Origin of the sequence: Paenibacillus sp. Soil787, from assembly GCF_001429545.1 — a bacterium.
Classification (GTDB): Bacteria; Bacillota; Bacilli; order Paenibacillales; family NBRC-103111; genus Paenibacillus_E.
The window spans coordinates 57,672-276,215 of the sequence record NZ_LMSP01000023.1 but is presented as its reverse complement, the minus strand read 5'-3'; the positions used below and the strand labels follow the sequence as shown (position 1 = coordinate 276,215).

The window sequence follows — 218,544 nt, the reverse complement described above, 5'->3', positions numbered from 1 at the left end:
CAGAAAACTGGTCTCTAATGGAGCAGAATAAAACATTTAACACAACGAGAATTAAGGAAACTTATAATCGGATTTCAGGCTATAAAATTCAATACTAATATGGATCATCATGGGTGGATGCGATCAGCAGAGATTCTATGTCACATCAGCGGTCAATTTGCCTACCATTGATGAATTCGAAGTATACAATCAATAGGAGGATTGACCCCAACAAGTAAACAGCAGGGCCAAGGCTAACACCTGGACCTGCTGTTTTTTTGCGAATTTCGGTCGATGAATTATCACAAAAAAATGATATTTACTGGTATTTCACTGAAAAGCAAAGAAAACGGTATTTGTATATTTTTTTGACGATTGTATGAATGGGGTTCCATCGCTAATATAAGATCCAAGAAAAGAAAGCGCTAACAAAAAAGCGCGGCTCTTTTGTGAAAGCAGGCAGTCAGCGGATTTTACTATCCCTACTCGGTGACCTTAGCTAGGGGTGAACGGTTTTGCCCAAAAGATTGCGGGGGTGGCATATTGTGCGGATACATTTAGAAATTGCATTCTTTTGGGGAGGTGATCAATGAGTGTCTTGCCTAGCAGCACGTTAGAAATTAAATTATTTTTACGAAAGCGATCGATACGTGCCTTTGTTGAAAATGAGGTAAATAGAAATTGGGAGGAGAAATTATGACAAAATGGATAAAAGTGGCTTTATCTTTTGTGATTGTCTTTTTCAGTATCGGTTATATGCAAGGGGAAAAGGCCGAAGCTGCTATTAATTCGTTGGCCCCTACGCCGTATATGGGTTGGAATAACTATTTCGGTGGAGTTGCTTTAAATGAAACGACTATAATAAGCGTTACCGATACTATGGTCAGTTCAGGCTTAAAAGACTTAGGATATAACATCGTGTGGATAGATGGCGGGTGGTGGACTGGTCCTCGGGATGGAAGCGGCAATATAATAGCCGATCCTACAAAATGGCCAAATGGTATGGCGTATCTTGTAACATATATTCACAATGCAGGATTAAAAGCTGGAATTTATACAGATGCTGGTGCTACCGGATGCGGAAACGCAGGAGGAAGCGAGGGACATTATCAGCAAGATATGAATACCTTTGCGGCATGGGGCTTTGATGCCATCAAGGTTGACTGGTGTGGTGGAAGAAATGAGGGATTAAATCCTAAAATTGCTTATACCGCAGTAAGTGATGCGTTGCTGAATAATAGCAGTGGACGCGCTATGATTTTAAATCTTTGCAATTGGAGTTCCATGAGCTCAAATGATTCTTGGGAATATGGCCCATATACTGCAAACTCTTGGCGTACAGCCGGTGATATCGGCACTAATTCAAGTACTAATTGGGGATACATAATGACAAATTTTGACTCAAACGCAGCCCATCCAGGATCGAATGGTCCAGGCCATTGGAACGATCCAGATTATTTACTGGCTCATCAAGTCGGAATTACAGATTATGAAGCGCAGTCTCAGTTCAGTCTCTGGGCGATGATGTCATCACCATTAATTATTGGCGAGGATATAAGGGCTTTTACTACAGCTCAGATGAATATTGTGAAAAATATTGAAGTAATAGCTATCGATCAAGATCCGTTAGGTGTGGCAGCAATAAAAGTTGATGAGTCCACTCCCGGACTGCAAGTGTGGTCCAAGAAGCTGAACTCGGCGGGTCAGCGCGCAGTTGCTTTGTTTAATCGCAATAGTACAGCAGCAAATATGACCGTCAATGCTAGTATGGTCGGGTTAAATGGAATCTTTGCAATTCGTGACTTGTGGGAGCATGCGGATAAAGGGACGTTTTCCTCTTATACGGTTAACGTGCCTTCTCATGGTGTTGTTATGCTCAAGCTGACTGAGGGTACGGAAAATAACCTGACGTATTACGCAGTTAATCCAGGAGGTTCGGCTCAAGGATCGTTTAATGCAGATACAAATACAGTTGATGGTGCTCAATATTACGTAACAAATTCGATTGATACGAGTGGAATTGTGAATCCGGCTCCGATGTCAGTATATCAAAATGTTCGTTCGGCTAGTGCTACTTCAGTGCAATATTATATTCCTAATTTACAAGTTGGTAGCACTTACACAGTTAGATTGCATTTTGCAGAAAACTGGGTGAATGCAGCCGATGAGCGTAAATTTAATGTCAGTATCAATGGAGCCCGAGTGCTTACAGACTTCGATGTGTATGCTGAGGCAGGGTTTCAGAAATACAAGGCAGTAGTGAGGGAGTTTACAACGGTTGCGAATCAAGGTTTTATTTCTGTTGATTTGAGTAAGGGTTCTGTTTCTAATCCGATGATTTCCGGAATTGAAGTATTAGCTGGTGGGTCGCCACCACCATCGCCAACACCAATTCCAAAATCAACTAACTTGGCTCTAAAAGCTACTGCAAGCGCTTCAAGCCAAGTAAACAACACTTACTCGGCTTATAAAGCCATTGATGGTGATTCGGTAACGACGCGTTGGGCTATGCAAGCAGGAACCATTAGTGGGCAATGGTTGGAACTTGATTTCGGCAGTAATAAAACGTTTAATAAAACGATAATAAAGGAAGCTTTTGATCGAATTACTAGCTATAAAATTCAATATTACAATGGTTCATCTTGGGTGGATGCGATCAGCAACGGCACGACAATCGGTACAAGTAAAACAGATACGTTTGCAGCTGTGACGGCTTCGAAGATTAGGCTTTATGTTAACTCCGCATCAAATGATCCAACTATATACGAATTCGAGGTCTATAACAATCTGGCACTTGGAGCAACCGCAAGTGCGTCCAGTCAGTGGAACAGTACGGACACTGCTGCAAAAGCAAATGATGGAAGTATATCTACACACTGGAGTTCTGCTTCGGGTACAGGAGCTGGGGAATGGCTGGAGATTGATTTTGGACAACCAAAAACATTTAACCAGGTAGTAACAAGAGAGCAATCGTATCATCGAATTACCGGTTACAAGATTCAATACTTTAACGGATCGAGTTGGATAGATTTGGCGGCCGGAACTACAGTTGGATCAAATCGATTAAATTCGTTTGCAGCGGTGACAGCAAATAAAGTAAGATTCTATGTTACGTCAGCCGCCAATGTGCCTACCATTGATGAATTTGAAGTATATAATCAATAATAGGATTGACCCCAAAAAGTAAATAGCAGGCCAAGGCTAACTCCTTGACCTGCTGTTTTTGCGACGTTCGGTCGATGAATGCAGGTGCTGTTGATTGTGCCATAGTTGTGAGGCAGTGCGGAGTGTATACAAACAGCCATATCACAAAAAAATGATATTTACTTGTATTTCACTGAAAAGCAAAGAAAACGGTATTTGTATATTATTTTGTCGATTGTGCAAATGGATAGTCACCGCTAATATAAGATTCAAGAAAAGAAAGCGCTAACAAAAAATACATGAGTACGGCTTCTTTTGTGAAAGCAGGCAGTCAGCGGATTTTACCATCCCTACTTGGTGACCTCAGCTAGGGGTGAACGGTTTTGCCCAAAAGATTGCGGGGGTGGCATATTGTGCGGATACATTTAGAAATTGCATTCTTTTGGGGAGGTGGTCAATGAGTGTCTTGCCAAGCAACACGTTAGAAATTAAATTATTTTTTACGAAAGCGATCGATACGTGCCTTTGTTGAAAATGAGGTAAATAGAAATTGGGAGGAGAAATTATGACAAAATGGATAAAAATCGCCTTATCTTTTGCAATTGTCCTTTTCAGTATCGGTTACCCGCATGGGGAAAAGGCCGAGGCTGCTATTAATTCGTTGGCCCCAACGCCTTATATGGGTTGGAATGAATATTTCGGGTTAGGTGGAGCTAATCTGACTGAATCAACTATGAAGAGCGTTACCGATTTTATTGTAAGTTCCGGCTTGAAAGACTTTGGATATAACATCGTGTGGCTAGATGGAGGGTGGTGGACAGGCGCCCGGGATGGAAACGGGAATATTACAGACATTCAACCAAACTTTCCTAGTGGTATGGCGGCCCTTGCGACCTATATTCACAATGCAGGGTTGAAGGCGGGTATGTATACGGATGCTGGCGCCACCGGATGCGGTACCGCCGGAGGAAGCGGGGGACATTATCAGCAAGATATGAATACATTTGCTGCATGGGGCTATGATATCGTCAAGGTTGACTGGTGCGGCTCAAGAAATGTTGAACATTTTGATAACAAGATTGCTTATGCCGCGGTAAGGGATGCGGTGCTGAACAATAGCAGCGGTCGTCCTATGATTTTAAATCTTTGTGATTGGAGTCCCTTGGCCGAAAATGATTCTTGGGAATTTGGTCCTTATACTGCAAACTCATGGCGTACAGAGGGTGATATCGCCACTCACACTGCTACTTGGTCAGGAATAGTGAGGAATTTTGATTCAAATTCAGCTCACCCAGGCTCGAATGGTCCGGGCCATTGGAACGATCCTGATTATTTGCAGGTTCATCAGTCTGGTATAACGGATTATGAAGCGCAGTCCCAGTTCAGTCTCTGGGCGATGATGGCATCGCCATTGATCATTGGCGGCGATGTAAGGGCTTTCACCCCGGCTCAGATGGATATTGTGAAAAATACCGAAGTGATCGCAATCGATCAAGATCCATTAGGTGTGCAAGCAATTAAAGTTGATGAATCCACTCCCGGACTGCAAGTATGGTCCAAGAAGCTGAATACCGCGGGTACGCGCGCAGTTGCGTTATTTAATCGCAATAGTGCTGCAGCCAATATAACCGTAACTGCTAGTCAGGTCGGGTTAACCGGAAGCTTTGCTGTTCGTGATTTGTGGGAGCATGCGAATAAAGGAACGTTTTCCTCCTATACAGTTAACGTGCCTTCACATGGCGTTGTTATGCTTAATCTAACTGGGGGAACAGAGAATTACACGACTTATTATGCAGTTAATGCAGGTGGTTCGGCCCAGGGATCATTTATTGCCGATACCAATACAGTGGATGGCACTCAAAATTCCGTAGTAAATACGATTAGTACGACTGGGGTTACGAATCCAGCACCGGCGGCGGTATATCAAAGTGCTCGTGTGGGTAATGCAACAGTAAGTGCAAGTGGTGCAACGCAAAGTGCAATGCAATATTATATCCCTCAATTACAACCTGGCAGCATTTACACAGTTAGGCTTCATTTTGCAGAAAACTGGAATAGTAGTGCTGAAGCGCGAAAATTTGATGTGAGAATCAATGGAAACAAAGTGCTTACAGATTTCGATGTATATGCCGAGGCTGGCTTTCAGCAGTATAAAGCAGTTGTGCGGGAATTCACAACGGTTGCGAGTCAAGGCTTTGTAACTGTTGATTTTAGTGCAGGATCTGCTTCTGTCCCGATCATTTCCGGAATCGAAGTGATAGCAGGGGGGTCGCCGCCACCTCCGCCAGCTCCAACTCCTAATCCAATTAACTTGGCTATTGGAGCAGCTGCAAGTGCATCTAGCCAAGTTCTTAACACTTACGCGGCTTATAAAGCCAATGATGGCGATTCGACAACGACTCGTTGGCTTGCAAATGCAGGATCAGGAGTCGGGGAATGGCTGCAGCTCGATTTCGGCAGTAATAAAACGTTTAACACAACGAGACTTAAGGAAGGTAATAATCGGATTTCAGGCTATAAAATTCAATATTTAAATGGTTCAACTTGGACGGACTTGATCAGCAACGGCACGACAATCGGAACGGGTAAAACAGATACGTTTCCAGCTGTGACGGCTTCGAAAATTAGGCTCTATGTTACAGCTACGGTAATCAATAACGGAAGCTCTCAACCAAGTATTTGGGAGTTTGGGGTCTATAACAATTTGGCTCTCGGAGCAACCGCAAGCGCGTCCAGTCAGTGGGACAATATTCTTACAGCTTCAAAAGCAAACGATGGAAGTATGTCTACTCGCTGGAATTCTGCTTCTGGAACAAGGGCTGGGGAATGGCTGCAGATTGACTTTGGTCAACCCACAACATTTAACCAGGTAGTAACAAGAGAACAATCGTATCAACGAATTACCGGCTACAAGATTCAATATTTTAACGGATCGAGTTGGATAGATTTGGCGTCTGGAACTACAGTTGGATCAAATCGATTAAATTCGTTTACAGCGGTGACAGCAAACAAAGTAAGATTCTATGTCACGTCTGCCGCCAATGTGCCTACAATTGATGAATTTGAAGTATACAATCAATAATAGGATTGACCCCAACTAGTAAACAGCAGGGCCAAGGCTAACCCCTTGACCTGCTGTTTTTTGCGAAGTTCGGTCGAAGAATGCAGTTGCTGCTGATTGCGCCATAGTTGAGGCAGCGCGGAGTGTGCTGACATCCTGCATAAAAAAAAGCCATATCACAAAAAAATGATATTTACCGTTATCGCGCTAAAAAACAAAGAAAACGGTATTTTTATATTTTTTTGTCGATTGTATGAATGGGGTTCCACCGCTAATATAAGATTCAAGCAAAGAAAGCGTTATCAAAAAATCGGGCTCGTCCCCGATAGAGAGAAAAGAGGAGAGTCCATGGAACAATCGTTGGAACACAGCGTGGTCCAAAAGGGTACGGCAATTCGGTCAATAAAAAGGAAAAGCTTGCTCAAGCAATATGCAGCGAACAAATATTATTTTCTTATGCTGCTTCCCGTACTGGTGTATTACGCTATCTTCCATTACGGACCTATGTACGGTGTGATTATTGCCTTTCAGGATTACAAGGTTCTTAAAGGCGTATCTGGTAGCCCTTGGGTCGGATTAGAAAACTTCAGGCAACTTTTTAACGGCCTTTACTTCCCGACCGTGCTCAGAAACACATTGATCATTAACTTCTATAAAATGATTTTTGGCTTCTCGGCGCCGATTCTGCTTGCGGTCATGATCAATGAAGTAACGCGAACATGGTTTAAGAAAATGGTTCAAACAATCAGTTATCTACCGCATTTTCTATCTTGGGTAATACTATCCGGCATGGTGATCGAATTTCTTTCTCCAAGCCGCGGACCGATCAACTTGCTGCTGCAAGAATTAGGATTTAATCCGGTTTACTTCATCACGGAACCGCACTGGTTCCGTTCGATTTTGGTCAGTTCGGACTTATGGCGCAATGTCGGCTTCAATGCGATTATTTATTTGGCGGCGATAGCGGGGATCAATCCGGAAATTTACGAAGCGGCGGAAGTGGACGGCATCAGCAGGCTGCAGAAGATGTGGTATATTACACTTCCAGCAATATCTCCGGTCATCGTCATTATGTTGATTCTGAGCGCTGGCTCTATCATTAACGACGATTTCGATCAAGTGTTCAACTTGTTGAACGCCAAGGTCATGGAGGTGGGCGACGTACTTTCGACGTACACGTATTCAGAGGGGTTATTGAAAATGAATTACAGCTATGCGGCGACTGTCGGACTCTTTAAGAACTTGATCGCTTTGCTCCTCGTGTTTACGGCAAACTACTTTGCATCCAAAATAAGCGAAGATACCATATTTTAACGAGCATGGCTCAGGGGGTGAAAATGTGAAAAAAGCAAATTATTTATCGGATCGGCTTTTCCTTGGCTTCATTTATGTCGTCTTGACGCTGCTCACGATAACGACGCTGCTACCCGTCTTGCAGGTGATCACGATTTCCGTCAGCCCACAGAATGTAACAAACAGCTACGGATTTCATATTATTCCGACCGCATTCGATTTCAGCGGATACCAGAAGATGCTGCACTACCAATTGATTTGGACGGCTTATGGCAATACGATTGTCCGTACCCTTTTAGGCACATGCATCACGGTGACCTTGACTTTCCTCGGCGCGTACCCGCTATCCAAGAAAACACTGCCGAACCGCAAGTTGTGGACAGGATTTATCGTACTTACGATGTTTTTCTCGGGAGGGCTCATTCCCAGTTATTTGCTTTTAAAAAATATTGGATTGATGAATTCCATCTGGGCACTCGTGCTTCCGAGCGCAGTAAGCGCCTTTATGCTGCTGATCGTCCGTAATTTTATTAACTCACTTCCGGAAAGTCTGGAGGAGTCGGCCAAGATCGACGGAGCGAACGAATTTTACATCTTGCTCCGCATTGTGTTGCCTCTGTCGTTACCGATTATAGCCACCGTGGGCTTGTATACGGCAGTATGGCATTGGAACGCTTGGTTCGATTCGATGATATATATTCAGGATCAGAAAAAGCAGGTGCTCCAGCTCCTTCTGCGCAGAATCATCTTGGAGGGTCAGGACGCTTCGGCGGAAATAGGCATGACGTCTACATTGGTAGTGAACCCAGATACGTTAAAGATGGCTACCCTGGTCGTCGCCATAGTGCCTATCTTATGCGTGTATCCATTCCTGCAAAAATATTTCGTGAAAGGCTCGCTGATCGGTTCCATTAAAGGTTAATGTCTGATTCTTCGGATCAGGTTAACATATATAAATAATAAATTGGAGGGTTAAAAACATGAACAGAACATGGAATAAAAAGGTAAGCATAGTCATGTCGACCGCACTCGCTATCAGCGTGCTGGCCGCCTGCAGCAGCAACAAGCCTGCAGTAACAAGCTCAACAACCCCATCGGCATCGCAGACCGATGCAGCGAAACAAGCCCCGCTCGTCATGGATTGGCTCGGGTACAACTCGTATGGACAACCTGATCCTGAATCGTATGTAGTGAAGTATGTGCAGGACAAATTCAACGTAAAGTTTAATTTCTGGTACATCGACAATCAAAAATGGGACGATAATTTGAATGTCAAGCTGGCGGCAGGCGAAATGCCGGACGTGCTCAGAATCGCGAACAAGGCCAATATCGCCCGTTATGTGACACAAGGGATTTTGGCTCCGATTTCCGAGGACACGTTCCGCAAGTTTGCACCGAACTATGCCAAGTTCCTCGATACCTACTATAAGGAAGCATGGGACGGAGTCAAGTATGACGGGAAAATTTACGCCATTCCGACGACTAACCTCAACGCTTCTTACCCTACCGACGTTATTTGGCGCGAGGACTGGCTGAAGAACGTTGGGATTACGAAAGTGCCGGAGACGCTGCAAGAGTATGAAACGGCACTTTACAAGTTCCGCGACGAAGATCCAGATAAGAACGGGAAGAAAGATACGAACGGCTTGTCGGACTACGCTCTTCCGAACATTCTGGGCGCCTTCGGTTATCCAGGCATAATGAACTTTAAAGACGCAGCCAAGGGCGTCTCAGCGAAAGCGATTCCATTCACGCTTAAGGATGGCAAAGTCGTATTTGCACCTATTCAGCCGGAAATGAAAGACGCTCTTGCTTTGCTGCAAAAATGGTACAAAGACGGCATCATCAGTCCTGAGTTTGTCACTGGAGAGAATACAGGTGGCTACTGGGCGGATTCCCAGGCGTTCTACAACGGAAAGATTGGGTTAACAGGCATAAGCATGTTCTATCATTGGCGCAATGAATTGAACCCGGACAATCCGGCTGACAAGGGTGGCGGGCAATGGGTCGCATTCAAGCAAGCTCAACCGAACGGAACGATCGCATTCGGCAAGCCTGCCGTCGGACCGAAGGGGAAATCGGGCGTTGAGCAGTGGGACACTTCCAGCCCTCCGGTGGGCATTACGACGAAGGCGGCGAAAGATCCGAAGAAGCTGGAGACGCTGCTCAAAATGATCGACTTGTCCGTTACCGATAATGAATATTTCAATACGATTAGTTATGGGGCCCCAGGCGTTGATTGGAAAATGGAGAACGGTAAGTTTACCTATATGACCATCACCGATACTGCGGCCGATGCGACTAAGAAGGGCAAGGGAGTACTGGGCGCGCTGGTGCAATTTGATCCGTTCTTAAAGAAGGCGGACCCCTTTACGTATCAGTATGGCGATAAGGTGATTGACAAAACGAAAGGCTATAAACCGCTCTTTGTCCCGACGACGGATGCATTCACCAAAAATTCCGCCACACTCTCCAAATTGACGGCGGAGACGTACTTCAAAATCATTACTGGCGAAGCAAGCCTCGATTCATTCGATGATTACGTGAAGAAGTTCAAAGCGAACGGTGGAGACGAAGTGGAGAAAGCTGCAAACGACGCATACAACAAAATGATAGGCAAATAAGGATCTACGGAAGAAGATTGATTGGCAGGACCTTGCCAATCAATCTTCAATAATCTCGGGATTTGTTATATAGTGATAACAATAATACGTGATTGAGGGGGCTGCTGGAGATGAAGGCTGCACATCGGAAGGGCAATCGATTGTTTCGACGACTTCTTGTTTTCAACTTGTTGACAGTCGTCCTCATCACAATTGTTCCCCAATATATTTTTTATCATTATTTCAAGTCAATGTACGAAGAAGAAATCAACGTACTTAACATGCAGACGGTCCGTCAATTCCAAAGTGCAATCGATGAACCGATCATCAAGAGCGTAACTAATTTTCCAAACCAGTATTTGTCCGAAGTTGATAGCAATGAAACGCTCACAACTCCATTCTTTACCGATATTCGAAACGATAATTCGACGATACGCAAAGTGTCGCGTCAAATAGGCGACATCAAAAACAATTTGCCCTACATCCATTCTATCAATATTTATTATCGGCAAAGCAACATCCTGTTTATGGACAACTATGCCTGTATGCTGGAGGTATCCGATTGCGTACAAGGCTCCCGTCAAGATTGGTTCTCCAAATTCAAAGATTCCGATATCAACATCATGTGGGTACCTGCGCGATTAGAAGGGCCGTTCGATTCCAATCTCGTCGTCAGTTATGTGCGGAGCATCCCTTTTTTCGGTTCAAAAGACCAACGACAAGGAACGCTTGCTGTCAATATCAACGTGTCCTACCTGGAGAGCATGCTGCGCAAGCTGAAGACTTCCTCGGAAGGACGACTGCTCATTTTGGACGAACATGGCAGATTGATAGCAAGAAATCAGCCCGATTCGTCTAAAGCGATAGGCGAAGAACAGCCTTTTTCCCAGAAAATGCTTTCTATGGGGGCGACAGGAATATTTTCCGACAAAATCGAAGGGCAAACGAGCGTAGTGTCGTACATCCAATCCGAGTACAATAATTGGCGGTACGTTTCGATCACATCCGTGGAAAACTTTTACCAGAAATCGACTCGGCTTCGAGTCTGGATGAGTGCAGTCGGAGCGGCCTTTCTCTCGTTGAATATCATGATCTCCGTGTTTCTGACAAAACAAGCATCCAAACCGATTTCCCGGCGGATGGATAGCATGCAGTTGAGTTTGGAAAAGTACCAGCCGATCATCATGCATAGATTTATATTGAATCTGCTGAAGGGGGCTGTCCCCCAAAACGCCACATTACAGGATATCGGAGTGCCTGCCGGGATGAGGCTGGATAGCGCCTATATTTGCTGTTTTGTTCTGCATATATACGGAAAATCGCAAAGAAGAATGGACGAAGAGACCGCAGTCATAATTCGGGTCGTCGAAGCGCTCGAGGACAAGAGCGCTCTCGGGGCGATATGCGCCGTACAGGACGAAGGGTTCGAAATATCCGGCATCGTCAATATTGATCACGCTGACAATCTGCCGGATATGATCCGGCTAATGACAGCACGATTGGATGGGGTGCTGCAAGAGAGGTATGTCCTTTGCATAGGACAAGTTTACCCAGTTGGAATCACGGAAATCGGCAATTCATATGCGGAAGCGAAACTTAGCGTACCTTACGCTTTTCTGCGCTCGGAGTCGAACGTTATCCAATACGAGGACTTACATTTATCTGAGTTAAAAGACAACGGAAGCTCCGCTAAGATCATAGTCGATATTGAACCTTGTATTCGGCAGGGGAATGAAAAACGGCTGCAGCTCTTAATCGGGTACGTTCTCTCGGAGCTGCGTACGAGTGAATATACGCTCGTATATTGCCGGAACACGCTGCTCGATGTCGTGTCCGCAATTCGCAGAGCGGTAAAGAACATGGGGTACAGCTCAAGCGAGATGCTCGGCGGAGATATTCGGGAGCACTTCAAAGCAGTGGAAACGATCGACGAGTTCGAAAATTGGATTTATCTAATCATTCAAATCGTCATGGACAAAATCAATGATCGGAAAAATCATGTAAACCAGGAGTTTTCTGCTCAAATCATTAAGTTTATCGAAGACAATATATATAATCAACTTTCACTCGATATGGTCGCAGAGTATGCGAATATAAACCCGACATATCTTAGCAAAATCTTCAAAATGATCACGGGCAGCAATTTCTCCGATTATGTTACCGTGAAGAAGCTTGAACAAGCGGTGATCCTGCTACGTGAAGAAGAGCTTTCTATTCAGGAAATATCGAACAAGGTGGGCTACAACTCGACGCATCATTTCATTCGACTCTTTAAAGAAAAATACGGTCAAACACCGAAGCGATACCAGAAGTCGCTCAGAAATGAGGAGAACAGTTGAGCTCTTTTGTCGGAATACCGCAGGAGGGAAGTAAACATGGAATGTATAAAAGGATTTGTCAACTATGAAGAATTCGGTGCATTGGGAAATGGTGAGACAGACGACACGGAGGCGATTTGTGCTGCACATGCCTATGCGAATAAGCATGGTTTACCTGTTAAGACGAAACATGATGCAACTTATTATATTGGATCGAAAGCTTTGACTGCCGTGATCGAAACTGATGTAGATTGGAGTACATCCAGATTTACCATTGACGATACTGCAGTTGAGAATAATAAGATACCTTGTTTTCATGTTAAATCTGTACTTAATCCTTATGAACTGAAGATTCAGTCTTTGACCAGGGATCAGAAACAAGTGGATATTTTTTTAGAGAATGACTGTTACGTTATTGTAACCAATGTCAACGTGAAGAAGTTCATTCGTTTTGGACTGAATCAGGACAATGGGACTAATCAAACGGACTGCTTTGTCTTGAAAAAAGATGGATTTATCGCTTCACCGATTGATTGGAACTATGAGGAGATTACCAAGACAGAGGCATGGCCAATTGATAATAACATATTGAAAATCAGTGGCGGTATTTTTACAACAATAGCTAACCGCGGAGAGTCCAAATATGATTATTATAGTCGTGGGATAGATATAACTCGTTCCAATACAGTAATTGACGGGGTAATCCATTATATAGCAGGCGAAGTAGGACACGGCTCTCCATACAGAGGATTTTTAAATGTCATTCAATGTGCGTATGTGACAATTCAGAATTGCTTTGTGAGCGGACATAAGATTTACACAACCATTAATGCGGCAGGTGAGCCTGTAGAAATGGGATCCTATGATTTTCATGCTAATAGTGTAATTGATTTTAAGCTAATAAACTGTAGGATGAACAATATTTCAGACCGAACCCGCTGGGGTGTTATTGCATCCAATTTTTGTAAAAATATATGGGTAGAAAACTGTATTTTATCACGGCTTGATGCGCATATGGGTGTCTCTGGCACTTACACCATCAAAGACAGTTTTATGGGATGGAGCGGAGTCAATGCTATTGGCAGAGGACAGTTAACCCTTGATAATGTAGTATCTTACGGGAGGTCATTGGTGGAATTTAGGCATGATTACGGCAGCACGTGGGAAGGTAATATTATAATTCGGGACTCAAAGTGGATTCCATTCAGCGGATATACCAACACTCTCGAACTCTTTTACATGAAAAATAATGGCATGCATGATTTCGGATATGATTGTTACATGCCTCAGGAAGTAGAGATTTCCAACTTGCACATTGATGATTCCAACGTACCGGAAGACTATGAAGGTTTATTTTTGTTTACCGATCCTTATGAAAATAAGAACTCCGAACACTCTTTGGAGAAGAATTTTATGCCATATCCTTATATATCTTGTAAGAAATTGGTTTGTCGAAACATCACTACTGCGAGCGGGAAACAACCAAGAATATGCCGAAATCTGATGCCTTTTGCTCAGACAGAAGTGTTGAACTGGAACAATTGAATACGGTTGCAGAGGAAAAAAATATGGAGAGTAGTGATACTTTTGTTAAATCAGTTGACATTTCGGCAGCTTAAGAATGCGTTAGAGGAAACTCAACACTTGCCTCATGTCCTTTTTGCTGAAGCAAGGTCTTCGGAACGGTGGAAAAGCGTAATTGAAGATGGGAATTATTCTTCTTTTTGGGGAAAGATGAAGGAACAAGCAGCAGAAATCATTGAAAAACCAGTCAGAGCCCCGCTTTTTTCTGAATTTACCTTATTCGGCGATACGGGCAACAGAAGTATATACGAGTCGCAGTGGAATAAACTGTATGCCGGACTTCATACGTTTAGCATGTTACTCATGATGGAAGATAGACCGGAATGGAAAACAGGGCTGAACAATGCAATTTGGAACATATGCAACGAATATACCTGGGTATGGCCTGCACATGTGGGGTTATATCATAAGGATCATTCTGATGGTATCTGGGATCAGCCAGCCCTGCCTCGTGAAACCGTGGATCTATTCGCTGCGCTTTCCGCATTTGGGCTAGCGGAAACTGTCAGTCTGCATGGAGACCGTTTGCACCCGTGGGTCGTGCATCGCGTGAAGGAGGAAATAGATCGGCGTATTTTCCAAGTCTATTTCCATACCCCTATTCCGCAAAAGTGGGAGATGGATACAAACAATTGGCCTGCAGTCTGCGCATCAAGTATTGGAGCAGCAGCCATTTATTTAATAGAAGACGGGGAAAAGCTGGCGGGGATGCTATGGCGCGTGATTGGTGTGCTTCGCAATTACTTCTCGGGCTTTGATGAGCAAGGGTCTACACCAGAAGGACCCGCCTATTGGCAAGTTGGTTTCTCTTACTTTGTATATTTTGCTGAATTATTGAAAGAGCGTACGCATGGAAAAATCTTGCTTCTCACAGACGAGAAGGTCGAAAGTATTTCGCAGTTCCCGCAATTCTGCATGTTATCCGATGGGAAAGTAATCAATTTTTCGGATTCGTCTGATAAGGTTCAATTTAATATTGGACTCATTCATCGTCTTCAGGACTATGTGCCTTCGCTCCAACTGCCATCCGAAACCTACCGGCAGCACCCGGTCCTAAACAGCTGGGTGGATGCTGCAAGGAATATGCTTTGGTCACCGGAATCAACCCCATCGGATTTAGCATTAGATTTAGAAGGTGTGCAAGAACGGATTTATACCGGGAATCAGTGGTTTATATCCAAAGTCAAAAATTCGAATGGACGATTTTCAGCATTTGCAGCCAAAGGTGGGAATAACGATGAGCCTCATAACCATAACGACTTGGGCCATTTTATTTTGCATGTTGATGGCGAGAACGTGCTGGCAGATATCGGTCTCGGGGATATATATATGTACTCCAAACAATATTTTCACCCTCAATACCGATACGAGATGATAAACGCAGGCTCTCATGGCCATTCGGTTCCTATAGTAGACGGTTGCAGACAGGCCTATGGGGAACAGTATCGTGCGAATATTATAACCAGTCAGACTTCAGAGGATGAAGTTCAGTTTGTCCTGGATTTAACGAAGGCTTACAATTGCGATTCATTGGAGCTGCTTACTAGAGAGTTTATATGGAAACGTCCGAAGAACGAGAATCCACAATTAGTCATTACGGATATGGCCAGTTTTTCTAAAGTGCCTGAATCTTTTCAAGAAGTGTTCATAAGCAGTGTTCTGCCACAAGATACAGGAATTGGACGTATACGGATGAACTCTGTAACGTTGGTTTATAATCTTGATCAATGGAGGGCTGAAGTAGAGCCTATACAGAGTGCTGCGCATACGCTTTCATTTTATCGCGTAAAATTGACCTGCAGAAACCCTGGATTGGAAGTGGCTTCCGTATGTCGGTTTGAGATCGAGCATTCATGAGAAAGGTGTTACATAAGAAAATAAATGACTATTGGATAAATTCAAAAGGAAGGGACAGGGCTGCTATCAGTGGCCCTGTCCTTTTTCTTTTTTAACGAGCGGGTGAGAAATGGGCTACTTGTTTGAGGATGACTTCGATTTGTTCCAGTGTCTCGGATCCAAGCTCAATGTCAACAGCTTTCACATTCTCTTCGATCTGTTCAGGCCGAGTCGCACCGATGAGCGCAGAGCTTACTCCGGGTTGACGGAGTATCCATGCTAGAGCGAGCTGTGCGAGAGAGATATGGAGCTGCTGAGCGACCTGTTCCAGCTCATGAACAACCTGAAGCACTTGATCATTCAGGTAACTGTTAATGACACCATTTACAGAATCGTTTGAGGCACGACTCTCAGTCGGAATCGGCTGTCCCAGTTTGTATTTACCAGTTAAAATGCCTTGAGCAAGCGGTGAGAACACAACTTGACCTAATCCTTTTTGCGTCGACACAGGCAGTACTTCTCGCTCGATATAGCGTTCGAACATATTGTAAATCGGCTGATTAGAGATCAGCGGTCTTAGGCGCAAACGTTCGGCAATGCCTACAGCTTCGGTAATTTGGGCACCGCTCCACTCACTGACAGCAGCGTACATAATTTTGCCTTGGGCAGCTAAGTCGTCCAAAGCGCGAAGCGTCTCTTCCAGCGGTGTATGGATGTCAAAGCGATGGCAGAAGTACAAATCGATGTAGTCGACACCTAATCTCTTTAAGCTCGCTTCACACTGCTCGAAGATGTGTTTACGGGATAAACCTCGATCATTCGGACCATCCCCCATCGGGAAGTAGACTTTGGACGAGAGCACGTAGCTTGACCTCTCATAAGGCTTCAGCGCAGCTCCCATCGCTTTCTCGCCTTCACCACGATTGTATGCATTAGCCGTATCGAAGAAATTAATGCCACTTTCAAAAGCTTTCGCGATACAAGCATCTGCTGCCTTTTGTTCGGCGGCTGTTCCGTAAGTAAGCCAGCTCCCCAAGCTAATTTCACTTACTTTTAACCCACTTCGACCCACGTTTCTATACTTCATGATTTGTTTACCATCCTCTCATTATGCTGCTTTGAAGTCATTATAAGTGTGGAGGGGATAGCTTGACAATGACGCACTATTTGTTGACTTAGTTACTTTAACTTAAGTAACCGCCGTTTGCCGATAGGAAGGGAGGGCACAGAAAACAAAAAATGAGAAGGCAAGGTTTATTCCTGCCTTCTTATTTTTTGTTTCTGTTGATTGGAACATCGACTTAATAGGAGAGTTGACGATAAGCAGTGGGAGACATATTCGTCCACCGTTTGAATTGTTTGCTGAACTGGGATAAGTCTCTATAACCGAGCTGTTCGGAAATTTGCTCGATGGAGAGCGCAGGATTCATTAACAGAAGCTTTGCTTTACGGAGTTTGATCATGCTGACGTACTGCCGAGGTGAAATGCCGTAAGCTTTGTGAAATACACGATTACAGTGTGTGGAGCTGTATCCCAGTTGTTCAGCAAGCTGCTCGATCCGCAGTGGTACCTTATCATCTGTGCCGTCCTCCGCATTGGATACGAGCGCCCATTCACGTTCAATTTGGGCCGCAATTTGCTCAGCCAGCTCTGTGGTCGGGCTTTGAGCAGAGTGCTGCTGTTTTACTTGAAGAAGCAGCTCGCTCAAAACCGCGAACAAACGGAATGAAGCTTGCAAGGTCAGCAGCTTCTGATGCGTGCCTTCACTTTCTTTGGTCGCTTGTGCAACATCCTTAATGATGGGGCGAAGCGCTTGTTCAAGCGGACTGCCGACCGGATATCGTACATCGGTCAACTGGTTCAGCTGTTGGCGCAACCAAGAGTCATCCACTTCGAAATGGATGCAGATATATTCCATCGTCGTTCCGTCCAGAACTCCTAAGCTGCTATGTCGCTGGTTCGGGGTCAGCCATAACAATTCGCCTTCGGTCTGTGTGTAATTTCTACCTTCCACACGCATATGCTGACTGCCTTCGAGTACGACATTGATTTCATATTGGCTATGCTTGTGCTCAGGAAAAGACCAATTGGCATTCACTTTACGGCGATGTGCAGCAAAGACACGAAACGAAATTTGCAGATCCGGCAGCATACTCCCGCTTACACTATGTTCAAGCCCAGAGGGCAAAGATGAAATAGAATGATCCAGCAAAGGAAACCCTCCTCCGTAATAACCTAATGATTGCTCACTATTGTACCACAAACTGACTTCAACTGATGTGTCTTTTGTACAAATGAAAGCAAGTTTTGCCCATGGGATAAAGGTTCATCTGACCGTATGATTAGGGTATATGAATGCCGAAGGGAGCAGTTATTTATGCCGAAAAATCAATTTTTTAATGCCCATCATTCTCCGATTGGAGCGTTTGCGAGTTTCACACTTGGGTTCCCAGGCAAAAAAGGAGGCTTCGACCTGGAACAAGGTCGTCCGCCTGAGCAAAACATTTATATAGGCTTGGAATCCAATCAAGGCGGTACTTACGAGGCTCTGCCTTTTTTTGAAAATAAAGCCGACGCTGAGGCAGAAAGCCAACGCTATGACATTGAGAACCCCGATCCGAATCCGAATAAACCCCAAATTGTGTTTCCATTCGCGGAAAGTGCGATTTCCAGACAGTTTGAAGTCGGAACGGATACATGGTCAGCAGGTGATCTAACTTTTCGACTGTTCTCTCAAGCACAGCCTGTACCGGATCCTGCTGCAGCTACGGATGAAGAGCTGCGTCTTGCCTTAGTGCCGGCTGTACTGGCTGAAATTACTGTGGATAATACGAAAGGAACCTCCTCAAGAAGAGTATTCTTCGGCTATCAAGGCTCAGATCCTTACAGTTCGATGCGTAGGTTGGACGATACGATGGATCAGGTGGCTGGCGTTGGGCAAGGTCGGATTACCGCAATCGTTTCGAAGGATCCTGATGTGCGCTCGGCACTGCATTTTAGTATCGAGGATATTTTGACTGTGGATCCCATCGAAAATTTGACTTTCGGTCTGGGGGCCGTAGGTGCACTTTTTGCCGACACAGCTGTTGGCGAGAAACGGACTTATCGCTTCGCGATATGTTTCCACCGTTCTGGCATTGTGACAGCCGGTCATGATGCTTCGTATACATATGCTCGTTTATTTAAAAACATTGAAGCGGTAGGACGTTATGCATTAGATCACTTCGATGAGCTAGCTGCACGAGCGGATCAAAGTAATGATCGCATCGCGGCATCCAAACTTTCAAACGACCAGAAGTTCATGCTATCGCATGCGATTCGCAGCTATTATGGCAGCACGCAGCTGCTGGATATGGACGATGAGCCGTTCTGGGTCGTGAACGAAGGGGAATACCGCATGATGAACACCTTTGATCTCACCGTTGACCAATTGTTCTATGAACTTGAATTGAATCCGTGGACTGTAAAAAATGAACTGGATATGTTCGTTAAACGCTACAGCTATGAAGATAGCGTAAGATTCCCTGGAGATTCTACAGAATATCCGGGTGGTCTTAGTTTTACCCATGATATGGGTGTTGCCAATACCCTCTCAAGACCCAATTATTCTTCGTATGAGCTGTACGGACTGCACGGCTGTTTCTCACATATGACCCATGAACAGCTTGTGAATTGGGTTTTATGCGCAGCTACTTATGTAGAACAGACCGGTGACCAACAATGGTTGGAGCAAAATATAGCTATTCTCGAACAATGCCTGCAAAGCATGTTGAATAGGGATAACCCTGATCCTAGTCTGCGTAACGGTATCATGGCGCTGGATAGTACGCGTACGATGGGGGGAGCGGAGATCACCACGTATGACAGCTTGGACGTATCCTTGGGGCAAGCACGTAACAATATTTATTTGGCTGGTAAGTGCTGGGCGTCTTACATGGCTATGGAACGCATTTTCAACCGTAATGGCCGTGAAGATATCGCGCAAATTGCCGGAGACCAAGCGCTGAAGTGTGCAACCACGCTAGTTGATTATGTGACCGTAGATGGGTACATTCCGGCGGTTGTTGGTGAAGGTAATGATTCTCGCATCATCCCGGCTATTGAAGGTCTTGTCTTCCCTTACTTTACCGGCTGCAAAGAAGCACTCGATGAAAATGGCCGCTATGGCTTTTACATTCAAGCGCTGAAGAAGCATCTCACAACGGTGCTCGTAGCTGATGTGTGCTTGTTCCCTGATGGCGGTTGGAAACTTTCATCCACAAGCAACAACTCATGGCTGAGTAAAATATATTTGTGTCAGTTTGTAGCACGGCAAATTCTGGGGCTTCCCTGGGAAGCGCAAGGAGCTGCAGCTGATGCTGCGCATGTCACCTGGCTCACGCATCCACAATTGTCGTTTTGGAGCTGGAGTGATCAAATCATTTCCGGGGAAATTCAAGGAAGTAAATATTACCCGCGCGGTGTAACTAGTATCCTCTGGCTGCTAGAGGATAATTATCAGGCTGTCTAGTCTATAAGAACAAGACTCTCCATTTGGATCCAAAACATTAAAAACAAAAAACGAGCCAAACGTTTGTAGTATCAAACGTTCGGCTCGCTCATTTTTATAAGAGCTTATTCTTCATTTGTAGGTTCATTTCGATAATCGTCTTCACCCGGATAATCCCGCTTAATGCCTTCATGCAGCTCGCGATTCTCGTAAGAGAATTGGTTAGGCGGACGTTGATCCTTACGCCATGGTGAGCTTTTTCCCAGCGATTCTGTATTTAAGCTAGTACCATAAGGACCTTCTGGGAACTCCTCTGGAATTAAGTCATTGCGTTGCGACTCAACCGTCTCGAGATCCGTGAAGTCATCGCGGTACTCAGGGATGAAGCCTTTTGCTTCTGATTTCTTAGCTAGTTGGGGAGATTCGTCAATCATGGATAAAGCCTCCTTATCAGGTTGCTATGCTTTTTCCAGTGTCCCCCGCAGACAGCTTAAATATCCGTGAAATGAATGGAACCAATAATTTGCGACAAGAATTCATTAAGTTCTTGCGCTTGTTCCTCGTTCAGTTTATACACATGTTCCAAGTATCCTTCTTCATCCAGATCATCTGGACCAATAACAGCGCTGCGCCCGGATTGCAAATCAATAACAAGCTTTTTGCCGAAATAGCGGGATGTAGTCATAATTGCCAGATCAAATCGGTGCAATGCGTTGCCAACGAAACATACGAAACGCGTTGTTGTTTCTTCCTGATGGTCGTATAAAAAGTCATAATCAGACATGAGGGCCCTCCATTCTCTTTCTAGTATGCAACTCATTATAACCGAAAAATACTCGTCAACAAAACATATCTTGCGCCCATCTGACAAACATGGTATGATTTGGATATTAGAAAAAGGGAAGCACCTTTTCAGCTAACTGCTGAAGGGGTGCTTTTTCGTTTTTCTGAACCTATTTTTAGCTACCGTTTGGAGGAGAAGGTATGAACATTGTATTTCTGAACACATTGGAGAAAGAAGCGGGGGATCATCGCGTTACATCGGCCCAAGTGTCGATTGGGGAAGAACAAGGCATTTGGAATGTCTTTTGGAATGAGCCTGATAACGCTGGCAAAGTTCAGCAGGATCAGTGGTATCAAGGGGTGAGCTGGGATGAGATGCTGAGTGCTTTCCGTCAGGGGCTGCGGGATAAAGTTCGTTCCGGCTACCGTCCGCTTGTTAGTACGGATTTGGAATCAGCGCAAGGACTGTCAGGTAAAGCTAGAATGACACAGATGCTGACTTACTACTGCGAAGAAAATCCAAGTGAGGAAGTGTACGAAACGCTCCGTGCTTGGAGGCGCGAACAAGCTGCCCGCGAAGGGAAAGCACCGTATATTCTCGCAACGAACCGTGTTCTTCGCATGATCTCTGTCTTCCTGCCTCAGAGCAAGGAAGAGCTGCAGCAAATTCCTGGCTTCGGCGAGCAGAAGACGACTATGTACGCGGCAGATGTGCTCAAACTCACCGCTGAGTATACACGTTCGAATGGCTTTCCTTTGGATTGGGTGGCAAAAAGCGTAGATACCGTGAAGTTTGAGGCTTGGCTCCACGCTCAGAAGGAGCAGAAGCTGCGTATTGAGCTTGATCGTGAGGTTAGCAAGCGCAAGCTTCTTGAGGTTGTTGCTGGCAGTGGGAGCTTGGGGGATTTGCAAGCCGTGCTAACGATGCCGCGAAGGGAACTGCTGCTTTGGGTGGAGGATTTGGATCGTGAGGGATACGATATGGATCCGCTTGTAGAAGCGGAGCTTGCTTCGATCCCGGAAGAAGAACAAATCAAAGCCTGGAACGCCTTCGAAACGGAAGGTGATCGCTACCTGAAGCCTGTGCTGCAGCGGATCATCGGCACGGAGGAGCTCAAAGGCAAAGAACTCGACCGCGCCTATGAGTGGCTGCGCTTGCTTCGTTTGCGCTTCCGCAGGGAGAAGGAAAGGTTTGCTTCTCAAGCTGCGAGCTAAACTGGTGTTGACATTGATAAGGATTGTATGATTAAATGATCAATAATCTAAATATCAATGAAAGCGATGACGAACATGGGCGATGCCCGAAGTAGGAGAAATGCCGCTGCTGCAGAGAGTCGGTGTAGGGTGCAAACCGATGCAAGTATGGCTCCGAATTACAGTTCCGAGTTGGTTAAGGGAACATGCTCGTTAGGGCATCAGTAGCTTTTACCCGGCATTCATTTGTCGTTATGAAACTAAGTGAAAGAGAAATTTGCGAATGAGAGCGCGAATCCTTCTCTTTAATTAGGGTGGTACCGCGAGACAACCTTCTCGTCCCTTTGTGGACGTGCAGGTTGTCTTTTTTGTTTTATCACAATGAGGAGGGATTAAACAATGTTGACATGGGATCAGCTTACTGAAATACAGCAGGAGGAAGTGGAACGCCAATTGCTTGTCATTAGGCGGGGCACAGCCGAAATCGTGCCTGAGGAAGCACTCAAGCACAAGATCATGCACGCTGTGGCTACGGGAAAGCCGTTAAAAGTGAAGCTCGGCTTAGATCCATCTGCGCCCGATATTCACATTGGTCACACCGTTGTTTTGCAGAAGCTGCGCCAATTTCAAGATCTGGGACATGAGGTTCAACTCATTATTGGAGATTTCACAGGGCGCATCGGGGATCCAACCGGAAAGTCAGAGACACGCAAACAGCTGTCAGAGGATGATGTTAAGCACAATGCGCAAACGTATCAGACGCAACTATCCAAAATATTAGATTTAACCAAAACCACTTTCTACTACAATTCATCCTGGCTTGGAGCGCTTAAATTCGACGATGTACTGAAGCTAGCAGGTAAAGTGACGGTTGCGCGCATGCTGGAGCGGGACGATTTTGCCAAAAGATACGCGGCTAATCAACCGATTCACGTTCATGAGTTTTTCTACCCTTTGATGCAGGGCTATGACTCAGTTTCTCTAGAAAGTGACATTGAGTTAGGCGGAACTGACCAAACCTTCAACATTTTGATGGGCCGAACGCTCCAAGGTGCTTATGAGATGAAAGATGGACAGGTGGCGATTCTGATGCCGCTGCTCGAAGGCCTGGACGGTGTTCAAAAAATGAGCAAAAGCTTGCGAAATTACATTGGCATCGATGAGCTTCCTAACGAAATTTTCGGCAAAACGATGTCGATTCAAGATTCACTCATGACCAAATACTACGAATTAACAACGACCATCTCGAATGATTCTCTGGATGATCTCAGACGAGGGCTAGATATAGGTTCCATCCATCCGAGGGATGCCAAAATGAAACTGGCGAAGGAATATGTGCAAATGTATCATGGTGCGCAGGCGGCGGAAGAGGCAGAGCAGCATTTCATCACCGTGTTCCAAAAACGAGCTTTGCCCGAAGACATCGAAGAAATGACTCTAAACATTAGCCAACTGGAAGAAGGTCAAATCTCTATCATTAAGCTTCTCGTTTTACTAGAACTGCAAGCTTCCAACGGGGAAGCAAGACGCAGTGTGGAACAAGGGGCAGTGAAGATCAATGAACAGAAGATCATCCAAATTCATGAACAAATAACCCCGCGGAATGGGGATATTATTCAGGTGGGGAAACGGAAGTTTGTTAAGATGAAGCTGATTTAAATAAAACAAAAAGGGCTCATTGATAGCAGTATTCTGCTCCAAGAAGCCCTCATTCTTTCCACTTTAAAAAGGTATCTACAGCCATTCTTTCTTGCGAAATAAGACATACATGCCTATGCCCAATGCAGCCATGAACGCCAACACAATTTCATCGCCATGAGGCACACGAAGCCCAAGAATGTTATCAAAATTCATTCCGAACACGCCGGTAATGAACGTCAAAGGCATGAAGATCGTCGAAGTTGCTGTGAAAACGCGCATGATCTCATTCGCTCGGTTAGCGACGCTAGACTGATAGGCTTCTCGTAAGTTACCCATGAGATCGCGCAGCGTATCAAACGTATCCACGATCTTGACGGCATTTTCATAAATGTCTCCGAAATATTTTTGCAGCTGATGGTCAATCAGTCTAAGCTCTTTTTTGCCAAGTGTTCCAATGACATCTCGCTGAGGAACAAGCACTTTTTTGAGCCATAGAATCTCTGAACGAAGCCCGATAATTTCATTCAAATGCGACTTCTTTGTTGCCATCAGGATATCTTCTTCCAGCTTTTCAATCTTGGCCTCGATACGGTCACCGACCGCCACATAATTATCGACGACAAGATCGACCAGATGGTAGAGGAAACGATCGGCGCTGTTTACTTCCTCTTCCCAGAGGAAAGGTTTCAAAGCGCGAAGTTCGTTGATTTTTTGTCTAGTAACCGTAATAATGACATGTTTGCTTAGAAATAGATTAAGTGCGCGAAGGAAAATTTCTTCATCATCGAATCGAATACTATTAATAACGATAAAATAATGGGAATCGTAGAACTCAATTTTGGGACGTTGTTCCTCTTCGCTTAAGCAATCTTCCACGGCCAAATCATGAAGATGGAACAAAGGTTGAAGGATCTCTAAGTCCTCTACCCCTGCATCAATCCAATAAAAGCCTCTTTCTGGAGGTGTAAGGGCGACAGTCACGTCATCAACCAACGTAAAAATGCCATTTTGAACCCACCGTGTTTTCATCTGATCCACCCCTTTGAATGGAATCAGTCGGTTAGTTCATCATTTAGAGCAAGGCTCCGGATGAAGGAATAACCGACTGCATTCCTACACTATTAAATTGTTTAAGATCCTTGCAGGTTCTACTCCTCGGTTCTCCGTCCAAACGTATGCCCTCCTTTTTCGTCCGTGTCGAATACTTGTCTAGTATAACCCTTCATATATTACGTTTCAAGCCATAAAAGTTTGCAGAAACTGGGTAAAGTGTTGTTTATATAAAGTATGGAAATAACACGGAGTCGGTGTCAAAAAAATAGCCGCCATGACTAAATGGCGGCTTTCAAAATTTTGTTTTTAATTTCATTGTAAATCTCAATTAATTCAGGATCACCGCGTTGCAGTAATTCTTCTTCATTGTTAGCACCGTAGATACGGCATAACAGGGCTGCAGCTTCGTCCGCTTGTTGAATGGTTGGTTTTGTAGTTTCAATCAGGGAGAAAAAGCGATTCAATGAAGCAAAAGCGGAGAAGCTGTCGATCGTTTGGGCTGACATAGGTGACCTCTTTTCATGGAATATGATCTATCAATAGAATGTTGTTTATATATATGATTGTTCACTATCATATAACCCGTTTTTGAGGCAGTTTAAACATCTTTTCTTGATACACTTTGTATCAATTTTATCATAAGGAGACAATCCGCTGCAATTTCTTTGCTATAATTTCTAATGACGAGTGTTCACGCCTTGACTTTGGTTGAATTTATAGTATGATAATTTTAATCGCATACGTTACATTTTCTTATCAAGAGTAGGTGGAGGGACTAGCCCTATGACACCCGGCAACCGACAAACCTTTGCAAGCAAAGGGGAGCACGGTGCTAATTCTTGCGGAAACGCTGTTTAAAGCGAATCTGGGAGATAAGAGAAAGGACATTGACTTTGATTTTCCATGGCCTTTCTCTGATTCCAGAGAAGGTCATTTTTGCATTTATCACCCCAAACACAACGTATAAAACTTATGAAGAGGAGTGAACAGGATGCCGATCAAGATTCCTGACAACCTGCCTGCCAAAGAAATTTTAAACCAAGAGAACATCTTCACCATGGACGAATCCGTCGCGTATCACCAGGATATACGTCCACTTCGAATTGCTTTATTGAATTTGATGCCAACGAAAGAAACAACGGAAACGCAGCTGCTGCGCTTAATCGGGAATACGCCATTGCAGGTAGAATTCGTGCTTCTGCATCCTAAAACTCATACCTCTAAGAACACTTCCGCCGAGCATTTGGAAATGTTTTATAAAACATTTGACGATATTAAAGATGAAAAGCTGGATGGGATGATTATCACAGGAGCTCCTGTGGAACAGATGGAGTTTGAGGATGTGAATTACTGGGAGGAATTGACACAAATCCTGAATTGGAGTAAGGACAACGTCACTTCTACCTTGCATATTTGCTGGGCAGCTCAAGCGGGCTTGTACCATCATTTCGGTGTGCGAAAGTTTGCGCTCGATAACAAGATGTTCGGTGTATTTCCTCATACCGTTCAGGTACCGAATACGAAGCTGCTGCGCGGCTTTGATGAAGTCTTTCATGTACCGCAATCGCGTCATACGGATATTCGTCGTGAAGACATTGAACAATGTCCGGATTTGGAGATTTTATCGGAATCTGAGGAGTCCGGTGTTTATATCGCGGCAACGCGAGATGGAAAGCATATTTTCGTAACGGGACATTCGGAATATGATGCTTGTTCATTGAAATGGGAGTACGATAGAGATGTAAGTAGAGGGCTTTCAATCGATATTCCTAAAAATTATTATCCGAATAATGATCCGAGCAGACAGCCTTATAATACTTGGAGAGCGCATGCGAATCTTCTGTTCTCTAACTGGTTGAATTACTATGTCTATCAAGAAACGCCATTTGAACTGAACGCAAACATCAACGAAAGCTTGGCAAGCTCACAATTGTAATTCGAACCCATATACCCTTGAGGAGGAATCCCCTTTGTTGAAAATCGAAAGTCGTCTCGCGCAAATTGGCTCTATTCAAGAACCCGTTACTGGAGCTATCAGCTTCCCAGTCTACCAAGCTACTGCGTTCCGTCATCCGAAGCTTGGGCAAAGTACAGGATTCGACTATGCACGTACCAAAAGCCCGACACGCAAGGTGCTCGAGGATGCTATCGCTCAGCTGGAGTCTGGAGATGCGGGCTTTGCTTGTTCCTCTGGAATGGCTGCGCTGCAAACCGTTTTTGCTTATTTCAGCCAAGGTGATCATCTGATTGTTTCCTTGGATTTATATGGCGGTACGTACCGTCTGCTTGAGAAAATCATGTCGCGTTTTGGTGTGACCGCTACGTATGTGGACACGAATGATTTAGACGGATTGGAAGCGGCTTACCAGCCAAATACCAAAGGGCTTGTCATTGAGACACCGACGAATCCGCTGATGATGATTACAGACATTGAGCTTGTTTGTACGTGGGCTCGTAAGAAAGGCATCGTATCGATTGTCGATAACACCTTGTTAACGCCATATCTTCAACGTCCTATTGAGCTTGGTGCGGATATCGTCATTCATAGCGCGACCAAGTACCTCGGCGGTCATAATGACGTGCTCGCTGGTCTCATCGTGACCAAGGGCAAAGAACTCTCGGAGCAGATGGCTTTCCTGCACAACTCCATTGGTGCTGTGCTTGGACCGCAAGACAGCTGGCTCCTTATGAGGGGAATGAAGACGCTTGCGCTTCGCATGGAGCGACATGAGCAGAATGCAACGGCCATCGCGAAGTTCTTATTGGAACACCCGCTGATCGGTGAAGTTTACTACCCAGCACTTGAAACACACCCTGGTTATGCAATTCAAAATAAGCAGTCGAGTGGAAACACGGGCATTTTCTCTTTTAAAGTAACGGATGCGAGACTGATTGAACCGATTCTTCGTCACATAGAGCTCATTGCTTTCGCGGAAAGCTTAGGCGGTGTCGAATCACTTATGACCTATCCGGCTGTGCAAACCCATGCGGATATTCCACTGGAAATTCGTCAGCAAATTGGGGTAGATGACCGTCTTTTACGCTTCTCTGTTGGCATCGAGCATATTGATGATCTGATCGCGGATCTATCGAATGCCCTCAGCAAGGCGCAAGCCGAATTGGAAGGAGATTCGCTATAATGACCAATCCACAAGATGATAAACGTAAGCCGCATGGCAAATTCGCAACGAAGCTTATCCATTTCGGTGGAGAGATCGATGAAGTGACAGGGGCATCCAGTGTGCCTCTGTATCAAGCTTCAACTTTTCATCAATCCGACTTAGAGGTCTCGCCCGAATATGACTATACGCGGTCTGGCAATCCAACGCGACAAGCCCTGGAAGACTATATTGCATTACTCGAAGGCGGTACGCGCGGATTTGCTTTTGCCTCAGGTATGGCGGCTATTTCATCAGCTTTCATGCTGTTATCGCAGGGTGATCATGTTATTTGTACCGAAGATGTTTATGGAGGTACTTATCGCCTGCTGACAACGATTATGAATCGTATGGGCGTTGAGTCGACATTCGTTGATATGACTGATATAGGCCAAGTACGTGCGGCACTGCGATCTAACACAAGAGCCGTATTTATTGAGACACCTTCGAATCCGACACTCCGAATTACAGACATCGCCGAAGTAGCGGCTTTTGCTAAAGAGCACGATTTGCTTACGATGCTGGATAATACGTTCATGACACCTTACCATCAGCGTCCAATCGAGCTGGGTATCGATATTGTGCTGCATAGCGCAACGAAGTTCCTTGGTGGTCACAGTGACGTTCTTGCCGGGCTGGCTGTAGTCGCTAACGACAGTTTAGGCCGCAGGATGAAACAAATCCAGAATGGCATGGGAAATGTACTAGGCATTCAAGATTCTTGGCTGTTGATCCGTGGTATGAAAACCTTGCGGGCTCGTATGGAAATGTCCGAAACTAGTGCCCGTAGACTGGCACAGTGGCTTTCAGAGCAGCCTGATATTGATGTTGTTTACTACCCGGGACTTCCGAATCATCCCCGTAGAGACGTTCATGAAAAGCAGTCTCTAGGCTATGGAGCGGTTGTTTCGTTCGATGTGGGTTCCGGCGAAAAAGCGAAAAAGCTATTAAGCAAAGTACGTATTCCACTCGTTGCGGTAAGCTTGGGCGCAGTGGAGAGCATCTTGTCCTATCCGGCTATGATGTCACATGCCTCGATGCCGAAGGAAGTACGCTTGCAGCGCGGCATTACGGATGGTCTCGTGCGATATTCGGTTGGGCTTGAAGATATCGAAGACATTATTGAAGATTTGGAACAAGCCCTTCGCGGATAGGCCTCCATGATTTCAAAAATTAGTCATATTTGAAATGGAATACGCCTTGGTAAAAGCAGCATATTGCTGCTTTTTTGGCATGAATATGATACGATGAGTGGATACAAGCCTTCAGAAAGTAAAGGAGTGAGTAGCTATGAAACCGATTGATCGCATTTTATATAAAGCACAGTCAGGCGGACGAATTGATATAGAAGAATGTATTACCCTTTTCGAATCCGATCAAGTAGAGAAGATTGGCGACACTGCCAATCAGATAATGAAGAAATGGCATCCTGATCCAATTACGACATTCGTCATTGGGCGGAATATTAACTATACGAATATTTGTGACGTTTATTGCAGATTTTGCGCGTTTTACCGTCCACCGGGTTCATCAGAAGGTTACGTATTGCCGGATGAGACCATTTTCCAGAAGATTCAAGAGACTCTGGATGTAGATGGGACCGAAATCCTCATGCAGGGCGGCACGAATCCGAATCTTCCATTCAGCTATTACACGAATATTCTTAAAGAGATTAAGAAACGTTTTGACATTACAATGCATTCTTTCTCGCCAGCTGAAATTATGAAAATGAAAGATGTTTCGGACGGTTTATCTCTAGAGGAAGTTGTTCGTCAATTACACGAAGCTGGACTCGATTCTTTGCCAGGTGGCGGCGCAGAAATTCTGGATGATCGCACTAGACGCAAAATTAGTAAGCTAAAAGGTTCATGGCGCGATTGGATGGACGTTATGCAAACCGCTCACAAAATTGGTATGCATACAACAGGTACTATGGTTATCGGTTTTGGCGAAACCATGGAAGAGCGCGCGCTTCATATGCTGCGTATTCGTGATGCGCAAGATGATGTTCTGTTCCAGAAGCTTAATACACCAGGCTTCCTAGCTTTTATTCCGTGGACATTCCAACCGGATAATACGAACATGAAGGCAGAGAAAGTCACGCCTGAAGAGTATTTGAAGACGCTGGCGATTAGCCGAATTATGCTGGATAACATCCCTAACTTCCAATCTTCGTGGGTGACGATGGGACCTGAAGTAGGCAAGCAAACGCTAAGCTATGGCTGTAACGACTTTGGAAGTACGATGATTGAGGAGAACGTAGTCTCCGCGGCGGGTACAACGCACAAGGTCAATGTTAACTCCACACTGCGAATCATTCGCGAAGCAGGGAAAATTCCAGCTCAGCGGAATACGAAATACCAAACTTTGCGTGTGTTTGATGACGAGTCTGTCACAATCGACAAAGATTTCGTGATGCAAAACTAAACGAATGTGATTTAGAGAGCAGCTACGGCTGCTCTCTTTTTGTTTTAAATGCAGATGAATTTACTTGGACAAGTTATGAAAAGATTAATGTTATTTTCATGTTTGCTTTTGAAAAAAGGAGTATAATCGAATCAGTTCACAATTTAGACAAAAATGATAGGAAGTGATTCTTGTGAAACTATTCAAAAATTTTCTTCAAGGATTTTTTTATGCTTTTGTCTCAATTGGCGCTCTTCCATTCTTGCTTGTAAAAAGTATTTTTGAATCGTACTTAGGATAGCAGCCCTACAAAAAAGCCTCCAACTTGGAGGCTTTTTCTTTACAAATAGAAGCTGTATTTCGCTTCCCTTGAATGGTGCGGTAAGAATGGATAAGTGAATATCTGCGGGATTGGCATATATCCACTAAATATTTGACAAAAAAATGATGAATGGAAATGGCAAATTGTTCGTTGTATATCTGATTCCTATCGACCATATACTCTTAGGAGGAGGACGTATTTGATGAAAGGAGTTAGTCTATGGAACTGTTTGCAATTGTTGTAATGAATGCCGATGAGGCCTATGTACGTTCGCTAAGCGGTCAGATAGAACGTGGGCTGCAGCTTTTACATATCGCTGAAAGTGGAGTAACTGCCCCATTTGATTTGCATGAAACACATGCTTACATTCGAATAGAAGTGAAGATGAAGGAAAGAGAAATATCTTCCATTCATAAGGAAATAAGGGAAGGACTAGCTAGCTTATTGGCTGATCATATCATCGCAGAGAAAGAGCTGCTTATGTTGCGTGATTTGATTGTTAAAGAATTTAAATATGAAGCCATAGACGATTTGGAAGCAATAGAAGGGTACTGCAAGCAATCCATGTGTGCGGAGACGGTAATTGAGGAATTGCCTATTTTGAATGGCAGCTCAGCAAGAAATCGACGTAAACAGATGTTAACAGAGCAGCTCGTGCAGTCTCTGGAGGAAGCCCCTCGGCTAAGCTTGGATGGTTTTCTCAAATTTCGCTTACAGGATTATACCGAGGAGCTGCGAGAGATAGCTGAGTATGCTATTGATGAGTTTATGATGGATCGCCAGTATCAGGAATTTATTTCACTATTGCAATACTTTGTTTATATTCAGGAAGCTAAGATCCCTGTTGCTCATCTTATACATAAAGGCGGGCATGAGTTTGTCATCCTGAATGATCAGCTTGAACTCATAGACGCGAATGAATTCGATACAACCTTTAAATTGGAAGTACTTGAAAAAGATATTAATTTCGAGGACATGATTGTCAGCACACTCATTACGGTATCTCCGGCAAATATTTACATCCATACGCGAGATCCCGAATTAACGATCATCAAGACGATTAGACAAATATTTGAAGATCGAACAACGGTCTGCTCCTATTGCCGAACTTGTGACATCTTCTTGGGTGAAGCTAAGAAACAAGATCAACTGTCCCCTTGACCTTGAGCGAAGAGGCAATTATAATAGTGAACGAAGGCGTTAATATCAAAGACATGAACTTTCTGCAAGAACTGCTCAGAGAGAGGAGACTAGGCTGCAATCTCCTTCAGCTATTCAGAAAAGTTTACCCCTTTGTAGCCGTATTGTGGAATTCGGCCTGACTTGCAGGATCGTTAGTATACAATACCGGAATCATTCCCGTTACCGAATGCTGATGAGGATTCGCCTTACCCCTAGGGGCATGTTGCGAATCGAACTAGGGTGGAACCACGAGCTGAGCGCACTCGTCCCTTTTGGGATGCAGTGTGCTTTTTTGCGTTCAAAAATGAGAGTACAAAGATGGCTATCCTACGGATAAGCTCTAAGGAGGAACAAAGATGGTTGTTCAAGTGAAATTACCAGATGGCGCGGTTAGAGAGTACGCAGTTGGAACGACCATTGAACAAGTGGCGGAATCCATTTCATCCGGACTGAAGAAAAATGCGATTGGCGGCAAAGTTAACGGGAAATCCGTTGATTTGTCGTTCTCTCTGGAAAATGATGCAGACGTAGAAATTCTAACACTCGATAGTGAAGCGGGATTAGAAATGTATCGTCACAGCACAGCTCATTTGATGGCTCAGGCGATTAAACGTATTTATGGTGAAAAAGCGGTTAAATTAGGGATTGGGCCTGTCATTGAAGACGGATTTTACTACGATATCGATTTGGAAACACCGCTTAATCCTGAAGATTTGGTGAAAATTGAGAAGGAAATGGAGCGTATTTCCGGTGAGAATCTGGCGATTACTCGCCGCGTTGTTTCCCGTGAGGAAGCAATTCGCATTTTCACTGAAATGGAAGATCCGTTTAAGCTGGAATTGATTCGTGATCTGCCGGAGGATTCGGTACTTACCATCTATGACCAAGGTGAATTCTTTGATTTATGCCGCGGACCGCATCTACCATCAACTGGCCGAATCAAAGCGTTCAAATTATTGAGCGTTGCGGGTGCTTACTGGCGCGGGGATGCAAAGAACAAAATGCTGCAGCGGATTTACGGCACTGCTTTCCCTAAGAAAGCGCAGTTGGATGAGCATTTGCATCTTTTGGAAGAGGCTAAGAAACGTGATCACCGTAAGCTGGGCAGAGAGCTTAAAATGTTTGCTTTTTCACGCGAGGTTGGGCAAGGTTTACCGCTTTGGCTGCCAAATGGGGCTAAATTAAGACGTACAATGGAACGTTATATTGTCGATCTAGAAGAGCGTCTGGGTTACCAACACGTTTACACGCCAGTTCTCGCTAATGTTGAGTTGTACAAAACATCCGGTCACTGGGATCATTACAGCGAGGATATGTTCCCGAAGATGGTGATGGACAACGAAGAGCTTGTCCTGCGTCCAATGAACTGTCCACATCACATGATGGTTTATAAAAGCGATATGCGCAGCTACCGCGATCTGCCGATTCGAATTGCTGAGCTTGGCACTATGCATCGTTATGAAATGTCCGGAGCTTTAACAGGTCTACACCGTGTTCGTGCCATGACACTGAATGACGCTCATATTTTCTGTCGTTTGGATCAAATTAAAGAAGAGTTTTCCCGCGTTGTGAACTTGATTCGTCAGGTTTATGCGGATTTCGGAATTACAGACTACCGTTTCCGTCTTTCCTATCGGGATCCTAAGGATACAGAAAAGTATTTCCAAGATGATCAAATGTGGGAAACTTCCCAACGCATGCTGCGTGAGGTTGTTGAAGAGCTAGGACTTGATTTCTACGAGGCTGAAGGTGAAGCTGCCTTCTATGGTCCTAAACTTGACGTTCAAATCAAAACAGCACTCAAGAAAGAAGAAACACTGTCAACAGCACAAATTGATTTCTTGCTCCCAGAACGCTTCCAGCTTGAATACACAGGTGAAGATGGTCAGAAACATCGCCCAGTCGTTATTCACAGAGGGATTATCAGTACTATGGAGCGTATGACAGCCTTCTTGCTTGAGAATTTCGCTGGTGCGCTGCCAACGTGGTTAATGCCTATCCAAGCCAAGGTTATTCCGGTATCGCCGGCATTCGAAGAATTCTCGAATCACGTGACTGAGCGTCTACGCGAAGCCGGTATTCGAGTTGAGGCAGATAATCGCAATGAGAAGCTGGGTTATAAGATTAGAGAAGCGCAGCTGGAGAAGATTCCTTATATGCTAGTCGTCGGTGAAAACGAAGTGAAAAGTGAAAGCTTATCTATTCGAAAACGTGGTCAAGGGGATTTAGGTACCCATCCGATTGAACAAGTAATTGGCATGATTAACGAGGAAATAAGCAAGAAGCTATAAGACTCATAACCTATAAATGAAGCAGAGAAGATATTCTTCTCTGCTTTTTTTGTTTTCAAATTCAGTTAATTGGGTATGTATAAGGGGACGTAATTAGGACACCTTAAACAGTGAGTCTGCATCCGGAGGTTTAAAGGTGATAGGTATTGGACAACCTGCAATAGTAGGGGAGGTATTTAAAAATAATCATGTTAACCAATTTTTTGACTCAGTCTAAATGGTTTAGTGCGTCGATCATCGTTGTTCTGATGGCACTTTTCGGACAAGAGACGGCGGGCAAAAGCAACCAAAGCTACACGACGGCAAACACCGTCACCCATATACAAGATCATCAGCAAAGTGTTATTCCGGCCAAAACGGCGCCTGTTTCTCAGCCGGTTACACAAGAAAACCTGCAACAAATCAACTATCGTTACGTTCCGAAGTTAGACTCAGATTTGTCCAAGCTCAAGGCAGTCGAAGTGACAGCCACCGGTTATTTTGCAGGTAAGGAATCAACAGGGAAGAATCCGGATCATCCTGAGTATGGGATCACGTATTCAGGTATTAAAGTAAAGCGGGATGATAAATCCTTATCGACGATCGCAGCAGACACGAGCGTTTTCCCGCTTGGAACTGTCTTGTTCATTCCCGGTTATGGTTATGGCGTTGTTGCAGATACAGGCAGCGCTATTAAAGGTAAGAAAATTGATCTGTACTTCGACACAAAGGATCAGGTTTACAAAGAATGGGGCAAGAAGACAGTTAAAGTATTTATCGTCAAAGAAGGACAAGGGAAAGTGACCGAGCTCATCTGGAATCAACTAAAAGATGAGATTATCACACCTACCAAAGCGCTATAACGAAAAACAGCTTTTCAATAAGCGGACATTTCCATCATAAATTCTCCTGTTTGGGAAAACCTAATCTTACAGGAGGTGATTGAACATGGCTAAGAACAAGAATAACAAGAATAAAAATTTGAGCTCGAATGTATCTCAAGACGTAGAATTTGCTGCGGAAACATCGGTAGCAAACAAACAGCAGCAAACGAATACTCAAAACCAAAATAAATAATGAAATATCAATAAGCTAAAAAGCGATAGAAGAGCAGAGACCTGAAAAGGTCTCTGTTTTTTTATTTCTTTTCAATATCTTTTATTTTCGATATAATGTAACAAAAACTAACATTTAGGTTCCTTTTGGGAGGAGTTCCAATTGCTTATGCGCGCAGAGATGAAACTCAAAGCTTGGTTGTATGCTCTTATTCTTATTGGTATTACGGTAAGTGTACTCGCGTTATTTACTTCCTCTCGATGGTTTACGGCTGCAGGTTTGGCTGTTTTTTTGTTTATAGGTAGTATGACTTGGCTTAGTTCCAGATCCTCAAGGGCATCAAATAGCCAAGATAATAAGGGGCAACAAGAGCAATTCCGAACGTTTATACAAGAATCTCAGGTTGTCGCGGACAGATTAGCAGCTGCTGTTGAGGAAGTCAATCGTTCGATCGGACAACTGCTGTACATAGCCGATGCTTCGATCCAAGGAGAAGAGGATCTGAAGAGTCGAAGTAATCAAGCGGTTGGACAGCTGCAGGAAGCATTCGCTGCGATCCAGCAAGTAGCAGCTGCAGCAGACCAAATTCTAGATTCATCCTTACATATGCATCAAGAGAGTGAGCAAACCAAAGATACGGTGGTCGATGTATGCCGGTCGCTGAATGCCACGGATGAAGTCATGAATGATCTACATATGAATAATGATACCATGCAGAAGAAGATTCAGGATTTGACAGGACACACATCAAAGATTGAGGAAATCAATACATTTATTGCTGAAGTGGTTTCTCAAACCTCGCTGCTCGCGCTTAATGCATCCATTGAAGCGGCCAGAGCGGGTGAGCATGGACGAGGCTTTTCTGTGGTTGCTCAGGAAATTAAGAAGCTGGCTACACAAAGTCATGAAGCGGTTACGAAATCTTCTGAGCTATTAGCATCCATCGAGAGCGGTGTTTCACAAGTAGTGACAGCAGTTGCTGAGGAGAAGGCATCAGTCGCTCATGGGATCGCTGAGATGAAAATCATAAAAGACAAGATCGATACGATCTTCGCATTGATTCTGAATGTCAATAATCTTGTATCGAGTACAACAAGCTCTACCCAGCATCAGTCTTCACTTGTCTCAGGTACAAGAACATCATTAGGCCAAGTTGTTGATTTGATGAATGAGACGATGTCTAGTGTGGAGAATACCTTGGATCAAATGAAAAAGCAGCGCCATGAAGTATCGATGCTGCAGCATATCAATCAAAATCTGGATCGTTCTTCTAAGGAACTGATACATGCGATACAAGCAGTAGGTATGCAAAATAAAGAAGGTACGGTTCGTGGAAATATCCAAGAGATGAAGCAAGTTCTTAGCTCACTTGTTCTAATACCTGACATAACTTCATTGCTAGATGTTAAGCATGCTTCGCATTTAAGCACTGTTTTGCAGAATACGGTTGGAATCGAAGCAATCTGGTCTAACCGCGCGGATGGAACCTTCATCTATTCGATGCCTGAGGCAGGTCTTGTTAATGCAAAGGGCAGAGAGTGGTGGAAGCGTGCGATGGCGGGAGAACTCTTCGTTTCTCCGGAATACGTGTCAGCTATTACCAAAAAACCATGTATCACCATGTCAAAAGCGATAATAGATGACATGGGAATCCTTGTTGGTGTTGTAGGAATTGATTTAATATTGAAATAAAGGTTCTCAAATCGCTTATTTTGGTGTAAAATAAGATTACTGTTATAAATCTTGACACGGGGAGATAGGTGAGTGATCATGCTGAATGCTTTGCGATTGGATGGAAAACCTCAAAGAACACCAAGGAAAGCTGCAGAGGTATTTCCTTTCTTGGAAGCTTACATTGTCCGCAAGGAACAGCAGGTCTTGGATATTGAGCAGGTAGTGGAGCGTTACGAAATCAAAAGAATGAAAGAAGAGCGCGCTTATCAGACGATGTCATCATTTCGCCGCATGTTTTCTGGTAAGAAACCTGACCATCATCTTGCTGTCGAGTATATCCACTATGTGAAGAAACCCATGGAGCAAGTTAGGAAGCTTCGAGCTGAAATTGCCCATGCGAGACAAATTATGAATGAATCCAAACCAGGCGATGTAATCTCAGTACCGGATGAGATTGAAGAGCTTCTTTCTTAATACAAACAAGAAAACCTTCCAATGGAAGGTTTTTTTTGTTTGTATTAAGAAAGTAATTGAAAGGCCTAGCTAGGCCTTATCAGCCCTCAACCCAGCCCTCACACGCCGTAGTCGGCAGCTGAGAGGTCTTTTTCTCGTATAAGAAAGAAAAAATGTTTTGATCAGGAGCGAACTTAAACGAGAAGGCGTGACTGTGGGTTTGGTAAACCTGCAAATGTGCATGCTTTTTTCTTTAAATAGCTCATATCTCGTAAATCCCTGTAATCGTGCAGGCTTTTTCGTTCTTTTTTTAATATCAGGAGGGAAAAACTAAAAATTCCTGCATATTAGCAGGAATTTCCGCTTCTGAAACGATTTTAGCAAAAATACATGCACTTTCGCAGTTATTTTTGGCATTTAGTACTATACGAAAGACAAAAGGCACAACCTCAGGTTTTCTCACTGACCTTTCTTTAGTTGTTCTAAGTCCAGAAATCCATCCTCTTGGCTGTAAGCAGGAACACCGTGTATACCGACGTCTAATCCGACTAATTCCTCATCTCTACTAACTCGCAGTGGAACGATCAGTTGAATTAGCTTCATACAACCCCATGTAATAACGAATCCCCATATACAAATGATAACAAGACCTAATGCTTGAACACCAAGAAGGCTGAAGCCCCCGCCATAAAATAAACCAGCAGTGCCTTCCCGAATAGCGTCAGGCTGTGCAAATAATCCTACTGCGAGAGTCCCGATGCTGCCGCTGACACCATGAACAGGAAAGGCGCCGACTGGATCATCAATCCGTCTAGCTTCTAGCATTTCTGTTGCGTAAACCATGGCGATCCCGCATATGGCACCGATCAAAATGGCTGCTGCATCACTAACGAAAGCACAGCCTGCCGTAATGCCAACGAGCCCTGCAAGAGCGCCGTTGATAACCATGGGAGGATCGGCTTTGCGGTAACGCATCATGGTGAATAGGATGCACGTTGCGCTGCCTGCTGCTGCTGCCAGCATGGTTGTTACGGCGATGTGGCCGATCGAAGTATTGGTGGCACTGAGTGTGCTTCCTGAGTTAAAGCCAAACCAACCGAACCAAAGGATAAATGCGCCTACTGAGGCAAGTGGCAAATTAGACGGCGGTACAATGTTAGCCGTGCCGTCAGCAGAAAATTTGCCAATCCGCGGACCAATGATCATCGCTGCGGCAAGAGCGGAGAAGCCGCCAAGTGCGTGAATGACAGCTGAACCTGCGAAATCAACCATACCTAATTTACCGAGCCATCCATTAACGGCCCATACCCAGTGACCAGCAATGGGATAAATTAAACCAGTCATTGCAATGGTGTACAGAATGTAAGCACGGAAATTGACGCGCTCAGCTACAGCCCCAGATACGATTGAGATAACAGCGATAACAAAGGCGCATTGGAATAACCAATAAGTCTCATGTGAGATATTTAAAACAATATGTGTTAAATCTCCTCCCATGAAGAAGCCGGTAGTTCCAAAAAGTCCGGAAACATCTTTCCCGTACATAAGGGCGAAACCGAATAAGTAAAAAATAAGTGCTCCAAAAGAGATATCAACAAACACTTTCATAATGATACTTACTGCATTTTTTTGTCTGACGAAGCCTGCCTCCAATAAAGCAAAGCCGCCTTCCATCAATAAAATCATGGCAGCTGTCAGAACCACCCATATGGTATCTAGGCCGCTAGAAAGCTGTTGGATTGCATCCATAATCTGATCTCTCCTTATGTTTGAGGAATTGTTTGCACCAATTATACGGTTCTGATGATAAACATGTCAACGAAATGCGTAAGAATACATAACATCTGATAGTTATTGTTCGTTTTTTTAAATATTGATGTCAGTTATTTATGTGATTCTTTGAAAACTCAGTCTCTAGACCGAGGAAACCTTCAATCTCTCGTCTCTTTTCATTCATGGCTGTATCTTATAAACTAGACGTAGCTTAACAACGCTGTACACAAATGGAGGAAGAAAGTATGAATCCGCATATGTTTCAAAGAATAATTTGGGGACTTGTCCTCGTAACGGCAGGCGTCCTTTTTTTACTAAACCAATTAGGGATTATTGATATTGATCTTGCTTATATGTTTTCCACTTATTGGCCTGTCATTCTTATATTCTATGGTCTCGTTGGTTTTATTTGGCAGCGTAAGTATCATTGGGGAGGCTCAATTTGGAGTTTACTCGTTTGCTGTATTGGGACGATCTTTCTCCTGAAGAATTTAAAGCTGACCGATCGATCGTTGGGAGAGATGTTTCAGATATTGGGACCTGTTGCCTTAATTTTATTTGGATTGAGTGTGATTTTTAAACCTAGTAAGAAAGAGTCACCGGATTGGCCTTCTATTAAAGAAGCGAAAGATCAAGTCAGACAGGCAAGACGCGAAGCTAGAAGATTGCAGCATGAGAAATATAGAAATCCTTGGGATCAACCCAAGTGGAGTGATAGAGCGCCATCGCCTACAAATGATAAGGAGCATAATAGTAAATCTACTTTTAATGAAGTAAAGCATGAACTCAGTGACGAGGAAAAAGCTGTACTCAAGGATATTCATGGCGAGTTTCATGATAAACATATGTGGGAAGTGCCTGAAGCATCGGGGGTACCAGATCTAAGTAAGGCACCTCAGCCGCCTGGGCAACCGCAAACGCATGCTTTTAACCATCATGGGCATAAGTACGATGATTTCGTACGTAACTTCGACTCTGGTGATGTACTTCATCGGCATGGCTTTATCGGAGATGTGCATTTGGGACAAGAAGCTTGGGAACTGAAGCCGATTCAAATCTCACATTTCATTGGTGATTCCGTCATAGATCTTACTCGTGCGGCCATACCCTTAGGAGAAACAACGATTCATGTTTCAGCATTTATTGGTGATGTGAAAATATTCATTCCTAATGATATTGATGTTGAAGTTCGCGTAATGGCAAGTTCTTTTATCGGAGATATGAAAGTGCTTGATCGGCGTGAGAGCGGGTTTCTGCGCAGTGTGAGAACTCAGACCTCGCAATATGAAGAGGCTGAGCGGAAAATAATTGTAACCACGAGCATGTTTATAGGTGACATCACAATTAAAAAGATAGGTTAAGGATGGAGCATGTACAAATTGCGAATGTTCAATATGAAGTGGCAGCTGCTGAATTACTTTCTCATCTCGAGTTTGCTCACGGTATCTAGCATCTATATAGTGCTTGAATATTATAAGGATGAACTTGTCTCATGGCAGTTCCGAATGTGGTTTGTTATAGCCATTCTCTTGGTCTGTCTAACGGTGGGTTATGTTGCTACTAAAAGATGGCAGCGCAAAGTTGATGAGCTGCATGTAGCCATGCTCGAATTGTCCAAGGGGAATTTCTCCAGTCGGATTGAGATGGAACCCGTAGAACCATTCTTGTATTTGTATGATGCTTTTAATAGCATGGCCTCTGCTGTTGAAGAGCGTATTCAGCTGCTGCAAAAATTGGGCGAGGCCGAGGCGATTCGTGATCAGGAGCTCACGGAAAATGCTGTGCTTGAGGAAAGACGCCGACTGGCGCGGGATCTGCATGATACGGTTAGTCAAGAGCTGTTCGCCATTCATATGTCAGCATCCTCTTTACCCAAAATTCTGGAGAGAAACCCGGATGCGGCACCGGGCGTTATGAATCAGCTTATTCAAATGTCTCACCATGCCCAGAAGCAGATGCGCGGACTCATTTCGCAATTAAGACCCATTGAACTGGGGGATATGAGCTTACAAGAAGCCTTGGAGAAATGGTTTCCGGAATATTGCCGAAACCATGAGCTGCAGGGCAAGCTTGATGTTTCACTGCATAAATCGATATCTGAAGCGATTGAACATCAATTTTTCCTCATTATACAAGAAGGTCTTGCAAACGTAGTCAAGCATGCTTCTGCCAAACATGTTCGCCTAGCTATATATGAAAGAGAGCACCAGTATGTGCTTCAGCTGCAGGATGACGGTCAAGGCTTTGAACGTAGAGACATCCCGTCGGCTTCACATGGTTTATCGACAATGAGAGAGCGAGCGCAGAAGCTTGGCGGCGAAGTGGAGATAGACAGCAAGTTAGGATCAGGGACACGAGTTAGAGTACGCATTCCGCGGTTTACGGGACAGTCGAGCTTGCTAATAAAGGATAGAGAGGGAGAAACAAATGAGCGGTAACATTAAAGTGATGATCGTAGATGATCACGATATGGTTCGGGTTGGGCTTCGAACCTACATCTCGTTGGAACCCGGATTGGAAGTTGTAGGGGAAGCAAGCAATGGCCAGGATGCGTTCGATAAGTTAAATCAGGAGCTCTCTCATCATTTGCCTGATGTCATTTTGATGGATCTAACCATGCCTGTTCTGGATGGTATAGGCGCCACCAAATTGATTTGCAGTAAATTTCCACAGATTAAGGTAATTATGCTGACCAGCTTCTTGGAGGAAGCGAAGGTTCTCGAAGCAGTCGAATCGGGTGCCATCAGTTATATGCTGAAGACGGTTTCATCCGATCAATTGATTCATGCGATTCTGAGCGCTTACCGCGGTATGCCGGTTATGAACTCAGAAGTGTCCCTTGCGCTTACAAGAGGGATTAGGCAGCGTAATAGTATACCTGAGGAAGAAGGATTGACTTCGCGAGAGAAAGAAGTATTGCTTTTGATTGCAGAGGGAAAAAGTAATAAAGACATTTCAGAAGAGCTTTTTATTAGTATCAAAACGGTTAAAACACACGTCAGCAATCTTCTAATGAAGTGTGAATTAGAGGATCGGACGCAGCTTGCTATCTTCGCGCACCGCAAAGGCTTGGTTTAACAAACAGGAACGTACCACACATAAAAACTAGATTTTGACACATTCTATGCGTAAGTAAAATAATTTGAGCGCTTAAGGAGTGTCTGCATGAAAAAATTATCATCATCATTGGAGCAGGTCAAAGAATCTTTCGACAGTGTCCGTGAGCACCTGCATGAATTTGATTTTGCTCTGGGCGGCAATTGGGATTACGATCATGGCTATTTTGATCACTATTTAGATGAAGAACATCTTGTTTGGCTGCGTATTCCTTTTCAAGTTTTGACTGGAAGGATTGATGGCGACGCCGAATCAACGGATGCGATCGTCGAAGTGGGAACCCCTTTCGTACTGAAGCATGTTTATAATAAAGGACTTGATCAGGGGGCCGAAGCTGAAACCTATGGCGCATTGATCGATCAATTCCAAACTCCGCTTGATCCTGACGCCAAAATCGAAGATAAATGGGTGAAAGAAGCAGCTGGGCTGCTTCATAAAGTGGAAGAAGCTTGGATACAGTGAGTTAGCCCTTTTTTTACCTCCATTTTATTGTTTTTTAATATTCGTTTAAGGTTGTGGGTGCATGATAGAACTACAGAGAACAAGACATAACCCTTCAAGAAGCATGCACTTATAACTTTATTAATCCCAATGGAGGTAAGAACAATGGAAGATAACAAAAAAGACTATAGCGACTTCTTTAAGCCGCAGAACGACAATAGCAGTAACAACGACGGCGTTAATCGAAATGATTCTAATCATCAAGATCCGCGGGATCCACAAGATCCTAACAAAGCAAGACCATCCTACTATTATTCGTATGGCCCATACAAATCGGCTTTTAACGAAGAAAACGAAGGACACTCGCTAACAACTTCTGCGTCGGGTACTGAAGGAACATCCAGTGTTGAAGTTACTCCTCCTAAGAATTTGCGTCCTTTCAGTTTTGGACCGGAAGCAAGCGCTCCGCAAGGCTCGGGTCCTTGGGATCCGAACGCGAGAAAGCGTTCATCTGTGAAAAGCATTTTCGCGGCCTTCATGGCAGGCGCCTTGGTCGTAGGTGCACTTATGTTCAGCGCTGATAAAATGAATTTGTTTACTGGCAATCAGCCTCTAGCTTCGGGCAGCTCCACAGCAGCTGCGACGAAGAGCGGGAGCAGTAACGGAGGCGAAGTGAAGAATGTTGGGCTAGATGTTGTTCGCCCGGGTAACATTTCGGCAATTGCACAGAACGCTGGGCCTGCCATCGTTAAGGTTGAATCTCTCGTGAAACAGAAGCAAACAAGCCGTGGCGGCAATTCCCTCTTCGATGATCCGTTCTTCCGTCAATTCTTTGGGGATAATGGCGGCGGCAATACAACGCCTAAGAGTAATCAGAATAACTCAGGCAGCGGCGAACTGCAGCCAGCAGGTATGGGAACAGGGTTTATTTTCGAAAAAACCGGATATATTTTAACCAATGAGCACGTTGTCGACGGCGCTGATGAAATTCAAGTTACGGTAGAAGGTTATGATAAGCCATTCAAAGCTAAATTGTTAGGTAACAGCTACGATTTGGATTTGGCTGTACTCAAAATCGAGGGCGATAAAGAGTTTCCAATCCTCCCGCTTGGTAAAGCTGAGGATGTGAATGTTGGGGATTGGGTTGTTGCTATCGGTAATCCATACGGCTTCGACCACACGGTTACAGTAGGTGTGCTTAGTGCGAAGGAGCGTCCTATCAGCATTCCAGATGCGAAAGGAACTCGCGAGTATAAGCACTTACTGCAAACGGACGCATCCATTAACCCTGGTAACTCCGGCGGACCTTTACTGAACTTGAATGGTGAAGTTATTGGTATTAATACGGCCGTTAGTTCTCAAGCGCAAGGAATTGGTTTCGCTATTCCGACTAGCACAATTTCTTCCGTTCTTGAAAATCTTAAAAATAATGTTCAAATTCCTAAAGAACCGGTTCCTTACTTAGGTGTAGGTCTACAAGATATTGGTAAAGACTGGGTAAGTGAATTGAAGCTTTCGAACACCGATGGGGCATTAGTTGGCAGCGTTCAACGTAAAAGCCCTGCTTTCCAAGCGGGTCTGCGTCAATACGACGTCATTGTGGATATTAACGGAACCAAGGTGAAAAATTCGCAGGAATTGATTACCAAAGTTCAGGCAGCGAAAGTTGGCGACAAGGTAACTCTGGGACTTATTCGAGACGGCAAGCGTATGGAAGTACCGATTACTGTTGGGGATAAAAACGCGTTAGCCGAGACGCCTGCCCAATAATAAAGATAAAATAGAGAGATAATTAAAGGTTAGTTCGGAATAAAAGGAAGTGGAGTCCCGCGGCCGCAAAGCTTGCAGGCTCTGCTTCTTTTTGCTTAGATAGCTTAATTTGTTACAATGGTTGAAGGAAGGGTGGTTTGGGTCGATGAGAGAAAACATAATGGTTATTGATGATGATGAGAAAATTACGTCTATGCTGAGACGAGGCTTGGCTTTTGAAGGATATTCGGTCGTCACAGCGACCAACGGTGCGGATGGCCTCAAGCAAATGCTTACATCAGAACCACATCTGCTGATCTTAGACGTGATGATGCCGCATATTGATGGCTGGGAGGTCGTTCGTCGAGTACGTGAAAGCGGCAGCGAGGTACCGATTCTTATGCTTACAGCGAAAGATGAAATCAGTGATCGCGTGAAAGGCTTGGATCTCGGGGCTGACGATTATTTGGTCAAGCCGTTTGCGCTTGAAGAGCTGCTGGCTAGAGTGCGTGTACTTCTTAGAAGGAGAACGGAGCGTCCTGAGCAGCAGACGAATAGACTCCATTATGAGGATACCATTTTGGATTTGGATACACGTGAGGTTTTTCGCGGTGAGCAACTGATTGAATTAACAACCAAGGAGTTTGATTTACTTCACTTGTTCATGCAGAATCCGAAGCGTGTCCTGTCACGGGATATTATAATGGAAAAAATATGGGGCTACGATTATAGCGGTGAATCCAATGTTCTGGAGGTTTATATCGCGCTGCTGCGCCAAAAGACCGAAGAATTTGGCCATAAACGATTGATTCAAACGGTTCGGGGGGCAGGTTACGTATTGAGAGGGGATTCTTAATATGTCTCTTCGCTTGCGGCTAACGCTTTGGTATTCAGGGATATTGGCTCTAACTATGCTGCTCTTCGGCATTGTTCTTTATTTTTTCTTGAATTATTTCCTATACGATCAGATACGCGAAGATGTGAAAAGGGAAGCGCAGAACACCTCGTTGCGTATTCAGAAGAGCTTTGCCCTTTCGCAAAAGGGGCTCGTCGTTGATTTGGAGCTGGAAAGCAGAGATATCTACTCTACGAATACGTTTCTGCAATTATATAATTTGACACTCAAAAGCTTTAGTCGATCGGCTAATTTACAAGATGTTACCTTGCCTTTAGCCAAAACAACGATTGATAAATTACAACAACAGAATGGCTTTTTTGAAAAGACGAAGGTACTCGGGCAGGATATACTCATATATAATCTAGGGTTATACGGTCAGTCAGATGGCCAGCCCCAACTCATCGGGGTTCTTCAAGCGGCTGTACCGATAGGCAGTTATGAAAAAACGTCCGTTACCCTTCGGTATACCCTGATGATTTGGGCATTACTCACGATTATTGTGGCAGCTTCGCTAGGCTGGTTCTTGGCACGCAAAGCGCTCAAGCCGATCGAACGCGTCATTGACGCCGCAAATCAAATAGGAAGCAGCGATGATCTGGAGAAGCGTATCCACTATGACGGTCCACTTGATGAGATTGGGCGCTTGACGGAGACGATCAATGGGATGCTCTCTCGTATTGAGATCACCTATCTGGAATTAGATGAAGCGTACCGAGCCCAACGCAGGTTCGTATCGGATGCTTCTCATGAGCTGAGAACACCGCTTACAACGATTCGAGGAAATGTCGACTTGTTAGAAAAGATGTGGAAGCAAACTTCAGGAAGTACAGAACTTGCTACGCCTGATCAAATGCAGATGTCACTCGAGGCCATGCATGATATTGCAGGTGAAGCACAGCGAATGAGCAGACTAGTCAATGATCTTCTGGCTCTGGCGAGAGCAGATGCCGGCGTTCTTATGGAGAAGAAGCCAGTTGAGATCATGCCGCTCGTTCAAGAAGTGGTAAGGCGCGCTCAATTGCTCGAGCATACCGCTGATTGGCAAGTGGGTGATCTAGATGCATTAGAACATGCGGTTGTGCAAGGGAACCGGGATTACTTGCAGCAATTGTTGTTTATTTTCATCGAGAATGCATTCAAGTATACCCCTGTTGGAACTGTAAGATTCGAGGCATCGCGAACGGATAGTTTTATTGGTATTCGGATTGCCGATACGGGAATAGGCATGGATAAAGAGGATATTCCTCATATTTTCGACCGATTTTATCGCGCAGATTTATCCAGGGGAGTGACGTCAGGGACTGGACTTGGTTTATCGATCGCCAAATGGATTATTGATGAACACGGTGGGTCAATTGAAGTGACAACGCGCAAAGACGAGGGAAGTACCTTTATGATTTGGCTTCCAGCAAACTTTCCTCTCTCTGTGTAATCAGCTATAATGAAAGAAAATAATGTTTCTTAGGCAGGTGGAAGAAATGGAAGTAGTCCGAATATCACCCAGAGGCTATTGTTATGGCGTTGTAGACGCTATGGCACTTGCTATGCAAACTGCTAAAAACTTAAATCTTCCGAGACCTATTTATATATTAGGCATGATTGTTCATAATGCGCATGTTACTGATTTCTTCAAAGAAGAAGGGGTCATCACATTAGATGGTGAGAACCGGCTTGAAATATTAGAGCAAATCGAAACAGGGACGGTTATTTTCACTGCTCACGGGGTTTCTCCAGAGGTAAGACGCAGAGCCCGGGACAAGGGCTTAACTGTTGTGGATGCAACCTGCCCGGATGTGACGAAGACACACGATTTAATTCGCGAAAAAGTAGCCGACGGCTATGAAGTTATCTATATCGGGAAGAAAGCCCATCCTGAGCCTGAAGGCGCAATAGGTGTAGCTCCTGATAAGGTACACCTCATCGAGAGGCTTGAAGAAGCAGACCAGCTAGACATCAAAGCCGAGCGTATTATTATTACGAATCAAACAACAATGAGCCAATGGGACATTAAGCATATTATGAATCGATTACTGGAACTATTCCCGAAAGCTGAGATCCATAATGAGATCTGTTTAGCCACGCAGGTTAGACAAGAAGCGGTAGCTGAACAAGCGAAGGAAGTCGATCTGGTTATCGTTGTTGGAGATCCAAAAAGTAATAATTCGAACCGCTTAGCGCAAGTTTCAGAGGAAATTGCTGGCGTAAGAGCGTATAGAATTTCTGATATCACCGAACTGGATCGCACGTGGTTAACCTTTGTACGCAAGGTCGGTGTTACATCTGGTGCTTCAACTCCGACACCTATAACCAAAGAGGTTATTTCCTACTTGGAAGGCTATGATACGAAAGATGAAACCAGTTGGGGAATTACACGTACTATTAATATGAAGAAGCTCATTCCGGCTGTTAAATCCAAAGTGGCTAGTAGTGAGTGATCCTTATTTATTCAACAGGGCGGGATTGAGACCAGCATGCAAAGCACTCAGAAGGTGAAAATGATGAAAGTGAAAGCTCGCTACGATTGGAAAAGCACGAAGCGATGGTTTAGATATAAATATTTACTTCTCTTACGTGCCAAAGGCGGTCCTTCCAAGGTAGCACGCGGCTTTTCAATTGGATTGTTTGTAGAGATGTTTACACTGCCTACAGCCGGTTTTGCATTCGCTCTTATCTTTCCGTTGGTCTATTTATTAAGAGCTAATTTACCTGGGGCGTTAATTGGTTTTGTGTTTGGAAAAGTGATTTATATTCCATTCTCGATTCTCAATAAGCAAGTGGGGGATTGGTTGGTACCGAAGCATTTTAAGATTTATCTGATCCATCATTTACCCCACATGCTTTCTAACATTATTAGAAGTGGTTTGGATTTGATTGTAGGCGGTATGGTGGTTGGGTTGGTACTCGGAATTATTGCTTACTTCCCAATTATGCTCTTACTTAAATACCATGCGAATCGTCGCAAAGAAAAACGCAGAATCCGTAAAGATCAACTTGCACCTTCGAATACAAATGAATAGCAAATAAATTAGCGCTTGACGAAATCTCGTCAGGCGTTGTATATTTACTTTAGTGATTAAAAGCGTAGAAGCGAACAAGCGTTGAAGTATTCAAGTGAATGAACCCATATAATAAGGAGCGTGTTTAAGATGATCGCCATTACATCCAACAAAACGTCAGATGAGCGTATTCAGGAAATTGTACAATTCGTAGAAAAGCAAGGTGTTCAAGCTCACGTCTCCAAAGGTGAGGATCGTACAGTAATCGGAATTATCGGGCAAGCCGATCCTAAATTAGCAGAACAGTTGCGTCAAATGTCAGGAGTTGAGCAAGTCGTGAAAATTTCGAAATCATATAAATTAGCAAGCCGTGACTTTCATCCGGCTGATACGGTTATTAAAATTAAAGGTGTTGAAATCGGTGGCGAGCAGCTAGTTGTCATGGGCGGCCCGTGTGCTGTAGAAACGCCAGAGCAAATTGATGAGATCGCACGTTTAGTGAAAGCAGCGGGAGGTCAAGTTCTCCGCGGCGGCGCATTTAAACCAAGAACAGGTCCTTACAGCTTCCAAGGTGTTGGCGTTGAAGGCTTGATCATGATGGCAGAAGCGGGTAAGAAGCATGGTCTTCTCACCATTACAGAAGTTATGACACCTGAGTATGTTGATGTATGTGCACAGTACGCGGATATCCTGCAAGTAGGTACACGTAATATGCAAAACTTTGATTTGCTTCGCAAGCTCGGAACCATTCAAACGCCAGTACTGCTTAAACGTGGTTTCAGCTCCACTTACGACGAATTCTTGAATGCTGCTGAATACATTCTTGCTGGCGGTAACCCGAATGTTATGCTCTGTGAACGCGGAATCCGAACATTCGAAACGTACACACGGAATACACTGGATTTATCAGCCATTCCGGTTCTTAAGCAATTGAGCCATCTTCCGGTAATCTCAGATCCGAGTCACGGTACTGGCCGTAGAGAGCTTGTTGTTCCTATGACAAAGGCATCCGTAGCCGCAGGAGCAGATGGTTTGATCATCGAAATGCACACAGATCCAGACAATTCAATGACTGGTGATGGCGTTCAATCCTTGTTCCCGGATCAATTCGCTAATCTGCTTGTTGATCTTGAGAAGCTTGCTCCGCTGCTTGGTAAAAAGTTTGATACACATAAAGAAGTTATCTTGGCGTAACGGTTATAGTTCTAATATGACTGGTTTCCTCGAATGAGGAAGCCAGTTTTCCTGTTCTTGGAGATAGGTCGGACAAATATGTGAATTAGTGTGAGCATAGCTTACACATCTTTAAAAAATACCTGACATAAGTATTGACTGTGTAAGCTTAATCGCTATATAATATGTGCAAGATAACAAGCAAAAGTTGAACATTAATCATGCAAAGTACGTTGAATGTACGGAAATGGGAGGGTTTTTTAAATGTCAGTTCAAAACGTGTTGAACCTTATCAAGGAAAAAAACATTGAGTGGGTAGATTTTCGTTTCGTAGGTCTTACCGGTAAAGCACAACATATTTCATTGCCTGCTACTGAAGTAGACGAAGATACTTTCGTGAATGGGGTAGCTTTTGACGGTTCATCCATCCCAGGATTCCGTGGTATTGAACAATCTGACATGGTAATGATGCCAGATACGGAAACTGCTTACGTAGATCCTTTCACAGCTCACCCGACTTTGATTATTATGAGCAACATCCACACACCTGAAGGCGAGCGTTATGATCGCGATCCGCGCAGCATCGCTCAAAAAGCAGAAGAATATCTGCAAACAACAGGTGTAGGTACAACAGCATTCTTCGCACCAGAATCCGAGTTCTTCATTTTTGATGACGTTCGTTTCGAAAATGGTATGAACAAATCCTACTTCGAAGTTGATTCCGAAGAAGCAGGTTGGAACACTGGACGCAAAGAAGAAGGCGGTAACCTTGGTTACAAAGTTCCAGTAAAAGGCGGTTACGTTCCAGTAGCTCCAATCGATTCCCAACAAGATATTCGTTCCGAAATGTGTAACAAGCTTGCTGACGCAGGTCTTCGTATCGAACGTCACCACCATGAAGTAGCTACAGCTGGTCAAGCTGAAATCAACTTCCGTTTTGACACATTAACTAAAACAGCAGACAACCTGCTCAAATACAAATATATCGTTGCTAACACAGCTAGAGAATATGGTAAAGTAGCAACTTTCATGCCTAAACCACTGTTTGGCGATAATGGTAGCGGTATGCACGTTCACATGTCCATTTTCGATGGCAGCGAGCCTTTGTTCTATGAAAAAGGAGCATATGCAAACCTGAGTGAATTGGCAATCAACTATATCGGTGGTATTCTTTACCACGCACCAGCGTTGATCGCATTGACAAACCCAAGTACAAACTCCTTCAAACGTCTGGTTCCTGGTTACGAAGCGCCGGTTAACCTTGTATTCTCCAAAGGTAACCGTTCTGCAGCAGTTCGTATTCCAATCGCGGCTGTGACACCTAAAGGTTGCCGTATCGAATTCCGTACACCTGATAGCACGGCTAACCCATACCTTGCTTTTGCAGCAATGTTGATGGCAGGTCTTGACGGTATCAAAAAGAAAATCGATCCGCGTGCTCTTGGATACGGTCCTTTCGATACAAACATCTATGAAATGTCAGATAGCGAGAAAGCTGAAATCCGCAGCGTTCCTGGTACATTAGATGAAGCTTTGGATGCTCTTGCAGCTGATTCCGACTTCTTGACTGAAGGCGGCGTGTTCACACAAGATTTCATCGATAACTATATCGAATTGAAACGCGGCGAAGCGAAAGCTGTAGCAATCCGTATTCACCCACACGAGTACAACCTTTACTTCGATTGCTAATCCTTAGCACTTATACATGAATATCATACGAGCTGCTTCTTTCATAGTTTTCTTTCTATGGAGGAGGCAGCTTTTCATTTATCGATAATTCGAATTGAAGTATAATGAATGCATGAATCAGATTTGGAAGGAAGATTAGTATGAAAATTGCCATGATAGCAGGAAGTAATCAGCGATCAGCGACAAGTACAAGACTTGCTGAATATATCAAGCATCTTGCGACTCTAGAGGGCCATCAGGTGACGTTGATTGACTTGTATCAAACACCGCTCCCTTTCTATAGCCCAGATGACGCAAACGCGGGGCACGAAGCTCTAAAGAAATTAAAAGAAGCCATGCTTGAAGCAGAGGGGATCGTACTATCAACACCGGAATATCATAGTGGAATTTCCGGTGTTTTGAAAAATGCGCTTGATCATTTGGGACAAGACCATTTCAGTAACAAGGTTGTCTTATCTGTCAGTTCAGCAGGCGGGGCAATTGCTGTAAGCTCTCTGACGCAGCTGCAAACCATTGTACGCAATCTGCATGGCATTAACTGCCCAGATTGGCTATCTATTGGAGGCGACCAGCGGAAGAGCTTCCAGCCGGGTGTAACACATCAAGACATCCATCCAGATGTCGATAAACGTGTTCGTCGTGTAGTTGGTTCATTCCTCGAATTGACCAAACAGTTAGGAGTTAAACGAAGATAAAAGTTTCCGGAAACAATAAGCATTATGTGAGTAACGCAAAGTGTAAACTACGCTTTGTGTTGCTCATTTTTTTTATTGTATAGGAAATTACAATGGCGTTGCATAAAGAGCAGCAGATTTCCCAGACTTAGTGGACAAGCTTCGGCTCGAGGAATTCTCGCTGAAAGCACGTTTTTCGCGCTTATTTGTTCGAGGCAGCACGATTAAGCGCGGTTTTCGCGCTTATACAGTACGGACGGTTAGCTGAGAAGTCGATTTCCGACCTCTCAGACACTGTGGACGAGCTTCGGCTCGAGGAATTCTCGCTGAAAGCGCGTTTTTCGTGCTTATTTGTTCGAGGCAGCACGMTTAAGCGCGTTTTCCGCGCTTATACAGTACGGACGGTCAGCGGAGAAGTCGATTTCCGACCTCTCCGACACTGTCGACAAGCTACGGCTCGAGGAATTCTCGCTGAAAGCGCGTTTTTCGTGCTTATTTGTTCGAGGCAGCACGCTTAAGCGCGTTTCCGCGCTTATTTGTTCTGTTTAACCACATGCTGTGTTGAATTGGAAATTCTCTTTACAGGGACGTTCCGATCTGCTAAGATAACCACAATCAATTGTCAACCTAAAATGTTATTTAAAGTTGACAATCAAACATATGGATGGTGATCATTTGTGACAACGGATTACGAACGTCTTGCTGCAATGAACAAGTCGCACTTATGGCATCCTTTTACTCAGATGAAAGACTACAACAACGCAGATCCTCTCATTATCGAACGCGGTGAAGGTATCAGGCTTTATGACGTCCAGGGAAGAGCTTATTACGACGGTTTCTCGTCAGTTTGGCTTAACGTACATGGACACAACGTTCCGGAGTTAAATCAAGCGATTGCGGACCAGTTAGGGCGAGTCGCCCATTCCACCCTTCTAGGAATGGCCAATATACCAGCAATCGAACTTGCAGAGAAGCTGGTAGGGATCGCTCCGAAAGGGTTAAACAAAGTATTTTATTCGGATTCAGGAGCAACCGGTGTCGAGATTGCGATCAAAATGGCATTTCAATACTGGCATAACCAAGGAGCACGGGGGAAAAAGAAGTTTATTACAATGAATCAAGCGTACCACGGGGATACGATTGGCGCGGTTAGTGTCGGTGCGATTCCGCTGTATCATGATGTGTTCCGTCCCATGCTGTTTCCATCGCACGTCATCCCATATCCCTACACTTACCGCCATGAAGGGGGTGCCGCAGAAGCATTGGAAGCTACGCTAACCCTACTTCGCAAGTTGCTCGAGACGAGGGCAGATGAGATCGCGGCTCTTATTGTGGAGCCGATTGTGCAAGGAGCCAGCGGGATGATTATCATGCCGCCGGGCTGTTTACGTGAGATGGCAGCGCTCTGCCGTAAGCATGACGTACTGCTTATCGCCGACGAGGTGGCAACCGGCTTTGGTCGTACAGGCGCTATGTTCGCCTGTGATCTCGAAGGTGTATCACCTGATCTGATGGTGGTAGGGAAGGGGCTGACTGGCGGCTATTTGCCTGTGGCCGCGACACTTGCAACGGACGAGATCTACGACGCGTTTTATGCGGATTACCATGAGCAGAAAACATTCTTTCACGGTCATTCCTATACGGGAAATCCACTTGGCTGTGCCGTTGCTTTGGCCAGTTTGAAGCTTTTTGAAGAACGCAAGATCATAGAAGGGGTTAGAGCTAAGGCATCATTTGTCGAGAATAAGCTCGCAGCACTTAAGGAACGACCGCATGTTGGTGACATCCGGCAAAAGGGTTTGATGATCGGAATCGAGCTTGTACGCGATAAAAAATCACGTGAGCCCTACGACTGGGTAGAACGAATCGGCGTTCGAACGAGCATGAGGGCCAGAGAGCTCGGGATGCTGACGAGGCCGCTCGGCAATGTAATTGTCTTCATCCCTCCGCTTGTCAGCACGGAAGCTGAGCTTGGATCGATGACAGATATTTTGGCTGAATCGATTGTTGACGTTACGGAAGGCAGTTCAACTGCATGAACAAAGTCAACTGGGGATCGATTCGCGGATTATTTGTAACAGGCACGGACACCGGTGTAGGGAAGACGATGGTGACGGCAGCCATCACCGCTGCTCTTCGCGCCGAAGGATTGAACGCAGGTGTATGGAAGCCGGTACAGTCCGGTGCTCTTCTTGGAAGCGGAGTTACCGATGCTGAACGGCTGCTGCAAAGCACGGGAATCCATGAGCGGCCAGAGGCGGTGGCGCCATTTACATTCGAAGCTCCGCTTACTCCCATGCTCGCCGCAAAGCGTGCTGGTGTGACCTTAACGCTGAAGGATCTTATCGCTGCTGGGGAACCGCTCGCAAAACGTTTTGAAGCTCTGCTCATTGAAGGTGCAGGCGGTGTCGCAGTTCCTCTTACCGATGATGCCCTTGTAGCGGATTTGATCGCGGAGCTCCATGTGCCCGCTCTAATTGTAGCCCGTTCCAGCCTCGGCACGATTAACCATACGCTTTTGACCGCGTCATTACTGAGGCATCACAGAATTCCGATTGTAGGCATCATACTGAACGACGGCGATTTAACGGGGCTGCATGATGATCCCAGTAGGGATACGAATGCAGAACTTATTGAACGTTACAGCGGCCTTAAGGTCCTCGGACGATTTCCCCATGTGCAAACCGATGCAAATTCAGAAACTTTGATACATACCATTCGAAAAACGATACAACTCGCACCTATCAGACAGGCTTTACAGTTCAACCTATAGTGAATGCGTACGAGAAAGCTTTCCTGCGGAAAGCTCTAAGGAGGATGATAATGATGGAAATTATTGCTGTCGATATGAAATGGCAAGCGCTTGCCCAAAAAGCGTTGAGTGGGGAATGTTTAAGGTTAGAGGAAGGGCTATCTGTGCTCGAAGCTGACAATGATGAGGTACTGCCCTTGCTGCAGGCTGCGTTTACAGTGAGAAAACATTTTTACGGTAAAAAAGTGAAGCTGAATATGATCATCAACGCCAAAAGCGGCCTTTGTCCTGAGGACTGCGGCTATTGCTCGCAATCCATTGTTTCGACGGCGCCGGTTAATAAATACACCCTGCTCGATAAAGATACGCTTCTTGCCGGCGCACGTGAAGCAATGGCACGCAAAGCTGGAACCTACTGCATCGTAGCAGCCGGAAAAGGTCCGACTGATAAGGAACTAGATCAAGTGGTAGATGCGGTCCGAGAAATCCGTGAGACGATGCCGCTAAAAATTTGCGCATGTCTGGGGATTCTGAAGGACGAGCAAGCTGAACGTCTTGCAGAAGCGGGCGTACATCGCTATAACCACAACTTAAATACCAGCAAAGCCAATTACTCATCGATCACCACGACCCATACCTACGATCAACGTGTTGAAACGGTGGAAAAAGTAAAGACCTACGGCATGTCTCCCTGCTCTGGTGTCATTATTGGCATGGGCGAGACCAATCAGGAAATTGTTGAAATGGCTTATGCACTTCGCGAGATCGATGCGGATTCGATTCCAATTAATTTCCTTAATGCGATTCCAGGAACCCCTTTGGAACATGCAGGCCGCACGCCGTCGATGAAAGCTTTAAAGGTACTGGCTCTGTTCCGTTTCATCTGTCCTTCCAAAGAAATCCGAGTAGCGGGTGGTCGTGAGGTCAACCTTCGTACGCTGCAGCCGCTATCACTGTACGCTGCAAACTCACTTTTTGTTGGTGATTATTTAACAACAGCAGGCCAAGAGGTTGGAACGGATCATCAAATGATTGAAGATTTGGGGTTTGAGATTGAATTAAGTGCCCTTTAAGGGTGGTGCGGACTATGAATTGGATGGAAAAAGAACTTGCGGCCATGGCGGACGCCTCGTTGATGCGTTCCTTGCGTGCAAGCAGCCCGGTTCCAGAGTGCCCTGGCTATACGGTTCGTGGAGAACGTATCCTGCTCAACCTGTCTTCCAATGATTATCTTGGACTCTCCCAGCATCCCGCCATTACGGAAGTGATGCGCGAATCGCTGCTGAGCGAAGGAGTAGGCTCAGGTGCATCGCGTCTAGTGACAGGCAACCGGGCGCCTTATGGCCGACTTGAAGAAGCACTGTCCGGTTGGCAGAATTGCGAAGCAGCGCTTGTTTTTGCAAATGGATATATGGCGAATTCTGGTGTGATTAGCGCGCTAGTAAGCCGAGGTGATGTTGTTTTCAGCGATCAGCTAAACCATGCCAGCATTGTGGACGGTACGATATTGAGCCGTGCGGAGCTCGCACGTTATCGTCATAACGATATGGACCATTTGCGTTTCTTATTGAATAAGTACCGTGATAAACGGCGAAAGCTGATCGTTACAGATGCCGTCTTCTCGATGGATGGGGATCAGGCGCCTTTGCGTGAACTCTCGCTGCTCAAACGCGAATACGAGGCGATGTTGATGGTGGACGAGGCACACAGTGGAGGGATATACGGAGGGCGCGGCGAGGGATTGTGCCATGAGCTCGGGGTGCAGGATGAAGTGGATGTCCATATGGGGACGTTCAGTAAATCTTTCGGTGTGTATGGAGCCTATGTGTGCGGTAGCCGTACACTCATTCGTTGGCTGATAAATAAGGCAAGGCCGCTCATCTATTCAACGGCGCTACCCCCTGCTCTTGTAGATGGCATTTCAAAATCTTTGGATTTGGTACAGACTGAGCACTGGCGCCGTGAACGGCTTCACGAGGCTATTAAACTTTTTCGGTCCTCGCTTAGCACAGCAGGCTTTGATGTCGGTGCCGGGGATTCTCCAATTGTGCCGATCATCATCGGCGATAATGATACGGCCCTGCGTTTCAGTGGTGCTCTTGAAGAGGAAGGAATCGCAGCGGTTGCCATCCGTCCACCTACGGTGCCTGATGGTACAGCTCGCATTCGCTTCTCATTGTCAGCCGTTCATTCGGATAAGGAATTGATCGATGCTGCTGAGCGAATCCGTACCGTCGGCCTTCAACAAGGAGTGTTAAGCCTATGATTGCATCGACAAGAGGTACCATCTTATGGCTGACGGGATGGAGCATGCCGGATACGGTCTTCGATCAACTTCGCGAGTTACTGCCGGATTTTCATCATATGTCCGTCGATTACAGTGATGCCGACTCTCCGGAGAAAATGCTGTTGCTTACTGAAACGGCGGCAGAAAACATAAGATCTTCGGATATTTCTACGGGTAAGACAAGGGCTTTCCGCGGTCCACTGTTAATCGGAGGTTGGTCGCTCGGCGGATTACTGGCGTTGAGGCTAGCGGTTAAAGGTCTTGCCGATGGCCTGGTGTTGTTTGCGGCTACAGCTCGTTTTACCCGTCCCAAGGAAGAACTGGACCGCGGCTGGGCAGATGCCTATGTGAGGCATATGATTACAGGGCTTACGAAGGACCCGCAGGGCGTTGAAACAAAATTTCGGCAGGCTATGTTTACGGAAGCAGAATGGGAGGCCGGTCTTGGCAAAAGATTTCCTCTCATTGGCAGATGGGCAACACCAGCACTTATTGCTGGTCTTCAGATTTTGCGAAGTGAGGAAGTCTTGTCTGGGCTGCCGGAAATTAAATGTCCGATACTGCTTGTTCACGGTACGGAGGATCAGATTTGTCCTTACAATGCTGCGGCAGAGCTTGCAGCACAATTGCCTCAAGCAGAGTTGCTTTCCATACCGGGCAGCGGGCATGCGCCTTTTCTGGGAAGAGAAGATGAGATAGCCAAGGAACTGAGGCGATGGTGGGATGAGCAGAAGGATAACAGATATTGAGCGTCAATTTAATCGGAGTTCAGCGGGTTCGTATGATATTCATGCCAATGTGCAGCGCATTATGGCAGAGCAGCTTGCTAAATCCCTCATCGCATGGAAGGTTGAAGAGACGTCTAGCATTCTTGAGATTGGCTGTGGCACGGGTACTCTGACAGAAATTTTAGTTAACGAATGTTCCAAAGCGTCTATTACTGCACTAGATATTGCACCTGGCATGATCAAAGTGGCGGAGCAACGCATCCGATCAGGTGCGGCAAGCCATCCGGCTATCAACCATGGTCAGTCAGATCGGTTAAGCTTTATTCATGCCGATGTAGAAAGGTGGTCGGCAGATGCGCAAGAAGCCTCGTTCGACCTCATTGTCTCGAGCGCTTGCTTTCAATGGCTTAAGAATCCGAAGCAAACGTTACGTCACCTTCGGCAGATGCTTCGTCCTGGAGGCTTACTGGTGTTCACAACATTTGGACCGAGAACGTTTTACGAGCTGCATCAGTCATTTCATGACGTGTATCGAATCATAGACATGGAACCACAGCGGCACGGCCTATCCTTTCAATCTGCTGCTCAGTGGAAAAACTCGCTCATGGAAGCAGGATTTTCAAGTATCCAAAAAGATCGTTTGATTCAAAAAGAAACGTATGCTTCCGTAAGAGATTTTCTTCTTTCGGTTAAAGCAATGGGGGCTAGTACTTCGGAAGCTGCCGCTGCGCCTGGCCTCAGCTCGCGAAGGCTGTTCGCAGGCATGTATAAGGCATACGAAGAAAAGTTCAGCATGCAGGGAGGCATCGCAGCCACTTATGATCTTCTTTTGATCCAAGCTAGGGTCTCTTATGAATAGGTTCAAGGATGGAGAATCAGCAGGGTCTGCAGACAGTAGTTTATTTGTTTGACTTGTTGGAAACCGAAAAGATACTGCTTAAAATTGTAGGAGATTTGATCGGATGGATTCAGGAAATGTCACTTTTCCCCCCACAGTTCGCTTATGAAGTTGTGGTGGAGTCATGTATCCATAGTGTTATAAAGAAAGGTTCGGTTCGTCGGTTCGGCGTGAATACATACAAAATTACGGATGGAAGTTAAACCTAATAGGACCGTCAGGAGGATTGATCTTCCTTGGCGGTCTTTTTTGTTTCCACACACTTTTGACACATTTATGTAGTACAGTTTGGAAAATAGGACGAGGGGGGAGATCATGGGAGTACCATGGACTAACAAGGAAGTCGTTCATTTATTACATCGAGCCGGATTTGGTTCCACTGGGGAAGAGGTTACTGCTTGTGTTGCACTTGGCCGCGAGGAAACGGTGCGACGTCTTATTGCCGGAGAAGCGTTGATCGATCAGACACCATCACTAACCCCATTTGATCAATTAACCGCTGATGGCAAGAAAGCATTAGATCCGCTGCAATTAGCCGATCAACAAATGTATTGGTTATATCGAATGGTATATTCTAGTGCTCCGCTCATCGAGAAGATGACGTTGTTTTGGCATGGACATTTTGCGACGGCGAATTATAAGGTTAATGATGTTATGTTAATGGCTCAGCAAAATACACTGTTCCGCAAACAGGCATTAGGTAACTTCAAAGAACTCGTACTCGCTATTGGTAAAGATCCTGCTATGATGATCTGGCTGGATGTGAACCGGAATAAAAAAGGTAAACCGAATGAGAATTATGCCCGCGAAGCCATGGAGCTATTCACGCTAGGTATCGGTCACTATACAGAGACTGATGTGAAGGAAGCGGCGCGCGCTTTCACGGGATGGACTTATGATAAGAAGGAAAATAAAGTAGATTATAATCCCAAACAACACGACAATGACACGAAAACACTGCTCGAAGAAACGGGGAGGCTGAATTCGGATGATGTGATTGAAATTATTTTCCATCAAAAAACGCTGCCTATCTTTCTGGCTGCGAAGCTGCTCAAATATTTTGCAACAGATAACCCTTCCGAAAGTTGGATCCAAAAAGTTGCCGAGCATATATCAAATAAAGCTACTGTGGGGGAAGTGCTGCAAGAGCTATTTCTATCCGACGAATTCTATGATGAGAAATTGCGGTTATCTCTCATCAAAACACCGGCAGACTATGTTGCAGGTATTCTCAAGTGCTGTAAGCTAACCGTTTCGAAGGGGCATGCACAAGCGATGAGGAGGATGGGGCAGGAGCTGTATTCCCCACCAGATGTTGCAGGTTGGAGAGGAGGCGCCTCATGGCTGAATACAAACACCTTATTATCCAGGTACCAGTTTGCCGAGTCCATCGCCAAGCAGCTAAACGGCAAGGTGCTCTCAACGGCAGAATATACACCTGAACAACAGGAGCGTCCGGAAGAATGGGTGAAATTGTGGAGTCAGCGTATGGGAATCACGGATTTATCGGATAAGACTTTACAGGGTTTAAGTGCTTACGCAGACGACACAATTATACATACTAAGCAAAAGAATGCGGGTTTGAGAGGCTTGCTTCAATTAGTGCTGATTAGCCCGGAAGCTCAAATGAAATAGCGAGGGGGGAGAAAAGTGAAATTATCGAGAAGGGATTTTCTGCTTAAAGGTACAGCCATGTTTGCGACTATAGCCCTAGGCGGGGTTTTATTTACGCAAACGGGAAAATCGATCTTGACTGGCGGTTTTGACGATGAGGTTGATGAACCCGTGCTAGTTGTTGTTCAGTTAAGTGGCGGGAATGATGGCATCAATACGCTAATCCCTTATGGACAAGGGATTTACTATGATGCGCGGCCGACGCTGGCTTACGAGCAGAAGGATGTGCTTGCCTTAGATAATCAAGTAGGCTTGCATCCGAGTTTAGTTGGCCTTGCTGCACTTTATAAACTTGGGAAAATGGCTGTCATACAGGGAGTTGGATATCCAGGACCCGATCACTCTCATTTCCGCTCTATGGAAATTTGGCAGACAGCCGAGCCAGCGAAGATGAGTCGAAGCGGTTGGCTTGCACGCTATGCAGAGTCTTCTTTGCGGGATAGCAGCAATCCTCTCAAAGCGATACAGGTTGGCGCAGGTGGTAAGGCTTTTGCTTCGGAGAAGATGAGCTTTCCAGTTATCCAATCATTAGAATCCTATCATCTGATTGATCCGAAAACTGCGATGATGGACAAAAATCGGATCACTAAAGCATTCTTGGAGATGTATGGTGTACAGAATCAGATGGAACAGCTGCGTGTCGTATCAGGGCGCGGATATGAGGCCTTCAAAAGTGTTGAAGCGATTCAAGCTTTAAGGGCTGCCTATGCGAATAAAGTGGAGTATCCGAAATCTAATTTTGCAAGGGATCTCCAATTAGTATCCAAGCTGTTGGCGGGTAAATCGGGCACTCGAATATTCAATGTGCAGATCGGCGGTTTCGATGATCATGCCGATGAGAAGGTACAGCATGCCAAAGTGCTGACTCAAGTCGACGAGGGTTTGACAGCGTTCTATAAAGACTTGGCGGCACAAGGACTGCAGGACCGTGTCGTGGTGATGATGTTTTCGGAGTTTGGGCGCAGGGTGAAGGAGAATGGAAGCGGCGGAACAGACCATGGAACGGCAGCTCCGATGTTCGTAATTGGAGGGAAGGTGAACGGCGGGTTCTATGGCGCGTATCCGAGCCTGAGCAATTTGGACAATGGGGATTTGAAGTACGAGGTTGATTTCCGCTCCGTTTACAGCACGGTTATTGATAAATGGTTAAAAGGCGATACCACCGCTGTGCTAGGCAAGTCCTATGAGTCTTTAAAGTTTATATAAGGAAAGCCGGGGCCCTGTGCCTCGGCTTTTGGTTTTTAGTCGTTCGTGGTAACCTATTGAAAAAGGAAAAAATTGTCGTGCTGGTGGAGGTACAATAACGTTGAGCATAGAGCCAATTTCGGATCATCTGCAGGAGAATTTAAGGATACTTTTCGTGGGGTATAACCCTAGTATACGATCCGGAGAAACGGGTCATCATTATGCGAATCCGAACAATCGCTTTTATCGGATTCTTTTCCAAGCGGGATTAACACCTCGGCTGTATAAACCTCAGGAGGATGGGGACTTGCTGAAACTAGGGTATGGTTTTACGAATATCGTGGCTCGCCCTTCGTTGACGGCTGCAGAAATTACGCCTGACGAATATCGGGAAGGTCGGCTTATTTTGAAACAAAAGATTCAGGCCTTTCGACCGCGTGTTGCCTGTTTTGTAGGAAAAGGGGTATATGAGCAGTATAGCGGCCGTAGGGGGATGAGTTGGGGGAGTCAACTAGATCCGATGGTTGAAGGTGTGATCGACTATGTATGTCCCTCTTCTAGTGGGCTTGTTCGGATGAAGCTTGAGGAGATGGTAGCTATTTATAGCGGCATCAAGAAATATATGGAAACGGAGTTGGGGAATGGATGAATATCCCATGGTTGGAGTGGGCCAAAGAGATTCAGGCTATTAGTCAAGCCGGGCTTACCTATGGTGAAAATGGTTATGACTTGGAGCGATACGAGGCGCTTCGCAAGATCAGCGTGGAGATGATGAGTTATTTCTCGGAGACACCGATCGATAAGGTGACAGCTTTATTCGCCAGCGAAACGGGGTATCAGACGCCGAAAGTGGATATTCGGGCTGTCGTATTGAGAGAGAACAAGCTGCTGCTTGTGAAGGAAAGAGCCGACGGTGCTTGGGCTTTGCCTGGAGGCTGGGCGGACATCGGCCTCACACCGACGGAGGTCGCCGTCAAGGAGACCCGCGAGGAGTCCGGCTATGAGGTCAAGCCGGTGCGATTGCTGGCGGTCTTCGATAAGAAGCGCCACGCACACCCACCCTCGGCAAACCACGTGTACAAGATGTTCATCTTGTGCGAGCTGGCGGGCGGGGAAGCACTTGAAGCCGGTCTGGAAACGACCGGCGCCCAGTTCTTCGGCGAGAGTGAGCTGCCGCCGCTCTCGGTAGAGCGAAACACCGCTGAGCAGCTGCAGCGGATGTTTGAGCTTGCTCGTGACCACACAGCGCAGACGCTGCTCGATTAACCAAGCGCGTAACGACCTACCGCTTAAGTACAGGTTCCAGCTGTTCGATAAGTTCCTCCATTTGCTTCGAGCATTGTTCGTACATCTCTTTTGCAGCTTTAGTATTCGTAGTAAGCCCAAACAACATCAGATCGGCTTCGCACTATTTTAATGTAGCAAATAGGTTTGCTTTTTCCTGCGGCACAGGTACCATGATCTTGTCGTCAAATAAATCCACATACAATTGGCTGTATGTATCGACTTGACCTAGAAATACATTTTCAACCGTCACACCTAATTTATCTAGTTCTGTTTTAAGCCATCCTCTGTTTAAACCGATGGTGGCCAATGCTTCATCCATGATTTCACCGTCCATGATAACCGCTTGGGGCTCCTGCTCAGGTGCAACTTTGATGCCCAAATGTTTGGCAGTCAACGGTTGGTTTTTTCGAGCCAATAGGACATTAATATCCCCGTCTGGTTCCATGATCGCAAATTCAACATCAGCCACTTTAAACACCGATCTCTTTCTTAATTGCTCCATAAGTTCATCGGTGGTCAGACGTTCTTTCTTTAAATTATCTTCCAAAACTTTTCCGTCTCTAATAAGCACGGTTCCTTTACCATCAATAAAATCCCGCATTTTTTTGCTTTTTAGCTGCATAAATTCAATTCCTAACGAGCACGCGACCCAAGCGGCTAAGGATACCAATCCTAAATACCAATCATCCTCCAATGAGATGTAAGCCGCGAGATTACCAATTGTAATACCAGTTATGTATTCGAACAAGGAAAGTTGAGAAACTTGTCTTTTTCCCAGCAGCTTTGTCATAAAGAATAGCACAACAACCGCAAATATTGTCTTTAAAAAAATTTCAATCCATTCGGGCACATCGGTTCCTCCTCTTTAATTAAATCCAATCGGTTCAATTGTTTGTAGAATTCTTGAAAGTTATACAAAAACAAGATATTAATTCCAGTGTGAGATTCATGCCTCGAACGGGAACACGCCTAGCGGCTCGTACGATGGCTGGCGGCCCAAGTGGCTGCGGTAGAGGACGATGTCCGCTACCTGCCACACGGGCCAGCCGCTGGCAGGCGCCCCAGCCGCCGCTAGGGCGGAGCGCTTGAAAGGCCCCGCCGCTGCGCGGTAGCGGCGGGCTAGTGTGAGATGCGGCCGATAGGCGCGAGCCTCGGCCGGGAAGCCGTGGCGGGCGCAGACGCCCGCGACCTCGCGCTGCAGCGCAGCCAGCGCGTCGAGGTCGCCGGCGAGGCCCGCCCAGAGGATCGACGGCGCCGCCGGAGGTCCGAACACGCCGAGGCCCTCGGCGTGCAGGGTCAGCGGCAGCGCAGCTGCTGCGAGCTGGCGGAGGTCGGCCGCCAGCGCTTCGGCCGTCTCGGCGGATGCGTCGCCGAGGAAGCTTAACGTGACGTGGACATCCTGCGGATGTGTCCACTTTTGGAAAGGCAGCACCTTCTGGATGCTGTCTTTCCATATGTCGAGCACCCGCTGGACGTCTTGCGGGAGCCGAATGCCTACGAACAGGCGATACATTTCGTAGGCATTCGTGGAACTTGAGGTGTTGGAGTTTGTAAGAGTTGAGGCATTCGTGGAACTTGAGGTGTTGGAGTTTGTAAGAGTTGAGGCATTCGTGGAWYTTGAGGTGTCAGAGTTTGTAAAGATTGATGCTTTCGTGGATTTTGAAGTGTTGAAGTTTTCAGAATTTACAGCGTCTGTAGAACTTTCTCCTGTTGTATCAAGCAATGTCATAAGTAAATTAAGCTCCTTTTGTATCTAAATCTGTTCACATATTCGTACTTCTCATAGCATTGCCAACTGAGGTTTTACTTGATGCATGAAGAGAATATTGCTATCATAGCGATAATACAAAAAAGCAAAGGTGTGGTCATTCATGGGAAATAGGGCCTATAATTTTAACGCAGGGCCTGCGGCATTACCGCTCGAAGTACTGCAGAAAGCACAAGAGGAGCTTGTCGAATTTAAAGGCATCGGCATGTCCATTATGGAAATCTCTCACCGCAGCGCGGAGTTTGAGCAGGTACATAATGAAACACAGCAATTGTTGAAACAAATTTTTAGCATTCCTGACGGGTACCAAGTGCAGTTTCTGCAAGGTGGTGCGAGTACACAATTCGCCATGATTCCGCTTAATTTTCTAAAGCCAGGTAAAGTAGGCAGCTATGTACTTACTGGTGCATGGGCAGAGAAAGCTGTACAAGAAGCAGGCTTGTTCGGAGAAGTTGCTATCGCAGCAAGCTCGAAAGAACAGAAATTTATGAAAATTCCGGACTTGAGTGAAATCAACATTCATCCGGATTCCGCTTATCTGCATCTGACTTCGAACGAAACGATAGAAGGCGCTCAGTTCCAGAGCTTTCCGGATACAGGGAATGTGCCTTTAATCGGGGACATGTCCAGCGATATCTTGAGCCGTCCTGTTGATGTTTCGAAATTCGGCATGATCTATGCAGGAGCGCAAAAGAATCTAGGTCCTTCTGGTGTAACGGTGGTTATTGTTAAGGAAGATTTATTACAAGATCTGCCTAAAACGATTCCAACTATGCTTCGCTACGAAATCCATAGCAAAAACAATTCCCTGTATAATACACCACCCGTTTATTCCATCTACATGATGAACCTAGTATTGAAATGGATTCAGGAACAAGGTGGACTAGCTGTCATCGAGAAAAATAACCTTGAGAAATCGGGCTTAATTTATAGCGCAATCGACCAAAGCGGTGGTTTCTACCGTGGACCTGTTGAAGCGGGCAGTCGTTCCGCGATGAACATCACGTTCCGATTGCAGGATGAAGAGTTGGAGAAGAAGTTCATCAAGGAAACCGAGCAGAACGGATTTGTTGGGTTGAAGGGTCATCGCAGTGTAGGCGGTTTGAGAGCATCTACGTATAATGCTGTTCCTTATGCTTCCTGCAAAGCGCTCGCTGAGTTTATGACGGATTTCCAAAAACGCAACGGTTAAAAAATAAGATCAAGCTATTCACGGCACCCTCGTGTGCGTGTGAATAGCTTTTTTTGTTTCTGGATAGGAATGTGGCATCTTCGCTATTAACGACCTTAGACGGACTCTGGGACGGCTTAATGAGCCTATATTTGGGATGAGATGGATCTATATCTAGTGAGCTCAAAGCCCTACTCTTAGTTTCGACAAATTCGAAAATTTCAAGTCGAAATTGAAAAAATATTTTCAAAGCCTTCCGAGCCACGTCCTGTCTAGGTTTACGTATTTTGATAGTCAAAATGAGCCATTTTACTCGTTGACAAACACAATATATTGATATAAATTTGAATCTATCAACTAGATATCGTAAAAAAAGCGATACATACAACTGCTAGAATTTGCGAATAAATAGAATCAAATTCCCTGATAAACCGCGTGATTACCGCCTTTTTCCTATGTCACGTAACTCTGAAATTCGCATTTTTTGTCGAAAGACAATGGCGTATTCCATCTTAAATTGCACGGAATGATTCATTTGTTTACTACATATAGGGTTACTTACATAAGCGGTATTAGATAGAGAATAAGAGAGTGTTAGGAGACAGAAGCCCATGCTGATTGCTTACGATTCGAAGACGGGAAATGTTCGCCGGTTTATTGCTAAGCTCAAAATGCCAGCGATTCAAATTGAGGAAGCGATGAAGATGGACGAGCCTTTCGTGCTCGTTACCTATACAACCGGTTTTGGTCAAGTTCCTCCGAAGGTAGCTTCTTTCCTAGAAAGCAATGCCTCTCGTCTTCTCGGAGTAGCAGCAAGTGGTAACCGCAACTGGGGAGACGGATTTGCCAAAAGCGCAGATACGATCTCACAGCTGTACGATGTGCCTGTGTTAACGAAGTTTGAGTTATCGGGCACCAAAAATGACGTAGAACGATTTGTTCAGGGGGTACATGCAATTGCGGCACATTGAGCTGAATAATTTATTGATGCAACGCGGAGCGGATGGCTTTTTCCAACTAGAGAAGGACAAAGAAGCTGTTGAAGTTTTTATGAAGGAAGTCCACAGTAAAAGCCTAACTTTCCCCGATACTTCTTCTAAAGTTCGTTATATGATTGATCATAACTATTACGAGAATGTATATGAAAAATATACGCAAGATGAAGTTAATGATGTTTATCAAGTGGCTCACGATAATCAATTCGAGTTCGCCTCCTACATGGCAGCATCGAAATTCTATACAGATTACGCTTTACGCAGTGACGATAAGTCCTTATACCTGGAACATTTCGCGGATCGCGTTGCTATTGTTGCTTTGTACTTGGGACGTGGAAATGTAGAAACGGCACGTGTTCTTGCTGTATCGATGATGGAACAACGCTTGCAGCCAGCGACACCGACGTTCCTTAATGCAGGTAAGAGCCGCAGAGGCGAAATGGTATCCTGCTTCCTGCTGGAGATGGACGACTCTCTTAATTCTATTAACTACGTGCTAGCTACCTGTATGCAGCTTTCCAAAATTGGCGGTGGCGTAGCCGTTAACTTGTCCAAGCTTCGTGGACGCGGTGAAACGATAAAAGGTGTGGAAAACGCAGCAAAAGGAATTATGCCGGTTCTTAAGCTCATGGAGGATGCTTTCTCCTACGCAGATCAAATGGGTCAGCGGAAGGGTTCAGGAGCTGCTTACTACAACATTTTCGGCTGGGACGTTATGGAGTTCCTAGATAGTAAGAAAATCAATGCGGATGAGAAGTCTCGTCTAAAGACACTTTCCATCGGTCTTATTGTTCCGAACAAATTCTACAAGCTGGCAGAAGAGAACAAACCTCTTCACGTATTTGCTCCTTACACGGTACTGCAAGCTTATGGTAAGCATTTGGACGATATCGATCTCGATGAAATGTACGATGAGCTTTTGGCCAATCCGAAAGTGAAGAAAAAGGTCGTCATGAGTGCGCGTGACATGCTAGTTAAAATTGCGACTACCCAACTGGAATCCGGTTATCCCTATATGATGAACCGTACGAATGCCAACAAGGATCATGCCCTGAAAGGTATCGGTACGATTAAAATGTCCAACCTCTGTACAGAGATTTTTCAATTGCAAGAAACTTCGGAAATCAACGATTACGGCCAAGATGACCTTATTCTTAGAGATATCAGTTGTAACCTCGCTTCCATGAACATAGCCAACGTAATGGATCGTAAGAAGCTGCGCGAAACCGTTCACGAGGGTATGATTGCATTGACTTCTGTTAGTGATATGACGACGATCAACAATGCGCCGGGGGTTGCCAAGGCGAACCGTGAGCTGCACTCCGTTGGTCTCGGCGTTATGAATCTTCATGGCTACTTGTCTAAGAACAAAATTAGCTATGAGAGTGATGAAGCCAAAGATTTCGTCCGCACGTTCTTCATGGCAATGAACTATTATTCAATTGAGAAAAGTATGGAAATTGCCAAATCGTCGGGGCAAACTTTTGAAGGCTTTGAGCAATCCGAATATGCGAATGGCGCCTATTTCAACCGGTACACGGAGACGGATTACCGTCCGCTTACGGATAAAGTGAAGTCCTTGTTTGAGGGAATGCCGATTCCATCACCAAGCGACTGGGCCAAGTTAAAAGAAGATGTAATAACGAATGGTCTTTATCATGCTTACCGATTAGCCGTTGCTCCAACGCAAAGTATTTCTTATATTCAAAATGCAACTTCGAGTGTCATGCCGATTGTAGAACCTATCGAGACCCGAACTTACGCGAACTCAACAACGTACTATCCGATGCCTTTCATGGCACGCGATAATTTCTTTTACTATAAATCTGCTTATCAAATGGATCAGTTTAAAATTCTTGATCTTATTGCTGAAATTCAAACGCATGTGGATCAAGGGATTTCGACCATTTTACACGTAAATAGTGATGTTTCAACGAGACAACTTGCTAAACTATACCTCTATGCGGCACATAAAGGACTTAAATCGCTCTACTACACGCGAACAAATCAGCTATCCGTTGAGGAATGCGTCAGCTGCTCGGTGTAATTTGGAAGGGGATTGAATATAAATGAGTACGGCCACTACCCTAAATAATGCCAAGAAAGCTGTGAACTGGAATCGTCCCGATGATGATTTTACGATCACTTTCTGGAATCAAAATATTATGCAGTTCTGGACAGATGAGGAAATCCCATTATCTGATGATAAAATGTCATGGATCACGCTAAGCGGTGCAGAGCGTGAACTTTATATGAAAGTACTCGGTGGCCTTACGCTGCTCGATACCATGCAAGGCGGCGTTGGCATGCCGAAGATTCTTGAACATGTCGATGGGCTCCAGCGCAAAGCGGTGCTAAGCTTCATGGGTATGATGGAACAAATACATGCGAAGTCTTACAGCAGTATTTTCACCACGCTGTCGACAACGGAGGAAATCAATGAACTTTTCCTCTGGGTGGAGCGCAATCCTTATCTACAGTTCAAAGCGAACAAGATTTCTCACTTCTATGAGAACATTGGAACGACTAAAGAGCTGTATCTAGCTATGGCTGCATCTGTCTTGCTGGAGAGCTACTTGTTCTATAGCGGCTTCTATTATCCGCTTTACTTGGCTGGACAAGGTAAAATGACAAGCAGTGGCGAAATCATCGATTTGATTTTACGCGATGAGAGTATTCACGGTCTGTACATAGGTGTGCTGGCTCAAGAGGTTTATGCAGAGTTAAGCCCTGCTGAGCAGGATGAGGCGTATGAGACATTGTGCGCCCTGCTGAAGGAGCTTCATGCCAATGAGGAAAGCTATACAGAGAGTCTCTATGGAACTTTGGGCTTGGCTGAAGAAGTGAAAGCTTTCTTACGCTACAACGCCAATAAAGCATTCATGAACCTGGGCGTAGACCCCATTTTCGAAGAAGAGGATATTAATCCGATTGTTCTTAATGGTCTAAGCACAAAGACGAAGCAGCATGACTTTTTCTCGAAAAAGGGGAATGGCTATGTCCGCACGATTCACGTTGAAGCGTTGACGGATGATGATTTTCTTTTTGGGGATTGAACATAAAGAAGGACCTGACGGTTATCGTCAGGTCCTTTGTTTGTCCGTAGATAAGACTTCCATGCCGCGTTGCGGCACTACTGATGAATGAAAATTTTTAATTTTCAGGGTAGAAAGTATAAGTTTTATACTTTTGCTTCGCATCTACCTTGACAAACGCGCTCGTCCCTGAAGGACGAAAGAGTCGTTTATCCTTGAGAGGGGTGTATTGAGATTTAGGGGGAAGCAAGGCTGACCCCACCGTCGATTCACCCAATTTAGTTCTAAATTGAGGTGTCTTAAAACGGAATCCAGCGTCTCATATGCCTCAAGTGAGGTAGCCGGATGAATGAAACCACATTTTCTTTTATAGTGAGATTAGCTCCTTAAGGTCTTATCCGACGATATTTCTCCCGAATCCACACTTCACTTGAACGTTAAGAGTCTCTAGGGACTCCTATTTTTACAAAATACGGTGAAAATGAAGAGATAGCAGTCTATAAAGGCTCTTATCCGATTGCTTCTCCCCCGAATTCACACTTTACTTGAACATTAAGAGTCTCTAGGGACTCTTATTTCTACAAAAATACGCTGGAAATGAAGAAATAGCAGTCTCTAAAGGCTCTTATCCAACTGCATTCTCTCGGATCCATACTTGGAAAAATCGGGCTATTATTATGAATTTGACTCCAAAATGCAACTTCAACTGGAAAAATAGCCTTTAAGTGTACGAATTGTTGCATAAATTAAAACATTGGTAACCACATTAACCTATCTACCTTCACGAAGCTGCTGAACGGCTACAAAATCGAACTTTTGAGTTATGTCTTTGAGTTATATGTTCTATGCTCAAAACCATCTTATTTCCTCTTTTGCGCAAAAGTGTGAATTATTATCTTCACATTCTTGAAGAAGGCGATGACGGCTGCCTGCATCTTCCGCCTACTATTTCACCCCTGAATACGGCTCCTTTATGAAAACAAAGGTGCGCGATTGTCATTACGACCTAGCCTTGCTGCGCTGGGGCTGCCTGACCCTGGAAGACCGTAAGCTGTGGCGTGAGGATCTCGATCCAAAAATCAATGTCGTCCGGGAGTTGGCGCGGGAATTTGGTGCCCTTTTGGTTCCGCTTGACGGCATATTCGCACAAGCTTCGATGCTCGCACCTTCCAGCTACTGGGCGCCAGACGGCGTACACCCGTCACCCTCTGGGCATGCGCTAATAGCCAAAGCTTGGCTTAAGGCGGTCGGAGTAGCGGAATAAGGGATAGACAAAGAAAAAGCGCTGTCTAATGGAGAAAATTTGCCGAGGGAACGTCGATGCGCTAATTGGACGAAAAAAACCGAAATCTTGGGGAAGAGGAACGACGATGCGTTATTTCGCGATTTTTTACCTCTGGATCATTCATTTGATCAAATAGCGCACTCACGTTCCCTTTATTCGATTTATAGTGCAGATTTCCTAATATAACGAATCTACGTTCCGCTGACTGTAAGTCAGGTGGCGTAAATTTTCCTATAATAGGCTAAATAAGCGGAAATAATCAAAATTTTAATAAAAAGAAGGCTGTCCCTCAAGTAGACTTATCTACTTGAGGGACAGCCCGTTCGTATTGGTGCTCCGCCGAATGCGGAAGGGGAATGGCGAATTGGCTATTAAGCCAGCGATTCCTTCACAACAGGTTCAGTCAGCTTGTAGCCAACGTTCCTGATGGTCATAATATATTCCGGATTGCGTGCATTGTTCTCAATTTTATCTCTCAAATGTGAGATATGCACATCAACGATGCGGGTATCTCCGAGGAAGTGATAATCCCACACCCCATGGAGAAGCTGCTGTCTGCTAAGAACTTTGCCGCGATGCTTACACAGGAAGAGCAGCAGCTCGAATTCCTTAGGTGTAAGTTCAATCGGGGAGCCATTCACCATGACTTCGCGTTGATCGGCTTTAATGGCGATTTGGCCAATTGTGATAGGCGCATTTTCTGTCGAGGAGGGTAAGGTTTGGATTCTACGGTGAATGGCCTGAATACGAGAAATGAGCTCCTGCGGTGAGAAGGGTTTGGTCATATAGTCGTCAGCACCGTTATCCAAGCCGGCAATTTTATCCGTGAGATCCTGCATAGCTGTAAGCATAATAATGGGAACGAGGTTATTCTGGTTTCTAAGCTTGCGGCACACTTGGAACCCGTCCATCTTCGGCAGCATTAAATCGAGAACGATGAGATCGGGGCGAAACGTTTGGATCGCATCGAAGACAGCTTCGCCATCGAAAACGCAATGGACTTCAAAGCCTACAAGCTTCAAGTTGAATTCTATAAGCATGGAAATGGAAGGTTCGTCGTCAACAACTAGGATTTTCTTTTTCATCGATGGGTGGACTCCTTTTATCGAGGATAACTCTATTATGACAGCGCTCTATCATCGAGATATTAAGATAAAGTTAACCCTGTGTAAAATTGCATTCCGCATTCGCTTATAATAGGATAGAGAATGAGGTGAATTTGACAGAGATGGCTTTTCATATTGTATTAGTTGAACCTGAGATTCCTGCAAACACAGGGAACATTTCCAGGACCTGCGCAGCGACAGGCACGTATCTCCACTTGGTTAGACCGCTAGGCTTTCAGACGGATGACAAGACGTTAAAGCGAGCTGGATTAGACTATTGGCACTCGGTTAAGCTCGAGTATCATGACTCATTCGATGAGGTGCTAGAGGCTTACAAAGAGCATCGTTTTTTCTTTGCAACAACGAAGGCAACCAAACGTTACACAGAATTTACATTTCAGGATGGGGACTTTTTTGTTTTTGGCAAAGAAACGAAAGGACTCCCTGAGGAACTTTTAGCTCAGCATCCCGAAACCTTGCTCCGATTGCCGATGTCAGATGCGGTCAGATCGCTCAATTTATCGAATTCAGCAGCGATTATGCTGTATGAGGGCTTGCGGCAGACGGGTTTCGTTGGTCTTGATTAGTGCTTAAGATCTATCATTATTAGGGCTGAGCCGACATATTTGACAGGAATAGAAAGTTTCAGCATGTTATTAGCAGGAGTTTCTTAAATAACGGCGAATAGTATCGGTATCAGTCCGTATAGATATGCTAGATAAAGTAGAGAGCATGGAAAACGTGAGCGGAAGAGAGGTGAAGTCCTATGATGAAACCAGCCGGAGTCGTTCGTAAAGTCGATCAATTGGGACGTATTGTACTGCCTAAATCGTTAAGAAAACGATATCAAATGAATGAAGGGGATCCTGTCGAAATTTTGGTGCAGGGTGACCATATCATTCTCGAGAGATATCGTCCAAAATGTGTGTTCTGCGGAAGTATGGAAAGTGTCAGTGAATTCAAAGAGCGCTATATTTGCGGCGTATGTGTAACTGAAATGAACTTGCTAAAGGTTCGGGCATAGGAGCAAATAAAAGAAAAAGCATCGTTTCTCTTAACAGAGAAAGCAGATGCTTTTTTCTTGCATTTCAATTGTTTATAGACCTTTTGTTTTGTCCTCGTTATAGGAAGCCGTCATCATAGCGACGATGAATAATACAAAAACGGTGTTAACGAGCCAAAATGTTGTTGATAAACCAAACATTGCTGCACCTCCTAATATAGGCCGTAAAATCATATAGTTAAGGCTTATTATACCCAACCATTCTAAAAAAAGAAACGAATAAAGTGTGAATAATTTCGGTTATTTAAAAAATAGAAAGTTGGTGGCTAGCGGTCTAAGCTTCCCATCGGACGGGCGATTGAGGACGCTGCCCCCCCATACCAAAGTGGTAGAGCCGCCTCCATCCAAGTTATACGCATCCACTATGCCTAATTGCTGCATTTTGTCCTGCAGCTCAGCAAGTGTTGCTCCAGAATTACCACTCTCGTCATAGCCGTCGGTTACAATAAACAACAGCTGGTCGTGCTTGTAATTGGCCATGATGGTCCGCGCTGCTCTTGCCGGTGAACTTTGCCATTGATAGGGAATCGGCATCTTGCTGCCATTCTTCAAGAGAACAGGAACGAAGGTAGATCCCATAAGTGGGTTCAACTTGTCGAGCTCAGACTGAGAACTGAACTTACCGCCAATGAGCTTGCGGTCTTTATTCAGGCCAATGAAGGTCGTATCGTTGTTGGTAGGAAAGAAGCCATTCACATACTTCCCATTCATCATAGTTGTGTCCAGCGGATAGCGTTTGCCTTTATTGTCATCAGCGAAGCCGCCTGCATTCACACCGGCGATAGCCCCATAACGTGTAACTGCATCTAACGTTGTTTCACTGGAGCCAATTTTATCCTTGCCAAGCACAAGTTTAATGGCCTTATCGCTCTTAAGGTTAACCTTAAGAGCATAACCTGTATAGTTGCTTTCATTCAAAGCGAAAAATTTCAAGTCGATATTCCCGGAAGAAGCTTGTCTAATTGGGCTGCCGAGCTTGGCGGTTATTCGAGTATCATAGATTATGCCGGGTCTGGCAGCTTGATCTGCAGCATTCTGGAGCATGGCTGCTACTTCTGCGGAGCTTTTCTCATAAAGTTGGAAATATTGCTGAATGATGGATTTGGTTTGCACCGCGTCAGTATTGGCTTTGGCCAGCAAGTTATCAAGCGTCAAAGTTTCTTGTTGAAAAGAAATCGGCGTAGATGCCTTATGTACCAATGGGTTGATAGGGACGTTCGCCGTAACGAATAGCAGCCAAATCAGCATCCCTAGGAACGGGGCGCTAGCAAGTAGAAGCACGCGGTTGATTTGTTGAATGCTAATTACGTTCATTACTTTAACACATCCAGATTTTTTTGCAGTTCTTCCAGCTTCTTCTTAACGTCAGCAAGCTGCGTATAAAGTTGGTTGCTGTTATCGGTTTTGCTGTTAGCGCTGTCCTTTGTGAAAGCCAGTAATTCATTCAGTGAGTCTACCTTTGTCTGTAAAGCTTTCATATCTGTCGTAACGCTATCTTTCAATTGGGTAACTTGCTTCTGATAGTCTTGTTGAACCACTTGCAGTTGTTGCTGGGTTTGCTGTGCGATATCGGTTGCAATTTTTTGCCTCAAATGCTCTGCGTACATCATAGCTGCGGCCACTCCGATTGCGATCAGCATGACCCAACCCACAAACAAGTATACGTACGTTTTCTTTCTTACCTTCGTAGCCTTCGAAGCAGCGCGAGGGAAAGAATTCGCAGTCGTAGTCTCGATGGGCATGTTCATGAAAATCACCTCTGTTTACTAGTATAACATATTCCATATTTTTTACAGAATTTTAGATAGAATTCGCTGTTTTTCGATATTCATTGGGGGTAAGCCCCTCTAGTTTTTTGAAAACTTTGCTGAAATATTTCTCGTCCTGATAACCGACCATTTCAGCTACTTGTGAAATCCGAAGATGTGGGTTGCGCAGCAGGACTTTTGCTTTACTCATGCGAATTTGACCTAAATAGTCAGAAAGGTTTACCTCGAATTCTTGTTTGAATTTCCGTGAGATGTACTCGCGGCTGAGGTAGAAGCGATTCGCGATATCCTGAAGCGACACATCTTCGTGATAGTGCTTCTCAAGGAACTCGGCGATTTCAAAAATTACGCTCTTGTCCTTCTGCTGACTTTCAAGAAGCAGCTTGGACAAGTGAACAATACTCCGAGTGAGTTCCTGCTGCCATAGTGAAAGGGATAGAATCCCATGCTCATCCAGCGGAACGATCAAACTGGATGGCTCATCCAGGAGCAGCTGTTTAACCTGATCCTCACTAATGTTAGAGAAAAATTGCTGCACCCAACGGCGCTTCATCACCCTGTACTCCCGCCACCAATGGTCGAGCTGTTCAAGTGTAATGGCTTCGCTCAATTTGACAGCGTCCATCCATTCTTGAACCGTTTCTTGCATTTGGTCAATGCTGCCGCTGCGAATAGCGAGTTGAATCCGTTCCTCATATTGGCTGAAAGTAAGCGCAGGCTGAACGGTCTTGGCTGTTTGCAATGTACTGTGAATCCATGTTTCCTTGGATTTGAGATTTCGCTGTCTGAGGGCATTACGGGCTTCCTGATAGGATAAAGTCATATCCGTTGGAAAGCTGTGTGTGCTTCCAATACCGAAATCCACTCGGGTATGAAGTGCGGTTCGTATACCTTCATTAATTTTTGCGAGAAATGACTCAGAGCCAGATTGATCTTTCCATAGAAGCAATACAATTTCGTTATCACTGTTCCAATGGCGGAAAGCATAGCCGCGCTGATCGTTAACGAGGAATTCATTACATATATTGATTAGCGAGAAAAGCAGCAAGTCCAGATTATGACTGAACTTGTTCTTCACACTGCGTTCCATCGTATCTAAAGATAAAATAGCGACACGACATTCGCGAACAGTCCGAGATAAATGAAGCTCTTTCTCGAGCTGCTCGGCCGTTTGATCATAAGCGGAGGGTTCGGCAATTAAGTTCGATAGCAGCTTGTCCCAGTACATGGGCTTAATTTGGTTCATTTCGATATTCAGTTCTCGATTGGTATGACGCAGCTCCTCATCCTTATTCCAAGCCTGGATGGCTTTATCTAACGCTTCATTTAACTGCTCGGGATCAATAGGCTTCAATATATAGTCCGTTCCCCCATACTTCAACGTATGGCGAAGCAGAGAGAAGTCGTCATGGCCGCTAATGACGATTGTCTTCGAGTTAGGAGCATGCGTATGCAGCCACTCGAGCAATTTGACGCCATTCATAATTGGCATCATCATATCGGTCATAATAATCGCAGGATGTTCACGACTTACGATCTCGATGGCCGATTCGCCATCTTGAGCTTCTAATATCGTTTCTATGCCGTGCTGCTTCCAGTTTACAAGCAGGCGGATGGCATCGCGCACATGTTTCTCATCATCAACAAGTAATACTTTCATTCAAGTGCTCCCTTTTTCATAGGAATATGGATCATGATCCGTAGACCTTGGGGCTGAACATGCTCTACATCAAGAAATGCATCATCAGTGAAGTACAATTGTACTCTGGTCAGTACATTACTAAGCCCAATACAAGCTTCATCGGTTATCGATGGGGCATTCAGTCTGTTTCTTACTTCGTACAGCCGCTGCTCGGTTATACCAATTCCGTTATCTTCGACGATAAGTTTCAAGAATTCATCCTCATGAACGATATCTTTCATCGCTTGAATACGTAATAAGCCTGTAGCTGAGCCCGGTTTAAAGCCATGTTTGAAATAGTTTTCAACAAGCGGTTGCAGGATCATCTTGGGTACAGAGATGGCTTTCGTGCTTTCTTCGATATCGTAAATGATTTCGAATTGGTGCTCGAAGCGCTGCTTTTGCAGTTCGAGATAGGCTTTAATATGATCGATTTCTTTACGTAAAGGAACGACGGATTCATTCGTGTTCATGCTGTAATGCATCATTTTGGCAAGGGACGAAATCAAGGCATAGACCTTTGGTGCATCATGCTGCAAAGCTAGTGTTCCGATCGATTGGAGCGCGTTATTCAAAAAATGCGGATTGATCTGCGCTTGAAGTGCCATAAGCTGATTCGACTTGTTCGCAAGCTCAAGGCGATACTCACGCATGACCATTTGATTTAAATCCTGCATAAGGCCATGAAAGCGGTTGGCAAGGATCCCCATTTCATCCGTTCGAGCCAGTTCAATATCTACGTTCAATTGGCCTAGTTGAACCTGCCCAGACTGTATGCGGGTGATGTAACGAATCAATTGTTTAATAGGCGCCGTAAATTTTATGCTGATATAAATGGTTCCGGCAATAACGATCAACATAAATAGAGTAAGAATCATGGAGTTAATTAACGTCAATTGTCTGGCATTTCTCGTTAATTGCTCGTAAGGAAGACGCTTGACGATCGTCCAGCTGACATAGTCAGTTTTCATTTTTTCATACACATTTATTCCCGCATAGGGGCCTTTGCTCCATTCGTAGGTCCCTTTATCGAGTTTACTGTGTATGGCTTCATTTCCCCAGCTTCCCTCTAGGAGCTGTCCCCATTTCGAAATATCCGGACCGAATACAATGAAACCTGCTTCATCCAGAATGTACAGTTCCTCCTGATCATGCGTGTATAAGCTTTGGGAAATTTCTGAGATTAGATCGAGCTGTAGATCAATAATGAGTTCACCAATGGTTGTGTTATTGGGTGAATACAAGAGTTTGCGGTGCATAGATAGGACAGGTGTTGGAGCAGAATAGACGGTATGAATGCCATAATTACTACTTGAATGGGTCGTTTCGAAATATACATCCTTATTTTCGGGAAAAGAAGGTAGATTCTCGTATTTACCACTCGAGCTTTTCGAATTGTTATTTACCATAAGATAGGAACGGTTACTGACTCCTGCATAGAGATAAACCTGCTTGATTTCTTTCACGGAATGGGACATGACCTGCAGTCCGCTCGATATAACTTTGTCACTCATATAATCAATTTCTTGCTGCCGCTCCAAAATATCGTATATTTGGCCAAGTCCGTACACCGGCGGTCCCGTTCCCGTATAGATGGTAGAGGATGCTTGAAGGACACCATTCAAGTAGTTCAGCAGATTCGTCTTACCTTGTGAAATCAGTACCGCATTACTCGCGATTGTGTCTTCAATCACCTTTTGCTTCGTGAAAAAATAGGAAACGACAATAGAAGTAATGAATGGAATTAAGGTGGCTAAAAGCAAAAATAGAATCAATTTATTACGCATACTATGTCGGAACAAGCGGCATCAACTCGGTTTCATATTAGAAGTTTTCACCCTACATTGTAGCAGGAGAGGTCAACAAATTCCACCTAATGCATCACGAGAATCTGTGTTTTGCCAAGATTAAGGGATTTATACTTAGGGTATAGTTAGATAACCGTAAGGGGGAAATTCCCATGAAGAATAACAAAGGGCTAACAGGACTTATCCAACAATGGGTGTTCATCGGACCAGCGTTGATCTTTTTCGCGCTCATTGTTGTTACTCCTTTTCTCATGAGTATTTATTATTCATTTACCGAGTGGAATGGTGTGACAACAACCGTGAAGTTCAACGGCCTAGACAATTTCAAACACCTTCTTTTTCATGACACGGACTACCGCAACGCATTCTGGTTTACAACAAGAATTACCGTGACGGATGTCATTCTCACGAATCTTGTCGGGTTTCTCTTGGCACTCTTGCTCACTCAGGCACTGAAAACCAGAAATGTACTGCGTACAATTTTCTTCATGCCGAACGTGATTGGCGGACTTCTGCTTGGTTTCATTTGGCAGTTTATTTTTGTCAAAGGGTTCGGAACTTTAGGTGAATTAACGAATCTTAGTTTTTTCCAATTGCCTTGGTTAGGTGATGCACCTACTGCTTTCTGGGCGATCGCTATTGTTAGTATATGGCAAGGTTCGGGCTACTTAATGATCATTTATATTGCGGCGCTTTCGAATGTGCCCAAAGATATGGTTGAAGCGGCTTATATTGATGGTGCTACACGACTACAAGTGCTTAAGAATATTATCGTTCCTCTCATTATGCCGGCTGTTACCGTATGTTTGTTCCTGACCATTTCATGGAACTTCAAGATGTTTGACCTGAACTTTGCCTTGACGAAAGGTGGACCGTTCAACTCAACAGAATCTGTTTCCATTAATATTTATCAAGAGGCTTTCCGCAATAACAACTATGGTTTAGGTACAGCAAAAGCATTAGTATTCTTCGTTGTAGTGGCCATTATTTCGACCATCCAAGTCATGTATACGAAACGCAAGGAGGTTGAAGTTTAATGGAATCCGTCAAAAAATATTCAGGACGACTATTCACACTTGAGGTGCTTGGCATCTTGGTTGGACTTTTATTCTTAGTTCCTTTCTACTTCGTCATCGTCAACTCGCTTAAGACATTTCCGGAGCTGGCCGCCAGCACAGCGAAGCTTCCGTCAAGCTTATATCTTGACAACTATACGAAGGTATGGACCATCATGAAGTTCCCAAGTGCCTTTATGAACTCTTTATTTATTACAGTGCTTAGTAATATAGGGCTTGTGTTAATTAGTTCCATGGCTGCTTATCGCATGGTGCGCAAAGCAAGTAAATTCAACAATTTTGTATTTATAGCTTTCGTCGCTGCAATGGTTATTCCGTTTCAATCCATCATGATTCCGCTTATACGTGTCGCAAGTCAAGTTGGACTCATGGATAGCAAGTTCGGTTTGATTATCTGTTATTTCGGATTCGGGGTATCACTGAACGTATTCTTATTTCATGGTTTTATTAAATCCATTCCGCTGGAGATAGAAGAATCAGCCACTGTGGATGGCTGCTCGCCGTATGGAGTGTTTTGGCGAATTGTTTTCCCGCTGTTAAAGCCGATGTCTACGACAGTCATTATCTTAAACAGTTTATGGATATGGAATGATTATTTGCTTCCTTCACTCGTGTTAAATAGTCCAGAGCTGAGAACAATACCTTTAGCAACTTTCTCTTTCTTTGGTCAATATACGAAGCAATGGGATTTGGCCTTAGCTGGTCTAACACTTGGCGTCCTGCCGATCGTTATTTTCTTCTTGGCGATGCAGAAACATATTGTTGAAGGCATTACGGCAGGTTCGGTAAAAGGTTAACAGTTTTGCAAATATGTTCAAAATCTTCCACCTTTATGTTCAATATTCTCTGTGTTAAGGGTTTAAGTAAGTGTTTACAATAAATCATGTAAGCTGATGACGAGCTAACGAAACGTTATCAGGGTAAGCTGATTGAAACTTAAAAGGGAGGCTTTACCTAAATGAAAAAATTAACAATGATCAGTATGGCGGCTGTACTTTCACTATCTTTAGTTGCTGCTGGCTGCGCGAAGAAAGAAACAGCGCCAACTCCAACAGCAACAACGGGTGGAGCGGCAACAGCAGCACCTGCTGCAGGCGGTAAACCAGTTACAATTAAAATGTTCCAATTCAAAGTAGAAATCGCCGATCAACTTGGCAAATTAATTCAAGAATATCAAAAGCTAAATCCTAATGTAAAAATTCAAGTTGATACAGTAGGCGGCGGTGCTGACTACGGCGCAGCTTTGCTTGCGAAGTTTAACTCAGGAGACAAACCGGATATATTCAACAACGGCGGTTTCTCAGATATGGATAAATGGATTGATAATCTAGAGGATCTTTCCGATCAACCTTGGGTTAAAGATCTGGTAGATGTAGCGAAAGAGCCAATGACGAAAAACGGTAAGCTATATGGACAGCCGTTGAACCTTGAAGGCTATGGTTTCCAGTATAACAAAGACCTGTTTGCTCAAGCTGGTATTACTGAATTACCAAAAACCCTTACACAATTGGAAGATGCAGCTAAAAAGCTTCAAGCAAAAGGAATTACACCTTTTGAAACAGGCTATGGCGAGTGGTGGGTACTGGGTAACCACTTCGTAAACCTTCCTTTTGCTTACCAAAAGGACCCAAATGCCTTCATTGATGGCTTGAACAAAGGAACAGCAAAAATTCCGGGTAACGAAGTATTTGACCAATGGACTAAACTATTTGATCTTCAGTTGAAATATGGTAACAAAAATCCGCTTCAAACCGATTACAATACGCAAGTAACGGACTTTGCTACAGGTAAAGCAGCAATGACACAACAAGGTAACTGGACACAAGTTCAAATTACCAAAACAAATCCAAACATCAAAATTGGATTCTTGCCAATGCCGATCAACGATGACGCTGCAGCGAACGACAAATTGTTCGTTGGTGTACCAAACAACTGGGTTATCAACAAAAACTCTGCTGTGAAAGACGAAGCGAAGAAATTCTTGAACTGGATGGTAAGTTCCGATATCGGTAAGAAATACATTACGGAAGAATTCAAATTCATTCCTGCCTTCAAATCCATTCCTGCTGACGAGAAAGTACTAGGACCTTTGGCAGCTGACATTATCGCTTACAGCAAAGCTGGTAAAACACTTAGCTGGAACTGGTTTAAATTCCCAGGCGGCGAAGCTTCCAGTAAAAAATTCGGCGACATTATGCAAGGTTATGTTGCGAAGAAGTATACGAAGGATCAAATGCTTGAGGAATTCCAGAAAACATGGGATAGCCTTAAGAAGTAACTCAATAATGGGTGGTAATAAAGCCTCAGCGCCAATGCTGAGGCTTTTTGCTATTTAACAGATAAGGAATAGGCTGTTACAATAAAGAAGACTGGAGGTCTATGATGATAATCAGAATCAGGTCTTGGCTGCATAGCAGAGGAAATTCACTTCCGCGTGAGAAGCAATTGTCTCGTGAGGCCGTAATTTCATTAATTATTCATTCTATTTTTCAGTTTGGCGCTTCCATGTCGGGCGTTTTCTTAAACTTATACTTATGGCGGTTAACGCACAGTGTTGTAGTGAACGGTACATACAGTATGATCGTTTTCATCTTAACACCGATTGGCTTTGCCCTTGGCGGCCTCATGATTAAGAAGAAAGACCGAATGGTATCCTATAGACTAGGTATCATGCTCATAGGTCTATTCTATTTGAGCGTCATTCTAGCTGGGGAGACGCTGGTCGAATATTATATCCTATTTGCCATATTTAATGGACTTGCCGGTGCTTTTTACTGGGTAGGTTATTTAACATTGATGTATGATGTGTCTAACGATCAGAACCGGATTCGATATCTGGCATTTAATATGATTTTTTTCACAGCAGCAACCTTAGCAGGACCGGCGCTTGCCGGATTCATTATCCGTTTAAAAGAAGGACTTAGCGGCTATACCATTGTCTTCTCTATAGCGTTCTGTATGTTCTTACTCGCTGCGCTGATTTCATTGAAAATTAAAGCTTCAAGTGGACATCATCGCGTTTATTACTTGAAACTGACCGGTCTTATAATGAAGAAAGAACGTGACTGGTTGAAAGCGCTGTTTGGATTTTTGGGAATGGGTTTGCTCCAAGGGACAATGCTTTTCTTACCGAATATTCTGCTTTTCAAAGTGATGCCGCGTGAAGATATTGTCGGATATCTCGGTGTATTATACTCAAGTCTATCGATCGTAATGGGCATTTTTATATCTAAATACGCAAACGCTAGTAAAGCTCGTCTTTATTTAGCCTTATCAACACTCGGCTATCTCATTGGCGTATCCTTTTTACTAGGAAGTGTAAATGTATGGACCGTAGTAAGTTTCATGATTTTGCACTCTATTTTCGCCCCGCTGCAAGGGAATACAATGACTGGCTATTATTATAGCCTCATTGCAAAGCTGCCGCTTAAAGGCCAATTGAAAGTAGAAAGTGTTGTTGTTAGGGAATTTTTCTTAAATGTTGGGCGTGTGATTTCCATTATTTGTTTAATCTCATTTGGCAGTGATTTGGATGGGGGCTTAATTCCATGGATTCTAATGATCGCAGCGATGTCACAAATTGCCCTTGTATGGTCGATTAAGAATCAATGAGCCGAGCATGAAAGCGCGTTAACTCGGATATCCTAGGGAGTAGATGACAGGAGAAGAGGACGTGCGGTTATGGAGCAGTATGACAGCATGATTGTTGGCGGAGGTATTGCTGGACTCCAAGCGGCCATTCAATTAGGGAGATATGAGCATCGTGTGCTTGTTATAGACGCCGGCTATGGCCGGTCTACCTTATGTAAAAGCTATCATAACCTTTTGGGGTGGCCGGATGGTGTATCGGGTGAAGAGCTTCGCCGACTAGGGAAGCTTCAAGCTGAGAAGCTGGGTGTAACTTTCGCTAAAGATGAAGTCGTTCAAGCTGTAAACAAAGGTAAACCTGGGGATGGATTTGAGCTATGGGGGAAGTCGGGTAAGGGATATGAAGCCCCAACTTTACTTTTGGCTACAGGACTTCTGGACCGTATTCCCGAGCTGCCTAATCTGAAAAATTGTCTAGGGTTGACTGTTTATGTCTGTCCAGATTGTGATGGCTATGAGATTAAAAACAAACAGACCATTGTGATGGGTTCTGGTGATTCAGGAGCGGGAATGGCCTTGACGCTAAGTACGCGTACGGACAAGCTGACCTATGTGAATCATGAGCAGAAAACTGTGAAGAGCGAGCTATTAGCAAAGCTGAAGGAAAAGCGAATCACCTATGTCGCGGAAGATATTCATGAGGTGATAGCTGAAGCGAGTGGCTTATTTCGCGGTATTGTTTTGGCAAATGGGGAGCGAATCGCTGCGGATCGTGGATTTATCGCTTTCGGCGGGAATGAAGTGAAGTCGGATTTGGCCCGGCAACTAGGCGCGGAGCGAATGGAGAATCGCCACATTGTAACGGACCCTCGCAGTAAAATGACGAGTGTGCCGTTCGTCTGGGCAGCTGGGGACGTAGGTGTCCATGCTGAGCAAGTGACAATTGCCATGGGAGAAGGGGCTCAAGCGGCGATTTGGATGAACAAAGCACTGCTGATGTTGAAGGAAAAAGCGAACATACATCGCGTTGTAGTTCGCTCTTAAGGGTTTATAGTAGCTAGGATTGTAGACGTGTCGGACGTTTCCGCCCCTGGAAAAGCAGTTACAACATGGGCATACTCTGCTAACGCCTGCTCCCCAAGTGGAGTAATATGATATATGCCGCGGCTTTGGCGTACGAACCAACGGTAGTAGTTTTTCTGAAGCAGGGAGCTTACGGCTTTATTGCTTGTGAATTCGCGAAGCTGACGTGGACTGAGTGGTCCATGCTGACGCATTAGGTAGGCGCAATGAAGTGATTTCTCGCGGTAGGCGGTCATGAGCTTCTGCTGAGAGCTGCCTCCGACGTTGTAGTCCCCGCTGCGTTCATGAAATTCATTGACAACTTTCAAGGCAGCTCGCTTATTCGGGCGTAATAGATAGGGAGTAGGCTCGCAGACGAGATCAACTGCGGGCTGTTTGCGTTTGAAAAATTGAACGGTCAGGACGCCTAGACCGAGCATGCGGCATAAACGTCGAATCTCTTCCCATTGCAGTCGATGAGGCGCACGTCCTTTATTGGGAAGCTCGAAAGCGACATAGACCTGATCCGTCAGCCGCAAGCGATCGATACCTTGCACGAGGAGCGGAATATTAAAGCTTTTTTTCAATTCGACAATGATTGGCGTCTCATCACCGCGTATGGCAACTAAGTCGCAATGCTTAATCTCGGCGCGGACGGTGTATCCTCGCTGCTCGAAATATTGTTTAATCGGAGCGTAAAGCTCCGTTTCTGTTTGGATAGGCATGAGGTTAATGATCTCCTCTCTAGTTACAAGAATTGCAGCCAGAATGTGTTCCATTATAGCATAGCTTTTGCTAGAATAGGGAAGAATCACTTGTACGTACATGTTGGGACGGATCGGTAGAGCCAGTAGACAGAGGAGGATGCGTGGGATGAGTGAGATATTGGATGCCTGGTTGGGAAAGAGTCTGGATTGCGCTTGTGGGTTGCGGCACGAAGTGCCGATTCGGCGCATTGTTATTGAACGGGATGCGCTGACGCAGGTAGCCGGGTATGTGAAAGAAGCCGGCTATGGGGGAGTAACGCTTGTCGCGGACGGGAGGACGTATCAAGCGGCTGGGGAGAAGCTGCGCGAGCTGCTGGAAGCCGCGCAGGTGAAAGTGAGCCTCAGCGTGATTGGTGAGAACGCGATGGGGGAAGTAGCGGCCGATGAAGAAGCGATTGTCCAGGTGATGCTGGACACGCCTCTTTCATCGGAGGTGTTGGTTGCCGTGGGCGCGGGTACCGTCCACGATATTGTGCGCTTCGTGGCGCATCGCACGAAGCGGCCGTTCTTGTCTGTGCCGACGGCGCCGTCGGTGGACGGCTTCGCGTCAGTGGGCGCGCCGCTCATCGTCCGCGGCTTCAAGCAGACGATCCCGGCCTGCGCGCCGGAGGCCATCTTCGCCGACCTCGCAGTGCTGGCGAAGGCGCCGCAGGCGATGATCGCGGCCGGCCTGGGCGATATGCTCGGCAAGCACACGTCGCTGGCCGACTGGTCGCTTGGCCGTGTGCTCCTCGGCGAGCACTACTGCGAGCTGAGCGCTCGGTTGACGCTGGAAGCCGTGGAGCTTTGCACGGCTCATCTAGCCGAGATCGCGCAGCGCACCGATCTCGGCTTGCTCCGGCTCATGGAAGGCCTGATTCTATCAGGCCTTTCCATGCTCTTGGTCGGCCATTCGCGGCCGGCCTCCGGGGCTGAGCACCATCTCTCCCACTACTGGGAGATGGTGCTACTGCAGCAGCGCCGCCGGGCGCTGCTGCACGGCGCGAAGGTCGGCGTCGCGACCGTGCTCATGGCGCAGCGCTATGCGGCGCTGCAGGGGCTCACGGCCGACGAGGCCGATGCGCGCCTAGCGCAAGGCGATGTCCCTAGTGACCTTGCGGATGCGGATCGCATCCGGCAGGTCTATGGGGACATGGCCGAGCAGGTCATCGCCGAGAATTTCCCGGCGAATGGCACGGCTGTCGATGCGGAGGCGCTGAAGGCGCGCATCGCGGAGAAGTGGGGCGATGTGCAAGGCATCGCCCGAGCGGTCCCGCTGCCATCGCAGCTCATCGCATGGCTCGAGGCCGTGCAGGGACCGGTAACGCCGGAGCAGCTCGGTGTGGAGCTGGAGCTGGTGGAGGCGTCCCTGCAGGATGCGCTTTTCGTGCGCAACCGATTCACGATCCTACGTTTACAGCGTTTGCTGTAGACGCTTTATCTTTATATAAGGCTGTCCCTCAAGTAGATAGATCTACTTACTTGAGGAGGCAGCCTTTTTGCTCATCCGATTAGATTCTCAGGACGAAAATTGCAACTCCATTGGCTCCATTGGACTAAATCCAATCCAATGCTCTCTCAAGCTCTGAAAATCGTCATTCCATTGGATTTTATCCAACCAAATGGCTGATTCATCGTCCGGAGACAGACTTCTATTGGATTTACTCCAATGGAACGCACTCAGTTGTGGAGTTTAGCGTTGAAGCGGGCAAAACTTATGCACATTTTAGTAAATAATCATCTGCGATTCAGCAGGACGAGCAGCTTATTCGCGACTGCTAATCCATAACGTTAACAAAAATTGTAAAGCGAGAAATCCATTACAGTTAAAAAAATTTCGGGCAAGTTATCTTCCATGAGTGCATAGGATTGTAGTACACAATTCACCATCACGAGCTGACCTAGTTAAGAAAGGCAGCAGTGAAAGGAGGTACCCATGGACATATTCAAAAGAATTTCGGAGCATCGTACGGAGAAGGATTCATTGAGCTGGACCGGTACGTTCGCGGAGTACATAGAATTGCTTCGCAAAAATCCTGGACTCGCGAGAACAGCGCATTCAAGGGTCTATGATATGATTGCATCGCAAGGAATCAATGACCAAGTCGGGCACAAATCCTACAAATTCTTCAACAAAGAGATTTTCGGCTTGGACCGGGCCATTGAGAAGCTGGTGGAAGAATATTTCCATTCCGCTGCCCGTCGATTGGATGTTCGTAAGCGGATATTACTGCTGATGGGTCCTGTAAGCGGTGGTAAATCAACCATTGTGACCATGCTGAAAAGAGGGCTGGAGCAATTTGCTAGAACTGACTTAGGGGCTGTCTATGCGATTAAAGGGTGTCCGATGCACGAGGAACCGCTTCATCTTATCCCTATGGAGCTGCGTCCCGAGATCGAGCGAGAGCTGGGCGTAAAGATTGAAGGCAGCTTGTGTCCTTCCTGTCAAATGCGTTTAAAGACCGAGTACAACGGCTGTATTGAAGATGTTCATGTTGAGCGTGTGTTCGTTTCAGAAGAAGCGCGTGTAGGAATCGGTACGTTCAGTCCATCCGATCCGAAATCACAGGATATTGCCGATTTGACGGGAAGCATAGACTTCTCCACCATCACGGAGTTTGGTTCCGAATCCGATCCGCGTGCCTATCGGTTCGACGGGGAGCTGAATAAGGCAAACCGGGGGATCATGGAGTTTCAGGAAATGCTGAAATGCGATGAGAAATTCCTTTGGAACTTATTGTCTCTCACACAAGAGGGCAACTTTAAGGCAGGACGATTCGCTCTCATTAGCGCCGATGAGCTGATCATTGCGCATACGAATGAAACCGAGTATAAATCTTTTATTGCGAACAAGAAAAATGAGGCTTTGCAGTCGCGGATGATTGTGATGCCAATTCCGTATAACCTTCGGGTTTCGGATGAAGAAAAAATTTACTACAAGCTGATCGGACAGAGTGATATGTCTCACATTCATATTGCTCCGCACGCGCTCCGGGTTGCTGCGATTTTCTCCATTCTTACCCGTTTGAAAGAAACGAAGAAGCAAGGGATGGATTTAGTCAAGAAAATGCGCATGTATGATGGTGAAGTTGTGGAAGGTTATAAGGAAGCGGACCTCAAAGAAATGCAGAATGAATACCAAGAAGAAGGTATGAGCGGCATCGATCCGCGTTATGTCATTAACCGCATTTCAAGTGCATTGATTCGCCAAGATCTTCAGTGCATTAACGCGCTAGATGTCCTGCGGGCCCTGAAGGATGGTTTGGATCAGCATCCGTCGATTACGAAGGATGAGCGTGAACGGTTCCTCAATTTCATTTCCGTGGCGCGCAAGGAATACGATGATATTGCTAAGAAAGAAGTGCAGAAAGCGTTCGTTTACTCCTTCGAAGAGTCAGCCAAAACTATTTTCGATAACTATCTCGATAATATTGAAGCTTACTGTAATTGGGGGAAAATTAAGGATCCTCTAACCGGTGAGGAAATGGATCCAGATGAGCGGCTGATGCGCTCGATTGAAGAGCAAATCGGCATTTCTGAAAATGCGAAGAAAGCATTCCGAGAAGAAATTCTGATCCGCATTTCATCCTATTCCCGTAAAGGCCGGAAATTCGATTACAGCAGCCACGAACGGCTGCGTGAAGCGATTGAGAAGAAGCTTTTCGCTGATTTGAAAGATATCGTGAAAATAACGACTTCCACGAAGACACCGGATGAAAAGCAGTTGAAGAAAATTAATGATGTGACCAAACAATTGATTGATGAGCACGGATATTGCCCTGTATGTGCGAATGAGCTGCTGCGTTATGTAGGGAGCTTGCTGAACAGATAAAACTTCATAGTGGAGTGAAACGGACTTGAGGCGGTACCCCTCAGGTCCTTTTTTTTCATTAGATAAGACTTCCATGCCGCGTTGCGGCACCACTGATGAATGAAAATTTTTAATTTTCAGGGCAGAGAGTAAAGTATAAGTTTTATACTTTTGCTTCGCATCTACCTTGACAAACGCGCTCGTCCCTGAAGGACGAAGGAGTCGTTTATCCTTGTTTGTAAAGGGCACCGTCTACCGTCTATCACCGAATCTAGCAATCTCTCATATACTATAAGATCTTACGATAAGGGAGGTGCAAGAGATTATGATAGGCAACTCAATGAAAAAGACAGGTGCAGTTCTTTTACTTGTAGTGAGTTTTCTAGCTTTCGTGATGACTTGGGAGGTGGGGTTATTAACTCCTTTGGGGGGAATATGTATAGCGGGATTTAGCCTCGTCGGAGCCATCCTGATGTGGTTAGATGTCTATGAGTCTACGCAAGGTGCTGGCAAGAAAGATGCAAAACGAGCAAAAGCCGATCTCTGATCGACAAGAGGACAATTCCCCCCAGAAAAAATCCAAAGAACCCGGAAGATGGTCAGACGTCTTTGGATTCGGCAAGATGTTGGACAAACTACCGCTTCATAAGCTTTCAGCTCGTATGGCCTACTGTATGTTTTTTGATTTAGTACTGCTCTTGTTTGTTCTTGTTCTCCGTGCTTCGGGTACTCAGGTGAATGATTTTCCGAATGCATGGGATATTCGTTTTATAGTGATCACGACAATTGTTGTTTTTTTCGTTGGCCTTTGCGATATCTGGAAAGACCGGAAGTAATAAGATTGTTACAAAGCATATGAAAGTTAACGCTAATTTTTTGAAGAAGTGGTCACCAAATAGGCAATTGCACACATACAATATTGTAGGCAATTAACTATACAGGAATGTGAGTGATCTAGAAGATGACGAAACCAGAAGAGCAAGAATTTCGTCCACCAGTAGGTGGACCTCACGGCGGTGGACCTGGTCATGGCGGTCCTGGTCATGGCGGTCCCGGTCATGGCGGTCCTGGTCATATTGGCCCCAGTCATGTTGGGCCAGGATTCGGAGGTCCTGGTCATCATGGCTTCCCGGGGCATGGCGGGTTTCATCACTTTGGACATGGTGGAGTGAACAATCTGCTGCCGATCGTTGTAGCCCCTTATTTATATGCGACACAGCCTTACTATCCATATCCATATCCAACATGTCCATGTCCATATCCATACCAGGACTATCTATGTCAATGTCCATATCCATACCAGACTTATCCATATCCACCATATTCCCCGGGTTATCCAGGTATTTAGTCGATATAATTCCAACAGGATAAGGTTTAAGAACCGAGATGCTTTCTTATCCGAAGGTCTCTCGGTATTTTGTTAAAATTATAAGAAAGTATAAGTTTTCTGAGGCATGAGAGATCTCCTTTTGGCTAGGTCGTCAATATTAGTACTTGAAAACGTACAGATGAACTCTTCTTTTCAGCTACCGTCCCTTAGAATACTGTACATTTTCCAATGGGAGTGGATGTAGCCAATTCAGATTTATATTGTTACAAAGTGTGCGACAACATACAGCCAGTGCGCAAGCTGTAAAGATATTTTTCATCGTTACAGATACGAGGGGAAGTGGAATCGTGTCTGTAACGATATATTTCATCTTTACACACGAGAGGATGACGAATTGGTACCAATCCAAACGTGAGGTAACAAAGAGAAGTTCGCTCCATCGCAGCAAGTTAGAAAAAGTAGAAGGCAGCAAAAATAGAACAAAAAGGGAAGGATATGGGGTGGAAAAGCGATAGTGTCCGTATTTGAAATCGTGTGATAACCGCTAAAAAATTTAAAGAAACACGATTTCAAGAAACAGGTTGTAACCCCATATCCAATTCCCTCTCCATGCTCAAATGTATGGGTTTAGATAAGGACCTGGCCATCGCACCAGGGTTTTCGTGCGCCTATTCGATAGAAGTTTTCTCATTTATTACATGTTTTGGATGGTATGACCTAAAGTTATTTATCAAATTTTAATATTTAAGTAGGAAATTTGTAGGTTTCATGCTACAATTCTTTTGGATAGCGCTTACATAAATTACTCTTTCGTTTACTAATCCTCTTGATTTTCCCCATTGGCTTACATTCATCTAAAACATACGAATTCAGCTTTTTCAACAATTACCTGTACAACTTTAAGGGGGATGTGTATTGAGCGATCAACCCGTTCGGATATTACATCATATTAGTGATATGAATCGTGGAGAAGCGTCGAGCTTTATTATGAATGTGTATAGGCACATGGATCGATCAAAGATTCAATTTGATTTCGTTGTCCACACACATAATCCTTCTGACTATGATGAAGAAATACGAGCATTCGGTGGGAGGATATTCATCCTGCAGAAGCCTGGAGCGGGCTGGATGGGTTACATATATGAGTTAAAATCGACGATTCAGCATCACGGTCCCTTCCATGCTTTACATAGTCATACCTATGAGGCTAGTGCCTTAGCTTTGTTAACATCAAGGCTGTTTGGCATTGATATTCGTATTGCGCATTATCACAGCGTATGTGATTATACATACTCTCCCTCCACTACTAAGATATCTCGATGGCTAAAAAGGAACATGATAAGGCGATTTTCCACCAATTGGGTAAGCGGCTCGATCACGATAAGTCAGGCGTTATTCGGGTTTCAAGGGTCAAAAGATAAACGCGGCAGAATGGTACGTAATGGGATAGATGTCGGTCGATTTGCAAGTAGATTACAGAAACCCATGACGCTCCGCGAGCAATTGCATATTTCAATGGATGAGCCAATTATTGGTCATATTGGACGGTTTAGCGCAGCTAAGAATCATACATTTCTGATTGAGATTTTTGAAGAGCTGCTGTACCGGGTGCCGAATGCGAGGCTTATTTTGGTGGGGGATGGTGCATTGCGGCCTCAGATTCTAGCATTGATTGAACAAAAAGGGATCCAGAACCGCGTTCATCTTTTAGGACTGCGAGACGATATTTCTGAGCTCCTTCAGGAATTTGATGTCATGGTCATCCCTTCGTTCAAAGATGGTTTACCCACGGTTTTGATAGAAGCACAAGCTGCAGGAGTTCCCTGTGTGGTATCCGATGCATTGCCGGAAGAAGCGAATCTGAGAGCAGGTTTTTTCACATTCGTGTGTTTGAAACAAGACGTTGCTGTATGGGTGCAGTGGTTAATGAAGGCTTTGCGCAGCGATCCTGTCCCTGTTGATGAGCGAATCCGAGCGATTCGACAAGCCGGCTATGATATTAAAGAGGTGGCTCTGACATTAGAAGATGTCTATGCTTTCCAATAGAAAATAGTGAGAACCCTTATGTTCAGATGATATGATGAGGAGGGTTCTTTTTTCTTTAAAGTGGATGGTGTGTTTGTCTTCCTATCCGGCAGTAAACCAGGCGCAGATTTCCTTCAGGATCAGGTTCCGCTGGACGCGGATGGTTTTATGATTATGGATAGCTCGATGCAATCACCTGTTGCAGGTGTATTCGGGGCTGGAGAGGTCCTTGCCTGTGACGGTCATTGGCGAAGACAAAATTTTTGGTCTTAACGTTACTAAACTCAAAAAAGCTTTGGCCGAAATCGCAAGCTAATATCATACCATATAAAGAGATGTCCAACCGAAATTACAGCTTTTAGTGACAATTACGAAGTTCCCGCTCGTCAGTGATTTCTCCAAAGAAACAGCACGCGCATATGGCGTGTTAGACGATGAAAGCGGCGCTGCGCATCGCGGATTGTTCATCATCGATCCGGAAGGCGTGCTGCGCTATCAAGTGGTTACGGATATGAATGTTGGGCGCTCTGTAGACGAGACACTGCGTTTGCTTCAAGCGCTTCAGGCTGGCGGACTTTGTCCTGCGAATTGGAAGCCAGGCGATAAAACACTTTAAGCCACAAATATAAAACAAGCCTCAATCGACTCTCACTCGATTGGGGCTTTTGTGTGTATTCAAAGATTGTTTTGAAGTATAATAGAAGAACTATATAGGTGAAGACAGAGAGGTTAGATGCATGATGCAGTCCATATCGGACAAACTGTTTATGGGTTCTTTGATTTTACTCATGATTTCCATTGTGGTTAGCGGAATTGGATTTCAATTCGTTAATTGGCGCGCACAAGTGACAGATGAGTTAGATGGGGAGACGCAAGAAAGCGGCTCTCGAAAGAAAGCTGTGCTGGATCGGCAAGATAAGAGTTTGGGACGTGTACTTCGTTCCTACTTATTTTGGATCGCGATAGCAGGCATTCTCATATCCATTGGACTTTCTTGGTTTAGCTCTAAATAAAAATATAGGCGTATAGCCCTCGAAATGAGAGTTATACGCCCTTTTTGTATCCTAATTTAACTGAAATCAGAATCTATACAACAATTTCTTCTACACAGGAGCTGCAGACCAGTTTGCCTTTGAAATAGGTCATATCCTCGAAATTACCGCAGAATACACAGGCTGGCATATACTTCTTAAGTGTAATGCGTTCCGGATCGACGTAAACCTCGATCGCGTCACCGATATCGATATGAAGTGTTCGCCGCAGCTCAATCGGTAAAACAATCCGGCCCAACTCGTCTACTTTTCTCACTATTCCTGTCGATTTCATCTGAAAGCCTCCCTATTTGATCCTTTCGAGCTCGATCATGTATGTTGTATGTTAAATTCCACATATGAACTTGAATTCCTTTTATTTACTTAAAAATATTTCGTGGGTATGTCTGATAAATGCATGAACGTGGTCTAATTAGGCAGTAGCATTTCTTGTGTTATTCAGTGCTGAGGGACTGTCCCAAACTAACATGGCCTGACGGCCGCCGCCATTCATTTTCGTGTAAAAAGTCATTTTGGGATGTTTTGCCATTATACAATGGTAACCGGAATTTGCTGAAGGAACGTCGATGCTCTATTTGGACGAAAAACACCTGAATTCATGAGGAAGAGGAACAACGATGCGTTATTTCGCGGTTTTTTGTCTCTGGATCCTTCATATTGATCAAATAGAGCACTCACGTTCCCCTAAATTGATTTTTACCGCAGATTTCCCGAAATAACGAATCGACGTTCCCTTTCGATGCTTGGCAGCCACTCTTTAAGGCGATTCGACGTTCCGCTAACGAGAGGTGACTTTTTCCTTGCAATCGACAGAAAACAAAAAAATGAGATAGCAAGGGTAGCCTCGCCGCCTCATTTTTATTTGCCCCTGAGTGATAATAGGGATCTAGTTTTCGCTCTCCTGTTGTTGTTCTTTAGAAATCTGCTTTTTAAGCGCAACATTCTTAACAACCAGTTGTTTGGATAATTCAACTTGTAAAAGGTTGATTTTATTAATCTCATCTTTTAATTTACTGAGTCGAGACATCTTGCTGCTTAAATCGCTGGGTGAAGAACTTATTTTAATATCCCTTTGTAATTGATTTATTTTTGAAAGTGCTTTTTCCTTTTTTTTCTGTTCGTCGATACTTCTTTGTTGAGTTTCAGTAATTTCTTTTTTTAAACGATTTATGATAGATAGAGTGAAACTTATAGCCATTCAAACACCTCTTAGCAGTTTAGTGTAGCTTAGACACCATTTTACACTAAATACATGGTCCGTGCCAAAAGGGGATGAGAAAACCTTTATCGAGGTCATTCAATGATGAGCGACCGCGTTTAATAAGGAGATACTTTGGTCTCCGACCAAAGATCCCTATATATGGTTTTATCGCCAATAAGAAAGCGGTTTTCGGAGACCGAAAACTTATACTTTCTGTGGAAAAAAGAGGGGGGGTGAAGCGGGGCAGCAACGCTAAATCACACTTGGAAGGAACTACTCAATCAGCTTTACATCAACTATGACTTCCAGATCTTGCTGACCAGCACCGCGATAGACGCCTTTGACCGGAACGATATCATTGTAGTCGCGGCCGTGGCCGAGCTTAATATAGCGCCAATTGACCTCACAGTTGTTCGTAGGATCGTAGCCGAACCAACCCGTTCCCGGAATCAGGCACTCCACCCATGCATGGGAGGCTTGGGTAAATTCCGTGCTGCCTCCTTGAAGATCGCCAACAAAATGATAACCGCTAACGTACCTAGCAGGAATCCCTTTATCTCGGCAAATGGCGATCATGAAATGAGAGTAGTCCTGACAAACCCCCCGCTTAAATTGAAGCATTTCTCCAACGGTGGTCTGCACGGAAGTGGCTGAGGGATCATAGGTGAAGTCGCGATGAATCGTTGTGTAGATCGTACGCAGTAGCTCGTATAAACTTACATTTTGATCGAAAATGGCATCTGAGTAAGCCTTGAGTTCAGGGGTCAATCCTGTATAACTAGTAGGCAGCAAGTACTCCGCATGCTGATTTTGGAAGTCATCGCTAAGTCTCATTGCTTTCTCCTCTAAGGGAGAGGCGACGCTTGACGGGATGTTATCGTTGTCGTTCGTGACGACAGTGGATACCATTTTAATCGTTAGCTCGCGATGAAGTTTATTGACGGTAAAAGCATGTACGCGATTATGAAAAAAATCCGAGTACGTAAAGAAAGCTGAAGCAGGCTCCGTGGTGATAGAGTGTTCATAACAGGCTTGCCGAGTGTCAGTGAGAGGCGTTAAACGAACTTCATTGACACTGTCCTGCGCTGTACCGTTGTAGGAATAACGTGTGATATGCGTAATCTCCAGCTTCTTCATGCGATGACCTCTTCCCGGGAGGGAAAAAAGACTTTGGACATCCTTAGCCCCATCACGTTACAGGATTCCCGAAGTGCACTTAACGTCATTTCCAATTTGCCGGATAAAATATCCTCTTCGTCCATGCAAGCAAGATTAGCCTTTACTTTCCCCGCTAGCTTAGCAAGCCTGTATACAGCGAGGTTTAAATCGGGGTCCTCCAATTGAATGCCCTGCAAGGAACGCTCCAAGGATTGGAAAGAGAAGTTAACCGAGCGTGGAAATGATTCGTGAAGCATCAGAAATTTGATAATGCTGCTTAGATTTACTGTGTCTGCATGTTCCCTGCGATACGATTCATAACCGCTAACCGACTTCAATACGGACAGCATAAGCGGGTAAGAAGAGAGGTCTTCCCTAGCGTAATCATGACATAAGGATTGGAGCAAGCGCAGCAAGTTCTCTGCTCGCTCCAAATATCTTCCGGCTTCCACGAAATGCCATTCATTTTGACGCGGCATGATGGATGTGGCCGCCCCTTGAAACATCGACAAGGTGTCGCGAATGAAACGATAGAACAAATGTGGTGAATCGTTTGTGATATCTCGCACTTCTTTTTCTTTTAGCCACAGATACAAGCCATTCATAATATCCCACAGCTCAGCCGGCATTTTCTCGCGGATATTTCGAAGATTGGAGCGAGCATGGTTGGTGCAAGCGAGCAATGAATTCGAATTATTTTTATCGAGTGTAATATACTGGAGGACATGCTGCTCGGTGAAGCTCCCGTACTGCTCAGTAAATGCGGCACGATCACCAATCGTATCAATTAATCGGCTCCACGATTGCTCGCTGCTAGTCTCCTTCTCCTCGCGAATATGATAATACACGTCGATTAGCCTTGCGTGATTCTCTGTTCTTTCCGTATACCTGCCGATCCAGAATAATGCTTCCGCTGTACGTCCCATCATCACCATATCGCTGGCCTCCAATCTATATTTGTTACTCTACGAATTAGTGACCCAAGTGTCCTTGCATCCCCCGCCCTGTGAGGAGTTCACCACAAGTGAACCTTCTTTCAGCGCTACCCGAGTGAGTCCGCCAGGTATAACCTGAATGCTCTCGCCAGCGATGACGAAGGCCCGGAGATCGATATGCCGCGCTGCCATTTGACCGTCCATCATGACAGGAGCTCTGGAAAGCTGGATCGTTGGTTGAGCGATATAGCGATCAGGATTCGCTATAATTTTAAGCCGAAAGTCAGCCAACTCACTCTCTGAGGCCGAAGGCCCGATGAGCATACCGTAGCCGCCAGAGAGCGATGTTTCCTTAACAACCATTTCATCTAGATGCTGAAGTACATGATCACATTCTTCCGGTCTAGAAAGGATATAAGTAGGCACATTATTCAAAATAGGTTCTTCGTTCAAATAGTATCGAATCATGTCTGGAACATAGGCATAAATGGCTTTATCATCAGCCACGCCTGTTCCGGGGGCATTCACGATGTTAATATTACCCGCACGATAGGCATTCATGATCCCGGCGACACCTAACATCGAGTTCGGATCAAAAGCGAGCGGATCCAAGAAATCGTCGTCGATTCTTCGGTATAAGACATCGATTTGGCGGAGTCCCTTGATCCCGCGAATATATACTTTATGATCAATGACGACGAGATCGTGTCCTTCTACAAGCTGTATGCCCATTTGCTGGGAAAGGAACGTATGTTCGAAGTAAGCCGAATTGTAACAGCCTGGGGTCAGTAAGCCAATGACAGGATCGGATTTACCCGAAGGGCTTAGCCTGCGCAGTGCGGATAGAAATACATTTAAGCTATGCTCAATATCTTGGATCGAATGGTTGAAAACGAGCTCAGGGAATAAGTGCGTCATAATGGAACGGCTTTTGTACAAGTAGGAGAAGCCTGAAGGTGATCGCAGATTATCCTCCAGAACGAAATATTCGCCATGCTCATCACGTATTAAATCGATACCTGATACGGTTACGTACACATCATTCGGAATGGATAAACGCATCATTTCAGGTCGGAAATAACAGTTGGAAAGCACCATTTTCCTAGGGATAATGCCTTCCTTTAAGATGCACTGGTCATGATAAATATCCTTAAGAAATAGATTAAGCGCCTTAACGCGCTGTTGAAGCCCTCGTTCTAGCTTGAGCCATTCATCCCGTGGAATAATTCGTGGGATCGGATCGAAGGGGATGGTTCGTTCCAATGCTTCCGCTTGATCAGGACTGTAGAGTGTAAACGTAATTCCTTCTTCCATCATGCGTTTCATGGTGGCCGTCTGGCGCTTGCTCAAATTCCCCGCCTTCATGGACATGAACTGAAGGAAAATATTTTGATAATGTGATCTTACCGAATATGAGTTCACAAACATCTCATCAAAAAAAGGACGGGGATCATAGGGGGTGGTGACCAGATTCTCAGGTTTGGACATCGCAGCTCCTGGTTTCTAAGCTATGCTTTCGGAAGCTACGTTAGGTTAAGGGCCCGAAGCAGAAACCAGGCCTCCTTTCTGATCTAAGTTCTCATATTGTGTTAGATAATATAACACGTACTGATGAAAAAGCATTGTTTTTTATTACATTGTAAATTTTTCAGAAAATTATGTCAATATATATGACACATAAATTAACTGACAAGAAATGCGTGAATAGATCAAGTAGTTAAAAATTTCAAGAATTTTCTGTTTTTATCTTGCTTTACGTTGGAATCAGCTATAAAATGTCGAATAAGCAGATGTTATATAAAGTCACATATGAATTGTGAATATAGGGGGATGGGGTATGTTTGATTGGCTGGGATTTCGAAAAGGTCTGCCTTTGTGGTGGTCGTATCGTTTGAATCGTCACCTCAAGGAAGATGTGGAACATATCTTCGAAGGGATTGCGCATACGAGAAATGAAATTTTACGAAGTTGGGCAGAGGCCTATTGGTCCAATTTGGATCGACTGCTCGAGCAACTCTCTGATTCTGAATCTGGACCAACGACACAAGATGACTCGATGGTTGGGCGGCTGCTGGCAGCTTCGTTAAAGAGCGGGACTGATTTATCGGAGATCTTCATAGTGAATGAGAAGGCAGCGGTAATATACTCCACGTTCCCAACTCATGTTGGGAAATCTTATGATTCAGGAAGTGAACTTACAAAAGGGCTAGAGGAAGCGCGTAAAGGCAAGAAATGCTTATTCGGACCTTATTCCGATCCTCTTACATTAAAGCTAGGTCCAAGCACTTCGCCGTTTCACGATGCTATGACACTTGCTTTTATTGCTCCTATCATGGTGAACGGAATATGGAAAGGGGCTATTTGCGGGCGTGTCCCTAACGATGTGCTCGGCGATCTGATCCAGCGTGAGTCAGGACATGTGTATCCGGACTCCGGAGATAATTATTTATTTATGGCGAAGCCTGTGTTAAATAAACAGATTGCCCCAGGCACAGCGTTATCTCGCAGTCGTTTTGAGGATCTTACCTTTACCCATGGTGACAATTTAAAAGAAGGTGTACGCACAGATTACGGCATTGTCGGTGTAAAGGAGCATACGGAGCTTGAGCTCATTTTCACGGATCCGGCAACGGGACAGCTTCATCCGGGGGTCGCGGGAACGATTGCAAAGGGACATAACCTATTCGTGGAGTTTCCAGGTTATTCCGATTATCGGCATATTTCTGTCATTGGCAAAGGTGTTACCTTCCAACTTCCACATTGCCCAGATGTTTGGGGGATGATGTGTGAGGGCGATCTAGAAGAGGTATACCGGATTCGCAGTATCGACTGGAAATTGCTCAAGCTGCAGCTGCGGTTCATTGTAGGTTATATATTACTATCGGCAGGGGGCTTTTGGCTGCTAAATGGACATGTTTCTAGTAGATGGGGATCCGTAATTATGGCAGCTGTAAGTCTTGTATATGGAGGAATAGGCGCAAGCATTATAAGGCAAAAAGGCAGCAGGCCGATCGTAAGGCAGCTCGCGCAAATGAATAAGTTCATCCGCATTAACGCAGAGGGCAGCGGAGATTTGACACAACGTCTGCAAGTGCAGGAGTTCGCTGGCGATGAGACGCGGGAATTGGCGAAGTGGATTAATAATATGATCGATTCCCTTGAGGGGATTATGCTGCAGGTGAAACAAGCAGCGGCTGAAGTTCAGCTAAGCCAGGAACGAATGAATGAATCAACGGGTTCAACGGAACAGTCGACTGGACGCATGAGCACCAAGATCCATGATATGATTCGTTCGCTGCGTGATCAGCTCAAGGACATCGATGTTGCGAAGGATGTGACGCAGAATATGAGCGGGAAACTGCGCGAATTGGAAGAGAAGGCTTCGGGTCAAATTGCTGTGGCGCAGGATGAAGTGGACCGTATTGGCGAAAAGATGAATCATATTTCGGCGAAAGTAGCGGAAACGAATCGTACCATTCAAACTTTTCTACAAACGACGCAAGAAATTCCGAAGCTGCTCAAGGTCATCGAAGAGATTTCTGCTCAAACCAATCTGCTTTCCCTGAATGCTTCCATTGAAGCCGCGAGGGTAGGTGAACACGGGAAGGGCTTCGCAGTTGTGGCCGGAGAGATTCGCAAGTTGGCTGATATGACTAAAAAGTCGACAATGGAAATCAATTATACCATTGAGCATATTGAACGACACGCGAATGAAGCCTTCATCTCGATGGAAGAAGGCACCAAGGTTGTTCTGGAGGGGACGCAAATTGTCGCGGCAGCATCTGAGATTCTAAGCGGTGCGAACGCGCACGACACCATGAAGACACAAGTGGTGGATGAAGTGGTGGCGCTGATGGAGAAGGTAGCGGCGGTAAGCATGGAGAATCGCCAAATCTCGGCGGAGGTTGAGCGTACCGTGCAGGATCTCCTGCAGGATATGCTCCACGTACGCCAAACGACGGGAGATGTAGGCGCGATTACGGAGTCGCTGCTCCTGCTTGTCAATCAGTTTCATTTAACGGAGAGCCGCATTCGGTAATGGTTTGATTCTAAGACAATTCCTTCGCATGTTAGCTAACCCATCCCGCATACAATGATAATGCGGAATGGGTTAGCTTTTATTATGCTTGTGAAGCAGGTTTTCTAAAGAAAACTCGAAGGAGGATGCCTAATGAATGACCGTTTGAGCATTCGAACGAATGGGGAGTACATGATGGATCCCGACTATTTTCCAATGCTCGTAGAGCGTCTGAAAGTGGAGCATGTGCAGATGCGTGAGCAGCTCTCCGGGATCCGAACAATGGCTGCTTCCTTGTACTCCCTTGAGGATTGCTCAATAGGAATGTGCAAGCTGATTGAACTCCAAGATCTGATTCTCTCCCTTGTTGAAGAGCTGGAACAGCATTCGGAATGGGAAGAAAAAGAATTATTTCCTCTCCTGCAATCTTATTTACATCCAACAACAGCGTTGTCTGTCTCTCGTTCCATGACTGTTTTAGAGCAGGATCATGACTTGGCGAAAAGAGTGGTGCAAGCGTTCGTAGATGGTGTGAATGCGATGAAAGTGCCGATAGATGAGGAGTTTTTACATTTGATGGCATCGGAACTGATGACAGCTTGCTTAATTCTGCTCAAACATTTCACCTTAGAAGAGGAGCTTGTGTATCCGCTCACCGATCGCATCGTGGAACAATTAGCCTAAGTACATAAAAAGGGTCTTCTAAGTCATTTGACTTGTAGAGGACCTTTTTTTGACCACATAACGCGGGGGGGGGGCGCTAGGCTCTTATTTCTCTGAGTAGCTAGTTTTTTCACCATTTCAACGACAAATAAGAGCCCTTACAGGCTCTTATTCCGCTCCATAAGCCACTTTCTTCGCAAATAGAAGCTCCCAAAGGCTCTTATTTCTCTGAGTAGCTAGCTTTTCGCCACTTCAACGACAAATAAGAGCCCTTAAAGGCTCTTATTCCGCTCCATTAGCCACTTTCTTCGCAAATAGAAGCTCCCAAAGGCTCTTATTTCTCTGAGTAGCTAGCTTTTTCACCACTTCAACGACAAATAAGAGCCTCAAAAGGCTCTTATTCCGCTCCATTAGCCACTTTCTTCGCAAATAGAAGCTCCCAAAGGCTCTTATCTGTCTCAGATTCCGTAATGCTTAAGCCTCAAGCGTGCTCATCGTTTTCTCTTCGCACTCCTTAGAACAGAAGCTATTATGCTTCTCTTCGCAGGCTTCACAGCAGATATGCTTCAAGTGGCAAGCATCATTCGAACAGTTGATGTAGCGGTCTTCTGCTGTTCCACAGTGGTAGCATTTGCCTACGACGATATCTTCGTCTGTACGATTGATTGGCACTGAGATCCGCTCGTCGAAGACGTAGCATTTGCCATCGAATAAGCGGCCTTGAACATCTTCGTCTTTCCCGTAGCTCACAATACCGCCATCCAGCTGGTAAACCTCTTTGAAGCCTTCCTGTAAAAGGAAACCTGACAGCTTCTCACAACGGATACCGCCGGTACAATAGGTGAGAATGGGTTTGTCCTTGTATTCCTGGAGATTATTGCGAATCCATTCCGGAAATTCCTTCGTCGTTTCAACCTCTGGACGAATAGCGCCTCGGAAATGTCCGATATCGTACTCGTAGTGGTTGCGTCCATCAAGGACGATGACATCTTCGTGCTGGAGCTTCTCGTAGAATTCCTTTGGCTTCAGATGTGTACCGGTTAGTTCGTTCGGATTCACGTCTTCTTCAAGCCGGAAGGTGACGAGTTCCTTTTTAGGACGAACAAATAATTTTTTGAAAGCATGCTGTTCACTTTCATCTATCTTGTAGATCATGTCTTTGAACAGTGGCATTTGACGCATCATCGCCATATAAGCATCGGTTTGTTCGATCGTTCCAGAAAGCGTTCCGTTAATGCCTTCCGGAGCGATAAGGATACGGCCTTTAATTCCGAGCTTTTTGCAATAAGCCAAATGTTCCTGAGCCAAAGCTTCGTGATCGATGACGGCAACGAATTTATAATACAACAAAATGCGATATGGAGCGCCTTCTACTGTCATGATTAACTTAACCACCTATACGTATATATTGCATGCTAATACAAAGATAGCATAAGCATATAGTGACATAAACCAGCGTATTTTTCAATCTAACAGCAATTTTTGGATGGAATGAAAAACTTCCTCCAGAGCAATGGCAACCGATTGAAGTTGGTTCTGGATCATGCTGGCATTTGATTCGTCGGGGTGAGCGTTATGTTCTAACATTTCTTCTAGGGCAGTTGCCGCTGCGAATACCCGATTGGCAGACAGGTTGCTAGAAGAGCCGCGCAGTGCATGCAGCTGACTTATAGCTTCGGCATAGTCCCCTTCCTGAATCGCAAGGGTTAATTGCGAAATAATAGGAGTGGATTGCCTATAAAATGTTCGAAGCATTTCGTGATAGATCTCTGTTTTTCCGCCAAGCCGTCCAAGTGCTTCTTCGATATCAAGCACAGGAACAGCCATCCGATTCTTCTCACTAAGAACAGCATCGACGGCTGCGAATAATCGGCTAGGAATGATAGGCTTGGAGATCACTTCGTTCATGCCAGCGCGAATGCAATCTAAACGCTTCTCCAAAGTAGAATCAGCAGTTAAAGCAATAATAGGGATGTGCATCCATTTTGGCTCAAGACGAATTCGTTTGGTAGTCTCAATACCGTCTAGAACGGGCATATGGATATCCATTAAAATCAAGTCATAATCGTAATTCTCTAAGTCATCTAATGCTTCGAAGCCGTTGGAAGCCAATTGAACGTCACAATTCAATCTGCTTTCCAGCAGCGACCGTGCGACCGTTTGGTTAATCTCATTATCTTCGACTAGCAGAATACGATGAAATTGGATCATTCTTTCTTCTGTTTGTACGAAATCAGTCGTAGATATAAGTTCCTTCGCTGCCTGTGTGCCTGTTAGTGTTTGCAGCGTCTGGTACAGCACGATCCGTGAGATAGGTTTGACCAAAATGGCATGTGGAGCCCATGCTGCAGGCAACTGCTCCAAGGCATCCCTGCCCGATAAAGTGGTGTAAATAATCGTTAGAATGTTCATTCGATTGCAGGCTTCAAGCATGCCCAGCCATACTTCCTCTCCGTACATATCATCAGCTTCCATATCAAGCAGGATCACATCTACGGGAATAACTTCAATGGCATTCCTTGCTTCTTTCCAAGAATAAACACCTGCTGCTTCTGTGCACATGGATTGAAGGGTATGGACAAGCACTTGGTTCAGATCAGGGTGATCTTCCACAATTAATGCGCGCAGCGGGAGGATTGCTTGAGACTTCATAGGTTGTAAGGACAACGAGAAAGGCAAGCTAATCTGAAATTCACTGCCAAGCTCTGGTTGGCTTGACACCTCAATGGTGCCGCCCATATTCTCAATGATGTTCTTGGAGATAACAAGACCGAGACCCGTACCTCCGAATTTCCGATTCGTTACTTCATCTGCCTGAACAAACGGCTGGAACAGCTTGGACAGCTGCTCTTCATTCATCCCGATGCCTGTATCGCTAACGGTAAAGCCAATTCGTACCTCTTCCTCTCGGAGCTGTTCCACGTAAACACGCAATGTGACTGTTCCTTGCTCCGTGAATTTTATCGCATTGCTAGTTAGATTCAGCAGTACTTGATACATCCGCAGTGAATCTCCAATGAGTCCAAGCGGTACATTATCGTGGATATCACAAATAAAATCAACCGGCTTATGGCCAAGCAGCACGCTAAGGGTTTCACAGACACGGTCAATGGTCTCATCCAGCTGGAACGCACGATGTTCAATTGCTAGCTTGTCCACTTCAAGTTTCGAGAAGTCCAGAATGTCATTAATAATATTGGAAAGGGACACCGAGGATCTCGCTATTTTACTTATATAATCCCGCTGAAGCGGTGACATGATCGTTCGCTCCATCAAGTAGGATAGACCGACGATTCCATTAAGTGGTGTCCGAATTTCATGACTCATGCGAGCCAGGAAAATCCCTTTAGCCAGATTAGCTTCATCCGCTTCTTGCTTTGCTCGAATGAGCTCCTCTTTGGAATGCATTTGGTCCGTAATATCGCGCGTAATGGCAGAGAAATAACACCCACCTTTGCCTTCATGGCAATGGGGCACGATAATAACGGAAATGAAGATTTGTCGCTGTTCCTTCGTTATGACCTCAGCTTCAAATTCCCAGAATCCTTCCCGAATGGCTGTGTTCAAGCCCTCTTCAAAATTGATGTCATTCTGAATATCTACGTACTCACTGAAATGTTTGCCGACGGACTGCTGTTTATCTAATCCAACTGCGCTCTTGCCAGCTTGATTCATATAAAAAATATAGCCTCTCTCATCAAATGAGAGAATGGAATCACGTGCGCTTTCTACAATCGTTAACAGCCTCTCCCTAGACTCATTGCTCTCCTTAATATCACTAATGTCTCGAGCGATGAATACGAATCCTTTCAGTTCGCCATTTGGATGTGTAATACTGCTGACACTAACCTGAACGAAGAAACGAGTGCCATCTTTGTGATACCAAGTCCATTCAGAATCCTCTTTGAGGTGACGTAATGTTCGGATCACAAGGGCCGTACAATCAGCTGGAACATACTCCCCTAGCTCTGACGAGTATTGCGCGGCTCTTTCAATCAGTTGTTCTTGATCCAACCACAGAAGGGGCGTTGCTATTTTATGAACTTCTGCTAAAGAATAACCGAGAAGCTGTACCGCTCTACTATTGAGATGATTAACGGTAAAGGAAGGATCTGTCACGATCATGGCATATTGATTGTGGTGTATAAAGGCTTCGAAAGGCTCGAATAGTTCACGTAAGTTTTCGATCATTCCATTCACAGAATGGGCAAGAGCACCGAGCTCATCCTTGCTTTTGACAACAAGCGGTTTGATGTAGAAATTACCTGCAGCGACTGTTTCTGTGACATGAAGAATCTGCTTGATGCGTTTAATAATCAGTGTATTAGCAGTCAAGTAAATGAGGAAAAAAATGACTACTGCCGTCATCAGAATTAATCCGATTGTCGACCAAAGCAAGGGGCTTGTGGGAGCTTCGAAAGCTGAAAGAGGCATGGAGTAAGAGAGGTACCAATCTAATTGAGGTACACGCGCATAAAACCACCGAGCTTTTTGGCCGCCGTAATAAGATTCATCCAGAAATCCTTCATTCGACTGCAGCGCTTTTTGAAAGGCTGGCATAAGTGAAGGGTATTCTCTGAAAATGTTAAGATTCAAAATTTGAGGTGTATCGGTATGATACAGAATGAGTCCCTCTTGGTTCACGACAAGTATTTCGCCCTTCTCCAAAGGGGTATGAAGATGCTCGAAAAAGGTTTGTTCCGCATCAAGAGAGATGTTAATGATACTCGTCACTTCGTTTTTCTCATTGAAGACAGGCGCGGTAATGGAAATGATGTATGTACCGGTTATTTTACCGATTTCAGGATCTGAGATGAAAGTTTTCCCTTTTAGAGCCTCTTGGAATCTTCGTTCCCCTCCTGCATAAAGTGTTTGTCCGGTGGTGAGAGTCATAAAGCCACCCAGATCTATAATTCCCATGGAATGATAGCGTTTAGCGCCTGTTTTTAATTCTTGGGTCAAAAATTGGAGCCGCTCGTCAAGTGTCCCATGCTTCATTATATCTACCCGGCTTAATAGCTCTACTTCTGCTAAACGGATGGATAAGAAATCGTATAAATTTTGTGCGGAATTGGAAACGGAAGTTATCGATTGCTCCTTCAATTGTTGAATCAGTTTATCTCTCGAGAGTCGATAATTTGTAATCCCTACGACAGTTAGGGAAATGCAAGTGATAAGAACAAGCAAGGAGACAAGTTTAAAACGTAAAGACGATGACATGAGTAACCTCCGTGAAAATTATAAACTGTTAGCAAATCTATGATTGCAGCAGATGAATTGAGTATACATCAAGTTGGATCATTCATTCATTATTTGGGGGGAATTGATTTGCATCAAGTTGTGAGTTCATTCCGAATTTCATAAAAATATTATTGACGTTCAGACTTTCTGGAACGTTGGCGCGTCTATTTATCGTGAAGGTTAATCAACCGAAAGATTACTCACGATAACGAATGAGGAGTGAACATGAAATGAAAAAAAATCCGTTTAACATGTTGAAACTTGGTGTAATTGGATGTGCATTGCTGGTGGGAGTGAGTGGTGCCGTATTACCATTAACAGGGATGGCATCAGCGGAAACAGTTACCGTAGTTCCAATTCTTTCACCCGTTGCATCGGAGTCAGCTTCTCCAGTTCAAGTGAAAGAAGTCGAGCTTACCTCAAAAATGCAGGATCTAAAAACCAATATCAAAGTGCCGCAGCTCTCGGGCATGTTGGATACGAAGTATCAAGAGCAAACGAATAACATCATTTTATCCCTCGCGAATAAAGATTTGGCGAATTGGGAGAAAGAGGCTGCTGAAGCAGCTGCTGATGCAAAAACGCATGGTTTCACATATCGCCCCTACGAGCTGATGATTAATTACGCGTTGAAATCGGATGGTTCGAGCAATCCGACTGGTGTTGTCTCACTTGAAGTCACAACGTATGCAGCTACAGGTGGTACAGGAATGCCGCGCGTTGATACGTACAATGTGCTAAATCGTGAACAAGGACAGCATGTTACTTTGCAGGATCTGCTTGGTGATAACTTCAAGGAGAATGTAAATACGGGCATTCAGGCCAAAATCAATGAAAAGCCTGAGAATTATTTCAAAGATGATTTTAAAGGCATCAGCGAAGAGCAAGGCTTTTATGTAGAAAAAGGCGAAGCGGTTATTGTGTTCCCGAAATATTCGATTGCGCCGGGCGCCATGGGCACTCCGGAATTCCGTTTCAGCTTGCCTGAGAAATTGATTGTTACACCTAAACCTGTTGTCCCTACGCCTGTTGAGAAAATAAAGCTGGATTTAGTTGCAAACGACAGCCTAACCAATGCCGAAGGCGTGAATCTGGTGCCTTTACGCAAAGTAGCGGAAGGACTTGGCTATGAAGTGACATGGAATCAAGAGACTTATGCTGCTGAAATGAAAAAGGGTGCTGGTTGGACGAGTGTTTTCGTAGGTAAAGACAGCTACTTCTATGCAAAAATGGCTCCGGTTACGCTAGGGACAGCTCCAGTTATTCTGAATGACACGCTATATGTACCTTTGAAATTCGTAACGGACATCCTGCGTGCAGATGTGAAAACGGGCGATGCAGGCGCCATTCATATCGAACAATAAGAAATTCAGTGTTGAGGAAGCACCATAAATGAATCGAAAGTCTCCATTTAGCCAAATAAGCCTCTTGCTGCCTAATTATTTGGGTGCTGGAGGCTTTTCTATTCACCAAACTGAAAGCGTTTGCATATACTGTTACATCTCGTCATTTAGGAGGTGGCAGCAAGCTATGTATTGGAAAAACTTATTGTCCGCTTGTATGGGTCTTTGGTTTCTAGCGAGTCCCTGGGTGTTCGGCTTTGAGGCTCATACGAATGCTTTTTACACCTGCACACTGCTAGGCAGCTTGCAATTCGTAGGATCTCTGATGGCTCTCGGGAAAACCGGTAAAAAAGTTTGGCAAAATTGGCTTTGTTTTATTTTAGGTGCTGTGTTTATTGTCGTTCCCAACGTGTATCATTTGGATTTAATGGCCTTTTTTTCATTTGTCGTGTTGGGCTTTATGACCATACTGGTCAATTACGCGAATCTATATGCTGATCATCAATGAAGCAGTAGATTGTAGAAACGTGAGATTGCCTTGAGGTTGGTTTATACTAGTCATAAAGTGATAGGTAGGAATGGGAGGATATATACCGGCATGTTAAGTTCTTTAGAATTAATAAAAAGGTATCGGGCAGAGGATGCAAATGCCGCAGACCAACCTAAATGGTTAACCTATATCGTTTCGGCGGAGGAACGCATCGTTAACTTCGAGCGGATTCAGTCGATCCAGGAGCTGGCACAGGCGAACCCTGTGCTTGATTATGTTGAGCGGACATTGCATATTTTGGACGAGCTATTATTATCATTTTGGAAGAAAGATTTACTAGAAGAGGTGTTGATTTGGTCTGAAGCAGCGAAGGGTGGGACTTCAAGAGACCGTTTCATGTGGCAAGAAGCAGGCATTCATCTTTCCGTCCACAACATAGGTTCCGCAGTTATATAAGCTAGATAATGGAGATACAAGCGATAAGGCTACTGTCATACATACGTTAATCTACACACATGGGCTAATTGGCCAAACGATACGTGGCGAAGTTCCGCTTAAAGAACATGCACCGATAATTCATTTAATGAAGTACCAAACGGCTGCTGTGGATGAAGTCATCATGCCAGTGAATGATGCGATGGAATTCCTTTATGCCTATACGTGGGGTGAGGAAGCTTATGTCCATGAAGTACAGGAGCAATTCGGTTACTTTACCCCAAGCGAGTTTACTGCGTTCATCCTGGATACATTAGGTAATGAGGCCAAAATTGTAGAAAGCAAACACTTCCTGCAGGAAGTGTATACGGAGGCGCTTAAGGATAAAGTAAGGATCATGGATCAAGATGGAAACGTGGTTCCACTGCCGGATAGCACGTGTTTGATTGTGATAGAGAAGTAAGCAGCAGAGCGACCTTTGAATTCCTATTGCAAAAGAAATTTAATTATGTCACAATGAAAATATCAAATTGATAATATGAATAGAAATGTGACTAAACAGGTGATCAAATGAACATGCCAATAGAGAATGAAACTAACTACCAAGCGAGTAAATATCGCACACCTGACGGCGCGCCTGCAGATATCGTCATCTTTACGATTACCTCAGAAGGAAAAGGATCAGTGAAGAAGTCGCTTCCTACTCGGGAGCTGCAAGTGTTATTGATTCAAAGAAAGCAATGGCCGTTCAAAGGCCAGTGGGCACTTCCGGGTGGGTTCTCGATGGAAACCGAAACGATTCAAGAGAGCGCCCGGCGAGAGCTAACGGAGGAGACGGGGGTTTCGGACGTACACATTGAATATTTCAATGTGTATAGTACACCGCAGCGCGATCCACGGGGATGGATGATCTCCCACGCGTTCTTCGCACTCGTGCACGAACGCTATCTCGAGAAACGGCAAGCCGCTGATGATGCAGCTGACATTCGCCTTTTCCCTATCGATGAGGCGCTGGCGATGGATCTCGCTTTTGATCATGAAATCATCATTAGAGATGCTCTTGCTCAAATTCAGCAGAAGATGCTGACGACGACGATAGCCAGAGAGTTCCTATCTGAGGAATTCACGATGAGTGAGCTGTATCAAGTCATTCAAACGGTCGTTCCGACCTTCAAGGAACGGAATTTCATTCGGAAAATTACATCGACCCAAAGTCGCAAAGGGATTATCGAAGAGGTGCTGGATCATCACGGACAGGGCAAAATGTCTAACCGTTACTCCCAGCGAGCTGCTCAGTTGTACCGATTTACCGATCATGTGCCTCAGCTGTCCATTTACAGCTAGGCCTCTCTTTTCCGTTTTGATATTGTCTTAATAATACTATCAAATAAACAATATGAAGGGGTGGTTAGGATGAGAGCTCTAATAATCATTGATTATACGGTGGATTTTGTGATTGGGAAGCTGCCTTGCGGGGAACCAGGCGTTGCGATTGAAGCGAGAATTTGTGAAATTACAGAGCAATTTTTGACCCAGAAGGATTTTGTGGTCATGGCCGTTGATCTCCACGATGAACAAGACCTCTTCCATCCAGAGACGAAGCTGTTTCCTCCGCATAATATTCGCGGCACGGCGGGTCGCGATTTATATGGCAGGTTGAAAACTGTACATGAGCTTAATGAGAGCGAGATTTATTGGATGGACAAAACAAGATACAGCGCCTTCTGCGGCACCGAATTGGAGCTTCATTTAAGGGCAAGAGGAATTCACGAGCTGCATTTGGTTGGCGTTTGCACAGATATCTGTGTTTTGCATACAGCGGTGGATGCTTACAACAAAGGCTTCGAAATTGTTATTCATGAAGATGCAGTCGCTAGTTTTAATCAAACGGGGCATGAATGGGCCTTGCAGCATTTTGAAAAAACACTAGGGGCGAAAGTCATTCGTGGTTAACAGTGGAAACTGAAGTGGTATGAATCGGGCAGAATTCACAGAGAATGAGGAGATGGTGAAAATGGGGAATCTTAGGCAGGAAACGATTCAAGCTTCATTGTTTGTGCAGGAGAACATCGACGTGGCCTACGAAATCAAGCGGCGGGTACAGTTCATCAAGGACTATCTGGTTCATACAGGAGCCAACGGCTACGTCCTCGGGCTTTCCGGAGGTCAAGATTCCACGTTAACGGGTAAGTTGGCCCAAATAGCTATCCATGAGCTGAATTCGGAAGGCGCTACTAAAACCTTTCAATTCATGGCTGTAAGGCTTCCTTATGGTATCCAAAAAGATGAAGCAGATGCACAAGCGGCGATTGACTTTGTTCAGCCTAGCCGTGTTATTACGGTCAATATACAATCAGCTGTGGATGCATCCGTACGGCAATTTGCCGAAGCTACGGGAGAGGTCTTGAGCGATTTTCACAAAGGGAATGTGAAGGCTCGTGAGCGGATGAAAGTACAGTACGATTTGGCCGCACACTATCAATTGCTTGTTTTGGGGACGGATCATGCGGCTGAGGCGATTACCGGATTTTTCACAAAACATGGGGATGGCGCATGCGATGTGGCTCCGATCTTTGGCCTTAATAAGCGGCAAGGCAAGCTGCTGCTGAAGCAGTTGGGTTGCCCTGAACATTTGTATTTGAAAAAGCCTACGGCAGATTTGGAAGATTTAAAACCTGGTCTTCCGGATGAAGAAGCATTGGGGCTTACTTACGACCAGTTGGATGACTACTTGGAAGGAAGCCCCCTGCTCGACTCTGCTGTGCAGAAGATTGAGGAACGCTATGCCGTTACCGAACATAAGCGCAGGGGGCAAGTAAACTGTTATGACAATTGGTGGAAAGGATGAACGCTATGAAATACGACAACTTGACGCTTCACACAGACAAATACCAAATTAATATGATGTACGCGCATTGGCTGCAGGGCACTTATCGGCAGAAAGCTGTTTTCGAAGTATATTTCCGCAAGCTGCCTTTCGGAAGCGGATATGCAGTCTTCGCTGGTTTAGAGCGGGTGATTCATTACATTCAAAATTTGCATTTTGGCGATGAAGAGATCGCCTACTTGCGGACACAGGAAGAGAATTATCGGGAAGATTTCCTGGAGGCGTTACGCGCGTTTAAATTCGGAGGAGACTTGCAAGCTGTACCGGAGGGTACACTTGTCTTCCCGAATGAGCCGCTCGTACGCGTAGTAGCTTGCATGTTCGAGGCGCAGCTGGTTGAGACGGCGATTCTCAACTTCGTGAACTACCAGACGCTTATCGCGACGAAAGCTTCGCGGATCAAACAGGTTGCGCCGCGCGATGTCCTGCTGGAGTTCGGCACAAGACGCGCCCAAGAGGCTGACGCCGCGATCTGGGGCGCAAGAGCGGCCTATGTCGCAGGGTTTCATGCGACATCCAACCTCAGAGCCGGGATGCTGTTCGGCATCCCGACCAAAGGCACGCATGCTCACGCATGGGTGCAGGCCCACGACACGGAAGAGGAAGCCTTCCGTGCTTATGCTGAGGCGCTGCCGGAGCAAGTGACGCTGCTCGTTGATACGTACGATACGCTGCGCAGCGGCGTACCGAACGCGATCAAGACGGCGCGTCTGCTGCAGAGCCGTGGCAAGAGCATGAACGCCATTCGCCTGGATAGCGGCGATTTGGCGTATTTATCCCAGCAGGCTAGGCACATGCTGGATGAAGCGGGCTTTCCCGAGGTGAAGATCGTCGCATCCAATGATCTGGATGAGAACATCATCGAGGGGCTGAAAGCCCAGGATGCGAAGATCGACGTCTGGGGCGTCGGCACCCAGCTCATTACCGCAGCGGATCAACCCGCGCTGGGCGGGGTTTACAAGCTGGTGGCCCGCGAGAAGAACGGTGAATTCGTGCCGGTCATTAAGATCTCGGGCAATCCTGAGAAAGTAACCAACCCGGGCTTCAAGGAAGCCTACCGGATCATAAACAAAAAGACGGGCAAAGCGGAAGCCGACTATTTGGCACTTCAGCATGAAGTCGATATCAAGAACGGTGAACGAATCAAGCTTTTCGACCCCATCCACCCTTATATCTACAAATATATTGATGACTATGAAGCAATTCCGCTGCTCCGCCCTATATTTCTCCAAGGGAAGCTTGTCTATGAGGAGCCGGCGTTGGATGGCATTCGAGATTACCATGCGCAGCAGAAGCAGTCATTTTGGCCGCAGTATTTACGCAAGCTTAATCCGGAGGTTTATCGTGTGAATTTAAGCGCGGCACTGTGGAAGCTGAAGATGGATTTGATTCACCAGCATCAAGGGTAGTTGTCGCACGATGTGGTCTGACCTTCTCGCTTCAATTCAATAACGCAATCATCTGATACACCTCGCGATGATCGCCGGGGAGCAAGTAATTCGCGACTTTGAGCTGGGAGGAACCATCGCCGTCCAGGAACAGCCCATCCACTAGCTGTCCATTGCCAACCTGCTCTTGGACGGCTGTGCGGAACTGCTCTCCGGTGCATGGCGTTGGAGCTACGACTAGATAAACGTTGTTATTCCTGTCGTAGACGATACCTGATCGCATGCGCTTCTCGTTAATGAGAGGCATCTCTTCCGCTATCGCTTGCTCCGCCCATCCGTCTGGATTCGTAAGTCCCATGCTCACGCCTCCCTGCGCCCAATAATGAGCGCGATCCATTACCTTCAGCTCGTCCGCATGTTCAACGACTTGAATGGTGAAGGTTTGAGCCTTCTCATCCCATACGAGCGTTCCCCGCTTACGGTCAATATTAAACCAGCCAGAGCCGTAATCGCCAGGTTCCCCTTTGACGGGACGATCATTAATGACAGCGATGCTAAGGAGATAGCCCTGCCAGAAAAACCCGCCGTTAATCCCATTTTCCTGCCTTTCAGTCACATTACCTGTAATTGCCTTCAGCCCTATGTTCTGTGGCGGAGTCCGAATACTATGGAGCGTAACGCCGTTACTGGCTTGGTTGATGTTATATTCGGAAGCAGGGAGTTTTGGCGGTGGTTTCACCGCTGCATGGGTTCCCCAGATGATCGTCCATATAAAACTAGTTATCATAATAAGGAGATAGATAAGTAGGTGAGCTGCATTCATTTTTACAAGTCGTAACATGTACATGGGGCAACTCCTCCTATTCTCTTGAATCGAATCCTTCTATGAGTCTATGAAATTAAATTTCGAATTATGCTTGTAAATGAAAAAAACAGTTGAGCGGGAGGACTGGACCCCGTACAAGTAGGGGGTAAGTCCAAACTTCCCCCTTATTTGTTCAGATAATAGATAGTATAAGTTTCGAGGTAGAGCTAGAGGTACACCCTTTCTATTTTTTTAGGAAACGTAGCTGCTGGCTTTATTTCGGTGTATCGATTGGAGTTATCTGTTCAACCCGGCACTACACTATGCTCGCGGAACGAAAAGACCTTATTTTGCTCAAAACCGCTTATTTCCAGTTTTCGCGGAACTAGGGAGCGCTATTTCCTGTATTCGTGCTGTAAAAGCAGTGAGAACACCAAAATAGCGTCGCTACGTTCCGTGTACCAGCCCCATATCGGCATTTTCGCCGAAATAGAGGCTCCTCGTTCCCCGTCAACCTAGATTAGCAGCTTATATCCACTATACTCGCGAACATAGATACCTTATTTTGGAGTAATTAGCCTTTTTAGAGGAGGTGAAGCTACATGCTGTATTTTTTATAGAATCCACATTCTTGGTCGAATGATGTTGTATAAAGTGCAACAATTCTGCTTAGAATCCAAATCATATCCCTTCGATGTTGCATAACGTACAACAATTTAGCTCCAAACAGGAGATTTTGCGACAAATGGGTTCGAATTGTTGTACAAGCTACAACTTTTACTAGCAAAATAGCCTTTTGGCATGTGAATTGTTGCAGAATCTACAACATTGGTAATCACGATAGCTCATCGAAATCGAAGTTGCCAAAGCCTTTTGGCATGTGAATTGTTGCAGAATCTACAACATTGGTAATCACGATAGCTCATCGAAATCGAAGTTGCCAAGTTAACTGTGGTTAAAGCTTACTTTGGGCACTTTGAACTCATTCTATCGAAGTAGCAATCGTTATTAATGGACATTAACAAAGATGATCCCCGGCGAATACCGAATAATGGAGCCATCTTGTAGAACAGAAAAGGGATGGGTGTGAGGGTGGAAAGGCGCTTTGCGGTGGGCCACCTTTGAAGTCGTGTTTTATACCGCATAATAAATTAACAAAACACGACTTCAATAGCGGTTGGAACCCCACATCCATCCCTACCCGTGCTCAAAATGTATGGGTTTGATGCAAAAGGACCGTCAGGGTGATCCCTGGCGGTTTTGTTCGTGCGCTCTAGAATAAGCGCGTTTTTCGCGCTTATTCTGGACGGACGGCGTGGGACAGTCTGCCGAGAAGTCGATTTTCGGCTTCTCGGACTCTGCGGGCAAGCTTCGGCTCTCAGAACTCTCGCTGAAAGCACGTTTTTCGCGCTTATTTGTTCGGGCGCTTCAGAATAAGCGCGGTTTCCGCACTTAAACTGCACGGACGGCGAGGGACAGTCTACTGAGAAGTCGATTTTCGGCTTCTCGGACTCAGTGGGTGAGCTTCGGCTCGCAGAGCTCTCACTGAAAGCGTGTTTTTCGCGCTTATTTGTTTAGGCGATTCAGAATAAGCGCGTTTTCCGCGCTTAATCTGCACGGACGGCGCGGGAGAGTCTGCTGAGAAGTCGATTTTCGGCTTCTCGGACTCAGTGGGCGAGCTTCGGCTCGCAGAGCTCTCACTGAAAGCGCGTTTTTCACGCTTATTATTTAAAATCGCCTAGTAAATAATTGTAGAAGGGTTCGTCCACCCAGAACTTGTAGGAGTCGACGTTCAAGCTAGCATTGATTTTCTTTAGGCCAGTAATGACATCGTCAGATTTATCGCTGAGGGAGAAGGACTGCGCATAATAATGGCCTTTACTGACTTTATTATTAGCAATTACTTTATAGTCTTTCACATCGGTTAATGAATAGTAGAGCGGCTGCCACCAGGAAGAATAAATGAGTCCTGTCTCGTCTTTACTGTTCTTTTTCGCATATTGGAAAATGACCTGCTGGAACTTGTTCTTTTGCTCGGCGTTATCGAATTCGAACTCAATGTCGTATTCCTTGGCGTAGGCGATGAAGTTGCCATTCTCGATTTGGACGACTTGATAATCATCTGATTGTGTCGGCTCGCCCCATTCTTTTAAATAGATGAAAGCAGACGTTTTGGGCTCCAGCTGTACTTTCGCCTGGATGTTCTCGCTGCGCAGCAGTCCGATTAACTGAATTGCATGCGTAATGTCTGAATGCCCGTAGGTGAGGGATAGCTTTGGATCAAAGTTAGCATCGAAACGAGAGTCCTTCAAGTTGTAGCCTGTCACTAGATTCTTTTTCAAGGCTTCATCGAATACAGAACGCAAATCCGTTGATGAGATAAGATCCTCCGTACGCCAGGTATCGTTAATTTTGCGGAAAATATCATCATCGGAAGTCGTTCCAATATAGTGTTTATATTGTCCATTGAAAGTAAGAATCTTGCCAAGCAATTCGCCAGCAAAGCTTTGGCTAGCAGCAGCATCCGCATCGAAATCGGAGGAGACAAGTCCGGTATCAATAGCGGCGGCTAGCTCCTGGGCGGCTTGCAGCGTTAGTTGATTGTTTTGATCGAAGTCAATATGTACTTTAGCAAGAGCGGCTTTGATTTTATCCTTGGAATAGGTATAAGCGAGTTCTTTTAAGCCTGCGGCTTTTAAAGCGATGAAAGTCGCTTGCAGCTGGGTAAGAGGCTGATCAGCCTGCAGTTTGCCTTCGGATAGAATGCCTTTTTCGTGCAAAGCAAGCGCTGCTTTGTAATAAGGGCTGTCTTTTTGCAAGTCTGTAAATGCATTGGTCTGATCTTTCGCTTCCGCTTTCAAGATGCGGTTAACTGCGATAACGAAATCGCCCTTGGATAAGGAGTCTGACAAGCTGATGGCATACTGATCATTCAAAAACTGCTTGTATGAGGCTGTGGCATCACTCGCTTCAGCGGCACTGCTTAATGTGCTCACAGAGGAGAAGAGGACGGCTGTTAAAACAGCTATTTGCAAGGACTTGCGGGATTTCAATGGTTTCATAAGAATAAAACACCTCCGGAATTTTTAATTCATATAGGAATAGTATGGTTTATTGAAATATATCAGTTAAGATTATAGGTGTCAATAAATAATGCTTGACGTTTTAATTCTTGACATGACTTAGGGAATCTACTACTATCAGTCTTAGTTGAAAAGTCACACTTTGTCGAATAATTTTTAAAAATAAACAGATCAAAAGGGGAGAGCCATACATGAAAAAAACGTTATTGTCCATTTTCGCCGTTACATTAATGCTGACCGGCTGCGGCACCGCTAAAAATGATACTGCAGCTCCGGCAGCTACGAAAGCTGCAGAAGCAACAAAAGCGCCTGAAACCAAATCATCTAAAAAAATTATTCTAATAACACCAGAAAAAATCGGTGTGAACCCTTTCTTTGCTCAAGAGGATGAAGGTGTTAAAAAAGCAGGTAAAGAATTCGGCGTTGATGTGAAAACAGTAGAATCTACGGATGCCAGCGCGATTGAGCAAAACCTGCGTGCTGCTGTTGCAGATAATTATGATCTCATTATTACCAGCTCCTTTGAATCCGAGGATGCTCTGAAAAAGGTAGCTGCTGAAAATCCGAAGAAATCTTTTGCTATTATTGATACTGTTGTTGATTTACCGAATGTTAGAAGTGTTGTATTCCGTGAGCACGAGGCAGCCTACTTGCTTGGTGCGGCTGCGGGTCTTGCAACGAAGAAAAATGTTGTCGGTATGGTGGCAGCACTTGATATTCCTTTGATCAAAAAATACACAGTCGGTTTCCAAGAAGGCTTAAAATCAACGAATCCGAATGCAAAATTCATCGTTAACTATGTAGGAAGCTTCACGGATCCAGCCAAAGCGAAAGAACTGGCATTGACGCAATTCTCTCAAGGAGCAGACTTCATCGCAGCGGCTTCAGCTGTTGGCGATTTGGGTGTGTTCGAAGCGGCTAAGGAAAAAGGCTTCTACACATCCGGTCAAGATATCGATCGTACGGTGACGGATCCTGAGCACATCGTTCTCTCTCAATTGAAAGGTACAGACAGCGTTGCTTACCAAACGGTGAAAGATTTTGTAAATGGAACCTTTAAATTTGGCGCTATGGATTACGGCTTGAAAGAAGACGGAGTAGGTCTTACTTTTGTAACCAAAGAAAGCAAATCCAAATTAAGTCCATTTATTGGTCAAGACGTTATAACTAAAGTGAAAGCCATCAAAGACGATATCGTAGCTGGCAAAGTTACGGTTCCGAATCCTCTGAAATAGTAGTAAGTCCTTACAAACATCATATAACCCTGGAAACTGTTTACGGCGACGTAGGCAGTTTCCGCATTTCTAGGAAAGGAGTGCGAAACCCGTTATGCTGCTTCAAATGAACCGAATTACCAAAACTTATGGAAGTTTGACAGCCAACTCCAACGTAGATTTTTCGCTGCGTGAAGGTGAAATCCATGCGCTTGTCGGCGAGAATGGGGCAGGTAAAACAACCCTGATGCGCATCCTTTACGGCATGGAGCAGCCAACGTCGGGAATGATTGTTTTAAGAGGAAGAAAAATCCAATTCGTGAATCCTACGGATGCGATTCGTCATGGCATCGGCATGGTGCATCAGCATTTCATGCTGTTTCCATCTTTTACAGTGGCTGAAAATATTGTCATCGGCAATGAACCGCAAGTCGGCGTGAAGTTCGACCGAAAGAAAGCTGTGCATCAAGTTAACGCATTGTGTGACAAGTACCGACTACCCATCGATCCAATGAGGAAAGTCGCTGACCTTCCGCTAGGATTGCAACAGCGTGTTGAGATTTTGAAGGTGCTCTATCAAGGTGCGGATATCATTATTTTGGACGAGCCTACTGGCGTTTTGACACCGCTGGAAGCGAAGGAACTGCTTGTTATTATGAAGAGCTTGGCGAGCCAGGGTAAAAGCTTCATTGTCATCACGCACAAGTTACATGAGGTCATGGAAGTTGCGGACCGAGTTACGGTGCTTCGTGACGGTAAAATCAGAGGGACTTTAGATACTTCGGCAACGAATGCAGAAGAACTTTCTAGATTAATGGTAGGTAGAGACCTGGTGCAAACGAGCAAAAGTGCCGCAAGACTTGGTGAAACGGTCCTCGAAGTGAAGGAGATTACCATACAAGGCAAGAAAGGAAAGCCCGTTTTGGATCGTGTCAGTCTTGAAGTGAAGGCTGGGGAGATCTTAGGCGTCGCTGGTATTTCCGGTAACGGACAGTCTGAGCTGATTCAAAGCATTACAGGACTTCAGCCGATTGATCAAGGTCACATTCGTTTGATGGACAAGGATATTACAGGTCGTTTGGTCCGTGAGATCAGAGAAAGCGGGCTTTCGCATATTCCTGAGGATCGTTACCAATGGGGGGCTGCCAAGGAAGGCAGCGTACTTGAAAACGGTACAATGGGACATCACAGAACGCATCGGCGTAAAGGATTTTTGCAAGGCAAGTCGCTGCGAAATATGGTTAATGGCTTCATCCAGCAATTCCAGATAAAAACGGGTTCCCAGGATACGAAAGTCAAATTTCTGTCTGGCGGCAACCTTCAGAAACTGATTGTAGCCAGAGAAATTGCCCAAAAACAACCGTTCCTTATCGCAGCTGAACCCACACGTGGCGTTGATGTTGGAGCAATGGAAGTGATCCACGATGAACTGTTGAAAAAACGTGATGAACAGGGAGCGATTCTGTTGGTATCTTCGGAATTGACAGAGATTCTGAAGCTTTCTGATCGCATTATCGTGATGTATGAAGGGCGAATTGCGGGAGAACTGTCAGCGCAGCACGCGACTGAGGAGCAAATCAGTCTGTTGATGGCAGGAGGTCATTCCCATGCTTAATTGGAAAGGAAACATTGGTGCGCTGCTGCAGCCGCTTATTGCGGTATGTATCGGTTTACTGGGCGGAGCCATTGCCATCGTTTTAATTGGCGGCTCCATTTCGGACACATATGCACAAATGTGGAAAGGTGCTTTCGGCAATTTTTACTTTTTTACCAATACATTGACGCGAGCGACACCGCTTATATTAGTTGGATTAGGTGTTTCAATAGCCTTCCGCGCCGGATTTTTCAACATGGGTTCTGAAGGTCAAATGATACTTGGTGCTTTAACAAGCGCGATGATTGCGCTCTATTTTCCCGGACCTCCATTATTTAAATTATGTGCCGCGCTGCTAGGCGGTATTGCAGTCGGCGGCATATGGTCAGCCTTAGCTGGCTGGCTTGATGCGCGATTTAAAATGAATTTGATTGTCACCACACTCTTGCTCAATTATATTGCAGCTTTGTTTGCAGGCTATTTGGTTGCCTATCCGCTCAAGGATAAAACAGGTTCAGCTGCACTCGCACAAACGATGATGGTTGATAAAAGCATATGGCTGCCCAAGCTTTTCCAAGGGATGAGTATGCATGCGGGCTTCATCATCGCCATAGTTTTTGCGGTTCTCCTATTTTTGTTTATGAAATACAGTGCTGCCGGTTACGAAATCCGCATGCTTGGCTACAATCCATTGTTTGCCGCTTATGGAGGCGTAAACCGCGGGAAATTAATGCTCGCCAGCATGTTCGCGAGTGGTGGTTTTGCTGGTCTTGCAGGCGCAGTTGAAGTACTCGGCATGCAGTATCGTTATACGGACGGCATGATAACGAATCCGGGCTTCGCTTGGTCTGGCATTATGGCTACGCTGCTTTCTGGCGCGCATCCGCTCGGTACGACTATTGCCGCAGTCCTTCTGGCCGCCCTGCAGACTGGCGGTATGGGTGTTGAACGAAACACGAGTATCCCCCTCGAAATATCGAGTGTCATTCAGTCTCTCTTGATCTTGTTCGTCACGGCTAAGTTCAGTTATACCCTATGGAAACGCAAGAAAGGAGGAGGAAGCGGTGCAGCATCTTCTTGATGTTTCGTTATTTAACTCTATGATTCGGATGGTTGCTCCGATTCTCCTCGCTGCGCTCGGCGGTGCAATTTGCTCAAGAGTAGGGTTATTCAATGTTGGTTTGGAAGGCTTCGTGCTTGTAGGCGCGTTCTCTGCTATTGTAGGCAACCATTATTCCGGCAATGTGTATCTAGCTGTCTTAATTGCGATTGCGGTGACGATTGTTTTTTCACTCGCATTTGCTTATATTAGCATCCATTTGCAAGCGAACGTGATCATCGTTGGTATTTCATTTAATTTTCTGGCGTTGGGCTTAACAGCGTTCTGCTTAAAAGCCATTTTCCACGTTAAAGGCGCCTTCTACGATAAGAATATGGTGGGACTGCCGAAGTGGAACATTCCTTTTGTGCAAGATATTCCTGTCATTGGCGGTATTATTTCGGGCCATTCCCCGCTTGTTTACTTGGCCTTTGTACTGGTGCTCGGCCTGCAGTACTTTTTGTTTAAATCAGTCCTTGGCTTCCGCTTGCTGGCTGTGGGTGAGAACCCAGTTGCAGCGAAAAGCATAGGCATTAAAGTGAACCGTATGCAGTATCTGGCCGTGTTAATTTGCGGCTTGCTTTGCGGATTGGCAGGCGCTCAACTGTCACTCGGTCAAGTCACGATGTTTACCGAAGGCATGACGGCGGGCAGAGGCTTTATCGCGCTGGTCGCAACGATGTTAGGACAAGCCAATCCGCTTGGCGTCATGGCATCAAGCCTCCTGTTCGGACTGATGGATGCATTCAGCATCAGGCTGCAGGGCTTCTCGCTGCCGACTCATTTCACACAAATGCTTCCTTATATTGTGACGCTGCTGGCGATGCTCTTTTTTAGAAAGAGCAGTTATATGGCAGATGCTCAGAAAGCTAACGGAAGCTCGCGCTAGGCTGCTAAAAGGAGATAATGACAGATGGCAAAAGACAACAAAGCTGATCGAATCAGAAAAATGAAGGTTCCCTCCGTAGGTGCCTCCTTGTCAGACCGAGTTCCGCCGGGACAGGTTTTGACTGACCGGTTTCCGATTTTGCATGAAGGAGAAGTACCGGAATACGACATGTCGGAGTGGACATTGCGAGTGTTCGGCGAGGTCGGAGAGGACAAAATTGTCACTTACGAACAATTGCTGGCGATGCCTCAAACGCAAGTCCTCTGCGATATTCACTGCGTTACCCGTTGGTCTAAGCTTGACACGGCCTGGGAAGGAATTCTATTTCGCGATTTTCTTCGCCTGCTGGAAATTAAGCCGCAAGGCAAGTTCGTCATGCTGCATGCTGACAACGATTACGAAACGAACGTTCCGCTCGAGGATCTGATGGGCGATCACGTATTGTTGGCTTTGAAATATGATGGGAAGCCGCTGACGCCTAAACATGGTTGGCCTCTACGGTTGATTGTGCCTCATCTGTATTTTTGGAAAAGTCCGAAATGGATTCGAGGCGTCGAATTTATGACAGCTGACCGTGAAGGCTTTTGGGAACAGAACGGCTTCCATAATGTGGCCGATCCATTCCAAGAGCAGCGCTTCTCTGGGGAAGCGATTTCGATTCCAGAAGATGAATGGGAAAAGAAGGAGTTTGATTGACATGCTATTGCCAATTCTACAGGTTCAATCAGAGGATTTATCACCCTATGCGATCGTATGCGGTGACCCCTTTCGCGCGGAAGTCATAGCCAGCAAGCTTGATCATAGTAGGGAACTAGCCTTCAGCCGTGAATACCGCACGTTTGTCGGTGAATTCCAAGGCGTTCCGATTACGGTTGTAAGCCATGGTGTTGGCTCGCCGGGTGCGGCCGTTTGCTTCGAGGAACTGATCAAAGGCGGCGTCAAGACACTGATTCGCGTTGGCACAGCAGGCTCCTATTCGGTTGATGTGCCGCCAGGCAGCTTAGTCGTTAGTACGGCAGCTGTGAGGGAAGAGGGCTTAACCCGCCAGCTCGTTCCGCATGGCTTCCCAGCAGTTGCTGACTTGGATGTCGTGCAGGCGTTGTACGAAGCGGCAGCAGAGACGGATGGTCTTGTGCGCAAAGGGATTACCGTTACCTTGGATGCCTTCTTCCAAGGTGTCGAGGAATTTCCGCACCGCAAGTACAAGCAAGCCGGCGCTCTTGCCGTTGAGATGGAAATCGCAGCGCTCTATGTAATTGCTTCATTGCGTGGCGTTCGTGCGGGAGCGATTGTTGCGCTGGACGGTTACGCCGATGCTGATTTGAGAGAAGTCTACAACCCGCATACGGATGTTGTTGCTCAAGCGGTTGAACGTGAAATTATGACGGCGATTCGTGCCGTTATTAAACTGCACGATAAAGCGTAGACATATTGGGATGACCGCTGCCGCAGCTGTTGCTAGTTTAGAAGAGGCTGCGCCACAAAAGGCGTTTTTGGATGTTATGACTCTTTACCCATTATTTTTATGTGCTATGGTTTGCTTTGCTTTGGTAACCAGAACTTATCGAGGGAACGTAGAGGCGTTATTTGGTTGAAAAACACCCGAAATGATGAGGAAGAGGAACGAGGAGGCGCTATTTCACTGTTTTTTGCTTCCGGATCGTTCCTTTTGATCAAATAGTGCCCTCTCGTTCCTCTTAGTCGATTTTATGCGCAGATTTCATGAATTAACGCTTCTACGTTCCGCGAGATAGAGGTCGGGTGGCTTTCCATGTCATCGAAGGAAAGCAAAAAAAATGAGATGGCAAGATTCTTGCCACCTCATTTTTTTTGTTTTCTATGCCCCTAAGTTATCTACTTTGGGTCAGAGCTTTATGTGTATGTAACAATTATGTAATTAAAAAATAGGGATTCTTGCTTTATTCCCATCTTTGGCATATAAAATGGCTTCCGAACTAAATAAATCAACGTGCTCTAACGGTTGAGCAAGGTTCATCGTTGTAAACTTGTTATAACGAAGAGCGTTGATCAGAGAGGGAATTAATTTGTGGTCCGTCCCAACGAAATTGACAGAAATCGGTGTTTTGTTAAATAAAATATTCATTCTCAACTTCAACTCATCTCCTATCAAAAAAAATATAAACAACTGAGAGTTAAGAATATCATCTATTAACTAATAAGTCCGTCGATTATCGTTGTCGGAATAGCACTAGTTCTGTCGAGCGTGTATAGAGTGTTCTTCTACCAACTGCAGTTGATGTTTAGCTCTATCTAACTCGGATTTTGCCTCTTTGTACAGAATATTGTGGGGATGTGAAACAACTGCTATTATTCTGGTAATACTGATCTTAATAAACGAGTAAAAGTTAGCAACGACTTGTTTGAACATGGTACACTTAGTAAAGTGTCATACGCATAATCAGAAGGAGGTTGAACATCATGTCAAATCCGGATGAGAAGAAAATTAACACCTATCAAGATTGGCTGACATGGGACGGAACGTGGGAGTTAATTGATGGCAAAGCCTATAATATGTCGCCAGCTCCAACCTCATTACATCAATTTATTGTAGGAGAGCTTCATTTCGCCCTGCGGACATTCTTTCAGAATCGGAGTTGCTTTGTGTTCGTGGCTCCATTTGATGTATTTTTCAGCGAAAGTGAAGAATATGAGTCACCCGATCATGTTACACAGCCCGACCTCTCGGTTGTTTGCTCAAAGGATCAGATCTCAAAAAATGGCTGTCAGGGTGCTCCAACTGTAATCATTGAAGTGCTATCCCCATCCACCGCGTTAAAGGACTTTAATGAGAAGTTCAATTTATATCAGAAGTATGGGGTACAGGAATATTGGATTGTCGATCCAGGAAACCGAACGGTTCACGTGTATTCGCTGCAGGATGGCAGTTATCAAGTACGTCATCTGTATACGGAGCAGGAAACGATCCAATCCATCACATTTAAAGATTTACAAGTGCCCATGAACAGGCTGTTCAGTCTGGAATAATTAGAGCAAAAAAACCGGTGAGATGCGCTCTCGACCGGTTTTTTTTTTACACTGAAGTTTATTGGGTAAAGGGGTGTATAGAACTTTCCTATTTTACAAAAACCGACGATGATGCTTCTTCCCGTCAAAAGTGAACAAAACCGGCTTATCCTCGACGATGGTATGCATATGAATAGATTTGCCCCAGAGCTTATAAATGTAGGGGAGCGTTCGCTCGACATACTTGAGATCAAGTTCTACCCCTTCGAAAGCGTGTTTTAAATACAATTCACCGCTGCGCTGGTAATCGCCATCTTCCACAACGATGTAGGGGAAACCACCATTCACTCTGGAATAAATGAGCTGATCCCGAGTATTTTCCCACGTTTTATCCGTAATTTTCCACTCTGGGCCTTTCTTTTCAAATACATATAAATCGAGTTCTTCCACAAGTGGTTTATTCAAATAATTCCGGATAAAAGAGGTATCCGATTCGTATTCGCGAACCTCAAATATTTTATTCCGACCATCGCCGGGTTTGCGACCATGCCTTCTTATTTCTTCCTCTGTCGGATTGTCCCAGTGCTTCTCGATATCTTCATAAATTTTGAGCCCGAGATAATAAGGATTTAAGGTATGACGTGATGGAACTACGACCGAGGAGTTGAGCTTGGAGTACTCAATCGTCTCCTCTTCAGTCAAATCCAGCTCACGCAGTATGCGTTGGTGCCAGTAGGAAGCCCAGCCTTCGTTCATGATTTTCGTTTCTAGCTGCGGCCAGAAATAGAGCATTTCATCGCGGAGCATCGTCAAAATATCCCGCTGCCACTCTTCCATGTAGGGGGCATTCTCCTCAATGAAGAGCAATAGATCTTTTTCAGGTTGAGGTGGAAAGCGTTTGTTTTCCTCTTTTTCAGGTACAGGAGGTTTGTTCTTAACATCTAGATCCCAAATATCCTCATATCCATAGGTTGCTACAGATCGGGTGTTTGGTGTGGAGGCTTTATGGGTTTCCTGACGCTTACGTGTTTGTCGATAGGAAAGGGTCAGCACAGGATCAATATGCTCCTGAATCGCTAGCACGGCGTCAATGAATTGCTCGACTTCGTCAATGCCGTGTTCGATTTCATATTGCCGAATTCGTTCGGCGGTAGCGGACATGCTCTCTACCATATTGCGGTTCGTATTTGCGAAACGGGCGTTATTTTTGAAAAAGTCACAGTGGGCAAGAACGTGTGCGACAATCAGCTTATTTTGAATGAGAGAATTCCCATCTAATAAGAAGGCGTAGCAGGGGTCAGAGTTGATGACCAATTCGTAAATTTTGCTCAAGCCAAAATCATACTGTGTTTTCATGCGGTGGAAATTTTTACCGAAACTCCAGTGACTGTAACGCGTCGGCATTCCATAGGCACCGAAGGTATATATAATTTCGGCGGGGCAGATTTCATACCTCATCGGGAAGAAATCAAGTCCAAAGCCTTTCGCAATTTCCGTTATTTCATCAATGGCGTATTCGAGCTTTTGGATTTCAGTTTTACTCACTGAACAGCCACTCCTTCCTGCTTGGTAAAAAAGGTTTTCAGTGCTTTGTACACTTCACCTTTCTCACGAATGACATAATGAAGAAATTTAGGATCATGAATATGGCGGAAAGCGGACATGAGTGTACTGCTGCGATTGTACTGGTTGACTTCTCCGTAACCGAACATGTTGGAGCGCTCCATTAACTGAGTTATGAGCTTCACACAGCGTTCGTTATCTGACGTCAAATTATCTCCATCAGAGAAATGAAACGGATAAATATTGAATTGTGACGGTGGATAACGCTTGTCGATAATATCAATCGCTGCTTGGTAAGCCGAGGAGCAAATCGTACCTCCGCTTTCTCCTTTGGTGAAAAACTCTTCCTCTGTGACCTCTTTAGCTTCGGTATGGTGAGCAATAAAAACAATCTCGACATTCTCATACTTCGTGCGCAGGAAGCGGGTCATCCAGAAAAAGAAGCTGCGGGCTATATATTTCTCAAGAGGTATCCATCATCGCAATAATCAGAGCATTCGAGTGAGGCTTCTCTATCTCTTCCCACGTTTTGAAACGAAGGTCATCGGGGCTGATATGATGGATCCCAGGGGAGTTCGAGCGCGAATTACGCCGCATATTCTCCAGAATGGTCCGTTTCTTATCGATGTTGGACATAATCCCTTTTTTGCGGATATCGTTGAAAATCACTTCTGTCGTCGTCATATTGCGCTTATCTTTTTTCTGCAAATTGGGCAGCTCCAGCTCAGAGAACAACATGGCTTGCAGTTCCTCCATGCTCACTTCCGCTTCATAGTAATCTTCGCCGGCTTGATCGCCTGCACCCTCACCTTTCCCAGGGGCTTGGGCTGGCTGTGGATCTGTTCCCAACACATCGCCGACCTGGGAGTCCCCGTCACCCTGCCCCACATGCTTTCCTTTACTGAAGTTATAGCGGAATCGGTATTCGTCCAGACTTTTAATAGGCACCTTTACGACCTGTTTCCCATTGGACATGACAATACTTTCGTCGGTTACCAGATCGGGAAGATTCTGTTTAATGGCTTCTTTCACCTTCTCTTGGTGCCTGGTCTGATCCTGATATCCTTTGCGATGCAAGGACCAATCCTCTTTGGAAACGATAAAAAGGGGCTCTGTCATGGGGACACCTCCTTGGAGTTTTGCTTTTGCAAAAGCATGTGCTTCCTGATATGGAAAGCTTAACGCTGAAACAGACTTAGAAGGAATAAAGCTTGTTACTAAATATATTCAAGTGTGCGGGGGATATGTGAAAGATTGAGGATTATGATGATAAGACGTATTTACTCTAAATGGATATTCGATTAAGCTTATCAACATATCATATTAGGGTGAGAGGACTATTTTATGACAAAATTATTTGTTTTTATCGTATCCACTTGCTTACTAATCACCTTTCTATTTACGTTCCACTATGTTTACCACGTTTATCAGAGCAGTAGGGATGAACAGATCGATGCCGTCTCCGGCACTTCGAACAAAATACGGATTGTCATGATTACGCAGGAATTGGAAAGTCCGTTTACGAAAGCGCTTCAAAATGGAATCGGCCGTATCGCAAAAGAGAATAACATGGAGGTGAACGTATGGGGGACCTATCATTCGAATCAGATCGAGTTGCTGAAATATATGGATATCGCGATTGCTTCCAAGGTGGACGGCATTATTGTACAGGCGATGGATGGACCAGAGTTTGTAGATAAGGTGCAGACGGCAACCGAAAAGGGAATTCCTGTTATTACAGCCGGTACAGATGCTCCAAGTAGCTTGAGAAAAACCTATGTAGGCCCGGACCATAGTAAAGAAGGGGAGCTCTTAGCTGCTGAATTGATGCTTCATATGCAAGATGGAGAGATGATTTGTTTAGTGTCCGGAAGCAAAATGAAGAGTACGGAAAGAATTAGGCTTGAAAGTATTCAAAAAACATTGTCCCTACATACATCGGTCCATGTGGTCATTGTGGAAGGTGACGAAACTGAACTGAACCAATCGAAGCTATTGGTGAATAATGTGTTAAACCGATACCCCGACATGAAGTTGTTTGTGGGATTAAATGCGGAAGCGGGGATCGGAATCGTACAAGCATTAAGAGAACGAGGACGTGGGGATAAAGAAAATGTTTACGCATTCGATGACACACCGGAACTACGCGAGAAGGTCGATTCGGGCTGGATCAAAGCGATATTGGTGAATGATAATACAACACTCGGGGAGAAGAGTATCCTGTTGATCAAGCGTTGGTTAGAAAATGCCGATCTTCCTTTGCCGCGAAATGTAAATACGCAAGTCATTCTATACAAAGGGAAGGGCAGCCAATGAATACAATCCGCAAAAAAATCATCTGGTTGTCCCTTTGCAGTTGGGTCATTATGGCGAGCATCTGGTTAGCTCTAAGTTTCTATAATCAACAAACCGTAGAAACCTACAATACCATCCTGAAAAGGTATTTATTTATGAATGAGATTTCGCAGTTAAGCTCGAATTCGGTTTCATTGGTAAACCGATTCATGGATGAGCATCAGACGAGGCAAAAAGATGAATACAAGTTGGTGAAAAAACAGTTGGAGCTGGCGGAATCACAGCTGCAGTCGATAAAAAATTCGAATAACGAGGTTTTTTTAGTTAATTATAGGAACATGATTGACAGTCAAATCGAAGCTATGGAGCTCACCGTTACCCAGGTGGAAATAGACAATCGGGAGCGTGCGCAGGAGCACTTTGATGAAGCGACCAACATCTCAAAGTTCATTTCTGAAGCCACCCTTTCCCTATTAAGTACGGAGCTCAAAACGTATAATCAATTTTACCAATCGATGATCCAGCGTAGCAGGGATTTGCAGAAAATGGGGTTTTGGACGCTGGCGATGGCATCCTGTATTTTGCTTCTGTTCTCTTACCGATTTGCTAGCGGCATTACACGTCCGATTTTAACGCTTTCTCTTGCAGCCAAAAAGATTGCCCTGGGAAACTATGATGACCAGATCGAAATCGAAACGAATGATGAAATTTCATTACTCTCGCGCACCTTCAATCAAATGCGTTTGAACATTCAGCGATCGATTACGGAAATTCAGCATAATGCCCAGCTCGAGACCGAACTGCAGGAGCACAAATTAAGATTAAAAGAAAATGAATTGAAAAGCTTGCAGAGCCAGATTAATCCGCATTTTTTGTTCAATACTTTAAATATTTTATCGAAGAAGGCTTATTTGGAAGGTGCAGAGGAAACAAGTGATCTCATCAGTTCAGTCTCCGGATTGTTAAGATATAATCTCAAACAATTAGATAGACCAGTTACTCTTCGTGACGAACTGGTTGTGCTTGATGAGTATTTGACGATTCAAAAAGCTAGATTTATGGAGAGGGTTCAATATCGGAAAGAAATCGACACTACTTGTTTGGATGTTAATATTCCTAATCTTACGTTGCAGCCATTTGTAGAGAACGCTTTCATTCATGCGATTGAGCCATTGGTCCAAGGTGGCTGTATTTCCATTCGCGTATCCAGACAGCCGGGCAGCGTAATCGTCGAAATCATGGATGATGGTGCTGGTATGGCTGACGACCGCTTGAAAAACATTTATGAAGCTTCAAGTAGTGAGGGTAAGCAGGGTCATTCTACGGGTATAGGCATCAGCAATGTCGTGCACCGTTTACAATTATTTTATGGCATACAGGATGTTGTAACAATTAAGAGCTCTCCGGGGCAAGGGACATGTGTGAGGTTATCCCTACCAATAGAAGAAGGTGATAAAGATGATTAAAATCATCATAGTAGATGATGAAACGATCGAAAGAGAGGCTTTGCAAAAAATTATAGAACGTGGAATTGAAGGGATTGAAGTTGTCGGACATGCCGAAAATGGTAGCCGTGCTGTTCAATTAGCACGCGAATTGGAACCTGATCTTATCCTGATGGATATTAAAATGCCTGGATTAAGCGGGCTGGGGGCCATCGAACAAATCAAGGAACAGCAGCCGATGATTAAATACGTGATGGTTACGGCTTATGATACGTTTGAGTATGCCCGTCAAGCTTTGCAGCTGGGGGTGAAAGATTATTTAGTAAAGCCCAGTAAAGCACAGACGATTGTTGAAATCATTCAAAAGGTTGTAACCGAAATTAAGCAGGAGAAGCTGCTTATGGAGAAACGGGCTGCTCAGAACCGGAACATGCAAAAGCTGTTGCCGATTGTAGAAGCCGATGTAGTAACGCAGCTTTTGTTTGATCATATTCATGAAGTTCATCTGGACGAAATGTTGAGACTTATCCCGCGTGAAGAATTGCATGCTTATTTTGTCATTGTAGTGAGTGTCATTCCCTTAGAGAAGCCTGATAACGAAGAGATAGATGTAAGTATGCCCTCGTTGCAGTTTGAAGAGATCTACCGTGCTTTTAAAGAACAATTTCGCGCTGTGGCAAATGGATGGATCGGTCCCATGTCAGCTTGGCAAATTCCAGTCGTGGTCTTTACCCAATTGCAGAAGTCGTATCGTTCACAAGCGGTATCCATGGTTCAAAGGCTCGTACAAATGTCGGTTGGCAAAAAAGCTTATCGATTATTTGTCGGTATCGGAGAAGTCTATCACTCTCTGGAAGATGTCCGAAGTTCGTACCATGAGGCTTTATTAGCATCACGTAATCTGGAACTGCCTGCCAAGATCAGCTTTTATGAGTCAGCCCTCAGGCAAAATGAAGACCAACAGGTGTCTGCGTTAGTGGAAAAGCGGATTGTGGAGGAAGCACGGCGTGGGAATTGGCTTAGACTTGAGTACGAGTTTCTACAAGTCATACAAAGATATGAAATGGCAGGAATTGCAGTCGTCACTGCGCAGCAAAGGGTGTATGAACTGCTTTTCGTCGTATCGCGTTTAATGCTTGAGATGGGTGTACATGTGGATCGGCAAGATGCTTTTTCACAGAAGTCGACGTACCAACAGTTGAAAAGGCAAATGATCGATTGCATTCAAGGGATGGCGAAAGCTTATATGGAGGTAAAACTGCAACTGGAGCCGGTTATCATGCTGCAAATCAAACAATACATCCAAAAAAATGCACATGAGAATATCTCGCTCGAAACGGTTGCGGAACAAGTGCGGTTAAGTCCTCACTATGTAAGCAAAATGTTCAAAGAACAGGTTGGGACAAATTATATTGATTATTTAACGGAATGTCGGATCGAAAGAGCGAAGAACCTCTTAAGTGATCCAGAGAAAAGTTTGAAGGAAATCACCTATGAAATCGGCTACAACGATCCGAACTATTTCAGTCGGGTGTTTAAGAAGATGACGGATCGTTCGCCTACCGAATATCGCAAAGAATTGATAATGAGAAAACGAATCTTATGAAAGCGGTTTAAAATAATGCTTGAAATTGTAAAAAAGTGAAGGTGATTACTGCCATTTTCCAATCGGATAGATGCTATATTGACAGGGGAAGTTATCATTTAACTATTAAAGGAGAGGGTTATACAATGAAAAGATGGATGAAAAATAGTGGGATAGCAGCGGCGGCAATGGTGGTTGCTGTTTCACTTACGGCTTGTGGAGGCAGCAAAGCAAGTTCAGGAGTAGAAGCTTCTACGCCAGTAAAAGCAGCAGAAACTGCTGCAGCTGCGACGAAAGCGCCTTCAAAAGATGGGAAGAAGATCGTAATCGGCTTGTCGATGGATACACTCCAGGAAGAACGCTGGCAGAAAGACCGTGATATCTTCGTAGAAGAAGCCAAGAAATTGGGCGCTGAAGTCAACGTACAATCGGCGAACAGCGATGATGCCAAACAAATCTCACAAGCTGAAAATTTAATCAGCCAAGGAGTAAACGTATTGGTCGTGATCCCTCATAACGCCGATGCATCTGCAGCCATCGTAGAGAAAGCACATGCGGCTGGTATTAAAGTACTTTCATACGATCGGTTAATTACGAATTCGGATTTGGATATATACTTATCTTTTGATAATGAAAAGGTTGGAGAAATGCAGGCGAAAGCCATTGTAGAGAAAGCGCCAAAAGGTAAATATGTTTTGATCGAAGGAGCAGATACGGATAACAATGCGCATTTATTCCAAAAAGGCCAAATGAATATTTTGGATCCTCTTGTAAAAAAGGGCGATATTCAAATCGTATTCAATCAATGGTCCAAAGATTGGAACCCGGCAGCAGCCTTGGCAAATATGGAAAATGCCTTAACAGCAAACAAGAATCAAATTGATGCTGTCGTTGCTGCGAATGATGGTACCGCAGGCGGCGCGATTCAGGCCTTGACTGCTCAGGGGCTTGCGGGCAAGATCCCGGTCTCCGGTCAAGATGCGGAGTTGGCGGCAGCTCAACGGATTGTTGAAGGGACGCAAACGATGACGGTCTATAAGCCAATCAAAAAATTAGCCACTAAAGCAGCTGAAATCGCTATAAAAATGGCTAAGGGTGAAGATACAGGTGCAGACAAAAAAGTAAATAACAAGAAAATGGATGTTCCGTCCATTTTGCTTGAGCCAATAGCTGTTAACAAAGATAATATTGACAGCACCGTTATTGCTGATGGGTTCCAGAAGAAAGAAGATGTCTACAAAAACGTGAAAAAATAAGAAGAGAATGCGAGGCAGAGCAAGTATGCTGCCTCGCTTTTTAAAAAGAAAAGGAGGGGAGCTCATGTCGGATATAGCATTGGAAATGCGTAAGATTACGAAGCAATTTCCAGGGGTTAAAGCTTTGAATGAGGTCACGTTCCAAGTGAAAAAAGGCCAGGTGCACGCTTTATGCGGTGAGAACGGTGCTGGCAAATCAACGCTTATGAAGGTACTCAGTGGTCTTTATCCAACTGGAACCTACGAGGGGCAAATTTTGATCGATGGGGAAGAGAAGTCCTTCCAAAGCATTAAGGATGCTGAGCAAGCGGGTATTGCCATTATTTATCAGGAACTTGCTTTGGTAAGAGGGCTAACGATAGGTGAAAATTTATTTCTTGGCAATGAACGGTCCAAGTACGGGATTATTCAATGGAATCAGGTGTATAAAGAAGCGGAGAAATGGTTGAATGAAGTGGGACTTAAAAGGATTAAAGCGAATCAAATCACGGGTACCTTGGGAATTGGCCAACAGCAGCTTGTTGAGATCGCAAAGGCACTCTCGAAGAATGCGAAAATCTTAATACTTGATGAACCTACGGCCGCGCTTACTGAGCAAGAAGTCGCTATTTTATTGAACATATTGCGGGAATTTAAAAAGCGGGGCGTGACCTGCATCTACATTTCCCATAAGCTGAACGAGGTATTCGACATCTGCGATACGGTGACCATTTTACGGGATGGTGAAACGATTACAACGCAAGCAGCTGCAGATCTCACGGAAGACAAAGTGATTTCGTACATGGTTGGCCGTGAGCTAAAAGAAAGATTTCCTTATATGCCTTCGAAGCCCGGAGACGTCGTGTTATCCGTGCAAAATTACACGTTATGGTCAAATGATTTAACACATCGTAAAGTGATTGATGATGTCTCCATAGAAGTTCGCAAAGGGGAGATTTTGGGGATATCAGGGCTTATGGGAGCTGGCCGCACGGAATTAATGATGAGCTTATTTGGCGTATATGCAGGTCGTTCGCAAGGAAAAGTTTCAATTGAAGGTAAAAAGACATCCATCAAAGATGCTCAGGATGCTATACGTGAGGGACTTGCGCTTGTATCGGAGGATAGGAAGAAGTACGGTCTCGTTATGAATATGGACATTAAGAAAAATACGAGTATTGCCAGTTTAAGAGCTGTTTCTAAATGGGGCACAATTAATGAAAATAAAGAGATTCAAAGTGCCAAAACCTATTTGCAATCTCTGAAAATAAAGGCAAATTCGATAGAGACGGTAGTTGGAACATTAAGTGGAGGCAACCAACAAAAAGTTGTGCTTGGTAAATGGTTAATGACGATGCCTAAAGTGCTGATTCTCGATGAACCTACCCGCGGAATTGATATTGGGGCCAAGTATGAAATTTATAACATTATGAATGAATTGGTGCAGCAGGGTGTCGCAATCATTATGATCTCCTCGGAACTTCCGGAAGTTCTCGGCATGAGCCATCGGATATTAGTACTGAGTGAAGGAAAGTTTACTGCGGAATTTACGCATGAAGAAGCGACCCAGGAAAAAATTATGTATGCTGCTACGGGAGGGAAATAAGTTGAATGTTAACATAAGTTCGGAAACAGGAGCGGGCACGAACACAAAAGGTTTCAAACAGAAATTGTTTAGAATGGATGTGCGCGCCTATACAATGATCGGCGCTTTGGTGGTGATTTGGCTGCTTTTTTCGTTGCTGAATGAGACATTTTTAACACCAAGGAATTTGTCTAACCTTTTTTTACAAATGTCCGGAACAGCTGTCCTGGCAATTGGTATGGTTTTGGTGATCGTAGCCGGACAGATTGATTTATCGGTAGGGTCGTTGGTCGGGCTTACGGGTGGAGTCGCAGCGATCTTAAACGTTTGGTACGATTGGAATACGATCCCTGTTGTCATTGTAACCATTGCTCTTGGTGCAGTAGTAGGACTGATCCAGGGCTGGTGGATCGCCTATCGTTCGGTGCCTGCTTTTATCGTGACGCTTGGCGGCATGCTTGTGTATCGTGGTATTCTACTGATGGTTAGTGGCAGTAAAACGATTGCTCCTTTATCACCTGCATTCCGGAAGATTGGCCAGGCGTATTTGGGAACGGGAGCAGGTCTCTTATTAGGTATTCTCTCATTAATGATTACGGTAATTATCATTTTCAGAAAACGTGCGTCACGTATCCAATATGGTTTTGAAGCTCCGTCCATTGCAATGAGTATAGCGAAGATTGTATTTTACGGGGTCCTTATTTTGGGGTTCGTGTTTGTTATGAATCAATATCAAGGTATTCCGGTACCCTTTGTTACCGTAATTTTGATGGCGCTTATCTTTACCTTTATTTCTAAAAATACAGTGTTCGGTCGTCAAATATATGCGATCGGAGGTAACGCGGAAGCATCCAGTTTGTCAGGGATTAACATAAAAAGGCGGTTATTGTTCGTTTTTGTCCTGTGTAATACGCTAGCTGCAATCTCGGGGATTATTTTCACCGCTCGTTTGAATGCGGCTACAGTTACTGCAGGTAACATGCTGGAATTGGATGCGATTGCTGCTTGCGTAATTGGCGGAACGAGCTTGGTCGGTGGTGCAGGAACGATTCCCGGAGCTATCATCGGTGCTCTTGTGATGGCAAGTCTAGATAACGGCATGAGCATCATGAACCTAGATTCTTATTGGCAATATATCGTAAAAGGATTGATTTTGGTTATGGCCGTTTGGGTAGATATTTACACAAGACAGAAGAAAAAAGTATCCTAGATTGTTTCAATAGCGAATGATTAAATCAAAGAAGTCTGCCCAAATCTCCCATGGCTGCGAAAAGGAGATCAAGCAGACTTTTTAGTTACTTCTGCAATACGAGGTATCCATCATCGCAATAATCAGAGCATTCGAGTGAGGCTTCTCTATCTCTTCCCACGTTTTGAAACGAAGGTCATCGGGGCTGATATGATGGATATCCAGACCGTTTCAAGCTCTACCGCACGATTTAAATGAAAGTATTGTGATGGAAAGACGCAGGGTCTTATTCTGGTTAATCCGATATGGACAAGAATCATGAGACCAGATCAGCATGGATACGTAGGCAGAAAAGTCTGCTTGAGCTAAGCCGCTCAAACAGGCTTTTTCTATGAACTGGAACGACTTCCCAAAACGTTCCGACCCATCTGCCATTGATATTTTGCTATAATAGGCATATATTCTCATTCGGGAGCAACTTGACATGGATCTCAATTCGAAAATACGATCACATTTACAATCATTAAAGAAAAAGACAGTTTCTCTTCAAGAACTACTGCATCCGTTCATAAACCTCGATGCCTACTATTCATTGAAATCCAGTATTTGGGAGGAGGATTGGCCTTTTATTGAACGAATAGATGCTTATTTGAAGAAGAATATGCTCCCAAGTATGTTCCGTTCACGACGTTAATTTTTGGCGGCGGTTACTTCCCCCAAGAAATATTACCTACACACGAGCTTTGTACGATTTGGAGGCACACAGCATGGATTACGTAGAAATTGGTCAGGTTGTTTCCGGGTTTCGGGAACGCATGACCAAGTTGGCACTTTTTGATCCTCTCTATGAGCTTCAGAGAAAGCGCCAAACTGATCGGCAAAATAAACCGATAGATTTCATGGAGCTTGGGCTGTTGACGCTCCTTTACTTTTTTGAGCAGAAGTTGATGCGTAATAACAAGGCGGGAGTCAAGGACTTAGCCGAGTTTCTTTTGAAGGTGACGGGGATTTTCGTCGATTTGGATGAAGCCGGATTTGAGGATCTGGCAAGGCAGATCACGCAGGTTTTTCGCCCGACGACAGGGAAGAAACGGGATTTTACGTTTATGAATTGGGAATCCGGTAACACGGAGTATATTTACATATCTATTCTGAGAGCTAATGCCTTCGACTTAAAAACGAATACGCAGTACTACACGCTCGACGAAGATGGGTTGGAGCTTATTTTTGCGACCAAGGAATTTTATACCGAATTTCAATTATCGATTCATCAGCTGGTGCTGCGCAAGCAATTGGAAAAGGGCGAGTTCGAAGGAGCCTTGCGACAAATTAATGAAATGCGAATTGATGTGGAAGCTCTGCAAGAGCGGATGGTCAAGCTGGAGCATGAGCTGAAAAGAAACATCGTATCGGAAGAAACGTTCGGACGTTATAAAGGTCTGCTGGAAGATATTTATTTGCGCTTGCAGATGGAAAATGAAGAGTTTGAAGAGCTGCGGCAATTTGTGAAGGAGACCAAGGATCGCGTTCAGGCACAAACCGTTAGACAAGCGGACCAGCGGCCTTATGAGTTAATTTTGCGCATATCCAATGAGCTGGAGAAAGTACATGGCGAGCATTCGGTTCTTTTTCACCAAAGTATGGTGTTGAAATCACATGCTCTGGGCGCAGCGCAAGAATCCCTATATTATACAGGACTGGATTCCTTTAATTTTGATCAGGATATTGCATCCCTAATCTTTAGTACGCCACTGCCTTTGGAGACGATGAAAGGTGTGCTGGCACCGTTCCTGCCGGTTCAAGAGACGAAGATGTGGTCGCTTTTGACCGTGTGGGCGGAGCAAAATATGCTCGAAGACGGCAGCGGACAGGAGCGGGATGACAAGTTTCTGGAAATTGGCGGAGACAGCGACGAATACCGGTACCAGACGATGCAGAAAAAGCTGTACATGCTTCTTATGGAGCTGCTGCTGCAAATGATGGAAGAGCAGGGTCAAGTTGAGTTGCATGCGTTTATTCAGCTTTTCGAAAAGAGTGAGCATGCAAGGCTGCTGGGCGAGAGAGCTTTCTATGATTTTTGGATCTATTTGCACCAAAGAAGCCCCCTTCGGGCGGATGATAGGGATAAGCAGCAGAATGAGGAGCCGGGGACGTTGCTGGAGGACATCTATATGCTTCTTGGCAGCCGCTGTCTGGTTATCATTGAGCAAGAGGATATTATGAAGGTAAACGACAGATTTAGCATACAGAATATGTTGATTTCGTGGGGAGAACAGGATGACAATCGGACTTGAAAACGGAACAGTAATGAGGGCTTTTCGCATCTATACCTTGCTCGCTCGCGATAATGCGGTGGGCAAAGAATGGCTCCAAGAATACATGGCGGACGACGTGGTACGCGGGCTTGTGGATCAATTCGCGCGAGAAGTCGATTGCGTAACGATCATTGCCGGCGAACAGCTGTATATGATACCGGAGACACGGCTATCGCCTTTTCATATGAATAACGAAGTAATTAAACGCACCTATCTGCGGGCGAATGCCGTGAATGCGGATATTTACTTGATGTATGTCAGCATTATTGTATTAATTGGCGCCTTCTATGATAGCTATCAAACGATGGAGCCCACAAGAAGTTTCATCGGGATTGAAGAGTGGACGGCGCTTGTGAATGAGCGAATTGCGTTATTGAAGACGCATCCTGAAGCCGAATTAAGAGAGATGGAGCAGGAATTTTCCTATAACTGGACGGCCTTGATTGAAAAATGGAGTGCCATGGACGATATCAAGGAGACAGCCGCGAGGCAAAGCGGGAATACGATTAGCCGGGTTAGCTTTATGGATTCCGTCCGCAAGTTCCTCATCGCACAAGAATTGGTGATCGATATTGGCAACCAGGAAATTACGTTGACCGAAAAGGCGAAAGTGGTTGTACAGCGTTATTTTATGGAGCTGGAATATAACCGCGGCATTTTGGAGTTTTTATATCAAAGCGATACGTTTGAGGGGGAGGGAAGCGAACATGCCAGCGATCTCTAAAATACGTTTTACGAATGTGGTCTATGAGGATGGAAATAAGCGCTATAACGACGAATTGTTTCATTTCGATGGGCATAATGGCGCGATCCTGCTCGAAAATGGAGGGGGCAAGACGGTTTTCATCCAGTCTGCTATTCAAGCCATCCTCCCGCATGCGGAGCTTGCCGGACGTAAAATGAAGGATACGTTAAGTCTGGAAAACGGCCCTGCGCATATCGCGATCGAGTGGATTTTGAGTGAACGACCACGCCGCTATGTGGTAACTTGTATCAGCTTGTATCTGACAGCTACAGGGATAGACTCTTACCGATATGTCTATGATTATCCGGAGCTAGATGCGGATGCCATTGATCGGATTCCTTTTGTGAAGGAAAGTGCAGGCAGTCTTCGATCAGCCGATAAGGGTGAAATCCATGACTATTACCACCAGATGACATCGAAAAAAATGAATGCGAAGCTGCCGTCAACGTTGAAAGAGTACAAGAAAATATTGGAGAACGATTACCACATTATCGCATCAGAATGGGATCGTATTGCGAAGATCAATAGCTCAGAGGGCGGTGTAGAGAGCTTTTTTGATGAGTGTAAAACGACGAGCCAATTGTTTGATCGGCTGCTGATCCCAACGGTTGAAGATGCGATGGCCGGATACGAACAAGGCGAGTTCGCGAATAATTTTGAAATGCATAGGGACAGCTTCAAAAAATATAAAGAATTAAAAGAAAAAATCGAAGAAAATAAAAAAATCCTCGTGGAACTGGATGGCTATGTGCGCCATTTTGCCAAAATGGATACCAAACAGATGGCTTATGCAGCCGCCCAAGCTGAAACGAAGGCCTTTTGGCTGCTCGTGAATGAGCAGAAGAATGAGGAAAGTGCCAAGCTTTCACAATGGCATCATCAAATGTCAGAATGCGACCAGCAATTGCAGGTAGTGGCTCGGAAGAAGGAGTCGCTTCATATTGCCAAGCAAGAGCAGGAGCAATCCGTCTTGGAAACAAAGCTCAGATTGGTTGAGGAAGACGTTGAGCTCAAAGAAACGCTGGTACGAAGTGCTAAGCAGCACTACTACTCTTTGCGATTGGCCGAATACAGGCAGCAGTTGACCTCAGCCGAGGAGCGCATGAACTATTTGCAGCGCGAACTGGATCGATTCGGCAATACCGAGGAAGAGGCTGAGCTCAGGGAAGCATGGCTCAATAATGGCGGGCAAATACGCAGTATTTACAGCCAGATGGAGCAAGAGTGGCAGGTTGAAGATGAGAAACTGAGTCAGGAATTAGCCGCTTATCAGAATAGGACCGACTTAGAGGAAACGATGCTTAGAGAGCTGTCAAGCGAACTAGAAGTACTAAATAAGCAGCTCATTGAACATAGATCTATCGTGCTGGCCCGCGAGAAAGATAAAGAGGCGCTGAGAGCCAATGTTTTGGCCAACCCGGCCGTCGAAAGCATGGAAGGCAGCATGGCGGACTGGATTCAGCGTTATCAGAAGTTGGATGACAGCAATGTGCTGCTTGTGCAGAAGAACAAGGATTTGGCGTTCGGTAAAGAAGAAAGTGAGCGAGAGCTGGAAAGCGTAAGTGAAAGCCTCAAGACCGCCTACGTGGAACGTGCCAGTTCAGAGCAAAATCTCGAAGCGTTTAAAAAAGAGCATCAATCCATGCTTGCCGAAATTGCTGCGTACAAGATTTCATGGGGGAGACTCTCCTCTGTTTATGAGAAGCAGAGTTCAATTGAAGAGCGGCTTAGAGAAGATACGGAAAAGCAGCAGCTGGAGAAGGAAGCTTACTTATTGAAGGAGCGTCTTGCTTTCCGTTATATCGATGATTACAGCTACCAGCATACATTTTTTGCTGATGTCTATGTGGCAGGCTTGGTGGAAAAGTGGAGAAATCAGTTCGCATTGTTGGAGACAGGCTTTCAATATTTGCAGGGCTTAGAGCTAACCGAACGGGCGATGACTCATCCTCTTTGGTCTGTAACATTAATTACGACTGAAGGTGAGGTTGGGTTAGTAACGAGCAAGCTGCGGCAGTATGCGGAGGACATGCAGTTCCCGATTCAAGTGATCTCGTCACAGGAAGCAGCGCGTCTTGCCAATAGTGATACACCGGCAGCTGTAGATGATAGCGCTTGGGTTGAACCTCAGCATTGGCGTGATAATGCGGATGAAGCGGAATTCGTGAGCTGGAAACAAACGATATCGCAAAAAGGGGAAGAAGTTCGGGCGACACGAAAAGCAAAGGAACGCGATTTGCAGCGCACTTCCGATCTACAAGCTTCTTTCAGTCGATTCATTACTTCGTACCCGCTTGAAGTCGTGCAAGAAATGGAAAGACAAGTTGGAACAAATCGCGAACGAGTGCGTGAGTTAGAGAGCCAAGGGGATGCCATTCGGAAATCCATTCGCCAGGTTGAGCAGACGATTGGGCAGCACAATTCCGTCATGGACGAGCAAAAAGGTGAGATGGTTCAGCTCCAGCAGTGGATTGAAAAAGGGCGGAAATATGTCGAGTTGGGGAAAGAAATCGACACTTTGAATGGGGTCATCGACCAGCTTGCCCAGCAGTCAGAAGATCGGCAAAGCAAGTGGGAGAGCAGACAGCGCTCCATGGAACAAGTGAAGCTGCAGATCGAAGACGTGAAAAGCAGAATGAATTATTTGAGAACGGAGAAAGCGAGTCTTCAAAGTCAAGATTTGTATATCGAAATGCTGGATATGCAGCCGATTGAAGCGAATCATAGCTTAGATTGGTTGAAAACAGAAAGAAAAGATTTGCATCTCAAGCTAAATCACATATCCCAAGGGCGCCAGCAGCTTGAAGCAGAATGGAGCCATGCCAAGTCCAGCAGAACAACGCTGGAGAAGGAGATGAGCAAGCTCCGGCTGGAACAAGCGGACTTGAACTTGAATGAGGATCTTGCCTTCTCGGTGACCGGCGAAGAACAGATGTCGCAGCTGTTATCGGAGCTTAAAGAACGCGAATCTCGGTTGACACGTGATAAAGAAGAATTCGTGCGAGTCGAGAAACAATTTGATGCGCTGGCGACGAGAATTAAACTTCTGATAGAGCAGTATAGTGCTGCGCATTCGGGCGGGCTGCCTCAATCCTTTACGGAGTCGCTGAGCGTGGTGGATGAGCAAGTCCAAAGTGAGGATATACGTCTGCAACAGCAGAAATCGGGCTTACAGCAGCAGCATGCGCAAATCCAAGCTCAATTGGGCAAAATTGAAGAGGTTATCCAATATTTAAATCAGTACAAAATCATGCATGGGTTTGAAAATCCGCTCATTCAGGCAGCCTTCATCACACAGGAACAGAAAGCGGAGTTTCCGTATGACAGAATGAAAATGGTCAGGACATCTGTGGCTTCGCTCTCTGCTGTTATGAAAGAACTGGAAGCAGAAGAGGCATCTGTGAAAAAGGCCAGACTTCACTTTATTGATTTTTGCCGGAAACAGATCAAAGATGTCAAAATGAGAGATATGGCCGAGCAAGGCGTCGAGAAAAAAGACAACTACCAGGAGCTAACGCAATTTCAGCAGAAAATGCACAGCCGGATTGAACGTGTCAACCATGTCGCTGAAGAAACGATGCGTACGCATAATCAGCAGCTTGAGCAGTATATCATTCATGTGCACAGCCATATTAAGCTGATCGCTTCTGAACTTCGAGATATCCCAAATAAAACCAGAGTCAAGGCCCAGGACCAGTGGAAGCACATTTATTCGTTCCAAATTCCCGAATGGGATGAGCTGGAGGCCAAGGACCATCTGCGCAAGCATCTGGAATGGATTTTGGCCGAACTTGAAAAAGGCCACTACCGCGATGATAGCGGGCAGGAAGTGAAATCGACGGTTCGCAAGGAGATTGAAAAATGGTTGGATACCAAGCAGCTTCTGCACATTGTTTTGCAAGAAAGGCCGATGAAAGTATCCTGCCGCAAAGTAACCAATGAGAACAACGTAACGAAGGCTTCCTTCTCTTGGGAGCAATCTAATAATTGGTCCGGCGGGGAAAAATGGAGCAAGAATATGACCTTGTTCTTGGGCCTACTCAATTACGTCGCAGAAAAACGTCAGCATATTCAAGCGAATATGAAAAGACATCGTACCGTAATCTTGGATAATCCTTTCGGAAAAGCGTCGAGCGATCATGTCTTGAGTCCTGTCTTTTTTATTGCTGAGCAGCTCGGGTTCCAGATCATCGCGCTCACAGCGCATGCGGAAGGGAAATTTCTTAAAGATTATTTCCCTGTCGTCTTTAGCTGCAGGCTTAGACAAGCGGCTAATGGAAGCAAGCTAGTCATGACCAAGGAGAAGGAAATTAATCAGGCTTATTTCCGTGATTACGCGCCTATTTCACTGGAAAGATTAGAGGATGTCAAGCAGATGGAGTTATTCATCTAGATGGGAAAAGTAAATAACTCAGAAAAGCTAATGGAAACCATCATTATAGGACAAAGCTAATATAAAAAAACCTTAAGAAAGTTTGCCTTATCTCCCGTTGTTAAACACTGGAGATTAGGCAGACTTTTTAGCATGTTTTGGGTTGGGGTAAGCGAAGCTTGCCCCTTATTTAACATCCGATTAGATCTTCAGGACGAGAACCGCAAAACCATTGGATTAAATCCAATAAAAGGGTCTATTGGGCTATGAAAATCGCAATTCTATTGGAATTTATCCAACCAAATGGCCGATTCAACGTCCGGAGACAGACTTCTATTGGATTTACTCCAATGAAATCGACTCTCAGACTGAGAATGTTTCTATATCCCCAAATTCTGCGAAAAATGGAGCCTTCCACGTGATTCAATTGGGGAAATAAGGAAGCCGAGGTTGCTTATTTTCCTAATCGAACCTGATTTGCAGGTATAAGTAAGGTACGGTTGCTTAGAGAACCTAGCTGCAGTCAAGTTTTATCTTGTTACTTTCGAAATACCGATAGAATGGGAGGGTCATCTGAGAAGTCGATTTCCGACCTCTCAGATACTGTTGGCGAGCTTCAGCCCACCGAACTCTCGCTGAAAGCGCGGTTTTCGCGCTTATTCGTTTATGTTTCTATGCATTGCTGCAGCACTTCTTGTATTTCTTACCGCTGCCGCAAGGACAAGGGTCGGTGCGTCCTATTTTATCCATCTTCTTGAAAGGGGTTAACATTGGTACTGAACCTTTCCCCTTAAGGAGCCGATCTATCTCATTTGGTTTGGCGCGTCGTTTCTCCTCTTCTTCAAGCTCACGCTTCCAGAGATTCCTCTGAGGCAGCAGAGAGTCAGACATTACACAATGGGCATAAAGCTTTTCCGTGAGATTCAGGTGTCCGCTGTCATAGCCATTCTCCACGAGTTCATGCACCAAGGGGATACCTATAGTGGAGCCTAACTCGCACAGTTCATCGGCCAGCTTAGTGGCATTAGTGATATCATTTTCATTTGGCAGCAGCTCAAGCAGTGCTTTCTCAGAAGCGGGCAGCTTAATTTTTCCAAACACATCCGATGCAAAGAGGCGATAGTATTCATCGGATGCTGCAGCGTATTTTTCAGCTAATGTCGTAATGACAGATTCGGTGCCAATCCGAACAAGGGCCCTCACAGCCGTTTCCGGCAGAACATCATCTTCATCTCCCAGAAAGCTGCATAACAGTGGAGTTGCCGTTTCCAACTGCATTTCACCTGCCAATTTTGTGTAAAAGATAGTTTCGTAACTAAAATCGTCCGGGTCGTAGGAATCGAGTACATGCATAATGTAGTCAGGCGATACACTCTTGCGGTTTGCGAGTTCATGTATTAGTTGGTCGCCATAAAATGTTTCAATCTCGTTAAAGTATTTGCCATAAGCTTCTTTAATGAAATGTTCGAATGCATCGAAGAGAGCATCATTTTCCAAATTAGCAATGTTCTTTCTGGTTTGTATCCTTTTATTCAAGTCCTCAGACTGAGCCAGAACATCCAGATAAGGTTCAAGCAGAGACAGATCGCTATGAATGAGAATATTAGTTAAATGAAATTTGGTGTTAGCATCCATATCCGCTGCTTGAAGAAGCTCCATAATCTCGGAGATCGTTTCTTTGGATTGAGTGAATAAACGGGCTTTGTGCAGGTAGAAGGTCTCACCCTTCTGAACTTGCTTCAACCTTTGAAGGACGAGCGGCATAAGTGTAGCATCATTCAAATATAAATTGCTTTTGGAAAAATAATTGATCGCAGCGTGGCTAACGACTCTCTGGGTGTAAAATAAACGGTTTTATCTGATTAGGTGTGAGCACGGAAAACAACCTTTCTATTCTAGTTTTGCTATATTAAAATATTGTCTATAATTAATAATACAATACTAGAATGGGTTTGAAAAAGAAACTGTTGATTGAAGCTGGTTAATCCGAAAAAAGAGCGAGGAGGAACGGTTGTTCATGGCTACATTGAATCATAAGAGTAAGCAGTCGAAACCGGAGCTGGCAGCTAGTTTAAGAGAAGAGGAAATCCGTTATATCCTTCACGCGGCAGATAGTTTGATCGGTAGTGGAGGAAGGAGTATGTTGGCCAAAATTTTAAAGGGCTCACGCGATAAAAGGCTGTTGGAGCTGGAATTGAACACGAATGTAGCTTATGGCTGCTATAGTTACTTGACGATAGAGCAAATTACAGAACGAGTCGATTGGATGATCAAGAATGATTTTCTTGAATTGCAGTACAACCGAGATATGCCCCTGCTTATTTTCACAGAAAAAGGATGGCTGATCCAGTGTGATCAGTTGACTGATCTGCTGCTGCATCAGTGGAGCCAGTGGATTGAAGCTGGAATTGGCGATATAGATATGTCCTATCTGAAAGATCGCAACCGAGGCATGATTCTACTTTTTTTACAGAAAGTCGCGGGCACTTCAGATGAACGCTTCATTCCACTGCTCAAGCAGTGGCAGCTTGTCGATTATCAAAAGGTGAAGAAAGCGATAATGGAGGTTATTGCTCATCTTCAGAATAAGGGGAAGAGTCGCTTAGTTTTAGAAGGTGCAGCACCTCAAGTGGGAATTACTTCCGACCTGTTTCATCAACCGCGCGAAGCGGAACGGCTTAAATGCTGGGAATGCGGAAAACGTTTTGAATGGAAGGTAGAGGAACAGGATGTATTCCGCATGCGTGGCTGGAAGCCGCCAAAGCGTTGTTCTTCTTGCAGGGAAGAGCGTCGTAGGCAAATAGAAGGCTTCACATGGAATGATTTTGATTAAGACTGATCGACACAATGGGCCTGAGGCAAAGCCTCAGGTTTATTTACAAGTATAAGTTTTCTAAGGTACGAGAGATCTCCTTTTGGCTAGGTTCGTCAACGCCAACCGAATTGAAGAGCGGATATGAAAAAGGGAAGTGGAAGGCAGTTTAGTAAAAACTGAGATTCATTGCCGTATTTCGACAGACAATGTCTCGTTTTCGTTCTATGATAATAACCAAATTGGAAACGCTTTCTTGTTATCGGACATACAAGCGAACGAGGTGATTAATCTGTGATGAAGCTGAAGTTCAATCTGAGGTTCAAGCATTCCCCCATTTTCAGAAGCTTCCTTATCTCCTATGTGCTCATCCTGTTTATACCCATGCTTACGGGTTTCATCTCTTATTTCGTTTCCTCTGATATCATTAAGACCAATTCGTTAGAGGCGAGCGCGATGATGCTGAACCAAAGCAAGGACATCTTAGACCGAAGAATGGAAGAGGTTGAAAACATCACAAGGCAGCTGTCGCTGGACCAAGACCTAAATTACTTGCTGAATGAACAGGTGGAAGCCGATCATTTTAATGTTTACGCACTTTGGAAATCATGGCGAAATACAACGGCTTATAGCTTGACGAATAATTTTCTGGAGGATTTCTACATTTATTTGGACAATTATCAAGTTATTTTTACGCCATCTGGTGTTTTTGTCCGACCCGACGATTACTACGACTTATATCATTACCAGGATATTGACCACAGCCAATGGAAGCAGGATATAGTGGGGAAAATCCATCGCAGAGAGACGTTACCATCGCAACCGTTCATCAATAACGGAAAAAAAACAAACGTGATCACGTATTTGCAATCGATTCCCTTTGATAGCTTTCAGCATTCACTTGGAACGGTTGTTATTTTGATAGACGAAAGTGAAATTGCCAAAATGCTGGAACGTATCCCGAAGCAATATGGGGGCTGGGCCTATATATGTGATAAGGATGGTCATACGATTGCCAGAATGGGGATCGAGGATTCGCAAATACAGGCACTGAACATACCGAATTTAATAAGTAACGGCTCGACCAATACCTTTGTCGAAGACAAAACGCTGCTTATTTCCTCCAAATCAACTTATAACGGGTGGGTGTATGTCGTCGGTTTGCCGAAAAGCACCGTCATGAAGCAATCCGAGTTTATCGCTAAGGTGACATGGATAATTACAGCTTCGACGTTGTTGCTCGGGATTGTGGCAGCCTTGTTATTTGCTTACAGGAATAGTGCGCCGATTAACCGGATTGTCACAGCCTTTCGGGAACAAACAGGACAAGGCAGTTATAAAGCGAAGAATGAATATGATTTTCTGCAAGGGAACATATCCAATTTGCTAGCAAGTCAAAAGTCTCTGGAAGAGGAGCTAAGGTGCCAGCAGCCTTTATTGGAGGATGCTTTTGTGAAGCGGCTCCTGAAGGGGGAGTTTGACTCCCTCCAGGAAGTGCGGACGTTAATGCATTCACTGCCAAACATGAATTTGAAAGGAGATGCCGGTTATGTAGCAATCATCCGAATTAATGGCTACAGCGGTTTGATCAGCAAAGAAATCATTCATGAGCTGAATACAGCCCGATTACTGATGAAAAAGTTCCTTCATGAGGTTGAAGGTATGTTTCAACTGAACGTGACCGATATCGATTCAGATAAAATTGCGATTCTGATCACTTTAGACGAAGAGGCTGACTCTTCTAAGGCAGATGAACTTGCTGCCGTGTTCGATCTGCTGCGGGAGTATGTAAAGGCGGAGTATCGGATTCAAATGACCGTTGCGATCGGCAGCAGCTTCCAGGCGCTCTCCGACAGCAGTCGATCCTTCGAAGAAGCGAGAGAAGCACTTGATTACTCGGTTCTCATTGAAGAGGCAAAAACAATCTGGTATCAAGACATCATCAAGGAATCAACGACGTATTACTATCCGATTGATATGGAACTTAGAATCATGAATGCAGTCAAAATCGGCGAGCTTCATGAGGTGTATCGCATTTTTGAACAACTGCTGGAGCAGAACTTCTCGGAACGACAGTTATCTGCGGAGATGGTTCAGCAATTATTCGGCGAATTGAAGGGGACGTTCTTTAAGCTGTTGCAGCATAGTCCGTTTACGGATCAAGCGGTATCGGAGGGGCTAAAACCCCGCGTGGAGCAATTGCAGTTATCGACAAGTTTGGAGCGTTTGCGCAATGAAATTTTGGGGCTTCTTGAAGCGTTTTGCAATCGGGTGTTGAAGAAGAAAGAGAATAGTACTGGAGAAATTATTTCCAAAATTGTTACTTTTCTGGAGAGTCATTATCCTGATTCTGATTTAAATCTTTATCGGATATCGGTAGCCGTTGAACTCCCCGAGAAATACATTTCGCAGTTATTTAAGGAGCAGACCGGAGAGAATCTATCGGACTACCTAGAGAAGATCCGCATTAAAAATGCGACTGATCTTCTGTTTAACAGCGAGCATACGATTGATGAAATTTCTCAGCATGTTGGCTATAACAGTGCACACGCATTTCGGAGAGCTTTCAAGCGTGTATCGGGCGTCTCGCCTAGCATTTATCGAAAAACTTTAAATTGATGTTGATATTATTCAAAAGTATCTTAGAAATGTACTTATACCTGAGGTGATTTTGTGATGTAGTTGGAGTGATCATAATTTAATTCGCAAAAAGGAGCTGTTAACTTTGAAATTACGTTATCAAAGCTATGCAAAAGTGTGGACGGAAGCGCTTCCTATCGGAAACGGCCGTCTGGGAGCAATGGTATTCGGCGAACCGGAATCCGAGCATTTGCAGCTGAATGAAGACACGCTTTGGTCGGGCCGAGGTCCCAAAGAGTGGAACAATCCGAACGCGAAAGAGGTTCTCGCCGAAGTACGCCGGCTCATTTCAACTGGTAACTATGTGGAAGCGGACAAGAAAAGCAAGGAGATGATGGGTCCCTTCAATCAATCCTATATGCCGCTTGGCGATTTACAAGTGAAGTTTCGCCACGGGGGAGTAGTGAGAGCATACGAGCGCAGCTTAGACTTGACTACTGCCATTACCCGGGTAGAGTATCGGATCGGCGATGTAGCTTATACCCGTGAGATGTTTGCTTCTTTCCCCGACCAAGTCATCGTGGTTCGATTAGAAGCAAGCTCACCGGGAGCTTTGAATTTTACCGCCAGACTAGACAGTCCGCATCCATTTCGAACAAGTACATCCGCAAATCATTTGTTTCTGCAGGGTATTTGTCCCGAGCATGTCGACCCTAATTATTACCATTCCGATCATCCTGTCGTGTACGGTGAACCGGAAACAACCGAAGCCATGCGGTTTGAAGGACGGCTTGGCGTTCATCTTGAGAACGGGGCTTATTCCATTGATCAGGACGGGCTTCATATTAAAGGTGCTGGGGCCGTGACACTGCTCTTTAGTGCGGCAACCAGCTTTCAAGGGTATGACAAGCCTCCCGCTAGGGAGAACAGTGAAATAGCTGCTTCGAACGAGGTTCGATTGCAGCAAGCAATGACGAAGACTTACGAACAATTGCGGCAATCTCATATTGACGATTATAAGTCTCTATTCGAGCGGGTGGAGCTTAAGCTAAGTCCTTCCGAGGTGCCTGAGCAAATGCCAACCAATCGGAGAATCGCTGAATATGGGGCGAAGGATCCGGGGCTTATTGAGCTGCTGTTTCAGTACGGCCGTTATTTGCTGATCGCAAGCTCGCGTGCTGGGACGCAGCCTGCCAATCTGCAAGGGATCTGGAACCGGGAGATACGGCCGCCATGGAGCAGCAATTGGACCCTAAACATTAACACGGAGATGAACTATTGGCTTGCAGAAACGTGTCATTTATCCGAGTGTCACGAGCCGCTCATCCAATATATTCAGAATCTGGCCTGCAACGGGAGGAAGACCGCCGAAATCAATTATGGCTGCAGAGGATGGACCGCACATCATAACGGAGACATCTGGTGCCAGTCTGCGCCTGTCGGAGACTTTGGTCAAGGTGATCCGGTGTGGGCACTTTGGCCGATGTCGGCCGCATGGCTCTGCCAGCATCTATGGGAACATTACTCGTTCACCAAGGACGAACAGTTTCTTCGCGAGCAGGCTTATCCGGTTATGAGAGAAGCGGTTCTCTTTTGCCTGGACTGGTTACATACCGACGAAAGCGGTCATCTGATCACATCACCTTCCACCTCGCCGGAGCATAAGTTCGTGACTCAGGATGGGCAGAAGGCTGCGGTCAGCCAAGCAGCTACGATGGATATGTCATTAATCTGGGACTTGTTCACGAATTGTATCGAGGCTTTAGAGGTATTGCAGACGGATGAATCCCTTGGAGCCGAGCTGACAGCGGCACGCGAGAAATTAAAGCCGATGCAAATCGGCAAACACGGCGGGCTGCAGGAATGGTCGGAGGATTGGGACGACGAGGATATTCATCACCGTCATGTGTCGCACTTATTCGGTATATTCCCTGGCCGTCAACTGACGCAGCAGGATACGCCGCAGCTATTCAAGGCGGCAAGGAACTCCTTGGAGCGGCGCGGTGATGGCGGCACAGGGTGGAGCCTTGCTTGGAAAATTTGTTTATGGGCCCGCTTTAATGACGGGAATCGAGCGTTTCAGCTCATTTCCAACCTGCTTCAGCTAGTGGAGGAGGATGGAACGAACTATCAACGCGGTGGCGTCTACGCCAATTTGTTCGATGCCCATCCTCCTTTCCAAATCGATGGTAACTTCGGGTTTACCGCCGGTGTGGCGGAGATGCTGGTACAATCTCATACCGGTGAAATCTGCCTGCTGCCTGCATTGCCAGACGCATGGCCGACGGGGTCTGTGAAGGGACTTCGTGTAAGAGGCGCAATGGGTGTCAGTTTGACATGGGCAGGCGGCGCTCTTCAGGAAGCGGAAATAGAATCCCCATTCGGCGGAAGCTGCCGTGTTCGTACGAAGGGGCAATTGATAACAGTCGAATCGGAAGGCAGCAGCATTCACTTCGAGCGTGAGAAGGACGGTGTCGTCTGCTTTGATACGCAGGCGGGTAAGACGTACACACTTCGCAGCTTATAATCATTTCGAAAGCTATATAGTTACGTAAACGGCGGGTTCCATTGGATCCGTCGTTTGACGTTTCATTGGCAAATGTACCCGTTAGAAGGAATGTACCCTTCTGCTTAAAGTCAGATGTACCCTCCATTTTGAAGTGTACCTTTACGATGACGGGGCAAATATGGTCTTGTAGACATATAGAAAGCGCTACCAAACAGGAGGGATTGTTCTGAAAACGGAAACAGTCAGAGATGCACGCGCTCCGAGTATAAAAAAGCAATCTAAATTATGGTCGGAGGCAAATAAGAGCTTCCGGAAGCATTGGCAGTTTTATTTGCTCATCATACCAGCCGTTCTTTACTTTATTGTTTTCAAATACATTCCGATGCTGAACGCTGTCATCGCATTCAAAGATTACAGCGTCGTCAAAGGGATTTGGGCAAGCCCGTGGGCCGGCTTCAAACATTTCCATTTGTTCTTCAGCAATCCGCAATTTTGGGTTCTGATAAAGAACACGCTATTCCTCAGTCTTTATCAGATCGCCGTCGGGTTTCCCGTTCCGATCCTGCTGGCTTTGGCGCTGAATGAAATACGGAATGGGATTTTTAAAAGAGCGGTACAGCTCGTTACCTATGCTCCTTACTTCATTTCGACGGTTGTCATGGTTTCGATGATTATGCTGCTTCTTTCCCCTAGATTGGGGGTTATCAACATTATTTTACAAAGCTTCGGGCTTGAGTCGATCAATTTCCTCGGTGTTCCAAGCATGTTCCGCAGCGTCAATGTATGGTCTGATGTATGGCAGGGGGCTGGTTACTCGGCCGTCATCTATTTAGCGGCACTTGCTGGGGTAGACCCGTCGCTGTACGAGGCGGCTAAGGTCGACGGGGCTTCAAGATTTCAGAAAATTATCCATATCGATATTCCCGGTATTATGCCTGCGGCTGTCATCATCTTGATCTTAAGTGTTGGCAGCATCATGTCAGTCGGATTCGAGAAAATTTATTTACTGCAAAATCCGCTTAACCTGGAAACGTCTGAAATTATCGCCACTTACGTGTATAAGATCGGCTTGTTGAACGCAAATTTCAGCTTCGCTACTGCCGTTGGTTTGTTCAATTCGGTTGTCAACCTGGTCCTGCTTCTGCTTGTTAACACGCTCGCAAAAAGAATTTCCAGTACAAGTCTTTGGTGAAAGAGAAAGGAGGCGTCGACATGTTAGGGTATAGGCGCAGCATTCGTGAATCGAATGGGGATCGGCTATTTCTCGCGGGTGTGTATGTATTTCTGCTTATCGTTCTTATCATAGTCCTTTACCCGCTGATCTTTATTCTCAGCTCGTCGTTAAGCAGTCCGCTCGCTGTTTCATCGGGACGAGTCTGGTTATGGCCGGTGGATATGACACTTGACGGATATAGGGTCGTCTTAAGCAATCCGCAAGTGCTGATGGGCTATGGTAACTCGCTGTTGTACGCCTTATTGGGCACATGCATCAGCGTCATGTTAACGATTGTTTTGGCGTATCCGTTATCGCGGAAGTCGTTCTTCGGCCGCAATGCTCTTATGATTTTCATCACGTTTACGATGCTATTTTCCGGCGGACTGATCCCTACTTATTTGGTCGTTAAGCAGCTCGGACTGCTCGATACAAGGTGGGCCCTGCTGATCCCTCAGGCAATCTGGGTATGGCAAATTATTATTGCTAGGACATTCTTTCAGTCGTCGATTCCGGAAGAACTGGCGGAAGCGAGCGAAATAGATGGGTGCAGCGATTTACGCTTCATGTGGAACGTTGTGATTCCGCTTTCCAAGCCTATCATCGCAGTATTGATCTTGATGTATGCGATTGGCCAATGGAACGCTTACTTTGATGCATTAATTTATTTAAAATCGCAAAGCCTCTACCCACTTCAATTGATCCTACGAAGCATCCTGATTCTTAATTCGGCGGCTTCGAGCAACATTGATGCGGCTGAGCAGCTGAGAAGACAGCAGTTTGCCGATTTGACGAAATACTCACTCATCGTTGTAGCGAGCTTACCCGTTTTGGTCATTTATCCGTTCGTGCAGCGGTATTTCGTTAAAGGAATGCTGATTGGCTCCGTGAAAGGATAGACTTTGAACGACATGGAGGAGGTGGTGCAGGGCAAGGCAACAAGAACGATATGCATACGATCACAAATGGCATGCAGGGGTTATCACTTGAAAATGAAAGGGAGAGGGCGCATTTGAAAAAATCAGTTTCATTCATAATGACAATGCTGCTTGCTTTTGGCCTCGTTCTCACGGCTTGTTCGACTCCAAATGTTTCCAATAATAGTACGCCGGATGCTAAGAATACGCCAAAAGCATCGGAGAGCAGCTCCGGTCCGGTACCGATCAAAATTTTTGCACAGCAAGACACGAATACGGATTTGGCGACAAATAGCTTCTCGAAATTGGCAGAGGAGAAGTTCAACGTTAAGTTTCAATGGCAGACAGTTCCGTTCGACGGGGCGGCCGAGAAACGGCAAATTTCTCTTGCCAGCGGAGACTATCCGGACCTTTATATGCTGATTCCGTGGGTTGATAAATTTTCACAAACGGATATTCTTCGCTACTCGCAGCAGGGTGTTATTATTCCGCTTGACGATTTGATCAACAAGTATGCGCCAAACGTGAAGGCGGCCTTGGATAAATTCCCATACTTTAAGGCAATGAACACCGCACCTGACGGTAAAATTTACGGATTGACGCAATTGATCGAATGCTACCACTGTTCCTATCCGAATAAAATGTGGCTTAATTCCAGTTGGCTGAAGAAGCTAAACTTGCAGACGCCGAAAACGCTGGATGAATATAAACAAGTGCTGCAAGCATTCAAAACGAAGGATCCGAACGGTAACGGCAAAGCGGACGAAGTGCCGCTGAGTGGTTCAATCGAGGATTATGGCGTTCATATCATTCCGTATTTTATGAACGGCTTCATCTATGACGATGATAGAACGTATCTGCTGCTGAACAACGGGAAAGCGGATATCGCTGCAAATAAAGCGGAATGGAAGCAAGGCCTGCAGTTCGTTAAGTCTATGTATGACGAGGGCCTCATCGATAAAGGGGCATTTACGCAAAATGCTGCGGCCTTTAAGAAAATCGGCGATAATGCCGATGCGCAAATTTTGGGCGCGGGCGCCGCTATGCATCCTTATATTTTCGTAACGGGCGGATCGGATAATTCCAAAACGTATGATGCCGTCCCGCCGTTGACCGGACCGAACGGTGCTTACGCTGCGTATAACTACCCGAGCGATCCCGGCGCCACCTTCGTCCTGACGAATAAAGCGAGCAAAGAGGCGCAAATCGCAGCGATTAAATTAGTCGATTATTTGTTTACGCAAGAAGGCCAAATCCGCGGACACTTCGGGGAAGAGGGAAGAGACTGGAGACAGCCTAAGGATGGGGATGTTCCTGTTGAGAAGAGTGCCGCTTCCATTCTGGCTACAATTCCGACCCCAAAGGGTGAAACACCTCATAACTCGTCTTGGGGAGCAATGGCGCAATATTTCCAACCTAAGGCATTCCGGGACGGATGGATTGCAGCTACCGATCTATATGACACTTCAGGCTATGAGCGCAGATTACAGGAAGCAACAAATCTGTATAACGGTAAGCAGCCGAAGGAGGTGTTTCCACACTGGGCCATATGGATCGATCCTTCAGCTGCGGACGAAGCGGCTATGCTGAAGACGAACATCAAGAGTTACATCGATCAGAACGCGCTTCAATTCGTCACCGGTTCAAAAGATTTGAACAAGGACTGGGATGCATATGTAGCTGGCTTAAATAAATTAAATCTGAAACGCTACCTGGAAATTATGCAGCAATCCTACGATAAATCGTTCAAGAAATAACGGTGCAAGCAAAGCGTTCCTGTGCGGCCCAGGTGGTCGCACAGGATATTTTTGATGTAAGGCCAAGTGGTATGAGGTCAAGCAGTTGTTATCGATCATTCAATATTCATTGGCTCATACCTAGCCAAAGCTTTTCTGGCCGATTCAAGCATTCTCCTTTGTAAATGCTCACCCTGGGAGACGCGCACCCGCTTACCCAAGAAACGAAGTTTGCTAAGGACATATTCGGCTTCATTGTTTAGAAAGGATAATCGGATTGTATACGTTTCTTGAATTTCATCGTAATCAACTTGCTTCTCAAAGCAAGAGAAAGCATATAAAATCCGCGATAACTCCCGATTGAACTCCTTTACAACCTCAATCGTCGCATGAATCTGACGTTTCTGCAGCAGTTTCTCTATGTCTAAACCAATTTGATCAACTCGCTCAGGAGAGATGGACAACTCTTTGATCGATTCAATTTTTTCAAGTTTCGAACTCATTATTGCTCGATGTCTGATGTGATACCAGAGCAAGTACCATTCTTTTTTCACCAGGGAATACTCAAGCTTATAGGGAAAAGCCATTTCATTGGTAAAAGTCCGATCACCCTTCACTCTGTAAGTAAGCTGGATAGCGGCTTGACTCGTAATGAATCGACGTAATGCGCGAAGCATCGGGTGATAGACTAACTTTTCCTTACTTCGTGCTTTCTCAATAAAGGCATCAGATAAATCGAAGGTGTTCTCATCAACTAACACAGATTCAAGCTTTTCGAGTGTCACTGGAGTGAAAGCGTAGGACGCCGAAGGGTGATTAAGCATGGTCTTCAGCCATGACCTTTCCTGTGAGGTGATCATGAAAGTGCCCGAATTCTCTAGCCGTGTAATCATTTGATAGTTAAATATTTTCTCGAACAGGTTCATAATACGCCTCAAGCTCCTTCCACTCCGATATCATCTCATTCCGAAAATAGAGGGGTTCAAGCACCTCGCAGCTCGATCCGAAGCTTCTAATCCACGGTTTAATTTCCGTCGTTCCATTGACTTTAATTTCAAAAATAAACGAGTCTATCTGTTCTTCCGTAATCTCTCCCCACTGCCCTTGAAGAAGGACGCGATCTCTAATGAAATTCGGCCCCGTTTCGCCTGGATTAAAAAATCTTACCTTCAAAGTAATCGAACGTCCGGTATCAAGAACCCAACTATGCTTTATACTCTCTTCCAATACACTTTTCTTCTCATCAAAAAGGATGGAGTCGACACTCTCACCATGCTCAATCTGAGTCATGCCTTCCATACGATATTTCTTGATGCCATGCCGGGAATCATAAGCAAGAAGGTACCATCGTCCATATTGGTGATCGTAGACAATTTTGAGCGGTAATGTTTTCTGCAGCTTCCCTTCCATTTCACGTTCGAACAATGGATTTGTGTTTTTCGATGAATAGGATTGCGCATTTTTGGGCGAAAAGTATAAGAAATCGATCTTGCGGCGATTTTGAATGGCTGATAGAAGGATGGATAGATGCGCTTCATCCAAAATACGTGAGTGGTAATGGTATTTATAAAGGAATGGCTCTATGGATGCCGGTTCCGATGAAGTCCGATTCATATGCTTTTTTAGCCCGTCTCGCAGTAAATAACCTTGAACCGACGGTACCTGCGTATTCGACATCACATCAATGAAATCATAGAGATCAAGAAGCTCATCCTGGCTAAGTTCATGGATTAAATCATTATGTATGCGATATCGGTAGGGACGTGGTCCCGGTACTTTTTTGATGACACCGACTTCTTCGAGATATTTCAAGTCGTTTCTAACCGTTTTCTCATCAGGAAGTGAGGAGTCGGTTTGGATATCTTTACAGCATACATCCAGCAGCTCAATAGCGGTAAGTTCCTGCTCATTCAAAGCAGTAAGCAGAGTAGATATTCGCTGGCTTTCGGATTCCTTCAATGACTTTGCTCGAAATAAGAACAGCAGCATAGGATCTGTTGAATCGAAATAGCTATAACGCAGCATCTCGGCGAATTCTTTCCTTTGCTCATCAGGAACCTGCTGATACATCGTCGCTACAATTTCTTTTAACCGGCGTAAGGTTTTATCAAAGGTATGGACCGAGATACCCAGCCTCTCTGCAAATTGCTGACGACTGTATGCCCCGCTTGTGAGAACGAACATACGTAGAAATTGTATTTCTTTATCAAAGCTTTCTTTCGCCACTTGAATCCCTCGCTCTTCCTTCGACCTTTACTTATTGTAACAGGGGAGCGTTATGTAGAAAATGGAAAACTTTTCACCAGTCGTCATACTTTCACCATGTTCGTTCGAACGCAAATCAGCGAAGATAGCTTTAGAAGATAAACGGAGGTTAACCAAATGGATACGATAACAAAAGCACACGGAAGTAATCATTATGAAATGGAACTAGAGCATGGCAATTTGCATGTTTTTGCTAACACTGATGTGTTCCAATCCTTTGAAAACAAAGTATTTGAAATGGCAGATAATAACCTGCGGATTCCACGTAATGTGCATATGAGCTACACACCGGATGCCCATGTTGGTATTGGCACTTGTATTGGGACAACGGCAGTTTGGAGTATGAAAGACGGGTTCGTTTCACCTTCCATCGTTGGTGTAGATATCGGCTGCGGCATGCGTGTTCATACGACATCTCTGCATAAACGTGATATTCAAGACAAGGGTGTTCGTAGAGCGCTAATCAAAGCGATTGAGAAATATGTTCCAACCAATGAGCGTACAAATACGAATTATTCCGATATCGATATCATGAATGTCGTTCAAAACGGATTAAAAGGACTTCCTGAGAAATACGTTCCGAATGAACAGTGGCTTACACATGTTGAAGAGTCTACGTTCAAGTTCGACCACGCCTACCTTGAGAATTTACCTGCAAAAATCCGTAAGTATGCCCACGGGCAGCTTGGGACGCTTGGTGGCGGGAACCATTTTATAGAGATTCAATATCTAGAAGTGGCGGAGGCTCATAAGGATTTGGCTGCAAAATGGGGCTTGTTCGACGGGCAGGTTGTCGTCATGATTCACTCCGGATCACGTGCATGGGGAGCTATGTTGGGTCAAGAATTTACCAAGGTTTTCAGAGAAGTAATGAACAGCTGGGGTGTCGTAAATCCGGATCGGAATCTCTTATATGCGCCAATTGCCAGTCATGAAGGGCAAACCTACTTAAATTTGATGTATTCCGCTCTCAACTTTGCAGTAAGTAATCGACATATGATTGCATATGGCGTGCGTGAAGCTTTCAGAGAAGTTTTTGGCGAAAATGAAGAACTGCCTGTTCTCTATGACCTTATGCATAACTATGCACTAAAGGAATTTCACCGCAATCAGCCGATGCTCGTTCATCGGAAGGGAGCGACAAGAGCGCTGCCGCCAGGTCATTTCTTGAATACAGCTGCTTATAAAGAAACAGGTCATCCGGCATTAATCCCCGGTTCTATGGGGACCTCGTCCTACATTATGGTTGGGAAAGAGGAAGGGTTGAAAAACTTCTACTCCATTTGTCACGGTGCAGGCAGAGCAAGATCACGGAAGGCAACGAAAGAGCTTGTCACCGCCCATCAATTCGCGCAATCGATGAAAGTTGGAACGGATGATGAGATTCTAGTAAATCATCGTTCCCTGCAAACGATTCTTGATGAATGTCCGCAAGCCTATAAGGATGTGGATCAGATTATTGATAGTGTTGTGGGCGCATCACTAGCGGATGTGGTGGCGACTTGTAAGCCGATGGTTGCGATTAAAGGCGTTTAGGTAAATAAATATGAGGTGATAATGATGAAACTTGCAGAAGCTTTAATGAATAGAGCTGATTGCCAAAAGCGTGTGGAACAATTGAAAACTCGTTTAACACGAAGCGCTAAAGTCCAAGAAGGCGAGCATCCGCCTGAGAATCCTACTGACCTATTTCATGAGTTGAACGACACTTTAAATGAATTCGAATCCTTAGTGACAGCCATCAATCGGACGAATTCTCAAGTCTTGTTGAGCACTGGAGTTACAATTGCCGAAGCTTTGGCACAAAGAGATACACTATCCATGCGGAGATCTATCATTCAAGATGTTATAAATGCAGCTGCTATTAGGCAAGACAGGTTTAGCAAATCAGAAGTGAAGTTTTATTCGACTGTCCCTATTATGGATTTGCAAAAGCAGGTTGATCAGTACTCGAAAGCTTTTCGCGAGCTAGACACGACCATTCAAGAAGCCAATTGGAAAACAAAGTTGTTGTAAGTTATTTCATTATGAAGTTGGTAGCCTTTTGTCTGAAGGTGAGCATAACCCGCCAACTGGGTAAGTTGGAACTGATGGTGGATGTGAGGGGCCATATCCTGTAGGTTCGAGTCCTGCTTAAACAACTAATGCCCATTACAGTTACAAAAGTACATGTTATGTTTATTGTTACAACCAAGTGCTGATTCAGACGAAGTGGTGAGGGTGGGAACGGGGACTTTCATAGTGGAAATAATTATTTAATTAGGGTCACACCATACTCTTCAATAAAGTGCATGCCTTTATCTTTTGTATAGAGAGCAAATCCATGATATTTAGCTGTTGCTATGATTAATGCATCTGGCGTCTTTAAAGCTCTTCCATGTTTTTGCTTCTGTTCGCGACGAATTGCTCCAGCAATTTGAGCTATTTCATTATTAACTTCGACAAAGTTTTCATTGCCTAAGTTTATGATCTGTTCGATTTCTTTATCATTTCTAGCACCACTAAGAAGTTCACATTTTGAAATAACTGACATACAGAATAAGATGCCATTGCTGTGTAATAAATTAAGCGTTTGAGCTATTTCTGGATCTTGAATAATTAGTCCGATTGCGATATTGGTGTCAAGAATGACTCTATTTTTACCAGTCATTTCTTGCCTCCTCTACGTCCTTTGCCCATTCCTTAGCTCTTTCTTTGCTGATTCCTTTTCCTAATGCTAATAAATCCTGTATGTTCATGCTGTGTGGATCTTCAGTAATGTCTCCGCTCTCCAAGTCAATATTTACTTTTTTATAATTAACATCCATTTTAGAGAGAGCCTCCTTAATTAGATTTAATGTGTGACTATCCAGTTTTTTTGCCATAAAAAGGTTCCACCTTTCTGATTTTCTTTAATAATAACATAACAGCATTTAGCTTTCTGAACAAATTAAGCAGATACATAGCTGAATAGACAATGATAAATTTTATTAATAGGTACGATCATTATAATTAATCTTTCCGCCGCGAACGGATTGACAATTCTTAGGTTTGACTCGTATGATGTTTGTAAATGAATGGAAAGGAGGCCGACGATATGATTCGCAATCAAATTTCTATGAATAACCTGACAATTGAAAAGCACTTCATACCATCGGTCTCAACCGGACTAATGACGAATACGTAGGTACTCTTTGAGTAGGCCTAGTTTAAATTTGACATGATAAAGCCGTAGACGATGTTGGTCTATGGCTTTTTTGCGACCTCAAATTAAGAAGAAAGGGTGAGTCCCATGACATTTGATATAAGAAAAATAGATAGTGAGCTTAAACGGATTGAACAAGAGGAAGGCGTACGCATCCTCTATGCCTGCGAATCGGGTAGTAGAGCGTGGGGATTTCCGTCGAAAGACAGTGATTATGATGTAAGGTTTATCTACGTAAGACCTGTGGATTGGTACTTATCCATATTTGAGAAACGAGATGTCATTGAGCGTCCGATCAGCGATCAGCTCGACATTAATGGTTGGGATTTGAAGAAGGCGCTGAACCTATTTCGCAAATCGAACCCGCCATTGCTCGAATGGCTGCAATCACCGATTCAGTATTTGGAGCAGTACGGTGTAACCGAGAAAATCCGCCAGCTGTCACCGTTAACCTTTTCATCGCGGTCCAGTATGTATCACTATTTGCATATGGCCAAAGGGAATTTTCGGGAATATTTGCAGGGTGAGTATGTGAAAATCAAAAAGTATTTTTATGTGTTACGCCCAATACTGGCTTGCCAGTGGATTGAAGAGCGCGGCAGCATGCCGCCGATGGATTTTGAGGATCTGGTGGAGCAAATGCTGCCGGAATCGAAACTAAAACAAGAAGTGTATACGTTGTTGACGCGTAAGAAGGCTGGTGTCGAATTCGACTTAGAGCCGAAAATTACGGTAATCAACGATTATTTAGATCGACAAATCGCTTATTTTGAAGAAACTGCCAAACATATCGCTGTCTCTGGTGAAAAACAAGAAGCAGCATTAGATGCTTTATTCCGAGATGCGCTGAGGGAGGTTTGGGGTTCATAGAGAGGAACAAAACGAATGAAAGAAGATTATATTCAGCAGGTTCAGCTCCCGTCGGGAGTTGTGCATGTATACGCAGGACCTGAGTTATTTAAAGCTTTAGAATATCAAGTTTTTCAAATGGCCAACAACAATTTACAGATTCCAAATCAAGTGTATATGAGCTACACGCCAGACGTACATGTCGGAGTTGGTACTTGCATAGGCACGACAGCAGTATGGAATACGCTTAACGGATATGTATCACCTTCTATTGTTGGCAGCGATATTGGCTGTGGCATGCGAGTGCATACGACGAATCTGCACAAGGATGAACTGAAAGATGTGAAGCTGCGCCGCAAGCTGGTGAAGACGATCGAGAAGTACTTACCAGTTGAAGACCATGCACGTGGGCATTTCTCAGACATCCGATTGGAACACATCGTCACCAAAGGACTGCACGGGCTTCCAAAGAAATATATTCCTGATGGCTACACGCCAAGGAAGGCGACTTCGCTTACACATGTAGAAAGCAGCAAATTTACGTTGGATGAAAATGCATTGAATCGATTTCCGGACCATGTTTGGCATCGGTCACACCGCCAGCTTGGAACGCTCGGGAATGGTAACCATTTTGCGGAGATTCAGTCGATAGAGATTGCGGAAAAGAACCGTGAGGTGGCTGAGGCATGGGGACTATTTGATGGTCAAGTGGTCGTAATGATTCACTCGGGCTCGCGAGCATGGGGCGGCTCGGTGAGTCAATATTGCAGCAGTGACATGTTGAAAGTGATGCGGATGAACGGATTAGGAACGGCTGATCCTAAGTTGTTATTTGCGCCTTTAGATCATCCGGAAGCCCTGAATTATGTAAATCTGATGTATTCAGCGCTCAATTATGCTGTTGTAAATCGCCATCTCATTGCCTATGCCATTCGTGAGGCTGGTAAAAATGTGTTTGGGTCGAAGTTTGAAATGACCACCTTGTACGATCTTATGCATAACTATGCTTGGGAGGAAGAGCATGAGGGGCAGTCCTATTTTGTCCATCGGAAAGGGGCGACGAGGTCGCTTCCGGCAGGCCATCCAGGCAATCCGCAGGCTTATCTAAACACAGGTCATCCTGCGCTGATTCCGGGTTCGATGGGGACAGCTTCGTACATTATGGTAGGAGCTCCGGGTGGCAAAGCTAATTTTCACTCCATCTGTCATGGAGCAGGACGAATTCGCTCGCGTAGTGCGACGAAAAGGTTGATAACATTGAATGAATTTGCCTCTTCCATGCGAGTGGGAACGAATGATGAAATTGTCGTAAATCATAGGTCATTAGAGTCGATTCTGGATGAATCGCCGCAAGCTTACAAAGATGTAGATCAAATTATCGAAAGTGTCGTCGGAGCGGGATTGGCTGAAGTTGTAGCTAAATGTAAGCCCATGGCGGCAGTAAAAGGTGCCAAATGAAACAATTACAAAGCGTAAAAATGAATGAAGAAACAGCGGCTGTTACGCATATAACTGAGAAACGTTCGCTTACTGCGTATAGGGACTATGCCTATGTATTAGAACGCATACAATATGTGCTGGGAGATAAATATGGTCACCACTTCGAACCCTATTTGAGTGATGATGGGAAAGAAGAGTATTGGGAGCTGCTTGAACAGGATGTTAAGACAGGGTCTAGTGATGTGCAGTTCGTCACAAAGATCTTTGACCATATGGAGTCCCGTGCATTCGGAATTGATGCGGAAAATGAAGCATTGGCTTATCGTACGTTTCCTACACTGCGCAATAACGTTTTTGTTTACCCGTCCTGGGGAATCGCGTTAGCTAGAGTACCTATCTTTCGCATGAATGGCGTCGGAGAAGAGGATTTTGTTTTTGCTGTGGAAGATGCGAGTCTGCTGCGTTTTCTGGAACACGCTCGGCAGCGTAGAAGAGACTTGGATCGGCGACAAGTAACTGTTTTCACAGATGGACCTCATGGAATGGAAAAAGAACTGGCTCCTATTACTCGCATGGTCGACCGTGCGGAGGTCATTATGAAAGACGAAGTGAAGACAGATATTTATCGCTCTATCGATCAGTTTTTTACGGAGGATCGTGCTTTTTTCAAAGAGTATCAGCTTCCTTACAAAAGAGGAATTCTGCTCTATGGGAAGCCTGGCAATGGAAAAACAACGCTCGTTAAATCGATTGCCGGAAGTGTGAAAGCTCCTGTTGCTTACTGGCAAATAACGGAGAACACCGGTAGCGAATCTATTCAAGAGGTGTTTCAAGCTGCGGCTAACATGGCGCCAATGATTCTTGTAATTGAGGATATCGACGCTATGCCTCAGCGGGCAAGGTCGTACTTTTTAAACATTTTGGATGGTGCGACTTCCAAAGAAGGCATTTTCCTCATTGGGACAACGAATTATCCGGAGCAAATTGATCCGGCACTTATGAACAGGGCAGGAAGATTTGACCGTGCTTATGAAATCAAGCTTCCAGACTTAGAGCTGAGACAGATCTATTTGGAGCAAAAGGGGATAGGGAAGCTTCTGAGCAAAGAGTTGATTCGCGTAACGGCGAAGCAAACAGAAGGGTTTACTTTTGCCCAGTTAAATGAATTGTATGTATCGGCTGCGCTTCAGTGGCATTATGAGCAAAGCGTGAATATCGATAAGCTGGTGAAATTGATGAAGTCGGATCTGCATAAAGGGCAGACGATGTCATGGATGAAAGAGGATTCGGATGTGCGGGTTGGGTTTTTGGTTAGTTGAGAAATGAGATAACAAATATAAAAAGGATTTTAGGACGTGATTGAATTGACATGTTACATGATAACGTACAAACAAAATTAAGTAAGTTTATGAGTAAAATACTCCGGCATTCGCCAGAAGAGTTCGGACTGAGCCTCGATCCTGTTGATGGTTCATGTGCGATTGCTGATCTGCTAGAAGTTCTTCGTGTACAGACGAAGTGGTCAGAGATTAAAGTGAGCGATATTGAAGAAGTTGCAGCGCGCTGTGAAAAGCAGCGCTTTGAAATTAACGGCGAGCGGATTCGGGCCCGATATGGACACAGCCATGATAAAGTCAGCTATCCGGCTGCAACACCTCCTAATGTGCTCTACCATGGCACGAATGTACTGGCTGCCCCTGTAATTTTAAAACAGGGGTTGCGTCCCATGAAGCGTCAATATGTCCATTTGTCCGAAGGACTTCATTTTGCAACGCTTGCTGGTAAACGAAGGGGGGAATTAATCATTTTAGCCATTGATACAGAGAAAGCTTCCCAGGCTGGAGTAGTCTTCTATTACGCTGGTAATGAAGTATGGCTTGCAGACGAAGTTCCTGCTGAGTTCTGCCGCGTTTATGAGGCCGAAAAGGAGGGACAGTTAAATGGATGATCAACTCATCGATATTGGAGTTAATTTGATGCATCGTTCTTTTGATCAGGACCGCGATGAGGTGGTTGCAAAAGCTTTAGCCGCGGGAGTGTCCCCACTTCTTTTGACCGGCACAAACGTGAGAAACAGCGAGGAAGCAGCGCGTTATGCCGATAAATTTCCGGGGAAATTATTTGCAACGGCTGGGATTCATCCGCACGATACACGCAATTGCACGGCGCATACCATTGATAAGCTGCGTCAACTAGCGAAGCTGCCTCAAGTTGTGGCTATTGGCGAATGCGGATTGGATTATAACCGAGATTTTTCCCCACGCGACGTGCAGCGCAAATGGTTTGAGGAACAAATTCAGCTTGCTTGCGAGCTGGAAATGCCGCTTTTCCTACATGAACGTGAGGCTCATTACGATTTCGTTCGTTTAATGAAGCCTTATATTGGCTCAATGAAGAAGAATGCTGTGGTTCATTGTTTTACAGGGTCACTGCAGGAGCTTCAGGTCTATCTGCAGCTAGGATTTTATATCGGGATCACAGGCTGGATTTGTGATGAACGCAGGGGGAAGCATCTGCGTGAGTTAGTAAAGCGTATACCGCTAGATCGTCTGCTGCTAGAAACCGATGCTCCATTTCTTACACCGCGGGATTTACCCGTAAAGCCGCAGGATGGTCGGAATGAGCCGGCTTTTCTACCGCACATCGCTGCGACGGTTGCTGCGTGCCTAGGTAAAACTGTTGAGGAAGTTGCCGAATCAACGACGCGGGCAGCAAAGGATTTTTTCGGATTGAATGCGTTCAATATGTGAGGATTTCCACTCTGGCTTCAACCTCCTAGACGTATAGGTGGTACAAATAGTCACGGGGGTTTCCTCTTTTTTTCTACGACTGACCAATCAACATGCAGCTGTTGAGAAAGGAAATGGGTGCGAAATCTACTTCAGATTCATCTTTTCCGGCTAAAGGACTGGAGCGGCGTTAATCCCCGAAAAAGATTGAATTTGAAAATCTAATGGACTCGACAGCCCTTAATCTACTTCAAATGATGAAAATAAGATAGATTGAAACCGAATAACGGCGCTGAAGTCCGTAAGCTCGAAATCATCGCTCCAAATAGACAGTTAACGGCATCCAGGTCCGTTAAACGTCTATTTCCGGTTGGTTTCATTAGCTGTGTGCGTTAATTGGTCCTTAGGTTTGTTATTTTCCTATAAAAGTTGAGTCGATGGAAGGTAGATAACAAGAATAGGTTCACCTTTGGGTTAACATTAATTGTTTGACCCGACGAAAACCATGTGACGTGCTCTGTTATTGGATGGTATAGTGAAAAGTTTGGTGCGAGGGCAGGTAAAATAGTATTCTGTTCAAATATGGATAAATAGCCGGTCAAATCCAACTCCGTGGAGTGATTTCGGACAATAAGCTGCTAATCTGCGGACCATAGGGAACGAGCAGCCGCTATTTCGGTGATTATGCCGATGCCGGACCGGTACGCGGAACGTGGAGGCGTTATTTTTGACATTTTTCGGTTTTTACACCTCGAAAGCAGGAAATAGAGGCTCCTCGTTCCGCGAAAACGTGAAATACGCGGTTTTGCGCAAAATAAGGCTTCTACGTTCCGCTAAAATCTAGTGATGCCCAGTTGGAGAAACCTATCTATTTTACTCCCAAGGATGGGATTTACCCTACGTTAGTGTATTTGATACGCATCATCTTGGTACGGAAAGAGCAGAGAAGCTGACTCAGTGGCTATCAGATAGGACTGAGAAACAACAACCTAAGCCTCCTCGCACGGAGACTATTCTTGCCCATAGACAGGGAGAGATCCGGGTATTTTTTGAGCGTCATGATAGAGGGTACTCGAAAAAGTCGTTCATAACGAACAACTCCATTTATGTTCCTCTTTCCTTTTTCAGCGATACATTATGGCATTCGGCGGGCTGGAATGAGGATAAGAATGAAATTGTCATTGATCCAACGAACCGTTTGGAATTCGAAGATCCCGATACCGAATTCGTTTCGTGAGAAGGTTGGGGCGAAATTAGGAGAGCCGATGAGCGAGATACCTCGCAACAGGATACTGACTGTAAAAGACTTTGAGTGAAAAAATTCAGCACTTTCTCAAATTTCTATCATTTTCTATTCATTAATTCTCTCCTATTCGTAGTATAATGTTCCTAACGACATATGGAGGAACTAAAATGACTTTAATTAAGCAATTGCAAGCACCAGAAGAGTTTGTAGGCTACTACCTCATTAAAGAGTTAGAAGTCAAACAAACGAATACCACGCCTGCCAAAGATTTCATGGACATTGTTCTGTGCGATGCTAGCGGGCAGATCTCTGCAAAACTATGGGATGCTAGCGCGTCCGATAAAGAAACATTTTTCCCGATGACGTTGGTCAAGGTTCAAGGTTTAGTTCAAACCTATCGTGATAAACTTCAGGTGAAAATCGGGAAGTTACGCAAGGCGCTGCCAGAGGATGGCGTACATATTACGGATTTCATTCGTTCAGCACCGATTAGTCCAATCGATCTAATTCATACGATAAATCAAGTTTTGGAAAGTATTGCGAATCCGACGATCAAGTCGATAGTTTCGTTTTGTGTGAGCAAAGTAGAAGAGAAGCTAAACCATTCCCCGGCTGCCAAGACTCATCATCATGCCTATTTCGGCGGCCTTGCTTACCACATTGTGCGGATGTTGGAGATCGGTGAATTTATTTGTAAACAGCGGCCATTTCTTAATCCTGATTTAATTAAAGCCGGCATCATTCTGCATGATATCGCCAAACCTGAAGAGATGATCGCGCAGCTAGGAATCGTTTCGGATTACAGTGTGCAAGGAAAACTGCTCGGACACATCTCGATGGCGTCGAACTGGATTACGGAAGCTGCTTTGCATCATGGGATTGATCTTCAATCGGATGTTGTCATTGGTCTGCAGCATATTGTGCTGTCCCACCACAACTTGCCTGAATGGGGGAGCCCAGTGCTGCCTCAAATTCCAGAAGCTGTTGCTTTGCATTACATTGATTCGATGGATGCGAAGCTGCAAATGGTTGAGGACACTCTGCTGACAACGCCAGAGACAGAAGCATGGACGCCGATGATCCGTGGTCTAGAAAATAAGGCGATGTATCGTTTGAACTTATAATTTATCAAAATAACGAAAACTGCGTGAGCACCGATGCTCGCGCAGTTTTTTTGTCTATTCTCATAGTTCCAATCCAGTCCCTTGTTTAAACCGTTTAATAACGACCTGCGTGTTAACGCGTACGACGCCTTTCAATTTGTAGATATTTTGGTAGAGGAATTCTTCGAGTGCAGCATCGTCTTTGAGCAAGGCATGCATATGCAGAGAGCTGCTCCCTGTCATTTGATAAATACTGATAACGTTGGAGTCAGCGGAAAGCAGATTGCCTACTTCCTCAGCAAACCGCGGCTCTACTTCGACTTCGAAAAAAGCGCTGACTACTTTACCTAATTTCGTCGCGTTCAACCGAATGGTAAAGTTCTCGATGACTTCTTTTTCGATGAGGTTTTCGACTCGTTTTTGAATCGCAACACGTGAGAGATTGAGCATTTCTCCGATTTTTGCATAGGATATCCGGCCGTTCTCATGTAGTAACTTGATGATTTCTTGATCCACTTGATCGAGGTGAGGGAGTTCTAACACAGGCATGACTCCTTTTTCGTGAAATATATACAGTTGTTAATATTATCATAGTATTCACGTGATAAGAACAATTTTTACGTTCAAAATCAAACTATGTTAATTAAAATAATCGATTTTATGACAAAACGTAACCGTATATATTCTTTTCATTTACAAATAGAGTTGACGATAAAAAGGTTCATTCCTATAATGATGTTAATTAACATAACACATAAATAAAAAAATAAAATTAATGTTAGCTTACATAACATTGAAGAGAGGTGGTAACTTGTCAAACAAGTTAATTTACAACGGTACGGTGTTGACCATGAATGCCACCAATCAGATTTTCAAACCCGGCTATGTGTATATGGAGCATGATGTGATCCGTGAAGTGGGGGAATGGAGATCCGACGGGAGCTTGGACCATTTACTTTCACAATCTGCGTATACGTACAATGCTTCGGGTAAAGTCGTCATTCCCGGGATCATCAATGGTCATACCCATTTGTTTCAAACGTTCATGAGAGGGGTATCGGATCACTCCCCGCTCGCACAGTGGCTGAAGGGGATTATTTGGCCGATGAGTCTCGCGATGGAACCTGAAGATTTTTATTTGGCTGCTTTAATCGGGTGTATCGAAAATTTGAAGTCGGGCGCGACATATTTGATGGATCACCATTATATCCACACGTATCCAGAGAATGATGCGAGTGTACTGCAAGCGATGGTGGATTCAGGGATTCGCGGACATTTGGCCAGAGGCGGCTCGGATTTGGCGGGAGAAGTCCGATTAAGGGAGACAGAAGAACAGATCTTCGAGAGTACAGATCGATTGCTCGATGAATGGGATGGGGCTGCTTCCGGTCGGATTCGAATTGCACTTGGACCGCTTAATTTATATGGATGTTCCAGAGGTTATCTCGAGAGGGCGGCAGTCTTTAGCCGGGATCGCAAGCTGATTTCTCATGTACATGTTGCGGAAACAAGCGAACAGATCGACACGACGATGGCCCGTTATGGCCTGCGTAATTTGGAATTGCTGAATGAAGTTGGGCTGCTGGGCGAGCAAACGCAGGTTGTTCATGGTGTGTGGCTTGATGATGTAGAACTAGAATTGATTCGTGCAAAGCAAGCTTCCGTCATCCATTGTCCAGTATCCAATATGTACTTAGCTTCTGGTGTTGCCAGAGTACCTGAAATGCTGCGAATGGGCATTAACGTTGCCTTAGGTACGGATGGCCCTGGCAGTAATAATTGTCAAGATAACTTGGAAGTGCTGAAGTTCACGGCATGCTTGCATAAGGTGAATGAACTGGATGCTACCTTATTGCCGCCGATGGATGTGCTGCGTATGGCTACTGTGAATGGTGCTAAGGCAGTTGGGAGGAGTGCTGATTTGGGCAGTCTTGAGCCAGGCAAGAAGGCAGATCTAGTGACCGTAGATATGCTCAAAGCACACATTAGTCCCGTGCATCGCGCTTCTTCAGCGCTAGTTTATAACGCGAACGGCAATGATGTTGATCTCGTTATTGTTGGCGGTCATGTTGTTGTGGAGAAGGGGATGAGCACGTGGATCGATGAGCAAGAAATCCTACAAAGAGCCCAAGCAAGGGTGGATGCTCTGCGCAATAAGCTGGCTGGGCAATATCCTATTTTCTCAAATATAGAGTAATTCATTTTAAAGCTTGCGCTAACCAATTTTCATAAACGCTAAGGAGGATGATTTCAATGGCTTTACAACGTCTACATGATCCTGTACTTGAAAATGATTGGCATGCTGTGCACCTCGCGTCTGAGCTGAAAGACCAACCTGTGGGTGTCGTCATTTTGGGTGAAAGAGTAGCCATTTACCGCTCTAGCAAAGGGGTTCATGCGCTGCAAGATCTATGCGTTCACCGTGGAGCCATGCTTTCCAAAGGATGGGTACAAGACGATGTTCTCGTCTGTCCATACCATGGTTGGCAGTATGATTCATCTGGGCAATGTGTCTGTATTCCAGCGCAGCCCAAGGGGGAGAAAATTCCTCTCAGAGCTAAAGCGCAAACCTATGCCTGTGAAGAGAAATACGGCTTCATCTGGGTATGTATAGGCGAACCCGTGGCACCTTTGCCTCATTTTGAAGAGTTTGCTAATCCGGTGTTTCGTCCACTGCCATGTGGGCCCTACAAAGTTAAGGCAGCTGGAACGAGAGTTATTGAGAATTTCACCGACTTTGCACATTTGATGTTCGTCCATCAGAATCTGCTCGGGCACCCCGACTATGCAGAGCTCCCCGACTTTCAGGTGATCAAGGAGAAGGAACGCATTTATATCGAAAATATTCCGATCTTTCAACCGGTTGCCCATTCCGGCTCGGATAAGAGTGAAGGGACGACTTACGTCTATATGAAAGAAGTTTATCGGCCCTTATCCGCACGATTGTCCAAAGCAGATCCAAGTAATGGCCAAACCTTGTGGATTATGTTGACGGTATTGCCTGTAGCCGCAGAAGAATGTGTCGTGTTCATGATGGTTTCACGGAATTATGCCTATGACGTAGTAGATGCGAATTTTATTCGCTTCCAGGATATCGTGTTTGAACAAGATGCGAGGGTAATTGAGACGCAGAAACCGGAGCTGCTTCCGCTGGATCTGCAGGTCGAACTCAACCATAAGGTAGACCGGTTCTCCATTGCATATCGTCGTTGGTTGAAAGAATTAGGCGTGGTTGTTGGAGTAATTTGAGTGAATGTTCGTGTTTTATGAGATATTTGTGCATTTATTTAAAATGAGTCTTGTGAAAGTAATGAAAAGACGTACTTTTATTGTGTGAAAATACAAAACGTTAGTATATTCGTTGACTTGAACAGGCCATCAACTCTATATTTGACTAAAGATTGATAAGTTCTTTTGTAGAGAAAACCAAATATGGAGGGGAAGTCTAATATGAAACCATTTAATCTTACTAATCCGCTTGCAGCGAAACGCCCAGTTGTTTTGTCCATGAGCTTAGTTATGATCTCAAGTATGCTCGCCGCATGCGGTAACGCGGGCTCCTCGGTTTCAACGTCAGCGCCAACTACAGCGGCGCAAGCGACGGCTTCCACTGCTCCAGCAGCATCTCCGGCTTCAACTACAGCTGCCAAAGCTGTCGTACCTGCAACTGTTGTTTTAAACTGGTTCGCAGAACCCGAACATGGTGGGAACTTTGCTGCTTCCGCCAAAGGGTTCTACAAAGACGCGGGTTTTGATATGACGCTTATGCCAGGTGGTCCGCAGGTTTCTTCTACACAAATCGTCGCTTCAGGCAAAGCGCAATTCGGTATGGCCAATGGCGATGATATCCTAGTAGCCAGACAAGAGGGTATTCCGATTGTAGCTATCGCAACTTCCATGCAAAAGAGTCCACAAGCTGTGTTTTATCATAAAGAAGATACTGCGATTAAAGATTTTGGTGATTTAAACGGACATAAGGTGTATGTGGCTTCAACGGCCAGCTTCTGGCAGTTTATTAAGAAGAAATACAAATTAGACAGTGCCCAAGAAATGAAATATACAGGTCAATTAGTTAACTTTGTCAGCGATCCAAAAGCTCTTACGCAAGGATATGTAACTTCTGAACCGTTCACGCTCACTCAGCAAAAGGTAGAGCACGGCGCGCTCTTAGTTGCCGATTCCGGTTATAACATTTACGCTGGCGTATACTTCACTACGGAGAAAATGATTGCTGAACATCCGGACCAAGTGCAAGCTTTCGTCGAAGCTACGGTTAAAGGCTGGGATTATTACAAGGATCATTCCGAGGAGATCAATCCTTCCATCCAACAGAAGAATCCAGATATGAGCTTAGATATGATGAAATTTAGCGCTGCTAAAGAGATGGACTTTGTATTCGGAGGAGATGCAGCAACCAAAGGTACAGGAGTCATGACCAAGGAACGCTGGACAGAAGTTCAGAAGCAGCTTGTTGATGTAGGTGTTCTAAAAACAGCAGAGAACATCGACAAAGTGTTCACAACGCAATTTTTACCTAAGAAGTAAGGGATAAAGAATCAGGGGGTGGCGGTATTGGCTTCTATCATGAATATGGATTTAGTGAACGTTCGATTGCCAATGGAGGATGAGGGGCATTTGTTTCGTCTCTCGATTCGTGAAGGCGTTTGGACTCAGATTCAGAATCAAGAAGCTAATGCTGCCCATTCTGATGCAATGTCATTGGAACAATGGAAACCACAGCTTGGTACAGGTGAATCGGGCATCTCGTTCATTGACATTGAAGGGAAAATAATACTGCCAGGCTTCGTAGATGCTCATATGCATTTAGACAAATCTTTCTCGCTAACTTCGGTTGAGAATCGGAGCGGGACATTAGAAGAGGCCGTACGCAATTATTCAAGTGCATCACCGCTTTTTACCAAAAATGAAATTAAATCAAGAATTATGCGTTCGGCTTTGCAAGCTTTGTCATTTGGAACAACGCATGTTCGTACACATCTTGATTTTAATTTGAGAGCCTCACGTGAAGTAGCTTTACGCACAATTGAGGCCGCTTTGGAAGCCAAAGAAGCCTTAGCGCCTTATATCAGCTTGCAGTTGTTTCCGATGTGTCCCTACAATTTCATGTCACTAGATGTTGATGCTGTAGAGGAAGCACTAAGGATGGGCGTAGATGGGATTGGCGGGGCGCCGCATTTATCATTAACCCCTAAGGAAGATATCGATTTTATATTCAAATTAGCAGAGAAATACGATGTGCCGATTGATCTGCATTGCGACGAAACAGACAATCCAGCTACGCGCACAATCGATCATATCGCATTGCGAACGAAATCAGAGGGATATTCAGGGAGAGTTACCGTCGATCATTTATGTGCGTTAGCTTCGATGACGGATCAGGATGCTCACGGCATCATTGAACGCATGGTTGATGCGAGGCTCAAAGCAGTCTCCTTGCCTGCAGTCAATTTGTATTTGCAAGGAAGGCAAGACAGTTTCCCCGTTAGACGTGGCGTAACTCGGTTGAAGGAGATTTGGGAAGCAGGCATTCCTATTGCCGTGGCTTCAGATAATATTCACGATCCCTTTCATCCTTTTGGCAGAGGCGATTTATTGCAAATTGCTCTTATTGGCTCTTATGCCGCTCATATGGGTCGACCGGATGATCTTCGAACGCTGCTGCGCATGATCACGGATGTGCCAGCCAAGGTGCTCGGTCTAACTTCTTATGAGGTAAAGGCTGGTAATCATGCGAATTTTATTATCATAGACGGAAGTACGCCGGAAGAGCTCTTTACCATGCTGCCTGAACGCCGCTGGGTATATAGTCAAGGAAGCTTTGTGCGGATGGCTGCAAATAAAGCGGAGTGGCAGGATAAGACCTTAGCTCATTATTGGCAAGAAGCAAGCGAAAATGTATCCTTCCATAACCATGAATTCGCGAAAGGGTGAGCGTCTAATTGGCTAACCTGTTAGTCTCCCCTTATTGTTGAACGACGCTAAATTGAAAGCTTAAGATCCGCTCTTCACTCTGAGTTTGGGTCTTTTTTCATAAGAGCTTATGTGTATACTACTATCCACCCACTTGGAGGTGCTCAGCTTGTCATTCAATCGTTATCAAGGTAAAGCGTGGGATCGCTGCTTTTTTCCCCGTTTAAGTAAGCTCGAGGTTGCTCAGGTTCCCAAAGATGATGCACTTATCGTTCTGCCGGTTGGCGCGATCGAGCAGCATGGTCCGCATATGCCAGTGTTTACCGATACATTAATTTCCGAAGTCCTCTTGACCGAGGCTTTCGAACAGCTTCCCGAGGATGCGAATATATGGCTGCTGCCCGCCATTCCGTATGGCAAAAGTACGGAGCACCTTGGCCATCCAGGGACCATAACGTTATCGGCGACTACATTAATGGCTGTTGTGATGGATATAGCGAAAAGCCTGAGTAAAAGCGGATTTCAGAAATTAGTACTAGTGAACACGCACGGGGGCAACACGGATTTATTAAATATGATGGGTCGGGAAATCCGTATTGAAACGGGGCTGGCTGTATTTCGATTAGATCCTGGCGGTCTCGGTGCCGCTGATGAGTGGATAACGCCGCTGGAGAAGCAGGCTGGTATTCATGCGGGTGATATGGAAACTTCCCTAGTGATGTCGGCTAAGCCCGATTGGGTTCATATGGAGCTGGCTCCTACGGAATATCCGAATTATCCGGATTCGCGTTATTTAAGCCTTCGCAATCGTGCTTTTGCTTGGGTGATGGATGATTTATCTCATTCAGGCATTTCTGGTGATGCCACACAAGCAACGATAACGAAAGGCCATGCGATGGCTGAAAAGTACGGTGCACATATCGCCGAAGCGCTGCTCACCTTTCAAGCTTTTGAGATGACGTCATTGAAAAAGGAACAATAACGGAGGAATGTTCCATAAATCACATACAGGAGATGAAGTAAATGGCTATGAATTCTTCTCTGTTCCATACATCCAACTCACAAGTATCCGGCCCTAAATTCGTAAATATGGAAAATCTGTCTAAGACGTACCCCAACGGAACAATTGCCTTGCAAGATGTGAATCTAACGATACAAGAAGGGGAGTTTCTTTGTTTTGTTGGTCCGTCTGGGTGTGGGAAATCAACGATTTTCAAAATGATCACTGGCCTTGCCAAGCCAAGTAAAGGGACATTAGACGTATTTGGTACGACACCCAAAGAAGCGCGCAAGCAAAGTGATATCGCCTTTGTTTTCCAAGATCATACGCTGCTGCCTTGGTCTACGGTCGAAGCTAACGTCAGATTGCCGCTTGAATTGCGCGGTGTAGATAAGAGGACACAGAAAGAAGAAGCTCAGCGCGTATTGGAGCTGGTCGGCTTGAAGGACTATATGAAGGTGCTGCCTAGACAGCTCTCCGGGGGAATGAAGATGCGTGTCTCCATCGCGCGTGCGCTCATTTCGAGACCTAAGCTGCTCCTCATGGATGAGCCCTTCGGCGCTCTAGACGAAATTACACGTCAAACCTTGCAAATGGAGCTGCTCAATATTTGGCAGCAGGATAAGTCGATGACCGTGCTATTCGTCACGCATAACGTATTCGAATCGGTGTTCTTATCCACAAGTGTTGTTGTGATGACACCGCGTCCAGGTAAAATATCGGCGAGGCTTGATATTCCCGTCCCTTTTCCTCGAGATGAAAGCTTCCGTACAACGACGCAGTTCAGTGATTTAGTTCGTGAAGTATCTGCCGCTTTGGATCATTGATACGAAAGGGTGAATAAGCTCATGGCCATGAATATTAGCTGGGAGAAAGAGATACAGGAGCAGCTTGCGAAAGAAATCGTGTTTGTCGATGCCGAAACGAGAGAAAAGCTCTCTAAAGATTATTACTGGTACTCCCCAGTACTTAATCGCCAATTGCAGCATATGAAAGCGGCCGATGTCGTTGCTATACCGCGCAATGAAACTGAGGTGGCTGAAGTGTTAGCCTTTGGTTACCGCCACAATATTCCCGTTACGGTTCGAGGAGCCGGTACAGGCAACTATGGTCAGGCGGTTCCCCTGCAGGGCGGTATTGTCTTAGATTTAAGCCGGATGGATGAAATTCTTGAAATCGGTGTTGGCTACGCTCGTTTACAATGCGGAGTTCGTCTTAGTGTAATTGATAAAAAGGCTCGTGAAGTCGGACAAGAGATTCGCATATACCCCAGTACTTATGTCAAAGCAACGGTAGGCGGCTTTGTGAGCGGCGGTTCCGGCGGAATCGGCTCGATTACCCACGGAAACTTATGGGATGGCAATGTGCTGGAAGCTGTCATTTACACGATGGAAGAATCTCCGCAGCGCTTGGTTATCCAAGGCCGTGACTTATTTGATTATATTCATAATTATGGTACTACCGGCATTCTGACCGAGGTAACCATCCCGCTTTCTCCTCGCACCGAGTGGGCTCAGGCTATTGCTAATTTCGACACCTTCGAGCAGTCGATGCGATTCGGTGAGGCTCTTGCTAGAGAGGAAGCTATTCTGAAACGACTTATTGCTCCCATGGAATGGCCCATTCCTTCATATTTCTTTCCGTTTGCCAAAGTGATCAAGTCGGGTATGGCCGTTGTTATGCTTGAATTTGCTGAGGATACGCTGCCGCTAGTCGAAGCTCTTGCCCAAAGCTATGGCGGGCACATCGGTCATCTGATTGAGGCTAAGAATTACCGGAAAACGATCGGGGTGTCGGATTTTACATGGAATCATACGACGTTATGGGCAATGAAAACGGACCCTTCGATGACGTATCTGCAAGCTGGCTTTAAGCTGGATTCCTATATGGAACAAATTCAGATGATTAAAGATAAATATGGGGAAGAAGTGTACTTGCATTTTGAATGGGTACGCAGCGGTGGGGAAATATCACCAAATTCGCTTCCGATTGTTCGCTTTGAAAGCGAAGAACGCTTATACGAGATCATTCAATATTGTGAATCCATCGGCGTGAAAATATTTGATCCTCATACCTGGGTGTTGGATCACGGCGGACGTGGTGAAGTTGGCAGCATGGAGCGCAAGAAGCGTGAGAATGACCCAAGAGGGCTGCTGAATCCAGGGAAAATCATTTATGAGATGTAAATGAAGGGGGACTTATAATGGCTGTAGATTCTAAATACCTGCAAATACTGCCGGATGAAATATTCCCTGCCCGCGAACGGGCGGCTTGGGCTAATCGATTGGAAGACGGGATCTCGCCAGGTCGCAGGCTTTTGTTGCTGCTTAAGCATCTTTTGCCACCGCTGGTTGCCTTTGTTGTTTTCATTGGAGGCTGGGAACTCATTGCTTATTTAGTGAAAGCACCTGTTTATCTCGTGCCTAAGCCTTCCGATATCGTCGCAGCAGCCGTAGAAAACAGGCACGGACTCTGGGTATCTGTAAGGACAACGACGCTGGAAGCTGTGCTTGGATTTTTCCTCAGTATTATATTAGGAGTTACTGGTGCCATTCTACTGGCAAGCTCCAAATGGATTGAGAAGAGTGTGTATCCTTATGCGATTATTTTACAAACGATCCCGATTGTCGCCATTGCCCCTCTCATTGTGATCTGGTTCGATGCAGGTGTGAATGCGATTGTTATTATTACATTCTTAATCGGATTCTTCCCCATGCTTTCAAATACGTTAATCGGTCTAAATTCCACGGATCAAAATATGAGTAATCTGTTTTATTTATACAATGCGAATCCGATTCAAACGATGTGGAGGCTGCGCATACCAGCTGCCCTTCCCTATATCGTAGCCGGTCTGAAAATCTCTTGTACTTTATCCGTAGTCGGGGCTATTGTCGGTGAATACATTGCCGGTATCGGCGGAGGTCAAGGCGGACTTGGTTATGCGATAACGTATGCCGCTGCGCGTTTAAAAACACCTTATTTATTCGCTTGTGGACTTTCGGCATCAGCACTGGGCATTATTTTCTTCCTATTGGTCAACGCTTTCGCCAAATGGCTGCTTAGTTCGTGGCACGAATCCGAGATGAAAAAGGATACCTAATATGGCACCAAGGTAAAGAGGGTGAGTTAGCTGCTGGACATTGTATTTCGTAATGTGCGTATGTTTAGACATTCAGAGGACCGAAGTCCTGTAGATATCGGTGTAAAAAACGGCAAAATCGTTATGCTTGGAAGTATTACCGAACAAGGGGAACGCGAAATCGATGGCATTGGTCACCTGCTGCTCCCTCCGTTCGTGGAGTCCCATATTCATTTGGACACCGTCCTAACGGCGGGGGAGCCCGCCTGGAATGAGAGCGGGACTCTATTCGAAGGCATCGGATTATGGCAAAAGCGGAAACAAGCGCTCACCTACGAGGATGTCACGGAACGAGCAGAGAAGGTGCTTCGGATGCAGATGGCTGCCGGTATCCTGCATGTGCGTACACAAGCAGATATTTCGGATCCAAATCTGATTGCTCTACGTGCACTTCTTGCCTTGCGTGAGCGTGTTAAACCATACATGAACCTGCAGGTTATCGCGTTTCCTCAAGATGGTATTCGCGCATGTCCCGATAATGAGCGCCGGCTGGAGCAAGCGCTTGAGCTTGGCGCTGATGGCATTGGAGCGATTCCGCATCTTGAGCCTACGCGTGAGGAAGGCCTGGCTTCGCTGGAGATTTGCTTCAACCTAGCAGAAAAGCACGGCTGCTTCGTTCATGTTTTTTGCGACGAAATGGACGATGCTCACTCCACGTTCTTAGAAAGCGTGGCCCATCTCGCGATTCGTTCAGGACTGCGCGAACGAGTAACAGCTGCGCATGCGAACGCTGCAGCCTATTATTGTGAAGCTTATTACCAGAAGGTGCAGGGAATGCTGGTGCGTTCGGGTGTGAATATTGTTTGTTGTCCGCTCATCAATAGTGCGATGCAGGGCAGATACGATGGCTATCCCAAGGGCCGAGGCATCACCCGAATCAAGGAATTGTGGGCGGCTGGTGTGAATGTAAGCATTGCGCATGATGATATTCAGACGCCTTTCTATCCGCTGGGAACAGGGAATATGCTGCAAGCAGCCCATATCGCCGCTCATTTAGCACATATGACTGGACGTGAGGAAGTGGCTGAGCTTGTACGTATGATTACAACACGTGCAGCGAACACCCTGCAGCTCAAGGAATATGGGATCGAGATTGGCCATCCTGCCAGCTTTATCCTGCTGCCTGGAGATGATGCCATGGATCTTATTCGTGAGCAGCCGAGTTGTCGGTATGTAGTGAGCCAAGGCCGCATTGTCGCTGAGACTGTAACTGCAAGGAGTCAATTGTTCACTGTATTATAAATGTAAAAATTTATACAATTAACTGTACCCCCTGATGTTATTTCGCAGGGGGTTGTTTATGTTTTGTTTTTCAAATGTTTACCATGTAATAAAAAGGGAATGCAAAGAAACCTGTCGAATTTATTATATTGTTAATTACTTACATTTTTCTTCGGGGGAGGAAAATGAATGAAACAGTTATCTCAAGTATTCTGGAAAACGATGTTGGTTATGGTTATTTGTTATGGATTTATGACTTCCCATGCTTATGCCGTTGATCAAGTGGATATGAAAGCGATCCCAGAGTGGAGCATCATGTGGGGCGATCCGCCAGGGGGGTTAGAAGGAGTAAGTACTGCTTCCCCTAATCAATGGATTAAAATCAATAACGGCAAATCATCTCCCGAGAAACCGGAAGAAGTTTCTTCGGCATGGATTAGGCTCCAACTTCCGTCCAAAGTACCTAAAGACTATGGCATATACATTGAAGGAATTCATGCGCAGAACCTCTGGGTTTATATTGGTGATCGCTTAGTTCGAGAAACCAAGTTTGATTTTCCAGTTGATAGTCAAAGAAGCTTATTTTCTATTAGTAGCGAGGACGGGGGAGAAACCGTTTATTTAAAGCTGGAGACATCCATGGGGCGCTTAGGAATACATTCAGCAATTAAGCTGGATGATTACACTGCTTTGACGCGAACATTTGTACTTCAAGATTTGCCGGACATTATACTAGGATGTGCCTTTCTCTTCATGTCTGCGAGTATGCTGATATGTTCTTTCTTCCTGAAAAAAAGTCAACTTACAAACTGGGTTTTAGTTAGTATACTTAATTTAACGCTTGGCTTTATTTTTATTACATATTCATCTTTCATGTACGCAAACTTTACGAACTATGGCGATCTATTTAGTGCTTTGTTTGATATGTCGCTTGCCATTTTCTTGCCAGCACTCACTTATTTTTTTGAAAAAATATTTGATGACGGAAAATATAAACTGATTCGTTGGTTTAGAAAATTCCAAGTTCTGTATTCGATTTTTTTAATTACTTTTATGCTCGTTAATCAACTCAGTAATTATCGATTTAACAAAGTTTATTTTTTTGCATCGGTTACCGTTTTGGGGTTTATTATGATTAGTCAGTTCATTTTAATGATTGTATGCTCCATTATTCTTGTACGAAGAGGGAACAAGGAAGCTATTATTTTCTTATCTGGTTTTGTCATGTTAGCATTTATGAGTACTCTAGACCTTATATACTTCTATGCTAGTTCTCAAAACTATCAGTTTTTCTTCTGGAAATGGGGAGTTGTCGGATTTATTATTGTCATTGTTGTCGTATTAGGCAGGCGCTTTGCCATCAATCAGGAACATATGATTAATTATTCCAAAGAACTTGAATTTTACAATCATCAACTCCAACTCTCTGAAAAGATGGAAATCATAAGCGCATTGGCGGCTTCTGTCGCTCATGAGGTGAGAAACCCTCTGCAAGTAACACGTGGATTTTTACAGCTTGTCGCTGCTAGAACAGATGATAAGAACAAAGAATATATGGGAATCGCGATAGAAGAACTAGATCGGGCTTCTGTTATCATTACGGACTTCCTGACTTTTGCAAAGCCCCAGCTTGATGATCTCGTTGATTTAAATGTTTCCAAGGAAATCAGCCAAATTGAAGGTATTATTGTTCCATTGGCTACCTTACATGGCGGGCGGATAACCGTTAGTGTTCCTAATGATTTGCATATACAAGGGAACTCATCGAAATTGAAACAAGTGCTTATTAATATTATCAAAAATAGTATCGAAGCCTTTCAGGTTGATGGTCAGATTCATATATGGGCTTATCTTAAAAATGATGAGGTGTACATTCATATCAAAGATAATGGCGAGGGGATTGAACCCGCGCAGTTGATCAAATTAGGGGAGCCTTATTATTCCACAAAGACGAAGGGGACAGGGCTTGGATTAATGATCACCTTTCGGATCATTGAAATCATGAAAGGGCACATTGAGTTCAAAAGTCAAAAATACATAGGCACAGAGGTTATCATTCGTTTCCCAGCTATTACTATAAAATAAAGAAGAGGTGCTGCGACTCGTAAGCGCGGCACCTCTTCTTTATTTATTTATTTATTTATTTATTTATTTTACCAAAAAGATTCAACGGCATTCGTAGTAACCAAAATCTTTGCAGGATTCGTAGGAATGACTAGAACAAACTCAGTTGAAGTTTCTTCTACGGCTTTAACTTTGATGTCATCTGGGAGTGTAATGCCAAATGCTTGTTTTAATGCGGCTTTGGGATTAGCAATAAGCTGGTTTTTGAATGCTTCATCTTCCCAGGCTTTTTGAATAATTTTCGCTTTTAATACTTCATTGGATGACATTCCGAATCACTCCTTAGTCAATTGGGTAATTTTTCCTACAAGAAAATTATAGCATGAATATTCTGAATAATCTAGCAAAATCAACTAGATTTCGACAAAAAATAATAGAATCCCCCTGATGCTAACATTTTTCTATTTTCTTTGATTTCAAGTGCGACTTTTTGAATGTTTTGCACAAGAGAATCATGGAAATTGATCATTTGTGTCATTGAAATCTGTAAGTCTAGTAATTGCTCATGATGAGTAGTGGCGATTTGCCCATAGGAATCCAAAAAGTCATGCACATACAACTGCTGCTTCACCATTTCTGGCGATACAACACTTTCCTTTGAAAGCTGCAAATGCTTACGCATCGAAGCTAATAAGCAGTTGTAAGAACCCTCTTCCAGATCTTCTTCCCAGTCAGCCCAATCATCCAGCATTTGCAAAGTGATAAGCGTTTGTTCAACAGCCGCCGTGACGACAGGGATAAGGTGAGCTTGGTTTGCTAATAGAAGAGCGCCGGTGCTGGCATTTTTGACTGGACTTGCTTTCTTTGCGACTTTGACAATGTCTTGAAGGAAGTAATCGGACTGCTGCTCATTGGAAACAGCTTCAGACCACTCCGTAACATACGTCTCGTAGTAACTCCAGAAAGGCGACCCAGCAGGAAACATATCTCTATAGATGGATAGGAACTGCATATGAAATAAATTGGCTAGAGGCAGCTTGTCCTTATGCTCACCTTTGGCTGAATCCATAATATCGTCTTGTATAAAATAGTAGAGCATTACGAATACATTCGCTAATGAGAGTTTATTCATCGACTCTGGCGGAAGTTCACTGATGTCTTTCATCCAATATGGAAGAAGGTAACAGATATAGTTTTTAGTGCTATCTTCTTTTCTCCCGTCAAATGTAGCTAGATAGGCAAGTCCGAGGTGATCTAACGGTGCTGGAAATGCGCTAATGATGCCCTCTGCCTCTGTAAATACGTCAGCAAGATCTTTCTCATAAGCAAGGAACCAGTTCATAGGTCATTATCCCCTTTATTGGTATATTCTTGAAACTAGCCTAGCATGAATTCACGGAGTATACAATTAGTATTTTTCTTGACAGCGGGGTTAATTTTATATACATTTGAAACAAATCGATTGTTTACAATATGACTGATAGAAAGGAAACCAATCCAATGAGCAGCAGTGAATTTTTAAAGCTAGAAAATCAACTGTGCTTTAGTCTATATGCAAGCTCGAGAGCCATTACTCGCATGTATCGCCCTTTTCTTGAAGGTTTGGGGATTACCTATCCGCAATATTTGGTGCTGTTGGTTCTCTGGGATCAAAAGGAAAGCACGGTCAAAGAGCTTAGCGAGAAGCTTGATCTTGATTCGGGTACTTTGACACCTATGCTAAAGCGGATGGAGGCTCAGCAATTGGTTCAAAGGAAACGATCTTCGGAAGATGAACGTGTCGTGAATATTCAAATCACGGAAGCCGGTCTTGCCCTTTACGAGAAAGCACTTTGTATTCCACAGTCGCTGCTTGCGTCAAGCGGGCTGTCTCTTGAAGAAATCTACACTTTCAATGAACAGTTAAAACGTATTATCAGCAGCGTAAATGCATTCGACTAAGGAACGACTATCGATTTTTGAAGTGAGGCTCTGGAATGAGTTATTTCATATACATTTTGGTGAATAACATAGTACCTATCAGTATTATGATTGCGATCGGCGCGGCGATGTACCGCGCTTTCCATATTGATATTAAGACATTATCGAAGCTTAATTTCTACGTGTTTTCACCAGCGCTCGTTTTTGTTAAGCTGTATGAGTCCGAAATGAACTTGCATGTTTTAATGCAGGTTCTCTTGTTTTTTGTCCTTTTCTTTAGTCTCCTTTTTGCCTGCATTGAGGTCATTATTCGCTTGAAAAAGATGCAGCGCGGTATGCGTATTGCCATGCGCAATAGTGTTATTTTCTACAATAGCGCTAATTACGCACTGCCGCTGAATCAAACAGTTTTTGGTGGGAATGCTTATACCTTATCTATCCAAATCGTGATCATGATTATGCAAACGCTAATTCCTAATACATATGGCATTTATACCTTAAATGCACATAAATCAACCTGGAAAGCAACGATGAAAACCATTCTTTCCTTACCGGTCATTTATGCCATTCCGATTGCGCTTCTGCTGCGATATTTCCATCTACCTGTTCCAGGATCGATTCATATACCGCTGCAGTATATTTCAAACGCTTTTATGGCGACAGCCTTACTGACACTCGGTGTGCAGCTTGGCGGTATGAAATGGGAATTTCATTTTTCCAATGTACTCGTTTCTAATATACTAAGACTTGCTGCAGGACCGCTGCTCGGATTTTTCGTTGTTTGGCTGCTCGGGATTGATGGAATTACGGCCAAAGCATTGATCCTCTCGTGTGCTGTGCCCACCTCTCTAAGCAGTGTGTTGTTGGCCATTGAATATGAGAATGAAGCGGAGTTTTCTTCGCAGGCTGTCTTTACTTCAACTTTATTTAGTATGTTTACAATCCCAGTTGTTATCTTTTGTTTGAATTTTATATGAACATAGAAGGGAATCATGAAATTAGCAGGAATTTCGACATTTTTCAGCGAATTGGTAACCATACTTATCTATAAGGGGGACTTCCTTCATGCGTTACCAATTTTGTCAGTATGTTACGATTGTGGATATGAATGAAGAGATTTTGTCAGAGGTATTATTTGACCATGGCGATTTTGAATCGAATGCATTAATGATTGGTTCATCAGTTGTGATTTATCAGCTTGGTTTGAAGCAATTTGATGTTGTTTATGATAAAAGAGAAGGCAAAACCGCTCGGAACAAGATTGTAGACATTGAACTCGATCTGATCAAAAAGCCTTCGGTAACGCGAGTGTTTTTGGAGCCCGTGCGGTTAATTGTCGGTCAGCATGATATTGGCGAAGTGGAATAAATAAATGAAATCGTAACGGAAGGAAAGAAGACGAAAATGATGAAACTTTTTTTGCTGTTAGGTAGTGTGAATGCGTTTCTTTCGGTGGCTCTAGGCGCTTTTGGAGCTCATTACTTGAAACAAAGGATTCCGGATAAGATCGATGTGTTTCAGACCGGTGTACAATACCACATGATTCATGCGATAGCCCTCATCCTTATTGCTCTTTTGTCGGATAAGCTGGCAAATAGCTCTATGGTGAATGCATCGGGTTGGGCCATTTTTATCGGGATTATCCTGTTCTCAGGTAGTCTATATGGGCTGAGTTTGACTGGACTCAAGTTTTTTGGACCTATTACCCCGCTAGGCGGGCTGAGTTTCTTGGTTGGATGGATACTTCTGGCCGTGGCCGCTTACAAATAAAAAAATGGAAAGAGTCAGGGAATCTGACTCTTTTTTCATTGTTTTGTGTCATCTTAGCAGGAAAAAGCTCGGATCATGTAGAAAGTAGTCCATGACAGATACGATCATTCTTCCTTTATTGAGAGGATGTAGCGCATGGCTGATATCATGGGGGACCAATCAGAAACGGGTAAGCCAATTGCTTCGGAACTTAAGCTAATTACAAACCATGAGCTTTATCATCAATTGTTTGGTTGCGCAATCATTGCATTGGCAATCGTAAGTCTGGACGGCAAGTTAATCATGGTGAATACATCATTATGCCGCCTCGTAGGCTATACAGAAGAAGAACTGATTGGTCTGCATATTCAGGAGATTTCACATCCTGACGATGTGGCAACCTATGCTGAACTATGTGAACAGACCCTTCGTGGCGAGCGGGATTCTGCTCAAAAAGAGAATCGCTATATCCATAAGGATGGCTCCATGAAATGGGGGATAATTCAAGTATCTTTCGTTCGTGATACAGATGCCCATCCCAATTTTGCAATAGTTCAGATTCAAGATGTATCAGAAAGAAAGCATTTGGAGTACAAGCTTGAGGAAAGCAGACGCAGCTATCAATCCCAGCTGAATCATAACCATAACCAACTCATTCTCAATGCCGTTTCAGATGGTATGTTTGGCATCGATGAGCATTTTGGCACTACGTTTTGGAATAAAGCTGCGGAGAGCTTAACGGGGTACACCTATGAAGAAATGGTGGGGAAGAATCCTTATCTCGTATTGACACGTGCTAGTGGAACTGATGAAACTGTGCTAAATCGAACGATGCTTGAAGGGGTTTGTGATTGTTCAAACGAGATCTTTTACAAAAAAAATGGAGACTCGTTTCCGGTTGAATACATGACTTCACCGATCTTGGATCAAGATCAAATCATTGGAGTAGTTCTATCATTCATTGATATTACTGAGCGGCAGCGCACGGAAGAGCTGCTCCGCAGGTCAGACAAGATGTCCCTTATCGGGCAGCTTGCTGCTGGAGTTGCTCACGAAATTCGTAATCCATTGACTACGCTCAAAGGATTTATGCAATTTCTGCAGCAAGGTGCTGCAAATAAGAAAGAATACTACGATATTATGATGTCCGAACTAGAACGGATTGAGTTAATTACTACAGAAATGCTCGTTCTGGCTAAACCGCAATTCATACACTACCAGCCCAAAAGTATTGAGAATATCATTAAAAGTGTCATAACCCTGCTTGAAACACAAGCCATTATTAGTAATATTCAAATCGTTGTCGCTATGGAGAATCATCTGCCGCTTGTTCTTTGTGAGGAAAACCAGATGAAGCAATCCTTCATTAATTTGCTCAAAAATGCGATGGAAGCAATGCCAGATGGCGGGCAAATCGATATTCAACTGTTTTCAGTTGGAGACAAAGCCATACGTGTATTGTTTCAAGATCGAGGGCATGGGATACCGAATGAGGCAATCGCTAGACTTGGAGAGCCTTTCTATACAACAAAGGAAAAAGGGACTGGGCTTGGCATCATGATTACGCACAAAATCATTGAGGATCATCATGGTCAGGTTATGATTGAGAGTAAAGTGGGAGAAGGAACGGTTGTCAGTGTGACGCTTCCTATTACCTATAGTGAGCAGTAAGAGGAGGCTAATTTGTGAAAAACCGGCTCTATATTGGCGGATATTTGTTAGTCGCCATATTCGTAAGCTTTTACGTAAAGCCGTATGCTGCATGGATTTGTTTGCTTGCCTCACTAGTGCTGCTAATCGCGCTGCTTAGAAAGGGTGGAAGTAAAGAATCCTTAAAAAAGGAAATGCCGCGGGATCACACGTATATAAATGTGCTTGATTCCTTATTCGAGCACAATCCGAATGCGATTGGTATTTTTGATCAAGAGGGTACATTTATTCGGATTAATTTAGCGGCAGAAACCATCCTAGGCTACTCCGTATCGGAGCTGCTCAATCAACCGTTTATCAGATTTGTTACACAAGAGCAGCTGGAGCGGACAAGCAGTCAGCTTGAACAAGTGAGAAGCGGGACTCCTGTCACCTTTGAAACAGCTGTTATACATAAAAGCGGCTACCGGGTGGATTTGAACGTGACCGCTGTTCCTGTTGATTTGCAGCCTAATTCCAAAGGAAATATTCTCATTTGTCAGGATATCACTGAGCGGAAGCGCGGTGATGAGCAAGTTCGCTATATGGCTTATTATGATGATATGACAGGGCTGCCGAACAGGCGCATGTTCAGAGATAACTTGAATGAGCGGCTAGGTATTTCCAAATCGATTGGACAAAAAGTAGCAGTCTTCTATTTGGACATCGATCGCTTCAAGCTGGTCAATGACAGCTTCGGTTATGATTATGGAAACATGCTGCTGCTGCAGCTCGCAGAGCGTTTCACGAGAGTTGTAACGGACAACGATTATTTGGCTCGTACGGAAGGCGATGAATTTGCCTTTTTCTATACGAATGTGGCCGATTCTAATGACGTAATTGCGGTTATAGCAGAGATTAATCGTGTCCTCGAAAAGCCGTTTCTTTTAGAACAATATGAACTACATATTACAGCCAGCATCGGCGTTGCGATATCCTCGGATGATGCCGACGATGCAGATTTACTTATGAAATATGCCGACATTGCATTGGCCAGGGCCAAAGAGAAGGGGCGCAACGACTTCCAGATCTTCAATACGGATATGAAGTCAGTTTCAATAAACCGACTCAAGCTGGAAAGTGAGCTTCGCAGAGCGATTGTCGGGGATGAGTTCGTCTTATACTATCAACCCCAGGTCGACATTGAGACAGGGCGTATTGTCGGTGTTGAAGCTTTGATCCGTTGGGATCATCCGGAGAAAGGCCTCATCTCCCCAAACTATTTCATTCCCTTTGCTGAGGAGTCCGGATTGATCGTACCGATCGGTGAATGGGTACTGCGCGCTGCATGTAAGCAAAATAAAGCATGGCAAAATCAAGGGTATCCGATGATGCCGATATCTGTGAATTTGTCTATGCGGCAGTTTTTTCAGCACAATCTCAAAGGTAAGATCAGACATGTTTTAGAACAAACAGGACTTGATCCGCAGTATTTGGAACTTGAAATCACCGAAAGCATGACGATGGATGTTGATCACGCCATTCAGTCCTTACTTGAGCTTAAGGAACTAGGTGTGAATGTAAGCATTGATGATTTTGGGACAGGCTACAGCTCGCTGTACTACTTAAAGAAATTTCCGATTGATAAGCTGAAGATCGATCGTTCCTTTGTTCGAGATATCATGGTGGATCCGAATGACGCGGCCATCGTAGCCACGATTATTGCGATGACGCACCATCTGAACTTGAAGGTCATTGCTGAAGGCGTAGAAACCGAAGATCAACTGCATTTCCTTCATCAGAATCGCTGTAATGAGGTGCAGGGCTTCTGGTTTAGCCCGCCCGTAAGTGCGGATGAACTAGAACAAATGCTAAGATCGGGCATCCCGAACGCTTCAGCTGGTGCGTCTGTCCATGCTAAATAAAGTAAGAGGGTATCCTTATTCTAGGATACCCTCTTACTTTATTTAGAACGCAACATAATCATCAATTTCATTCAATTTGAATAAGTAGACCTTCTTCTCATCTACATGATACACCGAAACATTTTGAGTACTGCTATCAAAGTTCAAAATACGACATGGAAGATTAAGCTTGATTCCTTGTCCTTTGATAACCGTTAAACGGATTAACGTATTATTCACTTTGAAACTTTCCAATTGCTCAATAATTTTATCTGAAGCTCCACTGTTGGTGGTGGCTTTCGCTGCAGCTGTTACAGTTGAAGGTGGGACCGCAGCCGTTTTTTTGTTTGGTTGTAATGGAGGGGTGATCTCTTTTTTCGTGTTAAGTTCAATCAACTTGCCAAGTTGAATACCTTTAATGATTTGGTAATCCTTGACTGTATCCACATTAAGAAGATGAAGAAGCTTTTCCATGGCTAGGCCATTGGTGGAATCTTCAATCAGAATTTCGACGGTAAATAAATGTCCATTCGGACTTGTGTTTGCTTTTTCTTGACTCATATAGCCTCCTTGCAGCCCAGATAATGCTCTTGCATTTACTATATCATGATATCATACCTAAATAGAAGTGACACTGCTCATATCGTATTGATGGCAATTTGAATAAGAAAAGCTATTCCAAAAGGGTAGCTTTTTTGTGTTGATTTTAATGTATAATCATGAGTTTGAAATAAGGTCCACTGTGTCCGTAAGAACCGAGAAACAGTGGTTAATCAGCAAATAAGGTCTTTGGTGTCCGTTAAACATAATTTAAACGGAAAATTTGCCACCGGATCTGGCTCTTTCCATTAAAGCACTTTTTTGATGGAAAACCTACCGCAGTAACAACCTTTTTTGTTATTTCGAAGAATATACTTCTCGGAATTAACTGGAGAATTCCAGATGATATGATCAACGTCTTAGCAACTAGTCAATTACAGGTATATGATCTTATATTATCGTTAATTACGGCCGTCTTAGCAGGAAATGGATCAAATTGCATAGGTCATAGTATAATGAGTGAAATGGGATATATCATAAAGTGTTTATTGAAAAATTAAACGAACAATACAAATAAAAAATCCATTTCAACTACAAATAAAGGCAGTGATAACAATGGAAAATGAAAACACAAAAGATATAAAAGAGTATGCAGGTAGAATTCAACGATTGGTTGATAATTTTCAAAGCAATATACATGAACATTTAGACGAGGATTACGTAAAATCAACAAAATGGTCAGATAGACTCGCAGATAATGTTGCAAGTTTTGTCGGAAGTTGGAAGTTCATTAACATTTTCATGGTGTTTTTGGCTATGTGGGTTATCTTAAACTCTCTGGCGATTACAAAGGTTATTCATTTTGATGAACCGCCTTTTATTTTGTTAAATCTTTTATTGTCTTTCCTTGCTGGATTCCAAGCTCCAATTATCATGATGAGTCAGAATAGACAGTCAGCAAGAGACAAACAAGAGGCTATTATTGATTTTGCGATTAACTACAAAGCTGAACAAGAAATTGTTGATATGCAAGGACATTTACATAGGCTTGAGGCAGATTTTGCTGAGTTTAGAAAAGATGTGAAAGAAGAACTATCTGAGATTAAAAAACTTTTACAGGGTTAATGAAAAAAATCCATTTCACGGACGCTCAATGACAACATGCTATTTACATGAATCTGGAAATTCACCTGATATTTTTCAAACCTTTCTTACACCGTACTAGCCGACCTCGCATATACTACCGTAAGACTGCGAAGAGGAGCTGTGCAGAGCATGATGCGCGTAGAACCCATTCTCCTTGAAGGACATACAGCAATAGCTATAGAAGTGAAACTGCCGAAAACAACACTGCTGGTTGTGACTACGGATAAAGGTTACATTATGTGTGGCGCTCTCGATGTTGCGCTGCTCAATGAACGCTTGAGGGATAGGAATATTGTAGCTGCACGGGCAACGGGGGTTCGGACGATTGAAGAACTTCTGGAAGCGCCGCTTGAATCGGTGACACACACCGCAGAAGATTTGGGCATTGTAGCTGGGATGACGGGAAGGGAAGCTATTTTGAAAATGATGTAAAGGTTTTTTGAATGATAAAATTAGAACGCTTGGGATCTTAGGATCTCGGCGTTTTTATTTATTTGAGCATGATGACCAACCAGCGTCCTTACCTTTGTGCATATACCTAAAAAAGTGAAAAAATAGCCATTTTCAATATATTTCTAGCGAATTTTCTCAACAAAGGCGTTGTTATTTTATTGACCAAGTGTTAAAATATGATTCGTCCATTACATAGAACGGGGGAATAATGTTGAAAAAATTAATGTTTTTTTTACTAACTGTAGTTTTAGTTGTTGCTCTAGCAGGTTGTGGTTCTAAGGGAACTGGTGGCACGAAGTACAAATTTGCTACTGATGCTGCCTATGCACCTATGGAGTATATGGATAAAGATAAGATGACAGGCTTTGATATTGATTTTCTTGCTGAAGTGATGAAGGAAGCTGGTCTTTCTTACGAGGTCACGAACACAGGCTGGGATACTATGTTAACAAGTGTGAAGCAAGGTAAAGAGTTTCAAGCAGGAATTTCCAGTGTTTCAATTACAGATGAGCGTAAACAAACTTACGATTACTCCAACCCTTACTTCGAATCTACGAACATGATTCTTGTCAAAGAAGGCAGCCCGATCAAAAGCGCAGCAGACTTGAAAGACAAGAAGGTAGCTGTTCAAATTTCTACAACGGCAGATACGCTGATGAGCAAGATTATGGGTGAGAAGAACCCATCCTTGAAACGTTTGGATAATAACACATTAGCTTTGATGGAGCTTGAGAATAACGGTGTTGACGCGGTTGTTGCTGATATTGCTATTGTTCGTGAATATGTGAAAAATAATCCGAATAAGAAATTCACTACGATTACTGACCCGAAAAACTTTGAGTCCGAGTACTACGGTATTCTGCTTCCAAAAGGCAGCGAGCTTAAAGCGAAGCTAGACCCGGCGATCAAGAAAGTTATTGAGAACGGTGCTTATGCAAAAGTGTACAAAAAATGGTTCGGTCAAGAGCCTGATACAAAGAAATTACTTGAACAAAAATAATAGGTCAACAGCATGCGTGACTTCAACCTTACGCATGCTTTTGTTCTGTAAAGGCAAAATAAGTTAAGAAAGGAAGTGTGGAATGGATTTTCGTTTTGACATCATTATTGAATATATACCTTTATTACTGAAGGGTACGCTTTGGACCATTGGCATATCCATTCTATCCATCCTTTTTGGTTCGGTTTTAGGGTTGGCAGTTGGGTTGGGTAAAATGTCTCATCGTGGCTATCTAAGATGGCCAACTAGTATTTATGTAAACTTCTTCCGCGGCACACCGCTGCTTGTTCAAATATTACTCGTCCACTTTGGAATCGTTCCATTATTCATAGGAACCACGAATGCGATCATCGCTTCTATCGTTGCTTTATCCCTGAATTCAGCAGGCTACATGGCCGAGATTTTTAGAGCTGGTATTCAATCCATCGATAAAGGCCAAACAGAAGCCGCGCATTCGCTAGGATTGACCCATTACCAAACCATGAAATCGGTTATTTTGCCTCAGGCGATTAAACGAATGATTCCTCCATTTGGGAATGAGTTTATCGTGCTGATTAAAGACTCTTCCCTATTTGCAGTTATTGCTGCACCAGAATTGATGTATTGGTCCAATGCGATGCGCAGTCAATATTTTAAAGTGTGGGAACCTTATTTGACAGCTGCTCTTATTTATTTCATTCTCACTTACTCTTTAAGCAAGTTGCTTGCTTATCTAGAAAGGAAAGTGTAGAGATATGACGGCTATGATCGAAGTTAGAAATCTTAAAAAATCATTCGGGGACAATGTCGTCCTGCGGGATATTAGTGCAGATATTCAGAACCAAGAGGTTCTTGTTGTGATAGGACCTTCCGGATCAGGGAAATCGACATTTCTGCGTTGTTTGAACCTGTTAGAACAGCCGGATAGCGGCAGTATCTTGATTGAAGGTAAATCGATTATGGATCCGATGAACAAGATCAATGAGATCCGTATGGAACTCGGTATGGTCTTCCAGCGGTTTCATTTGTTCCCGCATATGAAGGTCATTGATAATATCATGCTAGCGCCTCTTCAAGTGAGAAAATGGCCGGAAGAGAAAGCGCGTAAGAAAGCGCTGGAGCTTCTTGATAAAGTTGGGCTGGCGGATAAAGCCAATGCTCTTCCAGACTCGCTTTCTGGCGGTCAGGCACAGCGTGTGGCTATTGCAAGAGCGCTCGCTATGGAGCCGAAGATTATGCTGTTCGATGAGCCTACATCGGCTCTTGATCCTGAAATGGTCGGGGAAGTGCTTGCTGTCATGAAGCAGCTGGCCAAAGAAGGGATGACGATGGTTGTCGTCACGCATGAAATGGGCTTCGCTCGCGAGGTCGGCGACCGCGTTATGTTTATGGAACAAGGCGTTATTGTCGAAATAGGCAAGCCCGAGCAAATCTTCGAAAATGCCAAGCAGGAACGTACGAAATCATTTTTGTCTAAAGTGCTCTAGCACTATTTGAAAAGCATAGAAGTAAGTAGGGAGGATCACATGTTGATCCTCTTTTTTATTGTATTGGAAAGAAGCCAACAAGTAAGCGAGAGTTGGTGTGTCTGAGGTTTTGGGAGAAACCATGCAAATGTACATGCTTTTTTCTTTAAATAGCACATATCTCGTCAATTTCTGCAATTGTGCAGGCTTTTTCAGCCTTTTTTAAATTTCAGAATGGAAAAGCTGAAAATTCCTGCATATTGGCAGGCTTTTCCAATCTGAAATTGATTTTAGTAAAATACCTGCATTTTCGCAGTTATTGTGGCTTTGAATAATAGTTCCTCCTTTATACCCAACGTCCATTTCTCCTTATGCACAAAAGAAGGGGTTTATACGAAAGACCAAAGGCACGGCCTGAGGTTTTTCTTATTGTTTTGGAAATTATGATAGATGCCGATCTGTGAGCTTCCCAGCCGCTCCTTATACACGCAACCGGCATCACCAGATTTTAGCGGAACGTAGAAGCCCAGCGGAGGCGAGGGAACTAGTTTTTTATTTGTATCTTTTTGGCAAAAGATAGATTTATAATGAAAGTAACTATCTTATATGGAGAATAAAGTTGATTTATTCCATATCAACTACTCATTTATTTAAGCGCTTCCAAATAAGTGTACTTCTCTATTTGCGCTTGGTCATTTCGATTCCAATTTTAAAAGAGGTGCTAACTTTGAAAACGTATGAAGATCAAGTGCCCATGGTGCAAGCAATTGGCGTTACGCGTGTTTTTGGGAAAGGATCGGGAGCCGTTCACGCTTTGCGGGGAGCTCATTTATCTATTCCCAGAGGCAGATTAGTCGCTTTGCGCGGGAGATCCGGATCCGGTAAAACAACGCTGCTCAATATTTTAGGGGCACTCGACCATCCGTCGGAGGGTGCTGTTTATTTAGAAGGCATGGAGATTAGCCGTTTATCCGAGTCCAAGCGCAATGAAGTCAGACGGAAGCAGATCGGTCTTATTTTTCAATCTTTTGCCTTGGTGCCTTATATGTCGGCCTACGAGAATGTAGAGTTTGGATTGCGCATTTCGGGTATTCACCCCAATCAATACAAGAGTTTGGCAGAAGAGGCGTTAGATTTTGTTGGATTGAAGCCGAGAATGAAGCATCGTCCCTACGAACTTTCCGGCGGAGAACAACAGAGGGTTGCGATTGCCAGGGCTATTGCGCACAAGCCGAAGTTGATTTTGGCAGATGAGCCTACAGCTGAGTTAGATAGCAGAATGGGTCTCCAGGTGCTTAAACTGTTCAAAGATTTGGTGCAGGAAGGAATGACAATTATTTTGACCACGCATGATCTCGCGATTATGGAAATTGTAGATAAAGTGTATGCATTGGAGGATGGTACCATTGTCGATGAAGGTTAATAGATTCGCTTCTCAACTCGTTCTAATAACAAGTGCTGTGCTTTTACTAGCAGGGTGCTCGCTGCTCCCCAAAGAAGAGGAAGCGCTTAAACCGCCATTAGTCAAACCCGTGAAAGAAAATTTCGACCTTTATGAAGTGAAGAAAGGCACGATAACGAAGAAAGTCAGCGTTGTTGGGACGTTTAAGTCTAGTAAAACGACCAACTATTATTTTAAAGAGTCGGGGCATCGGTTAGCTGGACTGCGCGTTAAACTAGGCGATGCTGTTAAGCCGGGGGATGTGCTTGCTGAACTGGAAAAAGGCGATTTAGAAACTCTTATTGCGCTTCAAAAACTGAATTTGGAGAAAGCCCAGATTGCAAGTGTACAAATGAGGCAGGTTGACCCTGATCAAGTGCTAGCCAATCGTTTAAAGGCGATAGATGTTGAAGCCGCGCAGCTTCAATTGGCATCCCTCCAAGATCAGCTGGACAAGACGAGGCTGGCGGCCGATTCTGAGGGAGTGATAACTTACTTAACCGATGCACAGCAGGGAACTGTCGTGGATGCCTTCAGTACACTTGTAGTCCTCGCTGATCCTACAAAGCTGCAGCTATCTTATGAATCTTCAGATACTGGTTCTCTTTCCGGTATTGAAGTTGGCATGGATGTTGAAGTTAAGATTGGTTCCTCTGGAAATAAGATACAAGGCAAAGTGCTGAGAACGCCCTCAAGTGCACCAGCAACAGACAACAAAGCGCAAGCCGAAAGAAATGCTAAAACGATTATCGTTGGGGTTCCTGATGGAACTGAAGGAGCAGTTATCGGTACATCTGCAGACATAACAATCGTCGTTGAGAAAAGAGAAAATGTCATTGTCATACCGAGAACAGGTCTCCGGAGTTATCTAGGCAGGGATTACGTTCAAGTGTTGATTGGTGAAAGTCGGAAGGAAGTCGATGTTGAGAAAGGGCTTGTAACACCGACAGAAGTGGAAATCCGAACCGGACTAAAGGAAGGTCAGAATGTTATTTTAAATAACTAGCATTCTTTGGGAGGAAAGCAATGGCTTTATTTCTGATGATTCTCCGTAAAATGGTCAAAAACCGCTGGTTAGAGCTGAGTTTATTGGCAGGGCTAATTATTTCGGTCGCACTTGCTAGCTCAATGCCCATTTATACTCACGCCATTTTACAGCGCATGCTGATCAAAGATTTGGAAGTTCTACAAACCAACACGCAGCAATATCCTGGGCATGCCTTTAATTCTGCCTACTTAATGGGAGAAAGTGGTGATCAATTATTAGTCGAAGCGGATGCTATTATGGCAAAGCAAAGCCAACAGTTTGGTTTGCCGATTCTCCTATCCACGGTATCGCGCAGCTCATTAAATTTCGAGCTTACACCTAGCGATCCAAGTAAAGTTGACCCCAAAGTGAACCGTTCAGCTGAATTGACTGCGATGTCGGAGTTGGAAAAGCATATTCGCATTGTTGACGGTGTTATGCCTTCTACGGAACCTGTGGATGGCGTATACGAAGCGTGGGTATTCCCTGAGCTGCTGACGCAATTAAAAATCGTACTTGGCACTGAATTAACGATAGTTGACAAAGATTTGAAACAAAATATTCGAATAAAGCCGGTTGCTGTTATCGATCGTTCAGATTATGCCGATCTTTATTGGACGAATAATATGAGCGACTTGCGTACAAAATTTTTCATTCCCTTTGCCTTATTTGAGAAAGATTTTACGAAAAACAAAATTTTTCCCAACTCATTTTCTTATTGGGATTACATACTGGATTATCATCAATTGAAGGTGGAAGGGCTTGAAGCCTACATCAGCACACATGAAAGGATAACCAGCTATTTGAGCAATCATTTCAACACGTATACGGTCAAAAATCCAGCGATTACCACCTTGAAAATGTACGGTGAGAAAGAGAAAAAGCTCAGAATTATGCTGTGGTCGCTTAATGTGCCCGTTAGTATTTTACTAGCCTTCTATTTATTCATGGTCGCCAATTTGATTACAGAACGACAGAAAACAGAGATTGCCGTACTGCGCAGCAGAGGAGCAAGCCGGACTCAGATTTTGCTAGGTTATGTGCTGGAAGGTATTTTATTAGGGGGAGTTGCACTTCTCATTGGACCTCTAATTGGCCTTCAATTGACGAAAATATTGGGTGCTTCGAATGGATTTCTTACGTTTGTCCAGCGAGCATCAATGGAAGTCAAGTTGAATAAAGAAGTCTATCAATACGCATTAATTGCCGTATCCGCATCGGTGTGTATGACTCTTATTCCCGCTGTGCTCGCCACTCGCGCTACAATTGTTAGCCATAAACAAACCATGGCAAGGAAGAACAAGCTCTCTTTTGTGCATAAAATGTTTCTCGATGTTGTCTTATTGGCAGTTTCTATCTATTTACTACAAAGCTTTAATCGTCGGATGAATGATCTGGTAGCCTTAGGTCTGGACTCAATGGACATGAAAGTAGATCCGCTTCTTTTCGTAGTTCCAGCATTATTCATATTCGCCATGGGCTTGTTCCTACTGCGGATATATCCGTGGGTCATTCAACTATTCTATCTCATCGGCCGAAAATGGTGGCCTCCTTATTTGTATTCAACACTGCTCCAAGTTGGCAGATCAACCACACAATATCAATTTATTATGCTGTTTATCATCATGACACTTGCGACAGGGTTATTTAGTGCCAGTGCAGCAAGGACGATGAACAAAAATATTGAAGAGAAGATCCGTTATAAGAATGGGGCGGATATTGTTCTGCAAACCAAATGGGACAATGATGCACCGCCACCACAGTCAGGGCCGTCTGGCTTTCCGGGGGATGCAAGTTCCAATGCTAGTCAACCCGTTGTTAAGAAGCGTGTCCAATATACGGAGCCTCCGTTCTTGCCATTCACACAGCTGGCAGGTGTAGAATCAGCGGCTAGGGTGTTTTATAAGAAAGATGCCTATTTCGCGCTTGGCAAAGAAACGAAAAAAACAGCGTTCATGGGCATTGATACCGATGAATTTGGCCGAACGGCCTGGCTCCGCGATCATTTGCTCGATCATCACTTTTATGAGTATTTAAACCTATTGGCCGGCGATTCCAAGGCCGTGCTGATTTCCAAGTCGATTGCCGAGGAAACTGGAGCCAAAGTGGGCGATGTGGTGCATTTAGGATGGAATGATGTTGAGGGAGCAACTTGTGTTGTGTATGGGATTATTGATTATTGGCCGAGCTGGAACCCCAATCCGATCTTAACCGCAGGAACCAAAACAGGGAGCAGCTCTGATTCAACGAAGCAAAGTAAAGTGGATGCTCCGAAATTAGTTATTGGGCATCTCTCCTTCATTCAAAATAATATGGCTGTTGAGCCGTATGATGTTTGGCTAAAGCTGAAACCGGATATGACCAGTCAAGCTTTGTATGAGGAGCTAGAGCTTAAACATATACCGCTCTCAAGTTTAACAGATACGAAGCAAATGTTGGTTCTCTCCAAGAATGATCCTTTCCAACTGGCTGTGAATGGCGTTATGACGCTTGGCTTTCTGATTGCTATTGGCATAAGCTTTATTGGGTTTCTCCTGTATTGGGTGCTTTCATTGTCCGGACGGATCTTACAATTCGGTGTGCTTCGGGCGATGGGTATTTCTTTTGCGCAACTGATCGGAATGCTTGTTGCTGAGCAACTATTAACTTCTGGCGCAGCGGTTCTAATTGGCATGATTACGGGGAATACGGCTAGCCGATTATTTGTTCCTTTATTCCAATTAACTTTCGATTCTTCCAGTCAAGTGCCGCCTTTTCAAGTGAGCTTTGATCCGAATGATCAACTGCATTTGTACGTCATTGTCACTGTGATGATAGGGATGGGTCTACTACTGCTCGGCACGATGCTGTCCAGAATTAAGATTCATCAAGCCGTTAAGCTTGGGGAGGATTAAGGATGATTCACTGTGAAAATTTAGTTAAAATTTATAAAGCGGCTGACATTGAAGTTGTCGCTTTGCAAGGGCTTGATCTCCATATTGAGGAGGGGGAGCTGATGGCGATTATCGGCAACAGTGGCAGTGGCAAATCAACGCTGCTGAATATGCTGGGAGGGTTAGATCGACCTTCGGCAGGTAACCTCCAAGTAGATGGGAAGGATTTGTTGAAATTTAAGGAATCGGATCTGGTGAAGTATAAAAGGGAAACCGTTGGCTTCGTCTGGCAAAATAATGCACGCAACCTGATTCCCTATTTGACAGCTTTGGAAAATGTAGAGCTGCCTATCCTGCTGCAGGGACGACGCAAGCGCCACCTGGCACTAGATTTATTGGAAGCTGTAGGTTTGAGCCACCGAAGAAAAAATAAGCTAAATGAGCTTTCTGGCGGGGAACAGCAGCGGGTGGCAATAGCGATTGCGCTCGCTAATCAGCCGAGACTTTTGCTTGCTGACGAGCCGACAGGGTCTGTCGACACGAAGATGGCGAATCAAATTCTCGATCTGTTCCGTGAGCTGAACCGCAGCTTCGGTTTAACCGTTGTAATCGTCACACACGATCCGCTTCTAGCTAAGAAAGTAGACCGCGTCGTTGCCATTCGTGACGGCAAAACCTCCTCAGAGATCCTGCGTCGTAAATCGTATCAAGAGGAATTGCTTGAGCTTGAGCAAGGTATCATAGCTGCTGAAGGTGATTCACATGTCGAATACGCAGTCGTTGACAAAGCAGGAAGACTGCAAATTCCTGCTAACTTCCTCGAATCGATTGGCGCTTCAAGTACGAATAAAGTTCGCGTTGCGATGGAAGATGGACGAATTGTTCTTCTTCCGCCAGAGCAATCTTGAAAAGGGCGTTCTCGTTCGAAATGATGTAGAAAAATATTCCAAAATGATATATTGACTTCACCTATATATTTCCATTAGAATGATTGTATACTATTCCAGTAGGAATTATCAAATTTAATAAATACTGATTTGATTCCATTTATATTTATCCTAGGAGGCATGTGCAATGTCAGATTCAGAACGCCAGTACTTACCGGAAACGCTAGCGATTCATGCAGGTCAACAGGTTGATCCGACGACCAATTCAAGGGCTGTACCGATTTATCAAACGACGTCCTACGTGTTTAACGATACGGACCATGCTGCAAATTTATTTGCGCTCAAAGAATTTGGTAATATTTATACGCGAATCATGAATCCTACGACTGATGTATTTGAGAAGCGGATTGCCGCGTTGGAAGGTGCCCCAGCCGCTCTTGCTGTTGCATCCGGTCAGGCAGCCATTACCTTCTCCATTCTGAACATTGCGGAGGTAGGAGATGAAATCGTTTCAGCTTCTTCCTTGTACGGCGGTACATACAATTTATTTTCAAATACATTGCCTAAACTAGGCATTAAAGTGAAATTCGTTGATCCGAGCAATCCGGAAAATTTCCGAGGTGCGATTACGGATAAGACCAAAGCCCTTTATGCGGAATCGATCGGTAATCCTAAAGGGGATATTCTCGATATTGAGGCTGTAGCGGCTATAGCACATGAAAATGGCATTCCTTTGATTATTGATAATACATTCCCGAGTCCTTACCTGCTTAGACCGATTGAGCATGGGGCCGATATTGTTGTTCACTCCGCAACCAAGTTCATTGGTGGACACGGAACTACGATTGGCGGTGTTATTGTAGATAGTGGTAAATTTGATTGGGCTGCAAGCGGTAAATTTCCTGGTTTGACGAAACCTGATCCAAGTTATAACGGTGTCGTTTATACCGAAGCTGTCGGTCCAATTGCTTACATCATTAAAGCGCGGGTCCAGCTGCTTCGAGATTTAGGCGCTTCGTTATCTCCTAACAGTGCGTTCCTTTTATTGCAAGGTCTTGAGACGCTGCATTTGCGTTTGGAACGCCACAGTTCCAATGCGCTTAAGGTTGCTGAATATTTAGAGTCACATGAATCGGTAGAGTGGGTTAGTTATGCGGGATTAGAAAGCCATCCTTCTTACAAACTTGCTCAGAAGTACTTGCCGAAAGGTCAAGGCGCTATTTTGAGCTTTGGCATCAAAGGCGGTATTGCAGCAGGTAAGAAGCTGATACATTCCGTTAAACTATTCTCGCATTTAGCGAATGTCGGAGATTCCAAATCGTTGATTATTCATCCGGCAAGCACGACGCACGCACAATTGAATGAGCAGGAACAAGTATCTGCCGGTGTGTCTCCGGGACTTATTCGATTGTCGGTCGGTACGGAAGCGATCGAAGATATTATCTATGATTTGGAACAAGCAATTGTATCAAGTCAAGACTAGAAGAGCATAAGGAATTATTTTACGAATTCAAAGCTTGTAACTATAAACGAATACGCATAAAATAAGAAGGCTGTGATTTAGGCTCAAAACCTAAAATTGCAGCCTTTCACATTTGCGATGCAACTTTTGCACGAGATTTGAAGTCTATTTCATGTCTAAGTTTTTCATATTTGAGGAGGCAACTAGAAGATCATGAACAAGAAATCGAAATATACGCTCGCCATACTCTTGGCGCTATCTATAGCAACAGGATGCAGCAAGGGTGAAATTGCTCCTTCAGGCAGCCCCGCTGCAACGGCAACTCCGCCGGTTAGTTTGGGGAGTCCTACACCTTCTTTGAGCCCTTCTCCATCGCCTTTAGCAACACCGAAACCCTCTACAGTTCCTACGGCTTCCCCATCAACCTCGGCCGTTCCGCCAAAGAGTGGAGCTATCCAAGTTGTAGCCAAACCGGAGAGTATAACTGTTTTAGTAAATAAGCAAAATTCACTGCCTTCGAGCTACGAGCCAACTGATTTGGTATATCCTGACATTCCATTTACTTTTGCTGAGAAAAATGAAAAACGTAAAATGCGTAAAACCGCAGCCAGTGCGATCGAAAAGCTTTTTGCTGGAGCTGATAAGGACGGTATCCACCTTGCAGGCGTTTCAGCCTATCGCTCTTATGCGACGCAGAAATCTATTTTCCAGCGCTATGTGCTTAAAGACGGCGAAGAGAAAGCCAAAATGTACAGTGCTGTTCCTGGAACTAGTGAGCATGAAACGGGATTAGCCATAGATGTAACGGGAAGTGACGGGAAGTGCGCAGCGGAAGATTGCTTTGGTGGGACCAAGGAAGCGAAATGGCTCGAAACACATGTGGCGGAGTACGGTTTTATTATTCGTTATCCCAACGGGAAAACAACGATTACCGGTTATCAATACGAGCCATGGCATATACGTTATGTGGGTATTGATGTTGCGAAAGAATTAGTAAGCAAAAGCTTAACAATGGAAGAGTATTACAATGCGGTGCCTGTAACCAAGTAATGAAAAGATGTCGTTATTTTGCACCTTATTTTGTCGCTAATTCGAAATTTATCAAGATGTAATGGCATGTTACAATGAAACCAAGTCACTTATTTGGAGGTTAACATGATTAGAGTAGCGATGTTAAGTTTTTGGCACGTGCATGCAAATGATTATGCAAAACAGGTAGAGGGACATCCAGATACCCAGATTGTTGCGGTTTGGGATGAGCTTCCAGAACGTGGGCAAGCGGAAGCGGCGAAGCGCGGAGTGAGCTTTTACACAGATCTAGCGGAGTTATTAGCAAATAAGGAAATTGATGCTGTTGTTGTGGATACACCGACCAACCTGCACCGAGACGTAATGATCGCTGCCGCGAAGGCAGGTAAACATATTTTCACAGAAAAAGTTATTGCACCAACCTTACATGAAGTGAATGAGATTCTGAATGCGGTTAATGAAGCGGGTGTGACATTGACAGTTTCATTGCCTCGTTTGAATCCAACGTATACGTTAGCGATTCAAGAAATTGTCCAGAAAGAATTATTAGGCCAGATTACACTCGTTCGTACACGCTTATCGCACAATGGCGGTATTTCTACGGATGCAAATCCGAACGGATGGCTGCCAGAGCATTTCTACAATGCAGAGCAATGTGGCGGAGGCGCCCTAATCGATCTCGGTTGTCACCCTATGTATTTAACTCGTTTATTGTTGGGGCTGCCTGAAGCTGTAAGCGCTTCTTACGGCTATGTAACAGGTAGGGAAGTTGAAGATAATGCCGTAGCAACCCTCCAGTATGCAAACGGTGCACTAGGTATCGTGGAAGCTGGTTTTGTGAACGCAGCTTCACCGTTTGTGATTGAAGTTCACGGTACGGATGGCAGTGTACTCTATTCCGACCATGATGGAAGAGTCTTGCTTCGTACGAATAAGCTTGCAGAAGCAAGCAAGCAATGGGTAGCGTATGAGAACGGTCCAGAAGCGAAGCCAACTGCGTTCGATCAATGGGTAGCTCATATTCAGAATGGGACAAAAGCAGTTGAAAATATTGGGCTTGCTGTGGATCTAACGAAGCTGATGGAGGCTTCTAATCGTTCCGCTGCTGCCAAACAGCAAGTGCGACTTGATTCACTAAATCAGTAACATAAGCAGGTTAGAAAGGAGGGTCTACGGATGAGCCAGCCATTTTACTTCGAACCCATGGTCGAGAATCCAATGGCATTGGATCGCTTGGAGTTAAGCTTCAGATGGGGTTCTTATGGACTTCGAGTACTGCGCTGTCATCTGACTTCCTTTCCTGCAGGAATGATCATAGATTTCCATCAACATTCCGAGTATGAAATTCATTACATCCCCTATGGCAAAGGCAGGGTCATTCTGGACGGTGTTACGCATCCTCTTGGGGAAGGCATGCTTTATGTAACGGCACCAGGCGTCAGTCATCGCCAAGAAGCCGATGAGCGGGAAGCGATGGGCGAACTTTGTCTGCATGTGGATATCGTTAAGCTGGATCAAGATGAAGCTGAGCGAGGTTCTAAGCCCGTCTCTGAAGCTTGGGGAGAAGCTTGGGAGATTGCTGAGGCAGATGCATGCTTAAGGCAGCTGAGCGAGCTTCCTCATGTCCCTGCTTTAGACAGACAGGAAGCTATGAAGTGCTTTCTTATAGCTTATGAAGCTTGGCGAAGCAATCAGTTAGGGCAGTACACGATCATTAAGCAATCCATTGTGCAAATGTTGTTAAGGACAGTGGGGGCCTATAAGGCGGACCAGCAAGGGCTGAACCTGCCTGCGCGTGATATGAAGAGCTATCGTTATCAGTTAGCGATTCAATTTATTGAGGATAACTTCCGTCGTCCGCTGACGCTTGAAGGTGTAGCTGAACGCTTACAGATCAGTTCAAGGCAGCTTCAGCGCATCTTCAAGGAGCAGGCGAACATCTCGTTCAGCGAATACTTGGAGCAGGTGCGTTTGAAACATGTATGCAGCGAGCTGCTTCAAACCTCATTGACCCTTGACAAAATTGCGGAAAGCAATGGCTTTGCATCTAGTAATTATTTGCACTATGTCTTTAAGAAAGCGCATGGTGTCACTCCGAATCAATATCGTGATCAACTATTGAATCCAGTATAAAAAGAAAAAGGCTGTTCCCTCGTAGAGTGAATCTACACAGGGAACAGCCTTATTTTATTCGAACAGCTTCCGCAAGTTTTCCGTATAAGGAGCTTGTACGATACCTTTTTCGGTAATAATGGCTGTCACATATTCGCTTGGTGTTACGTCGAAGGCTGGATTAAACACTTTCACACCCATAGGAGCTGTGCGTTTACCGAAGCCTTGTGTAATCTCATCCTCATGACGCTCTTCAATGGGGATGTCTCCGCCCGTAGGCGTATTCAGATCGATCGTGGAGAGTGGGCTCGCCACGTAGAACGGGATGCCGTGCGCTTTCGCCAGTACGGCTACGCTGTAGGTGCCGATTTTGTTGGCAACGTCACCGTTAGCCGCTACGCGGTCTGTTCCTACGATGACAGCCTGGATCCAGCCCTTAGACATGACCGCGCCCGCCATGTTGTCACAGATCAGCGTCACGTCAACGCCTGCTTGCTGCAGTTCAAAGGCGGTCAGCCGTGCGCCTTGCAGCACCGGACGAGTCTCATCCGCGAACACTTTGATGTTCATGCCTTGTTCCTTAGCCAAGTAGAACGGCGCTAACGCCGTGCCGTACTTGGCTGTCGCTAAGCCCCCGGCGTTGCAGTGCGTCAGCACGCCGAATCCATCCTCGAACAGCGTTAGCGCATGTTCGCCAATAAGGCGGTTCGTCTCCTCGTCCTCAGCTTGAATCTTCTGCGCTTCGTCCAGGAGAGCTTCCTTGAAGGCAGCCGGGCTTCCGCCCGCAGCTGCCAAAGTCATAGCCTGCGCTCGCATGCGATCGAGCGCCCAGAACAAGTTCACGGCTGTCGGACGCGATGTCGCCAGGTAGTCCGCTTGCTTCTGGACTTCTTCCAGAAGCCCGTCGAGCGGAGCATCCACTTCACGGATGCCGAGGTAAACGCCATACGCGGCGGCGATTCCTATCGCTGGTGCGCCGCGAACCTTCAAGTGCCGGATTGCTTCCCACACCTCGATCGGTGTCTCCAGCGGCAAATACACAATCTCTTCCGGCAGCAGTCGTTGATCAAGCAGATCAAGCTGCTTGCCATTCCAACGCAAGGATTGCAAGGCACCTTGATTCTCGAGGTTTTGAACTTCTAAATTTTTGTTGTTCGTGTTGGTCATTGGACAAATCCTCTTTCTACTGCAGATTCTTGAGTGGCAATGGCAATAAGCTCATCGATGGATTTCACTTGACGATGGGTACGAATGAATGAAGTGCCAATAGCTAACGCCAGACGCTGTGCACGCTCTCTTGCAGCTGCATCTTCGATTTTATCAATATCAGCCACATGTGCAAGCCCCACTATGCGGCGAACCATTTTGACTCCGGCGAATCCGACTGTGTCTTGGAGCAGCTTGGCTAGGAAGTAGTTTTGATAGCCAGGTGTTTGAAATACACGATCTACACCATGCTCATTCCATAAAGCGCGGAAATTCGTTTCAAAATGGTTCCATACGTCCTTCACGGTTTGAAGTAAATACGCGCGATAGGAAGCACGGCTCTCACTATCCTTACTCCAGCCTTCTTGAGCAGCGAAATTGAGGAGCAGGTTCGCGAGTACAGCACCAATATCGAAGCCCATCGGCCCATAATAAGCGAACTCAGGATCAATCACCTTCGTGGAATCAGGTTTGATAAAGATACTTCCTGTATGCAAATCGCCATGGAGGAGTGCTTGCGCACTCGTAAGGAATTTGTTACGAAGAATAGCTACCTCAAAGTGAAGATCGGTGTCCGCCCAAAGCTGTTCAGCCGCATCGCGGATGTGCGCTTCGATATTGTTCGTTTCTGCATCGCGATACGGATCATCGAAGATCAAATCCTCGGTAATTTTGCAAAGCTCAGGGTTGATGAATCGACCCTGTTGGATTTTCTTTTCTTGTTGGTTTTTGCCTAAATCGGAAGTGAAAAATAACGTATTTGCTAGAAAACGACCGATATGCTCAGCAAAGAGTGGGTACTGGTTACGTTCAATTAACCCTCTGCGCATAATGACATGGTCACTCAGATCTTCCATTACGGTAAGCGCCAAATCAGCATCATAGGCATAAACGTGAGGTACGAGGTCTGGATTTAAGGCTTCTTCAATCAAGAGCGCTTCACTTTCAATTCGTGCTCGGTCGAGTGTTAACGGCCAGGATTCGCCGACAACTTTGGCATAAGGAAGGGCTTGTTTTAAAATAATACTTTTTCCTGTAGCTGTTTCCGATATGCGAAAAACGAGATTTAAGTTGCCGTCGCCGATTTCATGACTAGTTAAGTCAGAATCCGCTTGAAACAGACTTGGAATTTGGCGTGCGTATTCAATGGCTTGCGCTTCACTTAAAGGATGATAAGTGGACATGTAGTAACCTCCTATGATATTGGATTTAATTCCAACTAACTTACTATGTTTTAATTGTCTTTTCCTAGTATAAGACAAAATGTAGCTGCTTGAAATACTAACTTTGGAAATGTTGCACAAATTACATAAAATAAGTGCTTCTAACGTAAATTAACGTGTACATGAACAGAATCTAACCGATTTATAAAAGATGAGGAGGCTTAAAATGGTGACAACGTCCTTAACCCAATCTATCCAAGTTATCCTGAATAAGCAAATTGCAAACTGGGGTTTACTTTATGTCAAGCTGCACAACTTTCATTGGTATGTGAAGGGCAATCAGTTTTTCACGCTGCATGTTAAATTTGAAGAGCTATATAACGAAGCTGCTCTGCACGTGGACGAGCTGGCTGAAAGGTTGCTTTCAATCGGTGGTCAGCCGGCGGCTACAATGAAAGCTTTTATGGAATTATCGTCCCTAAAAGAGGCTTCGGGTACAGAAACCGCCACGAAAATGGTCGAAGCTGTAATAGAAGATTTCACGATTCTTACGCAAGAATTAAAAGCTGGGATGCAAGCTTGTGAAGAGGTTCAGGATGAAACGACGTCGGACATGCTTTTAGCCATTCAAACTTCCGTGGAAAAGCATCGCTGGATGCTGCAATCATTCCTAGGATAATCAATGTTTACAAAATCTTTAACCAAAACAAACATCTGGTTGATGAAACTTGGCTATACTTGAGGCAAAACAGTTCTGGAGGATATCAATGTGATGAAAATCCTGAATCTGCTGCTCATTGTAGCCGCTTGCTGCTTCTTACTCCTAATAGCTTTCGATGCAGACTCCCCTAGCGCGGTGGCTGATCCGAACCCCATGAAACAAAATCAAGACCAGTTTACCCGTATGCAGCCAACATATTACGCTGAAACTTCGAAATAGAAAAAGAGTAAAGGGATGGCCTATATGGTTATCCCTTTTTAAATAGAACTTATATGTGTTGTGTTTGAGGGAAGGTAAGACACCCCCTTATTTGTTCGGCGCTCTAGATTAAGCGCGTTTATCGCGCTGTCGATTAATTGTGGACAGTTTTAAAGTGCACGGACACATGCAGAGAATGTATATGATATCACGTTTTGTATATGAAATTTCGAATAGAATCGACTGATTCTTTGTGTGTGCCGCTCATTATGTATGATTTTTCGCATACATTTTGTGGTCTCCCGTAAAATTTCCGAAGTTATGTACAGTTAATCGACAGGCTCTTTATCGCGCTTAGAACTGCATGGATGTACGGGATGAAAGGCTGAGAAGTCGATTTCCGGCTTCTCGGACTCTGCAGGCTCACAGTACTCTCACTTTAAGCGCGTTTTTGATCTTAGAACGTTTTTCGTGCTTAAATCTGCATGGATGCACGGGATGATGGGCTGAGAAGTCAATTTCCGGCTTCCCGGACTCTGCGGTTGATATAATGATAATAAAAATATCAATGTAAAGTGAGTGTGTAAAATGGGAGAGCGACGGCAGCGTCACAGTAAAGAGTTTAAAGAACAAACGGTAAAGTACATTCAACAGAACCACAAAACATTACCTGAACTNGTGTGTAAAATGGGAGAGCGACGGCAGCGTCACAGTAAAGAGTTTAAAGAACAAACGGTAAAGTACATTCAACAGAACCACAAAACATTACCTGAACTCGCGGAAGAACTGAATATCCCTGTGGGTACATTGAGCAACTGGGTACAAGTACATAGTAAGTTTGAGGACGAACCCTTTATCGGTAGTGGTAACCTGCGTGAATCAGACAGACTCATCAAAGAAAAGGATGCTTACATCAAGGATCTCGAAGAGGAGATCGCTATCTTAAAAAAGGCAATGCACTATTTCAGCAAAGACCGGAAGTAAAGCTCCACTTTATCAAGGGACACCGCTCCGAATTCCGTGTCGAGAAAATTTGCAAAGTGTTTGGTGTAGCCCGGAGAGGGTTTTACAGATGGCTAAGCGAAAGGCAAATCCGTCAGCGAGAAGTTAGTGGGACGTATCATGAGAGAAAAGGGGCTGCGCTCCTGTACAGTCAAGAAATACAAGGTGCAAACTACCGACTCGAACCACAAAATGCCGGTTGCAGCAATCTTACTGAATCAACAGTGCTCCGAATAAAGTATGGGTTCACGCTTAAAACTGCAAAGACGCGAGGGATGAAAAGCTGAGAAGCCGATTTCCGTGACTCTGCAGGCTCGCAGAACTCTCACTTAAAGCTCTTTTTTGAAGTTAACGATGTTTTTCATCGTTAAGTTGGGGTGAGATGGAGAACTAGCTACTTTAAGGATGTTTTACACTGTTTTACATCGTTACCGAGGCGGTTTAGCCTATAAGAGTGAGTTTGGTCGCGCTTATCTGTTCGAGCACTCCAGATTAAGCGCGTTTTTCGCGCTTATTTGTAGTGGCTAGTAATTGGTGCTATCTAGTTTTTATGTCCCAAGCTGCGGCACATTGTTTTGATGCCTTAGATTCCTTATAATAGATAAGATTAATGAGGAGAACGAGGTGTTTGCTTCATGGGGAAACCAAAGGCCCTGAAAGAATGGGCATCGGCTGTCAAAGCACTGGAAGATGGAACGCAAATTTTTATTATGCGCAAGGGAGGAATTGTTGAGGAAACAAAAGATTTTCAAGTGGAATCCGCTGATTTCTTTCTCTATCCAACGTATGAACATCAGAGAAAAGAGTTATTGAAGGAAGATTATCGCGGTGTTATCGATGAATCCCTCACAGGCTGGAGTGCAGAGGATACGCACGTAACGATTAGCAGCTTTGCTCGAATGGTTGAAGATATTGAGGTCAGTGACCAAGAGCAGTTGAATAAACTGTATCCTTATCACATTTGGACGGAAGATTTCACGGAAGAAAGATTAAAGTGGAAACGTAAGAATCCGCTTCATATCATGCTGTTAAGGGTATATACCTTGGTACAACCCTTGCAAATTCCGATCGAACAAGCCTATATAGGCTGCAAATCATGGATTGAGCTTGGGTCTGATGTACCGGAAGAGTCTTCTTTGGTTCCAGTTCTGAGTAATGAGGAGTTTGCAGCGATGGTTGCTGAAATAAAGCATACTTTGGCGTAATTATAAGGTAGCATTTTCAGAAAATGAGCTTCTTTTTCAAGCAAATGCCCTTTCTTGATTTAACATAGTAAGTTATAATAGAATTATTCTAATGAGAATCAATGATAATCATTTGAAATGGTTGTCGTTTATCTTGTACATTCCAACACATTATGGAGGCTTAAGAAATGGCGAATTCATCAACATTTACAATAGACGGTCTAAAAGCGAACGTCGAAGGAAAGGAAATTTTGAAAGGTCTTAGCCTGGAAATCAAAGGCGGAGAAATTCATGCCATCATGGGACCAAACGGTACAGGTAAAAGTACATTGGCTTCTGCTCTGATGGGGCACCCGAAATATGAAGTAACAGAGGGTTCTGTAACATTAGATGGAGAAGATGTTCTAGAAATGGCTGTTGACGAGAGAGCACGCGCTGGTTTGTTCTTAGCTATGCAATATCCAAGCGAAATCACGGGTGTAACGAACGCTGACTTCTTGCGCAGCGCAATGAACGTTCGTCGCGGTGAAGGCAACGAAATCTCGTTGATCAAGTTTATTCGTCAAATGGAAGCGAAGATGAAGCAGCTTGAAATGAACCCAGAGTTCATGCACCGTTACCTGAACGAAGGCTTCTCCGGTGGTGAGAAGAAGCGTAACGAAATTCTTCAAATGCTTTTGCTTGAGCCTAAATTTGTTATCCTAGATGAAATTGACTCCGGTCTTGACATCGATGCTTTGCGAATCGTAGCTGAAGGTGTTAATGCAATGCGCAGCGAAGAGCGTGGCTTCTTGATCATTACGCATTACCAACGTTTGCTGAACTACGTTAAACCTGATTTTGTACATGTTATGATGCAAGGTCGTATCGTGAAATCCGGTGGTCCTGAGCTTGCAGAGCGTCTGGAAGCGGAAGGTTACGATTGGATCAAAGAAGAACTCGGCATCGTGGATGAAACCGTTGGTCAAGACACCGAAGAGTTCAAAGTTCCAATGAACACACCTGGACCGAAGTACTAACGGAGGAGAGACTTTGGTCTATGACCAGAAGTCCCAGAAAGGAGAGACTTTGATCTCTGATCAAAGATCCCTATAAATGGAGGAAACCATGAGCACTCAAACAACACTTTCCATAGATACTAATGCTGTCATCGAGCTCTCTCGCAGCAAGCAAGAGCCGGAGTGGTTGACTGCCCTTCGTACAGAAGGGTTAGCGTTAGCGAATTCTTTGGAACTACCTGCGCTAGAAAAGACTAGAATTGACCGTTGGAGCATCTCCTCCTATGGTTCCTATAAATCGCAAACCCTTTTGACTTCCATCGATGCTTTACCCGAAGTTGCCAAAGGGTTAGCCAATTCAGATAACTTGATCGTACAACGGAACTCCGGTATCGTGTTCAACCAAGTTTCGGCGGAATTGAAACAGCAAGGTGTGATTTTCACTGATCTGGAAACAGCCATTCGCGATCATGCGGATTTGGTGAAGCCATACTTTATGAAAGCTGTAGAAGCCAATGAAAATCAATTGACAGCTTTGCACGCCGCTCTATGGAACGGTGGTATTTTCCTCTATGTACCGAAAAACGTTCGTGTGGAACTTCCGCTTCAAGCGTTATTTGTAACGGATGATGCCGAAGCAACTTTTGCACCGCATGTTTTGATTGTTGCAGAGCAGTTCAGCTCTGTTACTTATGTAGATAATTTTGTGTCCGCTGTATCAGGCGCTCCATTGGTACAAAACGGAATCGTTGAAGTATTCGTGAAGCCAGGTGCTCGCGTTCATTATGCATCCGTTCATAACTTGGAAGAATCCGTTACGGATTTGACCTACCGCCGTGCGATCATCGATAACGATGCGAGCATTCAGTGGGTTGTTGGAGAAATGAACTACGGTAACACACTCTCGGATACAACATCGATCCTCAAGGGCAAAGGCTCCGACTCCGATGCTAAAGTGATCTGCGTAGGGACGCAGGAACAGAAGTTGAACCTGACAACACGCGCTGTTCATTGGGGCAAAGCTTCAACAAGCGACATGATTACTCGTGCCGTAATGAGAGATGGATCAACAGCGATCATCAACGGGATTACGAAGATCGAAAAAGGCGCAACTGGCTGTAACGGTCAACAAACAGAAAAAGTACTTATGCTCAGCCCAAAAGCACGCGGAGACGCGAATCCGATTCTTCTTATTGATGAGGATGATGTTAAAGCTGGCCACGCGGCGAGTGTTGGCCAAGTCAATGCTGAGCAAGTTCACTATCTGATGTCTCGTGGGATTACGAAGGAAGAAGCTCAACGCTTAATTATTTACGGATTCTTGGCGCCAGTCGTTTCCGAAATTCCAATTAAGAGCGTTGAAGAACAGCTGCAAAACTTAGTGGAGAGGAAGCTGGGACAATGATTACCTCGGAGATACGTGACCTTTTTCCCATTCTGAAGCAAGAAGTGAACGGTCATCCGCTGGTGTACTTGGACAGTGCTGCAACTTCCCAGAAGCCTATTCAGGTGATTGAAGCACTGAAGCACTATTATGAGTGGGACAATGCGAACGTTCACCGCGGGGTTCATACCCTAGGTTCCCGAGCAACGGATGCATACGAAGGAGCCAGAGCCAAAGTGGCTAAGTTCATTGGCGCATCCAGTGAGCAGGAAATCATTTTCACTAGAGGAACGACAACGGCAATCAATATTGTAGCAAGCAGTTATGCAAAATCTGTACTGCGTGAAGGCGATGAAATCGTCCTTACCCCGATGGAGCATCACAGCAACCTGATTCCATGGCAGCAAGCTGCGAAGGCAACAGGAGCTATTTTAAAATATATTCCTTTACAGCCTGATGGTTCCATTTCGCTTACAGATGTTGAAAACACCATATCCAATCGTACGAAAATGGTTTCGGTTGTGTATGTTTCCAACGTTCTGGGTGTCGTGAATCCGATCAAAGAAATCGCCCGAATCGCCCATAAACATGGTGCGAAGATGATGGTTGACGGCGCACAAAGCACACCTCATATGAAGGTGGATGTGCAAGATTTGGATTGCGACTTCTATGCGCTTTCCGGTCATAAGATGTGTGGCCCAACTGGAATCGGGGCATTGTATGGAAAGAAGGCCTTGCTGGAAAATATGGAGCCCGTTGAATTTGGCGGCGAGATGATTGATCATGTCGATCTCTATGAATCAACATGGAAGGAACTGCCTTGGAAGTTTGAAGGTGGAACACCAATCATCGCAGGAGCTGTTGGACTAGGCGCGGCAATCGATTTTCTACAAGAAGTCGGTATGGACAATATTTATAAACACGATATTCAGCTCACGAATTATGCGATGGAGCGAATGACTCAGATGGAAGATCTGGTTGTCTATGGCCCTACTGCGAACCGTACAGGACTCATAACGTTTAATCTAGGCGATGTGCATCCTCATGATGTGGCAACTGTTCTGGATGCAGAGGGAGTTGCTGTGCGTGCCGGTCACCATTGTACTCAGCCTCTAATGAGATGGCTTAAGGTGAGTTCTACGGCTCGTGCAAGCTTCTATCTATACAATACGGAAGCGGATATTGACCGGCTTGTGTTGGCCTTACAAAAAACAAAGGAGTACTTCGGCCATGCAATTGGATGATTTATACCGTAGAGTGATTATGGATCACTATAAAACACCGCGCAACCGTGGGAAGTTTGAGTCTGGCGAAGCTGTTACCATTGATCTTAATAACCCGACCTGTGGCGATAAGATTTCCCTGCAGATGCAGGTGGAAGATGGTATCGTGAAGATGGCTAAATTCACAGGTGAAGGCTGTTCGATTAGCTTATCCTCCGCATCGATGATGACGGATGCTGTCAAAGGCAAGACGATCGAAGAGGCGCTGAAGATGGCCGATAATTTTTCTGGCTTGATGAAGGGCGAACCTGTAGAATTCGAATATGAAGATATTGAAGCATTATCTGGGGTGAATAAATTCCCGGCACGGATTAAATGTGCAACCCTGGCATGGAACGCACTGCGTAAAGGGATTGAGCATTCTCAGAAAACCGATAACTAACGCAAAAGCGATGCATAGATTAGAAGCTGTTTTTGCTGCACAAAAAATCTAAGGAGGAATCAACCATGGCTAAACAAATGCCAGATCTCGAGGATTATAAATATGGTTTTAGAGATGAGCACAAATCCATTTTTCAATCGGGTAAAGGCTTAACTCGTGAAATCGTCGAAGAAATCTCCAGAATTAAAGGCGAACCTGAGTGGATGCTAGAGTTTCGTTTGAAATCCCTGGAGCAATTTTTCAAAATGCCAATGCCACGTTGGGGCGGAAACATGGATGACCTGGATTTCGATGATATCCAGTACTATGTACGACCGTCCGAGAAGCAAGGCAAAACGTGGGAAGAAGTTCCTACAGAAATTAAAGAAACATTCGACAAGCTCGGTATTCCTGAAGCGGAACAAAAATTCTTAGCTGGTGTATCGGCTCAGTATGAATCTGAAGTTGTTTACCACAGCATGCAAAAGGAACTCGAAGACCAAGGCGTTATCTTTACAGATACGGATACGGCGCTTCGCGAGTACCCTGAGCTTTTCAGACAATATTTCGGAACTATTATTCCGCCAAGCGACAATAAATTCGCTGCGTTGAACAGTGCTGTATGGTCCGGTGGTTCATTCATCTATGTACCAAAAGGCGTAAAATGTGAAGTTCCTTTACAAGCGTACTTCCGTATTAACTCCGAGAACATGGGGCAATTCGAACGTACATTGATCATTACCGATGAAGAAAGCTTTGTACATTACGTAGAGGGCTGTACAGCTCCTATTTACAGCACAAACTCCCTTCACAGTGCGGTAGTTGAAATTGTATGTCTCAAAAACTCCCGTGCACGGTACACAACGATCCAAAACTGGGCACCGAACATCTACAACCTCGTTACAAAACGTGCAGTTGCAGAAGAAGGCGCTACAATGGAATGGGTCGATGGTAACATTGGTTCCAAACTTACGATGAAGTACCCAGCTGTTGTGCTTAAAGGCCGCGGCGCTAAAGGGATGGTTCTTTCCATCGCTGTAGCTGGTAAAGGGCAACATCAAGATGCCGGCGCGAAAATGACGCATCTGGCGCCTGATACAACTTCGACAATCGTATCCAAATCGATCTCCAAACACGGCGGTAAAGTAACGTACCGTGGTCTGGCTTCCTTCGGACGCAACTCCCAAGGTTCCAAAGCGAATATCAAATGCGATACATTGATTCTCGATAATGAGTCAACATCGGATACGATTCCATATAATGAGATCATGAACGACAACATTACGCTTGAGCATGAAGCAACAGTATCCAAGGTATCTGAGGACCAATTATTCTACCTCATGAGCCGCGGTCTTACTGAGGCTGAAGCGACGCAAATGATCGTAATGGGCTTCATCGAGCCGTTCACGAAAGAACTTCCAATGGAATATGCCGTTGAGATGAATCGTCTCATTAAATTTGAGATGGAAGGTTCCATCGGTTAATCGATATGTACTTAAAGCGTGCCCGAATTACTCGGGCACGCTTTTTTTAATGAAATCTTAGGTAAAGATTCCAAGATGATCCAAGCCGTTCAAATGGCCTTTTATGCATATTTCTCTACCACTTGTCTCACTCTATAGAGGATAATTATGTGTCCCTAAAGGAGAATAAAAGCGATGTGGAAAAGGCTGAAAGCAGCAGCAATTGGCAGTATAGTAGTCATGATGGCAACTACAACCGCTTGTGGAAGGGTTAATACCAGTCCCAATAAAGCAGTACCAACACAAAATCCTACCGCACAATCAGGGACAGGCAATATGCAGACTCAAAGCTTGTCACAACCAGGACAAAGAACAACATTAGGTAATGATGACGCCGTTGTACCCATTAAAGTGATTAACAATGTAAATTATGTAGCTGCACGTGAACTCATCCAAACCCTAAAATTCCAATCAAACTGGGATGAATCTAATCAGAAGCTGTTAATTGGCGATAATGATGCAAACTTTGAAGTAACAATGAATTCGACGAAAGCTATGAAGGATGGTTCAGAAATCCGAGTTGGCCAACCCTTTATTAAGGAGGGGAATTCGGCTTACTTGCCAGTTACAGCTTTGGCAGATTTGTTTCAAGAAGATATGTCATATGAAGTGCAGAATGGTCAATTGTTGATTCATGCTGCTCCAGTTGCTCCAATTGAGCATGAAGATGATATTGATCCCCGCACTAATACTGCGGAGCTTGATTTTAGCGATGATCCAACGGATCCTTTCAAAGGTGAAGGTACGGGAGTTAAACCAGCATCTATGCCACAAGATGAGGGTGACCTTGAGGTGTGGTCATCCACTAATCATGAAGAAGCAATTCCAGTACTTAAGAACATTGATATTAATGCAATGATTAACAAAGGCAAGCAATATTTAGGTGTGAAATATCTATTCGGTACAGGACCTTATCCGCAAACAGGAAAATTTGATTGCTCGACGTTTACTCAATATGTATTTGGAAAATATGGTGTAAAGCTGCCGAGGCTTGCCCGTCAACAAGCGGCACAAGGACAATTGGTTAGCCGTAAATCCTTACGTAAGGGAGATTTGATGTTTTTCTACGTACCAGGTCGATTCAAAACCAATAAAACAGTTGGACATGTTGGTATTTATATAGGCAACATGCAAATGCTGCATTCTTCACCTGCTCCAAAGAATGGCGTTCAGATCAGTAATATCGATAAACCTTATTGGAAATCAACGTTTCTACGAGCAAGACGTATCGCATATTAATGCTTTGAAGTCTATCCTTAGGATAGGCTCTTTTTATTTTTCGTTAAATTGAAACAAATGGTCTGTTCGTGCGTTTTATCTAGTATACAGATTTGGATGGAGGAATATGAATCGATGAATATTACGCTTTTCGAGAAAATGGTGGACGGACAACTGCAAAAAATTAGTGAACGCCCATGGGATGAAAAGCTCATTCAAGCCTTAAATGTTGCTAACTTTATTCTTATTAGCGGTAAGGAATATGAAATGATCGAAGGAAGACTGAACTTAGATCTTAATGTTTTTGAGCTTCTGCTGGTTACGGCAGGCTCAGAAGGGGGAGGGAACCGGCAGTGAAACGACCGCTCAAAGTGCTTTCAACCTCGATAGGCATCATGCTCGTTAGTCATATGCTGCTGTTATCAGCGCATGCCGCAGAGTCTCCTAGACCGAGTGCTGGAGCAGGATCATCTAAGCTGGTTGAATGGTCTTCAGAAGACGTCAAAGCCTATTATGACCCTTCAGTTGATTGGAGTTTGCCTGTGCCCGTGCAGTCGGATAATAAATCACCTTCGCCTTCTCCATCTCCTACGACTGTTGCAGGGGGGAGTTCAACGGGCTCTGGAGGAAGTACGACCCCCATCATTGTGAATCAGGTAACTAGTGGTGGTGGTTTTGGTTGGGATGATCTACTGCTGTACCATTTGATCTTTAATACGGTCAGCCCTTATTCATCGAGTAGTTGGGGAAGCAATCATCGCTCCTATAACTATCGTTCAAATACACCGTATGTGACGAAAACCTATCAACCGAGTTCGTTCTCGAATCGATCCACAACGAAGACACCAACAACCTCGAGTGGAAGCGGTACCTTTACAACGAATAAGTCATCATCAAACAGTACGAGCGGCGGAACAACATCAAGCTCCAAATCGACCTCAACCTCTTCGGGTAGTATTGGCGGTAAATCAAGTGGTTTCAGCTCTTCGTCAAGCTCCAGTTCAGGAGGTTAATTGCGTGATATATGAAGTCATTGGGACGCCTTCTGTCGACAGAGATCATAGGGTACAGCAGCTGGCGAGCCTTGGTTTTACATGGGCAGATATGGAGGAGGAAGCGTACTGGCTTGACCAACTTGTGGTCATGCAGCGACATGCATACGAAGAACTTATCCACGCGGCTGAAGCTTTGTGGCGCTTGTTTGATAAGACGGTTCGTTATGTGAAAGGGAAGAGGGAGATATATGAGCTCTTGTCTATTCCTGAAGTGCTGTGGGATGGGTTAGATCGGCTTGAACCTGGTGCCGCAGGCTTCATTAGTCGATATGCCAGATTTGATTTTACCGTGAATCAGCAAGGCGAAATTAAGCTTTTAGAGCTGAATGCAGATACACCTACGGGGTATGTGGAAGCAGCGATTGCTACACCCTGGTTATGTGAACAAATGGGAATAGAATCACCGAACGATACTATGAAAGAGTTAATCCGCTTAGCATGGGAGATCGAAGCGCCTGACTTTGCTGCCTGCATCGCGTATGGAAAGCATGTTGAAGATTCAGGAACCATTGATGCTCTTGTAGCGCATAGCGGAAGAAAGATGACCTGCGTCGATTGTTTGGATTTGTGGATTGACGAAGGCGTCGTTAAGGTCGGAGAGAACCAAATCATCTCGAAAATGTTTGCGCTATATCCGAAGGAATGGATGGGCATTGATGATGGCGGAGAGGCCTTCTCTTATGCGATTGAAGAACAATTCATACAAGTATTCAATCCATTACACGCGGTCATCCTGCAGTCAAAAGGGTTGCAAGCCATCATATGGGGCTTACATGAGGAAGGCGCAGAGTTGTTCACCTCTGACGAGCACAAGGTCATAGGGACCTATATGCTGCCTACCTATATGATGCCTGAGCTTACAGGTGATTACGTATCCAAATCCATGTTCGGTAGAGAAGGCGGCTCGGTGGAATTGTATAACATGCAGGGTGAATTAGAGGTCAAAGATGAAGTTGGCTTTGATACGAGTGTATTTTTCAGACGTATTTATCAGCAGCGAGCTGATTTGCCCGAGCTATCTTTTGCTCATGGAAATAAACATTTATTAACAGGTCTCTTTGTCCTCAATGGAACACCGTGCGGGTTATTAGGGAGAGCAGGTGGGATGATTACAGGAAATACGAGTCAATTTGTAGCGATAGGAGTGAAAGCACCTTGAAACAAGGACGATTTTGGCTAATGGCCGCGGGCTTCGTTGCATGCATTCTTATCATTTGGGGCATTAGCAGCGCTTTTAATAAGAAGCCAGCTGTTCTGAGTAAGGCGACGGTGGGAAGTTCGGCAATTACAAGCAATATGAGTGGTGAAGTACCTTGGGATTATCAAGTACAGCAGGCAAAAGTCGGGGATTTATTGGATGGGGATATGGTCCTGCTGCCGAATAATGAACGGATTTCGAACGATCAGAATTTTGCTACAGGGGACCAAGTGTGGGTACTGAGCTATATGCAAGCAACAATGAAAACGGATAATCAAGGGAAGAACGATGTAACACTTTCGCAATGGAAGCCAATTAAGACATATAAATCGAAAGAAGAAGCTGACAAAGATGTAGGGGAGTTAAAAATAGAAATTAAAACGGATGTGAAATTAGTAGGGGTTTACAAAACGGAGCAGGATGGCAAATTCCGCTTTTTCGCGGTAGCTGATCTACCAACAGGACAGAAAGTGAAGCAGCCCATACCTGAGGATCGCTATGTAAGCTTTAAAAACAAGAAGGAAGTACAGGTTATACTAGAGGAAG

180 protein-coding genes, 6 pseudogenes, 1 riboswitch and 1 other annotated feature (1 of these 188 cut by a window edge) are annotated in these 218,544 nt (G+C 44.7%); of the genes and pseudogenes, 148 read left to right on the top strand and 38 right to left on the bottom strand.

Going from position 1 to position 218,544, the window contains the following annotated elements:
• Positions 1-675: 675 nt before the first annotated feature.
• The 8 genes from ASG93_RS20745 to ASG93_RS20710 all read left to right on the top strand — a co-directional run bounded on the left by ASG93_RS20745 (position 676) and on the right by ASG93_RS20710 (position 15,839).
• Entirely contained in the window at positions 676-3,144 is a 2,469-nt protein-coding gene (locus tag ASG93_RS20745) for a discoidin domain-containing protein (RefSeq protein ID WP_056834783.1), read from the top strand.
• Positions 3,145-3,688: 544 nt separating this feature from the next.
• Complete coding sequence (locus ASG93_RS20740; RefSeq protein ID WP_056834781.1) at positions 3,689-6,205, top strand: discoidin domain-containing protein; 2,517 nt, start codon at positions 3,689-3,691, stop codon at positions 6,203-6,205.
• Between the two features lie 327 nt (positions 6,206-6,532).
• Positions 6,533-7,498: an ABC transporter permease gene (locus ASG93_RS20735; protein ID WP_056834779.1), complete on the top strand. Its 966-nt coding sequence runs from the start codon at positions 6,533-6,535 to the stop codon at positions 7,496-7,498.
• 25 nt (positions 7,499-7,523) lie between these two features.
• Positions 7,524-8,399 (top strand): carbohydrate ABC transporter permease, encoded by an 876-nt coding sequence (locus tag ASG93_RS20730; RefSeq protein ID WP_056834777.1) that lies wholly within the window; start codon positions 7,524-7,526, stop codon positions 8,397-8,399.
• Between the two features lie 58 nt (positions 8,400-8,457).
• Positions 8,458-10,101, top strand: a complete 1,644-nt coding sequence (locus tag ASG93_RS20725; RefSeq protein ID WP_056834775.1) for a hypothetical protein — start codon at positions 8,458-8,460, stop codon at positions 10,099-10,101.
• Positions 10,102-10,211: 110 nt separating this feature from the next.
• Positions 10,212-12,419, top strand: coding sequence for a helix-turn-helix domain-containing protein (locus tag ASG93_RS20720; RefSeq protein ID WP_056834772.1), 2,208 nt, complete (start codon positions 10,212-10,214; stop codon positions 12,417-12,419).
• Between the two features lie 36 nt (positions 12,420-12,455).
• Positions 12,456-13,943: a hypothetical protein gene (locus tag ASG93_RS20715; protein WP_056834770.1), complete on the top strand. Its 1,488-nt coding sequence runs from the start codon at positions 12,456-12,458 to the stop codon at positions 13,941-13,943.
• 42 nt (positions 13,944-13,985) lie between these two features.
• Positions 13,986-15,839 carry a heparinase II/III family protein gene (locus ASG93_RS20710; RefSeq protein WP_056834768.1) on the top strand — a complete coding sequence of 618 codons (1,854 nt, stop codon included), beginning with the start codon at positions 13,986-13,988 and terminating at the stop codon, positions 15,837-15,839.
• A 91-nt stretch (positions 15,840-15,930) separates the two neighbouring features.
• On the opposite strand, the gene ASG93_RS20705 is transcribed toward ASG93_RS20710, so the two are convergent.
• Entirely contained in the window at positions 15,931-16,905 is a 975-nt protein-coding gene (locus ASG93_RS20705; protein WP_056834766.1) for an aldo/keto reductase family protein, read from the bottom strand.
• 214 nt (positions 16,906-17,119) lie between these two features.
• On the bottom strand, positions 17,120-18,031 hold the full coding sequence (locus tag ASG93_RS20700) for a helix-turn-helix transcriptional regulator (RefSeq protein WP_056834764.1): 912 nt from the start codon (positions 18,029-18,031) through the stop codon (positions 17,120-17,122).
• Positions 18,032-18,196: 165 nt separating this feature from the next.
• On the opposite strand from ASG93_RS20700, the gene ASG93_RS20695 reads away from it, so the two are divergent.
• A complete protein-coding gene (locus ASG93_RS20695; RefSeq protein ID WP_056834762.1) occupies positions 18,197-20,329 on the top strand; it encodes a glycoside hydrolase family 52 protein in 2,133 nt (710 codons plus the stop codon).
• A 104-nt stretch (positions 20,330-20,433) separates the two neighbouring features.
• On the opposite strand, the gene ASG93_RS20690 is transcribed toward ASG93_RS20695, so the two are convergent.
• Positions 20,434-20,742: a hypothetical protein gene (locus ASG93_RS20690; protein ID WP_235550919.1), complete on the bottom strand. Its 309-nt coding sequence runs from the start codon at positions 20,740-20,742 to the stop codon at positions 20,434-20,436.
• Between the two features lie 56 nt (positions 20,743-20,798).
• Positions 20,799-21,092, bottom strand: coding sequence for a DUF3055 domain-containing protein (locus ASG93_RS20685; protein ID WP_056834760.1), 294 nt, complete (start codon positions 21,090-21,092; stop codon positions 20,799-20,801).
• Between the two features lie 200 nt (positions 21,093-21,292).
• On the opposite strand from ASG93_RS20685, the gene ASG93_RS20680 reads away from it, so the two are divergent.
• Together ASG93_RS20680 and tyrS are read left to right on the top strand one after the other, a co-directional pair.
• On the top strand, positions 21,293-22,306 hold the full coding sequence (locus ASG93_RS20680; protein ID WP_056834758.1) for an HRDC domain-containing protein: 1,014 nt from the start codon (positions 21,293-21,295) through the stop codon (positions 22,304-22,306).
• A 57-nt stretch (positions 22,307-22,363) separates the two neighbouring features.
• Positions 22,364-22,632, top strand: a binding site (T-box leader).
• A gap of 55 nt (positions 22,633-22,687) precedes the next feature.
• Positions 22,688-23,944 (top strand): tyrosine--tRNA ligase, encoded by a 1,257-nt coding sequence (gene tyrS, locus ASG93_RS20675; protein WP_056835148.1) that lies wholly within the window; start codon positions 22,688-22,690, stop codon positions 23,942-23,944.
• A 75-nt stretch (positions 23,945-24,019) separates the two neighbouring features.
• Here the strand turns inward: tyrS and corA are convergent, their stop codons facing one another.
• Together corA and ASG93_RS20665 are read right to left on the bottom strand one after the other, a co-directional pair.
• Complete coding sequence (gene corA, locus ASG93_RS20670; RefSeq protein WP_047677367.1) at positions 24,020-24,955, bottom strand: magnesium/cobalt transporter CorA; 936 nt, start codon at positions 24,953-24,955, stop codon at positions 24,020-24,022.
• Between the two features lie 302 nt (positions 24,956-25,257).
• The gene (locus ASG93_RS20665) at positions 25,258-25,485 is read right to left on the bottom strand and encodes a hypothetical protein (protein WP_056834756.1); all 228 of its coding nucleotides are present in this window, start codon (positions 25,483-25,485) and stop codon (positions 25,258-25,260) included.
• A 244-nt stretch (positions 25,486-25,729) separates the two neighbouring features.
• Positions 25,730-25,858, top strand: a riboswitch (SAM riboswitch).
• Between the two features lie 112 nt (positions 25,859-25,970).
• On the opposite strand from ASG93_RS20665, the gene metA reads away from it, so the two are divergent.
• From metA to ASG93_RS20620, 10 genes are all read left to right on the top strand, one after another.
• The gene (metA, locus tag ASG93_RS20660) at positions 25,971-26,915 is read left to right on the top strand and encodes a homoserine O-acetyltransferase MetA (RefSeq protein ID WP_056834754.1); all 945 of its coding nucleotides are present in this window, start codon (positions 25,971-25,973) and stop codon (positions 26,913-26,915) included.
• 37 nt (positions 26,916-26,952) lie between these two features.
• Positions 26,953-28,119: an aminotransferase class I/II-fold pyridoxal phosphate-dependent enzyme gene (locus ASG93_RS20655; RefSeq protein ID WP_056835146.1), complete on the top strand. Its 1,167-nt coding sequence runs from the start codon at positions 26,953-26,955 to the stop codon at positions 28,117-28,119.
• Positions 28,119-29,291 (top strand): trans-sulfuration enzyme family protein, encoded by a 1,173-nt coding sequence (locus ASG93_RS20650; RefSeq protein WP_056834752.1) that lies wholly within the window; start codon positions 28,119-28,121, stop codon positions 29,289-29,291. Before ASG93_RS20655 ends, ASG93_RS20650 begins: the two co-directional genes overlap by 1 nt.
• A 136-nt stretch (positions 29,292-29,427) precedes the next feature.
• Positions 29,428-30,564: a cyclic dehypoxanthinyl futalosine synthase gene (gene mqnC / locus ASG93_RS20645; RefSeq protein ID WP_056834750.1), complete on the top strand. Its 1,137-nt coding sequence runs from the start codon at positions 29,428-29,430 to the stop codon at positions 30,562-30,564.
• 520 nt (positions 30,565-31,084) lie between these two features.
• Complete coding sequence (locus tag ASG93_RS20640; RefSeq protein ID WP_056834748.1) at positions 31,085-32,026, top strand: putative sporulation protein YtxC; 942 nt, start codon at positions 31,085-31,087, stop codon at positions 32,024-32,026.
• A gap of 377 nt (positions 32,027-32,403) precedes the next feature.
• A complete protein-coding gene (thrS, locus tag ASG93_RS20635) occupies positions 32,404-34,338 on the top strand; it encodes a threonine--tRNA ligase (RefSeq protein WP_056834746.1) in 1,935 nt (644 codons plus the stop codon).
• 188 nt (positions 34,339-34,526) lie between these two features.
• Positions 34,527-35,180 carry a 3D domain-containing protein gene (locus ASG93_RS20630; protein ID WP_056834743.1) on the top strand — a complete coding sequence of 218 codons (654 nt, stop codon included), beginning with the start codon at positions 34,527-34,529 and terminating at the stop codon, positions 35,178-35,180.
• Between the two features lie 85 nt (positions 35,181-35,265).
• Positions 35,266-35,394, top strand: coding sequence for a hypothetical protein (locus ASG93_RS36825; RefSeq protein WP_268796036.1), 129 nt, complete (start codon positions 35,266-35,268; stop codon positions 35,392-35,394).
• Positions 35,395-35,541: 147 nt separating this feature from the next.
• Entirely contained in the window at positions 35,542-37,065 is a 1,524-nt protein-coding gene (locus ASG93_RS20625; protein ID WP_056834741.1) for a methyl-accepting chemotaxis protein, read from the top strand.
• Positions 37,066-37,143: 78 nt separating this feature from the next.
• Positions 37,144-37,521, top strand: coding sequence for a hypothetical protein (locus tag ASG93_RS20620; RefSeq protein WP_056835144.1), 378 nt, complete (start codon positions 37,144-37,146; stop codon positions 37,519-37,521).
• Between the two features lie 438 nt (positions 37,522-37,959).
• Here ASG93_RS20620 and ASG93_RS20615 read toward each other — a convergent pair whose 3' ends face one another.
• Entirely contained in the window at positions 37,960-39,249 is a 1,290-nt protein-coding gene (locus ASG93_RS20615) for an ammonium transporter (RefSeq protein WP_056834739.1), read from the bottom strand.
• 269 nt (positions 39,250-39,518) lie between these two features.
• On the opposite strand from ASG93_RS20615, the gene liaF reads away from it, so the two are divergent.
• The 23 genes from liaF (at position 39,519) to ASG93_RS20500 (ending at position 62,800) form a co-directional block, all read left to right on the top strand.
• The gene (gene liaF / locus ASG93_RS20610; RefSeq protein WP_056834736.1) at positions 39,519-40,634 is read left to right on the top strand and encodes a cell wall-active antibiotics response protein LiaF; all 1,116 of its coding nucleotides are present in this window, start codon (positions 39,519-39,521) and stop codon (positions 40,632-40,634) included.
• Between the two features lie 9 nt (positions 40,635-40,643).
• On the top strand, positions 40,644-41,711 hold the full coding sequence (locus ASG93_RS20605; protein ID WP_056834734.1) for a HAMP domain-containing sensor histidine kinase: 1,068 nt from the start codon (positions 40,644-40,646) through the stop codon (positions 41,709-41,711).
• Positions 41,701-42,351, top strand: a complete 651-nt coding sequence (locus ASG93_RS20600) for a response regulator transcription factor (RefSeq protein WP_056834733.1) — start codon at positions 41,701-41,703, stop codon at positions 42,349-42,351. Before ASG93_RS20605 ends, ASG93_RS20600 begins: the two co-directional genes overlap by 11 nt.
• A gap of 87 nt (positions 42,352-42,438) precedes the next feature.
• Positions 42,439-42,852 carry a YugN family protein gene (locus tag ASG93_RS20595; protein ID WP_056834731.1) on the top strand — a complete coding sequence of 138 codons (414 nt, stop codon included), beginning with the start codon at positions 42,439-42,441 and terminating at the stop codon, positions 42,850-42,852.
• A gap of 144 nt (positions 42,853-42,996) precedes the next feature.
• Complete coding sequence (locus ASG93_RS20590) at positions 42,997-44,601, top strand: S1C family serine protease (RefSeq protein ID WP_056834729.1); 1,605 nt, start codon at positions 42,997-42,999, stop codon at positions 44,599-44,601.
• 145 nt (positions 44,602-44,746) lie between these two features.
• Positions 44,747-45,436: a response regulator transcription factor gene (locus tag ASG93_RS20585; RefSeq protein ID WP_056834728.1), complete on the top strand. Its 690-nt coding sequence runs from the start codon at positions 44,747-44,749 to the stop codon at positions 45,434-45,436.
• A 1-nt stretch (position 45,437) separates the two neighbouring features.
• Entirely contained in the window at positions 45,438-46,910 is a 1,473-nt protein-coding gene (locus ASG93_RS20580) for a sensor histidine kinase (RefSeq protein WP_056834726.1), read from the top strand.
• 46 nt (positions 46,911-46,956) lie between these two features.
• Entirely contained in the window at positions 46,957-47,913 is a 957-nt protein-coding gene (locus ASG93_RS20575; protein WP_056834724.1) for a 4-hydroxy-3-methylbut-2-enyl diphosphate reductase, read from the top strand.
• A 60-nt stretch (positions 47,914-47,973) separates the two neighbouring features.
• On the top strand, positions 47,974-48,495 hold the full coding sequence (locus ASG93_RS20570; RefSeq protein WP_321166696.1) for a DUF2062 domain-containing protein: 522 nt from the start codon (positions 47,974-47,976) through the stop codon (positions 48,493-48,495).
• Between the two features lie 129 nt (positions 48,496-48,624).
• Positions 48,625-49,668, top strand: a complete 1,044-nt coding sequence (aroF, locus tag ASG93_RS20565; RefSeq protein ID WP_047677334.1) for a 3-deoxy-7-phosphoheptulonate synthase — start codon at positions 48,625-48,627, stop codon at positions 49,666-49,668.
• 243 nt (positions 49,669-49,911) lie between these two features.
• A complete protein-coding gene (gene glnA / locus ASG93_RS20560) occupies positions 49,912-51,336 on the top strand; it encodes a type I glutamate--ammonia ligase (RefSeq protein ID WP_056834720.1) in 1,425 nt (474 codons plus the stop codon).
• A 140-nt stretch (positions 51,337-51,476) separates the two neighbouring features.
• Positions 51,477-52,031 (top strand): NADPH-dependent FMN reductase, encoded by a 555-nt coding sequence (locus ASG93_RS20555; RefSeq protein WP_056834718.1) that lies wholly within the window; start codon positions 51,477-51,479, stop codon positions 52,029-52,031.
• Positions 52,032-52,717: 686 nt separating this feature from the next.
• Positions 52,718-54,049 carry an adenosylmethionine--8-amino-7-oxononanoate transaminase gene (bioA, locus tag ASG93_RS20550; RefSeq protein WP_235550933.1) on the top strand — a complete coding sequence of 444 codons (1,332 nt, stop codon included), beginning with the start codon at positions 52,718-52,720 and terminating at the stop codon, positions 54,047-54,049.
• Positions 54,046-54,783 carry a dethiobiotin synthase gene (bioD, locus tag ASG93_RS20545; RefSeq protein ID WP_056834714.1) on the top strand — a complete coding sequence of 246 codons (738 nt, stop codon included), beginning with the start codon at positions 54,046-54,048 and terminating at the stop codon, positions 54,781-54,783. The genes bioA and bioD overlap by 4 nt, the downstream gene beginning before the upstream one ends.
• Before the next feature lie 53 nt (positions 54,784-54,836).
• The gene (bioB, locus tag ASG93_RS20540; RefSeq protein ID WP_200984511.1) at positions 54,837-55,835 is read left to right on the top strand and encodes a biotin synthase BioB; all 999 of its coding nucleotides are present in this window, start codon (positions 54,837-54,839) and stop codon (positions 55,833-55,835) included.
• 14 nt (positions 55,836-55,849) lie between these two features.
• Entirely contained in the window at positions 55,850-57,028 is a 1,179-nt protein-coding gene (gene bioF, locus ASG93_RS20535; RefSeq protein WP_200984504.1) for an 8-amino-7-oxononanoate synthase, read from the top strand.
• On the top strand, positions 57,025-57,798 hold the full coding sequence (locus ASG93_RS20530; protein WP_056834710.1) for an alpha/beta hydrolase: 774 nt from the start codon (positions 57,025-57,027) through the stop codon (positions 57,796-57,798). The genes bioF and ASG93_RS20530 overlap by 4 nt, the downstream gene beginning before the upstream one ends.
• Entirely contained in the window at positions 57,773-58,636 is an 864-nt protein-coding gene (gene bioC, locus ASG93_RS20525) for a malonyl-ACP O-methyltransferase BioC (RefSeq protein WP_056834708.1), read from the top strand. The genes ASG93_RS20530 and bioC overlap by 26 nt, the downstream gene beginning before the upstream one ends.
• An 8-nt stretch (positions 58,637-58,644) precedes the next feature.
• Positions 58,645-58,878 carry a hypothetical protein gene (locus tag ASG93_RS20520; protein WP_056834706.1) on the top strand — a complete coding sequence of 78 codons (234 nt, stop codon included), beginning with the start codon at positions 58,645-58,647 and terminating at the stop codon, positions 58,876-58,878.
• Positions 58,879-58,990: 112 nt separating this feature from the next.
• Positions 58,991-60,310, top strand: coding sequence for a DUF1800 domain-containing protein (locus tag ASG93_RS20515; RefSeq protein WP_056834703.1), 1,320 nt, complete (start codon positions 58,991-58,993; stop codon positions 60,308-60,310).
• 15 nt (positions 60,311-60,325) lie between these two features.
• Complete coding sequence (locus ASG93_RS20510) at positions 60,326-61,555, top strand: DUF1501 domain-containing protein (RefSeq protein ID WP_056834701.1); 1,230 nt, start codon at positions 60,326-60,328, stop codon at positions 61,553-61,555.
• 106 nt (positions 61,556-61,661) lie between these two features.
• Complete coding sequence (locus tag ASG93_RS20505; RefSeq protein ID WP_056835140.1) at positions 61,662-62,183, top strand: mismatch-specific DNA-glycosylase; 522 nt, start codon at positions 61,662-61,664, stop codon at positions 62,181-62,183.
• Entirely contained in the window at positions 62,180-62,800 is a 621-nt protein-coding gene (locus tag ASG93_RS20500; protein ID WP_056834699.1) for an NUDIX hydrolase, read from the top strand. Before ASG93_RS20505 ends, ASG93_RS20500 begins: the two co-directional genes overlap by 4 nt.
• A 16-nt stretch (positions 62,801-62,816) precedes the next feature.
• Here ASG93_RS20500 and ASG93_RS20495 read toward each other — a convergent pair.
• Together ASG93_RS20495 and thpR are read right to left on the bottom strand one after the other, a co-directional pair.
• Positions 62,817-63,671 (bottom strand): annotated as a pseudogene (locus ASG93_RS20495) (DUF421 domain-containing protein).
• Positions 63,672-63,767: 96 nt separating this feature from the next.
• Complete coding sequence (gene thpR, locus ASG93_RS20490) at positions 63,768-64,550, bottom strand: RNA 2',3'-cyclic phosphodiesterase (protein ID WP_056834697.1); 783 nt, start codon at positions 64,548-64,550, stop codon at positions 63,768-63,770.
• Positions 64,551-64,692: 142 nt separating this feature from the next.
• Between thpR and serC the strand changes: the two genes are divergently transcribed.
• The 5 genes and pseudogenes from serC to ASG93_RS20465 all read left to right on the top strand — a co-directional run.
• Positions 64,693-65,781: a 3-phosphoserine/phosphohydroxythreonine transaminase gene (gene serC / locus ASG93_RS20485; protein ID WP_056834695.1), complete on the top strand. Its 1,089-nt coding sequence runs from the start codon at positions 64,693-64,695 to the stop codon at positions 65,779-65,781.
• A gap of 590 nt (positions 65,782-66,371) precedes the next feature.
• Entirely contained in the window at positions 66,372-66,731 is a 360-nt protein-coding gene (gene nrdI / locus ASG93_RS20480) for a class Ib ribonucleoside-diphosphate reductase assembly flavoprotein NrdI (RefSeq protein ID WP_056834694.1), read from the top strand.
• Positions 66,718-68,802, top strand: a complete 2,085-nt coding sequence (nrdE, locus tag ASG93_RS20475; protein WP_056834692.1) for a class 1b ribonucleoside-diphosphate reductase subunit alpha — start codon at positions 66,718-66,720, stop codon at positions 68,800-68,802. Before nrdI ends, nrdE begins: the two co-directional genes overlap by 14 nt.
• 22 nt (positions 68,803-68,824) lie before the next feature.
• Positions 68,825-69,811 carry a class 1b ribonucleoside-diphosphate reductase subunit beta gene (gene nrdF, locus ASG93_RS20470; RefSeq protein WP_056834689.1) on the top strand — a complete coding sequence of 329 codons (987 nt, stop codon included), beginning with the start codon at positions 68,825-68,827 and terminating at the stop codon, positions 69,809-69,811.
• A gap of 1,018 nt (positions 69,812-70,829) precedes the next feature.
• Positions 70,830-71,054, top strand: a pseudogene (locus tag ASG93_RS20465) (GDSL family lipase); the annotation flags it as partial.
• A gap of 392 nt (positions 71,055-71,446) precedes the next feature.
• Here ASG93_RS20465 and ASG93_RS20460 read toward each other — a convergent pair.
• Positions 71,447-72,160: a response regulator transcription factor gene (locus ASG93_RS20460; RefSeq protein ID WP_047677301.1), complete on the bottom strand. Its 714-nt coding sequence runs from the start codon at positions 72,158-72,160 to the stop codon at positions 71,447-71,449.
• Between the two features lie 143 nt (positions 72,161-72,303).
• Here ASG93_RS20460 and trmL point away from each other — a divergent pair, with 143 nt between their 5' ends.
• Together trmL and ASG93_RS20450 are read left to right on the top strand one after the other, a co-directional pair.
• Positions 72,304-72,768, top strand: a complete 465-nt coding sequence (gene trmL, locus ASG93_RS20455; RefSeq protein ID WP_029196821.1) for a tRNA (uridine(34)/cytosine(34)/5-carboxymethylaminomethyluridine(34)-2'-O)-methyltransferase TrmL — start codon at positions 72,304-72,306, stop codon at positions 72,766-72,768.
• A gap of 182 nt (positions 72,769-72,950) precedes the next feature.
• Positions 72,951-73,205, top strand: a complete 255-nt coding sequence (locus tag ASG93_RS20450) for an AbrB/MazE/SpoVT family DNA-binding domain-containing protein (RefSeq protein ID WP_047677456.1) — start codon at positions 72,951-72,953, stop codon at positions 73,203-73,205.
• Positions 73,206-73,484: 279 nt separating this feature from the next.
• Here the strand turns inward: ASG93_RS20450 and ASG93_RS20445 are convergent, their stop codons facing one another.
• From ASG93_RS20445 to ASG93_RS20430, 4 genes are read right to left on the bottom strand one after another with little or no spacing between them, the layout of a single operon-like run.
• Positions 73,485-74,558, bottom strand: coding sequence for a phosphodiester glycosidase family protein (locus ASG93_RS20445; RefSeq protein ID WP_056834686.1), 1,074 nt, complete (start codon positions 74,556-74,558; stop codon positions 73,485-73,487).
• The gene (locus ASG93_RS20440; protein ID WP_056834684.1) at positions 74,558-74,992 is read right to left on the bottom strand and encodes a hypothetical protein; all 435 of its coding nucleotides are present in this window, start codon (positions 74,990-74,992) and stop codon (positions 74,558-74,560) included. Before ASG93_RS20440 ends, ASG93_RS20445 begins: the two co-directional genes overlap by 1 nt.
• A gap of 52 nt (positions 74,993-75,044) precedes the next feature.
• Positions 75,045-76,673, bottom strand: a complete 1,629-nt coding sequence (locus ASG93_RS20435; protein WP_056834682.1) for a response regulator — start codon at positions 76,671-76,673, stop codon at positions 75,045-75,047.
• Positions 76,670-78,388, bottom strand: a complete 1,719-nt coding sequence (locus ASG93_RS20430) for a sensor histidine kinase (protein ID WP_162262869.1) — start codon at positions 78,386-78,388, stop codon at positions 76,670-76,672. The genes ASG93_RS20435 and ASG93_RS20430 overlap by 4 nt, the downstream gene beginning before the upstream one ends.
• A gap of 266 nt (positions 78,389-78,654) precedes the next feature.
• Between ASG93_RS20430 and ASG93_RS20425 the strand changes: the two genes are divergently transcribed.
• From ASG93_RS20425 to ASG93_RS20405, 5 genes are all read left to right on the top strand, one after another.
• A complete protein-coding gene (locus ASG93_RS20425; protein WP_056834679.1) occupies positions 78,655-79,539 on the top strand; it encodes a carbohydrate ABC transporter permease in 885 nt (294 codons plus the stop codon).
• Positions 79,539-80,375 (top strand): carbohydrate ABC transporter permease, encoded by an 837-nt coding sequence (locus ASG93_RS20420; protein WP_056834676.1) that lies wholly within the window; start codon positions 79,539-79,541, stop codon positions 80,373-80,375. Before ASG93_RS20425 ends, ASG93_RS20420 begins: the two co-directional genes overlap by 1 nt.
• A gap of 161 nt (positions 80,376-80,536) precedes the next feature.
• Positions 80,537-81,856, top strand: coding sequence for an ABC transporter substrate-binding protein (locus tag ASG93_RS20415; RefSeq protein WP_056834674.1), 1,320 nt, complete (start codon positions 80,537-80,539; stop codon positions 81,854-81,856).
• Positions 81,857-81,957: 101 nt separating this feature from the next.
• Positions 81,958-83,190, top strand: a complete 1,233-nt coding sequence (locus ASG93_RS20410; protein WP_056834673.1) for an MFS transporter — start codon at positions 81,958-81,960, stop codon at positions 83,188-83,190.
• A 69-nt stretch (positions 83,191-83,259) separates the two neighbouring features.
• Positions 83,260-84,210, top strand: a complete 951-nt coding sequence (locus ASG93_RS20405) for an NAD(P)/FAD-dependent oxidoreductase (RefSeq protein ID WP_056834671.1) — start codon at positions 83,260-83,262, stop codon at positions 84,208-84,210.
• Here the strand turns inward: ASG93_RS20405 and ASG93_RS20400 are convergent.
• On the bottom strand, positions 84,207-84,953 hold the full coding sequence (locus ASG93_RS20400) for a DUF2161 domain-containing phosphodiesterase (protein WP_056834669.1): 747 nt from the start codon (positions 84,951-84,953) through the stop codon (positions 84,207-84,209). The two genes, ASG93_RS20405 and ASG93_RS20400, sit on opposite strands and share 4 nt — an antisense overlap.
• Before the next feature lie 148 nt (positions 84,954-85,101).
• On the opposite strand from ASG93_RS20400, the gene ASG93_RS20395 reads away from it, so the two are divergent.
• The 9 genes and pseudogenes from ASG93_RS20395 (at position 85,102) to ASG93_RS20355 (ending at position 93,153) form a co-directional block, all read left to right on the top strand.
• Positions 85,102-86,406, top strand: a complete 1,305-nt coding sequence (locus ASG93_RS20395) for a sn-glycerol-1-phosphate dehydrogenase (protein ID WP_235550918.1) — start codon at positions 85,102-85,104, stop codon at positions 86,404-86,406.
• A 504-nt stretch (positions 86,407-86,910) separates the two neighbouring features.
• On the top strand, positions 86,911-88,806 hold the full coding sequence (locus tag ASG93_RS20390; protein WP_047677213.1) for a PrkA family serine protein kinase: 1,896 nt from the start codon (positions 86,911-86,913) through the stop codon (positions 88,804-88,806).
• A gap of 304 nt (positions 88,807-89,110) precedes the next feature.
• Positions 89,111-89,332: a hypothetical protein gene (locus ASG93_RS35760; RefSeq protein ID WP_056834666.1), complete on the top strand. Its 222-nt coding sequence runs from the start codon at positions 89,111-89,113 to the stop codon at positions 89,330-89,332.
• Positions 89,304-89,621: a hypothetical protein gene (locus ASG93_RS20380; protein ID WP_056834663.1), complete on the top strand. Its 318-nt coding sequence runs from the start codon at positions 89,304-89,306 to the stop codon at positions 89,619-89,621. The genes ASG93_RS35760 and ASG93_RS20380 overlap by 29 nt, the downstream gene beginning before the upstream one ends.
• Positions 89,622-89,746: 125 nt before the next feature.
• The gene (locus ASG93_RS35940; RefSeq protein WP_082614995.1) at positions 89,747-90,133 is read left to right on the top strand and encodes a hypothetical protein; all 387 of its coding nucleotides are present in this window, start codon (positions 89,747-89,749) and stop codon (positions 90,131-90,133) included.
• Between the two features lie 897 nt (positions 90,134-91,030).
• Complete coding sequence (locus ASG93_RS20370) at positions 91,031-92,161, top strand: glycosyltransferase (RefSeq protein WP_056834660.1); 1,131 nt, start codon at positions 91,031-91,033, stop codon at positions 92,159-92,161.
• Positions 92,162-92,230: 69 nt separating this feature from the next.
• Complete coding sequence (locus tag ASG93_RS20365) at positions 92,231-92,413, top strand: hypothetical protein (protein ID WP_235550917.1); 183 nt, start codon at positions 92,231-92,233, stop codon at positions 92,411-92,413.
• A 103-nt stretch (positions 92,414-92,516) separates the two neighbouring features.
• Positions 92,517-92,756: pseudogene (locus ASG93_RS20360) on the top strand (redoxin domain-containing protein); the annotation flags it as partial.
• 121 nt (positions 92,757-92,877) lie between these two features.
• Positions 92,878-93,153 (top strand): hypothetical protein, encoded by a 276-nt coding sequence (locus ASG93_RS20355; protein WP_056834657.1) that lies wholly within the window; start codon positions 92,878-92,880, stop codon positions 93,151-93,153.
• A gap of 73 nt (positions 93,154-93,226) precedes the next feature.
• On the opposite strand, the gene ASG93_RS20350 is transcribed toward ASG93_RS20355, so the two are convergent.
• The 5 genes from ASG93_RS20350 to ASG93_RS20330 all read right to left on the bottom strand — a co-directional run bounded on the left by ASG93_RS20350 (position 93,227) and on the right by ASG93_RS20330 (position 97,974).
• On the bottom strand, positions 93,227-93,466 hold the full coding sequence (locus ASG93_RS20350; protein WP_056834654.1) for an AbrB/MazE/SpoVT family DNA-binding domain-containing protein: 240 nt from the start codon (positions 93,464-93,466) through the stop codon (positions 93,227-93,229).
• A gap of 612 nt (positions 93,467-94,078) precedes the next feature.
• Positions 94,079-94,390, bottom strand: coding sequence for a hypothetical protein (locus ASG93_RS20345; protein WP_056834651.1), 312 nt, complete (start codon positions 94,388-94,390; stop codon positions 94,079-94,081).
• 276 nt (positions 94,391-94,666) lie between these two features.
• Positions 94,667-95,530, bottom strand: coding sequence for a transglutaminase family protein (locus ASG93_RS20340; protein WP_056834649.1), 864 nt, complete (start codon positions 95,528-95,530; stop codon positions 94,667-94,669).
• Complete coding sequence (locus ASG93_RS20335; protein ID WP_056834647.1) at positions 95,527-96,486, bottom strand: alpha-E domain-containing protein; 960 nt, start codon at positions 96,484-96,486, stop codon at positions 95,527-95,529. Before ASG93_RS20335 ends, ASG93_RS20340 begins: the two co-directional genes overlap by 4 nt.
• Before the next feature lie 30 nt (positions 96,487-96,516).
• On the bottom strand, positions 96,517-97,974 hold the full coding sequence (locus tag ASG93_RS20330) for a circularly permuted type 2 ATP-grasp protein (RefSeq protein WP_056834645.1): 1,458 nt from the start codon (positions 97,972-97,974) through the stop codon (positions 96,517-96,519).
• A gap of 349 nt (positions 97,975-98,323) precedes the next feature.
• On the opposite strand from ASG93_RS20330, the gene ASG93_RS20325 reads away from it, so the two are divergent.
• Together ASG93_RS20325 and ASG93_RS20320 are read left to right on the top strand one after the other, a co-directional pair.
• Entirely contained in the window at positions 98,324-100,525 is a 2,202-nt protein-coding gene (locus ASG93_RS20325) for a methyl-accepting chemotaxis protein (RefSeq protein ID WP_056834643.1), read from the top strand.
• A gap of 132 nt (positions 100,526-100,657) precedes the next feature.
• The gene (locus tag ASG93_RS20320; protein WP_056834641.1) at positions 100,658-101,188 is read left to right on the top strand and encodes a hemerythrin domain-containing protein; all 531 of its coding nucleotides are present in this window, start codon (positions 100,658-100,660) and stop codon (positions 101,186-101,188) included.
• Positions 101,189-101,641: 453 nt separating this feature from the next.
• On the opposite strand, the gene ASG93_RS20315 is transcribed toward ASG93_RS20320, so the two are convergent.
• Both ASG93_RS20315 and ASG93_RS20310 read right to left on the bottom strand, forming a co-directional pair.
• A complete protein-coding gene (locus tag ASG93_RS20315) occupies positions 101,642-102,547 on the bottom strand; it encodes a rhodanese-related sulfurtransferase (RefSeq protein ID WP_056834639.1) in 906 nt (301 codons plus the stop codon).
• Positions 102,548-102,631: 84 nt separating this feature from the next.
• Entirely contained in the window at positions 102,632-106,387 is a 3,756-nt protein-coding gene (locus ASG93_RS20310; protein ID WP_056834637.1) for a response regulator, read from the bottom strand.
• A 251-nt stretch (positions 106,388-106,638) separates the two neighbouring features.
• On the opposite strand from ASG93_RS20310, the gene ASG93_RS20305 reads away from it, so the two are divergent.
• From ASG93_RS20305 to ASG93_RS20270, 8 genes and pseudogenes are all read left to right on the top strand, one after another.
• Positions 106,639-107,772, top strand: coding sequence for a stalk domain-containing protein (locus tag ASG93_RS20305; RefSeq protein ID WP_056834635.1), 1,134 nt, complete (start codon positions 106,639-106,641; stop codon positions 107,770-107,772).
• A 166-nt stretch (positions 107,773-107,938) separates the two neighbouring features.
• The gene (locus tag ASG93_RS20300) at positions 107,939-108,259 is read left to right on the top strand and encodes an SPW repeat domain-containing protein (RefSeq protein ID WP_056834633.1); all 321 of its coding nucleotides are present in this window, start codon (positions 107,939-107,941) and stop codon (positions 108,257-108,259) included.
• A 90-nt stretch (positions 108,260-108,349) separates the two neighbouring features.
• Complete coding sequence (locus tag ASG93_RS20295; RefSeq protein WP_056834631.1) at positions 108,350-108,697, top strand: hypothetical protein; 348 nt, start codon at positions 108,350-108,352, stop codon at positions 108,695-108,697.
• Positions 108,698-108,851: 154 nt separating this feature from the next.
• Positions 108,852-109,139 (top strand): annotated as a pseudogene (locus ASG93_RS20290) (SAM-dependent methyltransferase); the annotation flags it as partial.
• A gap of 113 nt (positions 109,140-109,252) precedes the next feature.
• Positions 109,253-110,020 (top strand): NUDIX domain-containing protein, encoded by a 768-nt coding sequence (locus ASG93_RS20285; protein WP_414858879.1) that lies wholly within the window; start codon positions 109,253-109,255, stop codon positions 110,018-110,020.
• A gap of 69 nt (positions 110,021-110,089) precedes the next feature.
• The gene (locus ASG93_RS20280) at positions 110,090-110,629 is read left to right on the top strand and encodes a cysteine hydrolase family protein (RefSeq protein ID WP_056834625.1); all 540 of its coding nucleotides are present in this window, start codon (positions 110,090-110,092) and stop codon (positions 110,627-110,629) included.
• Between the two features lie 61 nt (positions 110,630-110,690).
• Positions 110,691-111,524, top strand: a complete 834-nt coding sequence (gene nadE, locus ASG93_RS20275) for an ammonia-dependent NAD(+) synthetase (protein WP_056834623.1) — start codon at positions 110,691-110,693, stop codon at positions 111,522-111,524.
• Between the two features lie 5 nt (positions 111,525-111,529).
• On the top strand, positions 111,530-112,972 hold the full coding sequence (locus ASG93_RS20270; protein WP_056835137.1) for a nicotinate phosphoribosyltransferase: 1,443 nt from the start codon (positions 111,530-111,532) through the stop codon (positions 112,970-112,972).
• 31 nt (positions 112,973-113,003) lie between these two features.
• On the opposite strand, the gene ASG93_RS20265 is transcribed toward ASG93_RS20270, so the two are convergent.
• Together ASG93_RS20265 and ASG93_RS20260 are read right to left on the bottom strand one after the other, a co-directional pair.
• Positions 113,004-113,798, bottom strand: a complete 795-nt coding sequence (locus ASG93_RS20265) for a hypothetical protein (RefSeq protein WP_056834621.1) — start codon at positions 113,796-113,798, stop codon at positions 113,004-113,006.
• Between the two features lie 1,682 nt (positions 113,799-115,480).
• Positions 115,481-116,818: an S-layer homology domain-containing protein gene (locus tag ASG93_RS20260; RefSeq protein ID WP_056834619.1), complete on the bottom strand. Its 1,338-nt coding sequence runs from the start codon at positions 116,816-116,818 to the stop codon at positions 115,481-115,483.
• Between the two features lie 212 nt (positions 116,819-117,030).
• Between ASG93_RS20260 and ASG93_RS20255 the strand changes: the two genes are divergently transcribed.
• From ASG93_RS20255 to ASG93_RS20230, 6 genes are all read left to right on the top strand, one after another.
• A complete protein-coding gene (locus tag ASG93_RS20255) occupies positions 117,031-118,074 on the top strand; it encodes a BMP family lipoprotein (protein ID WP_056834617.1) in 1,044 nt (347 codons plus the stop codon).
• 94 nt (positions 118,075-118,168) lie between these two features.
• Entirely contained in the window at positions 118,169-119,668 is a 1,500-nt protein-coding gene (locus tag ASG93_RS20250) for an ABC transporter ATP-binding protein (protein ID WP_056834615.1), read from the top strand.
• Positions 119,661-120,728, top strand: a complete 1,068-nt coding sequence (locus ASG93_RS20245; protein ID WP_056834613.1) for an ABC transporter permease — start codon at positions 119,661-119,663, stop codon at positions 120,726-120,728. The genes ASG93_RS20250 and ASG93_RS20245 overlap by 8 nt, the downstream gene beginning before the upstream one ends.
• A gap of 28 nt (positions 120,729-120,756) precedes the next feature.
• Positions 120,757-121,635, top strand: a complete 879-nt coding sequence (locus ASG93_RS20240; protein ID WP_082615014.1) for an ABC transporter permease — start codon at positions 120,757-120,759, stop codon at positions 121,633-121,635.
• A 24-nt stretch (positions 121,636-121,659) separates the two neighbouring features.
• Complete coding sequence (locus ASG93_RS20235) at positions 121,660-122,331, top strand: sulfite oxidase-like oxidoreductase (protein ID WP_056834610.1); 672 nt, start codon at positions 121,660-121,662, stop codon at positions 122,329-122,331.
• 1 nt (position 122,332) lies between these two features.
• A complete protein-coding gene (locus ASG93_RS20230; RefSeq protein WP_056834608.1) occupies positions 122,333-123,061 on the top strand; it encodes a nucleoside phosphorylase in 729 nt (242 codons plus the stop codon).
• A gap of 471 nt (positions 123,062-123,532) precedes the next feature.
• Here the strand turns inward: ASG93_RS20230 and ASG93_RS20225 are convergent, their stop codons facing one another.
• Positions 123,533-123,745 (bottom strand): hypothetical protein, encoded by a 213-nt coding sequence (locus ASG93_RS20225; protein WP_029197871.1) that lies wholly within the window; start codon positions 123,743-123,745, stop codon positions 123,533-123,535.
• A 329-nt stretch (positions 123,746-124,074) separates the two neighbouring features.
• Between ASG93_RS20225 and ASG93_RS20220 the strand changes: the two genes are divergently transcribed.
• Positions 124,075-124,641, top strand: coding sequence for a Uma2 family endonuclease (locus ASG93_RS20220; RefSeq protein WP_056834606.1), 567 nt, complete (start codon positions 124,075-124,077; stop codon positions 124,639-124,641).
• A 93-nt stretch (positions 124,642-124,734) separates the two neighbouring features.
• Here the strand turns inward: ASG93_RS20220 and ASG93_RS20215 are convergent, their stop codons facing one another.
• The gene (locus tag ASG93_RS20215) at positions 124,735-126,165 is read right to left on the bottom strand and encodes a SpoVR family protein (RefSeq protein ID WP_056834598.1); all 1,431 of its coding nucleotides are present in this window, start codon (positions 126,163-126,165) and stop codon (positions 124,735-124,737) included.
• A pseudogene (gene yhbH / locus ASG93_RS20210) lies at positions 126,162-127,302 on the bottom strand (sporulation protein YhbH). Before yhbH ends, ASG93_RS20215 begins: the two are co-directional and overlap by 4 nt.
• Positions 127,303-127,527: 225 nt before the next feature.
• Here yhbH and ASG93_RS20205 point away from each other — a divergent pair.
• From ASG93_RS20205 to ASG93_RS34340, 9 genes are all read left to right on the top strand, one after another.
• The gene (locus ASG93_RS20205; protein WP_056834596.1) at positions 127,528-128,499 is read left to right on the top strand and encodes a substrate-binding domain-containing protein; all 972 of its coding nucleotides are present in this window, start codon (positions 127,528-127,530) and stop codon (positions 128,497-128,499) included.
• Positions 128,496-129,944: a sensor histidine kinase gene (locus ASG93_RS20200; RefSeq protein WP_056834594.1), complete on the top strand. Its 1,449-nt coding sequence runs from the start codon at positions 128,496-128,498 to the stop codon at positions 129,942-129,944. The genes ASG93_RS20205 and ASG93_RS20200 overlap by 4 nt, the downstream gene beginning before the upstream one ends.
• Positions 129,937-131,529 carry a response regulator gene (locus tag ASG93_RS20195; RefSeq protein WP_056834592.1) on the top strand — a complete coding sequence of 531 codons (1,593 nt, stop codon included), beginning with the start codon at positions 129,937-129,939 and terminating at the stop codon, positions 131,527-131,529. The genes ASG93_RS20200 and ASG93_RS20195 overlap by 8 nt, the downstream gene beginning before the upstream one ends.
• Positions 131,530-131,654: 125 nt before the next feature.
• A complete protein-coding gene (gene xylF / locus ASG93_RS20190) occupies positions 131,655-132,764 on the top strand; it encodes a D-xylose ABC transporter substrate-binding protein (RefSeq protein ID WP_056834590.1) in 1,110 nt (369 codons plus the stop codon).
• 64 nt (positions 132,765-132,828) lie between these two features.
• Complete coding sequence (locus tag ASG93_RS20185) at positions 132,829-134,349, top strand: xylose ABC transporter ATP-binding protein (protein WP_056834588.1); 1,521 nt, start codon at positions 132,829-132,831, stop codon at positions 134,347-134,349.
• Positions 134,350-134,422: 73 nt separating this feature from the next.
• Positions 134,423-135,538: a sugar ABC transporter permease gene (locus ASG93_RS20180; RefSeq protein ID WP_235550931.1), complete on the top strand. Its 1,116-nt coding sequence runs from the start codon at positions 134,423-134,425 to the stop codon at positions 135,536-135,538.
• A gap of 746 nt (positions 135,539-136,284) precedes the next feature.
• Positions 136,285-137,811 (top strand): hypothetical protein, encoded by a 1,527-nt coding sequence (locus ASG93_RS20170; RefSeq protein ID WP_056834583.1) that lies wholly within the window; start codon positions 136,285-136,287, stop codon positions 137,809-137,811.
• Complete coding sequence (locus ASG93_RS20165) at positions 137,795-138,556, top strand: DUF6063 family protein (protein WP_056834581.1); 762 nt, start codon at positions 137,795-137,797, stop codon at positions 138,554-138,556. Before ASG93_RS20170 ends, ASG93_RS20165 begins: the two co-directional genes overlap by 17 nt.
• On the top strand, positions 138,540-142,970 hold the full coding sequence (locus ASG93_RS34340) for a hypothetical protein (protein WP_056834580.1): 4,431 nt from the start codon (positions 138,540-138,542) through the stop codon (positions 142,968-142,970). The genes ASG93_RS20165 and ASG93_RS34340 overlap by 17 nt, the downstream gene beginning before the upstream one ends.
• Positions 142,971-143,621: 651 nt before the next feature.
• On the opposite strand, the gene ASG93_RS20155 is transcribed toward ASG93_RS34340, so the two are convergent.
• Positions 143,622-144,713, bottom strand: a complete 1,092-nt coding sequence (locus tag ASG93_RS20155; protein WP_082614991.1) for an SEC-C metal-binding domain-containing protein — start codon at positions 144,711-144,713, stop codon at positions 143,622-143,624.
• A gap of 253 nt (positions 144,714-144,966) precedes the next feature.
• On the opposite strand from ASG93_RS20155, the gene ASG93_RS20150 reads away from it, so the two are divergent.
• The 6 genes from ASG93_RS20150 (at position 144,967) to ASG93_RS20125 (ending at position 154,737) form a co-directional block, all read left to right on the top strand.
• On the top strand, positions 144,967-145,782 hold the full coding sequence (locus tag ASG93_RS20150; protein WP_063891917.1) for an RQC-minor-1 family DNA-binding protein: 816 nt from the start codon (positions 144,967-144,969) through the stop codon (positions 145,780-145,782).
• Positions 145,783-146,058: 276 nt separating this feature from the next.
• Positions 146,059-148,380: a helix-turn-helix domain-containing protein gene (locus ASG93_RS20145; protein WP_056834578.1), complete on the top strand. Its 2,322-nt coding sequence runs from the start codon at positions 146,059-146,061 to the stop codon at positions 148,378-148,380.
• A gap of 106 nt (positions 148,381-148,486) precedes the next feature.
• Positions 148,487-150,868 carry a glycosyl hydrolase family 95 catalytic domain-containing protein gene (locus tag ASG93_RS20140; RefSeq protein ID WP_056834576.1) on the top strand — a complete coding sequence of 794 codons (2,382 nt, stop codon included), beginning with the start codon at positions 148,487-148,489 and terminating at the stop codon, positions 150,866-150,868.
• A gap of 319 nt (positions 150,869-151,187) precedes the next feature.
• A complete protein-coding gene (locus ASG93_RS20135; protein WP_056835131.1) occupies positions 151,188-152,042 on the top strand; it encodes an ABC transporter permease in 855 nt (284 codons plus the stop codon).
• A 20-nt stretch (positions 152,043-152,062) separates the two neighbouring features.
• On the top strand, positions 152,063-152,962 hold the full coding sequence (locus ASG93_RS20130) for a carbohydrate ABC transporter permease (protein ID WP_056834574.1): 900 nt from the start codon (positions 152,063-152,065) through the stop codon (positions 152,960-152,962).
• Positions 152,963-153,075: 113 nt separating this feature from the next.
• Positions 153,076-154,737 carry an extracellular solute-binding protein gene (locus tag ASG93_RS20125; RefSeq protein ID WP_056835129.1) on the top strand — a complete coding sequence of 554 codons (1,662 nt, stop codon included), beginning with the start codon at positions 153,076-153,078 and terminating at the stop codon, positions 154,735-154,737.
• A gap of 95 nt (positions 154,738-154,832) precedes the next feature.
• On the opposite strand, the gene ASG93_RS20120 is transcribed toward ASG93_RS20125, so the two are convergent.
• On the bottom strand, positions 154,833-155,642 hold the full coding sequence (locus tag ASG93_RS20120) for a WYL domain-containing protein (RefSeq protein WP_056834572.1): 810 nt from the start codon (positions 155,640-155,642) through the stop codon (positions 154,833-154,835).
• The gene (locus tag ASG93_RS20115) at positions 155,617-156,942 is read right to left on the bottom strand and encodes a helix-turn-helix transcriptional regulator (protein ID WP_056834570.1); all 1,326 of its coding nucleotides are present in this window, start codon (positions 156,940-156,942) and stop codon (positions 155,617-155,619) included. Before ASG93_RS20115 ends, ASG93_RS20120 begins: the two co-directional genes overlap by 26 nt.
• 156 nt (positions 156,943-157,098) lie before the next feature.
• Here ASG93_RS20115 and ASG93_RS20110 point away from each other — a divergent pair, with 156 nt between their 5' ends.
• Both ASG93_RS20110 and ASG93_RS20105 read left to right on the top strand, forming a co-directional pair.
• Positions 157,099-158,517 carry an RtcB family protein gene (locus ASG93_RS20110; RefSeq protein WP_056834568.1) on the top strand — a complete coding sequence of 473 codons (1,419 nt, stop codon included), beginning with the start codon at positions 157,099-157,101 and terminating at the stop codon, positions 158,515-158,517.
• A gap of 21 nt (positions 158,518-158,538) precedes the next feature.
• Entirely contained in the window at positions 158,539-158,997 is a 459-nt protein-coding gene (locus ASG93_RS20105) for a DIP1984 family protein (RefSeq protein ID WP_321166695.1), read from the top strand.
• Positions 158,998-159,232: 235 nt separating this feature from the next.
• Here ASG93_RS20105 and ASG93_RS20100 read toward each other — a convergent pair whose 3' ends face one another.
• Entirely contained in the window at positions 159,233-159,631 is a 399-nt protein-coding gene (locus ASG93_RS20100; RefSeq protein WP_056834565.1) for a PIN domain-containing protein, read from the bottom strand.
• A complete protein-coding gene (locus tag ASG93_RS20095; protein ID WP_056834563.1) occupies positions 159,621-159,845 on the bottom strand; it encodes a hypothetical protein in 225 nt (74 codons plus the stop codon). Before ASG93_RS20095 ends, ASG93_RS20100 begins: the two co-directional genes overlap by 11 nt.
• Positions 159,846-160,252: 407 nt before the next feature.
• Here ASG93_RS20095 and ASG93_RS20090 point away from each other — a divergent pair, with 407 nt between their 5' ends.
• The 6 genes from ASG93_RS20090 to ASG93_RS20065 all read left to right on the top strand — a co-directional run bounded on the left by ASG93_RS20090 (position 160,253) and on the right by ASG93_RS20065 (position 167,553).
• Complete coding sequence (locus tag ASG93_RS20090) at positions 160,253-161,035, top strand: nucleotidyltransferase domain-containing protein (protein WP_056834562.1); 783 nt, start codon at positions 160,253-160,255, stop codon at positions 161,033-161,035.
• Positions 161,036-161,050: 15 nt separating this feature from the next.
• The gene (locus ASG93_RS20085) at positions 161,051-162,472 is read left to right on the top strand and encodes an RtcB family protein (protein WP_056834560.1); all 1,422 of its coding nucleotides are present in this window, start codon (positions 161,051-161,053) and stop codon (positions 162,470-162,472) included.
• Complete coding sequence (locus tag ASG93_RS20080; RefSeq protein ID WP_235550916.1) at positions 162,469-163,773, top strand: AAA family ATPase; 1,305 nt, start codon at positions 162,469-162,471, stop codon at positions 163,771-163,773. Before ASG93_RS20085 ends, ASG93_RS20080 begins: the two co-directional genes overlap by 4 nt.
• 50 nt (positions 163,774-163,823) lie before the next feature.
• A complete protein-coding gene (locus ASG93_RS20075) occupies positions 163,824-164,402 on the top strand; it encodes an RNA 2'-phosphotransferase (protein ID WP_056834559.1) in 579 nt (192 codons plus the stop codon).
• Positions 164,395-165,204 carry a TatD family hydrolase gene (locus ASG93_RS20070; RefSeq protein ID WP_056834557.1) on the top strand — a complete coding sequence of 270 codons (810 nt, stop codon included), beginning with the start codon at positions 164,395-164,397 and terminating at the stop codon, positions 165,202-165,204. The genes ASG93_RS20075 and ASG93_RS20070 overlap by 8 nt, the downstream gene beginning before the upstream one ends.
• Positions 165,205-166,596: 1,392 nt before the next feature.
• Positions 166,597-167,553 (top strand): 3'-5' exoribonuclease YhaM family protein, encoded by a 957-nt coding sequence (locus ASG93_RS20065; protein ID WP_056834555.1) that lies wholly within the window; start codon positions 166,597-166,599, stop codon positions 167,551-167,553.
• 60 nt (positions 167,554-167,613) lie between these two features.
• Here the strand turns inward: ASG93_RS20065 and ASG93_RS20060 are convergent, their stop codons facing one another.
• Positions 167,614-168,075, bottom strand: coding sequence for an Lrp/AsnC family transcriptional regulator (locus tag ASG93_RS20060; RefSeq protein WP_235550915.1), 462 nt, complete (start codon positions 168,073-168,075; stop codon positions 167,614-167,616).
• A gap of 268 nt (positions 168,076-168,343) precedes the next feature.
• Between ASG93_RS20060 and ASG93_RS20055 the strand changes: the two genes are divergently transcribed.
• From ASG93_RS20055 to ASG93_RS20010, 10 genes are all read left to right on the top strand, one after another.
• Complete coding sequence (locus ASG93_RS20055; protein WP_235550914.1) at positions 168,344-169,729, top strand: amidohydrolase family protein; 1,386 nt, start codon at positions 168,344-168,346, stop codon at positions 169,727-169,729.
• A gap of 56 nt (positions 169,730-169,785) precedes the next feature.
• Positions 169,786-170,781 (top strand): aromatic ring-hydroxylating oxygenase subunit alpha, encoded by a 996-nt coding sequence (locus ASG93_RS20050; protein ID WP_056834552.1) that lies wholly within the window; start codon positions 169,786-169,788, stop codon positions 170,779-170,781.
• A 201-nt stretch (positions 170,782-170,982) separates the two neighbouring features.
• Entirely contained in the window at positions 170,983-172,077 is a 1,095-nt protein-coding gene (locus tag ASG93_RS20045; protein ID WP_056834550.1) for an ABC transporter substrate-binding protein, read from the top strand.
• A gap of 27 nt (positions 172,078-172,104) precedes the next feature.
• Complete coding sequence (locus ASG93_RS20040; protein ID WP_235550913.1) at positions 172,105-173,484, top strand: amidohydrolase family protein; 1,380 nt, start codon at positions 172,105-172,107, stop codon at positions 173,482-173,484.
• Between the two features lie 139 nt (positions 173,485-173,623).
• On the top strand, positions 173,624-174,445 hold the full coding sequence (locus ASG93_RS20035) for a creatininase family protein (RefSeq protein WP_321166698.1): 822 nt from the start codon (positions 173,624-173,626) through the stop codon (positions 174,443-174,445).
• Between the two features lie 47 nt (positions 174,446-174,492).
• On the top strand, positions 174,493-175,290 hold the full coding sequence (locus tag ASG93_RS20030; protein WP_056835120.1) for an ABC transporter ATP-binding protein: 798 nt from the start codon (positions 174,493-174,495) through the stop codon (positions 175,288-175,290).
• A 21-nt stretch (positions 175,291-175,311) separates the two neighbouring features.
• Positions 175,312-176,649 carry an FAD-binding oxidoreductase gene (locus ASG93_RS20025; RefSeq protein ID WP_235550911.1) on the top strand — a complete coding sequence of 446 codons (1,338 nt, stop codon included), beginning with the start codon at positions 175,312-175,314 and terminating at the stop codon, positions 176,647-176,649.
• 17 nt (positions 176,650-176,666) lie between these two features.
• Positions 176,667-177,563 carry an ABC transporter permease gene (locus tag ASG93_RS20020; RefSeq protein ID WP_082614989.1) on the top strand — a complete coding sequence of 299 codons (897 nt, stop codon included), beginning with the start codon at positions 176,667-176,669 and terminating at the stop codon, positions 177,561-177,563.
• A 60-nt stretch (positions 177,564-177,623) separates the two neighbouring features.
• Entirely contained in the window at positions 177,624-178,844 is a 1,221-nt protein-coding gene (locus ASG93_RS20015) for an amidohydrolase family protein (protein ID WP_056835114.1), read from the top strand.
• Positions 178,845-179,012: 168 nt separating this feature from the next.
• A complete protein-coding gene (locus tag ASG93_RS20010; protein WP_056834545.1) occupies positions 179,013-180,908 on the top strand; it encodes a sensor histidine kinase in 1,896 nt (631 codons plus the stop codon).
• 68 nt (positions 180,909-180,976) lie between these two features.
• Here ASG93_RS20010 and ASG93_RS20005 read toward each other — a convergent pair whose 3' ends face one another.
• Both ASG93_RS20005 and ASG93_RS20000 read right to left on the bottom strand, forming a co-directional pair.
• Positions 180,977-181,216 carry an NHLP leader peptide family RiPP precursor gene (locus ASG93_RS20005; protein ID WP_056834543.1) on the bottom strand — a complete coding sequence of 80 codons (240 nt, stop codon included), beginning with the start codon at positions 181,214-181,216 and terminating at the stop codon, positions 180,977-180,979.
• Between the two features lie 80 nt (positions 181,217-181,296).
• Complete coding sequence (locus ASG93_RS20000; RefSeq protein ID WP_056834541.1) at positions 181,297-182,229, bottom strand: hypothetical protein; 933 nt, start codon at positions 182,227-182,229, stop codon at positions 181,297-181,299.
• A gap of 158 nt (positions 182,230-182,387) precedes the next feature.
• On the opposite strand from ASG93_RS20000, the gene ASG93_RS19995 reads away from it, so the two are divergent.
• From ASG93_RS19995 to ASG93_RS19970, 6 genes are all read left to right on the top strand, one after another.
• Entirely contained in the window at positions 182,388-182,828 is a 441-nt protein-coding gene (locus ASG93_RS19995; protein WP_056834538.1) for a MarR family winged helix-turn-helix transcriptional regulator, read from the top strand.
• A gap of 35 nt (positions 182,829-182,863) precedes the next feature.
• Positions 182,864-183,784 (top strand): AEC family transporter, encoded by a 921-nt coding sequence (locus tag ASG93_RS19990; RefSeq protein ID WP_056834536.1) that lies wholly within the window; start codon positions 182,864-182,866, stop codon positions 183,782-183,784.
• An 88-nt stretch (positions 183,785-183,872) separates the two neighbouring features.
• Positions 183,873-184,175 (top strand): hypothetical protein, encoded by a 303-nt coding sequence (locus ASG93_RS19985; RefSeq protein WP_056834534.1) that lies wholly within the window; start codon positions 183,873-183,875, stop codon positions 184,173-184,175.
• A gap of 39 nt (positions 184,176-184,214) precedes the next feature.
• Positions 184,215-184,577: a DUF423 domain-containing protein gene (locus ASG93_RS19980; RefSeq protein ID WP_056835112.1), complete on the top strand. Its 363-nt coding sequence runs from the start codon at positions 184,215-184,217 to the stop codon at positions 184,575-184,577.
• Positions 184,578-184,712: 135 nt separating this feature from the next.
• Positions 184,713-186,227, top strand: coding sequence for a PAS domain S-box protein (locus ASG93_RS19975; RefSeq protein ID WP_056834532.1), 1,515 nt, complete (start codon positions 184,713-184,715; stop codon positions 186,225-186,227).
• Positions 186,228-186,241: 14 nt separating this feature from the next.
• Positions 186,242-188,110: a putative bifunctional diguanylate cyclase/phosphodiesterase gene (locus tag ASG93_RS19970; protein ID WP_056834530.1), complete on the top strand. Its 1,869-nt coding sequence runs from the start codon at positions 186,242-186,244 to the stop codon at positions 188,108-188,110.
• A 42-nt stretch (positions 188,111-188,152) separates the two neighbouring features.
• Here ASG93_RS19970 and ASG93_RS19965 read toward each other — a convergent pair whose 3' ends face one another.
• The gene (locus tag ASG93_RS19965; RefSeq protein WP_056834528.1) at positions 188,153-188,650 is read right to left on the bottom strand and encodes a hypothetical protein; all 498 of its coding nucleotides are present in this window, start codon (positions 188,648-188,650) and stop codon (positions 188,153-188,155) included.
• A gap of 594 nt (positions 188,651-189,244) precedes the next feature.
• Between ASG93_RS19965 and ASG93_RS19960 the strand changes: the two genes are divergently transcribed.
• The 13 genes and pseudogenes from ASG93_RS19960 to ASG93_RS19900 all read left to right on the top strand — a co-directional run bounded on the left by ASG93_RS19960 (position 189,245) and on the right by ASG93_RS19900 (position 203,525).
• Positions 189,245-189,754 carry a DUF1003 domain-containing protein gene (locus ASG93_RS19960; protein ID WP_056834526.1) on the top strand — a complete coding sequence of 170 codons (510 nt, stop codon included), beginning with the start codon at positions 189,245-189,247 and terminating at the stop codon, positions 189,752-189,754.
• Between the two features lie 150 nt (positions 189,755-189,904).
• A complete protein-coding gene (locus ASG93_RS19955) occupies positions 189,905-190,207 on the top strand; it encodes a YunC family protein (protein ID WP_029194411.1) in 303 nt (100 codons plus the stop codon).
• Positions 190,208-190,436: 229 nt separating this feature from the next.
• Positions 190,437-191,228, top strand: a complete 792-nt coding sequence (locus ASG93_RS19950) for a basic amino acid ABC transporter substrate-binding protein (protein WP_056834525.1) — start codon at positions 190,437-190,439, stop codon at positions 191,226-191,228.
• A gap of 82 nt (positions 191,229-191,310) precedes the next feature.
• Positions 191,311-191,958, top strand: a complete 648-nt coding sequence (locus ASG93_RS19945) for an amino acid ABC transporter permease (RefSeq protein WP_029194409.1) — start codon at positions 191,311-191,313, stop codon at positions 191,956-191,958.
• A gap of 13 nt (positions 191,959-191,971) precedes the next feature.
• Complete coding sequence (locus ASG93_RS19940; RefSeq protein WP_056835110.1) at positions 191,972-192,694, top strand: amino acid ABC transporter ATP-binding protein; 723 nt, start codon at positions 191,972-191,974, stop codon at positions 192,692-192,694.
• 733 nt (positions 192,695-193,427) lie between these two features.
• Positions 193,428-194,096, top strand: a complete 669-nt coding sequence (locus tag ASG93_RS19935; protein ID WP_056835108.1) for an ABC transporter ATP-binding protein — start codon at positions 193,428-193,430, stop codon at positions 194,094-194,096.
• Complete coding sequence (locus ASG93_RS19930) at positions 194,086-195,120, top strand: efflux RND transporter periplasmic adaptor subunit (protein WP_063891925.1); 1,035 nt, start codon at positions 194,086-194,088, stop codon at positions 195,118-195,120. Before ASG93_RS19935 ends, ASG93_RS19930 begins: the two co-directional genes overlap by 11 nt.
• A 20-nt stretch (positions 195,121-195,140) precedes the next feature.
• A complete protein-coding gene (locus tag ASG93_RS19925) occupies positions 195,141-198,035 on the top strand; it encodes an ABC transporter permease (RefSeq protein ID WP_056834522.1) in 2,895 nt (964 codons plus the stop codon).
• 2 nt (positions 198,036-198,037) lie between these two features.
• Positions 198,038-198,922 (top strand): ABC transporter ATP-binding protein, encoded by an 885-nt coding sequence (locus tag ASG93_RS19920; RefSeq protein WP_056834520.1) that lies wholly within the window; start codon positions 198,038-198,040, stop codon positions 198,920-198,922.
• Positions 198,923-199,088: 166 nt separating this feature from the next.
• A complete protein-coding gene (locus ASG93_RS19915) occupies positions 199,089-200,384 on the top strand; it encodes a homocysteine synthase (protein ID WP_056834519.1) in 1,296 nt (431 codons plus the stop codon).
• Between the two features lie 192 nt (positions 200,385-200,576).
• Positions 200,577-201,339 (top strand): annotated as a pseudogene (locus ASG93_RS19910) (M15 family metallopeptidase); the annotation flags it as partial.
• Between the two features lie 179 nt (positions 201,340-201,518).
• Entirely contained in the window at positions 201,519-202,538 is a 1,020-nt protein-coding gene (locus ASG93_RS19905) for a Gfo/Idh/MocA family protein (RefSeq protein WP_056834515.1), read from the top strand.
• 30 nt (positions 202,539-202,568) lie between these two features.
• A complete protein-coding gene (locus ASG93_RS19900) occupies positions 202,569-203,525 on the top strand; it encodes an AraC family transcriptional regulator (protein ID WP_056834513.1) in 957 nt (318 codons plus the stop codon).
• A 54-nt stretch (positions 203,526-203,579) separates the two neighbouring features.
• Here the strand turns inward: ASG93_RS19900 and mtnA are convergent, their stop codons facing one another.
• The gene (mtnA, locus tag ASG93_RS19895) at positions 203,580-204,671 is read right to left on the bottom strand and encodes an S-methyl-5-thioribose-1-phosphate isomerase (protein WP_056834511.1); all 1,092 of its coding nucleotides are present in this window, start codon (positions 204,669-204,671) and stop codon (positions 203,580-203,582) included.
• Positions 204,668-205,894: an S-methyl-5-thioribose kinase gene (mtnK, locus tag ASG93_RS19890; RefSeq protein ID WP_056834509.1), complete on the bottom strand. Its 1,227-nt coding sequence runs from the start codon at positions 205,892-205,894 to the stop codon at positions 204,668-204,670. The genes mtnA and mtnK overlap by 4 nt, the downstream gene beginning before the upstream one ends.
• A 205-nt stretch (positions 205,895-206,099) precedes the next feature.
• Here mtnK and ASG93_RS19885 point away from each other — a divergent pair, with 205 nt between their 5' ends.
• The 14 genes from ASG93_RS19885 to ASG93_RS19825 form a co-directional block, all read left to right on the top strand.
• Positions 206,100-206,552: a Dps family protein gene (locus tag ASG93_RS19885; RefSeq protein WP_056834507.1), complete on the top strand. Its 453-nt coding sequence runs from the start codon at positions 206,100-206,102 to the stop codon at positions 206,550-206,552.
• 90 nt (positions 206,553-206,642) lie between these two features.
• A complete protein-coding gene (locus ASG93_RS35250; protein ID WP_156410980.1) occupies positions 206,643-206,813 on the top strand; it encodes a hypothetical protein in 171 nt (56 codons plus the stop codon).
• A 657-nt stretch (positions 206,814-207,470) separates the two neighbouring features.
• Positions 207,471-207,776, top strand: a 306-nt coding sequence (locus tag ASG93_RS19880; RefSeq protein WP_235550910.1) for a transposase, incomplete at its 5' end; no start/stop codon positions are given.
• A 653-nt stretch (positions 207,777-208,429) separates the two neighbouring features.
• On the top strand, positions 208,430-208,999 hold the full coding sequence (locus ASG93_RS19875) for a DUF1802 family protein (RefSeq protein ID WP_056834505.1): 570 nt from the start codon (positions 208,430-208,432) through the stop codon (positions 208,997-208,999).
• A 167-nt stretch (positions 209,000-209,166) separates the two neighbouring features.
• Positions 209,167-209,997, top strand: a complete 831-nt coding sequence (sufC, locus tag ASG93_RS19870; protein ID WP_056834503.1) for a Fe-S cluster assembly ATPase SufC — start codon at positions 209,167-209,169, stop codon at positions 209,995-209,997.
• A gap of 88 nt (positions 209,998-210,085) precedes the next feature.
• Positions 210,086-211,381, top strand: coding sequence for a Fe-S cluster assembly protein SufD (gene sufD, locus ASG93_RS19865; RefSeq protein ID WP_056834501.1), 1,296 nt, complete (start codon positions 210,086-210,088; stop codon positions 211,379-211,381).
• Positions 211,378-212,604, top strand: a complete 1,227-nt coding sequence (locus tag ASG93_RS19860) for a cysteine desulfurase (RefSeq protein WP_056834498.1) — start codon at positions 211,378-211,380, stop codon at positions 212,602-212,604. The genes sufD and ASG93_RS19860 overlap by 4 nt, the downstream gene beginning before the upstream one ends.
• Positions 212,591-213,025, top strand: a complete 435-nt coding sequence (gene sufU / locus ASG93_RS19855; RefSeq protein ID WP_056834496.1) for a Fe-S cluster assembly sulfur transfer protein SufU — start codon at positions 212,591-212,593, stop codon at positions 213,023-213,025. Before ASG93_RS19860 ends, sufU begins: the two co-directional genes overlap by 14 nt.
• A 65-nt stretch (positions 213,026-213,090) precedes the next feature.
• Complete coding sequence (gene sufB / locus ASG93_RS19850) at positions 213,091-214,488, top strand: Fe-S cluster assembly protein SufB (protein ID WP_056834494.1); 1,398 nt, start codon at positions 213,091-213,093, stop codon at positions 214,486-214,488.
• 174 nt (positions 214,489-214,662) lie between these two features.
• Positions 214,663-215,766, top strand: a complete 1,104-nt coding sequence (locus tag ASG93_RS19845) for a C40 family peptidase (RefSeq protein ID WP_056834493.1) — start codon at positions 214,663-214,665, stop codon at positions 215,764-215,766.
• A gap of 114 nt (positions 215,767-215,880) precedes the next feature.
• Positions 215,881-216,102 (top strand): hypothetical protein, encoded by a 222-nt coding sequence (locus tag ASG93_RS19840; protein ID WP_063891916.1) that lies wholly within the window; start codon positions 215,881-215,883, stop codon positions 216,100-216,102.
• Positions 216,099-216,758: a hypothetical protein gene (locus tag ASG93_RS19835; RefSeq protein ID WP_056834489.1), complete on the top strand. Its 660-nt coding sequence runs from the start codon at positions 216,099-216,101 to the stop codon at positions 216,756-216,758. The genes ASG93_RS19840 and ASG93_RS19835 overlap by 4 nt, the downstream gene beginning before the upstream one ends.
• A 4-nt stretch (positions 216,759-216,762) precedes the next feature.
• Positions 216,763-217,959, top strand: a complete 1,197-nt coding sequence (locus ASG93_RS19830; RefSeq protein ID WP_056834487.1) for a glutathionylspermidine synthase family protein — start codon at positions 216,763-216,765, stop codon at positions 217,957-217,959.
• Positions 217,956-218,544 carry the 5' portion of a hypothetical protein gene (locus tag ASG93_RS19825; protein ID WP_056834485.1) on the top strand. The gene runs 59 nt beyond the window's last position, so 589 of the gene's 648 nt are visible here — the first part of the coding sequence; its start codon is at positions 217,956-217,958; the stop codon falls past the right edge of the window. Before ASG93_RS19830 ends, ASG93_RS19825 begins: the two co-directional genes overlap by 4 nt.

Excerpts from the sequence above, each read along its gene's own strand:
- ASG93_RS20745 (WP_056834783.1), top strand. The coding sequence starts at position 676 with ATGACAAAATGGATAAAAGTGGCTTTATCTTTTGTGATTGTCTTTTTC.
- aroF (WP_047677334.1), top strand. The coding sequence starts at position 48,625 with ATGATCGCCATTACATCCAACAAAACGTCAGATGAGCGTATTCAGGAA.
- ASG93_RS19915 (WP_056834519.1), top strand. The coding sequence starts at position 199,089 with ATGTCAGATTCAGAACGCCAGTACTTACCGGAAACGCTAGCGATTCAT.
- ASG93_RS20585 (WP_056834728.1), top strand. The coding sequence starts at position 44,747 with ATGAGAGAAAACATAATGGTTATTGATGATGATGAGAAAATTACGTCT.
- ASG93_RS20575 (WP_056834724.1), top strand. The coding sequence starts at position 46,957 with ATGGAAGTAGTCCGAATATCACCCAGAGGCTATTGTTATGGCGTTGTA.
- ASG93_RS20665 (WP_056834756.1), bottom strand. The coding sequence starts at position 25,485 with ATGTCAGCCCAAACGATCGACAGCTTCTCCGCTTTTGCTTCATTGAAT.
- ASG93_RS19945 (WP_029194409.1), top strand. The coding sequence starts at position 191,311 with ATGGATTTTCGTTTTGACATCATTATTGAATATATACCTTTATTACTG.
- ASG93_RS20390 (WP_047677213.1), top strand. The coding sequence starts at position 86,911 with ATGGACATATTCAAAAGAATTTCGGAGCATCGTACGGAGAAGGATTCA.
- ASG93_RS20015 (WP_056835114.1), top strand. The coding sequence starts at position 177,624 with ATGTTTAGACATTCAGAGGACCGAAGTCCTGTAGATATCGGTGTAAAA.
- mtnK (WP_056834509.1), bottom strand. The coding sequence starts at position 205,894 with ATGTCCACTTATCATCCTTTAAGTGAAGCGCAAGCCATTGAATACGCA.
- ASG93_RS20405 (WP_056834671.1), top strand. The coding sequence starts at position 83,260 with ATGGAGCAGTATGACAGCATGATTGTTGGCGGAGGTATTGCTGGACTC.
- ASG93_RS20020 (WP_082614989.1), top strand. The coding sequence starts at position 176,667 with ATGGCTGTAGATTCTAAATACCTGCAAATACTGCCGGATGAAATATTC.
- ASG93_RS20415 (WP_056834674.1), top strand. The coding sequence starts at position 80,537 with ATGAAAAAATTAACAATGATCAGTATGGCGGCTGTACTTTCACTATCT.
- ASG93_RS19875 (WP_056834505.1), top strand. The coding sequence starts at position 208,430 with ATGGGGAAACCAAAGGCCCTGAAAGAATGGGCATCGGCTGTCAAAGCA.
- glnA (WP_056834720.1), top strand. The coding sequence starts at position 49,912 with ATGTCAGTTCAAAACGTGTTGAACCTTATCAAGGAAAAAAACATTGAG.
- ASG93_RS20530 (WP_056834710.1), top strand. The coding sequence starts at position 57,025 with ATGATTGCATCGACAAGAGGTACCATCTTATGGCTGACGGGATGGAGC.
- ASG93_RS20425 (WP_056834679.1), top strand. The coding sequence starts at position 78,655 with ATGAAGAATAACAAAGGGCTAACAGGACTTATCCAACAATGGGTGTTC.
- ASG93_RS20720 (WP_056834772.1), top strand. The coding sequence starts at position 10,212 with ATGAAGGCTGCACATCGGAAGGGCAATCGATTGTTTCGACGACTTCTT.
- ASG93_RS20280 (WP_056834625.1), top strand. The coding sequence starts at position 110,090 with ATGAGAGCTCTAATAATCATTGATTATACGGTGGATTTTGTGATTGGG.
- ASG93_RS20630 (WP_056834743.1), top strand. The coding sequence starts at position 34,527 with ATGTTAACCAATTTTTTGACTCAGTCTAAATGGTTTAGTGCGTCGATC.
- ASG93_RS20235 (WP_056834610.1), top strand. The coding sequence starts at position 121,660 with ATGGCAAAAGACAACAAAGCTGATCGAATCAGAAAAATGAAGGTTCCC.
- ASG93_RS35940 (WP_082614995.1), top strand. The coding sequence starts at position 89,747 with ATGACGAAACCAGAAGAGCAAGAATTTCGTCCACCAGTAGGTGGACCT.
- ASG93_RS20595 (WP_056834731.1), top strand. The coding sequence starts at position 42,439 with ATGAAAAAATTATCATCATCATTGGAGCAGGTCAAAGAATCTTTCGAC.
- ASG93_RS20030 (WP_056835120.1), top strand. The coding sequence starts at position 174,493 with ATGAATTCTTCTCTGTTCCATACATCCAACTCACAAGTATCCGGCCCT.
- ASG93_RS20080 (WP_235550916.1), top strand. The coding sequence starts at position 162,469 with ATGAAACAATTACAAAGCGTAAAAATGAATGAAGAAACAGCGGCTGTT.
- ASG93_RS20255 (WP_056834617.1), top strand. The coding sequence starts at position 117,031 with ATGAAAAAAACGTTATTGTCCATTTTCGCCGTTACATTAATGCTGACC.
- ASG93_RS20005 (WP_056834543.1), bottom strand. The coding sequence starts at position 181,216 with ATGTCATCCAATGAAGTATTAAAAGCGAAAATTATTCAAAAAGCCTGG.
- ASG93_RS19975 (WP_056834532.1), top strand. The coding sequence starts at position 184,713 with ATGGCTGATATCATGGGGGACCAATCAGAAACGGGTAAGCCAATTGCT.
- ASG93_RS20270 (WP_056835137.1), top strand. The coding sequence starts at position 111,530 with ATGAAATACGACAACTTGACGCTTCACACAGACAAATACCAAATTAAT.
- ASG93_RS20445 (WP_056834686.1), bottom strand. The coding sequence starts at position 74,558 with ATGAACGTAATTAGCATTCAACAAATCAACCGCGTGCTTCTACTTGCT.
- ASG93_RS20625 (WP_056834741.1), top strand. The coding sequence starts at position 35,542 with ATGCGCGCAGAGATGAAACTCAAAGCTTGGTTGTATGCTCTTATTCTT.
- ASG93_RS20265 (WP_056834621.1), bottom strand. The coding sequence starts at position 113,798 with ATGTACATGTTACGACTTGTAAAAATGAATGCAGCTCACCTACTTATC.
- ASG93_RS20245 (WP_056834613.1), top strand. The coding sequence starts at position 119,661 with ATGCTTAATTGGAAAGGAAACATTGGTGCGCTGCTGCAGCCGCTTATT.
- ASG93_RS20305 (WP_056834635.1), top strand. The coding sequence starts at position 106,639 with ATGAAAAAAAATCCGTTTAACATGTTGAAACTTGGTGTAATTGGATGT.
- ASG93_RS20000 (WP_056834541.1), bottom strand. The coding sequence starts at position 182,229 with ATGAACTGGTTCCTTGCTTATGAGAAAGATCTTGCTGACGTATTTACA.
- ASG93_RS19860 (WP_056834498.1), top strand. The coding sequence starts at position 211,378 with ATGATTACCTCGGAGATACGTGACCTTTTTCCCATTCTGAAGCAAGAA.
- ASG93_RS20185 (WP_056834588.1), top strand. The coding sequence starts at position 132,829 with ATGTCGGATATAGCATTGGAAATGCGTAAGATTACGAAGCAATTTCCA.
- ASG93_RS20515 (WP_056834703.1), top strand. The coding sequence starts at position 58,991 with ATGGGAGTACCATGGACTAACAAGGAAGTCGTTCATTTATTACATCGA.
- ASG93_RS19930 (WP_063891925.1), top strand. The coding sequence starts at position 194,086 with ATGAAGGTTAATAGATTCGCTTCTCAACTCGTTCTAATAACAAGTGCT.
- ASG93_RS20605 (WP_056834734.1), top strand. The coding sequence starts at position 40,644 with ATGTACAAATTGCGAATGTTCAATATGAAGTGGCAGCTGCTGAATTAC.
- ASG93_RS36825 (WP_268796036.1), top strand. The coding sequence starts at position 35,266 with ATGGCTAAGAACAAGAATAACAAGAATAAAAATTTGAGCTCGAATGTA.
- ASG93_RS20615 (WP_056834739.1), bottom strand. The coding sequence starts at position 39,249 with ATGGATGCAATCCAACAGCTTTCTAGCGGCCTAGATACCATATGGGTG.
- ASG93_RS20460 (WP_047677301.1), bottom strand. The coding sequence starts at position 72,160 with ATGAAAAAGAAAATCCTAGTTGTTGACGACGAACCTTCCATTTCCATG.
- ASG93_RS20410 (WP_056834673.1), top strand. The coding sequence starts at position 81,958 with ATGATGATAATCAGAATCAGGTCTTGGCTGCATAGCAGAGGAAATTCA.
- xylF (WP_056834590.1), top strand. The coding sequence starts at position 131,655 with ATGAAAAGATGGATGAAAAATAGTGGGATAGCAGCGGCGGCAATGGTG.
- ASG93_RS19840 (WP_063891916.1), top strand. The coding sequence starts at position 215,881 with ATGAATATTACGCTTTTCGAGAAAATGGTGGACGGACAACTGCAAAAA.
- ASG93_RS20320 (WP_056834641.1), top strand. The coding sequence starts at position 100,658 with ATGAATGACCGTTTGAGCATTCGAACGAATGGGGAGTACATGATGGAT.
- ASG93_RS20195 (WP_056834592.1), top strand. The coding sequence starts at position 129,937 with ATGATTAAAATCATCATAGTAGATGATGAAACGATCGAAAGAGAGGCT.
- ASG93_RS19940 (WP_056835110.1), top strand. The coding sequence starts at position 191,972 with ATGATCGAAGTTAGAAATCTTAAAAAATCATTCGGGGACAATGTCGTC.
- ASG93_RS20165 (WP_056834581.1), top strand. The coding sequence starts at position 137,795 with ATGACAATCGGACTTGAAAACGGAACAGTAATGAGGGCTTTTCGCATC.
- ASG93_RS20075 (WP_056834559.1), top strand. The coding sequence starts at position 163,824 with ATGTTACATGATAACGTACAAACAAAATTAAGTAAGTTTATGAGTAAA.
- ASG93_RS19900 (WP_056834513.1), top strand. The coding sequence starts at position 202,569 with ATGAGCCAGCCATTTTACTTCGAACCCATGGTCGAGAATCCAATGGCA.
- ASG93_RS20155 (WP_082614991.1), bottom strand. The coding sequence starts at position 144,713 with ATGCCGCTCGTCCTTCAAAGGTTGAAGCAAGTTCAGAAGGGTGAGACC.
- ASG93_RS20050 (WP_056834552.1), top strand. The coding sequence starts at position 169,786 with ATGGCTTTACAACGTCTACATGATCCTGTACTTGAAAATGATTGGCAT.
- ASG93_RS20295 (WP_056834631.1), top strand. The coding sequence starts at position 108,350 with ATGTTAAGTTCTTTAGAATTAATAAAAAGGTATCGGGCAGAGGATGCA.
- liaF (WP_056834736.1), top strand. The coding sequence starts at position 39,519 with ATGAATCCGCATATGTTTCAAAGAATAATTTGGGGACTTGTCCTCGTA.
- ASG93_RS20110 (WP_056834568.1), top strand. The coding sequence starts at position 157,099 with ATGGATACGATAACAAAAGCACACGGAAGTAATCATTATGAAATGGAA.
- thrS (WP_056834746.1), top strand. The coding sequence starts at position 32,404 with ATGGTTGTTCAAGTGAAATTACCAGATGGCGCGGTTAGAGAGTACGCA.
- ASG93_RS20555 (WP_056834718.1), top strand. The coding sequence starts at position 51,477 with ATGAAAATTGCCATGATAGCAGGAAGTAATCAGCGATCAGCGACAAGT.
- ASG93_RS20520 (WP_056834706.1), top strand. The coding sequence starts at position 58,645 with ATGGAGAATCAGCAGGGTCTGCAGACAGTAGTTTATTTGTTTGACTTG.
- ASG93_RS20570 (WP_321166696.1), top strand. The coding sequence starts at position 47,974 with ATGATGAAAGTGAAAGCTCGCTACGATTGGAAAAGCACGAAGCGATGG.
- ASG93_RS20500 (WP_056834699.1), top strand. The coding sequence starts at position 62,180 with ATGAATATCCCATGGTTGGAGTGGGCCAAAGAGATTCAGGCTATTAGT.
- ASG93_RS20600 (WP_056834733.1), top strand. The coding sequence starts at position 41,701 with ATGAGCGGTAACATTAAAGTGATGATCGTAGATGATCACGATATGGTT.
- ASG93_RS20330 (WP_056834645.1), bottom strand. The coding sequence starts at position 97,974 with ATGTCCAAACCTGAGAATCTGGTCACCACCCCCTATGATCCCCGTCCT.
- mtnA (WP_056834511.1), bottom strand. The coding sequence starts at position 204,671 with ATGACCAACACGAACAACAAAAATTTAGAAGTTCAAAACCTCGAGAAT.
- ASG93_RS20350 (WP_056834654.1), bottom strand. The coding sequence starts at position 93,466 with ATGAAATCGACAGGAATAGTGAGAAAAGTAGACGAGTTGGGCCGGATT.
- ASG93_RS20355 (WP_056834657.1), top strand. The coding sequence starts at position 92,878 with ATGATGCAGTCCATATCGGACAAACTGTTTATGGGTTCTTTGATTTTA.
- ASG93_RS20100 (WP_056834565.1), bottom strand. The coding sequence starts at position 159,631 with ATGACTGGTAAAAATAGAGTCATTCTTGACACCAATATCGCAATCGGA.
- ASG93_RS20045 (WP_056834550.1), top strand. The coding sequence starts at position 170,983 with ATGAAACCATTTAATCTTACTAATCCGCTTGCAGCGAAACGCCCAGTT.
- ASG93_RS34340 (WP_056834580.1), top strand. The coding sequence starts at position 138,540 with ATGCCAGCGATCTCTAAAATACGTTTTACGAATGTGGTCTATGAGGAT.
- ASG93_RS19950 (WP_056834525.1), top strand. The coding sequence starts at position 190,437 with ATGTTGAAAAAATTAATGTTTTTTTTACTAACTGTAGTTTTAGTTGTT.
- ASG93_RS20170 (WP_056834583.1), top strand. The coding sequence starts at position 136,285 with ATGGATTACGTAGAAATTGGTCAGGTTGTTTCCGGGTTTCGGGAACGC.
- metA (WP_056834754.1), top strand. The coding sequence starts at position 25,971 with ATGCCGATCAAGATTCCTGACAACCTGCCTGCCAAAGAAATTTTAAAC.
- ASG93_RS20395 (WP_235550918.1), top strand. The coding sequence starts at position 85,102 with ATGAGTGAGATATTGGATGCCTGGTTGGGAAAGAGTCTGGATTGCGCT.
- bioF (WP_200984504.1), top strand. The coding sequence starts at position 55,850 with ATGAATTGGATGGAAAAAGAACTTGCGGCCATGGCGGACGCCTCGTTG.
- ASG93_RS20690 (WP_235550919.1), bottom strand. The coding sequence starts at position 20,742 with ATGATTGACGAATCTCCCCAACTAGCTAAGAAATCAGAAGCAAAAGGC.
- ASG93_RS20380 (WP_056834663.1), top strand. The coding sequence starts at position 89,304 with ATGCAAAACGAGCAAAAGCCGATCTCTGATCGACAAGAGGACAATTCC.
- ASG93_RS20335 (WP_056834647.1), bottom strand. The coding sequence starts at position 96,486 with ATGGTGATGATGGGACGTACAGCGGAAGCATTATTCTGGATCGGCAGG.
- ASG93_RS20620 (WP_056835144.1), top strand. The coding sequence starts at position 37,144 with ATGCTGAATGCTTTGCGATTGGATGGAAAACCTCAAAGAACACCAAGG.
- ASG93_RS20105 (WP_321166695.1), top strand. The coding sequence starts at position 158,539 with ATGATGAAACTTGCAGAAGCTTTAATGAATAGAGCTGATTGCCAAAAG.
- ASG93_RS19845 (WP_056834493.1), top strand. The coding sequence starts at position 214,663 with ATGTGGAAAAGGCTGAAAGCAGCAGCAATTGGCAGTATAGTAGTCATG.
- ASG93_RS20260 (WP_056834619.1), bottom strand. The coding sequence starts at position 116,818 with ATGAAACCATTGAAATCCCGCAAGTCCTTGCAAATAGCTGTTTTAACA.
- sufU (WP_056834496.1), top strand. The coding sequence starts at position 212,591 with ATGCAATTGGATGATTTATACCGTAGAGTGATTATGGATCACTATAAA.
- ASG93_RS20345 (WP_056834651.1), bottom strand. The coding sequence starts at position 94,390 with ATGGCTATAAGTTTCACTCTATCTATCATAAATCGTTTAAAAAAAGAA.
- ASG93_RS20680 (WP_056834758.1), top strand. The coding sequence starts at position 21,293 with ATGAACATTGTATTTCTGAACACATTGGAGAAAGAAGCGGGGGATCAT.
- mqnC (WP_056834750.1), top strand. The coding sequence starts at position 29,428 with ATGAAACCGATTGATCGCATTTTATATAAAGCACAGTCAGGCGGACGA.
- ASG93_RS19990 (WP_056834536.1), top strand. The coding sequence starts at position 182,864 with ATGAGTTATTTCATATACATTTTGGTGAATAACATAGTACCTATCAGT.
- ASG93_RS20065 (WP_056834555.1), top strand. The coding sequence starts at position 166,597 with ATGACTTTAATTAAGCAATTGCAAGCACCAGAAGAGTTTGTAGGCTAC.
- ASG93_RS20450 (WP_047677456.1), top strand. The coding sequence starts at position 72,951 with ATGAAACCAGCCGGAGTCGTTCGTAAAGTCGATCAATTGGGACGTATT.
- ASG93_RS20740 (WP_056834781.1), top strand. The coding sequence starts at position 3,689 with ATGACAAAATGGATAAAAATCGCCTTATCTTTTGCAATTGTCCTTTTC.
- ASG93_RS20300 (WP_056834633.1), top strand. The coding sequence starts at position 107,939 with ATGTATTGGAAAAACTTATTGTCCGCTTGTATGGGTCTTTGGTTTCTA.
- nadE (WP_056834623.1), top strand. The coding sequence starts at position 110,691 with ATGGGGAATCTTAGGCAGGAAACGATTCAAGCTTCATTGTTTGTGCAG.
- bioD (WP_056834714.1), top strand. The coding sequence starts at position 54,046 with ATGAACAAAGTCAACTGGGGATCGATTCGCGGATTATTTGTAACAGGC.
- ASG93_RS20130 (WP_056834574.1), top strand. The coding sequence starts at position 152,063 with ATGTTAGGGTATAGGCGCAGCATTCGTGAATCGAATGGGGATCGGCTA.
- ASG93_RS19885 (WP_056834507.1), top strand. The coding sequence starts at position 206,100 with ATGGTGACAACGTCCTTAACCCAATCTATCCAAGTTATCCTGAATAAG.
- ASG93_RS20240 (WP_082615014.1), top strand. The coding sequence starts at position 120,757 with ATGGTTGCTCCGATTCTCCTCGCTGCGCTCGGCGGTGCAATTTGCTCA.
- ASG93_RS19955 (WP_029194411.1), top strand. The coding sequence starts at position 189,905 with ATGATGCGCGTAGAACCCATTCTCCTTGAAGGACATACAGCAATAGCT.
- ASG93_RS20010 (WP_056834545.1), top strand. The coding sequence starts at position 179,013 with ATGAAACAGTTATCTCAAGTATTCTGGAAAACGATGTTGGTTATGGTT.
- nrdF (WP_056834689.1), top strand. The coding sequence starts at position 68,825 with ATGAGTACGGCCACTACCCTAAATAATGCCAAGAAAGCTGTGAACTGG.
- ASG93_RS20180 (WP_235550931.1), top strand. The coding sequence starts at position 134,423 with ATGGATGTGCGCGCCTATACAATGATCGGCGCTTTGGTGGTGATTTGG.
- ASG93_RS20650 (WP_056834752.1), top strand. The coding sequence starts at position 28,119 with ATGACCAATCCACAAGATGATAAACGTAAGCCGCATGGCAAATTCGCA.
- ASG93_RS20205 (WP_056834596.1), top strand. The coding sequence starts at position 127,528 with ATGACAAAATTATTTGTTTTTATCGTATCCACTTGCTTACTAATCACC.
- ASG93_RS20685 (WP_056834760.1), bottom strand. The coding sequence starts at position 21,092 with ATGTCTGATTATGACTTTTTATACGACCATCAGGAAGAAACAACAACG.
- ASG93_RS19985 (WP_056834534.1), top strand. The coding sequence starts at position 183,873 with ATGCGTTACCAATTTTGTCAGTATGTTACGATTGTGGATATGAATGAA.
- trmL (WP_029196821.1), top strand. The coding sequence starts at position 72,304 with ATGGCTTTTCATATTGTATTAGTTGAACCTGAGATTCCTGCAAACACA.
- ASG93_RS20400 (WP_056834669.1), bottom strand. The coding sequence starts at position 84,953 with ATGCCTATCCAAACAGAAACGGAGCTTTACGCTCCGATTAAACAATAT.
- ASG93_RS20435 (WP_056834682.1), bottom strand. The coding sequence starts at position 76,673 with ATGAAAGTATTACTTGTTGATGATGAGAAACATGTGCGCGATGCCATC.
- ASG93_RS20250 (WP_056834615.1), top strand. The coding sequence starts at position 118,169 with ATGCTGCTTCAAATGAACCGAATTACCAAAACTTATGGAAGTTTGACA.
- ASG93_RS19980 (WP_056835112.1), top strand. The coding sequence starts at position 184,215 with ATGAAACTTTTTTTGCTGTTAGGTAGTGTGAATGCGTTTCTTTCGGTG.
- ASG93_RS20310 (WP_056834637.1), bottom strand. The coding sequence starts at position 106,387 with ATGTCATCGTCTTTACGTTTTAAACTTGTCTCCTTGCTTGTTCTTATC.
- ASG93_RS20200 (WP_056834594.1), top strand. The coding sequence starts at position 128,496 with ATGAATACAATCCGCAAAAAAATCATCTGGTTGTCCCTTTGCAGTTGG.
- ASG93_RS19935 (WP_056835108.1), top strand. The coding sequence starts at position 193,428 with ATGGTGCAAGCAATTGGCGTTACGCGTGTTTTTGGGAAAGGATCGGGA.
- ASG93_RS20095 (WP_056834563.1), bottom strand. The coding sequence starts at position 159,845 with ATGGCAAAAAAACTGGATAGTCACACATTAAATCTAATTAAGGAGGCT.
- bioC (WP_056834708.1), top strand. The coding sequence starts at position 57,773 with ATGAGCAGAAGGATAACAGATATTGAGCGTCAATTTAATCGGAGTTCA.
- ASG93_RS35760 (WP_056834666.1), top strand. The coding sequence starts at position 89,111 with ATGATAGGCAACTCAATGAAAAAGACAGGTGCAGTTCTTTTACTTGTA.
- ASG93_RS20085 (WP_056834560.1), top strand. The coding sequence starts at position 161,051 with ATGAAAGAAGATTATATTCAGCAGGTTCAGCTCCCGTCGGGAGTTGTG.
- ASG93_RS20715 (WP_056834770.1), top strand. The coding sequence starts at position 12,456 with ATGGAATGTATAAAAGGATTTGTCAACTATGAAGAATTCGGTGCATTG.
- ASG93_RS20640 (WP_056834748.1), top strand. The coding sequence starts at position 31,085 with ATGGAACTGTTTGCAATTGTTGTAATGAATGCCGATGAGGCCTATGTA.
- ASG93_RS20705 (WP_056834766.1), bottom strand. The coding sequence starts at position 16,905 with ATGAAGTATAGAAACGTGGGTCGAAGTGGGTTAAAAGTAAGTGAAATT.
- sufD (WP_056834501.1), top strand. The coding sequence starts at position 210,086 with ATGAGCACTCAAACAACACTTTCCATAGATACTAATGCTGTCATCGAG.
- ASG93_RS20150 (WP_063891917.1), top strand. The coding sequence starts at position 144,967 with ATGGCTACATTGAATCATAAGAGTAAGCAGTCGAAACCGGAGCTGGCA.
- corA (WP_047677367.1), bottom strand. The coding sequence starts at position 24,955 with ATGAAAACACGGTGGGTTCAAAATGGCATTTTTACGTTGGTTGATGAC.
- sufB (WP_056834494.1), top strand. The coding sequence starts at position 213,091 with ATGGCTAAACAAATGCCAGATCTCGAGGATTATAAATATGGTTTTAGA.
- ASG93_RS20315 (WP_056834639.1), bottom strand. The coding sequence starts at position 102,547 with ATGACAGTAGAAGGCGCTCCATATCGCATTTTGTTGTATTATAAATTC.
- ASG93_RS20230 (WP_056834608.1), top strand. The coding sequence starts at position 122,333 with ATGCTATTGCCAATTCTACAGGTTCAATCAGAGGATTTATCACCCTAT.
- ASG93_RS19920 (WP_056834520.1), top strand. The coding sequence starts at position 198,038 with ATGATTCACTGTGAAAATTTAGTTAAAATTTATAAAGCGGCTGACATT.
- ASG93_RS20090 (WP_056834562.1), top strand. The coding sequence starts at position 160,253 with ATGACATTTGATATAAGAAAAATAGATAGTGAGCTTAAACGGATTGAA.
- bioA (WP_235550933.1), top strand. The coding sequence starts at position 52,718 with ATGAACAAGTCGCACTTATGGCATCCTTTTACTCAGATGAAAGACTAC.
- ASG93_RS20285 (WP_414858879.1), top strand. The coding sequence starts at position 109,253 with ATGCCAATAGAGAATGAAACTAACTACCAAGCGAGTAAATATCGCACA.
- ASG93_RS20420 (WP_056834676.1), top strand. The coding sequence starts at position 79,539 with ATGGAATCCGTCAAAAAATATTCAGGACGACTATTCACACTTGAGGTG.
- ASG93_RS20695 (WP_056834762.1), top strand. The coding sequence starts at position 18,197 with ATGCCGAAAAATCAATTTTTTAATGCCCATCATTCTCCGATTGGAGCG.
- ASG93_RS20120 (WP_056834572.1), bottom strand. The coding sequence starts at position 155,642 with ATGAACCTGTTCGAGAAAATATTTAACTATCAAATGATTACACGGCTA.
- ASG93_RS19925 (WP_056834522.1), top strand. The coding sequence starts at position 195,141 with ATGGCTTTATTTCTGATGATTCTCCGTAAAATGGTCAAAAACCGCTGG.
- sufC (WP_056834503.1), top strand. The coding sequence starts at position 209,167 with ATGGCGAATTCATCAACATTTACAATAGACGGTCTAAAAGCGAACGTC.
- ASG93_RS19965 (WP_056834528.1), bottom strand. The coding sequence starts at position 188,650 with ATGAGTCAAGAAAAAGCAAACACAAGTCCGAATGGACATTTATTTACC.
- ASG93_RS20440 (WP_056834684.1), bottom strand. The coding sequence starts at position 74,992 with ATGAACATGCCCATCGAGACTACGACTGCGAATTCTTTCCCTCGCGCT.
- ASG93_RS19995 (WP_056834538.1), top strand. The coding sequence starts at position 182,388 with ATGAGCAGCAGTGAATTTTTAAAGCTAGAAAATCAACTGTGCTTTAGT.
- ASG93_RS20070 (WP_056834557.1), top strand. The coding sequence starts at position 164,395 with ATGGATGATCAACTCATCGATATTGGAGTTAATTTGATGCATCGTTCT.
- ASG93_RS20580 (WP_056834726.1), top strand. The coding sequence starts at position 45,438 with ATGTCTCTTCGCTTGCGGCTAACGCTTTGGTATTCAGGGATATTGGCT.
- ASG93_RS20025 (WP_235550911.1), top strand. The coding sequence starts at position 175,312 with ATGGCCATGAATATTAGCTGGGAGAAAGAGATACAGGAGCAGCTTGCG.
- ASG93_RS20220 (WP_056834606.1), top strand. The coding sequence starts at position 124,075 with ATGTCAAATCCGGATGAGAAGAAAATTAACACCTATCAAGATTGGCTG.
- ASG93_RS19905 (WP_056834515.1), top strand. The coding sequence starts at position 201,519 with ATGATTAGAGTAGCGATGTTAAGTTTTTGGCACGTGCATGCAAATGAT.
- ASG93_RS20145 (WP_056834578.1), top strand. The coding sequence starts at position 146,059 with ATGAAGCTGAAGTTCAATCTGAGGTTCAAGCATTCCCCCATTTTCAGA.
- ASG93_RS20340 (WP_056834649.1), bottom strand. The coding sequence starts at position 95,530 with ATGAAGAAGCTGGAGATTACGCATATCACACGTTATTCCTACAACGGT.
- ASG93_RS20725 (WP_056834775.1), top strand. The coding sequence starts at position 8,458 with ATGAACAGAACATGGAATAAAAAGGTAAGCATAGTCATGTCGACCGCA.
- bioB (WP_200984511.1), top strand. The coding sequence starts at position 54,837 with ATGGAAATTATTGCTGTCGATATGAAATGGCAAGCGCTTGCCCAAAAA.
- ASG93_RS20590 (WP_056834729.1), top strand. The coding sequence starts at position 42,997 with ATGGAAGATAACAAAAAAGACTATAGCGACTTCTTTAAGCCGCAGAAC.
- ASG93_RS19960 (WP_056834526.1), top strand. The coding sequence starts at position 189,245 with ATGGAAAATGAAAACACAAAAGATATAAAAGAGTATGCAGGTAGAATT.
- serC (WP_056834695.1), top strand. The coding sequence starts at position 64,693 with ATGGGAAATAGGGCCTATAATTTTAACGCAGGGCCTGCGGCATTACCG.
- ASG93_RS20325 (WP_056834643.1), top strand. The coding sequence starts at position 98,324 with ATGTTTGATTGGCTGGGATTTCGAAAAGGTCTGCCTTTGTGGTGGTCG.
- ASG93_RS20735 (WP_056834779.1), top strand. The coding sequence starts at position 6,533 with ATGGAACAATCGTTGGAACACAGCGTGGTCCAAAAGGGTACGGCAATT.
- nrdI (WP_056834694.1), top strand. The coding sequence starts at position 66,372 with ATGCTGATTGCTTACGATTCGAAGACGGGAAATGTTCGCCGGTTTATT.